145 protein-coding genes, 2 tRNA genes and 1 riboswitch are annotated in these 167,740 nt (G+C 74.9%); of the genes, 74 read left to right on the plus strand and 73 right to left on the minus strand.

All coding sequences use genetic code 11. The annotated features are described in order from the left end of the window. On the minus strand, positions 1–823 hold an 823-nt coding region (gene holA / locus PKA89_RS01670), incomplete at its 3' end, for a DNA polymerase III subunit delta (protein WP_324415951.1). Between the two features lie 74 nt (positions 824–897). On the opposite strand from holA, the gene PKA89_RS01675 reads away from it, so the two are divergent. Next, positions 898–1,461: an adenylate kinase gene (locus PKA89_RS01675; protein ID WP_324415953.1), complete on the plus strand. Its 564-nt coding sequence runs from the start codon at positions 898–900 to the stop codon at positions 1,459–1,461. 9 nt (positions 1,462–1,470) lie between these two features. Here PKA89_RS01675 and PKA89_RS01680 read toward each other — a convergent pair whose 3' ends face one another. After that, positions 1,471–3,738 carry an ATP-dependent DNA helicase gene (locus PKA89_RS01680; protein WP_324415955.1) on the minus strand — a complete coding sequence of 756 codons (2,268 nt, stop codon included), beginning with the start codon at positions 3,736–3,738 and terminating at the stop codon, positions 1,471–1,473. A gap of 119 nt (positions 3,739–3,857) precedes the next feature. Here PKA89_RS01680 and PKA89_RS01685 point away from each other — a divergent pair, with 119 nt between their 5' ends. After that, entirely contained in the window at positions 3,858–5,570 is a 1,713-nt protein-coding gene (locus PKA89_RS01685; RefSeq protein WP_324415958.1) for a formate--tetrahydrofolate ligase, read from the plus strand. Here the strand turns inward: PKA89_RS01685 and PKA89_RS01690 are convergent. Both PKA89_RS01690 and hflX read right to left on the minus strand, forming a co-directional pair. Then, a complete protein-coding gene (locus PKA89_RS01690; protein ID WP_324415960.1) occupies positions 5,563–6,663 on the minus strand; it encodes a GNAT family N-acetyltransferase in 1,101 nt (366 codons plus the stop codon). The genes PKA89_RS01685 and PKA89_RS01690 overlap by 8 nt on opposite strands. 43 nt (positions 6,664–6,706) lie before the next feature. Then, the gene (hflX, locus tag PKA89_RS01695; protein ID WP_324415962.1) at positions 6,707–8,170 is read right to left on the minus strand and encodes a GTPase HflX; all 1,464 of its coding nucleotides are present in this window, start codon (positions 8,168–8,170) and stop codon (positions 6,707–6,709) included. Positions 8,171–8,261: 91 nt separating this feature from the next. Between hflX and PKA89_RS01700 the strand changes: the two genes are divergently transcribed. After that, entirely contained in the window at positions 8,262–8,867 is a 606-nt protein-coding gene (locus PKA89_RS01700; protein ID WP_324415964.1) for a methyltransferase, read from the plus strand. A 42-nt stretch (positions 8,868–8,909) separates the two neighbouring features. Here the strand turns inward: PKA89_RS01700 and dapF are convergent, their stop codons facing one another. From dapF to def, 3 genes are read right to left on the minus strand one after another with little or no spacing between them, the layout of a single operon-like run. After that, positions 8,910–9,791: a diaminopimelate epimerase gene (gene dapF, locus PKA89_RS01705; RefSeq protein WP_324415966.1), complete on the minus strand. Its 882-nt coding sequence runs from the start codon at positions 9,789–9,791 to the stop codon at positions 8,910–8,912. Beyond that, on the minus strand, positions 9,784–10,740 hold the full coding sequence (miaA, locus tag PKA89_RS01710; protein ID WP_324416490.1) for a tRNA (adenosine(37)-N6)-dimethylallyltransferase MiaA: 957 nt from the start codon (positions 10,738–10,740) through the stop codon (positions 9,784–9,786). The genes dapF and miaA overlap by 8 nt, the downstream gene beginning before the upstream one ends. Then, positions 10,737–11,369 carry a peptide deformylase gene (gene def, locus PKA89_RS01715; protein ID WP_324415968.1) on the minus strand — a complete coding sequence of 211 codons (633 nt, stop codon included), beginning with the start codon at positions 11,367–11,369 and terminating at the stop codon, positions 10,737–10,739. The genes miaA and def overlap by 4 nt, the downstream gene beginning before the upstream one ends. Before the next feature lie 138 nt (positions 11,370–11,507). Here def and PKA89_RS01720 point away from each other — a divergent pair, with 138 nt between their 5' ends. Beyond that, positions 11,508–11,699: an antitoxin gene (locus PKA89_RS01720; protein WP_324415970.1), complete on the plus strand. Its 192-nt coding sequence runs from the start codon at positions 11,508–11,510 to the stop codon at positions 11,697–11,699. Between the two features lie 174 nt (positions 11,700–11,873). Next, entirely contained in the window at positions 11,874–12,077 is a 204-nt protein-coding gene (locus PKA89_RS01725) for a hypothetical protein (protein ID WP_324415972.1), read from the plus strand. Positions 12,078–12,109: 32 nt separating this feature from the next. On the opposite strand, the gene miaB is transcribed toward PKA89_RS01725, so the two are convergent. Then, on the minus strand, positions 12,110–13,621 hold the full coding sequence (gene miaB / locus PKA89_RS01730) for a tRNA (N6-isopentenyl adenosine(37)-C2)-methylthiotransferase MiaB (RefSeq protein ID WP_324415974.1): 1,512 nt from the start codon (positions 13,619–13,621) through the stop codon (positions 12,110–12,112). Positions 13,622–13,760: 139 nt separating this feature from the next. Between miaB and PKA89_RS01735 the strand changes: the two genes are divergently transcribed. From PKA89_RS01735 to PKA89_RS01745, 3 genes are read left to right on the plus strand one after another with little or no spacing between them, the layout of a single operon-like run. After that, positions 13,761–14,099: a metalloregulator ArsR/SmtB family transcription factor gene (locus PKA89_RS01735; protein WP_324415977.1), complete on the plus strand. Its 339-nt coding sequence runs from the start codon at positions 13,761–13,763 to the stop codon at positions 14,097–14,099. Continuing rightward, complete coding sequence (locus PKA89_RS01740) at positions 14,096–15,850, plus strand: SulP family inorganic anion transporter (protein WP_324415979.1); 1,755 nt, start codon at positions 14,096–14,098, stop codon at positions 15,848–15,850. Before PKA89_RS01735 ends, PKA89_RS01740 begins: the two co-directional genes overlap by 4 nt. 45 nt (positions 15,851–15,895) lie before the next feature. Next, positions 15,896–16,306 (plus strand): YccF domain-containing protein, encoded by a 411-nt coding sequence (locus PKA89_RS01745; RefSeq protein ID WP_324415980.1) that lies wholly within the window; start codon positions 15,896–15,898, stop codon positions 16,304–16,306. Between the two features lie 11 nt (positions 16,307–16,317). On the opposite strand, the gene PKA89_RS01750 is transcribed toward PKA89_RS01745, so the two are convergent. The 5 genes from PKA89_RS01750 to PKA89_RS01770 all read right to left on the minus strand — a co-directional run bounded on the left by PKA89_RS01750 (position 16,318) and on the right by PKA89_RS01770 (position 20,804). Next, positions 16,318–16,905 (minus strand): regulatory protein RecX, encoded by a 588-nt coding sequence (locus PKA89_RS01750; RefSeq protein ID WP_324415982.1) that lies wholly within the window; start codon positions 16,903–16,905, stop codon positions 16,318–16,320. 10 nt (positions 16,906–16,915) lie between these two features. Beyond that, positions 16,916–17,974: a recombinase RecA gene (gene recA, locus PKA89_RS01755; RefSeq protein WP_324415984.1), complete on the minus strand. Its 1,059-nt coding sequence runs from the start codon at positions 17,972–17,974 to the stop codon at positions 16,916–16,918. A gap of 249 nt (positions 17,975–18,223) precedes the next feature. Beyond that, positions 18,224–19,033: an ABC transporter permease gene (locus PKA89_RS01760; protein WP_324415986.1), complete on the minus strand. Its 810-nt coding sequence runs from the start codon at positions 19,031–19,033 to the stop codon at positions 18,224–18,226. Next, positions 19,030–19,875, minus strand: a complete 846-nt coding sequence (locus PKA89_RS01765) for an ABC transporter permease (protein ID WP_324415989.1) — start codon at positions 19,873–19,875, stop codon at positions 19,030–19,032. Before PKA89_RS01765 ends, PKA89_RS01760 begins: the two co-directional genes overlap by 4 nt. Then, the gene (locus PKA89_RS01770) at positions 19,875–20,804 is read right to left on the minus strand and encodes an ABC transporter ATP-binding protein (protein WP_324415991.1); all 930 of its coding nucleotides are present in this window, start codon (positions 20,802–20,804) and stop codon (positions 19,875–19,877) included. The genes PKA89_RS01765 and PKA89_RS01770 overlap by 1 nt, the downstream gene beginning before the upstream one ends. A gap of 268 nt (positions 20,805–21,072) precedes the next feature. Between PKA89_RS01770 and PKA89_RS01775 the strand changes: the two genes are divergently transcribed. From PKA89_RS01775 to PKA89_RS01785, 3 genes are all read left to right on the plus strand, one after another. Next, positions 21,073–21,915, plus strand: coding sequence for a peptidase inhibitor family I36 protein (locus PKA89_RS01775; protein ID WP_324415993.1), 843 nt, complete (start codon positions 21,073–21,075; stop codon positions 21,913–21,915). An 83-nt stretch (positions 21,916–21,998) separates the two neighbouring features. Beyond that, entirely contained in the window at positions 21,999–22,940 is a 942-nt protein-coding gene (locus PKA89_RS01780) for a peptidase inhibitor family I36 protein (protein ID WP_324415995.1), read from the plus strand. Positions 22,941–23,109: 169 nt separating this feature from the next. Then, positions 23,110–24,009 (plus strand): NBR1-Ig-like domain-containing protein, encoded by a 900-nt coding sequence (locus tag PKA89_RS01785; protein WP_324415997.1) that lies wholly within the window; start codon positions 23,110–23,112, stop codon positions 24,007–24,009. Positions 24,010–24,019: 10 nt separating this feature from the next. On the opposite strand, the gene PKA89_RS01790 is transcribed toward PKA89_RS01785, so the two are convergent. Further along, positions 24,020–24,241 carry a DUF3046 domain-containing protein gene (locus tag PKA89_RS01790; RefSeq protein ID WP_324415999.1) on the minus strand — a complete coding sequence of 74 codons (222 nt, stop codon included), beginning with the start codon at positions 24,239–24,241 and terminating at the stop codon, positions 24,020–24,022. A gap of 70 nt (positions 24,242–24,311) precedes the next feature. Here PKA89_RS01790 and PKA89_RS01795 point away from each other — a divergent pair, with 70 nt between their 5' ends. The 6 genes from PKA89_RS01795 (at position 24,312) to PKA89_RS01820 (ending at position 34,348) form a co-directional block, all read left to right on the plus strand. After that, on the plus strand, positions 24,312–25,280 hold the full coding sequence (locus tag PKA89_RS01795; protein WP_324416001.1) for a nitrilase-related carbon-nitrogen hydrolase: 969 nt from the start codon (positions 24,312–24,314) through the stop codon (positions 25,278–25,280). Between the two features lie 5 nt (positions 25,281–25,285). Further along, positions 25,286–26,323, plus strand: coding sequence for an agmatine deiminase family protein (locus PKA89_RS01800; protein WP_324416003.1), 1,038 nt, complete (start codon positions 25,286–25,288; stop codon positions 26,321–26,323). A gap of 4 nt (positions 26,324–26,327) precedes the next feature. After that, positions 26,328–27,995 (plus strand): hypothetical protein, encoded by a 1,668-nt coding sequence (locus tag PKA89_RS01805; protein WP_324416005.1) that lies wholly within the window; start codon positions 26,328–26,330, stop codon positions 27,993–27,995. A gap of 82 nt (positions 27,996–28,077) precedes the next feature. Next, positions 28,078–28,713: a dihydrofolate reductase family protein gene (locus tag PKA89_RS01810; protein WP_324416008.1), complete on the plus strand. Its 636-nt coding sequence runs from the start codon at positions 28,078–28,080 to the stop codon at positions 28,711–28,713. Positions 28,714–28,762: 49 nt separating this feature from the next. Further along, positions 28,763–33,466 (plus strand): ATP-dependent helicase, encoded by a 4,704-nt coding sequence (locus PKA89_RS01815; RefSeq protein WP_324416010.1) that lies wholly within the window; start codon positions 28,763–28,765, stop codon positions 33,464–33,466. Positions 33,467–33,472: 6 nt separating this feature from the next. Then, entirely contained in the window at positions 33,473–34,348 is an 876-nt protein-coding gene (locus PKA89_RS01820) for a DNA-formamidopyrimidine glycosylase family protein (protein WP_324416012.1), read from the plus strand. Positions 34,349–34,361: 13 nt separating this feature from the next. Here PKA89_RS01820 and PKA89_RS01825 read toward each other — a convergent pair whose 3' ends face one another. From PKA89_RS01825 to rimO, 4 genes are read right to left on the minus strand one after another with little or no spacing between them, the layout of a single operon-like run. Then, entirely contained in the window at positions 34,362–34,670 is a 309-nt protein-coding gene (locus tag PKA89_RS01825) for a helix-turn-helix transcriptional regulator (protein WP_324416014.1), read from the minus strand. Then, the gene (locus PKA89_RS01830) at positions 34,667–35,242 is read right to left on the minus strand and encodes a nicotinamide-nucleotide amidohydrolase family protein (RefSeq protein WP_324416016.1); all 576 of its coding nucleotides are present in this window, start codon (positions 35,240–35,242) and stop codon (positions 34,667–34,669) included. The genes PKA89_RS01825 and PKA89_RS01830 overlap by 4 nt, the downstream gene beginning before the upstream one ends. Next, positions 35,239–35,958, minus strand: a complete 720-nt coding sequence (gene pgsA / locus PKA89_RS01835) for a CDP-diacylglycerol--glycerol-3-phosphate 3-phosphatidyltransferase (protein ID WP_324416018.1) — start codon at positions 35,956–35,958, stop codon at positions 35,239–35,241. Before pgsA ends, PKA89_RS01830 begins: the two co-directional genes overlap by 4 nt. A 29-nt stretch (positions 35,959–35,987) precedes the next feature. Then, complete coding sequence (gene rimO / locus PKA89_RS01840) at positions 35,988–37,406, minus strand: 30S ribosomal protein S12 methylthiotransferase RimO (RefSeq protein WP_324416020.1); 1,419 nt, start codon at positions 37,404–37,406, stop codon at positions 35,988–35,990. 58 nt (positions 37,407–37,464) lie between these two features. Between rimO and PKA89_RS01845 the strand changes: the two genes are divergently transcribed. Further along, entirely contained in the window at positions 37,465–38,658 is a 1,194-nt protein-coding gene (locus PKA89_RS01845) for a dipeptidase (RefSeq protein WP_324416022.1), read from the plus strand. Positions 38,659–38,670: 12 nt separating this feature from the next. Here the strand turns inward: PKA89_RS01845 and PKA89_RS01850 are convergent, their stop codons facing one another. From PKA89_RS01850 to dapA, 4 genes are all read right to left on the minus strand, one after another. Continuing rightward, entirely contained in the window at positions 38,671–39,375 is a 705-nt protein-coding gene (locus PKA89_RS01850; RefSeq protein ID WP_324416024.1) for an ion channel, read from the minus strand. Between the two features lie 66 nt (positions 39,376–39,441). Then, positions 39,442–42,165, minus strand: a complete 2,724-nt coding sequence (locus PKA89_RS01855; protein WP_324416026.1) for a DNA translocase FtsK 4TM domain-containing protein — start codon at positions 42,163–42,165, stop codon at positions 39,442–39,444. A 670-nt stretch (positions 42,166–42,835) separates the two neighbouring features. After that, a complete protein-coding gene (locus PKA89_RS01860) occupies positions 42,836–44,521 on the minus strand; it encodes a ribonuclease J (RefSeq protein WP_324416028.1) in 1,686 nt (561 codons plus the stop codon). Continuing rightward, complete coding sequence (dapA, locus tag PKA89_RS01865) at positions 44,518–45,414, minus strand: 4-hydroxy-tetrahydrodipicolinate synthase (protein WP_324416030.1); 897 nt, start codon at positions 45,412–45,414, stop codon at positions 44,518–44,520. The genes PKA89_RS01860 and dapA overlap by 4 nt, the downstream gene beginning before the upstream one ends. A 193-nt stretch (positions 45,415–45,607) precedes the next feature. Here dapA and PKA89_RS01870 point away from each other — a divergent pair, with 193 nt between their 5' ends. The 3 genes from PKA89_RS01870 to PKA89_RS01880 all read left to right on the plus strand — a co-directional run bounded on the left by PKA89_RS01870 (position 45,608) and on the right by PKA89_RS01880 (position 47,855). Further along, positions 45,608–46,492, plus strand: a complete 885-nt coding sequence (locus PKA89_RS01870; RefSeq protein ID WP_324416032.1) for a peptidase inhibitor family I36 protein — start codon at positions 45,608–45,610, stop codon at positions 46,490–46,492. Positions 46,493–46,581: 89 nt separating this feature from the next. Further along, the gene (locus PKA89_RS01875) at positions 46,582–47,391 is read left to right on the plus strand and encodes a thymidylate synthase (RefSeq protein WP_324416034.1); all 810 of its coding nucleotides are present in this window, start codon (positions 46,582–46,584) and stop codon (positions 47,389–47,391) included. After that, complete coding sequence (locus tag PKA89_RS01880) at positions 47,388–47,855, plus strand: dihydrofolate reductase (protein ID WP_324416036.1); 468 nt, start codon at positions 47,388–47,390, stop codon at positions 47,853–47,855. Before PKA89_RS01875 ends, PKA89_RS01880 begins: the two co-directional genes overlap by 4 nt. A gap of 3 nt (positions 47,856–47,858) precedes the next feature. On the opposite strand, the gene PKA89_RS01885 is transcribed toward PKA89_RS01880, so the two are convergent. Continuing rightward, on the minus strand, positions 47,859–48,779 hold the full coding sequence (locus PKA89_RS01885; RefSeq protein WP_324416038.1) for an SMP-30/gluconolactonase/LRE family protein: 921 nt from the start codon (positions 48,777–48,779) through the stop codon (positions 47,859–47,861). 70 nt (positions 48,780–48,849) lie between these two features. On the opposite strand from PKA89_RS01885, the gene PKA89_RS01890 reads away from it, so the two are divergent. Genes PKA89_RS01890 through PKA89_RS01905 form a run of 4 tightly spaced genes read left to right on the plus strand, consistent with a single transcriptional unit; the run spans position 48,850 to position 51,258 of the window. Then, positions 48,850–49,581: an enoyl-CoA hydratase-related protein gene (locus tag PKA89_RS01890; RefSeq protein WP_324416040.1), complete on the plus strand. Its 732-nt coding sequence runs from the start codon at positions 48,850–48,852 to the stop codon at positions 49,579–49,581. Further along, positions 49,581–50,192 carry a GNAT family N-acetyltransferase gene (locus PKA89_RS01895; protein WP_324416042.1) on the plus strand — a complete coding sequence of 204 codons (612 nt, stop codon included), beginning with the start codon at positions 49,581–49,583 and terminating at the stop codon, positions 50,190–50,192. Before PKA89_RS01890 ends, PKA89_RS01895 begins: the two co-directional genes overlap by 1 nt. A gap of 29 nt (positions 50,193–50,221) precedes the next feature. Beyond that, the gene (locus PKA89_RS01900) at positions 50,222–50,947 is read left to right on the plus strand and encodes an AzlC family ABC transporter permease (protein WP_324416492.1); all 726 of its coding nucleotides are present in this window, start codon (positions 50,222–50,224) and stop codon (positions 50,945–50,947) included. Further along, complete coding sequence (locus tag PKA89_RS01905; protein ID WP_324416044.1) at positions 50,944–51,258, plus strand: AzlD domain-containing protein; 315 nt, start codon at positions 50,944–50,946, stop codon at positions 51,256–51,258. Before PKA89_RS01900 ends, PKA89_RS01905 begins: the two co-directional genes overlap by 4 nt. Here the strand turns inward: PKA89_RS01905 and PKA89_RS01910 are convergent. Genes PKA89_RS01910 through PKA89_RS01940 form a run of 7 tightly spaced genes read right to left on the minus strand, consistent with a single transcriptional unit; the run spans position 51,181 to position 56,181 of the window. Next, positions 51,181–51,939, minus strand: coding sequence for a CbiX/SirB N-terminal domain-containing protein (locus PKA89_RS01910; protein WP_324416046.1), 759 nt, complete (start codon positions 51,937–51,939; stop codon positions 51,181–51,183). The two genes, PKA89_RS01905 and PKA89_RS01910, sit on opposite strands and share 78 nt — an antisense overlap. Then, positions 51,932–53,170: a uroporphyrinogen-III C-methyltransferase gene (cobA, locus tag PKA89_RS01915; RefSeq protein WP_324416048.1), complete on the minus strand. Its 1,239-nt coding sequence runs from the start codon at positions 53,168–53,170 to the stop codon at positions 51,932–51,934. Before cobA ends, PKA89_RS01910 begins: the two co-directional genes overlap by 8 nt. Next, positions 53,167–53,913, minus strand: coding sequence for a 4-hydroxy-tetrahydrodipicolinate reductase (dapB, locus tag PKA89_RS01920; protein WP_324416050.1), 747 nt, complete (start codon positions 53,911–53,913; stop codon positions 53,167–53,169). Before dapB ends, cobA begins: the two co-directional genes overlap by 4 nt. A 39-nt stretch (positions 53,914–53,952) precedes the next feature. Then, entirely contained in the window at positions 53,953–54,363 is a 411-nt protein-coding gene (locus PKA89_RS01925) for a hypothetical protein (protein ID WP_324416052.1), read from the minus strand. Beyond that, positions 54,360–55,076: a hypothetical protein gene (locus PKA89_RS01930; protein ID WP_324416054.1), complete on the minus strand. Its 717-nt coding sequence runs from the start codon at positions 55,074–55,076 to the stop codon at positions 54,360–54,362. The genes PKA89_RS01925 and PKA89_RS01930 overlap by 4 nt, the downstream gene beginning before the upstream one ends. A gap of 13 nt (positions 55,077–55,089) precedes the next feature. After that, positions 55,090–55,413, minus strand: coding sequence for a hypothetical protein (locus tag PKA89_RS01935; protein ID WP_324416056.1), 324 nt, complete (start codon positions 55,411–55,413; stop codon positions 55,090–55,092). A 21-nt stretch (positions 55,414–55,434) separates the two neighbouring features. Further along, the gene (locus PKA89_RS01940; RefSeq protein WP_324416058.1) at positions 55,435–56,181 is read right to left on the minus strand and encodes a YbaB/EbfC family nucleoid-associated protein; all 747 of its coding nucleotides are present in this window, start codon (positions 56,179–56,181) and stop codon (positions 55,435–55,437) included. A gap of 213 nt (positions 56,182–56,394) precedes the next feature. Here PKA89_RS01940 and PKA89_RS01945 point away from each other — a divergent pair, with 213 nt between their 5' ends. Next, the gene (locus tag PKA89_RS01945) at positions 56,395–56,532 is read left to right on the plus strand and encodes a hypothetical protein (protein WP_324416060.1); all 138 of its coding nucleotides are present in this window, start codon (positions 56,395–56,397) and stop codon (positions 56,530–56,532) included. Positions 56,533–56,590: 58 nt separating this feature from the next. On the opposite strand, the gene PKA89_RS01950 is transcribed toward PKA89_RS01945, so the two are convergent. The 4 genes from PKA89_RS01950 to PKA89_RS01965 form a co-directional block, all read right to left on the minus strand. Then, positions 56,591–56,743 carry a hypothetical protein gene (locus tag PKA89_RS01950; protein ID WP_324416062.1) on the minus strand — a complete coding sequence of 51 codons (153 nt, stop codon included), beginning with the start codon at positions 56,741–56,743 and terminating at the stop codon, positions 56,591–56,593. Positions 56,744–56,931: 188 nt separating this feature from the next. Beyond that, positions 56,932–59,322: a polyribonucleotide nucleotidyltransferase gene (locus PKA89_RS01955; RefSeq protein ID WP_324416064.1), complete on the minus strand. Its 2,391-nt coding sequence runs from the start codon at positions 59,320–59,322 to the stop codon at positions 56,932–56,934. A 194-nt stretch (positions 59,323–59,516) separates the two neighbouring features. Continuing rightward, the gene (gene rpsO, locus PKA89_RS01960; RefSeq protein ID WP_324416066.1) at positions 59,517–59,786 is read right to left on the minus strand and encodes a 30S ribosomal protein S15; all 270 of its coding nucleotides are present in this window, start codon (positions 59,784–59,786) and stop codon (positions 59,517–59,519) included. Between the two features lie 125 nt (positions 59,787–59,911). Next, on the minus strand, positions 59,912–60,556 hold the full coding sequence (locus PKA89_RS01965) for a TetR/AcrR family transcriptional regulator (RefSeq protein ID WP_324416068.1): 645 nt from the start codon (positions 60,554–60,556) through the stop codon (positions 59,912–59,914). Between the two features lie 60 nt (positions 60,557–60,616). Between PKA89_RS01965 and PKA89_RS01970 the strand changes: the two genes are divergently transcribed. From PKA89_RS01970 to PKA89_RS02000, 7 genes are all read left to right on the plus strand, one after another. Next, positions 60,617–61,111 carry a cupin domain-containing protein gene (locus tag PKA89_RS01970; RefSeq protein WP_324416070.1) on the plus strand — a complete coding sequence of 165 codons (495 nt, stop codon included), beginning with the start codon at positions 60,617–60,619 and terminating at the stop codon, positions 61,109–61,111. Between the two features lie 70 nt (positions 61,112–61,181). Further along, positions 61,182–63,074 carry an asparagine synthase (glutamine-hydrolyzing) gene (asnB, locus tag PKA89_RS01975; protein ID WP_324416072.1) on the plus strand — a complete coding sequence of 631 codons (1,893 nt, stop codon included), beginning with the start codon at positions 61,182–61,184 and terminating at the stop codon, positions 63,072–63,074. A gap of 150 nt (positions 63,075–63,224) precedes the next feature. After that, a complete protein-coding gene (locus PKA89_RS01980; RefSeq protein ID WP_324416074.1) occupies positions 63,225–63,710 on the plus strand; it encodes an NAD(P)H-dependent oxidoreductase subunit E in 486 nt (161 codons plus the stop codon). Then, on the plus strand, positions 63,707–65,287 hold the full coding sequence (locus tag PKA89_RS01985) for an NADH-ubiquinone oxidoreductase-F iron-sulfur binding region domain-containing protein (protein WP_324416076.1): 1,581 nt from the start codon (positions 63,707–63,709) through the stop codon (positions 65,285–65,287). Before PKA89_RS01980 ends, PKA89_RS01985 begins: the two co-directional genes overlap by 4 nt. Next, positions 65,284–68,151 (plus strand): formate dehydrogenase subunit alpha, encoded by a 2,868-nt coding sequence (gene fdhF, locus PKA89_RS01990; RefSeq protein WP_324416079.1) that lies wholly within the window; start codon positions 65,284–65,286, stop codon positions 68,149–68,151. The genes PKA89_RS01985 and fdhF overlap by 4 nt, the downstream gene beginning before the upstream one ends. After that, a complete protein-coding gene (locus PKA89_RS01995) occupies positions 68,148–68,405 on the plus strand; it encodes a formate dehydrogenase subunit delta (protein ID WP_324416081.1) in 258 nt (85 codons plus the stop codon). The genes fdhF and PKA89_RS01995 overlap by 4 nt, the downstream gene beginning before the upstream one ends. Positions 68,406–68,477: 72 nt before the next feature. Next, entirely contained in the window at positions 68,478–69,419 is a 942-nt protein-coding gene (locus PKA89_RS02000) for a haloalkane dehalogenase (RefSeq protein ID WP_324416084.1), read from the plus strand. On the opposite strand, the gene PKA89_RS02005 is transcribed toward PKA89_RS02000, so the two are convergent. Then, positions 69,394–69,915 carry a nitroreductase family deazaflavin-dependent oxidoreductase gene (locus PKA89_RS02005; protein WP_324416086.1) on the minus strand — a complete coding sequence of 174 codons (522 nt, stop codon included), beginning with the start codon at positions 69,913–69,915 and terminating at the stop codon, positions 69,394–69,396. The two genes, PKA89_RS02000 and PKA89_RS02005, sit on opposite strands and share 26 nt — an antisense overlap. A gap of 49 nt (positions 69,916–69,964) precedes the next feature. Continuing rightward, positions 69,965–71,107, minus strand: coding sequence for an acyltransferase (locus PKA89_RS02010; RefSeq protein ID WP_324416088.1), 1,143 nt, complete (start codon positions 71,105–71,107; stop codon positions 69,965–69,967). A 269-nt stretch (positions 71,108–71,376) separates the two neighbouring features. Between PKA89_RS02010 and PKA89_RS02015 the strand changes: the two genes are divergently transcribed. The 4 genes from PKA89_RS02015 (at position 71,377) to PKA89_RS02030 (ending at position 74,426) form a co-directional block, all read left to right on the plus strand. Beyond that, a complete protein-coding gene (locus PKA89_RS02015) occupies positions 71,377–71,760 on the plus strand; it encodes a VOC family protein (protein ID WP_324416090.1) in 384 nt (127 codons plus the stop codon). Between the two features lie 123 nt (positions 71,761–71,883). Further along, positions 71,884–72,213 (plus strand): metalloregulator ArsR/SmtB family transcription factor, encoded by a 330-nt coding sequence (locus PKA89_RS02020; protein WP_324416092.1) that lies wholly within the window; start codon positions 71,884–71,886, stop codon positions 72,211–72,213. Between the two features lies 1 nt (position 72,214). Further along, positions 72,215–72,703, plus strand: coding sequence for an SRPBCC domain-containing protein (locus tag PKA89_RS02025; protein ID WP_324416094.1), 489 nt, complete (start codon positions 72,215–72,217; stop codon positions 72,701–72,703). Positions 72,704–72,863: 160 nt separating this feature from the next. Further along, the gene (locus PKA89_RS02030; protein ID WP_324416097.1) at positions 72,864–74,426 is read left to right on the plus strand and encodes an HNH endonuclease signature motif containing protein; all 1,563 of its coding nucleotides are present in this window, start codon (positions 72,864–72,866) and stop codon (positions 74,424–74,426) included. A 106-nt stretch (positions 74,427–74,532) separates the two neighbouring features. On the opposite strand, the gene PKA89_RS02035 is transcribed toward PKA89_RS02030, so the two are convergent. Beyond that, positions 74,533–75,303 (minus strand): SDR family oxidoreductase, encoded by a 771-nt coding sequence (locus PKA89_RS02035; RefSeq protein ID WP_324416098.1) that lies wholly within the window; start codon positions 75,301–75,303, stop codon positions 74,533–74,535. Positions 75,304–75,428: 125 nt separating this feature from the next. Between PKA89_RS02035 and PKA89_RS02040 the strand changes: the two genes are divergently transcribed. Together PKA89_RS02040 and PKA89_RS02045 are read left to right on the plus strand one after the other, a co-directional pair. Next, positions 75,429–75,986: a helix-turn-helix domain-containing protein gene (locus PKA89_RS02040; RefSeq protein WP_324416100.1), complete on the plus strand. Its 558-nt coding sequence runs from the start codon at positions 75,429–75,431 to the stop codon at positions 75,984–75,986. Between the two features lie 254 nt (positions 75,987–76,240). Next, complete coding sequence (locus PKA89_RS02045) at positions 76,241–77,185, plus strand: cold shock domain-containing protein (RefSeq protein ID WP_324416102.1); 945 nt, start codon at positions 76,241–76,243, stop codon at positions 77,183–77,185. A gap of 42 nt (positions 77,186–77,227) precedes the next feature. Here the strand turns inward: PKA89_RS02045 and PKA89_RS02050 are convergent, their stop codons facing one another. The 4 genes from PKA89_RS02050 to PKA89_RS02065 all read right to left on the minus strand — a co-directional run bounded on the left by PKA89_RS02050 (position 77,228) and on the right by PKA89_RS02065 (position 79,003). Next, the gene (locus PKA89_RS02050; RefSeq protein ID WP_324416104.1) at positions 77,228–77,644 is read right to left on the minus strand and encodes a DUF3806 domain-containing protein; all 417 of its coding nucleotides are present in this window, start codon (positions 77,642–77,644) and stop codon (positions 77,228–77,230) included. Positions 77,645–77,722: 78 nt separating this feature from the next. Next, a complete protein-coding gene (locus tag PKA89_RS02055; RefSeq protein ID WP_324416106.1) occupies positions 77,723–78,325 on the minus strand; it encodes an endonuclease in 603 nt (200 codons plus the stop codon). Next, the gene (locus tag PKA89_RS02060) at positions 78,322–78,486 is read right to left on the minus strand and encodes a hypothetical protein (protein ID WP_324416108.1); all 165 of its coding nucleotides are present in this window, start codon (positions 78,484–78,486) and stop codon (positions 78,322–78,324) included. The genes PKA89_RS02055 and PKA89_RS02060 overlap by 4 nt, the downstream gene beginning before the upstream one ends. A gap of 73 nt (positions 78,487–78,559) precedes the next feature. After that, positions 78,560–79,003: a VOC family protein gene (locus PKA89_RS02065; RefSeq protein WP_324416110.1), complete on the minus strand. Its 444-nt coding sequence runs from the start codon at positions 79,001–79,003 to the stop codon at positions 78,560–78,562. 106 nt (positions 79,004–79,109) lie between these two features. On the opposite strand from PKA89_RS02065, the gene PKA89_RS02070 reads away from it, so the two are divergent. Both PKA89_RS02070 and PKA89_RS02075 read left to right on the plus strand, forming a co-directional pair. Then, on the plus strand, positions 79,110–79,598 hold the full coding sequence (locus tag PKA89_RS02070; RefSeq protein ID WP_324416112.1) for a CoA-binding protein: 489 nt from the start codon (positions 79,110–79,112) through the stop codon (positions 79,596–79,598). A gap of 125 nt (positions 79,599–79,723) precedes the next feature. After that, positions 79,724–81,775, plus strand: coding sequence for an AAA family ATPase (locus tag PKA89_RS02075; protein ID WP_324416114.1), 2,052 nt, complete (start codon positions 79,724–79,726; stop codon positions 81,773–81,775). Positions 81,776–81,793: 18 nt separating this feature from the next. On the opposite strand, the gene PKA89_RS02080 is transcribed toward PKA89_RS02075, so the two are convergent. The 12 genes from PKA89_RS02080 to PKA89_RS02135 all read right to left on the minus strand — a co-directional run bounded on the left by PKA89_RS02080 (position 81,794) and on the right by PKA89_RS02135 (position 92,694). Further along, positions 81,794–82,927, minus strand: coding sequence for a hypothetical protein (locus PKA89_RS02080; protein ID WP_324416116.1), 1,134 nt, complete (start codon positions 82,925–82,927; stop codon positions 81,794–81,796). A gap of 82 nt (positions 82,928–83,009) precedes the next feature. Beyond that, on the minus strand, positions 83,010–83,648 hold the full coding sequence (locus PKA89_RS02085; RefSeq protein WP_324416118.1) for a DUF2510 domain-containing protein: 639 nt from the start codon (positions 83,646–83,648) through the stop codon (positions 83,010–83,012). Positions 83,649–83,763: 115 nt separating this feature from the next. Next, a complete protein-coding gene (locus PKA89_RS02090) occupies positions 83,764–85,188 on the minus strand; it encodes a pyridoxal-dependent decarboxylase (protein WP_324416120.1) in 1,425 nt (474 codons plus the stop codon). 22 nt (positions 85,189–85,210) lie between these two features. Beyond that, the gene (locus PKA89_RS02095; RefSeq protein WP_324416122.1) at positions 85,211–85,570 is read right to left on the minus strand and encodes a cupin domain-containing protein; all 360 of its coding nucleotides are present in this window, start codon (positions 85,568–85,570) and stop codon (positions 85,211–85,213) included. 5 nt (positions 85,571–85,575) lie between these two features. Continuing rightward, positions 85,576–86,973, minus strand: a complete 1,398-nt coding sequence (gene lpdA / locus PKA89_RS02100) for a dihydrolipoyl dehydrogenase (RefSeq protein WP_324416124.1) — start codon at positions 86,971–86,973, stop codon at positions 85,576–85,578. Positions 86,974–87,012: 39 nt separating this feature from the next. Further along, positions 87,013–89,001 (minus strand): penicillin-binding protein 2, encoded by a 1,989-nt coding sequence (mrdA, locus tag PKA89_RS02105; protein ID WP_324416126.1) that lies wholly within the window; start codon positions 88,999–89,001, stop codon positions 87,013–87,015. Then, a complete protein-coding gene (gene mreD, locus PKA89_RS02110) occupies positions 88,998–89,486 on the minus strand; it encodes a rod shape-determining protein MreD (RefSeq protein WP_324416128.1) in 489 nt (162 codons plus the stop codon). The genes mrdA and mreD overlap by 4 nt, the downstream gene beginning before the upstream one ends. A gap of 1 nt (position 89,487) precedes the next feature. Continuing rightward, positions 89,488–90,315 carry a rod shape-determining protein MreC gene (gene mreC, locus PKA89_RS02115; RefSeq protein WP_324416130.1) on the minus strand — a complete coding sequence of 276 codons (828 nt, stop codon included), beginning with the start codon at positions 90,313–90,315 and terminating at the stop codon, positions 89,488–89,490. Positions 90,316–90,319: 4 nt separating this feature from the next. Further along, positions 90,320–91,354, minus strand: coding sequence for a rod shape-determining protein (locus PKA89_RS02120; RefSeq protein ID WP_324416132.1), 1,035 nt, complete (start codon positions 91,352–91,354; stop codon positions 90,320–90,322). 222 nt (positions 91,355–91,576) lie between these two features. Continuing rightward, entirely contained in the window at positions 91,577–91,999 is a 423-nt protein-coding gene (gene ndk / locus PKA89_RS02125; protein ID WP_324416134.1) for a nucleoside-diphosphate kinase, read from the minus strand. A gap of 9 nt (positions 92,000–92,008) precedes the next feature. Next, the gene (locus tag PKA89_RS02130; RefSeq protein WP_324416136.1) at positions 92,009–92,422 is read right to left on the minus strand and encodes a DUF4233 domain-containing protein; all 414 of its coding nucleotides are present in this window, start codon (positions 92,420–92,422) and stop codon (positions 92,009–92,011) included. Next, a complete protein-coding gene (locus PKA89_RS02135; RefSeq protein ID WP_324416138.1) occupies positions 92,419–92,694 on the minus strand; it encodes a hypothetical protein in 276 nt (91 codons plus the stop codon). Before PKA89_RS02135 ends, PKA89_RS02130 begins: the two co-directional genes overlap by 4 nt. 127 nt (positions 92,695–92,821) lie before the next feature. On the opposite strand from PKA89_RS02135, the gene PKA89_RS02140 reads away from it, so the two are divergent. Genes PKA89_RS02140 through PKA89_RS02155 form a run of 4 tightly spaced genes read left to right on the plus strand, consistent with a single transcriptional unit; the run spans position 92,822 to position 96,374 of the window. After that, complete coding sequence (locus PKA89_RS02140; protein ID WP_324416140.1) at positions 92,822–93,754, plus strand: ABC transporter ATP-binding protein; 933 nt, start codon at positions 92,822–92,824, stop codon at positions 93,752–93,754. Beyond that, positions 93,751–94,572 (plus strand): ABC transporter permease, encoded by an 822-nt coding sequence (locus PKA89_RS02145; RefSeq protein WP_324416142.1) that lies wholly within the window; start codon positions 93,751–93,753, stop codon positions 94,570–94,572. The genes PKA89_RS02140 and PKA89_RS02145 overlap by 4 nt, the downstream gene beginning before the upstream one ends. A gap of 12 nt (positions 94,573–94,584) precedes the next feature. After that, positions 94,585–95,766 carry a histidine kinase gene (locus PKA89_RS02150; protein WP_324416144.1) on the plus strand — a complete coding sequence of 394 codons (1,182 nt, stop codon included), beginning with the start codon at positions 94,585–94,587 and terminating at the stop codon, positions 95,764–95,766. Next, positions 95,763–96,374: a response regulator transcription factor gene (locus tag PKA89_RS02155; RefSeq protein WP_324416146.1), complete on the plus strand. Its 612-nt coding sequence runs from the start codon at positions 95,763–95,765 to the stop codon at positions 96,372–96,374. Before PKA89_RS02150 ends, PKA89_RS02155 begins: the two co-directional genes overlap by 4 nt. Before the next feature lie 21 nt (positions 96,375–96,395). On the opposite strand, the gene PKA89_RS02160 is transcribed toward PKA89_RS02155, so the two are convergent. Both PKA89_RS02160 and ileS read right to left on the minus strand, forming a co-directional pair. Beyond that, a complete protein-coding gene (locus tag PKA89_RS02160) occupies positions 96,396–97,805 on the minus strand; it encodes a folylpolyglutamate synthase/dihydrofolate synthase family protein (protein WP_324416148.1) in 1,410 nt (469 codons plus the stop codon). Between the two features lie 58 nt (positions 97,806–97,863). Next, a complete protein-coding gene (ileS, locus tag PKA89_RS02165; RefSeq protein WP_324416150.1) occupies positions 97,864–101,199 on the minus strand; it encodes an isoleucine--tRNA ligase in 3,336 nt (1,111 codons plus the stop codon). A gap of 317 nt (positions 101,200–101,516) precedes the next feature. Then, positions 101,517–101,589: riboswitch (cobalamin riboswitch) on the plus strand. 109 nt (positions 101,590–101,698) lie between these two features. Here ileS and PKA89_RS02170 point away from each other — a divergent pair. From PKA89_RS02170 to PKA89_RS02235, 14 genes are all read left to right on the plus strand, one after another. Then, positions 101,699–103,312, plus strand: coding sequence for a hypothetical protein (locus tag PKA89_RS02170; RefSeq protein WP_324416152.1), 1,614 nt, complete (start codon positions 101,699–101,701; stop codon positions 103,310–103,312). Next, on the plus strand, positions 103,312–104,136 hold the full coding sequence (locus tag PKA89_RS02175) for a hypothetical protein (RefSeq protein ID WP_324416154.1): 825 nt from the start codon (positions 103,312–103,314) through the stop codon (positions 104,134–104,136). Before PKA89_RS02170 ends, PKA89_RS02175 begins: the two co-directional genes overlap by 1 nt. A gap of 21 nt (positions 104,137–104,157) precedes the next feature. Beyond that, the gene (locus PKA89_RS02180; protein ID WP_324416156.1) at positions 104,158–105,276 is read left to right on the plus strand and encodes an energy-coupling factor transporter transmembrane component T; all 1,119 of its coding nucleotides are present in this window, start codon (positions 104,158–104,160) and stop codon (positions 105,274–105,276) included. Next, a complete protein-coding gene (locus tag PKA89_RS02185; RefSeq protein WP_324416158.1) occupies positions 105,269–106,918 on the plus strand; it encodes an ATP-binding cassette domain-containing protein in 1,650 nt (549 codons plus the stop codon). Before PKA89_RS02180 ends, PKA89_RS02185 begins: the two co-directional genes overlap by 8 nt. Beyond that, the gene (locus PKA89_RS02190) at positions 106,915–107,778 is read left to right on the plus strand and encodes an ECF transporter S component (RefSeq protein WP_324416160.1); all 864 of its coding nucleotides are present in this window, start codon (positions 106,915–106,917) and stop codon (positions 107,776–107,778) included. Before PKA89_RS02185 ends, PKA89_RS02190 begins: the two co-directional genes overlap by 4 nt. After that, positions 107,775–108,314 carry an NUDIX hydrolase family protein gene (locus PKA89_RS02195; protein WP_324416162.1) on the plus strand — a complete coding sequence of 180 codons (540 nt, stop codon included), beginning with the start codon at positions 107,775–107,777 and terminating at the stop codon, positions 108,312–108,314. The genes PKA89_RS02190 and PKA89_RS02195 overlap by 4 nt, the downstream gene beginning before the upstream one ends. A 154-nt stretch (positions 108,315–108,468) precedes the next feature. Next, on the plus strand, positions 108,469–109,065 hold the full coding sequence (locus tag PKA89_RS02200; protein WP_324416164.1) for a hypothetical protein: 597 nt from the start codon (positions 108,469–108,471) through the stop codon (positions 109,063–109,065). A gap of 5 nt (positions 109,066–109,070) precedes the next feature. After that, positions 109,071–119,012, plus strand: a complete 9,942-nt coding sequence (locus tag PKA89_RS02205) for a DUF6603 domain-containing protein (protein ID WP_324416166.1) — start codon at positions 109,071–109,073, stop codon at positions 119,010–119,012. Beyond that, positions 119,009–121,069: a hypothetical protein gene (locus tag PKA89_RS02210; RefSeq protein WP_324416168.1), complete on the plus strand. Its 2,061-nt coding sequence runs from the start codon at positions 119,009–119,011 to the stop codon at positions 121,067–121,069. The genes PKA89_RS02205 and PKA89_RS02210 overlap by 4 nt, the downstream gene beginning before the upstream one ends. Further along, complete coding sequence (locus PKA89_RS02215; protein ID WP_324416170.1) at positions 121,066–122,064, plus strand: hypothetical protein; 999 nt, start codon at positions 121,066–121,068, stop codon at positions 122,062–122,064. Before PKA89_RS02210 ends, PKA89_RS02215 begins: the two co-directional genes overlap by 4 nt. Beyond that, the gene (locus tag PKA89_RS02220) at positions 122,057–125,956 is read left to right on the plus strand and encodes a hypothetical protein (RefSeq protein ID WP_324416172.1); all 3,900 of its coding nucleotides are present in this window, start codon (positions 122,057–122,059) and stop codon (positions 125,954–125,956) included. Before PKA89_RS02215 ends, PKA89_RS02220 begins: the two co-directional genes overlap by 8 nt. Further along, positions 125,953–129,684 carry a hypothetical protein gene (locus PKA89_RS02225; RefSeq protein ID WP_324416174.1) on the plus strand — a complete coding sequence of 1,244 codons (3,732 nt, stop codon included), beginning with the start codon at positions 125,953–125,955 and terminating at the stop codon, positions 129,682–129,684. Before PKA89_RS02220 ends, PKA89_RS02225 begins: the two co-directional genes overlap by 4 nt. A gap of 41 nt (positions 129,685–129,725) precedes the next feature. Further along, positions 129,726–130,001 (plus strand): hypothetical protein, encoded by a 276-nt coding sequence (locus PKA89_RS02230; RefSeq protein WP_324416176.1) that lies wholly within the window; start codon positions 129,726–129,728, stop codon positions 129,999–130,001. 1 nt (position 130,002) lies between these two features. Next, positions 130,003–131,214, plus strand: a complete 1,212-nt coding sequence (locus tag PKA89_RS02235) for a hypothetical protein (RefSeq protein WP_324416178.1) — start codon at positions 130,003–130,005, stop codon at positions 131,212–131,214. A gap of 16 nt (positions 131,215–131,230) precedes the next feature. Here PKA89_RS02235 and PKA89_RS02240 read toward each other — a convergent pair whose 3' ends face one another. Then, positions 131,231–132,478: a glycosyltransferase gene (locus PKA89_RS02240; RefSeq protein ID WP_324416180.1), complete on the minus strand. Its 1,248-nt coding sequence runs from the start codon at positions 132,476–132,478 to the stop codon at positions 131,231–131,233. A gap of 126 nt (positions 132,479–132,604) precedes the next feature. Between PKA89_RS02240 and PKA89_RS02245 the strand changes: the two genes are divergently transcribed. After that, complete coding sequence (locus PKA89_RS02245) at positions 132,605–133,189, plus strand: TetR/AcrR family transcriptional regulator (RefSeq protein ID WP_324416182.1); 585 nt, start codon at positions 132,605–132,607, stop codon at positions 133,187–133,189. Positions 133,190–133,204: 15 nt separating this feature from the next. Here the strand turns inward: PKA89_RS02245 and PKA89_RS02250 are convergent, their stop codons facing one another. Then, complete coding sequence (locus tag PKA89_RS02250) at positions 133,205–133,957, minus strand: lysophospholipid acyltransferase family protein (protein WP_324416184.1); 753 nt, start codon at positions 133,955–133,957, stop codon at positions 133,205–133,207. Between the two features lie 14 nt (positions 133,958–133,971). Then, positions 133,972–137,955 carry a type VII secretion protein EccCa gene (gene eccCa / locus PKA89_RS02255; protein WP_324416186.1) on the minus strand — a complete coding sequence of 1,328 codons (3,984 nt, stop codon included), beginning with the start codon at positions 137,953–137,955 and terminating at the stop codon, positions 133,972–133,974. A gap of 111 nt (positions 137,956–138,066) precedes the next feature. Between eccCa and PKA89_RS02260 the strand changes: the two genes are divergently transcribed. Then, on the plus strand, positions 138,067–139,641 hold the full coding sequence (locus tag PKA89_RS02260; RefSeq protein WP_324416188.1) for a hypothetical protein: 1,575 nt from the start codon (positions 138,067–138,069) through the stop codon (positions 139,639–139,641). Positions 139,642–139,674: 33 nt separating this feature from the next. On the opposite strand, the gene PKA89_RS02265 is transcribed toward PKA89_RS02260, so the two are convergent. From PKA89_RS02265 to PKA89_RS02285, 5 genes are all read right to left on the minus strand, one after another. Further along, the gene (locus PKA89_RS02265; RefSeq protein ID WP_324416190.1) at positions 139,675–141,081 is read right to left on the minus strand and encodes a hypothetical protein; all 1,407 of its coding nucleotides are present in this window, start codon (positions 141,079–141,081) and stop codon (positions 139,675–139,677) included. Next, complete coding sequence (locus PKA89_RS02270) at positions 141,081–142,568, minus strand: S8/S53 family peptidase (protein WP_324416192.1); 1,488 nt, start codon at positions 142,566–142,568, stop codon at positions 141,081–141,083. The genes PKA89_RS02265 and PKA89_RS02270 overlap by 1 nt, the downstream gene beginning before the upstream one ends. Further along, positions 142,568–143,140 (minus strand): hypothetical protein, encoded by a 573-nt coding sequence (locus PKA89_RS02275; RefSeq protein ID WP_324416194.1) that lies wholly within the window; start codon positions 143,138–143,140, stop codon positions 142,568–142,570. Before PKA89_RS02275 ends, PKA89_RS02270 begins: the two co-directional genes overlap by 1 nt. A 115-nt stretch (positions 143,141–143,255) precedes the next feature. Next, the gene (locus PKA89_RS02280) at positions 143,256–143,546 is read right to left on the minus strand and encodes a WXG100 family type VII secretion target (protein ID WP_324416196.1); all 291 of its coding nucleotides are present in this window, start codon (positions 143,544–143,546) and stop codon (positions 143,256–143,258) included. 44 nt (positions 143,547–143,590) lie between these two features. Continuing rightward, on the minus strand, positions 143,591–143,908 hold the full coding sequence (locus PKA89_RS02285; RefSeq protein ID WP_324416199.1) for a WXG100 family type VII secretion target: 318 nt from the start codon (positions 143,906–143,908) through the stop codon (positions 143,591–143,593). A gap of 235 nt (positions 143,909–144,143) precedes the next feature. Between PKA89_RS02285 and eccD the strand changes: the two genes are divergently transcribed. Genes eccD through valS form a run of 4 tightly spaced genes read left to right on the plus strand, consistent with a single transcriptional unit; the run spans position 144,144 to position 150,702 of the window. Continuing rightward, positions 144,144–145,475 carry a type VII secretion integral membrane protein EccD gene (gene eccD, locus PKA89_RS02290; protein ID WP_324416201.1) on the plus strand — a complete coding sequence of 444 codons (1,332 nt, stop codon included), beginning with the start codon at positions 144,144–144,146 and terminating at the stop codon, positions 145,473–145,475. Position 145,476: 1 nt separating this feature from the next. Next, a complete protein-coding gene (eccB, locus tag PKA89_RS02295; protein ID WP_324416203.1) occupies positions 145,477–146,808 on the plus strand; it encodes a type VII secretion protein EccB in 1,332 nt (443 codons plus the stop codon). Continuing rightward, positions 146,805–148,031: a S8 family serine peptidase gene (locus PKA89_RS02300; RefSeq protein ID WP_324416205.1), complete on the plus strand. Its 1,227-nt coding sequence runs from the start codon at positions 146,805–146,807 to the stop codon at positions 148,029–148,031. Before eccB ends, PKA89_RS02300 begins: the two co-directional genes overlap by 4 nt. A 43-nt stretch (positions 148,032–148,074) precedes the next feature. Next, complete coding sequence (gene valS / locus PKA89_RS02305) at positions 148,075–150,702, plus strand: valine--tRNA ligase (protein WP_324416207.1); 2,628 nt, start codon at positions 148,075–148,077, stop codon at positions 150,700–150,702. A 26-nt stretch (positions 150,703–150,728) separates the two neighbouring features. Here the strand turns inward: valS and PKA89_RS02310 are convergent, their stop codons facing one another. Together PKA89_RS02310 and PKA89_RS02315 are read right to left on the minus strand one after the other, a co-directional pair. Next, entirely contained in the window at positions 150,729–151,208 is a 480-nt protein-coding gene (locus tag PKA89_RS02310; protein ID WP_324416209.1) for a hypothetical protein, read from the minus strand. Between the two features lie 6 nt (positions 151,209–151,214). Continuing rightward, entirely contained in the window at positions 151,215–151,892 is a 678-nt protein-coding gene (locus tag PKA89_RS02315) for a hypothetical protein (RefSeq protein WP_324416210.1), read from the minus strand. Positions 151,893–151,952: 60 nt separating this feature from the next. Here PKA89_RS02315 and PKA89_RS02320 point away from each other — a divergent pair, with 60 nt between their 5' ends. From PKA89_RS02320 to PKA89_RS02340, 5 genes are read left to right on the plus strand one after another with little or no spacing between them, the layout of a single operon-like run. Beyond that, positions 151,953–152,690: a DUF4129 domain-containing protein gene (locus PKA89_RS02320; RefSeq protein WP_324416212.1), complete on the plus strand. Its 738-nt coding sequence runs from the start codon at positions 151,953–151,955 to the stop codon at positions 152,688–152,690. Then, positions 152,683–153,183 carry a hypothetical protein gene (locus PKA89_RS02325; RefSeq protein ID WP_324416214.1) on the plus strand — a complete coding sequence of 167 codons (501 nt, stop codon included), beginning with the start codon at positions 152,683–152,685 and terminating at the stop codon, positions 153,181–153,183. The genes PKA89_RS02320 and PKA89_RS02325 overlap by 8 nt, the downstream gene beginning before the upstream one ends. Before the next feature lie 5 nt (positions 153,184–153,188). Beyond that, positions 153,189–154,145, plus strand: a complete 957-nt coding sequence (locus PKA89_RS02330) for a MoxR family ATPase (protein WP_324416494.1) — start codon at positions 153,189–153,191, stop codon at positions 154,143–154,145. Next, entirely contained in the window at positions 154,142–155,500 is a 1,359-nt protein-coding gene (locus tag PKA89_RS02335) for a DUF58 domain-containing protein (RefSeq protein WP_324416216.1), read from the plus strand. Before PKA89_RS02330 ends, PKA89_RS02335 begins: the two co-directional genes overlap by 4 nt. Further along, positions 155,497–156,015 (plus strand): hypothetical protein, encoded by a 519-nt coding sequence (locus tag PKA89_RS02340; RefSeq protein ID WP_324416218.1) that lies wholly within the window; start codon positions 155,497–155,499, stop codon positions 156,013–156,015. Before PKA89_RS02335 ends, PKA89_RS02340 begins: the two co-directional genes overlap by 4 nt. 32 nt (positions 156,016–156,047) lie before the next feature. On the opposite strand, the gene clpX is transcribed toward PKA89_RS02340, so the two are convergent. From clpX to PKA89_RS02370, 6 genes are all read right to left on the minus strand, one after another. Beyond that, positions 156,048–157,331, minus strand: coding sequence for an ATP-dependent Clp protease ATP-binding subunit ClpX (clpX, locus tag PKA89_RS02345; protein ID WP_324416220.1), 1,284 nt, complete (start codon positions 157,329–157,331; stop codon positions 156,048–156,050). 108 nt (positions 157,332–157,439) lie between these two features. Then, positions 157,440–158,219: a DUF4118 domain-containing protein gene (locus tag PKA89_RS02350; protein WP_324416222.1), complete on the minus strand. Its 780-nt coding sequence runs from the start codon at positions 158,217–158,219 to the stop codon at positions 157,440–157,442. A gap of 335 nt (positions 158,220–158,554) precedes the next feature. Then, positions 158,555–159,514, minus strand: coding sequence for a hypothetical protein (locus tag PKA89_RS02355; RefSeq protein WP_324416224.1), 960 nt, complete (start codon positions 159,512–159,514; stop codon positions 158,555–158,557). Between the two features lie 379 nt (positions 159,515–159,893). Further along, entirely contained in the window at positions 159,894–160,541 is a 648-nt protein-coding gene (locus tag PKA89_RS02360) for an ATP-dependent Clp protease proteolytic subunit (protein ID WP_324416226.1), read from the minus strand. Between the two features lie 28 nt (positions 160,542–160,569). Further along, positions 160,570–161,196: an ATP-dependent Clp protease proteolytic subunit gene (locus PKA89_RS02365; protein WP_324416228.1), complete on the minus strand. Its 627-nt coding sequence runs from the start codon at positions 161,194–161,196 to the stop codon at positions 160,570–160,572. Between the two features lie 131 nt (positions 161,197–161,327). After that, positions 161,328–162,587: an MFS transporter gene (locus PKA89_RS02370; RefSeq protein WP_324416230.1), complete on the minus strand. Its 1,260-nt coding sequence runs from the start codon at positions 162,585–162,587 to the stop codon at positions 161,328–161,330. Between the two features lie 92 nt (positions 162,588–162,679). Here PKA89_RS02370 and PKA89_RS02375 point away from each other — a divergent pair, with 92 nt between their 5' ends. Beyond that, complete coding sequence (locus tag PKA89_RS02375; protein ID WP_324416232.1) at positions 162,680–163,759, plus strand: LacI family DNA-binding transcriptional regulator; 1,080 nt, start codon at positions 162,680–162,682, stop codon at positions 163,757–163,759. Between the two features lie 136 nt (positions 163,760–163,895). Here PKA89_RS02375 and tig read toward each other — a convergent pair whose 3' ends face one another. Further along, the gene (gene tig / locus PKA89_RS02380; RefSeq protein WP_324416234.1) at positions 163,896–165,245 is read right to left on the minus strand and encodes a trigger factor; all 1,350 of its coding nucleotides are present in this window, start codon (positions 165,243–165,245) and stop codon (positions 163,896–163,898) included. Between the two features lie 258 nt (positions 165,246–165,503). Here tig and PKA89_RS02385 point away from each other — a divergent pair, with 258 nt between their 5' ends. Both PKA89_RS02385 and PKA89_RS02390 read left to right on the plus strand, forming a co-directional pair. Then, entirely contained in the window at positions 165,504–166,454 is a 951-nt protein-coding gene (locus PKA89_RS02385; RefSeq protein ID WP_324416236.1) for a zinc metalloprotease, read from the plus strand. Between the two features lie 59 nt (positions 166,455–166,513). Further along, complete coding sequence (locus PKA89_RS02390; protein ID WP_324416238.1) at positions 166,514–167,488, plus strand: DUF389 domain-containing protein; 975 nt, start codon at positions 166,514–166,516, stop codon at positions 167,486–167,488. A gap of 14 nt (positions 167,489–167,502) precedes the next feature. Here the strand turns inward: PKA89_RS02390 and PKA89_RS02395 are convergent. Beyond that, positions 167,503–167,576 (minus strand) — tRNA-Gly (locus PKA89_RS02395). A gap of 89 nt (positions 167,577–167,665) precedes the next feature. Between PKA89_RS02395 and PKA89_RS02400 the strand changes: the two genes are divergently transcribed. Then, positions 167,666–167,739: transfer RNA gene (locus PKA89_RS02400), tRNA-Pro, on the plus strand. Position 167,740 lies beyond the last annotated feature (1 nt).

The raw sequence follows: 167,740 nt of genomic DNA on the forward strand, positions 1-167,740 counted from the left end.
CGACCTGCCACGGCGCCATCCCGACGTCGCGCGCGATGTCGGCGGAGCGGCCCCGCCCGGCCGACCCGACCCGGATCAGCTGACGCACCTGCTGGGCGAGCACCGCGACGATCGGGACGGGGTCGACCCCGACCGCGATGGCGTGCCGGAGCAGCCGCAGGGCCTCCCCCGGGTCGCCGGCCAGGGCGGCGTCGGCGACCCGGAAGCCCGTGGCCTCGACCTTGCCGCCGTGGTAGGTGAGGACGACCTGCTCGTCGATGACCCCGGTCGTGTCGTCGACGAGTTGCTGGCAGGCGGCGGCGAGCTCGCGGACGTCCTTGCCGACCGCCTCGACGAGGGCGTGGACCGCCTCGGCGGTCGCCTTGCGCCGGGCCCGACGGAACTCGTGGGTGGCGAAGTCGGTCTTGTCGCGGTCGGTCTTGATGGCCGGCGCGTCGAGGACCCGGGCGCCGGCGCCGCGCAGCGCGTCGAGGACCTTCCTGCCCCGCTGCCCGCTCTTGTGGAGGACGACGAGCGTGAGGTCGGGCTCGGGGTGGTCGGTGACCACCGTGAGCAGGTCGGCCTGCAGCTCCTCGGCCGCATCGTCGAGGTCGTGGACGACGACGCACTTCGCGCCCCCGAAGAGCGAGGGGCTGGTGTGCAGGACGAGCTCGCCGGGCTGGTAGGCCGCCGCGTACACCCGGATGACCTCGAGGTCGGGGCTGGTCACCCGCAGCTCGTCGAGGGTCTGGGCCAGCGCCCGCTCGGCGAGGATCTCCTCCGGGCCGGAGACGAGGACGTACGGCGGCACCCGGTGGGCCACGGCGACGAGGTCCTCGGTCATGGCGGCCACTCTGCCATCCCGGGCCGACGGACCGCCGGGCCCGACCGCGTCGCCGGCTCGCCTAGGATCTCCCGGTGCTCCTCGACGGCCCCTTCGACCTCGCCCGCCACCGGCGCGTCGTCATCCTCGGGGTCACCGGCTCGGGCAAGTCCTCGCTCGCCGTGCGGCTGGCGGCCGTCGGTGGGCTGCCGTACGTCGCCGTCGACGACCTCATGTGGCGCCCCGGCTGGGTCCAGCTCGACGCCGCGGGCCAGGTCGAGGCCGTGCGCCCGCACGCCGAGGGCCCGACGTGGGTGATGGACGCCGTGTGGAGCGCCACCCGCGAGCTCGTCCTCGGCCGCACCGACCTCGTCATCGCGCTCGACTACCCGCGCCGGGTCTCCCTCGGCCGGCTGCTCAACCGCACCCTCCGCCGGCTGCGCGACCACGAGGAGGTCTGCGGCGGCAACACCGAGTCGTGGCGCCAGACCCTGTCGCGCGACTCGATCGTCGCCTGGCACGTGCGCAGCTATCGGCGCAAGCACGCGCAGATCGAGACGATGTGCGCCACGCCGGACGGTCCCCCGGTGCTGCGCTTCACCGACCCCCGGCAGACCGAGTCGTGGCTGCGCTCCCTCGAGCACGCCGCGGCCGCGTGAGGCGCGACGTCAGTCGAACGTGAGGGTCGGCCCCCGGCCGGGCTCGAGACCGAGCCCGGAGAGCCGGGCCTCGACGACCTCGCGGGGCAGCTCCATCGACTCGGCGAGCTCGTCGAGCCCGAGGCCGAGCTCGACGCCGTCCCTCAGCTCCTCGTCCTCCTGGGCGCTCCACGCGTGCCCCTGGGTGACGGCGGTGCGGGCCGACGGCGCGGGCGGCGGCGCGTCGGCGACCGGGCGCTCGTCGGCGACCGGGGCGGTCGTGGCCGCGCCGGTCATCGTCGTACCGCTCACGGCACCGGTCAGCCCGCGCAGCGTCGGCTCGGCGACCGGCAGCGGCGGCGGCGCGATCTCGTCCAGCCGCCGGAGCGCGCCGAGCACCATCTCGCGGTCGGCGGTCGGCCAGAACGGAGGCAGCGACCGCTGGAGGAACCCGGCGTAGCGCGCTGTCATCATCCGCGAGTCGAGGAAGGCGACCACGCCGCGGTCGTCCGAGCGCCGGATGAGCCGCCCGGCGCCCTGGGCCAGCCGGAGCGCGGCGTGCGTCGCGGAGACCGCCATGAAGCCGTTGCCGCCCATCCGGGCGATGGCCTGCGAGCGGGCCGAGGCCAGCGGGTCGTCGGGCCGCGGGAAGGGGATGCGGTCGATGAGGACGAGCTGGCACGAGGACCCCGGGACGTCGACGCCCTGCCAGAGGGACAGTGTGCCGAAGAGACAGGTGCGCACGTCCTTGGCGAACTCACGCACGAGCGTCGAGATCTGGTCCTCGCCCTGGCAGAGGACGACGATGTCGGTGTCCTCCAAGCGGTTCCGCATCTCCTCGGTGACCTCGCGAGCGGCTCGCATCGAGGAGAACAGGCCGAGGGTGCGGCCGTTCGCGGCCCGGACCAGCGCCTCGACCTCGTCGAGGGTCTGCGGCGCGGTGCCGTCGCGGCCGGGGGCCGGCAGGTGCTTGGCGACGTAGGCGATGCCCTGCTTCGGGTAGTCGAACGGGCTGCCGACGTCGAGGCCGCGCCACCCCGGGGCACCCTCCCCGCGCAGCCCGATCGTGCCGGCGACCGCGTCGAAGCTGCCGCCCAGCTCCAGTGTGGCGGAGGTGATGACCACCGTGCGCTCGTCGAACACCTTGTCGCGCACCAGCATCGCGACGCTCATCGGCGCGACTCGCAGCACCGGACCGCGGCGCGGGTCCTTCGACAACCAGACGACGTCGAGCTCGCGCTCCTCGAGCACCCGGGCGGCGACGTCGAAGAGCTCGTCGACGGCCGCCTGCGCGACCTTGCGCGCGCCGTCCGCCTCCTCGCCCGCACGCGGCTTGAGCTCGGTCTGCGCCTGCCGGGCCACGTCGCGGATCCGCCCGAGGGCCAGGGCCAGCGCCTCCGGGACCGCGGTGAGCCGGCCCTCCGGCATCGGCTCGAGCACCGACTCGAGGAGCGTCGCGGCGTCGTCGAGGCCCTCGGCGGCGTCGGTCTGCCGGCCGGCCCGCTTCGCGGCGGCCCGGACCGACCCCGGGGTCAGCTCGTCGGTGATCGTCGAGGTGACGCGGTCGACGAGCTCGTGGCCCTCGTCGACGACGAGGACGTCGTGCTCCGGCAGCATCTGACGGCCCTCGAAGGCGTCGATGGCCATGAACGAGTGGTTCGTCACGACGACGTCGACGTCGCGGGCGGCCTCGCGGGAGCGCTCGACGAAGCACTCGGCGACCATCGGGCAGCGTGAGCCGAGGCACTCCTCGGCGCTCACCGACACCTGGCGCCAGGCCCGCTCGGAGACCCCGGGCACGAGCTCGTCGCGGTCGCCGGACTCGGTGACCCCGGCCCACTCGCGCAGCCGGACGACCTCGGCGCCGAGCCGGGACGCCGCGCGGTCGACGTCGCCCACCGTCATCAGGGTGTCGGCGTCGTCGTCGGGGAAGCCGCCCTCGAGCTTGTGCAGGCACACGTAGTTGCGCCGGCCCTTGACGAGCGCGTAGGTGGGCCGGCGCCCGAGCACGGGCGTCAGCGCCTTGGCGAGCCGGGGCATGTCGCGGTCGACGATCTGCGCCTGGAGGGCCAGCGTGGCGGTGGCGACGACGGCGGTGCGTCCGGTGTCCACCGCGTGCTGCACGGCCGGCACGAGGTAGGCGAGCGACTTGCCGGTGCCCGTCCCGGCCTGGACGAGGAGGTGCTCGCCGCGCTCGACGGCGTCGGCGACGGCGTGGGCCATCTCGACCTGCCCGGGCCGCTCCGTGCCGCCGACCCCGGCGACCGCGGCATGGAGCAGGTCGTCGAGGGAGGGCACCCGTGCAGCCTAGGCTGTCGGGCGGTGGCGGCCGGCCCGGCAGTCCACTGTTGCGCATCGCGCGTCGCGTTGCGTTCAGCGCGTCGATTCCCTTGTCGCGGGGTCGCGCGGATGTCACGATGGCGGGCGTGACCACGAGCGCGCAGACCCGCCCCGTCCCCCCTGACATCGAGATCGCCGAGGCGGCCACGCTGACGCCGATCACCGAGCTGGCCCACGAGAAGCTGGGCATCGACCCCGAGCACCTCGTGCCGTACGGCCACACGAAGGCGAAGATCTCCCTCGGCTACGTCAACGGCCTGGCCGACCGGCCCGAGGGCAAGCTCGTGCTCGTCACCGCCATCTCGCCGACCCCCGCCGGGGAGGGGAAGACGACGACGTCGGTCGGCCTCGCCGACGCCCTCACCTCGCTCGGCGAGAAGGCGATGGTCGCCCTCCGCGAGCCGTCGATGGGACCGGTGTTCGGCATGAAGGGCGGGGCCGCCGGCGGCGGGTACGCGCAGGTCGTCCCGATGACCGACATCAACCTCAACTTCACCGGCGACTTCGCCGCGATCGCCGCCGCCAACAACCTGCTCTCGGCGGTCATCGACAACCACGTGCACCACGGCAACGCGCTCGACATCGACCCGCGGACGATCACCTGGAAGCGCGTCGTCGATCTCAACGACCGCGCCCTGCGCGACATCGTCGTCGGGCTCGGCGGCGTGGCCAACGGGGTGCCCCGCGAGGACGGCTTCGACATCGTCGTCGCGTCCGAGGTGATGGCCATCCTCTGCCTCGCCACGTCGATCACCGACCTCCGCGAGCGCCTCGGCAGCATCGTCGTCGGCTACACCCGGGGCAAGCAGCCGGTGCGTGCCCGCGACCTCAACGTGCACGGCGCGATGACCGTCATCCTGCGGGACGCGCTGGCGCCCAACCTCGTCCAGACCCTCGAGCACACGCCCGCGATGATCCACGGTGGCCCCTTCGCCAACATCGCCCACGGCTGCAACTCGGTGATGGCGACGCGCACGGCCCTCAGGCTCGCCGACTACGTCGTCACCGAGGCCGGGTTCGGCGCCGACCTCGGCGCCGAGAAGTTCGTCGACATCAAGTGCCGCACGACGGGCCTGCGGCCGTCCGCGGTGGTCGTCGTCGCCACCGTGCGGGCCCTGAAGTACCACGGCGGGGTCGCGGTCCCCGACCTCGGCGCCGAGTCGGTCGAGGCGGTCACCGCCGGGATGGCCAACCTGCGCCGGCACCTGCGCAACGTCCGGGACGTCTACGGCCTGCCCGCCGTCGTGGCGCTCAACCGCTTCCCGTCGGACACCGACGCCGAGGTCGCCGAGGTCATCCGTCTCGTCGAGGCCGAGGGCGTCCACGCCTACGAGGCGACGCACTACGCCGACGGCGGCCAGGGTGCTCAGGCGCTGGCCCGCGGCGTGCTCGAGGTCATCGAGGCGGGGACCGCCGACATGCAGCTGGTCTACCCCGACGACGCCCCGCTCGCCGAGAAGGCCCGGGCCATCGCGACCAGGGTGTACGGCGCGGCCGAGGTGACCTTCGAGCCCAAGGCGGCGAAGCGGCTCGCGGCGATCGAGGCCGAGGGCTACGGCCACCTGCCGGTGTGCATGGCCAAGACGCAGAGCTCGTTCTCGACCGACCCCGGGCTGCGCGGTGCGCCCGAGGGCCACACCGTCTCGGTCCGTGAGGTGCGCCTCGCGGCGGGCGCCGGGTTCGTCGTCATGGTGACCGGCGAGATCATGACGATGCCCGGCCTGCCCAGGGTGCCGGCGAGCGAGCACATCGACGTCGACGACGACGGGCGGATCGTCGGGCTCAGCTGAGCAGCGGCCGACCGTCGAGGCGGCGGGCCATCCAGATGTCGTCCCGCTCGTCACCGTCGGCGACCCGGATCCCGCCGGGCAGCCGGCCGACCTCCTCGTAGCCCAGCCCGGCGTAGAAGGCGTCGACCCCGGTCCCGCCGCGCACGCCGAGCTCGGCGACCTCGACCCCGTCCTCGCGGGCGACGCGGTGCATCGCGGCCATGAGCAGCCGGCCGAGGTTGCGCCCACGCCGGCCGGGGTCGGTCATCACGCGGTAGGCCGTACGCCGGTGTCCGAGCAGCGGGTTCGGGCCGGCGACCCACCACGCGAGAGCCACGACGGTGCCGGCCGGGTCGCGCAGCAGGACGGCGACGGCGCGCCCGGCCGTCATCTGCTCCTCGTGCGCCGCCAGGGCCTGCGCGACCCGGTCCCGCTGCGTGCCCGGGAGGAAACCCACCGCTCCCCCGCTGTCGTTGGTCGCGCACCACAGGTCGAGGACGGCCTCCCGCGTCGGCGGGTGGAACGGGGCGCCGTGCACGTGGGGCCGCGGGGCCAGGAGGACCACCGGCCCGGGGACGTGGGCCGGGTCGGCGGCCCGGGCGCGGCCGACGACCTCCGGCGGCACGCCGGGCAGGACCGCGCCCGGTTCGGCCGCCCCGACGACGGTCAGCCCGGCCCGCTCGGCCGTGCGGATCGAGGCGCGGTGGTCCGGGCGGGCGGTCGCGGTGAGGGGCAGCGCCGGGCCGTGCTCGACGGTGTCGGCGACGACCGCCCGGGCGACCTCGGGGCCGAGCCCGCGGCCGTGGTGCGGCCGGTCGAACCGGTAGTAGAGGTTGAGGTGGGCTCGCTCCCGCCCGTGGATGACGCCGGCGACACCAAGCGCCTCGCCGCTGCCGCGGTCCTCGGCGACGCCGTACCCGAAGCCGTGCCGGCGCCAGTGCTCCAGCGCGAGGGCCAGCTTCCCCTCCGCCGCCCCCGCGTCCGGAGCGACCGCCCACGGCGCGAACGGATACTGCGCGGGGTCGGTGTGCAGGCGCACCCAGAGGTCGCGGTCGGCCTCCCGGAGGGGTCGCAGGCGCAGGCGGTCGGTGAGCAGGGTGCGGCCGGACGTCACCTGCGCACTCTATTGCAAGTCAATTGCAACAGTGTGCGCCGGGTCAGACGGCGAAGTCGGCCAGGTCGTCGGCCAGCTCGGCCCCGACCCGCGCGGTGAGCCGGGTGCCCTCGGCGACGTGCTCGCTCGCGAGGACCTCACCGGTCTCGTGGACGCGGCTCACGAGGTCGCCGCGGTCGTACGGGACGAGGACGTCGACGTCGACGTCCGGCTGGGGCAGCTCGTCGGCGACGAGGGCGCGCAGCTCCTCGATCCCCTGACCGGTGCGGGCCGAGACGACGATCGAGTGCTTCTCGTGGCGCACGAGGCGGTCGAGGACCTCGGGGTCGGCGGCGTCGGCCTTGTTGACGACGACGACCTCCTTGACGTCGGTGGCGCCGACGTCGGCGAGGACGGCGCGGACCGCGGAGATCTGGCCCTCGGGGTCGGGGTGCGAGCCGTCGACGACGTGGAGCAGCAGGTCGGCGTCGGCCACCTCCTCCAGCGTCGAGCGGAACGCCTCGACGAGCTGGTGCGGCAGCTGGCGGACGAACCCGACCGTGTCGGCCAGCGTGTACAGCCGCCCGTCGGGCGTCTCGGCGCGGCGCACGGTGGGGTCGAGGGTGGCGAACAGGGCGTCCTCGACGAGGACACCGGCGCCGGTCAGGCGGTTGAGCAGGCTCGACTTCCCCGCGTTCGTGTACCCCGCGATGGCCACGCTGGGGACCCGCCCGGCGCGGCGCCCGCTGCGCTTGGTGTCGCGGGTGGTCTTCATCTCCTTGATGTCGCGGCGCAGCTTCGCGATGCGGGAGTTGATGCGGCGCCGGTCGAGCTCGATCTTGGTCTCACCCGGGCCGCGCGAGCCCATGCCCTGGCCGCCCGCGGCCTGGCCACCGGCCTGCCGCGACATCGACTCGCCCCAGCCGCGCAGCCGCGGCAGGAGGTACTGGAGCTGGGCGAGCTCGACCTGCGCCTTGCCCTCTCGACTCTTCGCGTGCTGGGCGAAGATGTCGAGGATCAGTGCGGTGCGGTCGATGACCTTGACCTTGACGACGTCCTCGAGGGCGCGGCGCTGGCTCGGGGCGAGCTCGGTGTCGCAGATGACGGTGTCGGCGCCCTCGGCGATGACGACGTCGCGCAGCTCGGCGGCCTTGCCCTTGCCGAGGTAGGTCGCGGGGTCCGGGTGCGGCCGGCGCTGGACGACACCGGCGAGCACCTCGGAGCCGGCCGTCTCGGCGAGCGCGGCCAGCTCGCGCAGGGAGTTCTCGGCGTCCTCGAGGGTGCCCTCGGACCACACGGCCGCGAGGACGACGCGCTCGAGGCGCAGCTGGCGGTACTCGACCTCGGTGACGTCCTGGAGCTCGGTGGAGAGGCCGGAGACACGGCGGAGCGCCGCCCGCTCCTCGCGGTCGTACTGGTCGCCGTCGTAGCCCAGGGCGTCGTCGTCCAGGACGAAGCCGGAGTCGTCGAAGCGGGGGTCGTCGGCGAGCGCCTCGGCCCGCCCGGAGAGGGTGTGTCGTGCAGTCATGTTCTCCCTAGGGTCGCAGAGTCCAACGACGGGCGGCGACCCGTTTCTTCCGGTGCCGAGGTCCGGGGCCGGGCCCGCTAGCCTCGGGCCGGTGGGCGAGCACGAGCACTACTTCACCGCCGAGCCGGCGAGCGACGCCGACCGCCGGCCGCTGCGGGTGCGGCTCGCCGGGCGCGAGGTCGAGGTCGAGGTGGCCCGGGGCGTGTTCTCGCCCGGCGGCCTCGACAAGGGCACCGCGGTCCTCCTCGACGAGGCGGTTCCGCCCCCGCCGACCGGGACCTTCCTCGACCTCGGCTGCGGGTGGGGGCCGGTGGCCCTGACCCTCGGGATGCTCGCGCCGGAGGCCACGGTCTGGGCGGTCGACGTCAACGAGCGCGCCCTCGACCTCGCCCGCCGCAACGCCGCCGCCCTTGGCCTGGCGCGGGTGCACCCGGTGACCGCCGACGCCGTCCCGACCGACGCACGGTTCGACGTCATCTGGTCCAACCCGCCGATCCGGGTCGGCAAGGCGGTGCTCCACGACCTGCTGCGCACCTGGCTGCCCCGGCTCGCACCGGACGGGCTCGCCACGCTCGTCGTCCAGAAGAACCTCGGCTCGGACAGCCTCCAGCGCTGGATCGGGTCCGAGCTGTCGATGACGTGCACCCGGCGCACGTCGAGCAAGGGCTTCCGGGTCCTCGAGGTCCGCCGGGCCTGACCCGCGGGGCATCCGCGGGCACCCGCGGGGGTCGGGCGCGCGTCAGTCGGGCAGGAGCGCCGTCGGGACGGTGCCGTCGGCGACGAGGACGGCCGGGCCGGCGAGCTCGACACCGTGCCCGTCGGTGAGCCGGACGGTGAGCCGCCCGCCCGGGACGTCGACGGTCCACGTCGACCCGGTGTCGAGGGAGCCGGCCCAGAAGCTCGTCGCGATGGCCACGGCGCACGCCCCCGTGCCGCAGGAGCGGGTCTCGCCGACCCCGCGCTCGTGGACCCGCATCACGACGTGGCCGGGCCCGACCGGACGGACGAGCTCGACGTTGGTGCCGTGCGGCGGCTGGGGCCGGACGACCGGCGCCCGGCCGAGGTCGAGCCCTGCGAGGTCGACGTCCTCCGGGAGTGCGACGACGGTGTGCGGGTTGCCGAGGTCGACCGAGAGGGCGGAGAAGGGGTCGCCGTCGTCTCCGCCGACGTGGACCAGCGCGTCGAAGCCCTCACGCTCGGCGCGCGCCGGGTCGGCCAGCCGCCAGGGCCCGAGCCCGACGGCCCACGTGTCGCCGTCGCGCCGGACCACCTTGGCCCCGGCCCGGGTGGCGATGACGAACTCGTCGGCGGTCTCGAGCCCCTCGCGGCGCAGGAACTCGGCGAAGACACGGGTGCCGTTCCCGCACATCTCGGCCGCCGAGCCGTCGGCGTTGCGGTAGTCCATGAACCACGTGGCCTCGGCCTGGTCGCGGACCGCGGCCTCGCCGGCGAGCTCCGCGGGGACGACCCGGATGACGCCGTCGCCCCCCAGGCCGGCCCGCCGGTCGGCGAGCCACGCCGCCCGGGTGGCGGACAGCCCGAGGGCGCCGTCGAGGTCGGGCACGAGGACGAAGTCGTTCTCGGTCCCGTGGCCCTTGGTGAACGCCAGCCGGTCAGCCATGCGCACCATCGTCCCATCCCCCGCGGCGCAGCCGGTCGGCCGCGCCCTCGACGTGCTCGAGCGCACGGTCGAGCAGGTCGGGGGCGAGCGCGTCGAGCCAGCGGACGCGGGGGTCGGCCCCGAACCACGACTCCTGCCGCCGCACGAGCCGGCGGGTGCGCAGCGCCGTGTCGGCGACGGCCTCCGCCACGGTCATCCCGCCGTCGAGCACCCGGACCGCCTGCGCGTAGCCGACCGCCCGGGCGGCCGTCCTGCCTTGTCGCAGACCCCGGTCGAGCAGCTCGCGGGTCTCCTCGAGCAGGCCGGCGTCGAACATCCGCCGGGTCCGTCGCCCGATCCGCCGGTCCAGCTCGTCGCGGTCGACCCGCAGGCCGAGGACGACCGTGGGGCGGAGGTGCTCGCGCACCGGCATGGTCGCGCTGAACGGCCGCCTGGTGAGGGCGATGACCTCGAGGGCCCGAACCACCCGCCGGGCGTTGCCGGGGTCGATGGCGGCGGCGGCCGCGGGGTCGGCGGCGGCGAGCTCGGCGACGAGCACCGGCAGCCCCTCCGTCGTCACGCGCTCCTCGAGGACCCCCCGGACGCCGGAGTCGGTCGGAGGGATCTCGAGCCGGTCGAGGGCGGCCCGGACGTAGAGGCCGGAGCCACCGACGAGCAGGGGCACCCGGCCGCGGGCGTGCACGTCGTCGAGGTCCGCCCGGGCGTGGCGCTGGTAGGCCGCGACGCTGGCCTCCTCGGTGACCTCGAGGACGTCGAGCTGGTGGTGCGGGACGCCCTCGCGCTCGGCCACCGTCAGCTTGGCCGTCCCGACGTCCATCCCGCGGTAGAGCTGGGAGGCGTCCGCGGAGACGACCTCGCCGCCGAGCCGGTGCGCCAGGGCGACGCCGAGGTCGGACTTGCCCGTGGCGGTGGGGCCGACGACGGCGACGACGAGCGGCTGGTCGCTCAGGGGTGCGCCTCGTCGCCGACCTCGACCGCGTGGTCGCGGTGCTCCTCGTCGACGTCGTCGTGGCCGAACGGGTCGCGGTCCTCGCCGGGCATCCAGGTGAGGCCGGGGGTGCCCCAGCCGTTGGCCTTGACCGCCTTCTTGGCCTTACGCGCCCACTTGCCGGTGAGCCGGTCGACGTAGAGGAAGCCGTTGAGGTGGTCGTACTCGTGCTGGAGCATCCGGGCGAACCAGCCGGTGGCCTCGTAGTGCAGGTCGCGGCCGTCGAGGTCCTGGCCGGTGAGCACGGCGCTCTCGCCGCGCCGCAGCGGGAAGGACTCCCCCGGCACCGACAGGCAGCCCTCGGACTCCTCGTGCGGGTCGGGTTCGCCCGGAACCGGTTTGGCGGGCACGAGGTACGGGTTGATGACGACGCCGCGGGCCGGGATGCCGTCCTCGTTGCCGAGCTGCCAGGTGAAGATCCGCAGGCCGACCCCGATCTGCGGAGCGGCCAGCCCCACCCCGCGGGCGGCGTCCATCGTCTCGAACATGTCGGCGACGAGCTCGCGGATGCCGTCGTCGATGACCTCGACGGCGGCCGCGCGCTGGTGGAGCACGGGCTCTCCGGTGATGACGACGGGACGGATGGTCATGACGCCGATTCTTCCAGAGCCCGACGACCCCGCCGACGCCGTGGGGGCAAAGCACTGGCGCCGGAGACCGGACGGGTGTGGACTGGTGCTGCTCCCCCGGGAGCACGCCACTGCCGCCGAGACGGAAGGAGGTCGCCGATGGGATTTCTCGACAGCGCCAAGGAGAAGCTCACCGAGCTGGCCGAAGAGCACCCGGACCAGGTCGAGTCGCTCAGCGACCAGGCCATCGAGCGCGGCGGTGACGCCGTCGACTCGCTGACGGGTGGGAAGTACGCCGACCAGGTCGACCAGGCCCAGGCCAAGGCCGACGAGGCGATCGGCGAGCGGTAGCCGACCCGAGGCCGCGAGACCCCCGACCGGACGACCGGTCGGGGGTCTCGTCCGTTCGGACACGATGCGGCGGCCTTCGGCCAGACGGCGTGTCGCACGGCCCGATCCGCTGCCCGGGACCCTGTGCGTTCCCTATGGTCGACGGACTCTCGCACCCGTCGAAAGGACGAACTCGTGTCGCACTGGCACTCCGGCCTCCCCAAGCTGGACATCGAGCCGTTCGACCCGACGCCGCTCTACGACGCCGTCAAGTGCACCGTCGCCGAGAACGCCGTCGTCGAGGAGCGCCGTCGCTCGACGCGTCGCACGGCCGCGGTCCTCGGGCTGGTGTTCGCCACCTGCGCGATCGCCGGTTTCGTCCTGGCGCACTACCTCTGAGGGGGTAGCGGCGGCCCGGGCCGCCGGAGGGGTCAGGCCGGGCAGGCCGGCGCCGCGACCGGGGCCGGGCGACCCACGGTCGGCATGCCGAGCGAGACCCCGGGCTTGCCGGGCACCGGCGCGTCCTGCAGCGCCGCCCAGGCGTCGCCACCACGGGTCCGGCGCACCGCGTACCTCCCGCCCCGCACTCCGCTGTCGGCGACGAGGTGGTGCGGTGCCCCGTAGGTGACGCCGACCGTCACGACGTCGCCCGGACGCGGACGCTCGGCGCCCTCGGGCACGGCGAAGTGGACGAGCCGGTTGTCCCGGGCCCGTCCGCTCATCCGCGCCGTCTCACCGTCCTTGCGCCCCTCGCCCGGGGCGACGAGCACCTCGACCTCGCGGCCCTCGAGCCGCCGGTGCTCGGCCCAGGAGACCCGCTCCTGGAGCTCGATGAGCCGGTCGAAGCGCTCCTGGACGACCGCCTTCGGCACCTGGTCGGGCATCGTCGCGGCAGGGGTGCCCGGCCGGACCGAGTACTGGAAGGTGAAGGCGCTGGAGAAGCGCGAGGCCTCGACGACCCGCAGCGTCTCGGCGAAGTCGGCCTCGGTCTCGCCCGGGAAGCCGACGATGAGGTCGGTCGTGATCGCGGCGTCCGGCATCGCGGCACGCACCCGGTCGAGGATGCCGAGGAACCTCTCGCTGCGGTAGCTGCGGCGCATCGCCTTGAGCACCCGGTCTGAGCCGGACTGCAGCGGCATGTGGAGGCTCGGCATGACGTTCGGGGTCTCGGCCATCGCCGCGATGACGTCGTCGGTGAAGGCCGCCGGGTGCGGGCTCGTGAACCGCACGCGTTCGAGTCCCTCGACGTCCCCGCAGGCGCGCAGCAGCCGGCCGAAGGCCAGCCGGTCGCCGAACTCGACGCCGTAGGTGTTCACGTTCTGGCCGAGGAGGGTCACCTCGAGCACCCCCTGGGCGACGAGGGCCTCGATCTCGGCGAGCACCTCGCCCGGGCGACGGTCCTGCTCCTTGCCGCGCAGGCTCGGCACGATGCAGAACGTGCAGGTGTTGTTGCAGCCCACCGAGATCGACACCCAGCCGGAGAAGGCGGAGTCGCGGCGGGTCGGGAGCGTCGAGGGGAAGGTCTCGAGCGACTCGAGGATCTCGACCTCGGCGCGCTTGTTGTGGCGGGCGCGGTCGAGCAGGGCCGGGAGGCTGCCGATGTTGTGGGTGCCGAAGACGACGTCGACCCAGGGAGCGCGGCGGACGATGGTCTCCCGGTCCTTCTGCGCCATGCAGCCGCCGACGGCGATCTGGAGGTCGGGGTTCGCGGTCTTCGCCGGGCGCAGCTGGCCGAGGTTGCCGTACAGCTTGTTGTCCGCGTTCTCGCGGACCGCGCAGGTGTTGAAGACGACGACGTCGGCGACCTCGGGCCGCTCGGCCTCGGGGACGCTCGCGAGGTCGACGTACCCGGCGGTCTCGAGCAGGCCGGCGAGCCGCTCGGAGTCGTGCACGTTCATCTGGCACCCGTGGGTGCGCACGTCGTAGGTCTTCGCTGCAGTCATGGCGCGGTCAAGCCTAAGCGGCACCGCACCGCCCGGGAACCGTCGGGCGGGTCGCGGCGCGGTGTGGCCCGACTCACCCGCGGCGATCAGTCCGGGTCGTGCATACTTGCAGAGTTCTGCAACTCTTCAAGGAGCCGCCGTGCCCGTCCCGCTCTACCAGGCCAAGGCGGAGTTCTTCCGCACCCTCGGGCACCCTGCCCGCATCCGGGTGCTCGAGCTGCTCGCCGAACGCGACCACCCCGTCCACGGCCTGCGCAGCGCCATCGACATCGAGGCCCCCTCGCTGTCCCACCAGCTCGCGGTGCTGCGCCTCGCCGGGCTCGTCACGCAGCGCCGTGAGGGCGGCGAGGTCATCTACTCGCTCGCCCTCCCCGAGGTCCGCGACCTCCTCGCGAGCGCCCGCGCCATCCTGCGGACCAAGACCGCCGACCAGGGCGGCCTCGTCGACGACCTCACCCCCGAGGCCGGACGGCGGTGACCTCCCGGCCCCCCTCCGGCGCGCGGCCGGGGCTGCGCGCCGGTCTGCTCCGGATGGGTACCCGGGTGGGGGCCGTGCGACCCCGCGCGCGGGACCTGCGCGCGATGCTGCGCTCCCCCCGCCACGACGTCGTCGCCGGCGTCACCGTCGGGGTCGTCGCGCTCCCCCTCGCCCTCGCCTTCGGCATCGCCTCCGGCCTGGGGGCCGCGGCCGGCCTCGTCACCGCGGTCGTCGCGGGCACGGTCGCGGCGCTCTTCGGCGGCAGCCACGTGCAGGTCTCCGGCCCGACCGGCGCGATGACCGTCGTCCTCGCCCCGATCGTCGCCCAGCACGGGGCCGACGGAGTGCTCGTCGTGGGGCTGATGGCCGGGGTCCTCCTCGTGGCGATGGGCCTCGCCGGCGCCGGACGCTACGTGCGCCTCATCCCCCTGCCGGTCATCGAGGGGTTCACGCTCGGCATCGCCGCGCTCATCGCCCTCCAGCAGGTGCCGCTGGCCCTCGGGCAGCGCGCCACCCACGAGCACGTCGTCGTGGCCGCGGCGACGGCCGTCCGCGACTGGGCCGGCTCCCCTCGACCGGCCCCGCTCGCCCTCGCGGTGGCCGTCGGTGCCGCGATGCTCCTCGGGGCCAGACTGCGCCCGTCGGTGCCGGTCGCCCTGCTCGCCGTCGTCGCCAGCGCCGTCGCCGTCCGCGTCACGACGCTCCCGGTGCCGACCATCGGCGCCCTGCCGGACCGCCTCTTCCGCCTCTCCCTCCCCGCGGTCTCCTGGAGCGACCTGCGCGTGCTCGCCGCGCCCGCCCTCGCCGTCGCCGTCCTCGCGGCCCTCGAGAGCCTGCTCTCCGCGACGGTCGCGGACGCGATGAGCGTCTCGAGCCGGCACGACCCCGACCGCGAGCTCGTCGGGCAGGGGCTGGCCAACCTCGCCTCGCCCCTGCTCGGCGGCATCCCGGCGACCGCCGCCATCGCCCGCACGGCCGTCAACGTGCGCACCGGGGCCCGCTCCCGGCTGGCCGCGGTCGTCCACTCCCTCGTCCTGCTCCTCGTCGTCCTGCTCCTGGCCGACGCCGTCTCCTGGATCCCCCTCGCGGCGCTCGCCGGGGTCCTCGTCGGGACGGCCGTGCGGATGGTGGAGGTCTCGGCCCTACGGGCACTGACCCGGGCCTCGCGCAGCGACGCCTTCGTCCTGGTGCTGACCTTCGTCGCCACCGTGGTGCTCGACCTCGCGACGGCGGTCGTCCTCGGCATCGTCACCGCCGGGGGCCTCGCCCTGCGCCAGCTCGCCCGCACCACGACCCTGCACACCGAGGGGGTGCCCGACCCGGAGGACGACACGGACCACGGGTCCGAGGAGGCCGCGCTGCTCCAGCAGCACGTCGTCGCCTTCCGGCTCGAAGGGCCGCTGTTCTTCGGTGGGGCCCACGCCGCGCTGCTCGAGCTGACCGAGATCAGCGACGTGCGCGTCGTCATCCTGCGGATGTCCCACGTCACGACCCTCGACACCACGGGCGCGGCCGTGCTCGCGGACACCATCCGCTCCCTCGAGGCCCGCGGCGTCACCGTGCTGCTCTCCGGCCTCCCCGCCCGGTTCGTCACGCGGCTGCGGACCTCCGGCATCCACCAGCACCTCGAGGCGCTGCACCACCTCTTCGCGACCACCCCCGAGGCGATCGAGCACGCTCGCCGGCACGTGGCCCGCGACGCGTCGCTGAGGTCCGCAGGCCCCGTCACGTCGGTGCAGGACCGGGCGTGACAGGCTGGGCCACAGGGACGTCGGCACGAGAGAACGGGAGGCCCGGTGCGCACCCTGCTCAACGTCATCTGGTTCGTCTTCGGCGGCCTCTGGCTGGCCCTGGGCTACGCGGTCGCGGGGCTGGTGCTCTGCGTGCTCGTCGTGACCTTCCCCCTCGGCGTCGCGGCGCTGCGGATGGCGAGCTACGCCCTGTGGCCGTTCGGCCGCGCCGTCGTCGAGAAGCCCGGAGCAGGGGCGGGGTCCGTCCTGCTCAACGTCGTGTGGATCGTCCTCGCCGGCTGGTGGCTCGCCCTCGGGCACCTGGCGACCGCCGTGGCGCAGGCGGTGACGATCATCGGCATCCCCCTGGCCATCGCGAACCTCAAGCTGCTGCCGGTCTCGCTCGTGCCCTACGGCAAGGAGATCGTGCGGACCGACTCGCTGCCGCCCGGTCGGCGCCCGCTGCACTCGCTCTGACGCCGGGCGCGTCAGTCGCGCTGGTGCTCCGGCGCGTCGCGGACGGCCTCGCGCACGACCCGCATCGCCACCTCGCCGTCGTACCCCTTGCGGGCGAGCATCCCGGCGAGGCGCCGGGTCTGCACGTGCGGTTCGAGCCCGTGCATCGTGCGCAGCCTCTTCTCGACGAGCTCGCGGGCCCGCTCCTCCTCGGCGTGCGGGTCGACCTCGTCGAGGGCGGCGGCCGCGGTCTCGTCGTCGACCCCCTTGCGGCGCAGCTCCTGGCGCAGGGCGCGCCGGGCCAGCCCGCGCCCGGCCTGCTGGGAGCGGACGAGCATCCCGGCGTACGCCTCGTCGTCGACGAGGCCCACCTCCTCCATCCGGTCGAGGACGGCGGCGGCGACGTCGTCGGGGCAGTCCTTGCGACGCAGGGCCGTCTCGAGCTGGGAGCGGCTGCGCGGGGCGGCCGTCAGCTGGCGCAGGACGATCTGCCGGGCCCAGTCGTGCGGGTCCGGCTCGTCCCCCCGGGTGCGCGGGTCGGCCTCGGGGTCCGGAGGTGCCGGCGCGCCCGGCCCCGCCGCCCAGCCGGGCGGCGGGGCCGACGCGTCGTGGAACGCCACGGGCTCGGCCTCAGAAGTCGACCGGGACGTCCGGGACGGCCTCGAGCTCGACCTTGGCGCCGACGCCGAGCTTGTCCTTGATCTTCTTCTCGATCTCGTCGGCGAGCTCGGGGTTGTCCTTGAGGAACGCGCGGGCGTTCTCCTTGCCCTGGCCGAGCTGGTCGCCCTCGTACGTGTACCAGGCGCCCGCCTTGCGGACGAAGCCGTGGTCGACCCCCATGTCGATGAGGCCGCCCTCGCGGGAGATGCCCTGCCCGTAGAGGATGTCGAACTCGGCCTGCTTGAACGGCGGGCTGACCTTGTTCTTGACGACCTTGACTCGCGTGCGGTTGCCGACCGGGTCGCTGCCGTCCTTGAGGGTCTCGATGCGGCGCACGTCGAGGCGGACCGACGCGTAGAACTTCAGCGCCTTGCCGCCCGTCGTCGTCTCGGGCGAGCCGAACATCACGCCGATCTTCTCGCGGAGCTGGTTGATGAAGATCGCCGTCGTGCCGGTGGTGTTGAGCGCGCCGGTGATCTTGCGCAGCGCCTGCGACATGAGGCGGGCCTGGAGGCCGACGTGGCTGTCGCCCATCTCGCCCTCGATCTCGGCGCGGGGCACGAGGGCCGCGACGGAGTCGATGACGATGATGTCGAGGGCGCCGGAGCGGATGAGCATGTCGGCGATCTCGAGCGCCTGCTCCCCCGTGTCGGGCTGGGAGACGAGGAGGGCGTCGATGTCGACCCCGAGCTTCTTCGCGTACTCCGGGTCGAGGGCGTGCTCCGCGTCGATGAAGGCCGCGATGCCGCCGGCCTTCTGCGCGTTGGCCACCGCGTGGAGGGCGACGGTCGTCTTGCCCGAGGACTCCGGGCCGTAGATCTCGACGACGCGGCCCCGGGGCAGGCCCCCGATGCCGAGCGCGACGTCGAGGGAGATCGACCCGGTCGGGATGACGGCGATCGGCGGACGGACGTCGTCACCGAGGCGCATGACCGCGCCCTTGCCGTGCTGCTTCTCGATCTGGGCCATCACCGAGGCGAGCGCCTTGTCCCGCTCGCCACCCTCGGCGGCGGCCACCGGGTTGGGCATCACGCTTCCGCGAGCACTACCAGCCATGTCACACCTGTTCCTTCGTCTGTCGTCGAGCGCGCCTACCGGCGACCGGGCCCCGCGGTCGGTCTCGTCGCGAGGTCGTGGTCAGACGCTAGGTGGGGGCACCGACAGCGGTCACGGGCCGCCGTGGAGCCTGTGGACGGATGCGGCCGGGGCCACCACCTGTGGACGAGCGTAGACGAACACGTGTTCGACGTCCGCAGGCGCGCCGCGACACGCCGGTCCTCAGGTGAGCAGCAGGGTGGCGATCCGCCGCGAGGTGCCGACGACACCCACGACACCGAGGGCGGCGAGGTAGCCGACGTGCCAGAGCAGGCCCCACGACACCTCGCCGAGGACGAGCGAGCGCTCGAGGGCCACCCCGTGGTAGAGCGGTGTCGCCGCGACGAGCCACTGCAGCGCCTCCGGGTAGGTGGAGAGCGGGAAGAAGGTGGCGGAGAAGAGGAACATCGGCTGGACCGCGAGGGTGATGTAGTCGAAGTGCTGCCAGGAGCTCATGAAGGTCGTCGCGAACATCCCGACCGCCCCGAACGCCAGGCCGACGAGCAGCGCCGCCGGCACCGCGAGCAGCGCCCACCACGAGTGCACGAGACCGGCGACCCAGGCGACGGCGAGGAACATCGCCGAGTAGAGCGCGCCACGCATCAGCGACCAGAGGATCTCGCCGACCGCGATGTCGCGCGGGCCGACCGGGGTGGCGAGGATCGCGTCGTAGAGCCGCTGGTGGCGCAGCTTGAAGAAGACGTTGTAGGTGCTGTCCGCGATCGCGCCGTTCATCGCCGATGCCGCGAGCAGTGCCGGCGCGACGAACTCTGCGTACGGCACGACGGTGCCGGAGTCCGTGGTGACCGTCCGGACGAGTGCCCCGAGCCCGACCCCGATCGAGAACAGGTAGAAGACCGGCTCGACGAACCCGCTGAGGAGGAGCAGCCAGGCCCGGCGGAAGGCCGTGACGTTGCGCAGGACGACGTACCTCGCCAGGCCGATCCCGGCCGGTGCGGGAACGAACCGCGCTGCGCGCGCGACGGTGGTCACGAGAGGAGCCTGCGGGAGAAGGAACGGTGGGCGAGCACCCAGCCGACCCCGACGTACGCGGCTAGCACGGCGAGGTGGACCGCCCCGAGCCACCCCGGCCACCGGCCCTCCGAGGCGTCCCGGGAGAGCTCGACGCCGTGCGAGAGGGGCGTGACCCAGGCGAGCGGCTGCATCCACGCCGGCAGCTGGGCCACCGGGAAGAAGGTGCCGGAGAACAGCATGAGCGGGGTCATGACGAAGCGGAAGAGGATGCTGAACCCGCTGTCGGTCTCCATCCGCGCGGAGAGCCCGAAGAGCGGCACGGCGAAGGCCATCCCGGTGAGGACGGCGACCGGCACGGCGAGCAGCACCCACCACGAGCCGAACGCGCCGAACGGCGCGGCGACGAGGAGGAAGATCGCCGTCGCGAGGCCGATCTGGAGCGCGACGACCGCGAGGTGGCCCCCGAGCACCTCGCCGACCCGCAGCGGCGTCGCGAGCATCGCCGAGTACATCCGGTTCCACTTGATGTACCCCATGACGGCGTACGTGGAGTCGCCGAACGCGAGCATCATCGCCTGCATCGCGAGGATGCCCGGGACGACGAAGCGCAGGTAGGGCAGGCCCGCGACGCCACCGGCCCGCGCGTCGACGAGCGCGCCGAGCCCGAGGCCCATCGAGAGGAGGAAGAACAGCGGCGAGGCGAATCGCCCGATGATCGAGCCCTTCCACGTGCGCCGGTAGACGAAGAAGTGGTGGGCCATGACGGCGCCGACCCGCTCAGCGCGCGTGGTCGGCCGGCGCGGACCGGCGGCGAGCCGCCCGCTCGGGGCCGTCGAGACGGTGGCCGTCGGCGTGGACATCAGTCGACCAGCGATCGGCCGGTGAGGTGGAGGAAGACATCCTCGAGCGTCGAGCGGCGCACGAGCGCCGACAGCGGTCGGACCCCGCGGTCGTGGAGCGCGGCGAGCGTGTCGTCGCCGTCGGCGGTGTAGACGAGGAGGCGGTCCGGGAGCTCCTCGACGCGGTCGGCCACCCCGCGGACGGCCTCGACGTGCCGCTCCTGCTCGTCGACGGCGAAGCGCAGCTCGACGACCTCGCGCGTGGAGTAGGTGTCGATCAGCTGGCGCGGGCTGCCCTCGGCGACGATCCGGCCGTGGTCCATGACGACGAGCCGGTCGCAGAGCTGCTCGGCCTCGTCCATGTAGTGCGTCGTGATGATCAGGGTGACCCCGTCGCGCTTGAGACGGTACAGGCGGTCCCAGAGCACGTGCCGGGCCTGCGGGTCGAGTCCGGTGGTCGGCTCGTCGAGGAGGAGCACCTCGGGGTTGTTGACGAGCGCCCGCGCGATGGTGAGCCGGCGCTTCATCCCGCCGGAGAGCGGCTCGACGCGGTCGTGCCGGCGCTCGGTGAGCTGGGCGAAGTCGAGCAGCTCGTCGGTGCGGGCCCGCACCTCACGGCGGGAGAGGCCGAAGAAGCGGCCGTACACCCAGAGGTTCTCCTCCACCGAGAGGTCCTCGTCGAGCATGTCCTGCTGCGGGCAGACGCCGAGCCGGGCCCGGATGGCCGGGCCGTCGGCGGCCGGGTCCATCCCGAGGATGCGCAGCTCGCCGCCGGTGGCCGGCGAGACGCAGCCGACCATCTTCATCGTCGAGGACTTGCCGGCGCCGTTCGGGCCGAGGAAGCCGAAGGCCTCCCCGCGCCGGACGAGCACGTCGATGCCGTCGACGGCGGTGAAGTCGCCGAAGCTCTTGGTCAGCCCCCGGGCGTGCAGGAGCACGTCGTCAGTCACGAGGGACGACGCTAGCCGAGCCCGCCGACGCGGGCACCGCGGTTTCCGGCGCGTCATGGCTGCGCAGGGCCGCGCGGCCCGACCCGCCGGCATCTGACGACACCGACGTCACCGCAGGTCAGGGCCGTCCTGACAGCGACCTGACACCCCCTGACACGCGCCGGGGTGTCGGACGGACCGCCCGGGCGGGCACCGTCGTCGGCACCTGCGGAGAACCCACGGGGGGACACCGGACCGCAGGACCACCCCACCAGGAGGGACACCCACCATGACACCCAGGAAGAAGCTGCTCGCCGCGCTGGCCACGGCGGCCGCCGTGGCCGTGCCGATGCTCGGCACCGCCGCCCCGGCCCAGGCCGCGGCCCGCGACGGCGTCTGTCAGTCCGGCGAGTTCTGCTACTACTACAACTCCGACAACGCCGGCTCGGTCTCCGACTTCACGACGTCGGTCGGCGACTACGGCACCACCCAGCCCAGCTGCTACGACTTCAAGGGCCCCGGCAACGGCAAGGGCCAGTGCATCAAGAACAACGCCGCCTCGGTCTGGAACCGCACCGGCAAGACCGTGCGGGTCTACTTCAACAGCAACTACGACGGCAGCCGGTACTACCAGGACTTCGCCGCCGGGGCGAAGAAGAACCTCAACGCCAACCTCAAGAACGACAACGCCTCGCACCGGATCGGCCTCGGCAGTGGCGGCAGCTGCTCCATCGCGGGCACCGGCGACCCGAAGACCTGCGCGCAGGCGGTCACCTGGGCCAAGAACCACGTCCACTCCGGATACCAGGACGGCTACTACAACCTCTGCGACCACCTCGTCGGCCTCGCCTACGGCTGGGCGCACAGCGGCTCGACGACGGCCTACGTCCACTGGACCCAGATCCCGGGCTCGTTCAAGCACCCCGGTGACACGAACGTCCCGGCCGGCGCGCTCGCCTTCTTCAGCGGCGGCTCCGGCCACGTGATGATCTCGATCGGCGGTGGCGAGTTCATCTCGAACGACATCCACGGCAACGGCTCGTACACCCGGACCACGATCTCCGAGATCAAGAGCAAGTGGGGCAAGCCGTACCTCGGCTGGGCCCAGCCCTGGTTCAAGGTCAACCACTGACCCACCACCCCTGCCGGTGACCGGCGACCCGGACGGCTCTCGTCGTCCGGGTCGCCGGCCCGGCCCGACCGGGAGGTCTCCCCGTGCGCATCCACCGACCACTCGCCGCCACCGCGCTCGCGGTCCTGACGGCGCTCACTGCCACCGTGACCGCCGCCCAGCCGGCCGCCGCGGCCGCCCGCGACGGCGTGTGCCAGTCCGGCGAGTTCTGCTACTACTACAACTCCGACAACGCCGGGTCGGTCTCCGACTTCACCGGCTCCGTCGCCGACTACGGCACGACCCAGCCGAGCTGCTACGACTTCAGGGGTCCCGGCAACGGCAAGGGGCTGTGCGTCAAGAACAACGCCGCCTCGGTCTGGAACCGCACCGGCAAGACGGTGCGGGTCTACTACAACAGCGACTTCGACGGCAGCCACCACTCCCAGGACTTCGCGCCGGGCGCGAAGAAGAACCTCGACGCGACGCTCAAGAACAACAACGCCTCGCACAAGGTCGGGGTGAGCAGCGGTGGCGGCGGGGGGTGCTCCACCGACGGCACGAACACGACGCCGCCGAGCAGCATCCTCGTCTACCGGGTGAGCGCCGGACGGGTCGACCGCGTCGCGTTCCGGAGCTACGTCAAGAACGTCCTGCCCAACGAGTGGGTCAGCAGCTGGCCGCGGGCCTCGCTGCGGGCCGGGGCGATGGCCGTCAAGAGCTACGGCTGGTACTGGGCCCTGCACTCCACCCGGAAGACCTCGTGGGGCGCCTGCTACGACGTCCGCGACGACACCGGCGACCAGGTCTACCGGCCGAGCTCGGCGGTCACCTCCACGAGCGCCGCGGTGGACGACACGTGGGGCACCCGGATGACGCGCGGCGGCTCGATCCTCCAGGCGCACTACTGCTCGACGACGACCGCGTGCCCGGCGTGGGTCAGCGGCGACTGGATGTCGCAGTACGGCTCGCGGGACCTCGCGAACGCCGGCCGGTCGTGGCAGTACATCCTCGACCACTACTACAGCGGGATCACGCTGCACTGACCTCCATCCCTCGGAGGCGTTGCGGCACAGGGCCGCCCACCGCGCTGACGCGGTGAGCGGCCCTTCCTCGCGCAGCGACGGGGAGTTCTCCCCGAGACGCGGGGCCCCGGCGGCGGTAGCCTCCGGGAGGAGCGGGTCCCCGGGGGGCGGACCCGCGGGAGGGAGCGACGTGGCGCCACGAGCTGCGGCCAGGGCACGGGCCATCGAGGGGTTCGCGAACGACCTCGCGCAGCTGCGGGAGGGGTGCGGACGCCCGTCCTTCCGCGCCATGGCCGCGCGGTCGAGAGCCATCTCGCACACCACCCTCCACGAGGCGTCGCAGGGGCACCGGCTGCCGAGCTGGGAGACGACGGTCGAGTACGTGCGGGCCTGCGGGGGCGACCCGGCCGACTTCCGGGCGCGGTGGGAGTGCGCGCACGGCGTCGTGGCGGCCGGCCGGCCGCAGCGGTCCACCGACGACGCACCTCCCCCCACCCCGCCGACGGACCCGGCACCCGAGCCCGTGACGGAGGCGGCACGCGCCACGCGGCGGCCGCTCGTCGGGGTGCTCGCCGTCGCCGGCGTGGTCACCCTCGCCCTCGGCGTCGACGCGACCGCGCGGCTCTCCGGGGCCCAGGCGCGCCCGTGGGCGGTCGGCTCGGCCGCGACGGCTCCGGCCCCCACACCGCCGCCGGGCGGGTGCGAGGGCTCCGGGTCGGCCGCCGTCGCGGCCGCCCGGAGGACCACGCCGGGGATGCTCCTCGTCGCGGACGTCACGATCCCGGACTGCGCCACGGTCGCGCCCGGGGTGGTCCGCACCAAGACCTGGCGGCTGCGCAACACCGGGAGCCGCCCGTGGACCGGCTACCTGCTGCGCCGCCTCGACCAGCCGCAGCACGTCGACGACTGCCAGTCGGTCGGCGAGGTCCCCGTCCCGGCGACCGCGGCGGGGTCGACCGCCGACGTCTCGGTCGCGGTCACCGTGCCCTCCGGCACCGGGTCGTGCGACGTGCGGTTCGCGGTCGTCGACGCCCGCGGTGCGGCGCCGTTCCCCGACAACACCCTGCGACTGCGCGTGCGGGTGGGCTGAGCCGCTCCGCTCAGGCCCTCGGCGGGTGGTCGCGCCCGTGCCGGCGCTCCTCGGGGACGTCCATCTGGTCGCAGAGGGCCGTCCACACCTCGCGCGGCGCGACCCCGGCGTCGAGGGCCTCGTCGGCGGTGTGACCGCCGAGCGCGGTCAGGTGCTGGCTGCGCGCGAGCGAGCGCGAGTACGCGTCGCCGAACTCCTCGGCCATGAGCTCCCAGAACCTCGAGTGACGCACCCGTCGATGGTAGGCGGGCGCGTGGACCGCCCGGTCGGGCGGGGCCCGGCGACGGCGGCATACTGGCGCCATGCGCCTCATCACCGCCGACGGGGTCCTCCCCTCGCTCGCCCGCGTCCACGAGCCCTCCGAGCCGCCGGTGCGCGTCGGCCTGGTCCAGCACGCGTGGGACGCGGACGCCGACCGGCTGCGGGCCACCCTGCTCGACGGCGTGCGCACCGCCGCCGACGCCGGCGCCCGCGTCGTGTTCCTCCCCGAGCTCACCCTCTCGCGCTACCCGGCCGACACGCTGCCGGCCGGTCGGCCGGACGCGAGCGCCGAGTCGCTCGAGGACGGGCCGACGCTCGCGTTCGCGCGCGAGGCCGCCGCCACCACGGGCGCGTACGTCCACGCGAGCCTCTTCGAGAAGGCGCCGGCCCCGGACGGCACCGACGACGGGCTCGGCTTCAACACCGCCGTCCTCGTCGCCTCGGACGGCACGCTCGTGGGTCGCACGCGCAAGACCCACATCCCGGTGACCGCGGGCTACTACGAGGACCGCTACTTCCGCGCCGGCCCGCCCGAGGGCGCCTACCCGGTCTACGACGTCGCCGACCTCGGGATGCGCGTCGGGCTGCCGACCTGCTGGGACGAGTGGTTCCCCGAGGTGGCCCGGGCCTACTCCCTCGGCGGCGCCCAGGTGCTCGCCTACCCGACGGCGATCGGCTCCGAGCCCGACCACCCCGACTTCGACACCCAGCCGCTGTGGGAGCACACGATCGTCGGGCACGCCATCGCGAGCGGCCTGTTCGTCGTCGTCCCGAACCGCTACGGCACCGAGGGGCTGATCACCTTCTACGGCTCGTCGTTCATCGCGGACCCGTACGGCCGCGTGCTCGTCCGGGCCCCGCGCGACGAGGCGGCCGTGCTCGTCGCCGACCTCGACCTCGCGCAGCGCCGCGACTGGCTCGAGCTCTTCCCGTTCCTCGCGACCCGGCGGCCCGACTCCTATGCTGCGCTCGCCGCCCCGGTGCGTCCCGAGCACCGCCGGGAGGCGTGAGCCCGATGACCTGGCGGATGCCGCCCGAGTGGGCACCCCACGAGCGCACCTGGATGGCCTGGCCGTCCTCGGGCTACACGCTCGGCGACACCGAGGCCGACGCCGATGAGGCGCGCGCGACGTGGGCGGACGTCGCCCTCGCGGTGTCGCGCTTCGAGCCGGTCACCGTCGTCGTCGACCCCGCCGCCGTGGCCGTCGCCCGGCACTGGCTCGGCGAGGGCCGGCACGAGCACCACCGGCTCGACGTCCTCGAGGCCCCGCTCGACGACGCGTGGATGCGCGACATCGGGCCGACCTTCGTCGTCTCGGACGCCGGCGCCCTCGGCGCGGTCGACTGGGTCTTCAACGGCTGGGGTGCGCAGGAGTGGGCCTCGTGGGAGCACGACGCGCAGGTCGGGACGTTCGTCGCCGGCCGGGCCGGGGCGGAGCGCATCGGGTCCGAGCTGGTCAACGAGGGCGGCGGGATCCACGTCGACGGCGAGGGCACCGTGCTCCTCACCGAGACCGTGCAGCTCGACCCGGGGCGCAACCCCGGGCTGGGACGCGCCGACGTCGAGGCCGAGCTGGCCCGCACCATCGGTGCGACGCACTGCATCTGGCTGCCGCGAGGGCTGACCCGCGACTACGACGAGTTCGGCACCCGCGGGCACGTCGACATCGTCGCGACCTTCGCCGCGCCCGGCGTCGTCCTCCTCCACTGGCAGGGGGACCCCGCCCACCCCGACCACGAGGTGTCCGTCGAGCTCGAGGGCCTGCTGTCCTCCGCCACCGATGCCGCGGGCCGTTCCCTCGAGGTGGTGCGCGTGCCGGCGCCGCGCACGCTCTCCGACGACGAGGGCTGGGTCGACTGGTCCTACATCAACCACCTCGTCGTCAACGGCGGGGTCGTGGCCTGCGCGTTCGAGGACGAGCAGGACGGGGCGTCGCTCGCCGTGCTGGAGCGGGTCTACCCGGGCCGCACCGTCGTCGGCGTCGACGCCCGGCCGCTCTTCGCCCGCGGCGGCGGCATCCACTGCATCACCCAGCAGCAGCCGCGACACTGACACGATGGTGAGCCGGCTCGCGACCGTGCGGGAGGACGAGATCTCCGGGGTCCCCGTCCTCTGGGTCGACAGTGGTCGCCCGACGCTCGCGGCCAGCCTCGTGTTCCGGACGGGGATCGTGGACGAGACGCTCCCGACCAGCGGGTGGACGCACCTCGTCGAACACCTCGCCCTGCGGGGCCGCGGCGGAGGCGCCCTCCAGGTCAACGGCTCCACGTCCCTCCTGCGGACGACGATCGACGCGCACGGGCCGGCCGACGCGGTGGAAGCCTTCCTCGAGGACGCCACCCGCTGGTTCGCGCGTCCGTCCTTCGGGTCGGTCCACGGCGAACGCGAGGTCCTGCGGGCCGAGGCCGCGCAGCGCCCCCGCGGCGCGATGGCCACGACCCTGGTCCAGCGATTCGGCGCGCAGGGTCCCGGACTCGTCGGGTTCGACGAGCCAGGGCTGCGACGGGCCACGCCGGAGCACCTGCTGGGCCTGGTGAGGTCGGCGTTCACGGCGGGCAACGCCGCGTTGGTGCTCGACGGCCCACCGCGCGCGACGACACGCCTCGCCCTCCCCGGCGGCGAGCGACGTTCGGTCCCACCCCTGCCCGGGGGCACGGGTCCCTTCCCGGCAGCGCACGTGCTGGACTCACACGTGTGCTGCTCCGGGCTCGTCCAGCGCGGTGCGGCCGCCGGGGTGCTGGCCGACCTGCTGGCCGGCGAGCTCCGCCGCGAGCTGCGCGACGTGGCGCACGGAGCCTACTCACCGTGGTCCGTCTACGAGCCGGTGGCGGTCGATGCGGCCGTCGTCGGCGCCGGCTCCGCGGTGGCCCCGAGCATCCTCCCGCGCGTCGTCGACCTGGTGTACGGCTCGGTGGAGAACCTGCGCCGCCGTGGCCCGGACGAGCGGGCCCTGACCGCCGCGGTCGAGGCGGCCGCACAGCGAGTCCGCGACCCCTACAACGCGCTCTCTCTCGCCCACATGGTCGCAGGGACCCGGCTCGAGGGCGGCGCCACCCTCGAGCCCGAGGAGCACCTCGAGCAGCTCCTGCGCCTGACGGTGGACGACGTCCGTGCCGCGGCCGAGGTGTGTGCGGACAGCCTCGTCCTCGGCGTCCCCGAGGGGGCGGTGTGGAAGGAGTCCATGCCCGTCATGGGGTGGCGGGAGACGCGCGAGCGACCGGTGGGGACGACCTACCGCTCGCTCAACGCGCCGGGCGATCGCTCCGCGCTCGTCGTGTCCGACGAGGTCGTGGCGGTGGGCAGACGGAACAGGTGGCGCGTCGTCCCCTTCGACGAGGTGGCTGCGGTCGTCGCCGCCCCGGACGGAGGCCGGGAGGTGGTCAGCGACGCGGGGCGGTCGATCCTCGTCGAACCGACGCTGTGGCGCCGGGGTGTGGCTGCGGTGGCGAAGATCGACGAGGCCATCCCGACGGCGCTGGTGATCCCGCACGAGGACCGGCCCGCAACGCAGGTCCCCGCTCCGGCAGGAGCCGCGGCCCGGTGGTCGGCCGTCCCGTACCTGGCGTCGGTGGTGGTCGCACTCGCCGCGATCGGCGCAGTGGCCCTGTCGGTCCGGACGGGCAACATCGCGCTCATCTCGTTCAGCGTGATCGGAGCGCTGATCGCCGTGACGCTGGTCGCCACGAAGGACCGGACCCCGGGTGGCGGCTCGTCCGGTCCGTGAACCCCGGGATGCATGCCGGCGCGCTAGCGTGCGAGGCAACCGGACCCCCGAACGGTCCCGTCGCCGACCAGGAGCAGCCGACATGTCACGTACCCGGGTCCACAACTTCGCCATCTCCCTCGACGGGTTCGGCTCCGGGGAGCCGCAGTCGCTCGAGGCGCCGTTCGGGCACGCCGGCCAGCGGCTGCACGAGTGGATGTTCGCGACCCGCTACTGGGGGCCCGACGGCGGCGAGGGGGTCGACGACGCGTTCGCCCGGCGGTTCGCCGACGGCTTCGGCGCCGAGATCATGGGCGCCAACAAGTTCGGCCCGCCCGGCTGGCAGGACGACCCGCAGTGGCGCGGCTGGTGGGGCGAGGACCCGCCGTTCCACACGCCGACCTACGTCCTGACCCACCGCCCGCGGCCGTCGATGGAGATGGAGGGTGGCACGACCTTCCACTTCCTCGAGGCCTCCCCCGTCGAGGCGCTCGAGGTGGCCCGGGCAGCTGCCGGTGACCTCGACGTGCGGATCGGCGGCGGCGCCACCGTCGTGCGCGACTTCCTCGCCGCGGGGCTCGTCGACCTCATGCACGTCGTGCAGGTGCCGATCGTGCTCGGCCGCGGGGTGCGGCTCTGGGACGGGCTCGAGGGGCTCGAGTCGGACTACGCCGTCGAGGCCGTGTCGAGCCCCAGCGGCGTGACCCACCTGACCTTCACCCGCCGGCCCGCCTCCTGAGCCCTCGGCGCACCCTCGTGTCGGCGCCGGATGAGAGGGTGTGACCAGCATGGATGCCGATGTCCTCGACCGGTTCTCCCCCGCCACGGCCGCGTGGTTCCGGGGCAGCTTCAGCGCGCCCACGGCCGCGCAGACCGGCGCCTGGGAGGCGGTGAGCAGCGGCCACCACGCCCTCGTCGTCGCCCCCACCGGTTCCGGCAAGACCCTCTCCGCCTTCCTCTGGGCCCTCGACCGCCTCGCCGCCGAACCGGTGCCCGAGAACCGGATGCGGCGCTGCCGGGTCCTCTACGTCTCCCCGATGAAGGCCCTCGCCGTCGACGTCGAGCGCAACCTGCGCAGCCCGCTCGTCGGCATCCGGCACGCGGCAACCCGGCTGGGGCTGCCGGAGCCCGACATCACCGTGGCCGTCCGCTCCGGCGACACGCCCTCCGACGAGCGGCGCGCCTTCGCCCGCACCCCGAGCGACGTCCTCATCACGACACCCGAGTCGCTCTTCCTCCTGCTGACCAGCGCCGCCCGCGAGGCCCTGGCCGGGGTCGAGACGGTGGTCCTCGACGAGGTGCACGCCCTGGCCGGCACCAAGCGCGGCGCCCACCTCGCCCTCTCCCTCGAGCGGCTCGACGCCCTGCTCGAACGGCCGGCCCAGCGGATCGGCCTGTCCGCCACCGTCCGTCCCGTCGAGGAGGTGGCCCGCTACCTCGCCGGCGGCCGACCCGTCGACATCGTCCAGCCGCCGTCGACCAAGGAATGGGACCTCAAGGTCGTCGTCCCGGTCCCCGACATGTCCGAGCTCGGCCAGCCCACCGGCGACCTCGCCGGGGCGGCGTCGGGGCAGGAGCAGCGGGCGTCCATCTGGCCGCACGTCGAGGAGCGCATCGTCGACCTCGTCGCCGACCACACCTCCACGCTCGTCTTCTCCAACAGCCGCCGGCTCGCCGAGCGGCTGACCACCCGGCTCAACGAGATCTGGGAGGAGCGGGTCGAGGCGGCCGACGGGGACGACGCCGTCGGGCCCGACGGCGCAACCCCTCGGCCGGCCGTCCTCAGGAGCACCCCGGCGCAGGTGATGGCCCAGTCCGGGCAGAGCGGCGGCGCACCTCCGGTCCTCGCCCGCGCCCACCACGGCTCGGTGAGCAAGGAGCAGCGGGGCCAGATCGAGGAGGAGCTGAAGTCCGGCCGGCTGCCGGCCGTCGTCGCGACGAGCAGCCTCGAGCTCGGCATCGACATGGGCGCGGTCGACCTCGTCGTCCAGGTCGAGTCGCCGCCGTCCGTGGCCAGCGGGCTGCAGCGGGTCGGGCGGGCCGGACACCAGGTCGGCGCCGTCTCCCGCGGTGTCCTCTTCCCGAAGTTCCGCGGCGACCTCGTCCAGACGGCGGTCGTCGTCGAACGGATGCTCGCCGGCTCGATCGAGGCGCTGCACGTCCCGCAGAACCCCCTGGACGTCCTCGCCCAGCAGGTCGTCGCGATGTGCGCCCTCGACGAGTGGACCGTCGACGACGTCCTGGCCCTCGTCCGCCGCTCCGCGCCGTACGCGGCCCTGACCCGGCCCGTCCTCGAGTCCGTCCTCGACATGCTCGCGGGCAGGTACCCGAGCGAGGACTTCGCCGAGCTGCGGGCCCGCATCACCTGGGACCGGTTGTCCGACACCCTCACCGGCCGCCGAGGCGCCCAGCGACTCGCCGTCACCTCGGGCGGCACGATCCCCGACCGCGGGCTCTACGCCGTCTTCCTGGCCACCGGTGAGGGCCCGGGGCGGCGGGTCGGCGAGCTCGACGAGGAGATGGTCTACGAGTCGCGGGTCGGCGACCTCTTCACCCTCGGCACGAGCACCTGGCGGATCGAGGACATCACCCACGACCGCGTGCTCGTCACCCCGGCGCCCGGGCTGCCCGGCCGCCTCCCGTTCTGGAAGGGCGACTCGCTCGGCCGGCCGGCCGAGCTGGGGCGGGCGGTCGGCGAGTTCGTCCGCGAGGTCGAGGCGCTCTCCCCCGACGCCGCCCGCGAGCGGGTCATGGCGGCCGGCCTCGACGAGTGGGCCGCCGACAACCTCCTCACGTACCTGCGCGAGCAGCGCGAGGCCACCGGGCACGTCCCCGACGACCGCACCATCGTCGTCGAGCGCTTCCGCGACGAGCTCGGCGACTGGCGGATCGCGGTCCACTCCCCCTTCGGCGCCCAGGTCCATGCCCCGTGGGCGCTCGCCCTCTCGGCCCGGATGCGCGACCGGTTCGGCGTCGACGTGCAGGCGATGCACGGCGACGACGGCATCGTGCTGCGGCTGCCCGACCTCGAGTGGGACGACGTCGAGGGCCTCGACCGGCGGGGCGTCGGCCGCGAGCTCCTCGCGCTGGTCACCCTCGAGCCCGACGACGTGCGAGCCCTGGTCACCGAGGAGATCGGCGGCTCGGCCCTCTTCGCCAGCCGGTTCCGCGAGTGCGCCGCACGCGCCCTGCTCCTCCCCCGTCGTCGCCCCGACCGCCGTCAGCCGCTGTGGCAGCAGCGCCAGCGCGCCTCGCAGCTGCTCGAGGTGGCGAGCCGCTTCCCCACCTTCCCGATCGTCCTCGAGGCGGTGCGGGAGTGCGTCCAGGACGTCTTCGACGTGCCCGGCCTCGCCGAGCTGATGCGCGACGTCGCCGGGCGGAAGGTCACCGTCGTCGACGTCGAGTCCGCGACCCCGTCGCCGTTCGCCAAGTCGCTGCTCTTCGGGTACGTCGCCCAGTTCCTCTACGAGGGCGACAGCCCGCTGGCCGAGCGCCGCGCGGCCGCCCTCGCCCTCGACCCGAGCCTGCTCGCGGAGCTGCTCGGCGGCTCCGAGGGGCTGGCCCTGCGCGACCTCCTCGACGCCGAGCAGGTGGCCCGCACCGAGGCCGAGCTGCAGCGGCTCACCCCGGAGCGCGCGGTCCGCGACGCCGACGACGTCCTCGACCTGCTCCGGGTGCTCGGGCCGTTGTCGGTCGACGGCGTGGTCCGGCGCTGCCGCGAGGGCGTCACCGGCTCCGACGTGGAGTCGTGGCTCGCCGGGCTCGCGTCGGCGCGCCAGGTCATCCCGGTCCGGGTGGCCGGCGAGGACCGCTGGGCGGCCATCGAGGACGCCTCCCGGCTGCGCGACGCCCTCGGCGCCTCACTCCCGCCCGGTGTCCCGCAGGCCTTCCTCGAGCCGGTCGAGGACCCCCTCGGCGACCTCGTCGCCCGGTACGCCCGCACGCACGCACCGTTCCACGTGGCCGAGGTGGCCCGCGCCTACGGCATCGGCGTCGCCGTGGCGTCGACGGCGCTGGCGCGGCTCGTCTCCTCCGGCCGGGTCGTCGAGGGCGAGCTGCTGCCGACCGGCGGCGGGTCCACCGAGTTCTGCGACGCCGAGGTCCTCCGGATGCTCCGGCGGCGCTCCCTCGCGGCACTGCGGGCCGAGGTCGAGCCGGTCACCCCGGACGCCTTCGGCCGCTTCGTCGGCGAGTGGCAGGGCGTCGGCGGCCGGCTGCGGGGTCGCGACGGCGTGGTCCGGGTCGTCGAGCAGCTGAGCGGCGCGGTGCTCCCGGCCAGCTCGATCGAGTCCCTCGTCCTGCCGGCCCGGGTGGCCGACTACTCCCCCGCCCTCCTCGACGAGCTGATGGCCAGCGGCGAGGTCCTGTGGTGTGGGCACGGGTCGCTCCCGGGCGACGACGGCTGGGTCTCGCTCCACCTCGCCGACTCGGCGCACCTCACGCTGCCCGGCCCGGACCCCGAGCGGGTACCGGACGAGCGCGGTATCGCCCTCCTCGACGTCCTCGCCGGTGGTGGCGCGCACTTCTTCCGCTCGCTCTCCGACCAGGTCGGCAGCACCGACGACGAGGAGCTGGCCACGACCCTCTGGGACCTCGTGTGGGCGGGCCGGGTCACCGGCGACACCTTCGCGCCGGTCCGCGCCCTGCTGGCCGGCGGCCGCACGACCCACAAGCGGTCGGCGCCCGGGCCACGGCGGACCCGCTACGGCGGTCGGCGCGGGCCGCTCGGCGCGCTGGGGTCCGCACCCTCACGGCCAGCCCTCCCCGCGCGCACCGGGCCGGCCCGGGTCACCGGGCGCTGGTCGCTCCTGCCGCCGGCCGAGGACGACCCCACCCTGCGGGCGCTGGCCACCGCCGAGCTGCTCCTCGACCGGTACGGCGTCGTCACCCGCGGCGCCGTCGCCGCCGAGGAGGTCCCCGGCGGGTTCGCCGGCGTCTACCGGGTCCTCGGCAAGGCCGAGGAGAGCGGCCGGGTGCGGCGCGGCTACTTCGTCGAGGGCCTCGGCGCCTCGCAGTTCGGCACCTCCGGGGCCGTCGACCGGCTGCGGGCCGGCACCCAACCGGCCGGGGACCAGCGCCGGAGCGAGCCGACCACCGTCGTCCTCGCGGCCGCCGACCCGGCCAACCCCTACGGCGCGGCGCTGCCGTGGCCCGACCGCGCCGCCGACCCCACCGACGACGCCCCCGACGACCGGCGCCGCCGGCACCAGCCGGGACGCAAGGCCGGCGCCGTCGTCGTCCTCGTCGACGGCGTGCTCGTGCTCTACGTCGAGCGTGGTGGCAAGACCCTGCTGACCTTCGCCGACGACGCCGAGGTCCTGGCGCGGGCGGCGACCGCCCTCGCCGACGCCGTCCGCCGCGGCCACCTCGGCCGGATCACCGTCGAGAAGGCCGACGGCGGTCAGCTCCTCGGCTCGGACCACCCGGTCGTCGCCGCGCTCGAGGCGGCCGGCTTCCACCTCACTCCCCGCGGGCTGCGGATGCGGCGGTGAGGCCACGTGCCCGAGGGTGACACCGTCCACCGGACCGCCGACCGGCTGCACCGCGCCCTCGCCGGGCGCGTGGTGACCCACGCCGAGCTGCGCTGGCCGTCGGTCCCCGACGTCGACCTGCGCGGCGCCACGACCCTCGAGGTCGTGGCCCGCGGCAAGCACGTCCTGCACCGCTTCGACACCGGCTCGACGCTCCACACCCACCTGCGGATGGAGGGCCAGTGGCGGGTCGAGCACCCCGGCCCGCGCACCGAGCGGCGGCTGCGCAGCCCCGACCTGCGCGCCGCCGTCCTCACCGAGGAGTGGTCCGGCCTCGGGCTCCGGCTGGGCATGCTCGACCTCGTCCCCACCGCCCGCGAGGCCGACCTCGTCGGGCACCTCGGCCCGGACGTCCTCGGCCCGGACTGGGACCCCGAGCGCGCCCGCGACCGCCTGCTCGCCCACCCGGGCACCCTCGTCGAGGCGCTCCTCGACCAGCGCTCCCTCGCCGGCGTCGGCACGTTCTGGGCCAGCGAGCTGCTCTTCCTCGAGCGGATGCACCCGTGGGCGCCGACGGCCTCGACCGACCCCGAGCGGCTCGACCGGCTCCTCGACCGGCTGCACCGGCTGATGGCGGCGGCGGAGCGCACCGGGTGGCAGGGCAGCACGGGCATCCAGCGGGCCGGTGAGGAGGCGTACGTCCACGCCCGCTCCGGTCGGCCGTGCCGCCGGTGCGGCGACACAGTCCGGGTCGCCATGGCGGGGGTCCCGCCACGCGAGCGCACCGTCTTCTCGTGCCCGAGCTGCCAGGGCGGCCTCGCGCCGACCGACGACGGACGGCCGCAGCGTCCGCTCGGCAGCACCCCGGGGCCACGCGGCGCCTACCGCCGCCGCACCCCCTGATCCAGGTGGGGTGTCAGGCCGCGGAGGCGGAGACCTCGCCGGCGCCCAGCGCGGGACCGACGGGGAGGGTGACCGGAGCGGTCATCGTCTCGACGTGCTCGACCCGCTCGTGGACGAGGCCGAGGAGCTCGGAGAGCGACATCCCGAGACCGTCGCAGACCGACGCGAGCAGCTCGGAGGACGCCTCCTTGGTGCCGCGCTCGAGCTCGCTGAGGTAGCCGAGGGAGACGGCGGAGGACGACGCGACGTCCCGCAGCGTGCGGCCCTGGGCGGTGCGCACCTCGCGGAGCACCTCGCCCAGCTCGTGGCGGAGCAGGATCACGGCGCCTCCTCTCGAGATCTCGGCCCGTCGGTCCTGGGACCACCGTACCGCGCCGGCCCGGGGTCGGCGCGGAGGTTTCGGGTGGTCCGGGCCACGAGGTCGAGGGCGGCGTCGACGGCCGAACGCCGCACCGTGGCCCGGTCTCCGGAGAACGCGTGCTCCTCGACCGCTGTTCCCGCGGGACCGCTCACGCCGACGAAGACGGTGCCGACCGCCCGGCCGTCGGCGGGGTCGGGCCCGGCGACGCCGGTGGTCGAGACGCCGAGGTCGGCGCCGAGGACCCGGCGAGCGCCCTCGGCCAGCTGGGCGGCGACGTCGGGATCGACCGCCCCCACCCGGGCCAACAGCTCGGCGTCGACCCCGAGCACCGAGGCCTTGACGTCGGTGGCGTACGCGACGACCCCGCCGCGCACGACGGCCGACGCACCGGGCACGTCGACGAGGGTCGCGCAGACCAGCCCGCCGGTCAGCGACTCGGCGGTGGCGACGCTCAGGCCCGCTTCCGCCAGCAGGCCCACGACCTCGGCGGCCGCGGTGGTCGCCGCGGCCCGCGGGGCCGGCGGGGTGCTCACCCCGACCCCTCACCGGCCCGCCGGGCGGCCCGCTCGGCCCGCTCGGCCCGCTTGCGGACCGCACGCTCGCTCGTGCGCCGCAGCCGCAGCGCCTGGACGAGGTAGTCGACCCCGGTGACGACGGTGACGACGACCGCGGCGCCGAGGAGCGTCCACGCGAGGGCGTCCCAGAAGCCCGGGGCCGGCAGGGTCGCGCGCGGCCAGAGGAAGAAGCCGATGCCGAAGGTCTGCAGGAGCGTCTTGAGCTTCCCGCCGCGCCCGGCCGCCATCACGCCGTGCCGGATGACCCAGAACCGCATCGCGGTGATGCCCCACTCGCGGACGAGGACCACGACGGTGACCCACCACATCACCTCGCCGATGCTGGAGAGCCCGACGAGCGCCATCGTCACGAGGGCCTTGTCGGCGATCGGGTCGAGGACCTTGCCGACGTTGGTCACGAGTCCCCGGCTGCGGGCGAGGTCGCCGTCGATGCGGTCGGTGACCATCGCGAGCGCGAACACCCCGAACGCGGCCCAGCGCAGGGCCGGGGACTCGCCACCGCGGGAGAGCAGCAGCGAGCCGAAGACCGGCACGAGGGCGAGCCGGAGCACCGTGAGGTAGTTGGCGATGTTCCACGCGCTCGGGCCGGTCTCGGGCACGACGGGGCTCGCCGGGTCGATGCCCACGCGGTAGGGGTCGCTCATCCGGCCGTCGGCGAGCGGGCCCGGTCGCACCGGACGCGGAGGGTGTGGTGTGGGCTCGCTCATCGCGGCTCCACGAGCAGGTCGACCCCCTCGGCCCCGACGACGACCCCCTCGAGGAAGGTGCCGACCGCGGGGGGCACGGCCTGCGGGCCGAGCCGGACGTGGCAGACGCCGTCGACGTCGGGCCCCTGGTGGTCGGCCCGCCCGACGACCAGGCCGGGCTCGTCGTCGTCGTGCTCCTCGACGAGGACGGTGACCGCCTCGCCGACCCGCTCGAGCGCGCGCTGGGCGGTCAGCTCCTCGACGAGGGCCGAGACCCGCTCGACCCGCTCGGCGACGACCTGCTCCGGTAGGTGGCCGTCGAGCCGCTCGCCCTCGGTGCCGTCCTCGTCGGAGTAGCCGAAGACGCCGACGACGTCGAGGCGCGCCTCGGTGAGGAACCGCTCGAGCTCGGCGACGTCGGCCTCGGTCTCGCCGGGGAAGCCGACGATGACGTTGCTGCGCGCCCCGGCGAGGGGCTGGCGCTCACGGACCCCGGCGAGCAGGCCGAGGAAGGCGTCGGTGCCGCCGAAGCGGCGCATCCGCCGCAGCAGCGGAGTGGACGCGTGCTGGAAGGAGAGGTCGTACCACGGCGAGACCCCGGGCGTGGCGGCCATCGTCTCGAGCAGCCCGGGGCGCACCTCGGCCGGCTGCAGGTAGGACACCCGCACCCGCTCGACGCCGTCGACGCCGGCCAGCTCGGGCAGGAGGGACTCCAGCAGCGTGAGGTCGCCGAGGTCCTTGCCGTAGGAGGTCGAGTTCTCGCTGACGAGGAACAGCTCGCGCACGCCCTGGCCGGCGAGCCAGCGCGCCTCGGCGACGACGTCGGTGGGCCGGCGCGAGACGAACGAGCCCCGGAACATCGGGATGGCGCAGAAGGCACACCGCCGGTCGCAGCCGCTCGCGATCTTCAGGGGCGCCCACGGGGCGGAGCCGAGTCGGCTGCGCACGACGCCGGCGTCGTGGCCGGGCAGCGCGACGGCGTCCGAGGCCGCCGCGCGGTCGACCGGCGACAGCGGCAGCAGCCGTCGCCGGTCGGTGGGCACGTGTGCCTCCGGCCGCGCCCCGCCGAGGATGGCCCGCAGGTGCGAGGACATGTCGGCGTAGGAGTCGAAGCCGAGGACGGCGTCGGCGTCCGGGAGCTCCTCGGCGAGGGTGCGCCCGTACCGCTCGGCGAGGCAGCCGACGGCGACGACCGCCCGCGTGCGGCCGGTCTCCTTGAGGTCGGCGGCCTCGAGGAGGGTGTCGATCGAGTCCTTCTTCGCCTGCTCGACGAAGCCGCAGGTGTTGACCAGCGCGACGTCGGCGTCGGCGGCGTCCTCGACGAGGGTCCAGCCGTCGGCGGCGAGCCGGCCGGCGAGCTCCTCGGAGTCGACCTCGTTGCGGGTGCAGCCGAGGGTCACGAGCGCGACGCTGCCGCGGGTCGCACTGGTGGTCATGGCGCCACTCTAGTTGCGGGGTCGAACGGCCTCGGGCACCCCCGGTAGGGTCGCGCGCATGCTCGACACGACCGGGGGACGCATCCGGGCGCTGCTGCGCGACCACCCCGTCCTCGACGGGCACAACGACCTGCCCTGGGAGGCCCGCGAGCGGGCGGCCTACGACTGGTCCCGTCTGGACCTCGCCGCGGGCGGCCTGCCGACGCACACCGACCTCCCGCGCCTGCGGGCCGGCGGCGTCGGGGCGCAGTTCTGGTCGGTCTTCGTGCCCGCCGACCTCGCCGGCGAGTCCGCGGTGACCGCCACGCTCGAGCAGGTCGACGCGGTGCACCAGATGGTGGCCGCGTTCCCCGGCGACCTGGCGCTGGCGACCACCCGCGCCGAGGTCGAGGCGGCCCTGGCCGCCGGGCGGGTCGCCTCGCTGATGGGCGCCGAGGGCGGCCACAGCATCGACTCCTCGCTCGGCACCCTCCGGATGCTCTTCGCGCTCGGGGTGCGCTACCTGACCCTCACCCACAACGACAACGTGCCGTGGGCCGACTCGGCCACCGCCGAACCGGTGCTCGGCGGGCTGTCGCCCTTCGGGAGCGAGGTGGTCCGTGAGATGAACCGGCTCGGGATGCTCGTCGACCTCTCGCACGTCTCGGCCGACACGATGCGCGACGCCCTCGACGTCGCCGAGGCGCCGGTCGTCTTCTCGCACTCCTCGGCCCGCGCGGTGTGCGACCACCCGCGCAACGTGCCGGACGACGTCCTCGAGCGGCTGCCGGCCAACGGGGGGGTCTGCATGGTGACCTTCGTCCCGAAGTTCGTCTCGTCGGCCGTGCGCGAGTGGGACCTCGAGACCGCCGACGCCGCGGCCGCGGAGGGCATCTCGTCCGCGGACTTCACGGCGTACGGGGCCTTCACGGCCGCGCGCCGTCGCACCCACCCGGCGCCGCGGGCCACGGTCGAGGACGTCGTCGCGCACTGCGAGCACGTCCGCGAGGTCGCGGGCGTCGAGCACATCGGGCTCGGGGGCGACTACGACGGCGTCGACGTGCAGCCCGAGGGGCTCGACGACGTCAGCGGGTACCCGCGGCTGCTCGAGGCCCTCGCGGACCGCGGCTGGAGCGACACCGACCTGGCCGCGCTGACGAGCGGCAACGCGCTGCGGCTGCTCGGCGAGGCCGAGGAGCGCGCCGCCGCCCTGGCGGCCACCCGGGGCCCGAGCGTGGCCCGCATCGAGGACCTCGACGGGCCGCGGCCCTGAGCGCCGCTCCGGTCACTGGCGGGCGCGGATGACGGTCAGCGCGACGAGCCGCGAGATGACCATCGCGACGTAGAGCACGCCACCCAGCTGCTCGATCGTCACCACGGCCCGGGCCTGTGGCCGCACGGGACCGACGTCGGACAGCCCGACGCTCGTGAGGTTCGCGCCGGAGAAGTAGAGCAGCTCGAGGAAGGTGCGCTTGCCCGGCCCGTCGACCGAGGTGAAGGAGCTCGGCCAGAGCTCCTGGATGGCCAGGAAGAGGTAGGCGAAGGCGAAGAGGAGGACGGTGAAGGCCGCTCCGACGGCGAAGAGCTCGTCCTTGGTGACCCAGGCGTCCTCGAACATGTAGGAGATGAGCGCGTACGCGGTGTAGAAGTAGAAGACCGCGAGCACCGCGTGCGCGAGGAGGATGACGTTCCCGGTCTCGTCGACGAGGCTCCAGACCTCGAGGACCGCCGCGGGGGCCGCGAGGGTGGCCGAGAGCCAGGTGAGGGCCGGCGTGCTGCGCACCGTGAAGACGGCGGTGACCACCGCGGCCAGGCTGAGCAGGGAGATGACCGAGCGTCCGCCCCGGGTGTCCTGGAGGAAGGGCAGCAGGAGGATGACGAGCACCTGCACCATGAGCAGGAAGGCCGAGGGCTGCTTGCGGAGGGTGGCCCGCCACCGCCGCCAGGTCGACGGCGGTGCGTCGCGCGCGTCCTCCCACGTCGAGCTCATGGCCGACACGGTAGCCGGGGGTGGTCGAGGATGCCGTCAGGCGGGGCGCACTGCGGGCGTCTCGCGTCAGCGGCGGCCGGTCAGCTCCCAGGCGTCCTCGCCGGAGCCGTCGTCCTCGTCGCCGTACTCCACGGCCACCGGGTAGCGGTCGAGGTCGGCCGCGACGGCGTCGCCGCCGTAGGCCACGACCGGGACCTCGGCGGTGTCGCCGTCCCGGACGGCGCCGGCCTGCTCGAGTGCGTGCGCGTCCCCGTCCATCGCCTCGCCGTCGAAGGGCTCGTCGGCGTCGGGGACGTCCTCGCCGCGCAGCAGCGCGAGGGTCGTCGGCAGGTCGTCCGGCTTGACGAGGACGTCGCGGGCCTTCGACCCCTCGGACGGGCCGACGACCCCACGCGACTCGAGGAGGTCCATCAGCCGGCCGGCCTTGGCGAAGCCGACCCGCAGCTTGCGCTGGAGCATCGAGGTCGAGCCGAACTGGGTGGTCACGACCAGCTCGGTGGCCTGGAGCAGGAGGTCGAGGTCGTCGCCGATGTCGTCGTCGACCTGCTTCTTGGGCGCCACGACGACGACGTCCTCGCGGTAGGCCGGCTTGAGCTGTGCGGTCACGTGGGTGACGACGGCGTGGATCTCGGACTCGGTGACCCACGCGCCCTGGACGCGCATCGGCTTGCTCGCTCCCATCGGGAGGAACAGGGCGTCACCCTGGCCGATGAGCTTCTCGGCGCCGGGCTGGTCGAGCACGACCCGGCTGTCGGCGAGCGAGGAGGTCGCGAAGGCCATCCGCGAGGGGACGTTGGCCTTGATGAGCCCGGTGACGACGTCGACCGAGGGACGCTGGGTCGCGAGGACCAGGTGGATGCCGGCGGCCCGCGCGAGCTGGGTGATCCGGACGATCGACTCCTCGACGTCGCGGGGCGCGACCATCATGAGGTCGGCGAGCTCGTCGACGATGACGAGGAGGTACGGGTAGGGCGTGAGGACCCGCTCCGAGCCCGGCAGCGGCTTGACCTTGCCCGTGCGCACCGCCTTGTTGAAGTCGTCGACGTGCTTGAAGCCGAACTGGGCGAGGTCGTCGTAGCGGGTGTCCATCTCCCGCACGACCCACTGGAGGGCCTCGGCGGCCTTCTTCGGGTTGGTGATGATCGGGGTGATGAGGTGCGGGATGCCCTCGTACGCGGTCAGCTCGACCCGCTTGGGGTCGACGAGGACCATCCGCACCTCGTCCGGCGTCGAGCGCATGAGGATCGAGGTGATCATCGAGTTGACGAAGCTCGACTTGCCGGCGCCGGTGGCGCCCGCGACGAGCAGGTGCGGCATCTTCGCGAGGTTGGCGATGACGTAGCCGCCCTCGACGTCCTTGCCCACGCCCATGACCATCGGGTGCTCGCTGCCGCGCGCGACCTGGCTGCGCAGGACGTCGCCGAGGCTGACCTTCTCGCGGTCGGTGTTGGGGATCTCGATGCCGATCGCCGACTTGCCGGGGATCGGGCTGAGGATGCGCACGTCGGCGGACGCGACGGCGTAGGCGATGTTCTTCGAGAGCGCCGTGACCCGCTCGACCTTGATGCCCGGGCCGAGCTCCACCTCGTAGCGGGTGACCGTCGGGCCGCGGGTGAAGCCGGTGACCTGGGCGTCGATCTCGAACTGGTCGAGGACCGTGGTCAGGGCCTCGACGACCCGGTCGTTGGCCGCGCTGCGCGCCTTGTGCGGACTGCCCGGCTCGAGGATCCCCGAGTCCGGGAGGGTGTAGGTGACGTCGCCGGCCAGCGAGAGCTGCTCGACGCGCTGGGGCAGCTGCGAGGTCGGCGGCGCCTCGAGGGAGGACGTCGCGGCCGCCTGGGCCGGGGCGAGGCCCGCGGCCCCGGCCGGACCGGTCGGGGCGGTCGCGGCGGGAGCCTCCGGCGCGGCGGGGCGCTTCTGGCCCGGACGCAGGCGCTTGCCCGTGCGCGGGTCGACCGCGGCCGCCTGCTCGAAGGCCTCGTCGCCGTGCAGCGGCCCGTCGGCCTCCGCACGCGCCCGGGCCCGCGAGCGGCGGGTCGTGGGCTTCGGCTCCTCGGCGGCCGGCTGCGGGGTGTGGCCGGTGAGGCGGTCGACGAGCTCGCGCAGCCGCTCGGGCACCTGGTGCAGCGGTGTGGCGGTGAGGACGAGGACCCCGAACAGCCCGAGGAGGAGCAGCAGCGGGACCGTGCCGTAGACCGACACGGCCGCCTGGAGCGGGCTGGAGGCGAGGAAGCCGATGATGCCGCCGGCGGCCCGCATCCCGTCGGCGCCCTCGGGTGGGGTCGGGACGTCGTTCGCGACGTGGACCAGCCCGCACGCGGCGAAGGCCAGCGCGGTGGTCCCCACGGCCATCCGGGAGGTGGCGGCCTCGTCGGTCGGGGCGCGCAGCACCCGGACGCCGAAGGCGAGGAGGACGAGCGGCACCGCGTAGCCCACCTTGCCGAACGTGCCGGCGACGACGGCGTGGACCACCACACCGACCCCACCGGGCATCCCCCACCACTCGCGGGCGGCAACGACGACGGCCAGGGCGACGAGCAGCAGGCCGAGCCCGTCACGGCGGTGCTCGGGTTCCAGGTCGCGGCCGGTGTCGCCGACCTTGCGGGCCACCGCGCCGGTGGCGTGCGCCAGCCCCATCCACGTCGTCTGGGCGGCCCGCAGCGGCAGCGGCAGTCCGCCCGAGCGCGGTGCGCGGCGGGTCGAGCGGGGCCGGGCCGTTCCCTTGCGGGTGGCCGGCCGGCGCGCGCTGCCGCTGCGGGCGCGGGAGGTGGAGGACGTGCGTGTCGCCATGCGTCGCAGGCTACGCTAGAGTCACATCCGACTCACGTGTCACACGCGGCACGTCGCGGTCGGATCCTGCGCCGGGGAACCGCGGGCCACGCACACAAGTGCGGCGTCCCGCCCGACCCCTGTCATCGAGCGGGACGCCGCACCCGTCGCCCCCGAGACGGCGGGCGACTCCGGTGGTGCCGTGGCCGGCCGGACCCGCCGGAGCGGGTCGTGGCGCGGAGCGGGCCTCCGGGCGTCCTGGGCGCCGAGCCGACCGGGTGGCTTCCGTTCCGACCGGTTGGCGTGGCGCTGACTGGAACTTTACGAACTCTTTACTGTTTTCGCTAGGGGTTCGGCGAAGTTTCCGGAAACCGGCCGAACGGTTGATCCGTGCAGGTCAGCAGGTGTTCCGAAGGGCGCCGGAGGTCACACCGCGCCGCCCGGCCGCGACGGCGGCCGTGGTCGGGTGCGGCATGCGTTCCATCCCTTCGGGACGACCACTCCGAAGAGCGGCTCCTTGAACTGTACTGACCAGTACTTTACGATCTCTTTACTTTTTTGCGGGGAGTTCTTGGGGTTGTGTCGCCACAGCTGGCCGAACGGATGACCCCTGCGGGACGGCCCACGGATCCGTCGAACACGCCACGACCCGCACCCCCGGACGAGGGTGCGGGTCGTCGACGTCGGGCGGTCAGGCCTCGATGACGGTGGGGATGATCATCGGGCGACGCTTGATCTTGCGGCCCACCCAGGGGCCGATGGTGCGGCGCACGACCTGCTGCAGCTGGTGGGAGTCGGTGACGCCCTGCGCGGTGGCCTCGTCGAGGGCCTGCTCGATGCGCGGGCGGATCTCGTCGAAGACGACGTCGTCCTCGACGAAGCCGCGCGCGGTGATCTCGGGTCCGGCGACGACCTTGCCGCTCATCGAGTCGACGACGACGACGACCGAGATGAAGCCCTCGTCGCGCAGGATGCGCCGGTCCTTGAGGAGGGTCTCGTCGGCCTCCCCCACCGACGAGCCGTCGACGTAGACGTACCCGCACCGCACCGCGCCCGCCACGGACACCCGCCCGTCGACGAGGTCGACGACGACGCCGTCCTCGACGACCGCGACGTTGCGCCGCGGGATGCCGGTGGCCACGGCGAGGTCGGCGTTGGCCACGAGGTGGCGCCATTCCCCGTGCACCGGCATGACGTTGCGGGGCTTGACGATGTTGTAGCAGTACAGGAGCTCACCGGCGCTCGCGTGCCCCGACACGTGCACCTTGGCGTTGCCCTTGTGCACGACCTGCGCGCCGAGCCGCATGAGCCCGTTGATCACCCGGTAGACGGCGTTCTCGTTGCCCGGGATGAGCGAGGACGCGAGGAGGACGGTGTCGCCCTCGCCCACCTCGATCCGGTGGTCGCGGTTGGCCATCCGGGAGAGGGCGGCCATCGGCTCGCCCTGGCTGCCGGTGCAGATGAGGACGATCTTGTGGTCTGGGAGGTCGTCGAGCGTCTTGACGTCGACGAGCACGCCGTCGGGGACGTGCAGGTAGCCGAGGTCGGCCGCGATGCCCATGTTCCGCACCATCGACCGACCGATCATCGCGACCTTGCGTCCGGACTTCTGGGCGGCGTCGAGGACCTGCTGGACCCGGTGGACGTGCGAGGAGAAGCAGGCGACGATGATCCGCCGCTCGGCGTGCCGGAAGACCTTGTCGATGGCCGGCGCGATCTCGCGCTCGGGCGTCGTGAACCCCGGAACCTCCGCGTTCGTGCTGTCGGTGAGGAAGAGGTCGACCCCCTCCTCGCCCAGCCGGGCGAAGGCGCGCAGGTCGGTGAGCCGCCCGTCGAGCGGCAGCTGGTCCATCTTGAAGTCGCCGGTGTGCAGGAGCGTGCCGCCGGGAGTGCGGACGCAGACCGCGAGGGCGTCGGGGATGGAGTGGTTGACCGCGACGAACTCGCAGTCGAAGACCCCGAACCGCTCGCGCTGCCCCTCTGCCACCCCGAGCGTGAACGGGGTGATCCGGTGCTCGCGCAGCTTGGCCTCGATGAGGGCCAGGGTCAGCTGCGAGCCGACGACGGGGATGTCGGGCTTGAGCCGCAGGAGGTACGGCACCGCGCCGATGTGGTCCTCGTGACCGTGGGTGAGCACGATCGCCTGCACGTCCTCGAGCCGGTCCTCGATGGCCGAGAAGTCCGGGAGGATGAGGTCGATGCCGGGGTGGTGGTCGTCCGGGAACAGCACACCGCAGTCGATGACGAGCAGCTGGCCGTCGTGCTCGAGGACGGTCATGTTGCGACCGACCTCGCCGAGGCCGCCGAGCGGGATGACCCGGACGCCGCCGGGCGCCAGCGGTGCGGGGAGGTCGAGGTCGGGGTGGGGGTGACTCATGAGTCCTTCGGGGTGGGGAGGGTGGCGAGCGCCGTCCGGAGCGCCTCGAGGTGCTCCGGCGGGGACTCGACGAGGGGCAACCGCACGGCGGCGGAGTCGAGGACGCCGAGCTCGACGAGCGCGGCCTTGGCCATGATCGCGCCCTGTGAGGGCGACATGATCGCGTCGACGACGGGGACGAGCCCGCGGTGGAGGCGGCGGGCCTCGGCGAGGTCGCCGCGGTCGACGGCCTCGAGCATGGCGCGGTACTGGGCACCGGCGACGTGTCCCACGACGGACACCACGCCGGTCGCCCCGATCGCGAGGAGGGGCAGGTTGAGGGCGTCCTCGCCGCTGAACCAGAGCAGGTCGGTCGCGGCCATCGCCCGGGTCGAGGCCGCGAGGTCGCCCTTGGCGTCCTTGACGGCGAGGATCCGCGGGTGCTCGGCGAGGGCGAGCAGGGCGTCGTGCGAGAACGGGATGCCGGTGCGACCGGGGATGTCGTAGAGCATCACCGGCAGGTCGGTGGCGTCGGCGACGGCCCGGCAGTGGGCGACGAGCCCGGCCTGGGTCGGCTTGTTGTAGTAGGGCGAGACGACGAGCAGGGCGTGGGCCCCCGCCGCCGCCGCCCGCTCGGCCATGTGGACGGCGTGGGCGGTGTCGTTCGAGCCCACCCCGGCGACCACGCGGGCGCGCTCGCCCGCGACGCCGGTGACGAGGCGGACCATCGCGATGCTCTCGTCGTCGGTGAGCGTCGGGGCCTCGCCGGTCGTCCCGTTGACGACGAGGCCGTCGTGCCCGGTGCCGAGCAGGTGCTCGACGACCTTCTCGGTGCCCGCCTCGTCGAGCGCACCGCCGGGGGCCATCGGGGTGACCATCGCGGTGAGGACGCGGCCGAACGGGGAGGAGCTCATGCGGTCCAGCGTAGTGCGCGCGCCCACCCCCGGGTCGCCGCCACCCGCCGGGGAGTCCTCCCCGCACGCCCCGGTTGCCGGGGCCCGACCCCGGGTCTAGCGTCGCCGACGGGCGCCACCGGCGTCCCGGCCGTCCGGGGGGATCCGTCGCGGCCGTCACGTGCGGCCACGGCCGCAGGAGGGGGAAGCACCCATGATCACGCGCCTGGCGGCCACGGCCGCCGCCGTCCTCGGACTCGCGCTCGGCCTCGTGGCCACCGCGCCGGCGGCCAACGCGGCCGCCCGCAACGGCTCGTGCGAGTCCGGCGAGTTCTGCCTGTACTACAACAGCGGGGCCACGGGTTCGCTCGTCGACCTCGTGCACAGCCAGCGCGACTACGGCACCGGACCCGGCTGCATCACGTTCGTCTCCGCCGGCAACGGCCGCGGCCAGTGCGTCAAGAACAACACCGCGGCGGTGTGGAACCGCACCGGCAAGCAGGTGTACGTCTTCTACAACAGCGACTTCGGCGGCGTCCACGACATCATCCCGGCGGGCGCGAAGGTCGACCTCAACGCCAACGTCAAGAACGACAACGCCTCGCAGATCATCGGCGACGCCTCGCTGCGGTTCCCGCTCAACGTCAGCCAGGCGACGGTCAAGAACCAGTCGCCGCTCACGTGGTGCTGGAACAGCAGGACCAACTGCCACCACGACTACAACGCCGCCGACATCTTCGCCCCCACCGGCACCGCCGTCGTCTCGCCGGTCGCCGGCACCGTCATGACCGTCCGTCCGGGCTCGGAGACCGCCGGCGCGACGGCCACGGTCAAGGACGCCTTCGGCCGGCTGTGGTTCTTCCAGCACATGGACAACGACCCGGGGCCGGTGGTGCACGTCGGCCAGCACCTGACCAAGGGTGACCGGGTCGGCACGGTCGGCACCCGCGCGCACGCGATGGGCACCCAGCCCCACCTGCACCTCGACATGCGCGTCGGCGTCGACGAGCGGGTCAGCTGCACCGGTGCCGCCTGCGCCGGGTACGGCTTCGTCAACAACCAGCCGCTGCTGCGGACCGCGTTCCTCCGACGCCCGTGAGCCGCTCCGGGGCCGGGTGGTGCGCACCGCGCCCGCCCGGCCCCGGGCGCCTCCGGCGGGGTCGGCCCGCCCGGGCCTAGGCTGGACCCGTGCGCCAGTACCTCGACCTCCTCGACCACGTGATGACCCAGGGCGTGGAGAAGTCGGACCGCACGGGCACCGGCACCCGCAGCGTCTTCGGGTACCAGATGCGCTTCGACCTCACCGCCGGCTTCCCCGTCCTCACGACCAAGCGCCTCCACCTGCGCTCGATCATCGGCGAGCTGCTGTGGTTCCTCCGCGGCGACACCAACGTCCGGTGGCTGCAGGAGCGCGGCATCACGATCTGGGACGAGTGGGCGGACGAGCACGGCGACCTCGGCCCGGTCTACGGCCACCAGTGGCGCTCCTGGCCGACCCCGGACGGGCGCACCGTCGACCAGGTCGCCCGGGTCGTCGAGTCGATCCGCGCCAACCCGGACTCGCGCCGACACATCGTCTCCGCGTGGAACGTCGCCGACGTCGACGACATGGCCCTGCCGCCCTGCCACACGATGTTCCAGTTCTACGTGCGCCCGGCGGCCGACGGGGGTGCGGCCTTCCTCGACTGCCAGCTCTACCAGCGCAGCGCCGACGTCTTCCTCGGGGTGCCCTTCAACATCGCGAGCTACGCCCTGCTGACCATGATGGTCGCCCAGCAGACCGGGCTGCGGGCCGGCGAGTTCGTCCACACCCTCGGCGACGCGCACCTCTACCTCAACCACCTCGAGCAGGCGGCGCTCCAGCTGACCCGCGAGCCCCTCCCCCTGCCGACCATGGTCATCACCCCCCGCGCCTCGGTCGACGCCTACGAGCTCGAGGACTTCGAGCTCGTCGGGTACGAGGCGCACCCCTCCATCAAGGCCCCGATCGCCGTATGACCCGGGTCTCGCTCATCGCCGCGGTCGCCCGCAACGGCGTCATCGGGACCGGTTCCGCGATGCCGTGGCACCTGCCGGCCGACTTCGCGTTCTTCAAGCGCACGACGATGGGCCACCCACTCGTCATGGGACGTCGCACGTTCGACTCGATCGGGCGGGTGCTGCCGGGACGGCGCACCATCGTCATCACCCGCCGGCCCGACTGGACGCACGCCGGTGTCGAGGTCGCGCACTCGCTCGTCGAGGCGCTGGCGCTCGCCGGACCGGCCGACGAGGTGTTCGTCGCCGGTGGGGGCGAGGTCTACGCCGAGGCGATGCCGTACGCGCACCGGCTGCTCGTCACCGAGGTCGACCGGGAGCCGGAGGGCGACGTGCACTTCCCGGCCATCGACCCGCACGCGTGGCACGAGACGGGTCGCGAGCCCGGCGACGGCTGCGCCTGGGTCACCTACGAACGGCGCTGAGGGTCAGGGCAGCTGGCCGACCGCGATGGCCGGCTCGACGAGGCTGCCGAGCCAGACCCGACCCTCGTGCTCGCGCACGCCGGTCGCGACGTGCCAGCGGGTCGCGTCGAAGTCGAGGTCGTGGACGACGCGCGCCTCGTCGTCGAGGGCCAGGACGCGCGCGGTGCGCCGCGGTGCCGGCTTGACCCGCTCGGGCAGCCGCCGCACGACGGCCCGCACCTGGCGCGGGCTGCGCTGGAGGAGGGCGAGGACGGGGTCGGTCGGCGACGCGACGGTGACCCACACGAGGCCGTCGGAGCCGAGCGCGATGTTGTCCGGGTGGCCGGGCAGGTCCTCCACCCACGTCGTCGGCTCGCCCGGACCGTCGCCGCGCAGCGGGACCCGCCGGATGCGGCAGGTCGCCGTCTCGGCGACGAGCACGCCGCGCTCCCCCGGCAGCAGGGCGACGCCGTTGGCGAAGGCCAGGCCGTCGAGGACCGTCGTCACCGTGCCGTCGGGGGCGCGCCGGAGCAGCCGCCCGGTGCACGTGTGCTCGACGAGGTCGTTCTTCCAGTCCTCGACCTGCCAGCGCCGGCTGGAGTCGGTGAACCAGATCGTGCCGTCGGCCTGGACCGCGGCGTTGTTGACGAAGAGCAGGCGCTCCCCGTCGACGTCGGTGACGAGCGTCTCGGACTCGCCGGTCGAGGTGTCGAGGGCGAGCAGGCCGCGGTGCGCGTCGCAGACGAGGAGACGTCCGTCCGGGAGCCACTCCAGCCCGAGCGGGCGGCCCCCGGTGGCGGCGACCGTCCTCACGCTCCCGTCGGCGGGGTCGTGCACGTGCACCGCGCCGTCGGCCGTGCCGGTCCACACCCGCCCGTCCGGCCCCACGAGCACGTCCTCGGCCCCCGGGCCCGGGACGGGGACGACGGTGAGCGGCAACGTCATGACCGGAGCGTAGGGGCTGCCGCCCGGGACGGCACCCCGGCGCCGGCGCACGCCTCGGTAGGGTCGGGGGATGCCCGTCCACGCCTCCCGCACCGACGACGTCGCCGTCGTGACGATCGACCGGCCGCACCGGCGGGGCGCCCTCGACCTCGAGGCGCTCGAGCAGCTCCACGCGGCGGTGGCCGAGTCGGTCGCCACCGGGGCCCGGGCGCTCGTGCTCACGGGCAGCGAGGGCCACTTCTGCTCCGGGGCCGACCTCACCGAGCTCGAGGACGTCTCGTTCACCCAGCGGCTCGCCGAGGTGCTCACCCACCTCGCCGGCCTGCCGGTGCTGACCGTGGCCGCGGTCGAGGGCTCGTGCATGGGCCTCGGGATGCAGCTCGCACTCGCCTGCGACGTGCGGGTCGTCGCCGACTCCGCGCGCTTCGCCGTCCCGGTCGCGCGGCTCGGTCTCATGGTCGACCACTGGACCATCGACCGGCTCGCCCGGTTCTGGGGCGAGGGAGCGGCCCGGCACCTGGTCCTCACCGCCGCCGTGCTCGACGCCGACGACGCCTGGCGGCTCGGCTTCGCCCAGCGCCGGGGTGGCCTCGAGGACGCCGTCGCGCTGGCGACCGCCGCCACCCGGCTGGCACCGCTGGCCCAGGCCGGCTCCAAGATCGGCTTCGACGCCCACCACGACGACGCGGCCGGGGTGGCCCGCTACGAGGCCGCCTTCGCCCGGGCCTGGTCGAGCGAGGACCTGCGCGAGGGCCGCGCCGCCTTCACCGAACGGCGCGAGCCGGCGTTCCGGGGGCACTGATGGCCGGCCACGAGCACCCGCACGCGCACGGCGACGCGCACGACCACCAGCACGGGCCGGGACCGGTCGCCGACGCGAGCGTGCGCCGTGCCCGGCCCAACGACGCGCCGGCGGTCGGCCGCGTCCAGGCCGAGGTCTTCCGCGCGACGTACGCCGGCCGGCTGCCGCAGGAGGTCCTCGCCCTCTTCGAGCCGGACGCCTTCGCCCGTGCGTGGCGCGAGGGACTGACCCGCCCGCCCGAGGGCGTGCACCGGCTGCTCGTCGCGTGCGCCGGCGAGCAGGTCGTGGGCGCCGTCGCGCTCGGCCCGTCCCAGGACCCCGACGCCGAGGGCGGCTGGGGCGAGGTGACCCTCCTCGCGGTCCACCCGGACGCCCGGCGCCAGGGCCACGGCTCACGGCTGGTCAACGCCGCCGTCGACGTGCTCCGCGAGGCCGGCGCCGACACGGTCACCGCGTGGCTGCCCGCCGACGACGAGGCCACCCGCGGCTTCCTCGCGGACTCGGGGCTCGGGCCGGACGGCGCCTACCGCGACCGGGTCGTCTCGCCCGAGGGCGAGACGCTGCGCGAGGTCCGGGTGCTCGCCCGGCTCGACGACCCCGACCGGCCGTGACCGACGCCGCGCCGGGGGCGGGTGCCGGCCTGCCCGACGCCCGACGGCGCGAGGTGCGCCGGCAGGCACTCTCGGTCGGCGGCGCGACCGGCCTCTACGGCGTCTCCTTCGGCGCGCTGTCCGTGGCGTCCGGGCTCGACGTCTGGCAGACCCAGGCGCTCTCGCTGCTGCTCTTCAGCGGGGGCTCGCAGTTCGCCGTCGTCGGGGTCCTCGGGGCCGGCGGGAGCGGTGCGGCGGCCGTCGCCACCTCGACCCTGCTCGGCGTGCGCAACGGCCTCTACGCCCTCCAGACCTCGCGTTTCCTCGGCGTCTCCGGCCTGCGCCGGCTGGCCGCGGCCCAGGTGACCATCGACGAGTCGACCGCCGTCGGCGTCGGCCAGCCGGAGCCCCCGGCGCAGCGGCTCGGGTTCTGGCTCACCGGGATCGCCGTCTTCGTGGGCTGGAACCTCATGACCCTCGTCGGCGCGCTCGTCGGCAACGCGCTGGGCGACCCGCGCACCTACGGGCTCGACGCCGCAGCGGCCGCGGCCTTCGCCGCGCTGCTCTGGCCCCGGCTGCGCAGCGGGGACGCCGCGGCGACCGCCGTGCTCGCCGTCTTCGTCGCCCTCGTGACCAGCCCCGTCCTGCCACCCGGGGTGCCGGTCATCCTCGCGGTGCTCGCGGCCGTCGCGGTCGGCCTGCGGCACACCGGCCGCCACGAGTCATCGCCCACCGCGCGACCCGGTGAGCTCGACGGGTCGGACCCCCTGCCGTGACGACGTGGACGACGGTGCTGATCGCCTGCGCGGCCGCCTACGCCCTCAAGCTCGCGGGGTACCTCGTGCCCGCGACGTGGGTCGAGGGACCGCGCCGCTCGCGGGTCATCGCCCTCCTGCCCGTCTCGCTGCTCGCCGCGCTCGTCGCCGTGCAGACGGTCGTCGGCGACGGCGGCACGCTGGTGCTCGACGCCCGGGCCGCCGCGCTGCTCGTCGCCGTCGGGCTGCTCCTCCTACGGGCGAACTTCCTCGTCGTCGTCGCCGGGGCCGCCCTCACGGCCGCGGTGCTCCGTGCCGTCGGCTGGTCCTGAGCGCAGCGCCGACCCGTACCGGTCGAGGACGACGTCGACGACCCGGGCGTCCGGCAGCAGGGGCGCCGTGACGACGTCGGCGCCGCTGGCGTCGAGCCGCCGCTGGAAGAACCCCGGCGCGAGCAGGTAGGAGACCACCGCCGTCAGCCGCTCCCCGTCGGTCGCGGCGAGTGCGTCGGCCACGGACGGCGATGGTCCCGCGGCGTAGCCCAGCCGCACCGGCGCACCCCAGCGCGCGGCGAGCCGCCGGGCGGTCTCCTGCGAGTCCGCCTGCGCCCGGTCGTCGCTCGATCCGGCCGGGGCGAGGACGATGTCGGCGTCACGAGGCACGCCGGCAGCCTCCATCCGAGCCAGGAGGAGGTCGACGAGGCGGTCGTCCGGCCCCAGGGCGGGGGTGACGACGACGTCCAGGCGGTCGGCGACGGCGGCCGCGAGGTCGACCCGCACGTGGTACCCGGCGGCGAGCAGCAGCGGGACGACGACGCCGGAACGGCCGTCCCGGCGGCGCGGCAGGCTCGCGACGACCGCGCCCACCGCCGGGCCGTGGACGTCGACGTAGGCCTCCCGGACCTCGACTCCGGGCAGCCGGGCGGCCACCGCGGCGACCGCGTCCGCGACGACCGCCCGGCCGGCGGGGTCTCGGGTGCCGTGGCCGCAGACGACGAGGGCGGGCTCAGCCATCGTCGGTCGAGGGGCCCGGGGGCGTGGCGCACACGGGGTCGTCGAGGAACCCCTCGGCCGCCACCCGCCCGACGACGACGACGGCGGGGGGGCGGACGCCCGCGGCGGCGAACACCTCGGCCGCGGTGGCGACGGTGGCGCGGGTGACCCGCTCGTGCGCGGTCGAGCCCTTCTCGACGGCGGCGACGGGCAGGTCGGCCGCGACGCCGTGCTCGAGCGCCGCCGCGCAGATGCGAGGCATCGCCGACACGGCCATGAGGAGGACGACGGTCGCGCCGCCGGCGAGCGCGCCGAGCATCGCCGGGTCGGCGCCGGCGTGGCCGGAGGTGACGAGCACGGAGGTCGCGACACCGCGCTGGGTGACCGGGATGCCGGCGAGCGCGGGGACCGAGAAGGCGGAGGTGACCCCCGGGACGACGTCGACCTCGACACCCGCCGCCCGGCAGGCGTGCACCTCCTCGCCACCCCGGCCGAAGACGTACGGGTCGCCGCCCTTGAACCGGACGACCGTGCGCCCGGCCCGGGCGTGCTCGACGAGGAGCCGGTTGATCTCGGCCTGCGGCACGGGGTGGTTGGTCGGGCTCTTGCCGACGTTGACCACCTCGACGTCGTCCGGCAGCTGCTCGAGGAGCCACGTCGCGCCGAGCCGGTCGGTGACGACGACGTCGGCGGTCGCGAGCGCCTCGAGGCCGGCGGTCGTCACGAGACCCGCCGCCCCGGGACCGCTGCCGACGAGGACCACCCGTCCCGCTCCCGCGCGGCGCCGGCGCAGGTCGACCTGGCCGGACTCGAGGAACCGGCCGAGGGCGTCGCGCACCGCCGCGGCCCGTCGCGGGTCGGGAGCCCCCGTCCCCACGACCCCGATCCGCAGGTCGCCGTGCGTGCTCGACGCCGCCACCCGGGCCGAGCCCGCTGCGCCGTCGGAGGCGTCGACGCAGAAGGTGCGGCGCTCCTCGCACCACGCGACGACCCGGGCGTTGGCCTCGAGGTCGGAGGTGGCCGCCACCACGAGCCAGGCGCCGTCGACGTCGCGCTCCTCGACGGGGCGCTCGAGCAGCTCGACGTCGCCGTGCGAGGCGATGCGCCGGGCGTCGTCGGAGGGGGCGGGGTCGACGAGGACCACGCGGGCGCCGTCCTCGACGAACCGCCGCACCCGCCGGACACCGACCGTCCCGGCCCCGACGACGACGACGCGGCGCCCGGTGAGCTCGAGACCGACGAGCGTGGTCACCCGAGGCCGAGGTAGTGCTCGAGGCCGACGGTGAGCCCGGGGCGCGAGCCGACCTCGCGGACCGCCGCGAGGACGCCGGTCATGAAGGACGCGCGGTCGAAGGAGTCGTGCCGGAGGGTGAGCATCTCGCCCGGACCGCCGAGGAGGACCTCCTGGTGCGCGACGAGGCCGCGCAGCCGCACCGAGTGCACCGGGACGCCGTGCACGCGGGCCCCGCGGGCGCCGTCGGGGTCGTGCGTCGTGGCGTCCGGGACGGGGTCGCAGCCGGCGGCGTCGCGGGCGGCGCCGACCAGCTCGGCGGTGCGGGCCGCGGTGCCGGACGGGGCGTCGACCTTGTCCGGGTGGTGCAGCTCGACGACCTCGACCGACTCGAAGAACGGGGCGGCCCGGCGGGCGAAGTCCATGAGGAGGACGGCGCCGACGGCGAAGTTGGGGGCGACGAGCACGCCGACTCCGGGCGCCTGCGCCAGCTGCCCGCGCAGCGTGTCGAGTCCTTCGTCGGTCCACCCGGTCGTGCCGACGACGACGTGGACCCCCTGCGCGACGCAGTGGGCCACGTTGGCCGGCGAGGCGTCGGGCACCGAGAACTCGACGGCGACGTCGGCCCCGGAGAGGTCGCCGAGGTCGTCGCCGGCGTCGAAGCACCCGACGAGCTCGAGGTCGTCGGCCGCCTCGACCGCGGCGCAGACCGCCCGCCCCATCCGGCCCGCGGCCCCGACGACGGCGACCTTCGTCCCACTCATGGCGGCCACTGTAGCCAGCCCGCGGCGGCCGGCCGCAGGTCAGTCCGTGGCGTGCCCCGGGGCCGAGCGGCCCTGGAGGGCGAGGACCACCGCACCCGCGGCGGGCACGGCGAGGATGAACGCGACGCCCACGGCCGCGTCCGCCGCGTCGCCCTGGACGACCCCGAGCAGGCCGCCGAGCGCGAGGACGAGCACTGCGACCCAGCCGAGGACGACGGCCCCGCGCAGCACGCCGCGAGCCGACCGGTCGGCGAGCTGCATCCCGCTGCCGAGGGCGACGAGCAGGGCGGCGAGGACCCCGAGCAGCGCCCCGGCCTGCCACGACCCCAGCGTGGCCCCGGAGGCGTCCGGGGCCACCGCCTCCGGCGCCATCGTCGTCAGGAGGACCCCGACGACGACGAGCAGCGCCGCGGCGACCAGCCGCAGCACCGCCCGCCCGGAGTCCGTCACAGGACCGCCCCGCTCGGCCACGCCCCGTCGGGGAAGCCGTTGTTGTCGTTCATCTTCTGGGTCAGGGTGTTCTTCGCCGACGTGCAGTCGCTCTTGAGCAGCTCGCCGCCCGTGTAGAACGCCCCGACGGCCACGAGGGCGGCGCCGGCGGCGATGAAGATGCCCGCGGGGATGCCGAAGATCGTCGCCGAGGAGGCGAGCGCCGAGATGATGCCGACGACGAGCGCCCCGAGTGCGGTGATGAGGCCCATGTAGAACTTCGTCAGGCCGCCGCGCACGGTGTCGAGCGCCGTGCTGATGGTCGTGACGTACGTCGTGACCACCTTCTCCAGCGCCGTCTGGTGCAGCTTGGCCCGGCCGGCGTAGGCGTCGGCGGCGTCACCCTCCCAGGTGTCGTCGGCGCGCAGCACGGCCGAGGCGTCGACGGCGTCCTTCTTCGCGCTGACCGGACCGGCGACCTGCGAGGACCAGGCGTTCGCCGAGGTGCTCAGCTGGTCGCGGTCGCCCATGTTCGTCGTGATGTAGGTCAGCCGGTCCCAGAAGTCGTTGAACTTCCCGACGAGGTAGTCCCAGGCGTCGCGGACCTTGTCCGCGAGCCAGCCGAGTCCCCACGGGATCCAGCCGAGGAAGTCGTTGACCACGCCGAGGAGCGAGTCGAGCTTGTCCTTGATCCGCTGGATCAGGTCCTCGATGCGCTGGATGAGCTCGTCCATGTCCGTCTCCCTCTCAGTCCGTCGTGGGGGCCCACGCGGAGCGCAGCCGGTCCACGGCCGCGGCGTCGGAGCCCTCGTAGGTGGTCTTGACCTTGCGCAGGCCGGTGGCGATGGTGCCGGTCTCGGTGGACCCGCCGTCGAGCAGGTCGTGCACCTTGCTGCGGTAGGACTCGTACGTCGTGTCGAGCCCCACGACGCCGGCCGCCCACGAGAGGCTGGTGATGCTCAGCGTCTGGACGGCGGCCGTCAGGGACGCGGTGCTCAGCGTCTGCGACACCTCGTCCCAGACCGCGGCGTCGTCGCCGAGGGCCTGCAGTGCCGCCTTGAGTGTGGTCATCGTCGGTCTCCTCCGTCGTGCTCAGCGGGCCCGGAGCCGGTCGGCGAGGGCGAGGGGGTCGGTCGAGAGCCGGTGCAGCTCACCGAAGACCGAGCGGTCGAGGACCTGCTCGACCCCGTGCTCGGCGACCTTGGCCAGCGCGTCGGCGTAGGCCTCCATGACGAGGCGCGAGATGTTCGCCGCGTGCCGCTCGGCGGCGCGGGGGCCGATGGTGACCCCGGTGACCGCGGCCGCGCCCGAGAGGGTGACGACGACGTCGGAACCCGCGGCCCGCCCCTCCACGGTGCGGCTCCCGACCTGCTGCACCTCCTCGACGACCTCGTCGAGCTCACCGAGCATCTGCTCGAGGAGGGTGGCCATCGCCTCGAGGGTGGCCGGCTCGGACCGCACGAGCGTCTCGCGGTCGGTCACCTCGTCCAGGCCCTCGGCCAGGCTGCCCGCGACGCCCGGGAGCGGTCGGGTCATCGGCCGGGGCTCGTCGAGCTCCTCGGCGAGTCCCGCGCCCCAGGCCCGGGCCGCGTTCGCTCCGGCGTCCGCGACCGCCGCGAGGACCGCTCCGCCGAGGGACTCGGCGTCCACGGTGGCCTCCCACCCGGCCCGGACGCGGACGGCCGTCAGCCGGCCCTCGGCCGTCACCGCGACGGTGACGACGCCGTCGGGGTCGCTGCCCTCGGTGTCCGTGCGACGGGCCGCGGCACGCTCGAACCGCTGCGCCGCGCGGTCGATGTCGTCGCGGACGTCGAGCAGGTCCTCCATCGGGTCGTGCATTGCGTCTCTCCCCTCCTCGGCCCGGGCCGACGCCCGCGCTCGGGTCGATTCGACCACAGGGGCGCGCCGTCCGACATGGGGAGGAGTCCCCACCGCGGCGTGTCCCACGGGCCGGACCGGCCGCGCCGTCGTTCACGTGCTGTTCACCTTCGAGGCGGCAAACCGCTATCCTCGAGGTGAACAGCAGGTGAACGCGACGAAAGGGGGCCCGCGATGAAGAAGGGCGCCACCACGACGACCCGCACCGGCCTGGCCGCGCGCTGGGTGCCGGTGACCGACGACCGGGGTCGCACCCGGATGGAGATGCGCTGGAGTGCACCTGTGCGGCTGCGCCCGCGCAGGGCCGCCTGAGCCCACCACGACGAGGCCCGCACCCACCGGGGTGCGGGCCTCGTCGTGTGCCCCCGGCTCACGCCCAGGCCGCGCCGCCCTCGGGCAGCTCGGCGGGCTCGGCCGGCTCCGGCCACGAGAGCGCGTCGGGCGCGCCCTCCCCCGGTGCGTCGCGGCCGTCCGGGTGCACCCCGGGTTCCGCGGCCTCCACCGTCATGGTCCCGCTGCTCACGTCGTCCACTGCACTCCCCCTGTCTCGACCGACCCGGCCGTTCCCCCCGGCCGTGCCGTCCCCACGCTAGTCCACCGCCGGCCGGCGCCGTGGCACGAAGGTGCCATCGTCACCGAAGGGCCGCCCTCGTGGGGACGGCGACGGCGCGCCACCCCGAGGGGTGACGCGCCGTCGTGGTCGTGCGCCGGTCAGGCGTCGGCCGGGGCCTCGCCCGCGTCGGCACGCTCGCCGCGGCCACGGCCGCCGCGCCGGCGACGGGTGCGGCGCGGACGGTCGCCCGCCTCGTCCGAGTCACCGGAGTCGGCGGACTCGTCACCGTCGACCTCGTCCGCGTCGTCCGCGTCGGCCGGGGCCGGCGCCGACGTCGTGGCCGGCGCCTCGTCGGCCCCCTCCTCACCCTCGGCGATGACCGCCGCGAGGGAGAGCTTGCCGCGCGGGTCGATCTCCTTGAGCTCGACCTGGATCTTCTGGCCGACCGCGAGGACGTCCTCGACGGCGTCGATCCGCTTGCCGCCGACGAGCTTGCGCACCTCGGAGATGTGCAGCAGGCCGTCCTTGCCGGGCAGGAGCGAGATGAACGCCCCGAAGGTCGTCGTCTTGACGACGGTCCCGAGGAAGCGCTCGCCGATCTCCGGCATCTGCGGGTTGGCGATGGCGTTGATGGCCGCGCGGGCCGCCTCCGCCGACGGGCCGTCGGTGGCACCGATGTAGATGGTGCCGTCGTCCTCGATCGAGATCTGGGCGCCGGTGTCGTCCTGGATCTGGTTGATCATCTTGCCCTTCGGGCCGATGACCTCGCCGATCTTGTCGACCGGGACCGTCACCGAGATGACGCGAGGAGCGTAGGGGCTCATCTCGTCGGGGGCGTCGATGGCCTCGTTCATGACGTCGAGGATGTGGAAGCGGGCGTCGCGGGCCTGGGTCAGCGCGCCGGCCAGCACGTCGGCGGGGATGCCGTCGAGCTTGGTGTCGAGCTGGATGGCCGTGACGAACTCGCGGGTGCCGGCGACCTTGAAGTCCATGTCGCCGAAGGCGTCCTCGGCACCGAGGATGTCGGTGAGCGCCGCGTACTGCGTCTGCCCGTCGACCTCCGCGGAGACCAGGCCCATCGCGATGCCGGCGACCGGGGCGCGCAGCGGCACACCGGCGTTGAGCAGCGACAGGGTGGACGCGCAGACCGAGCCCATCGAGGTCGAGCCGTTGGAGCCCAGCGCCTCGGAGACCTGGCGGATCGCGTAGGGGAACTCCTCACGCGTCGGCAGGACCGGCATGAGCGCACGCTCGGCGAGCGCCCCGTGGCCGATCTCGCGGCGCTTCGGCGAGCCGACGCGCCCGGTCTCACCGGTGGAGAACGGCGGGAAGTTGTAGTTGTGCATGTAGCGCTTGCGCGTCACCGGCGAGAGGGTGTCGAGCTGCTGCTCCATGCGGAGCATGTTCAGCGTGGTGACACCCATGATCTGGGTCTCGCCGCGCTCGAAGATCGCCGAGCCGTGCACCCGCGGCAGGACCTCGACCTCGGCGCTCAGGGCGCGGATGTCGGCGAGGCCACGGCCGTCGATGCGGACCTTGTCACGCAGGATGCGCTCACGGATGAGCTTCTTCTGCACCGACCGGTAGGCGGCGGAGAGCTCCTTCTCCCGACCCTCGAACTGCTCGGCGAGGGAGGCCTTCATCGACTCCTTGATCGCGTCGATGCGCTCCTCCCGCTCCTGCTTGCCGGCGATCTGGAGGGCCGCGGCGAGGTCGGCGCTGGTGGCCGACTCGACGGCGGCGTACGCGTCGTCCTCGTAGTCGAGGAAGATCGGGAACTCCTGGACCGGCTTGGCCGCGGTGGCGGCGAGCTCGGCCTGGGCGTCGCAGAGGGTCCTGATGAAGCCCTTGGCGGCCTCGAGGCCCCGCGCGACGATCTCCTCGGTGGGAGCCTGCTTGCCCATCGTCTTGACGAGGTCCCAGGTGTGCTCGGTGGACTCGGCCTCGACCATCATGATCGCGACGTCGTCACCGGCGACGCGGCCGGCCACGACCATGTCGAACGTCGAGCGCTCGATGTCGCTGAAGTTCGGGAACGCGACCCACTGGCCGTCGATCAGGCTGACCCGGACGGCACCGACCGGGCCGGAGAACGGCAGGCCGGAGATCTGGGTCGAGGCGCTCGCGGCGTTGATCGCGAGGACGTCGTACTGGTGGTCGGGGTTGAGCGACAGCACCGTGATGACGACCTGGACCTCGTTGCGCAGGCCCTTGCGGAAGGTCGGGCGCAGCGGGCGGTCGATGAGGCGGCAGGTGAGGATCGCGTCGGTCGAGGGGCGGCCCTCACGACGGAAGAACGAGCCGGGGATCTTGCCCGCGGCGTACATCCGCTCCTCGACGTCGACGGTCAGGGGGAAGAAGTCGAACCCCTCGCGCGGGCTCTTCCCGGCGGTGGTGGTGGAGAGGAGCATCGTGTCCTCGTCCAGGTAGGCGGCAACAGCGCCTCCGGCCTGCTTGGCCAGGCGTCCGGTCTCGAACCGGACGGTACGGGTGCCGAAGCTGCCGTTGTCGATGACGGCTTCGGTCGCAGTGATCTCGGGACCCTCCATGGGGCCTCCTTCTCTCGTGTCATTCACGCACGCGCATCGTCGTTGTGCGCGGGTGTGTCCTTCAGGTGGCGCCGCACGGGGCGGCACCGGTCACAGCTGACGGTGTTCAGTTGTGGGGTTCTTCGCGAGCGGCAGCGCCGCTCATGCGAGAAGGCGGTCCCCACACGGATGTGAGGACCGCCCTCTCGGAAGTCTCAACGACGCAGACCGAGGCGCTTGATGAGCGAGCGGTAGCGCTCGACGTCGATGCTCTCCAGGTAGCGCAGGAGGCGGCGGCGACGGCCGACGAGGAGCAGCAGGCCACGACGGGAGTGGTGGTCGTGCTTGTGCGTCCGGCTGTGCTCGGTGAGGTCCTTGATGCGCTGCGTCAGCAGCGCGACCTGGACCTCCGGCGAGCCGGTGTCGCCCTCGGCGGTGCCGTACTCGGCGATGATCTGCTTCTTGACGTCGGTGCTCAGCGGCATGGGGCGACGACTCTCCTTCGTGGTGTCTGCTGCGCGGCGCTCCCGGGCTGGTTCACCGGGGCTCTCTCTGATCCGCGGCCGATCTGACGGCAGTCAGCAAGGCTACCAGCGGGGGCAGCGGCGCCCTAATCGGCCAGGAGGGTCCGGGTCCAGGTGTCGAGGACGAGGGCGACGTAGTCCTCGGGCCCGCGGCCGCCCGCGGTGGCCAGCCGGTAGTAGGACGCACTGTTGCCGACCCACAGCCGGTGGGCCACCTCCGCGTCGTCGAGGTCGGGCCGCACCCCTCCTCCGGCCCGCAGGTCGGCGGCGAGCACCCGCATGTTCGCGGCCCGCCGCTCCTCGAGTGCCTCCCACACCCGGCGACATCCGGCGTCGGTGGCCGCCGCCTCGCGCAGCGACTCCGCGAGCGGGACGACCTGCGGCAGCCGGCGGCCCAGGGCAGCGGCATACACCTCGAGCTTCGCGCGGGCGCTCGGGGCGGCGCGGACCGCCGCCACGTAGTCCCGCTCGGTCGACGGCACGGGCTCGTCGGCGCCGGCCAGGGCCATGTCGTGGACGGCGAGGACCAGCTCGGGCTTGCGGCCGACGCTCGCGTACACCGTGTCGAGCGAGACCCCGGCCCGGCGGGCGACCTCGCCGACCGCGGTACCCGCGTACCCCTGCGTCGTGAAGAGGTGGCGGGCGGCGTCGAGCACGGCCCGGCGGGTCGCCTCGGCCTGCGCGGCCCGCCGGGGGGAGCGGTAGCGGCGGGGCTTGACGGCGTCGGTCACGGGTCCTACCGTACCAGTATTCGTCCGAAGCAAGTTCGGACCAATTGATCGGGAGGCGTCATGGGTGACGTCGTTCTCCACCGGGCCGGGGACGGGCCGGGCACCTGGGCCATGGGGTCGCTCTTCGAGCACCTCGTGACCGCGAGCCAGACCGACGGGCTCCTCGGGGTCTCGCTCGTCACCCAGCCGGTCGGCACCGCCACGCCCTTCCACCGCCACACCCACGAGGCCGAGGCGTTCTACGTCCTCGAGGGGCGCGTGCGCTACCGCGCGGGCGAGGACGTGTTCGAGCTCGGCCCCGGCTCGTTCGTCCACCTCCCGCGCGCCCTGCCGCACGCCTTCCGGATCGTCGGCGACGCCCCCGCCCGCTTCCTCGCGCTGACCACGCCGGGCGGCCTGATGGACCTCTACGACGAGGTGGGGGTGCCGGCGTCGTCGATGCACGTGCCCGGCCCGGGCGAGGGCCGCACGATCGAGGACGAGATCGCGCGCTGGAACGAGGTGGGACCGCGGTTCGGCCTCGAGGTCGTCGGTCCCCCGATCCCACCGGACTGACCCCGACGGGGCTCGCACGGGTGGCGGCCGGGTTCGTGCCGGGAGCCACGGACGTGGAAGCATCCGTCCCATGTGCGGCCTCTTCGCAGTCATCACCCCGGACGGGCACGCCCCGGCGCTGGCCGGCGGAGTCACCGACGCCCTCAAGGACATGCGCCACCGCGGGCCCGACGACGACGGGGTGTGGTCCGACGACGACGTCGTCCTCGGCTTCCGCCGGCTCTCGATCATCGACATCGAGCACTCGCACCAGCCGCTGCCCTACGAGGACGGCCGCTACCACATCGTCTTCAACGGTGAGATCTACAACTACCCCGAGCTGCGGCAGCGGCTCACCGACGAGTTCGGCGCCCGGTTCGCGACCGACGGCGACACCGAGACGATCGTCGCGGGCTACCACCACCTCGGGCCGGCCGTGGTCTCCGAGCTGCGCGGGATGTTCGCCTTCGTCATCTGGGACAGCCGGGAGCGGGTGGCCTTCGGGGCCCGCGACCCGTTCGGCATCAAACCGCTGTTCACGATGACCGACGAGCGCGGCACCTTCTTCGCGTCCGAGAAGAAGGTGCTCCTCGACCTCGCGCCGGAGCGACGCACCGTCGACACCCGGGCGCTGCAGCACTACCTCGAGCTGCAGTACGTCCCCGAGCCGGCCACCCTGCACGAGGGCATCGGGCGGGTCGAGTCCGGCACGTCCTTCACCCTGCGGCCCGGCGACACGCTGCGGGCCGAACGCTACTTCCGCCCGGACTTCCGGCCGCGCCGTTCGAGCGACGAACAGGCCCTCTACCGCCGGATCGCCGACGCGCTCGAGGACTCGGTCGCCAAGCACATGCGCGCCGACGTCACCGTCGGCTCGTTCCTCTCCGGCGGCATCGACTCGACCGCCATCGCGGCGCTGGCCAAGCGGCACAACCCCGGCCTGCTGACCTTCACGACCGGCTTCGAACGGGAGGGCTACTCGGAGATCGACGTCGCGGCGGAGTCGGCGGCGGCGATCGGCGTGGAGCACATCACGAAGGTCGTCACGCCGCAGGAGATGATGGACACCCTGCCGCTCATCGTCTGGTACCTCGACGACCCGGTGGCCGACCCCGCCCTCGTCCCGCTCTACTTCATCGCCCGCGAGGCCCGCAAGCACGTCAAGGTCGTCCTCTCCGGCGAGGGCGCCGACGAGCTCTTCGGCGGTTACACGATCTACCACGAGGCGATCTCGCTCGCGCCGTTCGACAAGGTGCCCGGCCCGCTGCGCCGCGGTCTCGGCCGGGCCTCGACCCTCATCCCCGAGGGCGTGCGCGGCAAGGACCTCCTGCGCCGTGGGTCGCTCACCCTCGAGCAGCGCTACTACGGCAACGCCCGCATCTTCCGGCCCGAGGAGATGGGCTTCCTCAGGTCCTTCGACCCCGCCGTCGGGCACGCCGACGTCACGGCGGAGCACTACGCGGCGACGACGCACCTCGACGGCTCGACCCGGATGCAGTACGTCGACCTCTTCACCTGGTTGCGCGGCGACATCCTCGTCAAGGCCGACAAGATGACGATGGCGAACAGCCTCGAGCTGCGCGTGCCGTTCCTCGACACGGTCGTGTTCGACGCCGCGGCCGGCCTCGCCGTCGACGAGAAGCTGACCCACGGGACGACGAAGTACGCCCTGCGCCGGGCGATGGAGCTCATCGTCCCGCCGCACGTGCTCAACCGCCCGAAGCTGGGCTTCCCGGTGCCGATCCGGCACTGGCTCAAGGACGAGATGTACGAGTGGGCGCGCGGCATCGTCCTCGAGTCCGGCGCCGACGACCTCGTCGACAAGCAGGCCGTCCTGCGGATGATCGACGAGCACCGGGCCGGACCGTTCGACCTGTCGCGCAAGATCTGGACCGTCCTCGTCGTGCTGCTCTGGCACGGCATCTTCGTCGAGGACCGGATTCGGCCGGAGATCCCGGAGACGGTGTACCCCGTGCGGGCCTGAGCCCCGCACTGTTGCGCATGGCGCACCGTGGTGCGTCTCGCGGAACAAGACGACACGGTCTGGGCACGCGTCACCCGGGTCCGACACCTGCCGCGACGGCCCGGCCCGACGTACGCTCGGCAGGAGTCATCCCACAGAGAGGTGGACGACGTGCCCCAGCGAGGACCCGGTCCCGCGCCCGCCCCGGCGCCCGCCGACGCCGAGCGCGCGGCCTCCGTGCGGGCCATCACCGAGCAGCTCGCGGGCATCCGCGGCCCGCTGCTGCCGGTGCTCCACGAGGTCGTGGCGACGCACGGGTACGTCCACGACGACGACGTGCCGGTCGTCGCCGACGTGCTCAACCTCAGCCGGGCCGACGTCCTCGGGGTGCTGAGCTTCTACCACGACTTCCGGCGCACGGCCCCGGCCGCGCACCGCGTCAGCCTGTGCCGCGCCGAGGCCTGCCAGGCCCGGGGCGCGGAGGCGACGTTCGCCGCGGCGTCGGACCGTTTCGGCGGCTCGACGGCGGTGGAGGTCGGCGAGGTGTTCTGCCTCGGCAACTGCGCCCTCGGCCCGTCCGGCACCCTCGACGGTGCGCTGCACGGCCGGCTCACCCCCGAGCGGCTCGACGCCCTCACCGAGGGGTGGGAGGCATGAGCACCACGGTCTGGGTGCCCTGCGACGCCGCCGCCGTGTCGGTCGGCGCCGATGCCGTCGCCGAGGCGTTCGCGGCCGCCGGGGCCACCGTGCGGCGCAACGGGTCCCGCGGGATGCTATGGCTCGAGCCCCTCGTCGAGGTCGAGACCGACCGCGGCCGGGTGGGGTACGCGAACGTCGAGCCGACCGACGTCGCCGCCCTGCTCACCGGCGCCCTCGACGACACCGACCGCTGCGTCGGCGTCGTCGACGAGCACCCGTGGCTGGTCCGCCAGCACCGCGTCACCTTCGCCCGGGTGGGGGTCGTCGAGCCCACCGACCTCGCCGCATACCGGGCCCACGGCGGCCTGGCCGGTCTCGAGCGGGCGCTGACCCTCTCCGGGGAGCAGGTCGTCGCCGAGGTGACCGAGTCCGGGCTGCGCGGACGCGGCGGCGCGGGCTTCCCCGCGGGCATCAAGTGGGAGACGGTCCGCACCGCGTCGGCCGACGTGAAGTTCGTCTGCTGCAACGCCGACGAGGGCGACTCGGGCACCTTCGCCGACCGGATGCTCATCGAGGGCGACCCGTTCACCCTCATCGAGGGGATGGCCATCGCCGCCGTCGCGGTCGGCGCCACGGAGGGGTTCGTCTACCTGCGCTCCGAGTACCCGCACGCGGTCCGGACGCTGCGCCGGGCCATCGAGATCGCCTACGCCCACGGGCTGCTCGGCGCCTCGGTCCTCGGCAGCGGGCGCCGCTTCGACCTCGACGTGCGCGTCGGGGCCGGCGCCTACATCTGCGGCGAGGAGACCTCGATGCTCGACTCGCTGGAGGGCAAGCGGGGCGAGGTGCGGGCCAAGCCGCCGATCCCGGCGCTCCAGGGGCTCTTCGGGCAGCCGACCGTCGTCAACAACGTGCTCACCCTCTCGGCCGTCCCGATGGTCCTCGCCGACGGCGGCGCCGCGTACGCCGCGCTCGGCACCGGGCGCTCGCGCGGCACGCAGGTGTTCCAGCTCGCCGGCAACGTCGCCCGCGGCGGCATCGTGGAGGCCGACTTCGGCATCCCGCTGCGCGAGCTCGTCGAGGACTTCGGCGGCGGCACCGCGTCCGGCCGGCCGGTCAAGGCGGTGCAGGTGGGCGGGCCGCTCGGGGCGTACCTGCCGCCGTCGAAGTTCGACCTGCCGACCGACTACGAGGAGTTCGCCGCCGCCGACGCGATGGTCGGCCACGGCGGGATCGTCGTGTTCGACGACTCAATGGACGCCGGCGCGATGGCCCGGTTCGCGATGGAGTTCTGCGCCAAGGAGTCCTGCGGCAAGTGCACGCCGTGCCGGGTCGGCTCGACCAGGGGCGTCGAGGTGATCGACCGGATCCGGGCCGGCACGCAGCGCGAGGCCAACCTCATCCTGCTCGAGGACCTCTGCGCGACGATGACCAAGGGGTCGCTGTGCGCGATGGGCGGGCTGACCCCGATGCCCGTCCGCAGCGCCCTCGAGCACTGGCCGGAGGACTTCGGCGTCGAGCCCGCCACGGCCGACGCCGCCACCGACGCGATGCCCGAGTCCGCCACGAGCACCCACGGAGGAGCGCGGCCATGACGACCATCGACGAGCGACCCGGCACCCCGGGCGCCGAGACCGACTACGGCACACCGCGCGTCGTGTCCGACACGACGGCCACCGTCACCATCGACGGGCGCGAGGTCACCGTGCCCGCCGGCACCTCGGTGCTGCGGGCCGCCGCCGAGGCCGGCATCGAGATCCCGAGGCTGTGCGCCACCGACTCGCTCAAGGCGTTCGGCTCCTGCCGGCTCTGCCTCGTCGAGGTCGAGGGCGGCAAGGGCACGCCGGCGTCCTGCACGACGCCGTGCGCCGACGGGATGGTCGTGAGCACCCGCACCGAGCAGGTGCAGGACCTGCGCCGGAACGTCATGGAGCTCTACCTCTCGGACCACCCGACCGACTGCGACGGCTGCGCCCGCGGGAACTGCGAGATGCAGAAGTGGGCCCGCGAGACGGGGGTCGCCGAGGTCCGCTACGGCCTCGACGGCGCGAGCCACCTCACCGACACCACCGACCACTCCAACCCGTACTTCGACTACGACCCGGCGGCCTGCATCGTCTGCTCGCGCTGCGTGCGGGCCTGCTCGGAGACCCAGGGCACCTTCGCCCTCACCGTCGAGGGCCGCGGCTTCGACTCCCGGATCTCCGCCGGTGGCACCGACTTCCTGCACTCCGAGTGCGTCTCGTGCGGCGCCTGCGTGCAGGCCTGCCCCACCGACGCGCTCGTCGAGCGGTCGGTCGTCAAGCTCGGGATGCCGACCCGCTCGGTCGTCACGACCTGCGCGTACTGCGGTGTCGGCTGCTCGTTCAAGGCCGAGGTCCAGGGCTCGGGCGACGACACCCGGGTCGTGCGGATGACTCCCTGGAAGGACGGGGGCGCGAACGAGGGCCACTCGTGCGTCAAGGGTCGCTTCGCCTACGGGTACGCCGCCCACGACGACCGGCGGCTCTCGCCGATGGTCCGCGACACGATCGACGACGAGTGGCGCGAGGTGTCCTGGGAGGAGGCGATCGCCCGGGTCGCCGAGGGCTTCCGGGCCATCCAGGCCGAGCACGGCGTCGGCTCGATCGGCGGCATCTCGTCCTCGCGCTGCACGAACGAGGAGGTGTACGTCGTCCAGAAGATGGTGCGGGCCGCGTTCGGCAACAACAACGTCGACACGTGCGCGCGGGTCTGCCACTCCCCCACCGGGTACGGGCTCAACCACGCCTTCGGCACCTCGGCCGGCACCCAGGACTTCAAGTCGGTCGAGCAGGCCGACGTCATCCTCCTCATCGGCGCCAACCCCACCGACGCGCACCCGGTGTTCGCGTCGCGGATGAAGAAGCGGCTGCGGGCCGGCGCCCGGATCATCGTCGCCGACCCGCGGCGGATCGACCTCGTCCGCAGCCCGCACGTCGAGGCCGCGCACCACCTCCCGGTCCGTCCCGGCACGAACGTCGCCTTCGTCAACGCGATGGCGCACGTCATCGTCACCGAGGGGCTGCTCGACGAGGAGTTCGTCCGCACGCGGACCGAGGGCCACGAGGGGTACCTCGAGTTCGTCGCGCGGCCGGAGCACTCGCCCGAGGCCACCGAGGCCGAGACCGGCATCCCTGCGGACGAGCTGCGTTCCGCCGCACGGCTGTACGCCGCCGGTCCGAACTCCGCCATCTACTACGGGCTGGGCGTCACCGAGCACAGCCAGGGCTCGACGATGGTCATGGGGATGGCCAACCTGGCGATGCTCACCGGCAACCTCGGTCGCGAGGGCGTCGGCGTCAACCCGCTCCGCGGCCAGAACAACGTCCAGGGCTCGTGCGACATGGGCTCCTTCCCGCACGAGCTCCCGGGCTACCGGCACGTCTCGCGACCCGAGGTCCGCGAGATCTACGAGTCGCTGTGGGGCGTCACCATCCAGCCCGAGCCGGGCCTGCGCATCCCCAACATGTTCGACTCCGCGATCGGGGGCTCGTTCCTCGGGCTGTACGTGCAGGGCGAGGACATCGCGCAGAGCGACCCCAACACCCAGCACGTCGAGGCGGCGCTGCGCTCGATGCAGATGGTCGTCGTCCAGGACCTCTTCCTCAACGAAACCGCGCGCTTCGCCCACGTCTTCCTGCCCGGCACCTCGTTCCTCGAGAAGGACGGCACGTTCACCAACGCCGAGCGCCGCCTCAACCGGGTGCGGCCGGTCATGCCGTCCCGGGTCGGACGCGACGAGTGGCAGGTGGTCTGCGACATCGCGACCGCCATGGGTTACCCGATGTCGTACGGCTCCCCGGCGGAGATCATGGACGAGATCGCGGCCACCACACCGACCTTCGCCGGCGTCTCGTTCGCACGACTCGACGCCGAGGGCTCGATGCAGTGGCCGGTCACCGATGCGGCGCCGCACGGGACGCCGACGATGCACGTCGGGCAGTTCGTCCGCGGGCTCGGGCAGCTGACCCCGACCGTCTACGTCCCGACCACCGAGCGCGCCAACCGCCGCTTCCCGCTCGTCCTGACGACGGGGCGCATCCTGTCGCAGTACAACGTCGGCGCACAGACCCGGCGCACCCCGAACTCCACGTGGCACCCCGAGGACGTCCTCGAGATCCATCCGTCGGACGCCGAGCTGCGGGGCATCCACACCGGGGACGTCGTCGAGCTGTCCTCGCGGGTGGGCGCCACCCGGCTCACCGCCCTGGTCTCCGAGCGGATGCCGGCCGGCGTCGTCTACACGACCTTCCACCACCCGGTCACCGGCGCCAACGTCGTGACGACCGAGAACTCGGACTGGGCGACCAACTGCCCCGAGTACAAGGTGACCGCGGTGCAGGTGACCGTCGCGACCGAGGCGGCGCGGGCCGAGGCCGGCGAGGCGCCGGAGGCGTCGTCGATGCCGGTGGGGGCGATGGCGAGGCACCGCCGGTGAGCGGTTCGGTGCCGCCCGTCGTCCGGCTCGGCCACGACCTGGTCCGCAACTTCGAGGCCCTGCCCCCGGAGAAGGCGGCCGAGGAGATCGCGACGCACATCAGGAAGTTCTGGGAGCCGCGGATGCGCCACGAGCTCGTCGCGCGCGTGCGGCGGGGCGAGACCGACCTGCACCCGCTGCTCGTCCGGGCCACCGAGGACCTCGTCGACGGTGAGATCGACCGGGCCGAGGTCCGCGAGCCCTCCGGCGGCTGACCGTCCGCGGGCGCCGGGATGCACCCGGTCGTCGGGGCCGGGTACCACCGGCCGGGGCGACATACTGCGCGGATGGAGATCGCGCGCACCCCGGCCGACCGGTTCGACGTCGTCGAGGGGTTCGACCTCGAGCCCGCCTGGGTCGAGGTCGACGCGCGGAGCGGCCTGCGGATGGCCCACGTCAGCGCGGGTCCCGCGGACGGGCCGGTCGTGGTCCTCGTCCACGGCGAGCCGACGTGGGGCTACCTCTACCGCCGGATGGTCGGCCCGCTCGCCGAGGCCGGCCTGCGGGTGGTCGTGCCCGACCTCGTGGGCTGCGGCCGCTCGGACAAGCCGGTCGACCGGGAGGCGTACTCGTTCGCTGCCCACGTGGAGTGGCTGCGGGCCGCCCTCTTCGACCGCCTCGGCCTGCGGCAGGTCCACTACGTCGGCCAGGACTGGGGCGGGCTGCTCGGGATGCGGTTGCTCGCCGAGCACCCGGACCGGTTCGCCGGGGTCGTCATGTCCAACACCGGACTGCCCACCGGCGAGCGTCCGATGCCGGAGGCGTGGCAGCAGTTCCGGCGGATGGTCCGCTCGGCGCCGACCCTCGACGTGGGGCGGATGGTCGACTCCGGCTGCCGGCGCCCGCTGACCGACGCGGAGCGGGCGGCCTACGCCGCGCCCTTCCCCAGCGAGGCGCACAGCACGGGCATCCGGGTCTTCCCGGAGCTCGTCCCGAACACGCCCGACGACCCCGCGGCGTCGGCGAACCGGGCCGCGTGGGAGCGGCTGGCCACCCTCGAGGTCCCGTTCCTCACCGCCTTCAGCGACGGTGACCCGATCACCCGTGGTGGTGACCGGTGGATGCAGTCGAGGATCCCGGGTGCGCGGGGCCGTGCGCACACGGTCATCGAGGGTGCCGGCCACTTCGTCCAGGAGGACCGGCCGGAACGTTTCGCCGAGGTCGTCGCCGACTTCGTCACCGGTCCGGGCTCCCGACCGCGGGTCACTGGTCCGCCCGTTCCAGGATGAGGACCCGCACCTCGCGACCGCGGACCCGGGCGAGGTAGCGGGCGTACCCGGGGTAGACCGCCACCGCCCGGCCCAGGACCTCGGGCCGCTCGGCCTCGGTGACCGCGCGGGCCACCACGTCGCACGTCACGCCCCGGTAGGAGACGGAGGCACGGGGGTCGGCCTCGAGGTTGAGCACCCACGTGGGCGTGCGGTTCTGGCCGAAGTTCGTGCCCAGCAGTGCGAGCCCGTCGCCGACGGGGACACCGATGAGCTGGGCCTCGCGGACTCGCCCGCTGCGCCTCCCCGTCGTGGAGAGCACGAGGGTCGGGAGCCCGCTCACCCCACCGGACAGGGTCGTGCGGCCGCGGGTCAGCCGGGCGACCCCGCGGTCGGTGGCCGGCAGCACGCGGGCGAGCACCCAGGCCCCGGCGCGTGTCGACCCCACGGCCTGCATCGCGCGCTGCCCGGCGTTCGGCCGCGGCAGGACGTAGCCGAGGTCGGCGGCGATGCCCACCGGCCGACGGTACCGCTCGGGCGGTCGCGGTGTCATCGGGCGAGCGACGTCAGCGCAGCGCGGCGAGGGTGGGCCGGGTCGGGAGCGGGACGCCGTCCGCGCGGGTGGGCCACCGCGGAGCGGACCGACGGCGGCCCTCGACGACGAGACGGCGGGCCGGGCGCTCCACGAACCGCAGCACGAGCCACGAGGTGAGGGCGAGCACACCGACGAAGGCGCCGAGGACGAGCTGGCCGAGCCAGGGGTTGTCGCGGGCCAGCGCGACGGCCTGCTCGACCGGCCACTCGAAGAGCCAGTGGACCATGTAGAGCGCGAATGAGGCCTCGCCGGCCGCGACGACCCAGCGCAGGGACAGCAGCCGGGCCAGCCATCCCGAGGACGCCGCGAGCGCGGCGACGCCGAGGCCGAGGGCGGGCGCCATCCAGTAGCCACCGTGCGCCGCGGCGGGCACGAGGGCGACGACGAGGAGGGATGCCGGCAGCACCGGCGCGAGCCGACCGAGCCGGGCGCCGCCGCGCACCCAGGCGAGGCAGAGCAGCATCCCGCCGACGAACTCGAACATGATCCGCACCCAGAACATCCCCTCGAGGTTGCCGTTGGGCAGGGCGTAGGTGGCGAAGATCCACAGCATGACGCCGTACGAGGCAGCGGCGAGGGCCAGGGCGGTCGCGGCCCGGCGCAGCCGTGCGACGGCGAGGAAGAGCAGCGGGGCCAGGAGGTAGGCGAACCACTCGGCGCTGATCGACCACGCCGGGGTGTTGAAGCTCGGGCGGTCGCTGACCCAGTAGTGGACCATCGCGAGGTTCTCGACGTACGCGTCGGCGGTGCGCCGGCTGTCCTCGACGGTGCGGCCGAGGGTGCCGAGGAGGAGGGCGATGACGAGGTCGACGTGCAGCGCGAGGACGTGCACCGGCCACACCCGCCCGAACCGGCTGCGCACGAACCGACCCGTGTCGCGCCAGCGGAAGGTGCGCATCCGGTCCGCGTAGGTGTAGGCGAGGACGAAGCCGCTCAGGGCGAAGAAGAGGTCGACTCCCAGGTAGCCGGCCCTCATCACGGTGTCGAGGGGCGCGAGCGCGGGCTCGAGGGCGAGGACCTCCGCGCGGTAGTGGAAGAGGACGACCCACACCGCGGCCAGCGCGCGGAGGCCGGTCAGCGCAGGCAGGGCGGGCCTGCGGGTCTGCTGCTCCATCAGCACCACCCTGCCGAGACCTGCCGGGGCCCTCAAGTGGGACGGGGCGCACCCAGAGCGGGCTGAGAACGGTCGGGAATGCGCGTCCGCGCAGGTCAGGAGGGCCGTTCGCCCGAGTGCCCCGCGGCGTGTCCGCCGACGGTGGTGAGAGTCATGTCACGGCGATGGGCGGGAGTGGCCCGGTCGGCTCATTGACCGGTGGACCCGCGCTCCCTACCGTCGGGAACGGCCGGCCGGACGACGGTCGCCCGGTCCGCCGTGGAGGACCCATGCTCGGCGACCACACCCCTGTCCCGACCCTCGCGGTGAAGGACCTCGCGCGCGCCCGGGAGTTCTACGAGGGCGTTCTCGGCCTCGTCCCCGACGGTGAGCCGCCCGAGGGCGTCATGTACCGGACCGGCAGCTCGCGGCTGTTCGTCTACCCGTCCGCGTTCGCCGGGACCAACAAGGCGACCGCGGTCTCCTTCCAGGTCCGCGCGGAGGCCTTCGCCGCCGAGGTCGAGGCGCTGCGGGCCGGTGGCATCGAGTTCCAGACCTTCGAGGCACCGGGGCTCACCTGGTCCGACGGCGTGGCCTCGATGGGCGACGGCCTGCTCAGCGCGTGGTTCGCCGACCCCGACGGGAACATCCTCAACCTCGAGACCGCCGGCTGAGCGCGCTCGCACGTCCCCGCGGCGAGTCCCCCGCCAGCGGGTCGTGCGGTGCTGCGCCGGTGGGGCCGGTCGAGTGGCAGCGGGGGTTGACAACCTACAACCGTTTGGTTGTATGTTGTGTCCGTGACCGAGACGAGCGAGGACCGGGCGGACGCCATGTTCCACGCGCTCTCGGACCGCACGCGGCGCGACATCCTGCGCCGGGTGCTGGCCGGGGAGCACTCGGTCACGACCCTGGCGGCGAGCTACGACATGAGCTTCGCCGCCGTCCAGAAGCACGTCGCCGTCCTCGAGAGGGCGGGCCTGCTGACCAAGCGGCGCCACGGCCGCGAGGCACTGGCCAGCGGCGACGTCGAGGCCGTCCGGTCGGTCTCCTCGATGCTCACCGAGCTCGAGGAGGTCTGGCGGGGACGGATCGCCCGCATCGACGCACTACTCAGCGAGGAGACCTGACATGCCCGTCACCGACATCACCAAGGACGTCGAGAACCGCCGCCTGACCATCACCGCGGAGTTCGCGGCCCCCGTCGAGCGCGTGTGGTCGCTCTACGAGGACGCCCGCCAGCTCGAGCAGGTCTGGGGCCCACCGGAGTACCCGGCCACGTTCGTGTCCCACGAGCTGCGGCCCGGCAGCCGCTCGACGTACTACATGACCTCCCCCGAGGGCGAGCGTTTCGGTGGGTACTGGGACGTCACCGGCGTCGAGGCGCCCGGGCGGTTCACCTTCGACGACGGCTTCGCCACCGCCGAGCTCGAGCCGAACCCCGACCTCCCGGTCTCGCACAACACCTACACGTTCGAGCCGACCGACGGCGGCACGACGGCCACGTACACGAGCACCTTCGAGAGCGCCGAGGCGCTCCAGAAGGTCCTCGACATGGGGATGGAGGAGGGCTCGCGGTCGGCGATCGACCAGATCGACGCGTTCCTGGCGGCCGGCTGAGAGGCGGTGGCGCAGAGCCGAGAGGGGCCGTGGCCACCCTCGTCACCACGGCCTCCCTTGGCACTCTGTCCCGTTGCGCCACAGGCAGATTCGCTGTGGACAACACTTCCGCCCGAGACTGTCGAGGGGTATGCTGGGGACACGAGGGGAGGGGGTGCCGATGGCCACCGACATCGCGAAGCGAGCGGATGCCGCCGACGTGTGCGCGGCGGCGGTCGCGGCCCGGTCGCTCGTCGCCGGGGTCCTCTCCCCCGCCGGGTCGTCCGGGTCCGTCACCGACTGGGCCGGCGCGCTCGGCGAGCTCCAGTCCCTCGCCGACGTCGTCGCTGCCGCGCAGGACGAAGCCATCGTCCGGCTGGCCGCGATCGAGCCGGCCGAGCTCGAGTCCGGGGAGGTCGTCGACACCCACCGGGCGCTCGGGCACGTCGCCCTCGACGCACCGTCCGTCGTCTCCGGCGTCCTCACCCTCTCCGCGGTCCACGCCGAGCGGCGCGTGCGCGACGCCGTCCGCCGGGCGGCGGACGGGCCGGCCGGCACGGACACCAGCACGGGCCTGGGCGGGCTGCACGCGGCCATGGCCGAGGGTCGACTCGACGCGTACCGCGCCCAGGTCGTCGCCCACGAGCTCGAGGAGGTGCCCGCCGAGCTCGCCGCCGGCGTCGTCGAGTCCTTGACGCCGTGGTTCGCCCGCGAGGACGCCACACGACTGCGGCGACGGGTGCGCCGGGTGCTCACGGCCATCTCCCCCGACCTGCTGCGGCAGCGCGCCGTCCGCGCCCGAGCCACCTCGGGGCTGCGCCGGTGGGTCGACGAGCCGGGCGTCGACACGTGGCTCGGCACCTTCCCCCCCGAGGAGGCCTGCGCGGCGTGGGCGGCCATCGACGCGCTCGCCCAGCGGTACGTCGAGGACGGGATCTGCACGCACGTCGAACGAGCCCGGGGCAAGGCGCTGACCGACCTCGTGACGACCAACGCCACCGTCGAGCTGCGGGTCCAGTTCGTGGCACCGGCGGGGTCGCCCGGCTCTCCGCCCTCCGAAGTGCGGCAGGCCGGGGCCCCCGACGACCTCGTCGCCGTCCACGGCCTCCGCGCCGGTGAGCCCGCTCTCGTGGCGCGCGGATGGCTCGCCCAGGTCGAGGCCGTCGACGCCCCAGCCGGCCCGGTGCTGCACCCGGCCACCGGCGCACTGCTCGACGCGGGACGTCACCTCGACACCGCCGCCTACCGTCCCGGCGCCCGCCTCGCCGCCCTCGTCCGGGCGCGTGACGGCCACTGCCGCTTCCCCGGGTGCCACGTCGCCGCCCGGTTCTGCGACCTCGACCACGTCCTCGCGTGGCCCGTCGGTCCCACGTCCGCGAGCAACCTCGCCTGCCTGTGCCGGCGCCACCACCGCGTCAAGCAGCGCCGCGGGTGGTCGGCCCGGCTGGCCGACGACGGGACGATGACCTGGACCGACCCCACCGGCCGCACCCGGCAGACCGCTCCCGTCGACCACCGCGCCCTCGTCCTGCCCGCGGCGGCCGACCTTCCGCCTCCTCCGCCCCGAGCACCGGACGCCCGGCACTCGGCCCTCGAGTTCCGGCTGGAGCACGCCGTCGGCGGGTCGCCGCCCGCGCCTCGCGCGTGTCGGCTGGAGGTGCGCCGACCCCCACGACCCGTCACCGTGACCGGGATGCACCCGCCACGGCCCCGGCCGACCCCACGGGGCGACCCACCTTTCTGACCTGTCCTGTGCGTGACGCTGCCTTGTGCCGCGCCACGTCCCGCATCTGCCGCCTCAACCATTTCCTATGGCATGAGGTTGCCCTGGGCGGAGCGCTCGACGTCACTCAGACCTGGGCGATCCCGCCGTCGGCAAACAGTTCTGCGCCCATGATCGCGGAGGACGCCTCGGAGCCCAGGAACGCGATCGCCTTGCCGATCTCGCGGGGCTGGATGAGGCGGCCGAGCGGAGAGCCCTCGCCCATGCTGGCCACCGCTGCGGGGACCTGATCTTCGCCCATCGCGTCCGCGAGCGCGGATCGGAGGGAGGGGGTGTCGACGGCTCCGGAGGTGAGGACGTTCACGCGGATTCCCGTGCCGCGCAGCTCAAGGGTCCATGCGCGGACCATGCTGCGCAGAGCGGCCTTCGCGCCGCCGTAGAGGCTCATCCCCTCGTTGGCCTTGACCGACGCGGTCGAGCTCACGATGACGATGCTGCCCCCGTCGCTCATCAGGGGAATTGCCGGCTGGACGGTGAAGAGGACGCCCTTGACGTCGGTGTCGAAGATGTTGTTGAACTGAGCCTCGGTGATCTTCCCGAGGGGGTTGCTGTCGCCGACGACGGCGTTCGCGACCACGATGTCCAGGCGACCGAATCGGGCCATGACCTGCTCGTACATGTCAGTCATCGCGCGCTCGCTCCGAACGTCCGCGACCAGGGCGATGGACGAGGTGCCGAGGCTGCGCTCCGCGCCTTCGAGGACGCCCGCATCCAGGCCCGTGACGGCGACCCGAGCGCCTTGCGCGATGAACTCCTCAGCGATGCCGAAGCCGACACCCTGGGCGCCGCCGGTGATGACGGCAACCTTCCCGGCCAGAGGCTGTGCGTAGTCGAACATCTGATTGCTCCGTTCCGGCGCAGCGCGCCGTCGGTTGTTCGTCCCCAAGGGGAGCGATAGTCTAAGTGGACTGGTGTCCGGTAATACGTTACCGGACAGATGTCCGCTTGTCGAGGAGAGGGGCGATGAGAGCTGACGCGGTGGAGAACCGGAAGCGGATAGTCGACGCCGCGCGCACCGTCCTCGATGCGGACGAAGGCGGTGGCATGGCTGCGGTGGCGCGCCTCGCCGGCGTAGGGCAAGGGACGATCTACCGACACTTCCCGACCTGGCAAGACCTCGTCATCGAGGTGCATCGTGTCGACCTGGACGACTTGGCTGCCTCCGGTCCTGAACTCCTTCGAGTCCATCCACCGATGGAGGCGCTGCGAGTCTGGCTCCTCCGGCTTGCTGACTACGGCCGCCTCAAGAACGGGCTCAGCGAAGCAATGGGCACCCTGGTGCACGAGACGATTGGACGACGCTCGCAGGTCGCGGACCTGACCGCGATCGAGCTCCTGCTCAGAGCAGCGCAAGAGGAGGGCTCGGTCCGCGCGGACATCACTGCCGAAGACTTGTTCCTGCTTGTCGGCTTCCTCTGGCGGATCGACCCGGCTCCGAATCGAGAGGAGCGAGCAGAACGGCTCCTCGACACCGTACTGGCCGGAATCAGGGCCACTGCCGTCCAGTCGCAGAACGGGTAGCGCCCGAACGAACTCGTCGTCTCTTGCGGCGCCGCGTATTCGCCGCGCCCGTCCGCCGCCTCACCGACCTCGTCATCGAGTCGTCCTGCGTCCTGGCCCCGAGGAAGCTGGTCGCGCTCGTCGACCGCCCCGACCCCACCTGAGCATGTCACCCGTGGACGGACCGCTGACCCGGCCCCGGCGAGGGCCGCTCGCCGAGCCGGCGTCGGGGACACTGGGTGGACGCCCACCCGCCCTTCGCCGAGGAGACGACCGTGACCGAGGGAACCGTCCGCTGGTTCGACGCCGACCGAGGGTTCGGCTTCATCGCCCTCGGGGAGGACGCCGAGGACCTGTTCGTGCACGCGTCCGAGATCGTCAGCGGCGACGCGGTGAAGCAGCTGCGGGAGGGGCAGGTGGTCGAGTTCGAGATCGGTGAGGGCGACCGCGGCCCGCAGGCCAAGCGCGTCCGGGTCACGGCCGACCGGTCCGCCGATGCGCCACTCGGTGTGCTCGGGACCGTCGCCTGGTACGAGCCGGCCAAGGGGTACGGGTTCGTCACGCCCGACGACGACGGCGCCGAGGTCTTCGTGCACAGCTCGGCCGTGGTGGGCGGCGGTGTCCTCTCGGAGGGTCAGCGGGTGGCGTTCCTCGTCGTCGACGGGGAGAAGGGGCCGCAGGCCGACCACCTGCTCCCCCTGGGCGCGCAGGCCGCCCGGCAGACCGTGGCCTCCGACGGGGCGGACGGGACGGTGTCCTGGTACGACGAGGACAAGGGCTTCGGCTTCATCACCCCGGAGAGGGGCGGCGCCGACGTCTTCGTGCACGTCCGGGAGCTGGCCGACGGGCTGCCCGACCTGCGCGAGGGGGACCGGGTGACCTACGACGTCGTGGTGGGCGACCGGGGACCGCAGGCCCGCGACGTGCGACTCGCCGGAGGCTCGGGCCGACGCGGCGCGCCCACGAGGTCCGCGGCCGGCGTGCGGCCGCGACACCGGGAGGCGTCCGAGGCCCCCGCCCGCGGCGGACAGGGAGTCGTCGCGCGCTACGACGCGGAGCGAGGGTTCGGCTTCATCACCCCGGACGCGGGCGGCGCGGACCTGTTCGTGCACGTGTCGGTGCTGCGGGGCGCCGAGCCGCTGCAGCCGGGCGACCGGGTCCGCTACCAGGTGCGCCAGAGCGACCGGGGCCCGCAGGCCGACCGCGTCGAACGGGTCTGAACAGGACGGTGGTCCGGGTGCACGGAGGGTCCGGGCGCCGGGTCAGGCGTCGTCGGGGAGCCCGGCGAGCGAGTCCTTGACCGCGGAGACGAGGGCCTGCACCTCGCCCCGCGTGCCGTCGTACCAGCGCCGCGCGACCATCGCCGTCGGGTGGACGAGGACGTCGTAGGGCTGGCGGTGCAGCGCGATCTCGGTGCCGTCGTCGTCGCTCGCGACGACCCAGTGCAGGTCGCAGGTACGGCGCAGGTGCTCGCCGACGGCGAGACCGAAGGCGTTGACCAGCGCGTTCGGGTCACCCCGCTCCCCCTCGGGTGTCCCGAACCACCGCGCCGCCTCGGCGTCGAAGGCCCGGCCCAGGGCATCGGCGTCGTCGAGGTCGACCCCGGAGTCGGCGACCAGGGCCACGTTGCCCTCGACCCAGACGCGCTCGGCGTCGTTCACGACCATCAGCTGCACCACTGCGGCCCCCTTCGTCGATGCCTCATGGTGGCCCAGGGCGCCGCCGGACGCCACCCGACCGGCCGCGGGCGGCGGGGCTCAGGCGACCCGGACCAACGCGGCCGCGAGGTCGGCGACGCGGCCCCGCGGCGCCAGACCTGCGAGCCGCGCGGGGTCGGTCGGCAACCCGTGCGCCCGGGCGCCGGCCAGAGCGCGCTCGTCGAAGAAGGGTGCGACCTCTGGCCACACCGCCTGGACCTCGCGGCAGACGATGTCCGCCCCGGTCGGGCCGATGCCGTTGAAGCCGGTCAGTCCCTCCCGCAGCCGACGCAGGTCGCCGTCGGCACCGGGGCGCAGCCGTCGCAGGTCGCCGCCGTACTCGTCGACCGTCCGGCGGGCCAGCTGCTCGAGCCGGGTCGCCGTCGACTCGTCGTAGCGCCGGTACCCGCCGCGGCCGAGGGCGTCGACGCGCTGCTGCCACGTCGAGCCGAGCATCCGCTGCGGGGTGTGCCAGCCCGCCCTCCACAGCTCCCGCGCCGCCGCGACCGCGATGTCCGCGGAGATGCGCGTCGAGGACAGCAGACCCAGCACCACCAGCTGGAACAGCGGCGAGGGCTTGTCGCGCAAGGTGATCCCCGCCTCCTCGGCGAAGGTCCGGCCGTGCCGGTCGAGCAGGTCACGGACGTCGTCGGCCTGCGTCACCCGGGCTCCTCCCGCGGCGCGTCCTCCTCGTCGTCGGGCACCGGCTGGTGCTGCTCGATGACGTCCGCCTCGTCCGCCTCGTCGGGCCGGGAGAGCAGCTCGTCCTCGACCGCGCCGACGGCGTCGCCGGAGTCCAGGGGCTCGTCGGGGATGTCACTCATCGGTGCCTCCTCACGGGATCGGGTGCACCTCCGGTCTACCCCCTCGGCAGCGGCTGACACCAGTGCCGGGAGGTCAGACGCAGAACTCGTTGCCCTCCGGGTCGCGCATCGTCACCCAGTGCGTCCCGAGCTCGGTGTGCTCCTCGATCCGGGTGGCGCCGAGTGCCTCCAGCCGCGCGACCTCGGCCGCGACGCGGCGCCGCTGCTCGTCGGCCGGCACCGCCGGACCACCACCCGCGAGGAGGTCGAGGTGCACCCGGTTCTTCACGGTCTTCGGCTCGGGCACCCGCTGGAGGAAGATGCGGGGGTGCCCGTCGGCCTCGAGGGCCGACGCGTCGTTCCACCGCTCCTCCGGCACGCCGTTGGCCGCGAGGAAGGCCGGCCAGTCGGCGAAGCCGCCCGGCGGCGAGGGCACTGCGTAGCCGCGGGGCGCGAGCGCCTGGGCCCAGAAGCCGACGAGGGCTCCGGGGTCGGCGCAGTCGATGACGACCTGGATGGGGGCGCTCGATCGGTCCATGCGCGGAGTCTGCCGTCATCCGCCGACAACCGCCCGCCCGTGACCCACGGAACAGCGCCGGAGGACCGCCGGTGGAAGCATCGACAGGGACGAAAGGGGCAGCACCATGACGACCTCCACGACGACCACGAAGGACGCGGCCAGGGAGTTCCTCGACCACCGCAGGATCGCGGTGACCGGGGTGTCCCACCAGCCCAAGGGGCACGGCAGCAACGCCGTGTACACGTGGATGCGTGACCACGGCTACGAGGTGTTCGCGGTCAACCCGCACGTCGACCGGGTCGAGGGCGACCTGGCCTACCCGACCCTCCAGGCCATCCCCGGCGGGGTCGACGCGGTCGTCATCGGGACCGCACCGGAGCACGCCCAGGAGACGATGGAGCAGGCCCTCGACGCCGGTGTGCGCTCGGTGTGGATGCACCGCTCGTTCGGCGGCGGGTCCGTGTCGGACGACGCCACCGCCTGGGGACGCGCCCACGGCCTCACCGTCATCGACGGCGGGTGCCCGATCATGTTCCACCCGGACGGCGACGGGTTCCACCACGCGATGTGCCACGTCCTCACCTGGACCGGGAAGGTGCCGCGCACCGTCTGAGGCGCCGGCCGGGACGACGTCCCGAGGGATGGACACGAGCGCCGCCACCGCGCTACAATCATCGGTTCGCCAGTATGCGAACCCCACAGCACGCCCATCCCCAGTCCACCGGAGGCGGTCCCACCGTGCCCACGCCGACCGCCGAGCCGACCCCGCACGCCCCGGGTGACGTCCTCGCCCGCGAGCAGGCCCACCTCGAGCGCGCCCGCGACGAGCTCCGCCGGATGCGCGAGGCCACCGAGCGGCTCGACGCCTCGACCGCCGCCGACGCCTTCAACGCCGCCTACCTCGACCTCGTCCTCGCCCGCCGTGTCGCCTCGCTGCAGGACGACCCGCGCACGACGCTGTTCTTCGGCCGCATCGACTGCCGCACCGAGCACGGGGCCGAGACCTTCCACATCGGCCGTCGGCACGTCAGCGACGGCCGCGGCGATCCCGTCGTCGTCGACTGGCGGGCGCCGATCTCGACCGCCTTCTACCGCGCCTCCCCCGCCGAGCCGATGGGGGTCGAGCTGCGCCGGCGGTTCGGGGTCGACCGCGGTCGCCTCACGGCCTACGAGGACGAGCGCCTGACCGGGGGCGACACCACCGACCACAGCGCCATCCTCGCCGCCGAGATCGAGCGGCCGCGCTCGGGACCGATGCGCGACATCGTCTCGACCATCCAGCCCGAGCAGGACGAGATCGTCCGCTCCGACCTCGCGACGAGCATCTGCGTCCAGGGGGCGCCCGGCACCGGCAAGACCGCCGTCGGGCTGCACCGCGCCGCCTGGCTGCTCTACTCCTTCCGCACCCAGCTCGACCGCTCGGGGGTGCTCGTCGTCGGCCCGAACCGCGCGTTCCTCGACCACATCGGCGCCGTGCTGCCCTCGCTCGGCGAGGTGCGGGTCCGGCACGCGACGGTCGACACCCTCCTCGACCACGGCCGGGTCCGGGCCGAGGACGACACCGCGGTGGCCCTGCTCAAGGGCGACGCCCGGATGGCCGAGGTGCTGCGGGCGGCCGTGTGGCGGCACGTTGGCCGGGCCACCGAGCCGATGGTCGTCCCCCGCGGGTCGCGGCGCTGGCGGGTCCCGGCCTACGAGGTGCAGGACGAGGTGGACGCGCTCGTCCGCCGCGGGGTGCGCTACTCGGCCGCCCGCGAGCTGCTCCCCCAGCGGCTGGCCCACCTCGTGATGCTGCAGATCGAGCGCTCCGGGGACTTCCCCGGCGACACCGCCCAGGACGCCATCGCCCGCTCGGCACCCGTGCGCGCGTACGCGAAGGACCTCTGGCCGGTGCTCGACGCGGCCGGCGTGCTGCACCGCCTGTTCTCCGACCCGGCCGCCCTCGCCGACGCCGCCCACGGCGTCCTCACCGACGAGGAGCAGGCGATGCTGCTCTGGGACAGGCCCGCTCGCACCAAGGGTGCCGCCCGTTGGTCCCGCGCCGACCTCGCCCTCCTCGACGAGCTGACCGACCTCCTCGACCGCACACCGAGCCTCGGTCACGTCGTCCTCGACGAGGCCCAGGACCTCTCCCCGATGCAGCTGCGCGCCGTCGGCCGGCGCGCGTCGACCGGCAGCCTCACCGTCCTCGGCGACATCGCCCAGGGCACCACCCCGTGGGCGACCGAGTCGTGGGACACGGCGATGGCCCACCTGGGGCGCGACCGCCACGAGCTGGTCACCCTCGACCGCGGCTTCCGGGTGCCGGGTCTCGTCATCGACTTCGCCGCCCGCCTGCTGCCCTCGATGGCCCCGGGGCTCGGTGCGCCCCGGTCGGTCCGCGACAACCCCGGCCGGCTCGAGGTCCTCGCGGCCGACCCGTCCCGCCGCTCGGCCGCCGTCGTCGACGCGGTGCGCTCGATGACCGGCGAGCCCGGATCGGTCGGGGTCATCGCCCCGGACGCGTTCCTCGACGCGCTCTCCAGCGCCCTCGAGCGCGCGGAGATCGGGCACGGCCGGCTGGACGCCGAGCACGGTGACGACGAGGACCGGCAGGTCGAGCTGGTGCCGGCGAGCATCGCCAAGGGCCTCGAGTTCGACCGGGTGGTCGTCGTCGAGCCCGCGGCCATCGCCGCCGCCGAGCCGGACGAGCGCACCGGGCTGCGGCGGCTCTACGTCGTCCTCACCCGCGCCGTGTCGGCGCTCACGGTGGTCCACGCCGAGCCGCTCCCGGAGGCGCTGGCCGGCTGAGCGCGCTCGCCGGCGCCCTCACGAGCGGCCGTGCACGAGCTCCTCGCGGAAGCGCGCGACGAGCCCGGACCGGACGCGAAACACCTCGGCGTCGGCCGCGGCGACGGCGCTGCGCTCGATGCCGCCCGCGGACGCGGTCGGCACCGGGCGGTCGAGGGCCTGCAGGCGCTCGAGGGTCGGCGGGTGCTCGAGGTCGCGCGACCACGCCGGCTCGCCCTCGAGGCGGCGCACCAGCTCGGCGGCCTCCGGTCGCGGCGCCGACTCCATCGCCGTGAACGGGTCGGCCCCCGGGGTCCGGGCCGCGTTGTTCGCGGCGGTGAGCCCACGGGGCACTCCCGTGGTGCTGAGCAGCCAGCCGCGCACGGCCGGTGCGCCGGCGACGGCGGCGGCGCGCGCGTCGGCGTCGAGCGCCGCGTGATGCAGGACCGGGAGCCACAGCCGGGCCAGCAGCGCCTGGACGGCACGCACGGGCGCCGCCACGACGGTCATCCCCGCGGCGCCGACGGCGTCCGTGCCGCCGCGCACGGCCTGCTTCCCGGCCAGGTCCGCCCCGACGCCCAGAGCCCCGAGGTCGCCGATCGACTGCAGGACGCCCCGCGCGTTCTCTCCCGATCGCGAGGCCGTCGGGCGCAGCACGGTCCGCGCGCTGGTCAGCACGTCGTCGGCGAGCCGCACGAGGACCCCGGCCGGGCGCCGACGGACCTCGGCGCACGACAGCTCGTGGGCGAGGGCCGCGACCCGCTCACCGGGGTCGAGCGCGGTCCACTGCGGGAGCCCGACGACGAGCGCCGCACCGCCGAGGTAGCCGGTGGGCAGCACGTGCACCTCGTAGGTGGTGTCGACGAACACCGCGCTCGGCGCTCGCGCGCCGACCGCCGCCGCGACGGCCCCCGCGAGGCCGTCGAGTCCCGGCGCCTCCGCCGGCGTCATCCGGACGGCCCGGCGCGGCACCCGCCGGGGCCGCGGCAGCAGCTGCCAGAACAGCAGGACGCCCACGACCGCCCAGAGGAGGCGGGTCCAGCCGTCGTCGAACGCGAGCAGGACGAGCCACCCGGCGACCAGGACGAGGAGGAGGCCGACGACGAGGAGGGCGAGGAGCAGCGCGGGGACACCGGCGGGCCGGCCGGCCCGTGGTGAGTGCGTCGACGGCATCTCGGACCCCTGTTCGCCACCGGGCCACCCGACGGCGACCCGGGTCGAGGCTAGCGCCGCGGCGCCGTGGCCCGCACCGAGGTCAGGCGCCGACCGTCCACTTCTCGCCGTCCCAGTAGCGGGTCCGGCGGCGGGAGTGCGGGGCGGGGTACCAGCCGGGCGCGAGCCCGTTGCGGCTGGAGCCACCCATGTCCTTGACGATCCGCCGGGTGTGGAACGCGGGCACCAACGCCGCGAGCACCCCGACGGTGCAGCCCACGGTGAGGACGTAGAGGCCGAGGCCGGCGTCCAGGGTGGACCCGTGGAGGGCGTCGACGACGACCGGCGCCGAGTCCGTGAACCACGTGGGCCGGCCGAGGACGTCGAGCGGGCGCAGCACGAGCACCCACAGGACGAAGGTGATGAACGAGGTGGAGGCGAGGCCGACGAGCGCGGCGACCCGCCAGACCGGCCCGACGTAGCGGATCCGGGTGATGATCAGGGCCACGCCCATGAGCAGCACCCAGGCGCCGGTGATCGTGATGTACGACCGGAAGGGGGCGTCGAAGCCGACCGTCCCGGCCCGGGCGTGCAGCCCGAGGGGGCCCCAGATGCCGTCGGGGACGGGGTCGCCGCTCACGGAGAACACCGGCAGCAGGGTGCCGAGCATGACGATCCCGGCGCCGAGGCCCATGGTCAGCCCGGCGATCGCGTGGCTCCTGCTGTGTCTGACCTCGGCCATCTCACTCCTCCCAGCGAACGAGGCGAGTGTGACACCGGTCATGGCCTCCGGCGGGCCAGTTCGCGAAAACTCGGTCCGGCCGGCCATCCGCCGCGGTGGCGCCCGTGCTCGAGGGTCAGTCGCCGACCGTCCCCGTGACCTCGCGCAGGAGGGTCCACAGGGCCTCGACGTCCTCCCGCTCGGTGGCCTCGGCGCCGACCGAGACCCGCACCATCCAGCGGCCGTCGAGCTGGCTGGCGCCGAGGAAGACCCGCCCGGTCGCGTTCGCCGCCTCGACCCACGCGAGCGTGTGCGCGTCGAGGGCGTCGCCGGTCAGGCCCTCGGGCTCGTGGCGCAGGCAGACCGTCTGCAGGGTGACCGGCGTGAGCACCCGCCACCCCGGCTCGGCCTCGACCTGCTCGGCCAGCCAGCGGGCGTTCTCGAGGTCGCGCCGCAGCCGGGCCCGGATCGCCTCGACGCCGTCCAGCCGCAGGTGGAACCACAGCTTGAGGGCGCGGAACCGCCGGCCCAGCGGGATGCCCCAGTCCTTGTACTGGACGACCTCGGCGTCGGTGCTCGCGCGCAGGTAGCTCGGCGTCGTCGACATCACCGAGACGAGCTCGTCGACGTCGCGGACGTACAGCAGCGAGGTGTCGAGCACCGTCCCCATCCACTTGTGCGGGTTCCAGGCGAGGCTGTCGGCGTCGTCGACGCCCGCGAAGAGGTGACGCATCTCGGGCAGCAGCATCGCCGAGCCGGCCATCGCCGCGTCGACGTGCACCCACGCCCCGTGCTCGCGGGCCACCTCGACGATCGCCGGTACCGGGTCCATCGCGGTCGTCCCGGTCGTGCCGACGGCCGCGACGACGACGGCCGGCACCCGGCCGGCCGCGACGTCGTCGACCATCGCCCGGCGCAGGGCCTCGGCGTCCATCGCGTAGGTGACCGGGTCGACGTCGACGTACCGGAGGTTGTCGGCCCCGAACCCCGCGAGCAGCACCGCCTTCGGGACCGAGCTGTGGGCGTGCGGCGAGGTGTAGGCGACGAGCGGCGCGTCGAGGGACTGCAGCCCGCCACGGTGCTCGGAGCCGTCGCTGGCCCGCTCGCGGGCGGCGAGCATCGCGACGAGGCAGGCCGTCGACGCCGTGTCCTGGATGGCTCCCCGCCACTCCGGCGAGAGCCCGCACAGCTCGCGGAGCCAGTCGGTGACGACCTGCTCCACCTCGGTGAGCGCCGGCGCCGACTGCCAGGTGATGCCGAGCGCGCCGATCCCGCCGGAGGCGATGTCGCCGAGCACGCTGGCCAGGCTCGCGTTGCTCGGGAACCAGCCGTAGAAGCCGGGGTGCTGGGTCTGGGTGACGCCGGGGACGACGACGCGCTCGAGGTCGGCGAGCACCTCGGCGAACGGCTCGGGGGCGTCGGGGGCGTGCGCGGGCAGGGCCGCCCGGACCTCGCCGGGGCGCACCTGCGCGGCGACCGGGAGGTCGGGGACGCGGGCCCGGTGGTCGGCGATCCAGTCGACCAGCGCGTGGCCGGCGGCGCGGAACTCCTCGGGCGTCATGGCGTCATCCTGTCCGGTGGGCTCAGATGCGCTCGACCGTGGCGGTCAGCGGACCGCCGGCGTCACCGGTGTTGACGGTGCCGCGCCGCTCGATGAGGACGGCGCTCACCTCCTCGTCCGCGTGCGGGCAGTGCTCCACCCCGCGCGGCACGACGTACAGCTGCCCCGGCCCGAGGACGACGTCGCCGTCGCGCAGCCGGATGGTCAGCTCGCCGTCGACGACGAGGAACAGCTCGTCGCTCTCGTGGGTGTGCCAGACGAAGTCGCCCTTCACCTTGACGACCTTGACCTCGTGCTCGTCGAGCTCGGCGACGACCTTCGGCGACCAGTGCGCGGAGAAGAGCGACAGCTTCCCGGCGAGGTCGACCGGCTCGGCAGCCATCCGCGTCAGAGGTTGATCATGTGGCCGGCGATGCCCTCGACGGCCTCCTTGACCGCCTCGGACAGCGTCGGGTGCGCGAACACGTTGCGGGAGACCTCGTCCGCGGTGAGGTCCCACTTCTGCGCGAGGGTCAGCACGGGCAGCAGCTCGGTGACGTCGGGGCCGATCATGTGCGCGCCGATGATCTCGTTGTGCTCGGCGTCGGCGACGACCTTGACGAACCCGACGGCGTCGCCGAGCCCCATCGCCTTGCCGTTGGCGCTGAACGGGAACTTGGCCGTCTTGACGTCGTAGCCCTTCTCCTTGGCCTGCGCCTCGGAGTAGCCGAACGACCCGATCTGCGGGTGGCAGTAGGTGGCGCGCGGGATGAAGTCGAACTCGACCGGCATCGTCTCGGCCCCCGCGAGGTGCTCGGCGGCGACGACCCCCTGCGCCTCGGCGACGTGGGCGAGCATCAGCTTGGCCGTGCAGTCGCCGATGGCGTAGACGTTCTCGACGTTGGTGCGGCCGTACTCGTCGATGGCGATGGCGCCGCGCTCGGTGAGCTGCACGCCGGTGGACTCCAGGCCGTAGCCCTCGGTGCGGGGCGCGAAGCCGATCGCCGAGAGCAGCTTGTCGGCCTCGAGCACCTGCTGGTCACCGCCGGCGGCCGGCGAGACCGTGACGCGCACCCCGGAACCGGTGTCCTCGACCGCCTCGACCTTGGTGCCGAGCATGACCTTCACGCCGAGCTTCTTGTAGTGCTTGAGGAGCTCCTTGGAGATCTCCTCGTCCTCCGTCGGGACCATCCGGTCGAGGAACTCGACGATCGTGACGTCGACCCCGAAGTTCTTCATGACGTAGGCGAACTCGACGCCGATCGCGCCCGAGCCGGCGATGACGATCGAGCCGGGGAGGTTCTCGTCGAGGATCTGCTCCTCGTAGGTGACGATGTTCTGCGACACCTCGACGCCGGGCAGCATCCGGGTCACCGCGCCGGTGGCGATGATGAGGTGGTCGAAGGTCAGCTGCCGGGTCGAGCCGTCGTTGAGGGCGACGTCCATCGAGGTGGCGCTGGTCAGCGTGCCCCAGCCGTCGATCTCCTCGATCTTGTTCTTCTTCATGAGGAAGTGGACACCCTTGACGATGCCGGCCGACACCTTGCGCGAGCGGGCATGCGTGGCGCCGTACTTCATCGTCGCCTCCCCCTCGATGCCGTAGAGCTCCCTGTCGTGCTGGAGCGTGTGGGCCAGCTCGGCGTTCTTGATGAGCGCCTTGGAGGGAATGCAGCCGACGTTGAGACACACCCCGCCCCAGTACTTCTTCTCGACGACCGCGACCTTCTTCCCGAGCTGGGAGGCGCGGATCGCCGCGACGTACCCACCGGGACCAGCACCGAGCACCACGACGTCGAAGTCAGCCATGCCCGCCAGCCTATCGGGGCGGGTGACTGGCTCCGACGCTCAGCCCAGCCCGCGCAGGGTGAGGTGCACCGCACGGGCCACCGGAGCCGCCGTGTCGCTGCCGTTGCCGCCCTGGGCGACGACCGCCGCGACGACCCAGCGGGGACGCGAGGCCGGAGCGTACGAGACGAACCACGAGGTGTCCCGCTTCCCCACGACCTCGCCCGTCCCGGTCTTGCCGGCCACCGGCCAGTCGGCCGGCATCGTCCGGAAGGCGCCGGCGGCCGTGCCCGACGTGACGACCCGGCGCAGTCCGGCCCGCAGGTAGGCGTCGGTCGCGGCGGTCATCGGTGCCCGGTGGGCGGGGCCGGCCGCGACCCGGGCCCGCTCCCCCGACACCGGGTCGACGAGGGCGGCGGCGAGCCGGGGGGTGCGGACCGTGCCGCCGTTCGCGATCGCCGCGTAGGCGACGGCCATCTGGAGGGGGGTGGCGAGGACGTCCCCCTGCCCGATGGCGAAGTTCGCGGCGTCCCCGGCGCGCAGCTGCCACCCGGAGGCGCAGTTCTCTCTGGCGACCGCCGTGAGGAAGCTCCGCCGCTCGCGGTCGGCGACCTCTGGGTACCCGGTGCGGGCGCGCCGGCACAGGTCGGCGCGCTGCTGCTCCCACTGGTCCTGCCGCCAGGTGCGGTCGGGGATGCGACCCGCCGACTCCGAGGGCAGGTCGATGCCGGTCGGTGCGCCGAGCCCGAGCCCCCGGGCGGTCGCCGCGAACGGGTCGGGCGTCGTCGACCGCGCGGCGAGGCCGCCCTGGCGCTGCCACGCCGAGTAGGCGAGCTGGTAGAAGACGGTGTCGCACGAGATCTCGAGTGCCCGGGCGAGGCTGATGTGGCCCTGCGGCGCGGACTCGTAGTTGTGGAAGTCGCGGTCCCCGATCCGGTACACCGCCGGGCAGTCGTACGAGGCCCCGAGCGAGCGGCCGTCGCGGACCGCCGCCGCGACCGAGGCCGGCTTCATCGTGCTCGCCGGGGCGAACCCGACGTCGGTGGCCCGGGAGAGCAGCGGGGTCCCCGAGCGCGCACCGGTCAGCCGGGCGTAGTCGGCGGCCGAGATGCCACCGGTCCACACGTTGGGGTCGTAGGTCGGCGCGCTGGCCAGCGCCGCGACGGCGCCGGTGCGCGGGTCGAGGACGACGACGGCCCCGGAGTCGGCCGGCCACCCCCGGGTGCGCGTCCGGCGCATCTCGGCGGCCAGCGCCCGCTCGGCGCTCGCCTGCACGACGGCGTCGAGGGAGGTGACGAGGTCGCGCCCCGGGACGGGGTCGGTGCGCGAGACGACGCCGGTGACGAGGCCGCGCGGGTCGACCGAGACGACCGTGCGGCCGGGGGTGCCGCGCAGCTCGCGGTCGTACTGCTGCTCGAGCCCGGCCCGCCCGACGAGCTCGTCGGGGGTGAGGCTCGGGTCGGCGGCGACGTCCTCGGCGGTGGCCCGCCCCAGGTAGCCGAGCACCTGCGCGGCGAGCGCCCCCTCGGGTCGCGGGTAGCTGCGGACCGGGGTCGAGGTGACGGCGACCCCGGGGAAGCGGCCGGGCTGCTCGACGAGGGCGAGCGCCCGCACCGGGTCGACGTCCGTGGCGAGCGGCACCGGCACCTGCGGCGACCCGCTCCAGCAGGCCGGCGCGCCCGGCGCGCCCGGCTCGCCGCAGAGCCACGTCCGGCCGAGGAGGTCGGCCGCCGGGAGCCCGAGCACGGCCGCGACGTCCCGCACCTCCTCCTCCGCCGCGGGGCGGTCGTCGGCGAGGACCCGTCGCTCGAGGGTGACGACGGTGCTCGTCCGGTTGTCGGCGAGGACCCGGCCGGCGCGGTCGAGGATGCGTCCGCGCAGGGCCGGGACGACGATCGTCCGGGTGTCGAGCGCGGCGGCCCGGGCGGCGAGGCCGTCCGCCTCGGCGAGCTGGACCTGTCCGAGCCGGACGACGAGCCCGGAGAAGGCGACGACGACGGCCGCGACGAGCGCGAGCAGGCGGCCGCGGTGCCGGGTGGCGCGCCTCACCCGAACCGCCTGCGCACCGCCGCGCGCTCGGCCCGCACGACGACGGGGACGACGAGCGCGCCGAGGGTCGCGGTGAGGAGGCACCGGACGGCGACGTCGGCGAGCCCGACCGGTGCCTGGACCGCGAGCGCGCGCACGACGTCGACCCCCTCGACGACGACCGACGCGAGCAGGGTGACCGCCGCGACCCGCGGGGCGGCCACCGGGCCCGTCACCCGCAGGCGCCCGGCGAGCATCCCGGCGGCGGCGTACACGAGGGCGTGCACGCCGAGCACCTCGGCGCCGGGGGGCACGAGGTCGAGGACCCATCCGCCGACGAGGCCCGCGACCGCCCCGGCGACCGGCCCGCGCCACAGCGCCCAGGCGACGACGAGGACGACGACGAGGTTGGGGACGGGCGTGAGGTGCCGGGCGGCGAGCCCGACGGCGACGAGCACGGCGAGGACGAGTCCCGCTCCGCGCAGGACCAGGCCGAGCAGGCCCACCTCAGCCGCCCCCGGTCGCGGTCGGCCGCGGTGTGCTCCGCCGCGTGCCGACGACCACCCCGACGACGTCGAGGCCCGCCGGGTCGACCGCGGGCGCGACGGTGCCGCTGGGCGCGAGCCGTCCGACCGGGGACCCCACCGACGCCACGGTGCCGACCCGCAGCCCGGGGACGAAGGGTCGGCCGCCGGGGCTGCCGAGGGTGGTGACGGCGTCGCCGGGCGCCACCGTGCCCCCGGCGACGAGCGCGAGGGCCAGCTGCCCAGCCGCCGGCGCCGGCTGCCCGGGAACGGCTGTGGCGGAGGCCTGCCCGAGGACCCCGCGGTCGCCGACGCGGACCCCGACGGCGACGTCGGGTCCTCCGAGGAGGAGGACGTCGCAGGTCCACGGGCCGACCTCGACGACGCGCCCGACGAGCCCGTCGGCGGCGACGACCGCCTCGTCGGCCTCGACGCCGTCGCGGGAGCCGACGTCGATGGTCACGCGTTCCGGTCCCGCAGGTCCGGGCGGACCGACGGCCACGACGCGGGCGAGGACGAGCGGCAGCCCGTCGACCGCCGGGTCGGCGAGCAGGGCACCGGCCCCGGCGGCCGCGGCGAGCCGGCGGTCGGCGTCGGCGAGCCGGGCCGCGAGCCGGGGGTTCACGGCCTGCAGCCGCGACGCCTCGTCCTCACGCGGGCCGGCGACACGCTCGAGCGGTCCGAGTCCGGCCGCGGCGAGCCGGCGCACCCCGCCGAGGTCGACCGCGCCGGAGAGGTCGAGGACGAGGACGAGCGCGGTGAGCAGGGTGAGGGCCAGCGCCGCGCGCCGGGGCACCGTCCAGGCGTTCACGGCGTCACGGGCGCCGCGTGTCGACGAGGACGCGCTCGAGGGTGCGGAACTCCTCGACGCACCGGCCGGCGCCGCGGGCCACCGCCCGCAGCGGGTCGTCGGCGGCGCGCACGGGCACGCCCAGCTCGTGGGAGAGGCGCTCGTCGAGGCCGCGCAGGAGGGCACCGCCGCCGGTCAGCGCGATGCCGCGGTCGACGACGTCGCCGGCCAGCTCGGGCGGGCAGACGTCGAGGACCGAGCGGACGAGGTCGACGACCTGGGCGAGCGGCGTCTCGATGGCCCGGCGCACCTCGGCCGAGCCGATGGTCACCGTCTTCGGCAGGCCGGTCACGAGGTCGCGCCCGCGCACGCGCTCGGAGAGCTCCTCGGTGAGCGGGAACGCCGACCCCGCACCGATCTTCAGCTGCTCGGCGCTGGACTCCCCGAGGAGCAGGGAGTACTCGGCCTTGACGTGGGCGACGATCGCCTCGTCGATCTCGTCGCCGCCGATGCGCACGGTGCGCGAGGTGACGATGCCGCCGAGGCTGATCACGCCGACGTCGGTCGTGCCGCCACCGATGTCGACGACCATCGAGGCCTCGGTCCCTTCGACCGGGAGGCCGGCGCCGATCGCGGCCGCCATCGTCTCCTCGACGACGTAGACCCGCCGCGCACCGGAGCGCAGGGTGGCGTCCTCGAGGGCGCGCCGCTCGACGCTCGTGATGTCGCTGGGGACGCACACGACGACCCGCGGGCGGACCAGCCGGGACGGGGCGACGCGGTCGACGAACCAGCGGATCATCCGCTCGGTGACGTCGGCGTCGGAGATGACGCCGTCGCGCAGCGGGCGCACCGCGGTGACCGTCTCGGGCGTGCGGCCGAGCATCTCCTTGGCCCGGCGGCCGGCGGCCACGAGCTCGCTCGTGCCGGTGCGCACGGCGACGACGGACGGCTCGTCGAGGACGACGCCGCGGCCGCGTTCGTAGACGACGGTGTTGGCGGTGCCGAGGTCGAGGGCGAGGTCGCGCCCCCGGACCCAGCCCGCCGACCACCCGCTCATGGCGAGCAGGCTAGGCGCGGCCCGCAGCGTCGTCCGGACGCAACGCCGGGGACCGCCGGGACGGCACGGCATCCACGTGTCGGGTGTGGCTCATGAGGCCAGTGGGACCTCCGAGGCGCCCACGACCAGCCCTCACCCGGGGAGGGCGCGCTTCACCCGGGAACGGTTCCGGGGTGGAGCGCAGCCGTATCGGGTGACCCGATACGCGCGAGGCCCGCGGGGTCAGAGCTGGGGGAACCAGATGTCGATCTCGCGCGCGGCCGACTCCGGCGAGTCCGAGCCGTGGACGATGTTCTCCTGGACCGGCCGGCCCCAGTCGCGCCCGAGGTCGCCGCGGATCGAGCCGGGAGCGGCCTTCGTCGGGTCGGTCGCACCGGCGAGCGAGCGGAAGCCCTCGATGCAGCGCTCCCCCTCGATGACGACCGCGGTGACCGGGCCGGAGGACATGAACGCGACGAGCGGCTCGAAGAACGGCTTGCCCTCGTGCTCGGCGTAGTGCCGGTGCAGCATGTCGGTGTCCGGGGTGAGCACCTGGAGGGCCACGAGCCGGTACCCCTTGGCCTCGATGCGGCGGAGCACCTCGCCGGTGAGGCCGCGGGCGAAGCCGTCGGGCTTGACGAGGACGAGCGAGCGTTCTGTGGTCACGCCGCCAGCCTAGTCCGCGACGGCACCCGCCCCCGACGCCGCCTCGGCCTCCCGCCGCGCGACGAGGGCGTCCGCCCGGACCCCCTGGACGAGGAGCAGCACCCACAGCGCGGTGAAGACGACGGCCACCCCGAGCATGGCCGTCACGAGGACCCCGCTGGCCCACGTGAGCGCCTGGACGAGCCAGCCGAGGGTGACGCCGAACGGCCGCCGCATCAGGCCGCTCGCCAGCAGCGAGAACCCCGCGAGCCCGAGGCCCACCCAGAGCAGCCGGTCGCCGTCGGACGCGCGGCCGTCGGCGATGGCGAGCCCCCGCGCGACGAGGGCGAAGAAGGAGAGCAGGACCGCCTGTCCGAGGAGGGCGACCGCGAGCAGCCGGAAGGTCAGCCGGCCCTGCGTGCCGTAGAGGTGCAGCCGCCTCACCGGGCCGCCCCGCCCTGCTTCCACCGGTAGGTCTCGACCGCCGCCCGCGACTGTGCGAGACCGGCACCGGTCGCGGCCCGGTAGTGCTTGACCGCGCCGACGAGCCGGCCCTGCGCCAGGGAGGCGTCGATGACCCCGCGCACCTCGGCGGCGAGCTCCTCGACCGGGGTGAACGCCACCTCGCCGGACGCGCCCGAGGCCCGCACCTGGCGCACCACGTACCAGACGGCGACGACCGCCGCGACGAGCACGAGGAGCTTGAGCAGGCCCATGGGCCCAGCCTAGGTGAGGCGCGGGGAGACCCTGACATCCGTCACCTCGGCCGCCGCCCGGACGTCACGACGCACTCGTGATGGCCGTCGCGGGCGCCGGCGCGCGGTCCACGACATGGTTCTCGGTATGAACGCGATCACCCTCCGCTCCGTGACCAAGCACTTCGGGCAGGTGCGGGCCGTCGACGGCATCGACCTCACCATCGGGCAGGGCGAGGTCGTCGCCGTCCTCGGGCCGAACGGTGCCGGCAAGACGACGACCATCGACATGGTGCTCGGCCTGAGCACCCCCACCGACGGAGACGTCACCGTCTTCGACCTGCACCCGCGGGAGGCGGTCGACCGGGGGCTGGTCTCCGCCGTCCTCCAGAGCGGCGGGCTGCTCAAGGACATGACGGTGCGCGAGTCGGTGGAGTACACCGCGGCGCTCTTCCCCTCGGCCCGGCCGGTCGACGAGGCGCTCGCGGCGGCCGGCATCACCGCGATCGCCGACCGGCGGATCAAGGACTGCTCCGGTGGGGAGCAGCAGCGCACCCGCTTCGCCATGGCGCTCGTGCCCGACCCCGAGCTCATCATCCTCGACGAGCCGACGACCGGGATGGACGTCGCCGCCCGTCGCGCCTTCTGGCAGGCCATCCACGCCGATGCCGAGCAGGGCCGCACCGTCGTCTTCGCGACGCACTACCTCGAGGAGGCGGAGACCTGGGCCGACCGGGTCGTCGTCGTCCGGGCCGGGAAGGTCGTCGCCGACGGCACGCCGGCCGAGCTCGGCGCGATGACCACCGGCCGCGTGGTGCGGGCCACCCTCCCCGACGCCGACCCCGAGCAGCTCCGCACGCTGCCCGGCGTGGTGGAGGCCGACGTGCGCGGCACGACGGTGACCCTCGTGAGCACCGACTCGGACGCGCTCGCCCGCCACCTGCTGACGCAGACGGCGGCTCGTGACCTCGAGGTCGCCGGTCGCAGCCTCGAGGACACCTTCGTCGCGCTGACCGGGGGCGACGCCGGGACCGCCGACGACCCGACGACCACCGAGACCACCGAAGGACTGCCCCGATGACCTCCCCCCTGACCGACGTCGCGAGCCGACCCGCCCCGCGCCGCACCCTCCTCAACCCGACGGTGCTGCGGATCGAGCTGCGCCGGCTCGTGCGCAACCGGCGCATCCTGATCTTCACGTTCGTCTTCCCGGCGGTGATGCTCGTGTTCATCGGCAGCCAGATCACCGGCCAGGACGACGTCATCGGGCCGCAGGCCGTGGCCAACGTCGGCGCCTACGTCATGGCGAGCATGGCCGTCTACGGCGCCGTCATGGCCACCACCTCCGCCGGCGCCTCGGTGTCCATCGAGCGAGCGGCCGGGTGGAGCCGCCAGCTGCGCCTCACCCCTGCACGGCCGCTCTCGCACGTGCTCGTCAAGATGCTCGTCGCCGTCGTCCTCGGGGTCTGCGCCACCGTCGTCACCTTCGTCGTCGGGGCGGTCACCGGCACCGCGCACGTCACCGCGATGGCGCCGTGGTGGCAGATGGGCGTCGTCATCGTCCTCGGGTCGCTCGTCTTCGCCGCCTTCGGCCTCTTCATGGGCTACCTGCTGCCGAGCGAGAACGCCATGCAGTTCCTCGGCCCGCTGCTGGCCATCCTCGCGATCTTCGGCGGCCTGTTCTCCGGGCCGCTGCCCACCGACTCCCTCTACGGCCAGATCGCGCAGTACACCCCGATCTACGGGCTGAGCCAGCTCGCTCACTGGCCGCTCACCCTGACGACGACCGGGGCGCACGACCCGTTCCGGATGGCCTGGGTGCTCAACCTCGTCGTCTGGGGGCTGGTCTTCGTCGCGGGCGCCGTGTGGCGCTTCCGCCGCGACACCGATCGGGTCTGACACGCTGTGAGCGTGACGGGGTGGCCGTGGGGCAGCCGGCGGGACGAGGACCAGCTCGTCCCGCCGGACCCGCGTGCCGGCTCCGCCGCGGGCCGGGTCATCGCCCTCATCTGGCTCGTCTACCTCGCCGACCCTTTCGTCGCGGCCTGGCGGATGCGGGGCTCGGTCGCGGGCGACGTCGGCCTGCTCGCGCTGGTGACGTTCCTGCTGGTCTACCTCTGGCACTTCCTCACCTCGACGATGCCGGCGATCACCCGCACCGGCCTCACGCCGCCGCCCGCACCGCGCTGGCCCGGCCTCGTCCGCTACGCCACGCTCGTCGTGACGGCCGCCGTCGCCACCGTGCTCGTCGGGCAGTCGGCGACGGCGACGTGGGTCTTCCTCGCGGTCTCCGGCGTGTGGACGCTCGGCGGCTGGTGGGCCTACCTCGTCGTCCTCGCCCTCGCCGGGCTCTACGAGCTGCTCGCGTACCGCCTCGAGTCCTGGGACCGCGACAACAGCCTGACCATCGCGATGGCCTTCGCGGTGATCGCCGTGACGAGCGCGACGGTCGCCATCCGGCGCTCGCGCGACCTCGCCGAGGCGCAGCGCGAGAACGCCCGGCTGGCCGTGGAGGACGAGCGCAACCGGGTCGCCCGCGACCTGCACGACATCCTCGGCCACTCGCTCACCGTCATCCGGGTCAAGGCCGAGCTGGCGGCGCGGCTCGTCGAGCTCGACCCCGCGCGGGCCCGGGCCGAGGTCGAGGAGGTCGAGTCGCTCGCCCGGGAGGCGCTGGCCGACGTGCGCGGCGCGGTCGAGGGCTTCCGCGAGATCTCCCTCGCCGGCGAGATCGCGCGGGCCCGCGCGGCGCTGGCCTCGGCGGGCATCGAGGCCGACCTGCCCCGCCGCGTCGACGGCATCGCCCCCGACCTGCGCGAGCTCTACGCGTGGACCGTCCGCGAGGGCGTCACCAACGTCATCCGGCACAGCGGCGCGAGCACGTGCACGGTGACCATCGACGGCGCGGGCCTGCGGCTCGCCGACGACGGTCGCGTCCTCGCTCCGGGGCCGGCCGCGCGGGCCGCCGGCCACGGGCTGCGCGGCCTCGCCGAGCGGGCCCGCTCCGCCGGCGCCACCCTCACCGCCCGACGTCTCGACCCCCGCGGGTTCGAGATCATCGTGTCCGCCACCGTCCCCGGGGGCGAGCCGTGACCCCCATCCGCCTCGTCCTCGCCGACGACCAGGCCCTCGTCCGCGGGGCGCTGGCGGCACTGCTCGACCTCGAGCCCGACCTCGAGGTGGTCGGCCAGGCCGAGGACGGCGAGGAGGTCGTGCGCGTCGTCGGCGCGACGCTGCCGGACGTCGTGCTCATGGACGTCGAGATGCCGGGGGGCGACGGCATCGACGCCACCACCCGTCTGCGCGAACGGCACCCGGACGTGCGCGTCCTCGTCGTCACGACCTTCGGCCGACCCGGCTACCTCCGCCGGGCGATGCAGGCCGGGGCGTCCGGGTTCGTCGTCAAGGACACCCCGGCGCACGCCCTCGCCGATGCCGTGCGCCGCGTGCACGCCGGCCTGCGCGTCGTCGACCCGGCGCTCGCGGCCGACTCCCTGGCGCTCGGTGACTCCCCGCTCACACCGCGCGAGACCGAGGTGCTCCGGGCGGCGGCGAGTGGCGCGACGATCGCCCAGCTCGCCCGGACCCTCCACCTGTCCGAGGGGACGGTCCGCAACCACCTCAGCTCGGTCATCGGCAAGACGACCGCGCGCAACCGGGCCGACGCCGTGCGGATCGCCCGCGAGGCCGGCTGGCTCTGAGGCCCTGGCGCGGCCACGGGCTCAGACGTCGGTCGTGCCGAGCAGCATCCGCACCTCGGCGGCGGTGACCACCGAACCGGTCGCGAGCACTCCGCCGGCCACGCCGCCCTCGTCGGCGAGGCCGGCCGCGCGGTCGAGGGCGTCGGGGAGGTCGTCGACGACGGTGACCCGGTGCTCGCCGAAGATCTCCGCCGCCAGCTCACCGAGCTCGCGGGGCCGCATCGAGCGGGGCGAGGTGTTGCGGGTGACGACGACCTCGTCGAGGGCCGGCTCGAGCACCTCGAGCATCTCGGCGGCGTCCTTGTCGGCCATGACCGCGACGACGCCGACGAGCTTGACGAAGGTGAAGGCGTCCTCGAGCGCCTGGCGCAGCGCGCGGGCCCCGGCCGGGTTGTGCGCGGCGTCGACGAGCACCGTCGGACTGCGCCGCACGATCTCGAGCCGTCCGGGCGACTCGACCGCCGCGAGCCCCGCCCGCAGCACGTCGAGGTCGAGGGCCTGCTCGCCCCCGCCGACGAACGCCTCGACGGCGGCGACGGCCACGGCCGCGTTCTGGGCCTGGTGCCCGCCGTGCAGGGGGAGGTAGAGGTCGGGGTAGTCGCCGGCCAGGCCGCGCAGCGAGAGCTGCTGGCCACCGACCGCGACGTCGCGCTCGGTGACACCGAAGTCGTTGCCCTCGAAGACGATCCGAGCGCCGACCTCGGCCGCGCGGTCGATGAGCACCTCGGCGGCCTCGCGGTGCTCCTGCACCCCGGACACCGCGATGGCGTCGGGCTTGATGATGCCCGCCTTCTCGTGCGCGATGGCCTCCGGGGTGTCGCCGAGGAAGTGCCGGTGGTCGACGTCGATCGGCGTGACGACCGAGACCGGCGCGTCGACGACGTTCGTGGCGTCCCAGGTGCCGCCCATCCCGACCTCGACGACCGCGACGTCGACCGGGAGGTCGGCGAAGGCGGCGTACGCGACGGCGACGAGGACCTCGAAGTAGGTCATCCGGGGCCCCCCGGACTCGAGCGAGCGGGCGTCGACGATCTCGATGATCGGGCTGACGTCGTCCCAGGCGGCGAGGAAGCGCTCGGCGTCGACCGGGCGGCCGCCGACCGCGATCCGCTCGAGCATCGAGTGCAGGTGCGGGCTGGTGAACCGGCCGGTCTTCAGGCCCATCTCGCGCAGCACCGACTCGATGATCCGGGCCGTGCTCGTCTTGCCGTTGGTGCCGGTGACGTGGATGACCGGGAAGGTGCGCTGGGGGTCGCCGAGGAGCTCCATGACGGCGGCGATCCGGTCGAGCGAGGGCTGGAGGTCGTGCTCCGGTGCGCGGGAGAGGATGGCCTCCTCCACCTCGCGCATCCGCTTGCGGACCTCGAGGGCGTGCGCGGCCTCGCGCTGGGCGGCGTCGGGTGCAGGGCTCACCGTCCCATCCTCCCGCATGGCCCGGGTCGTGTGCTCGGGTGGCCGTCGGGGCGACCACCCGGGCACACGACTCCGGTCAGCGGCGAGTCACCCGCACGTGGGCCTTGTGGCCGTCACCGACCGTGACGACCGCGACCCGCTCGCCGTCGGGCGCCATGAGGGGTTCGACCCGCTCGGCGAGGGTCTCCCCCGCCAGCAGGTCGCCGTGCGCCTCGACGGCCGCCTCGACCTCGGGGTCGCCGGAGACCTCGAGGTGGATCCGGTCCGAGACGTCGAGGTCGGCGTCCTTGCGCGCCTGCTGGACGGCGCGCACGAGGTCGCGGGCGATGCCCTCGCGGGCCAGCTCGGGCGTCACCTCGGTGTCGAGGACGACGAACCCGCCGCCCGGCAGCATCGCCGTGGCGAGCGAACCGGACCCGTCGGAGCCCGCGGCGACCGTCTCGAGCGTGTACTCGCCCTCGACGAGCGCGAGCCCGCCGGCGGTCACCGTGCCGTCCTCGGCGACCGACCAGTCCCCCGACTTCGAACCCTGGATGGCGGTCTGCACGTCGCGGCCGAGGCGCGGCCCGGCGGCCCGGGCGTTGACGGTGAGCCGCTGGCTGATGCCGAAGTCGGACTCGTGGGCGTCGGCGACGTCGAGGACGGTGACGGTCTTGACGTTGAGCTCGTCGCGGACGATGCCGCTGAACGGCTCGAAGCCGGCCGGGTCGGCGGTGACGACGGTCAGCTCGCGCAGCGGCAGGCGCACCCGCAGGGCCTCGGCCTTGCGCAGCGAGGAGCCGGTCGAGCAGACCGCGCGCACCTGGTCCATCGCCGCGACGAGCGCGTCGTCGGCCGGGAGCTCGTCGGCGGACGGCCAGTCGGCGAGGTGCACCGAGCGGCCGCCGGTCAGCCCGCGCCAGACCTCCTCGGTGAGCAGCGGCAACAACGGGGCGGCGACGCGGGTCAGCACCTCGAGGGCCGTGTACAGCGTGTCGAACGCCGCCTCCGCAGCCGACGAGTCCCCGGAACCGTTGTCCCAGAACCGCTCCCGTGAACGGCGGATGTACCAGTTGGTCATGCCGTCGACGAAGCCGCGCACCGACTCGCAGGCGCCCGGCACGTCGTAGGCGTCCATCTGTGCCGTCACCGTGCCGACGAGGTCGTGCAGCTTCGCGAGGAGGTAGCGGTCGAGCGGGTCGGTGGACGCCGTCGACCACCGCGCCTCGTACCCCGCCCCGCCGTTCGCCGCGTTGGCGTACAGCGAGAAGAAGTACCAGCAGTTCCACAGCGGCAGGATGACCTGGCGCACGCCCTCGCGGATGCCCTCCTCGGTGACGACGAGGTTGCCGCCCCGCAGGATCGGCGACGCCATGAGGAACCAGCGCATCGCGTCGGCGCCGTCGCGGTCGAAGACCTCGCGGACGTCCGGGTAGTTGCGCAGCGACTTGCTCATCTTCTGGCCGTCGTTGCCGAGGACGATGCCGTGGCTGATGCACGACGAGAACGCCGGCCGGTCGAAGATCGCCGTCGCGAGGACGTGCAGCGTGTAGAACCAGCCGCGGGTCTGGCCGATGTACTCGACGATGAAGTCCGCCGGGAAGTGGGCGTCCTCGGTCTCGGTGCCCGCGAACCAGTCCGCGTTCTCGAAGGGGAAGTGCACCTGGGCGTAGGACATCGAGCCGGAGTCGAACCACACGTCGAGGACGTCCGCGACACGGCGCATCGTCGAGCGACCGGTCGGGTCGTCCGGGTTCGGCCGGGTCAGCTCGTCGACGAAGGGGCGGTGCAGGTCGGGGTTGCCCTCGCGGTCGCGCGGCAGGTCGCCGAAGTCGCGCTCGAGCTCCTCGAAGGAGCCGTAGACGTCGACCCGCGGGTAGGCCGGGTCGTCGGACTTCCACACCGGGACCGGGCTGCCCCAGAAGCGGTTCCGGGTGATCGACCAGTCGCGGGCGTTCTCGAGCCACTTGCCGAACTGGCCGTCCTTGACGTGCTCCGGCACCCAGCTGATCTGCTGGTTGAGCTCGACCATGCGGTCCTTGAACGCGGTGACCTGGACGAACCACGACTCGACGCCCTTGTAGATGAGGGGCTCGCGGCACCGCCAGCAGTGCGGGTAGCTGTGGTCGTAGGACTCGCGCCGGAGCAGCACAGTGCCCGGCGACACCGATCCGACCGGGCCCTCGCCGCGGGTCGCGGCGCGCAGGTGGTCGATGACGAGCGCGTTGGCGTCGAACACCTGGACGCCCTCGTAGTCGGTGACGGGCTCGGTGAACCGGCCGTCCTTGCCGACCGGCATGACCGCCTCGATGCCCTCGCGGTCGGTCACCTCCTTGTCGACCTCACCGAAGGCGCCGGCCGTGTGCACGACCCCGGTGCCGTCGGTCGTCGTCACCGCGTCGTCGGCGGCCACGACCCGGAAGGCGTTCGCGTGGCCGGCGTAGTACGAGAACGGCGGCGTGTACGTGCGCCCGACCAGGTCGGCTCCGCGGTACCGCCCGACGACCGCGAACTCACCCTCCGCGGAGGCCAGCTCGCGGGCGTAGGCGGAGAGCCGCGCCTCGGCGAGGACGTACCGGGCGGTGCGGTCGGTCCCCGGGACCGGCGCCTCGACGACGACGTACTCGATCTCGGAGCCGACCATCGCCGCGAGGTTGCTCGGCAGGGTCCACGGGGTCGTCGTCCAGACGAGCAGGTGCGCGCCGTCGAGGACGTGGTCGGTGCCGGTGTCGTCGAGGAGGTAGCCGACCGTGACCGAGGGGTCCTGCCGGTTCTGGTAGACCTCGTCGTCCATCCGCAGCTCGTGGTTGGACAACGGGGTCTCGTCGTTCCAGCAGTAGGGCAGCACGCGGAAGCCCTCGTAGACGTAGCCCTTGTCGTAGAGGGACTTGAAGGCCCAGATGACCGACTCCATGTAGTCGGCGTTCATCGTCCGGTAGTCGTTGTCGAAGTCGACCCAGCGGGCCTGGCGGGTGACGTAGTCGCGCCACTCCCCCGTGTACTTCATGACCGAGTCGCGGCAGGCGGCGTTGAACTTCTCGATGCCGAGCTCGAGGATCTCGTCGGTGGTCTTGATCCCGTTGAGGCGCATCGCCTCCAGCTCGGCCGGCAGCCCGTGGGTGTCCCAGCCGAAGCGGCGCTCGACCCGGCGCCCGCGCATCGTCTGGTAGCGCGGCACGACGTCCTTGACGTACCCGGTCAGCAGGTGGCCGTAGTGCGGCAGGCCGTTGGCGAACGGCGGCCCGTCGTAGAAGACGAACTCGTTCTCGCCGCGCTCACCCGGGTCGCGCTGGTCGATCGACGCCTGGAAGGTGCCGTCGGCGGCCCAGTGCGCGAGGACCGCCTCCTCCACCTCCGGGAAGCGCGGGCTGGCGGGGACGCCGAAGGACTCACCGGTGTGGTCGCCGGTGGTGGACACCTGGGGGTAGGTCATCGGGGTGCAGCTCCTGCGGGTGGTCGACTCGTCCGTCACGAGGACGACGGGCCCGGCCGTGCGCCGGACACCTCCGCGGTACCACCTCGCTTGCCGCCCCGGGGGACGACCGCTCTTGCACCAGGTCGTGACGTGACCCCGACGTCCGGTTCTAGTGAGGACTCACGTCCCGTTCTTCCGGAGGCTCACCGCTGATGACGGCTCGAACGCCTGTGCCGGGGAGTCTACCGGCGGCGGACGCGTGGTTCCGACCGAGTTCCGCACGGGGTAGCATCACCGGCGTCGCCCGCGAGGGCGGCACCACACGCACCCGCCTGGGGGAAGCCGGTCGAAGTCCGGCACTGTCCCGCAGCCGTAGGCCACCTGCGAAGGTGGCGAGTCGGAATGCCCGAGCGGGCGCGAGCGGCTCCATCACACCCGTCGAGGAATGCGGGACGGAGCCCGAGGGCCGGGGCTCCGGCGGTTCGGGCGTTCGTCTTGAACCGCTCAGGAAGGCTCCATGTCCACCACCACGCTCCGCCCCGGCGCCCGCGCGCTCGGGGCCCTGCTGCTCTCGGCAGCCCTCGTCGGCGCGCCGTCGGTCGCCTCGGCCGACGAGACACCGACGCCGACTCCCACCCCGACCGCCACGGCGACGCCGGACCCGTCGGCCACGCCGACGGACCCGGCGGCCACGCCGACGCCCACCGACACCCCGACGGCCACGCCCACGGCGGACCCCACGGCCACGCCCACGGCGGACCCCACGGCCACGCCCACGGCGGACCCCACCCCGTCGCCGAGCAGCACCCCGACGGCCACCCCGTCCGCGACGACGGCCGTCGTCGCCGGGGGTGACGCGGGCCGCTACGGCGTCGCCGCGGTCACCGGCCCGGTCACCTCGAGCGACCCGCTGCTCGTCGGGGCGCACTACCTCGAGCAGCAGCTGCGACTCGGGGGCCACGTCCTCTCGGTGGACTTCGGCGGCACGCTCTACCCCGACTACGGCGTCACGGCCGACGCCGTGCTCGCCCTGGCCGCTGCCGGCACCGGCCAGGTCGAGGCCACCCTCGCCACCCAGACCCTCGCGACGCACTTCGTCGACTACACCGGCTTCGGGGACCCGACCGAGGTGTACGCGGGGTCGGTCGCCAAGCTGCTCAACGTGGCCGTCGCCCAGGGCGTGGACCCGACGGCCTTCGGCGGGGTCGACCTCGTCGCGACGCTCGGTGGCCTGGAGCAGCCCTCCGGCCGGTTCAGCGACGTGACGAAGTACGGCGACGCCTCCAACACCTTCGGGCAGTCCCTCGCCCTCATCGGCCTCCACCGGGCCGGTGGCACCGTGTCCGCCACGGCCACGGACTACCTCCTGGCCCAGCAGTGCCCGGGCGGCGGGTTCCAGCTCTACATGGCCGACGCGGGCTGCACCGACGACGCGAACGCCGACCCCGACGCGACCGCGATGGCCGTCCAGGCGCTCATCGCCGTCGGCGGCCACGGCGCGGCCGCGAACGCCGGCCTCGACTACCTCGCGACCCGTCAGGCCGCGGGCGGTGGCGTCGGCGGCGGCGGACCGCAGACGGCCGCCAACGCCAACAGCACGGGCCTGGCCGGCCAGGCCTTCCTCGCCGGTGGCCGCACCACGCAGGCGCGGGCCGCGGTCACCTTCCTCACCGGCCTGCAGTACGGGTGCGCGCTGCCCGCCGCCGTCCGCGGTGGCATCGCCTACGACCGGGCCACCTACGACGCCAAGGTCGCCGCCGGCACGTCGGCCGTGCCGACCGACCCGGACCGTCGCTCCACCTCGCAGGCCCTCCTGGCGCTGGCCGGGGTGCCGCTCGGGTCGGTGACTTCGGCGGGCGCGACGGCCGAGGCCCCGGCCCTCGCGTGCGCGGTGACGCCGCGGCCCACCACCTCGACGGGGTCGCCGTCCGCGACGACCGACCCGACGTCCGCCGCGGGGGCCGGGGGCTCCGGGGGCAGCACCGCCGACCCGGTCGCGGCCGCTCCGGCCGGCGCGCTCGCCCAGACCGGTGCGGACCCGCTCGGGCCGGTGCTCGTCGGGCTCGCGCTCCTCGTGCTCGGTGTGGTCGCGGTGCTGGCCTCGCGAACCCGACGGGGGGCGCACGCCTGATGCGTCGCCTGCTCACCCGACTGCTCGTCCCCGTCGCCGCGGCGGGCCTGGCCGGTGCCGGGCTCGTCGGGGCGGCGGGCCCGGCCTCGGCCTCGGCCTGCTCCGGCACCTCCGGGGTGACCGTCGTCATCGACACGGGATCCTCGACCAGCACCTCGTGCGCGCCGAGCGGCGGCTCGGCCATGACCGCCCTGCAGGCGGTCGCGACCGTCGTCAGCCCCCAGCAGTACCCGGGCGCCGTCGTGTGCCGCATCAACGGCTTCCCGTCGTCCGACCCGTGCGTGCGGATGCCCCCGGCCAACGCGTACTGGGCGTTCTTCCACGCCCCGCGGGGCGGCTCGTGGACCTACAGCACCTCCGGCGTCGCGTCCTACGCACCGCCGGCCGGCAGCGTCGTCGGCTTCCGGTTCGGCTCGGGCCAGCAGCCCCGCACCGCCCCACCGGCCCCCGCGGCGACGACGGCCCCGAAGCCGACGACCAGGCCCACCCCGAAGCCGACGACGACGCCCGCGCCACAACGCACGAGCACCGCCCCGCGACCGACACCCGGGGCCACCGCGCCGACCGGGACCACTCCGTCGACCACGACCTCCGCCGGCACCTCGGCGACGCCGTCGGCGAGCACCTCGGCCTCCCCGAGCGGCTCGGCGGGGGCTGTGCCCCCCACCGGCAGCGCCCCCACCGCCCCGACCACTCTCGCCGCCGAGCCGACGAGCACCGAGGCCGCCGGGGGCGCCGGGACGGGCACCCTCGTCGCGGGCGGCGTGCTCGTGGTCCTCGTCGGGGGTGCCGCCGTGTGGGTCGCCCGCCGCCGGCGCAGCTGAGCCGGCTGGGATGATGCCGCGGTGACCCGTTCGCTCCCCCGTGCCGTCCACCCGGCGGCCTGGTGGGGGTGGGCGCTCGGGCTCGCCGTGGCGGTGAGCACCGCGACCAACCCGCTGCTCCTGCTCCTGGCGCTCGCGGTGGCGGCCCTCGTCGTCGCCGCGCGCCGGGGGTCCTCCCCCTGGGCCCGGGCCTTCCGGCTCTACCTCTGGCTCGGCCTGGCCATCGTCGTCGTCCGGCTCGTGCTCCACGTGCTCGTCGGGCTCAAGGTGGGCACGGTCCTCGTCCTGCCGCTCCCCGAGGTGTCGCTGCCGTCGTGGGCGGCCGGCATCGAGGTGGGAGGGAACGTGTACCTCGAGGGGCTGCTCGGCGCCGCGACCCTCGGGCTGCGGCTCGCCGTCATCATCGCGTGCATCGGCGCCGCGAACGCCCTCGCCAACCCCAAGCGGCTGCTGCGCAGCCTGCCGGCCGCCCTCCACGAGGTGGGGGCCGCGGTCGTCGTGTCGGTCTCCGTCGCACCGCAGCTCGCCGAGTCCGTCGAGCGGGTGCGCCGGGCCCGCGAGCTGCGCGGCGACACCTCGCGCGGGCTGCGGGCGGTGCCGGCCGTCGCCCTGCCGGTCCTCGAGGACACCCTCGAGCGCTCGCTCCTCCTGGCCGCCGCCATGGACTCGCGCGGCTACGGGCGCAGCGGGGCCGCGGCGGCACACCGTCGCACCACCGGCGCCGTGACCCTCCTCGGCCTGCTCCTCGCCGCGGTCGGGCTCTACGGCGTCCTCGACCCCTCGACGCCGGTGCTCATGGGCACGCCGGCCCTCGTGGCGGGGATGCTCCTCTCGCTCGCCGGGTTGTGGCTCGGCGGCCGGCACGTGCGCACGACGACCTACCGGCCCGACCCGTGGAGTGGCCCCGAGTGGCTGACCGTCGCCTGCGGACTCGTCCCGGCGGCGGTGCTCACGGTCGTCGGCCGGTCGACCCCGGACGTGCTCACGATGCCGGTGCAGCCGCTCGCCGTGCCCGCGCTGCCGCTCGCGGCGGTCGCCGCCCTCCTCGTCGCCGCCCTGCCGGCGTTCCTCACGCCCGAGCCCCCACGTCCCGCCTCGCGCGTCGTCGTCCGCGGTGCCGGGGAGGTGGCCCGTGCCTGAGCACCACGCCGTCGTCCTCGAGTCGGTCACCGTCACCCCCGCCGGGGCCGACCGCCCCGTCCTGCGCGACGTCGACCTCGCCGTCGAGGAGGGCGAGCTCGCGCTCGTCGTCGGCCGCACCGGCTCCGGCAAGTCCACCCTGCTCGGCGCCATGTGCGGACGCGTGCCGCACTTCACCGGCGGCACGCTCGCCGGACGGGTCCTCGTCCACGGGCGCGACACCCGCGATCACCGCCCGCGCGACCTCGCCGACCTCGTCGGAGTCGTCGGCCAGGACCCCCTCGCCGGGTTCGTCACCGACACCGTCGAGGAGGAGCTCGCCTACGGGATGGAGCAGCTCGGCCTGCCGGCCGCGACGATGCGCAAGCGGGTCGAGGAGACCCTCGACGTCCTCGGCATCCCCGAGCTGCGTGGCGCGGCCCTGCGCGAGCTGTCCGGCGGCCAGCAGCAGCGGGTGGCCATCGGGTCGGTCCTGACCGCCCACCCGCGCGTCATCCTCCTCGACGAGCCGACGTCGGCCCTCGACCCGACCGGCGCCGAGGAGGTCCTCGCGACGATCACCCGGCTGGTCCACGACCTCGCGGTGACCGTCGTCGTCGCCGAGCACCGGGTGGAGCGCGTGCTGCACTACGCCGACCGCGTCGTGCACGTCGCGCCGGACGGCCTCGTCACCGCGGGCCTGCCCGCGCAGGTCATGGAGTCGAGCGACGTCACCTCCCCGGTGGTCGAGCTCGGGCGGTGGGCCGGATGGCGGCCGCTGCCGCTCTCGGTGCGCGACGCCCGGCGCGCGGCCCGCGGGCTGCGCCAGCACCTCGGGTCCGGTTCCCCCGCAGGTCTTCCCACGCGGCAGGAGGGCGGCTCGCCGGTGCTGCGCGCCGCCGGGGTCGTCGTCCGGCACCCGGGCGACGTCGTCGCGGTGGCCGGCGTCGACCTCGCCCTGCGCACCGGCGAGGTGACGGCGCTCATGGGACGCAACGGCTCCGGCAAGTCCTCGCTGCTCTGGGCCCTGCAGGGCAGCGCGCCGCCGAGCGCCGGACGCGTGGAGGTCACCGGACCGGCGGGCACCCCGGTCGACCCGGCGGCCCTCTCCCCGGTCCGGCGCCGGGCCCTCGTCGGCCTCGTCCCCCAGACGGCGACCGACCTGCTCTACCTCGACTCGGTCGGCGCCGAGTGCGCGCAGGCCGACCGCGAGAGCACCGCCGCCGACGGCGCCTGCGCGGCCCTCCTCGAGCGGCTCGCCCCCGACGTGCCGGCCGACCGGCACCCGCGTGACCTCTCCGAGGGGCAGAAGCTGGCCCTCGTCCTCGCGGTCCAGCTGACCGCCGACCCGCCCGTCCTCCTCCTCGACGAGCCGACCCGCGGCCTCGACCCGGTCGCCAAGGTGGCCCTGACCGCGGCCCTGCGCGACCTCGCGGCGCGCGGCCGCTCGGTCGTCGTCGCCACGCACGACGTCGAGTTCGTCGCGGAGTGCGCCGACCGAGTGGTCGTCATGGCCACCGGCGAGGTCGTCGCCGACGGCCCGACCGCCGAGGTCGTCGTCTCCTCCCCCGCCTTCGCCCCCCAGGTCGCCAAGGTGCTCCAGCCCGGCCCGTGGCTGACCGTCGACGACGTCCGCGCCGCCCTGCCCGGGGGTGCACCGTGAGCGGCGAGCGGGTCCGGGCGATCCGGCTGCGTCCGCGCTCGGCGGTGGCGGTGGCCCTCGTGAGCGCCGCCGGGCTCGTCGCGTTCGGCTGGCCGCTCCTCGTCGGACCCGACTCCGGCCTGGCGCACTCCGCGGACGCACCGCTCCTCTTCGCCCTCGTCCTCCCGCTGCTCCTCGCGGTCGTCCTCGCCGAGATCTCCGAGGGCGGGATGGACGTCAAGGCGGTCGCGATGCTCGGCGTCCTCTCGGCCGTGGGGGCGGCGCTGCGTCCGCTCGGGGCCGGCACCGCGGGGCTGGAGACCGTCTTCTTCCTCCTCGTCCTCGGCGGACGGGTCTTCGGGGCCGGCTTCGGGTTCGTCCAGGGCGCGGTGACCCTCTTCGCGTCCGCCCTGATCACCGGCGGCGTCGGCCCGTGGCTGCCGTTCCAGATGCTCGGGGCGGCGTGGGTCGGCTGGGGCGCCGGGCTGCTGCCCCGGGCCACCGGGCGGCGCGAGGTCGCGCTGCTCGCCGGGTACGGGGCGCTCGCCGGGCTCGCCTACGGGATGCTCCTCAACCTCTCGTTCTGGCCGTTCTCGACCGGTCTCGGCGGCGGGCTGTCGTTCGTGCCGGGCGCGCCGCTGACCGAGAACCTCCACCGGTTCGTCGTGTTCAGCCTCGCGACGAGCCTCGGCTGGGACCTCGGGCGGGCCGTGACCAACGCCGTGCTCGTCGCCGTCACCGCCCGGCCGGTCCTCGGGGCGCTGCGCCGGGCCGCCCGGCGGGCCGCGTTCGAGGCGCCGGTGACCTTCACCAGCGCGGCGGAGCGCGCGGCCGGCCCCGGCGAGCGCTCGCCGGGCGAGTTGGCACAATCGCCCCCATGAACCCCCTCGAGCTGGACCGCGACCCCGCCTGGCTGAGCCGCGAGGAGCTCGACGCGGCGCGCGAGAAGCTGCCGATCCTCTACGTCGACGCCGTGCCCGTGCGGGTCGACGACCGCGGCGAGGTCACCGCCCTCGGCGTGCTGCTGCGGCTCGACGGCGAGGGCCTGGTCTGCCGCGAGCTGGTCTCCGGTCGCGTGCTGCACCACGAGCGGGTCCGTGACGCGCTGCTGCGGCACATCGAGAAGGACCTCGGCCCCGTCGCGCTCCCTCGCATCCCCGCCTCGCCCCAGCCGTTCACGGTCGCGGAGTACTTCCCGACGCCCGGGGTCACGCCGTTCCACGACCCGCGCCAGCACGCGGTGTCACTGGCCTTCGTCGTCCCGGTCGCCGGCGACTGCGCGCCGCAGAACGACGCGCTCGACCTCACCTGGCTGACGCCCGCCCAGGCGCTCGACCCCGGTGTGCAGGCCGAGATGGACCGCGGCCACGGGGTGCTGCTCCGGCAGGCGCTCGCCCACCTCGGCCACTCCGTGTAGGCCCCACGGCGAGGCCGCCGACCTGCGCCGACGCCGCAGCGCTTGTGACCCAGATCACTTCTCTGCTGCAATGAGCGGTGGTCCACGAGACCACCCCCTCGCCGGCGAGGTATCACGCCGGCAGCAGGCTCCTCTTGGTCGGTGAGGAGGTCGTATGGCGCGCATCGCGGCGACAGTGGGCGGCGTCCGCCTCCGCCTGCCGGAGGTCAGCGGCCCGCTCGACCCCGGCACGCGCACCGACACGGCGGTCGAGGCCGCGCCGAAGACCCTCCAGCGGCTCCTCCTCGACGTCGTCCGGCGGGTCGCCGACCTGCCCGCCGGCTCGTCCGGCGTCGTCGTCTGGCAGCTCGGCGGCGACGAGCTCGAGGTCCGCACCCGGACGGCGACGCTGACGTGCGACGAGGGTGTCGTCACGGTCGGCGTGCAGGTCTCGTGCGACCAGCTCGACGCCACCGCCACGGTCTCCGTCCCGCTCGCCGTCGGCACCCGCAAGGTCCCGGCCGGGCTGGTCCTGTCCGCGTTCGACCGGGTGCTGGCCCCCGCCCTCGTCGCCGACCGCTGGAGCGACGCGCTCACCGGGTTCGCCGCCGAGAGCGTCCTCGAGCTCGCCCGGGTCATCGCCGCGGCCAGCGGCAAGGACTCCCGAGGGCGGCCGCTCGTCCCCGGGGCCATCGCCGCCGCCCCCAGCCGCTTCGTCGTCCAGCCGATGGCCCGCTTCGACAGCCGCGTCGTGCGCGACGGGACGAGGTGAGTGGCGTGCCGTTCGAGGAGTCCGACCTCGGTGGCTTCGGGTCGCTGACCCACGCCCTCGGCATCACCGACGGCACCTCGACCAACGCACACTGGTTCGACGACCCGCTCGGCGGCAGCACGAAGAACGCCAACGGGCTGAGGACGATCCTCAGCGACGAGGGCCAGCGCACCGCCCTCGAGACGTTCGTCGACGAGGTCCTCGGGCCGCCCGACGCGCACGACGAGGGCCCGGCCCGGTGGATCCCGCTGTTCACCGAGACCGACCCGGACGTCGCGGTGTTCGCCGTCGTCGAGCCGACCGGCAGCCCGGGCAACGGCACCGTGCAGGTCGGCGTGGGCGTCGAGGCGACGATCCGCTCCACCGACCCGCCGCACCCGTCGGTCTCGCTCCGGGCGCACGTGCCCGTCGCGCAGGTCCCCCGGGGGACGACGTACCCGTCGAGTGTCACCGGCGACCCGCGGTGGCTCGTCCTCGGCCGTCCCGGCGGCCGGATCGGCATCGAGCTCGTCGCCACCTTCACCGAGGCCGCGCCGGTCCCCCGCGAGGCGTTCCTGCGCGGTGCGCGGCTCTCGGTCGGCATCCCCACCGCGCCCGGTGACGGCCTCGAGCTGGTCCTCGAGCTGACCGACCTCCAGCTGCCCGGCGCCGCGACGCCGACGACGCAGACCCTCTCGCTCGACGACCTGGCGACGGTCGGCCCGGACCTCCTCGAGTTCCTCGTCGGCCTCGTCCGCGCGCAGGTCGCCGTGCTCGACCCGGCCGACGCCGCTCTCCGGCACGTCGTCGGGCTCGCCGGCGCCCTCGGGCTGCGGCCGGTCGCCGACATCCCGGAGCTGCCGCTCGCCGACCTGTCGACCCGTGGGGTCGCGGCCCTCGTCGAGTGGCTCGAAGGGCTCCTCACCGTGCCGGCGGCCCGCGCCGCGTGGCTCGGCGAGCTCGCCCTGATGACCGGCTTCACCCCGGACGCGACGGCCCTGACCCTGACCCGCACGGTCGCTCCGGTGCGCGTCGTCCTCGGGCTCGACGTCCGCCCCGGGACCGGCGGCCATCCCGTGCTCGTGCCCCGCGTCGAGCTCGCCCTCGACACCCGGGCCGGGGCGTCGGTCTCGCTCGGCGCCGAGCTGCTGCGGCTCGACACCGGCACCGGCACGGCGAGCGCCTTCCCCTCCGTCCTCGCCGAGGCCGTGTTCGGGGCCGATGCCGGAGGCGGGCCCCTGCTCACGGGTACGCCGCACGTCGGGTCGCTGCACCTCGGCGTCGGCCTGGACGCCGACCGCCACCCCGAGCTGCGGCTGTTCGCCACCGACGTCGACCTCACCGGCTCGCACGTGACCCCCGTCGTCGACCTCTCGAGCCCCGACGCCGTCGTCGACGCCGCCGAGGACGAGCTGCGCACCGCGCTGACCCAGGCGCTGGCCCCGCTCGGCGAGGCCGGCGACGTGCTCGCCACGCTGCTCGGGCTCACCCCGCCGACCGGGGTGCCGGCGCCGGAGCTGCTCGACCTCTGCCGCGACCCGCTCGGCACGATGCGCGGCTACTGGGACGCCCTCACCGCGAGCGACACGATGGCCGAGGTCCTGGGGACCGTGCGGCGGCTGCTGCTCGGCGTCGCCGCCGTGGACGTACCCGGCGACGGCAGCGCCGACGACCCGTGGGCCCTCGACCTCGGCGGTGCCGTCGACCTCCTCCTCTGGCGGGACGGGCCACTGCTCGTCCTCGGCCTCCAGGTCGCGGCCGACCTCGACGTCCTCGACGACCTCACCGCCGCGGCCGGGGTCTCGGCGACCCTCCTCACCCTGCGCCTCGACACCGGCACCGCGACCTTCCTCGACCGCGCGACCGGCAGCGTCGGGCTCGGCCCGCGCGGCACGGACCCGGCGCGCCTCGACCTCGGCCCGGTCGCCCTCGAGTTCCGGGCCCTCTCCGTCACGGTCGGGTGGTCGCCCGGCGCCGGGCTCCGCGCGGCGCCGGCCGGCACCGACCTCGTGCTCCGCGTCGACGGCACGGCCCTCCCGGTGCCGCTGCCGACGGTCGGGCCGGACGGCCGGTGGTCCTTCGCCCCGGACTGGGCCGAGGTCGAGGACCTCCTCGGCCAGCTCGGCCGGCGCCTCGGGCTGCCCGCCGTCACCGCACTGCTCGACCTGCTCGGGTGGGACGGGGCCGGCGGCAGCGGGGCCCACCTGCCCCTCGGGGACCTCGTCGCCGACCCGGCCGCCGCCCTCGAGACCTGGCTGCTCGACGGCGTCCTCGACTGCGACCACCTCGCCGCCGCGCTCGGGCCGGTCGCGTGGGTGCTCTCCGGCGGGACCCTCGACGCGCCGCTCGGCGGCGGCCGGCCGGACGCCCCGTGGCGCTGCCCGGTGGGCGGCGACCCGGCGTCCCCGGGCCTCAGCGTGCGGACCGAGCCGGGCTGCCCGGGCGACCCCGCGCTCCGGCCGGCCACCGTCGCCGCGCTCGGAGCGCTCCGGGGCAGCCTCGTGCCGACCGCCGGCCAGCTGGCCGAGGCCCTCCGGTCCGCCGGCGCCGACCTCGCCGACCTCGGCGACCTCGTCCACGCCCGCACCCGGCTCGACGAGGGCCTGGCGACGCTCGTCGGCCGCTGGGTCGGCACCGACGGCCTCGTCGGGAGCCCGGCGACGCGCTCCGCGACCGGCGGGCACACCCTCCTCACCGCCGACGAGGACGTCGAGGTGGTCGTGCTGCCCGGCTTCACCGCCGCCGCCCTCGGCGCCTCGGCCCGCCGCCGCGGGCTCGCACTGCCCGCCCGGGCGCCGGGCGGCCCGGCCGCGGTGCACGTCGGCTGCGACCCGCTGGTCTGGGCGGCCGCACCCGCGGCATCGCGGCTCGACCTCACCGTCGCGTCGCCCGCGACGCTCCCCGCGACCGGCGACGGCCCGTGGTTCCTCCTCCTCCCGACCGGTCCGGCCGCCGCGGCCACCCGCACCGACCACGACGGCGTGCGGGCGCAGGCGGAGCTGCTCGCCGCCGCCCTCGCGCCCCGGACCGCCCCGGTCCTCCTCGTCGGGCACGGCGGCGCCGGTGCCGCGACGGTGCTCGCGACCTCCCTGCCCGGCATCGCCGCCGTCGCGCCGGAGGTCGTGACCGTCGGCACGCCGTGGGGCCCGGTGAGCAGCCTGGCGCTCGCGACCGGCCTCGGCGGCGACGCGTTCCGGCTGCTGCGCGCCCTCGTCCCGGCCCCGGCGCCGGTCGCCCCGGACGACGCGCAGGACCTCGGCGGCACCGCACTGCAGCAGGCCCACGCCCTCGTGGCCCGTGGGGCGGCCGGGCTGCTCGCCGACCCCGACCTCCCGAGTCCCCTCGGCCTCCCCCGGGGCGCCGGCGTCCGGGTCACCGCCGTGTTCGGCACGTTCGCCGAGGACGCCGCCCTCCGGGCGCTCGCGGCCCTCGTCGCGCAGGGGGTGGAGGACCGGCGCCTCGCCGCCGCCGCGGCGCCCTCGGGCCTGCCGGAGCGCGCGGTCGTCGGGGTGGACCTGCCCGCCGTCGACGCCGACCTCGGCGGCGTGTCGCTCGGCGTCGCCGCCCGCCTCGACCTGCTCGCGGTCGCGCGGACCGCGCCGCGGTTGACCACGCTGCGGTCCCTGTCCCTCGACCTCCGGTTCGCCCTCGACGACGGCTGGCTCGTCGGCGGACCCGGCGCGTCGTCGCTCGACCTCGAGGCCCGGTGGCTCGACGTCCGGCTCGACCTCCCCTTCGACGGCGGTCGGGGCACCGCGACGCTCACCCTCCACGAGGCCCGCGCGTACGCGGCGTACCGCGAGCGGTGGGTCGTCACCGGCGACGACGTCGGCGCCCTGCCGGAGGCACGGATCCTCCTCTCCGCGGCCGTCTCCCGGATGCTCACGGTCCCCGGTCTCGGCGACCTGCTCACCGCCCTCGGGCTGGTCCGCGACGGCGGCCTCGACCCCACCGGCCTCGACCACCTCCTCTACGACCCCGCGGCGACCGTGCGCGGGGCGGTCCGCGCGGCACCGGCCACCGTCGCCGCCGCGCTGCGCACCGTCCTCGGCAGCGTCCTGCCCAGCGGACGCCCGGCGAGCGAGGTGACGCTCGGCAGCGGTGCCGCCCGGGTGACGCTCGACCTCGCCACGGCGCGCGTCACCGGGCACGTCGACCTCACCTCGAGCGGGGTGCCGCTCGTCGCCGACCTCGCGGTGCGGCTCACCCTCGACGACCCGCTGCACCCGGCCGACGTCGGCCTCACCGCCGCCCTCGGCGCCTTCTCGGGCACCGGCAGCGGGGTGCGGGTCGCCCTCGCAGCCGGTACCGCGGGCGTCTCCGTGTCCCTCGAGCAGGGGATGCCCGGTGGGGTCGTGCACGCGGTGCCGCTCTACCCGGACCCGGATGCGGCCGGCCTCCTCGACGTCCTCGTGCCCGCGGTCCCGGCCGTCCTCCTCGCCGGCGTCGCCCAGGCGCTGCGCGAGCGGGTCACGACGCCGCTGCTCGAGGACGCCCTCGCCGCCCTCGGCCTGCTCGGGCCGGAGGTCCCGGACGTCGGCCGCGCGCTCGTCGTCCCCTCCACGCTGCTGCGCGACCCGGTGGCCTGGCTGCGCGCCGAGGTCGACCCGGTGGCCGCCTCGGTCGCGGTGCTCGACGCGTTGGCGCCGGTCCTCGCCCCCGGGCGCGGGTCCGAGCCCGGATGGCCGGTGACGCCCGAGCTGACCATCGGCTACGCCGCGGTCGCCGGCCGGCTCGAGCTGACCGCCCGGCTCGACCTCGCCGCCACCGTCGGGGGCAGTGCGGTCGCCGCCACGGTCCTCGGCGGGCTGTCGGTCGGCACCGCGGGACCGCCCCTGCCGCTGCTCGACGCCCGGGTCACCGTGGAGGGCCGCGGGCTCGAGCTCGCCGTCGGCACCGGGCCGGTGCCGGTCCGGCTCGACCTCGTCCGCCCCGCCCCGCTCACCGCCCTCGGCCTCTACCCGCCCGGCGCCGGGCTCGCCGGAGCGCTCGCGGACACCGCGACCTCGCTCCTCAAGCCGGTGCTCGACGAGCTCCTCGACCGCGCCTCCGGCGCCGCCGGGCTCCCTCACGACGTCGGTGTCGTCGTCGACCGGTTCCTCCTCGCCCTCGACCTGCTCGACGCCGGCGGCCACCTGGACCTCGCCAGGGTGCAGGCGTTCGTCGCCCCACCCGGCCCGGGCGCGGCACTGCTCGCGCGGCTGCCCGCCCTCGCCGGTGCGGCACTGCAGTCGCTCGCCGACGCCCTCGACCCCGCGCACACGCTCGTCGAGGTGAGCACCGCCGGCACCGTGAGCACGATCCACCTCGGCCGGCTGCCGGCCGGCCCGGGCGCGGTCCGGCCGTTCTCGGTCGGCGTCGACGGCTCGGTCACGGCCCCCGCCGTGGTCCTCGGCTGCGACGTCGCGCTCGGCGATGTCGGCCGGGTCGCCGTCGAGGAGCTGCGCATCGACGCGCACGGCCTGCGGGTCGCGGCGACCGCCGGCCCGTTCGCGATCGACGTCGGTCCGAGCGTCGTCCGTCCGCTGCTCACCGTGCGCGCCGGCGTCACCGACGGCACCTTCACCCCGCTCGTCGGCCTCGGCCTCGCCCTCGAGGGCGGCGCGAGCCCGGCCTCCGTGCAGATCCGGTTCTCCGGCAGCGGAGTCGAGCTGTGGAACGTGACGGCCGGTCCATCACCCACGGAGTCGCAGTCACCGGAGCAGGTCGCCGCCGGGCTCGTCGGCGTGGCGCTCGGGATGGCGTCCGGGTTCGTCGCCGACCAGCTCGGCGACCTCGTGAGCGCCCGCATCACGCGGATGCTGCAAGGGGTCGTCCTCACCGGGGGCGGGCTGCAGGTGGACCCGGCGCTGGTCACCGACCTCGTGCACGCGGCCGACGACCCGACCCGGCTCCTGGCCCGCCTCGAGCGGCTCGCGTGGAACTGCGCGACCGACGCCGAGCCCCCGAGCGTCACCTTCGGCGGGGTCGTGACGGTCGCCCTCGCCGCGAACCCGTCCGCCCCGGGCGCACCCACCGACCCGCGCGACCTCGGGCTGCGGGTCACCATCCCGGACGGCCGGACCTGGGTCGTCGCCGACGGCGAGACGAAGGTCGAGATCGTCGCGCACGCGGACTGGATCACCGGCGAGCCGCCGTCCGGGCTGTCGGTCTACCTCCTCCACGGCACGGCCGACGCCCTCGTCCTCTTGCCGGGCGTCCTCGTCGCCGGCCTCGGGGTCCGGGTGGGCGGCACGAGCCGGCCGCTGCTCGACCTCGGCGCGCTGGCCATCGACGCCATCGAGGTCGACGTCTACGGGGAGGCCACCGCGACCGGCGTCGGCGGCGGGGCCCGGATCAAGCTCGACGGGCTGGCCGTCGCCCCCGGCGGCCAGGGCCAGGCCAACCCGATGGCCGGCTCGATCATGGCCGACGTCGGCGCGTCGTCCGGCACCCACCGGCCGACGTTCTCCCCCTCGGTCGCGGTGCAGAAGCACCCCGGCGACGCGACCGCGGGCGTCACGCTGCGCGCCGGCGACCCCCCGGGCCCGTGGTGGCTCGTCATCCAGCGCCAGCTCGGACCGCTCTACGTCGACCGGATCGGCCTGGACACCACCGAGTCCGGCGGCACGGTCACCTCCGTCAGCCTGCTCTTCTCGGGCGGCCTGTCGATCTTCGGCTTCTCGGCCGCCGTCGACCGGCTCTCGATCGGCTGGACCGGCGGCGACCCGCTCGACGCCCGCAACTGGTCGGTCGACCTCATGGGCCTGGCGATCAGCGCAGACCTGTCCGGCGCCTCGATCGCGGGCGGGCTGCTGAAGATCGTCGACGACGGCGAGATCGGCTACCTCGGGATGCTCGTCGGCCGCTTCGCGGCGTACGGGCTGTCGGTGTTCGGCGGCTACAGCCGGGACGCGCACGGCAACGCCAGCTTCTTCGTCTTCGGCGCGGTCAACGGCCCGTTCGGCGGGCCACCGGCGTTCTTCCTCACCGGAATCGGCGGCGGCCTCGGCATCAACCGCGGGATGCGGATCCCGTCGGACATCTCGACCTTCGGGGACTTCCCGTTCATCTCGGCGCTCGACGCCTCGCGCGCGCCCAAGGAGCCGATGCAACAGCTCCAGGAGCTGCGCGAGTACTTCCCGGCCCAGCAGGGCCAGTTCTGGTTCGCCGCCGGCATCTCGTTCACCTCGTTCAGCCTCGTCGACGGCATCGCCGTCCTCGCGGTCTCGTTCGGGAACGGCCTCGACGTCAACCTCTTCGGCTTCGCGCGGCTCGCCCTGCCCCGGCCTCAGGCGTGCATCGTCAACATCGAGCTCGCGCTGCTCGCGCACTTCTCGACCGAGGAGGGCGTCTTCCTCATCCAGGCCCAGCTGACCGACAACAGCTGGCTCCTGTACTCCGACGTCCGGCTCACCGGCGGCTTCGCGTTCGCCGTCTGGTGGAAGGGTCCGCTCGCCGGCCAGTTCGTCCTCACCCTCGGCGGGTACCACCCCGACTTCCCGGTGCCCGTCGGATACCCGGACGTACCTCGCCTCGGCCTCGTGTGGTCGGTGAGCGACGCCATCACCATCAAGGGAGGCTCGTACTTCGCGCTGACGTCCGAGGCGCTGATGGCCGGGCTCTCGGTCGAGGTGAGCGTCGACTTCGGGTTCGTCTGGGCGCGGATCGCGTTCGGCGTCGACGCCATCGTCTGGTTCGACCCGTTCTGGTACGAGGCCAGCGCCTACGCCCGCATCTCGGCCGGCCTGAAGATCTCGCTGCCGTGGCCGATCGGCGACATCTCGATCTCGATCACCATCGGGGCCTCGGTCAAGGTCTGGGGTCCGGAGTTCGCCGGCCACGCCGAGTTCGAGATCGGGCCGTGCACCGTGCCGGTCGACTTCGGCAGCCGCGACAAGGCGCTGCCCGACCCGATCGACTGGATGGCCTTCGTCGGCAAGTACCTCGAGTCCGCGGGCGACGCCGCCCGGGCGCTGTCCGCGATCACCGGCCTCGGCACACTGCCCACCTCGACGTCGAGCCCCCAGGGCGCCCCGACCGCCGACGGCTCGTCCGCGCTGCCGTTCCAGGTGTTCGCCGAGTTCGAGCTCGTCGTGACGACGACCGTGCCCGCCACCGCCGTCGACGTGGCGGGGGTGGTCACCGTCCCGGTGCGGACCAGCTCCGGGGCACCGACCGGGGTCGGCATCGCCCCGATGGGGGCGGACGGCCTCTCCTCGACGCTCGGCCTCTCGCTCGAACGCCTCGACGGCACCACGTGGACCCCCTCGTCCGGCCTGACCGCCCTCGGCGCCAACCTCCGGGCGGCGAGCGCCGACCCGGCCGGGTCGCGGCTCGGGACCGACTCCTTCCCGCTCGGGGTGTGGGGGCCGGCCAAGACCCTCGGTACCGCCCAGACGCTGCCCTCGACCGAGGTGGTCACGGCCGGCAACCGGGTGACGCTCGTCGCGCAGGTCAGTGCGACGCCGGTCGGCAGCCCGGTCAACTACTACCGGGTCGAGGCCGGGCCCCGCCGCCCGCTGCCGCTGCACGCGACCGGGGCGACCCGGGCCCGCCTGCTCTCGACGAGCGCCGGGCTCGGGCTGCCGACCCCGACGACCGCCGATGCGGCCCTGGCCGTCGCCGCCGCGGCCCTGTTCCCCACGCGCACAGCGCTGTTCGCGGACCGGCAGCACAGCGAGCTCGCCCGCGCCGCCTACCGCCGCGACCGGGTCGCACCGCCTCGCATCGCCGACCTCACCGACGGGCTCGCGAAGGTGAACGGTCCGGACGGCGCCCGTCCGGGGGTCCCCGTGCCCGAGACCGTGCGGCCCACCCCGCGGCGGCCGTTCGTCGGCACCTACCTGCGGGCCGGGACCGGCGCAAGGTCGCGGCCGTCGGGGACGACCGTCGCCGACGGCCGGCCGACCCGGCGGCCCGCGCCCGGTGTCGCCGACGTCCAGGGCCGGATGGGCCTCGTGCTCCCGGCGACGATCCGGGTCACCCCCACGCCCGGACGGGCGGACGGGGACACGGTCGTCGCGACGAGCGTCGTCCCGCGCACCGGGGCCGTCGGCACGGTGCGCTCCGCCTCCGGGGCGCGGGTCGGGTCCCCCGAGCTGGCCGGCCTGGTCGCCGGGCTCGGACCGCTCGCCGGACGCTCGGCCCCTACGGGCCCGCGTCGCTCGAGGGCCGCCCGGGCCGCCCTCGCCGGCACCCGCCTGCGCAGCGGCGACCTCGTCGCCCTCGAACTGCCGGACGCCCGCATCGACACCGACCCCGACCGGCGCCCCACCCTCACGGTCGACGGCACGGCGCGGGTCGTGACGGTCGTCGGGCGCCGGGTCGCCGCGGACGTCGTCGTCACGGACGGCACGCTCGCCGTTCCACCCGGGGCGGGCCTCGTCGCCGTCCAGGCCGACGGAGCCCCGGCCACCAACGGCTGCGCCGGGTGGACCGCCGCGTCCCGGGTGGCCCGGCTCGGGTCGCACCTCGCCCTCGGCCCCGGCTGCACGCTCGCCGTCGAAGGCCCGGCCGCCGCGGGTCGCGACTGGGCGACCGCCTCCGCGGCCACCGCCGGCGCCACCCTCGTGACGACCTGGTTCGCGACGGCCCCGCGGACCCTCGCCGTCGCGTTGACCGGCACCGTGCCGACCGCCCCGACACCGACCGACCTCGCCGTCGTCGGGGCCGAGCTCGCCACCGGCCCGGACGGCCGTGCCCTGCCGCCGGTGGCCGTCGTCCTCGGCGCCAGCACGGTCCTCCTCCACGCTCTCGAGCCCGGTGCCGCCGGGCCGGTGGGGCTCCAGGTCCGCCCCGGTGGCGCCTGGCAGGTCGTCGGCACCCTCGCCTCCGACCTGGCGCCGGCGGACCTGGCCGTCGCCCTCGGGCGCCAGGGACTGGAAGGCCCGGTCGCCCGGGTCCTCGGGGCGACCGGCGCCGGCTGCGAGGTCACCGGGACCGACGCGCCGACCGCCCGACCCCGCCGTACGAGGAGGCCGCGATGACCGTCCCCGAGGGCCACTTCCAGCTCTACCCCTCCCTCGTCCCGCCGCTGCCCGCGGGCGACTACCGCTTCACGAGCACCCAGACGATGGGGGCGAGCGGACCGGACGGCGCGCTCGGCGCGGACGACCTCGCCGTCGCGCCGCTGCAGACCCACGTCCGGGTCACCTCGTGCCGCTTCCAGCTGCCCCCGGACCAGGTGCTCTCGACCTACCCGCCGGCGAACACCGAGGGCTCGTACGCCGCGCGGCTGCCGCAGGTCGTCATCAAGCGCCGGACCCTGCCGTGGGAGCGCAGCGTGGACTTCGAGGGCGAGACCCCGGTCGACACCCCGAGGACCCCGTGGCTCGCGCTCGTCCTCATCGCGCCCGGCGAGGGCGAGCTCGTCGTCGGCGCACCGGTCGCCGAGTGCGTGACGCCCGGCCAGGTGCTGCCGGGGCCGCCGGACGTCCCGGTCGGCAACTACCTCACGGTCCGCGCCTCGCAGGTGAGACGGGTGTTCCCGACCCAGCAGGACGTCGAGGTCCTCGCGCACGTCCGCGAGGTCGACGTCAGCGACACCGAGCTGATGATGGGCGACGACGACGGCTGGCTCTCGGTCGTCATCGGCAACCGGCTCCCGCTGCCCGGCGTCGGCCCGGACGGCGCCGAGGTGCCGATGACCTACCTCGCCTGCCTCGTGAGCCTCGAGGGCCAGCTCGAGCTGCTGCCGACCGACCCGCCGCCGTTCCTCGTCGCGACCTCCTACCTGCCGGTCCTCGCCGAGACCGTCCTCCTCGCCACCGACGACGCCGACCACGTCGCGATGGGTGGCGACGAGGGCGTCGAGCGCTACAACGAGCACGTCGAACGGGCCCACGGCGGCGCCGCGGCCCACGGCGGCCCCCTCGCGGCGGCCGCGCCGGTCGACCGGGTCGCCCGGAAGGTCGCCGTCGCCGGTGACCAGGCCCGGCTCGGGGTGGTCTCCGAGGGCTGGAAGCAGACGACGACCGGCGTCACCGACGGCCTCTACGCCTCGATGGCCGACGGCTTCCGCATCCGCGCCCCGCTCGGCGGCCGCGCCCTCGACCCGGAGTACCGCTTCCCGGTCCTCCTCCACTGGCGCTTCACCTCGACCGGCAACGTGGACTTCGAGTACCTCATGAAGACGCTGCGCTCGGGCCTGCTCGGCACCGAGCCGGAGTCGGCCGCCCGCCCGGACGGCCGGCTGCCCCTCGAGGTGACCGAGACCGGTCACGTCGGGCTCGACCAGCGCACCCGCGTCGGGGACACCGTCCGGGCCTGGTACCGCGGCCCGCTGCTGCCGCACCCGGCCGACCTCGAGTCGCCCCGGCTACCGCTGGCGCACGCCGCCGACCAGCTGCGGGCGGTCGTGCCGGACCGGCGGGAGGACCTCTCGCTCGCGGTCGCGTTCGAGGTGGGGCGGCTGCTCGCGCTGAGCCAGCCGTCGATGGTCGCCGCCCTCCTGCGCTGGCGGCAGGGGCACTACCAGGCCGCCCGGCGCACGAGCGTGCTGGGCCCCCGGCTCGCCGACCTGACCTGGCTCGGGATCGAGGTCGTCGCCGGCCGCGACGTCGGCCGGATGCTCGGCCGCGGGCTCGCCCGGCAGATCGCACTCACCCCGGCCGAGGTGCTCGGTGACCCACTGCCCCGCGTGACCCGGGGCACCGACCTCGGGCTCGACCTCGACCCCGCGACGGCGCTGTCGACGGGGCTGGGCGTCGGGGTGCCCCTCGAGGGGACCCTGCCCGACCTCGCCGCGACCCTGCGCTCCACCACCGTCCCGGTCCTCGACCCCGTCGCGTTCTCCGCGGTCGAGCTCGGGGCGATGGTCCGCGACGGCGTGCGCACCGACCTCGCCGTGGCGGTGGACCAGATCGGGCTCGACGCGCTGAAGCTCCGCGGGACGCTCGGCGGCCCGGGGGCCGGCGGCGTCGGGGGCATCGGCGGCATCGGCGGCCTGCCCGGCGGTGGCGTCCTGCTGCCGCACGCCGACCCCGCGCCCGACGCGCTCGACGCCGCACTCTCCCGCACCCCGACCGAGGAGGACCGGCCGTGAGGACCGACGCCGCCGCGATGCTCACCGAGCTGCCCGTCGCCTACCTCGACGAGGTGACCGCCGCCGCGGCCGGGGCGCTGGGCGACATCCCGACCGACGGCGAGGACGGGGTCCTGCCCGCCGAGCTGCGCGCGTGGCTGGTGCGGCTGCGCCTCCTCGAAGGCGTGCCGTTCGCCGACCTCGTCCCGGACACCGAGCTGCTGCCCGAGGAGTCCATCCGGTGGTTCTACCTCGACCGCCGGTGGACCGACGCGCTCGTCCAGGGCGCGCTGTCGGTCGGCACCGTCAACAGCGACGACCGGGTCGCCCTCACCGCCGCGTACCCCGCCGTCCGCGACGAGCTCGACACCGAGGAGCGCAACGTCCGCCGCCCGCCCGGCTCGGAGCGGTTCGGCGGGGCGGTCGAGGCGGTCAGCGGGTTCGTCCTGCGCTCGAAGGCGGTCTCCGGCTGGCCCGCCCTGCACGTGCGGGCCTTCTCGAGCGACCCGGCCAAGGCCGACGACGCCCGCTTCACCGAGGACGAGCCGGAGCGGATGCGCCTGCTGCGCCTCGAACGGCTCGCGCCCGCGGTGCTCTTCGTCCTCTTCGACGGCATCCCGACGGTCGTCCACCTCGAGGAGCCGCGCCAGGGCGTGCAGTTCGGGGCCGAGCGGGACCCCGGGGCGCCGGAGGGGGTCGTCCGCTTCACCGTCCAGCCGCGCGACCGGGCGACCTTCGACGACCTCGGCGGCGCGCCGGTCACCGTCCCGTTCCGGGCCGATGGCGCCCCGGGCGTCGTCGACATCCACGCCCTGCGCGGGTCGCTCGGAGCCCGCCTCTCGCTCACCGAGGCCCAGATGAACTCGGCCGAGTACGCCCTCCAGCTGATCCGGCTGCCCTACCGGCAGGTGTGGGGCGACCCGAGGAACACCCCGATCGCGACGATCTTCGCGCCGACCGTCAGCTACGCCGACCTCGTGACCCGCTTCGTGACGATGGAGGCCGACCATGGCTGACGGCCGCCGGGACCCCCGCCTCGCCCGGGTCGACGCCGTCCTCGACCCGGCCCAGCTCGAGAAGGCGGTCTTCACCCAGCGCTGGAGCGCGCTCGCCACGGCCGGCACCGACGTGCGGACCATCGCCACGTGGGACCGGCTGCTGGCCCGCGACCCCCGGGTGCTCGTGCCGGTCGACGTCCAGGCCTTCGTCGGGACGGCGACCGACCCCGAGGTGGTCGTCGCCGTCGGCGGCACCCGCGGGGACCCCGAGCCGTTCGACGCCGGCGCCCCGGCGGCCGCGGGCATCCACCTGCACTGGGCACTCCCGGACGCGTTGCTGCGGGCCGAGCGCGACGAGACCACCGGCGACCCACGGTGGCGACCGCTGCCGGACCGCTGGGTCGTCGTGCGCCACCTCTACCCGGTCGGGGCCCGGGCGGTGCACACGACGGGCTGGTTCGTCGACGCCGCGACGGGAACCGTGACACCGCTCGAGGAGGTCACCGGCCGGCCGACCTCGGCGAGCGCGGCGAGCACGATGAGCCCGCTCGACGCGGTCGCCGCCGGCACGCCGCTGTGGACCGCGACCTACGCCGCGAGCCGCGACCGCTTCGCCTTCCACGACCCGCTGACCGACCTCGACGCGCTGCGGGCCGCCTTCCCCGCCGGCTTCCACCGCGACCGCGCGGCGTACACGGTGGCCGGGTGGTGGTCCTCCGCCGACGAGGACCCGCTGGCGTCCGCGCACGGACGGGTCGGCCTCACCGCGGCGGCGCAGGAGCTGGGCTGGGAGGTGCCGCTCGACGACGCGGACCCCGAGGAGGCCCAGCCGGACCGGCGCGAGCGGCGTCTGAAGTCCCGGCTCGGGATGACCGCCCCGGACGACGGCCGCGAGGTCGTCACGCTCGACGCGCACGGGAAGACGGCCGAGCGCACGCTCGACCGGCCGCTCGGGCTCGGCATCCCGGTGGCCGAGGTCGCCTCGACCGTGCTGGCCCCCGCCCCGGTCCGCTACCACAGCCTGCTCCACGGCTCGGTCCTCGGCGTGCCCGTCGACGGGTCGGCCGACGGCTACGACGAGCGGCCGGAGGAGGGCGCGTTCGCCGCCGCCGCGGGCACCGACCTCGACGACGTCGCGGCCGCCTTCGCCGCCCCGGCCCTCGGGCTCGGCACCGACCGGCGGCTCCTCGCCGAACGGCTGATGGCCGCCTTCACGGCCGGGACCCTCAGCAGCCTCGGGACCACCGACGGGCTCGCCGACCTCGAGGAGCGCGAGCACGCGGACGGGTTCACGACGGTCGCCGGCGCCCCCCTGCCCGGTAGCCACGACGACGTCCTGCGGGAGGGCGGTTCCTCGCCGTACTCTCCGCAGAAGGTGGGCCGGCTCGGTCGCGGTGCCGTGGCCGACGCCGCGTTCGACACCCCGGTCGTCACCTGGCTGGACCCCGTCCGGATGAGCGCCTCGGCCCGGGCCACGCTCCGCGGCGCGCGGCCCGGCGCGCGCGCCGCGACGTCCGGCCCCCCGCAGGCGACCCGCCGGACGAGCACCCCGACCCCGGCCGCCGCCACCGGCACGGGCGCGGGCTCGGGACGCACCGTGCCCAAGGCCCCGCCGCGGATGTTCCGGCCGGCCCCGCTCGTCGTCGGGCTGCGTGGTGTCGCCCCGCACCACCGCCACCACGGCGACGGGCTGCACGAGGCGAGTGGACTGCTCCGGTGCCGTCGGCCGAGCGAGTGCGTGCCGGGCGTCCCCGGGGTCGTCGACGGCCGGGCCCTCGTGCCCACGCTCGGCAGCGGCGCCGTCCCCGAGGAGGTGCTCCTCGTCGTCCGCGAGGCCAGCGTGCTCGACGGCTACCACTCGGCGTGGCTGGCCGCCGCCGGACGCACCCCCGGGACCGACCTCGGGCGGGCCGGGACCCGGATGGTCGGCGAGCTGACGCGGCTCTACGGCGCGGACGCCCGCTACGACGGTTCCGGCGCGCTCGCCGCGCAGGCCGTCGCCCGGTCGGGTGCCCGGGCCACCAAGGGCGCGTGGGCCGAGCACGACCGGGTCGAGCTGGGCCGCAGCGCCGACGTCGCCGCGCTCCTCGCCGACTTCTCGCTCCTGCCCGGGACCCCGCCCAGCCCGGTCGCGGTGACGACGTGGCGCCAGCCGTGGGTGCCGCTCTTCCTCGAGTGGGAGGTGCGGGTCGACGGCTCGGGCACCCTCGACGGCTGGGAGCTGGTCGGCACCGACCTCGAGGGCGCACCGGCCACCACCCCGCTGACCCGCACGCTGCGCGGCCGCGCGCCGCTGCACCGGGGGGTCGGCCGGGCCCTGACCGAGGCCATCGCGGCGTGGCTCGCCGCCGAGCAGGCCCGCGACCTCGCCGACCCCGCCTCCTCCGAGCTCGACGACGCCGACGAGACCGCCCTCGCGGGACTCTCCGGCCTGCTCGCCCCCCTCGACCTCGCGTCGGCCTCGCTCGACGGGATGACCGAGCAGCTGCTCGGGGTCGTCCACGACGGGATGGTCCTGCGTGACGAGTCCGGCCACCCGGTCGCGGACGACCTGCCGCTGCCCCTCGTCGGCGGCACGGCGACCGTCACCGCGCTGCGGCTCGTCGACGCCTTCGGCCGCACCCGGCGGGGTCCGCACGAGAGCCTGCTGACGACGTCGGTCCTCGACACGGGGACCCCGGCAACGGTCCGGATGCGCCCGCGCGTCCTCGCCGGCGCCCGGTGGCTGTTCCGCCTCGTCGACCCGGCCCACCCGCTGACGGCCGACCCCGCCGCCGCGCCCGAGGCCTGGGTCGACCAGCTCCACCCCGACCTCGCCGTCAGCCCGGTCTGCGGCTTCCTCCTGCCCGACCACATCGACGAGGCGTGCGAGGTGTTCGACCGCGACGGCCACCCCCTCGGCCAGGTGATGCACGACACCGTGACCGACGCCGTCACCTGGGAGCCGGCGCCGGGGCGTCCGGTGCCGCCGGACGCCGGACCGCTCGTCGACCTGCCCCCGCACGCACAGCACGCCGGGCTGCTCGCGACCGGGCTGGTGCGCGCCGACGTCGCGGCGCGCACCGCGGGCGACGCCCCGACCGAGGCGAGCGCGCTCACCGCCCTGCTGCGGGCCGTCGACACGACGCTCTGGACGGTCGACACCTACGCCGCCCTCGGCTCCCCGACCGTCGCCGGGCTCGTCGGGCGGCCGATCGCCGTCGTCCGGGCCACCCTGCGGCTCGAGCTCGCCCCCGACGTCGACGACGTGACGGTCACCGCCCCGGGGGGCGCCGAGGCCCGCCGGGCCGCGTTCGAGGTCCTTGCGGCGCAACGGTTCCCGGTGCGGGTCGGGGAGCTCGGCCGGGCCGACGACTCGGTCCTCGGCTTCTTCGTCGACGACGACTACGAGCACTTCCACGTCGTCGACAAGGCGGTGGCCGGGGCGGCCCTCGACACCGGCCGGCACCGTGGCCAGCTCGGCCTGCTCGGGGCCGTCGCGACCCCCCCGGTGCGCCCCCTCGACCACCCGTACCTCACCCTCGAGGACACCCTCCTCGTGCGGCCCGGCCAGACCCTCCGGCTGACCGTCCTCATGCTGCCCGCGGGTCGCGTGCACCTGACCTCGGGCATCACCCCCCGCAAGCACCTCGCCCTGGCCGACGACTGGGTCACCCCCGGGTTGCGGGTCCTCTCCCCGTCGATGCGGGTCGGTCCGGTCCTCGTCGACCCCGCCGAGATCCGCCTCCCCAAGGTCGCCGCGTTCGGCCAGGACCAGGTGTTCACGCGGCGCACCGGTCCGCTCACCTGGCGGGACGACCCGATCATCGCGGCGTCGTCGTCGGCCCTGCTGCCGCCGATGCCGCACGAGTCGCAGGAGGGCTGGATCCGGGTCAGCCCCGCCCGGCCCGACCCGGAGGGCGCGCCGTGACCGAGGACCGGCCGTCCCGGTCGACCCGGCGGCGCGCCCGGGACGCCGCCCGGCGGGCCCCGGCTGACCTCGACGCCCTGGCCGCCGCCGTCGCCGACCGGGCAGCGGCCGGCGCGCCGGTGCGGGGGCGAGCGCCCCGCCGGCTCGCGGACGCCCAGGACCACCGGTGGCTGCCGATCGGGCCGTCGGCGGTCCGGCGGGGCCAGGCCTCCGGGTACCCGTACGTCGCGGGGCGCATCCTCGACCTCGCGGTGTCCGAGGACGGCGACCGGGTCTACGCGCTCTCCGCGGGCGGCGGCCTCTGGTACTCGCCGGACGCCGGCGCGTCCTGGGAGCCGGTCGGGGGCTGGCAGCCCGCGGTCCCCGTGCAGGACGGCGGGCGGAGCAACGACCTCGCCGGCGGCGCGCTGCTCGTCGCGTTCGGGGCCACCGCCGCCGACGACCACGTCATGGTCGGCACCGGTGAGTACGACAGCAGCAGCCGGGCCTCCGCGGGCACCTCCGAGGGCAAGGGCGTCCTCGTCGGCGTCGGGCCGGTCGAGGCGGCCGACCCGGCGGCGGTCTGGGAGGCCGACAGCGGGGCGAGCGTCTTCACCGGCGTCTCCATCGGCCGGCTCCTGCGCCAGCCGGGCCGCCACCCCGGCGTCGTCGAGACCACGGACCCGGCGAGCCCGGCCCACGGCCACAGCCCGGACCGGGTGCTCGCCTGCGCGACCTTCGGCCTCTACGTGGGCACCCGGGTGCCCACGGGCGGTGGGCAGCCGGAGCGCTACGACTGGCAGAGCCCGGCGGCCACGCCACCGGCCGACGCACCGGACGGCTTCGACGGGTTCGCCTTCGCCGACGGGGCCTGGGTCGACACCGGGAGCGCCGACGGCCGCCTCGTCCTGTGCTGCGACGGCTGGGGGCCGGTGGTCAGCGACGACGCCGGCGAGAACCTCGCGTTCGTCCGGCTCGGCACCGGCCTCTTCCGGGGCCTGCAGGGCCGCAGCGCCCTGGCCCTCGTCCCCGGCACCACCCGGGGCTACGTCCTCGGTCAGCTGCGCTCCGGGGAGACGGGGCTCTGGCGGCTCGACGACGTCACCGCGACCCCGGTCCGGGCGACGCGCGTGCCGGGGCTGCGCGACGACATCTTCGGCACCCGGCGGCACAACCAGCGCGACTACGACATCGCCCTGGCCGCCGTCGAGGTGGGCGGCACGGACCGCGTGTACGTCGGGGGCAGTGGCCGCCTCCTCGTCGACTCCTCACTGCTCGACGGCGCCGAGTTCGTCGCCTCGCTGTGGTGCTTCCAGGTCTCCCCGACCCCGGCGCTCGTCGCCGTCCCCGGCGTGTCCGACACCGCCGCCGGCGCCTCGTACGCCGGGCTGGTCGGGCACGACGTTCACGCCGACGTCCACGTCATCCGGGTGCTCGACCACCCGGCGTCCGGAGCCCACCCGGAGGTGCACCAGGTGTGGGTCGGCTGCGACGGCGGGGTCTTCGCCTCGTCCGAGTCCGGCCGGGTCGAGACCTTCTCCGCGCGCAACACCGGGCTCGTGACGACCGAGCCGGGCTTCCTCGCGGTGCACCCCGTCAGCTCCCAGCTCGTCGCGGCCGGCCTGCAGGACAACGGGACCGTCGTCCGGGTCGGCGACACGGTCTGGGAGGAGGTGCACCTCGGCGACGGCGGCGGCGTGCTGTTCCACCCGGGGCACCCCGAGGTGATGCTCGACCAGTACGTGTCGGCGAGCTGGCGGTGCGACCACCCGCGCTACCGCGACCCGATGCAGCGCCGGGCCCGCCGCCCGGGCGTCCTCGAGAACGACACCGAGGACCAGCGCTCGGCCTTCTACTCCGGCGCGGCGGCCGTGGCCGGCGGACCCCACACCGGCCGGGTGGCCATCGGGACCTACCGGGTGTGGGTGTGCGACGACCTGACCGACGCGGCGACCCCGACCTGGCGCGTCCTGCCGTTCACCACGGGCACGGCGTGGCGCGACCGGCGGGCCCGGCCGTCCGCCGGCGCGGACGCCGTCATGGTCGTCGCCGGGGACCGCTGGGGGCAGCCGTTCGACGGGACCCCGAGGGTCTACGCGGGCAGCGTCGAGTCGCTGCGCTGGGCCGACGCGAGCACCCTCCTGGCGGTCTACCACGAGGGCATCGCCCGCTACACCGACCGCGGCGGGGGCACGTGGGACGTCGAGTACTGGCCCAAGGACGGCACGACCGGCCTCTCGGACGAGATGACCCTCACCGACGTCGCTCCGGTGCCCGGGACGCTCGACTTCTACGTCTCGGCCTTCACCTTCCGGGGTGGCACCTCCGAGACGCTCGTCTACTTCAACAACCTCGACGGCGAGTTCCAGGCCACCGCACTGCGTTCCGCGCTCGGCGGGCCGCTCGACCCCGCGTACGCCGTCGTCGTCGACCCGGTGGCCACCGCGAACGTCTACGTCGGGACGGTGACCGGGGTGTGGACCGCCACCCGGGCCGACCGCACCGGCGGCCACGGCGGCGCCGCCGGCTGGACCCGCCTCGACAACGGGCTGCCGTGGGCGGCCGCGCAGGACCTCGCCGTGTGGGTCGACCCGGCCCGGGTGCTCCCCGGCGCCGCCGGCTACGACGCCGCCGTCGACGCACGCACCTCGCGGGTGCTGCGGGTCGCGATGCAGTCGCGCGGCCTCTTCCAGCTCGAGCTCGGCCCGGCGGCCCCGCGCCACACGTGGGTCCGGGTGCACGACGCCGACGACCGGCGGGTCTCGCCGACGCCACTCGCCCATCCCCGCCAGGTCGACGCCGCGCGGGTCCCCGTCGTGCTGCCCGACCTGTCGAGCCCGGACGTCGTCGTGCGGCCGCGCTGGCCGGTCGCCACCGCGCCCCCGTTCCCCAGCCTCGGCCCCGGCGACCCGCCGCTGACCGCCGGGACGATCCTCCCGTACGACCTGTGGACCTTCCAGACCGCGTTCCGGTGGTTGCACCCCTCGGTCGTCGCCGACGGCACGTTCTCGACCCCGTTCCGGGCCATCCTCAAGGCCCACCGCGGCGACGGCCGGGCGGTCATCGACCGGCCGCTGTGGGAGGCGGTCGTCGGGGGCACCCACCTCGGGCCGGACGGCGAGGTGCTCACCGGGGCCGCGGGGGCCGGGCAGCCGCTCGCGGTCTACCGGCAGCCGTGGCACTCCCGGGCGGCCGGCGACCGGCAGCCGACCGAGGCCGAGCTGTACCTCGCGGTGCCCCCGACCCAGTCGTTGGTCAACGGCGTCTGGTGGACGGGCTACCGGGAACCGTCGAGCATCGAGATCCTGTTGCACCACAACGACTCCCGCGCCCTCCCGGCGAACCACGCCTGGGCCATGCTGCTCTGGCAGCCGATCGCCGACCCGTTCACCGCGGGCGCCCTCGACGTCACCGGAGTCCCGCAGTTCCGCCTCGACGCGGCGGGCGGCGCGGCGGGCGTGACCGCGCCGGGCGCCTGGCACACGGTCCCGACCGCGGCGGGGCCGCTGCGCCACCTGCTGCCGGTCCCCCTCTCCGCCCACCTGCCGACGGCCGTCACCGTGGACCTCGACCTCACGAGCGCGGCCGATCCCCCGCCGCTCGGCGTCGTGCTGCTCGCGCTCTCCGGGTCGCTCCTCGACGAGGACCTGCTCCCCGACGCCGCCGCACCGATCACCCTCTCCGACCTCGTCCGGGCCCGGCACTGGGCGGCGGCCAAGGTCGTCGTCCTCGGTCCCCGCCCCACCTGACCCACCCGACACCGTCCGCGCCCGCCGCCCGAGGAGGACCCATGACCCCACCGCACCGTCGGACCGGCCGTTCGGCCGGGACCGCCTCGCCGGGCTCGAGCGCGCGCGAGAGCTCCACCGACCCCGCCCCCGGTGCGCCGGCCGAGGACGTCGTGCCCCCACCCGCCCCGGACGAGCTCGAAGACCTGCTCGACGCCCGAGACCGGCGTCAGGCCCGCGGGCGCAAGGCCGCCGGGCCCACCCGCGACCCGGTCGACGCCGCCGTGCCGGACGCGCCGGCGGTCGACGCGGCCCCGACCGACCCCGTGGACGGCTGACGTGGTCCGCGTCCTCGACCAGCTGCCGCTCGACGACGTCGCGACCGGCGTGCTCACGGGCACCGTCGGTGAGCCGAGCCTCGCGGCCGCGGGGCGGTCGCGCTACGTCACCGGCAACTGGTACGCGAGCCGCTCCGGGGACGCGGGTGCGACTTGGCAGGTCATCGACCCGTTCACCGAGATGGCCTCTCCCCGAGGGCGGTTCTGCTGCGACCAGGTCGTGCTGCGGGTAGCCGGTCGGTACGTCTGGTACCTGCAGTACGAGGCGAGCGGGGGCACGAACATCGGCCGGGTCGCGGTGAGCCGCACCGCCCGCCCGGGCTCGTGGCGCTCGTGGGACCTGGCCCCCGCCGACCTCAGCCCGGCCTGGAGCGGGCTGTGGTTCGACTACCCCGACCTCGCCGTCACCGACCGGCACCTGTGGCTCAGCTCCAACCTCTACGACGCGGCGGACCGCTGGAAGCGCGCCGTGGTCGTCCGGTGGCCGCTGGCCGACCTCGGTGGGGACGGCAGGCTGCACCGTGAGCACTGGACCACGACCGCCGCCGGCTCGCTGAAGCTCGTCTCCGGGGCCGGCGACACGATGTGGTTCGCGAGCTCGGACCAGCCCCGGCGCCGGCTGCGGGTCTTCGCGTGGAAGGACGGCACGGCCGACGTCACGGCCTGGGACGTCCCGGTCACCGCCTGGGACGCCGCGGACTACACCTCGCTCACGCCCGGCAACGGACACTGGCTCGAGGCCCGGTGCGACGACCGCGTCACCGCGGGCTGGCGGGCCGGCGGCCGGCTCGGCTTCCACTGGACCGCGGGGCGGATGGCCGGCCGCCCGCACCCCTTCGTCCGCAGCGTCGTCCTCGACGAGGCGAGCCTCGGTGTCGTCGCCGAGCCGGACCTGTGGAGCGCGACGGCCGCGTGGGCCTACCCCGGCGCCGCCGTCAGCCGGTCGGGCCGGGTCGGGTTCGCCGCGTACACGGCCGGCCCGACCCATCCCGCGCTCGCCGTCGGCCGGGTGCTCGAGGGGCGCCCGTGGACCTGGGACATGGCGGTCGCCGCCACCTCGACGCACGCCCCCGCGACCGGTGCGTGGGGGGACTACCTCACGGTGCGGCCGCACCCGACCCGCACCGCGGCCTGGCTGGCCGTCGGCTGCACGTTGCAGGGCGGGTCGGACCGCCGCTTCGTCGAGCCGCGGGTGGTGGCGTTCTCGGCCTGACGGCCCTCGACCCGGCCTACGCCTCGAGCCGCTCGACGTGCCGGAGCACGCCGACGGCCGCGTCGGCGAACCGCCCCGGTGCCGCACCCGCGTCGCTCCCACGAGCCACCTCGCGCGCCTTCGGGCCGAGCTCCACCGCGGAGGCGACGGCCTGCCGGAGGCGCTCGTCGGTGAGGCGCCGCGGCGGGAGCACCACTCCCACGCCGGCCTGCTGCACCCGTCGGGCGATCTCGGGCTGGTCCCGCCCGAAGGGGGTCACGACGAGGGGCACCCCGGCGTGCACCGCGCGGTTCACGATGCCCATGCCGCCGTGGCAGACCACGGCGGTGCACTCCGGCAGGACGTGGCCGTGCGGGACGAACCGCTCGAGCCGGACGTTGGCGGGCAGCCGGCCGGCCAGCCCCGCGTCGTCGGCGCCGCCGAGGGTCAGCAGGACCCGGACCGGCTCGTCGGCGAGCGCCTCGGCCGCGACCTCGGCGAGCCGCTGGTCGCCCTGGGAGTCGGTGGAGCAGGTGACGAGGACCCACGGGTCCCCGGGCTCGTCGAGGTAGGCGGGACGCGGCGCAGGCACGTCCCACGGCTGGGCGCCGACGAGGTGGACGTGGTCCGGCAGGGCGCTGCGCTCGTACTCCAGTGGCGCCGACGTCAGGGCGATGATCGGGTGGCGACCGTCGTACAGGTCGAGCGCGGAGCGCCACTCCTCGAGCCCGGACTCGCGCCGCAGCGCGTTGAGCCCGGGGAGGATCGCGCGCCCGAAGGCCCGCTCGACCATCGCCCACCCGACCCGGTCACGGACGCGCCCGAGCGGCCCCCGGGCCGGCCGCAGCCCGAGCCCGTAGGGGGGGATGCCGCGCTCCGGGATCGGCACGACCGACGGGAGCACCGTGGCGCGCGGCAGTCCGGCGGCCTCCGCGCGCACCTGGGCCCCGTAGGCGTTGATGTCGACGAGGACGGCGTCGGGGCTCAGGGCGCGGACGGCGTCGTCGAAGTCGGGGCCGTCGTGGCGGGCCCGCGCGAGGAGGTCCGCCTGACCCGTGCGCAGGCGTTCGCCGTTCGACCCGGCCCGGAAGTCCGTGATCGGGATGTCGAGGACGTCGGGCGCGATGGCGGAGGCCTCGAGGCCGACGGACTCCAGCACGGGGACGAGGTCGGGCAGGGCCCGCACGTGGACGCCGTGGCCGCGCCGCTGCAGCTCCAGCAGCCCGGGCACCAGGGGCACGGTGTGCCCGACGGCCGGGGAGGTGTAGACGAGGAATCGGGACACGGTGGTTCTCCTCACGAGGTGGGGCACCGCCCGTGGTCCGGGCGGCGACATTTGATGAGTATGAGGACCAATTGGATTTTGTCAAGTACTATTGAATGACTCGCCCACCCAGCCAAGGAGGTCCGCGTGCCGCGGCGCTACGACATGTCGGCTCGTGAAGAAGCGCGTCGCCGCACCCGCGAGGCCATCCTCGACGCGGCGGTCGAGCTGTTCACCGCCGCGCCCTACGAGGAGGTCACGCTGGCCGACGTCGCCGCCTCGGCCGGCGTGTCGACCCAGACCGTCCTCAACCACTTCGAGAACAAGCCTGGCCTGTACCTCAGCGGTGTGACCGAGCGCCTCGGGCCGGTCGTGGAGCAGCTGCGCAGCGGCGCCGTCGCGGGCGACGTCGACTCCGTGGTGGCCGCCGTCCTGCGCGACTACGAGACGACCGGCGACGGCACCTTCCGGACCATCGAGCTGGTCGAGCGGCTCCCCGAGCTGCGTCCCGTGCTCCGGCTCGGGGACGAGCACCACCGCGGCTGGGTCCGCGAGGTGCTGGCTCCGCGGCTGGACCGCCTTCCCCCACGGGAGCGGGAGCGAGCCCTCGCCCTGGCCGTCGTCGTCCTCGACGTGCGCACCTGGCAGCACCTGCGGCGGGTGCAGGGCCTGGGCACCGACACCTGCCAGGACCACCTGGGCCACCTGCTGGAGGCCGTGCTCACCGGGTGACGCCCGGCGCAGGGGTCAGCCGGTGAACTTGTCGCGGGTACGTCGCATGTCGGAGGCGTCCGCCTCGTGCGACTCCTCCGGGGTGGGCGCGGTGCCGCCGAGCCGGGCCGGCAGGTAGCGCCGCTCGTCGCCGACGAGCTCGGGGTAGGCGGCCTGCTGGGCGTCGAGCTGGGCCTGCATCGCGGCCTTGACCCGCGCGGTGGCCTCGGCGACGTCCTCGCGCCGGCCGACCTCGATCGGCTCGCCGACCGCGATGTGCACCGGGATGTGCGCTCGGCCCATCCGCTTCGGCAGGTCCTTGGTCCACACCCGGTGCCCGCCCCAGATGGTCACCGGCAGCACGGGGACCCCGGCGACCTGCGCCATCTTCACGGCGCCCGGCTTGAACTCCTTGAGCTCGAACGAGCGCGACATCGTCGCCTCGGGGAAGACGCCGACGATCTCCCCGTCCTTGAGCGCGCGGACGGCGTCCTTGAACGCCTGACCGCCCTGGTGGCGGTCGACCGGGATGTGGCGCATGCCGCGCATCAGCGGCCCGGACACCCGGTGGGCGAAGATCGACTGCTTGGCCATGAACCGCACGTAGCGGCGGTGCGGCCAGGCCGGCAGCCCCGCGTACATGAAGTCGAGGTACGAGGTGTGGTTGATCGCCATGACGGCGCCACCCTCGCGCGGCACGTTCTCGGTGCCGGTCATGGTGAACTGCGTGCCCTGCAACCGGAAGAGCGTCTTGGCCGCGTGGATCACGGGCCGGTACACGGGCTCCATGCCCGCAGCCTAGGTCAGTCGTGCCGCGGAGGCTGCCACGCGGTCTGGAAGACCTGGTCGCCGAGGTCGCGCGAGACGATCCGGGCCCGGCCGGGCGGCTGGACCGACGCCTTGACCCGGCCGATGAGCATCCCCTCGTCCGGACTGCCGGACAGCAGGACCCCGGGCGCCCCGAGGTCGCGCAGGCCCTGGAGCACGGGCTCGAAGAGCGCCCGCGACGCGCCACCGGAGCGCCGGGTGACCACGAGGTGCAGGCCGACGTCGCCGGCCTGCGCGAGCAGCGGCACGAGCGGCCGCAGCGGCGAGCCGGACGAGGTGACGACGAGGTCGTAGTCGTCGACGAGGAAGAAGACCTCGGCACCGCTCCACCACGACCGGGCGCGCAGCTGCTCGGGCGTGACGTCCGGGCCCGGCAGCCGCGAGCGGAGGAACTCGGTGATGCCCTCGACGGCTGCGACCGTCTGCTCCTCGGTCGTCAGGTACTCGCCGAGGTGTGCCTCGGGCAGCTCGCCGAGCAGGCCCCGGCGGTAGTCGACGACGAACAGCTTCGCCTGGTCCGGGGTGTGGAGGCGCGCCACCTCGTGGGCGACGGTGCGCAGGAAGCCGGTCTTGCCGCTGTCGCCGTCACCGAGGAGGTAGAGGTGCGGGTCCTCGGCGAGGTCGAGGCCGATCGGGGCGAGGCTCGCCTCGTCGACGCCGAGGAGCAGCCGGCGCTCCTCCGGCCCGGCGAGCTCGCGGACGGCGTCGAGGGTGATCTCCTCGGGCAGCAGCCGCAGCTTCGGACCTCGCGGCCCCTGCCAGGCCGCGTTGACGCGAGCGACGAGGTCCTCGACGCCGTCGCCGAGGTCGTCGACGCTACCCCGGTCGTCGACCCGCGGGATGCCGCCGAGGAAGTGGTGCTTGGTCGTCGTCAGACCTCGACCCGGCCGGCCCTTCGGCACGTTGCCGGCGAGCCGGCGGTCGACCTCGGAGTCGGTGGGGTCGCCGAGCCGCAGCTCGACGCGGGTCCCGAGGACGTCGCGGATCTGGTTGCGGAAGTCCATCCAGCGGGAGGTGGTGAGGACGACGTGGACGCCGAAGGTCAGGCCGCGACCGGCGAGCTCGGTGATCTGCGGCTCGAGCTCCTCGAACTCGGCGCGCACGGTGGGCCAGCCGTCGACGACGAGGAAGACGTCGCCGTAGCCGTCGTCGACCCGGCCCTCGGCCCGCCGCCGGCGGTAGGTCTCGATGGAGTCGATGCCGTTGGCCCGGAAGTAGCTCTCGCGGGCGTCGACGATGCCGCGGATCTCGGCGACCAGCCGGCGCACGACCTCGGGCTCGCTGCGGTTGGCCACCCCGGCGACGTGGGCGAGCTTGGCGAGCGGCGTGAACGTGCCGCCGCCGAAGTCGAGGACGTACACCTGGCTCTCGAGCGGGGTGGTCGTCAGGGCGATGGCCGAGACGAGCGTGCGGGCGAAGGTCGAGCGGCCCGAGCGCGGCCCGCCGACGACGGCGACGTGGCCGCCCGCCCCGCCGAGGCGCAGGACGTAGAGCTCGCGTCGCTGCTCGAGCGGGCGGTCGACGATGCCGACCGGCAGGACGTAGTCGCCGCGCTCGCGCCACGAGCGGCTCACGAGGCCGAGCCGCGGGTCCGCCGCGAGGTCGCCGAACAGCTGGTCCATCGAGTTCGGGACGTCGAGCGGGGGCAGCCAGACCTGGTGCGCCGGACGGCCCTTGCCCTTCATCCGGGAGACCGCGATGTCGAAGACCGCGCGCTCCTCGGCGCTCTCCTGCGGGGCGCTCGCGGCCTCCTCGACCGGGGCGCGGCGCCCGGCCGTGACCGGGGCGAGGGTGAACGGAAGGATCTCGGAGGGCCCGCTGGCCGCGGCGCCCTCGCTCACCGTGCGACGCCGGCGGCCCTTCGGGGGCCCCGACACGTAGGCGGCCTTGAACTTGGTCAGCGTCGTCTGGTCGGGCTTGAGGTAGCCCAGGCCCGGCACCGGCGGCAGCTCGTAGGCGTCCGGGACGCCGATGACGGTGCGCGACTCGCCGGCCGAGAAGGTGCGCAGGCCGATGCGGTAGGACAGGTGCGACTCGAGCCCGCGCAGCCGGCCCTCCTCGAGCCGCTGCGAGGAGAGGAGCAGGTGCATCGACAGCGAGCGGCCGAGCCGGCCGATGGCGACGAACAGGTCGGCGAACTCGGGCTTGGCCGCGAGCAGCTCGGAGAACTCGTCGGCCACGATGAGCAGCGCCGGGAGCGGCTCGAGGTCGGCCCCGCCGGCGCGGGCCCGCTCGTAGTCGGTGACGTTGGCGAAGTTGCCGGCCGAGCGCAGGAGCTCCTGGCGGCGGGTCATCTCGCCCTGGAGGGCGTCCTGCATGCGCTCGACGAGGGTGAGCTCCTGGCCGAGGTTGGTGATGACCGCCGAGACGTGCGGCAGGTCGGCCATCCCGGCGAAGGTGGCACCACCCTTGAAGTCGACGAGGACGAAGTTCAGCGACTCCGGGGAGTGCGTCATCGCGAGCGCGAGGACGAGGGTGCGCAGCAGCTCGGACTTGCCGGAGCCGGTGGCGCCGATGACGAGGCCGTGCGGCCCCATCCCCTGCTGGGCGGACTCCTTGATGTCGAGGGCGACCGGAGAGCCCTTCTCGTCGACGCCGATCGGGACGCGCAGCCGGTCGCGCTGGAGCCGGGCCCGCCACGCGGTCTCGGTCTCGAAGTCGCGGACGTCGCCGGTGCCGAGGAGGTCGACGAGCTCGGTGGAGGCGGTCAGCGCGTCGCGCACCTCGGGCTCGTCGGCGGCGTAGCGCGGCGCGAGACGACGGGCGGCGGCCTCGGCGCGGGTGGTCGAGACCTGGTCGGCGACGCCGTGGGCGACCCCGCGGGCCAGGCTGATGACCTCCATCGGGGCGGTGCCGGCGCGCGGCCCGCTCGTGGCCCGCTGGCCGACCGCGAGCCGCAGCGTCGTCGCGGAGTCGAGCTCGCCCCACTGCTCGGGCAGGTCGAGGACGGTGACCCCGAGGACGCCGTCGGGGGTGACGACGGGGTTGCCGGGGGGCACGTGGCCGCCGTCGACGACGAGGAGGACGTGCGGGAGCGAGGCGCGCTCGCTGGGCCCGAAGCGCGGGCGCTCGACGATCTCCTGGGGCAGCAGCGGCAGCAGGTCGTGGACCGACTCGCCGACCAGGCGCACCGGACCGACCGCGTCGTGCTCGCGCGGGCTCAGCGCGTGCGGCAGCCACTTGAGCCACTCCCACTCGGCCCGCGCCTCGCGCGAGACGAGCGCGGCGACGACGAGGTCGTCGGGCGCGTGCTGCATCGCGGCCTGGAGGACGACCGAGCGGGCGAGCGACCGGGCGGGGTCGGCGTCGCCGGTGACCTCGACGTGCGGCCAGGCCCGCAGCGCCACCGAGGCCGGCAGGCCGGGCTGCACGCGGTGGGTCGCGAGCAGCCGGTGCAGCCCGGACGCGGCGACCGGGTCGAGCTGCGCGAGCGGCGCCGTCTCCGGCGGCTCGAGCTCGAGGCAGAGCGGCTGGGCCGTCGTGCCCATCCGCACCTGGAGGAAGTCGGGGTCGGAGACGCTGCGCTCCCAGACCCGGCTGCCCTCGGCGGCGATGACCGGCAGCGCGGCGGGGTCGGGGTAGTCCCAGAGGGCCGCCTCGCGCTGGCGGGCGGCGGCGTCGCGGATCGTGCCGCGCACCTCGGAGAGGTAGGCGAGGTACTCGCGGCGGGCGGCGAGGACACCGGCGGAGTGCTGCTGGCGCTGGCGCACCCCGCTGGCGGCGACGAACCCGACGCTCGCGACGAGGAACATCCCGGCGGTGAACCAGGCCCGCGGACCGGTCTGCGAGAGGGCGACGAACCCGATGGAGCCGAGCGACCCGAGCATCGGGACGGCCTGCATGAGGAGCCCGCTCGCCCCCTCGGACGGGGTGATCTCCGGAGGGGGCTGCAGGACGATGCGACCGGTGGGCACCTCGGGTGCCTTCTCGCGCGTGCCGCTGCGTGCGGGCACCGTCATCCTGCCTCCCCTCCAGGTCGTGCTGCTGGCGCTCGCCTTACCGTACCCGTGGATACTGTTCCTCGCGGGCAGTGGCCCGCACCGGGGCCGGGACGATGACGGGAGGGGTCGATGACCGGGCCGACGCAGCAGCTGACGCTCGTCGCCGACGAGCGCAGCTACGACCTCGTCGTCCCCGTCGGCACCCGCGTCAGCGAGGTGCTGGCGGTCCTCGGCATCTCCTCGAGCGCCACCCCGAGCTCGGTCGCGACCGCGGCCGGCCTCGTCCTCGGGCCCCAGGACCGCATCGCCGACGACCTGCCCGCCGGCGCCGTGCTCACCGTCGTGCGCACGACGACCCACACCGTGCACCGCGGTGTGGTCAGCCTCGACCGCTCCTCCTCCGCCCCCGGCGCGCGCTCCTCGGCCCCGGCGTGGGCGGGCGGGTCCCGCACCCGGGCCCCGGCCGCGGAGCCGGCGGTCTCGCTCGTCGACGAGTCCACCCGGCGCCGCGACGAGGTCGACGACGCCGAGGCCACCGTCAGCCGGGCCGCGCTGCACGCCGACCGCCGGCCTCGGCGCGCGCCGCGGCGGCGCCGCCGCAGCGCCGGCGGCGCCGAGCTCGCGCCGTCCCTCGTCGCCGCCACCGCGCTGACCAGCCTCGTGGCGGGCTCCCTCGCGCTGCCGGCGCCCGCGTCGGCCGGCACCGGCCTCCTCGGCTCGGTCGGCGTCCGGTGGGGCGTCGCCGGCCTGCTCCTCGCCGCGGCGGTCGCGGCGATCGTCCTCACCCCGCGACACCGCGAGGGCAGCGGGCTGGTCCGGCTGGTCGGCGCCCCGGCCCTCGCGGTCGCGGCCGGGATGCTCGTGCCGCTCGCGGACTCGCCGTCCCGGGTGGCCGTCTCCCTCGTCCTCGGCAGCGCGCTCGGCGCCGTCGTGCTGGCCCTCGCCTCGTCCGACGGCTCCCCCGCCGACCGGGGCGAGCGCACCGCCACCGCCTGCCTCGGTGGCCTGGCCGTGCTCATCGCGGGCACGGTGCTCGGCGGCGTGCCGGTCGAGGTGGCCGCCGCCCTCGCCGTCGGCCTCGTCCCGGTCGTCGTCCGGGCCCTGCCGAGCGCGAGCCTCGACGTCGACCCGACCCAGCTCCTGGACACCGACCGGCTCTCGACCACCGTGTGGTCGGTTCGTGAGCGGCACGCGGCACGTCGTCGCCGGGTGTCCGCCCTCGACGTCCGGGGCCGGGTCGACCAGGCGCGCTCGGTGGTCTCGGTCGGCACCGCGTACCTCGCGCTGCTCGCCGCCGGAGCCGGTTGGGTCCTCGCCGTCTCGGCGCCCCTGTCCACCCTCGCGCCGTGGGCCCGCTGGGCGGTCCTCGTCGCCGGTGCCCTCGCCCTCGGCTACCAGGCCCGCCACGTGCGCGACCGGCTCGCGCGGTTCGCGATGCTCGGGGCCGCCGCGTCGCTCACCGTCAGCGCCTCGGTCGCCGTCCTCGACTGGGACGCGGCCTCGCGCTGGGCGCTCGTCGGCGCCGCCGTCGGGCTCGGCGTCGTCGGGGTCGTGGCCGCCGCCGCGATCGCCGGCGGGTGGGCCTCGACCCGGCTCTCCCGGACCGCCGACCGGCTCGAGGGCCTGGCGGTCGTCCTCGTCCTGCCGCTCGCGCTCGTCGCGGGCGGGCTCGTCGAGACACTGCGGCGCCTCACCTCGGGCTGAGGGAGGCGCCGCGGGCGTCGGGCTCGGGAGGGGTCAGCGCCACACCGGCGGCGTGGCGTCCTCCTCCCCCTCGAACCAGGTCTCCTCGTCCTCGTGGGTCAGGTACTCGACGTCCTGCGCCTCGCCGTCCCGGCGACGCCCCGTGCCGCGGCCGCCCGAGCCGGCGCCGGCGGCACCTCGGCCACCCTTCGCGCCCTTCGCGCCGTCGCCGACCTTCGGGACACCGTAGCGGCCGGTGCCCTTCGCGCCACGGACGCCGGAGCCCCGGCCCCCGCCGCGGCTCGCCGAGCCCTGGCCCCCGGCCACGAGGCCGGAGCGCCCCGCGCCCGCCGCGCCACGCCCGGACGCGCCGCCGGCCGCGCGCCCCGCGGTGCCGCCGGAGCCACCGGCGACGAGGCCGCCGCGACCCGCCGCGCCGAGGGCACCGCCCCCGAGCCGGCCGAGCACCCCCTTGCCGAGCATCGCCGCACCACCGGCCAGCATCCCGCCACCGAGGGTCCCGGCCCCGCCGACACCCGGCCCGGACGCCGAGCCGCCGGTCGAGCCGGTGCCCGCCCAGTCGGTGCTGCCCGGGCCGCCGGGGGTCAGGCCGCCGGTCGTCCCGCCGTCGAGGTCGACCGGCGTGGGCCACGGGGGGTCGCCGATGGAGGTCGGCGGCAGCGGCGGCGGCGGGTGGTACGCGGGCGGGTCGAGCGGGGGGTCGACGGGCGGTGGGTTGCGGGGCGGGTGCGTCGGGCCCCCGGTCGTGCCCGTGGGGCCGGTGTAGGTGCCGCCCGGCGGCACGCTGCCGCCCGGGGACCCCCCGGGGGTCGAGCCGCCCCCGCCGCTCGTCGGCGTGATGCGGACCGGGTTCTCCTGGGCCTCGACCGGCATCTGCTTCGCGGCACCGGTCATCTCCTGGTGGAAGGTCGCGAGCACCTGGGCCGCGGCCGTCTCGCGCTGGGCCCGCTTGTCGGCCACCGCGGCGTCGTAGGCGGCGCGGTCGAACACCGTGCCGTCGGGGACCGGCACGCCGCCCGGGGGGCGCGCCGGCGTCCTCTCGTAGCTCGAGCGGTCGACGTCGGTCGAGACGCTGCGGACCTGGCCCTGGTAGGCCTGCCGGGCGGTGTCCGCGGCGCTCGCCGCACTCTCGAGGCCCTTGCGGATGCCGTCGATCTCGCCGGCGCGGATGTCGAGCTGCCCGGCGAGGACGGTGAGCGTCGCGTACGCGGAGTCGGCGGCCGGGCCGGTCCACGGCTGCTGCGCGCCCTGGAGCTTGCGCACGACGTCGCGCACCTCGCGAGCGAGGTCGCTGACCGTCGTCGAGGTGGTCCCCCAGTCCTCGGCGGTCATCCGCACGAGCACCGACGAGAACCCGTAGATGTCGTAGAGCGTGCGTTCGTTGGGGCCGGCGTCCTCCGGCAGCGGCGGGTTGCTCGGACCCTCGTCCGGGATGACCATCAGTGCTTCCTCCCCTCGGCGCCGACGGCGCCCTGGCTCGTGGGGTCGCCGGTGGCGACCTCGTCGGTGCGGCTCGGATCCGGGTGGCTCGGGTCGATGGGGCCGGGGGCCCGCGAGCGCCGGGCGAGCGCCACGCCACCCGCCGCGAGGAGCGCCACGACGACCACCCCGATGCCGACCGGCAGCCACGGGGTCCCGGAGTCCTGCGCGGTGTCCGCGTCGGACGTGCTCGCCGCGGGTGCCGACGAGGCGCTCGCCGACGGTGTGGGGCTGGCGGACGCGGACGCGCCGGCCAGGCCCATCGCCGCGGCGACCTCGGCGACCGACGGCTCCTCGGCGGCGCCCTCGCGGACGAACGGGTTGTCCTTGGGCAGGGTGGTCGGGTCGACGGCCACGGCGTCGGTGGGGTCGAAGATGCCCCAGCCGTAGGCCTTGTTGGCGGTCCGGACCGGCGGGAGGTCGGTGCCGACCCGACGGAACCAGGTCTCGTAGCCGGAGCCGGACTTGCGCAGCCCGACGTTGTCCTTGACCGCGTGGAGGATCTGCCCGGAGGTGGCGGACGGGTACGCCGAGCGCAGCGCGGCGATGCCGCCGCTGACCAGGGCCGTCGCGATCGAGGACCCGGAGGCCACCGTCTCGCTGTGCCAGCCCGAGGCGTCGTAGCTCGCGGCCATGACGTCCTTGCCCGGCGCGGTGAGCGAGATGAACGGGCTGCCCTGCACCGCGAACGACGGGATCCGGGCCTGCCGGTCCACGGTGTTGACGAGGAGGACCCCGTTGCCGAGCCCGGGCCACTGGGGCACGACGTTCTCGTTCGGGGTGCCCGCGACCACGATGGCGTCGTGGCCGTAGGCGGCCTGGAGCGCCCCGACCATCGACGCGGTGAAGTTGCTCACGAGGCTGATGCTGATGACGTCGGCACCGTCGACGGCGGCCTGCCGGATGGCGTCCGCGATGGCCTGGTTCTGCTCGGTGCCGTCCGGCAGCTTGACGCCGCAGCGGTAGCTGCCGTCGGCCGCGAGGTAGCTCACCGCGTAGTGCCGGATCGTCGCGTCCGGGGCGATGCCGCGGATGCCCCGACCGCCGGGGCCGGTGCCCTTCCCGGAGCCCGCGATGAGCGCTGCCATGCTCGTCGCGTGCTCGGCGTCCTTGCCGGTCGCCCGCGGGGAGCGCTTGACGAAGTCGGTGCCGCGGCGGGGGTCGTTGCAGAAGCTCCGGCTCGAGGCGACCCGGCCGCGCAGCTCGGGCACCGAGGAGTCGATCGGGCCGTCGATGACGGCGACGGTGACCCCCTTCCCGGTGCCCTTGCGGTGCAGCTCGTCGACGCCCATCGCACTCCACCACCACTCACCGGGCAGCGGTTGCACCGCGGCCGGGACGTGCGCGGTCGTGGCCGCGCCCGCGGTGGCGGGCGCGAGGAGGCCACCGCCGAGCCCGGCCACGAGGGCCAGGGCCACGGCGGCGCGCCGGCGCGACGGTCGCGCCATCAGCCCGCGTCCATGCCACTCGACGGCTGGGTGCCCGTCGACGGCTGGGTGCCGGTCGTCGGGGTGGTGCCGGCCGCCGGGGTGGTGTCGGTGGTGTCGGTCTCGGGGGTCGGGGGCTGCTGGGCGCCCTCGGTGAACCGGACCTGGGCCTCGGAGCCCTCGCGGACCGGCTCGTCGTCGGTGGCGTCGACGGTCTGCTGCGCGGTCGCGGACCCGTCGCCGTCGGTGCCCCACCGGGCCTGGAGGGTCTGGAACGCGTCACCCGAGGCCTCGTCGCGCTCGCGGATCTCGGTGGCCGCCTGGGAGAGCGCCTCGGCGGCGGCCGTCAGGTCGTCCTTGATGCCGCGGAGGGTGGCCTCGTAGATGTGCTGGGCGGCGAGGTAGACACTCGCGAAGTCCTTGGCGGCCGGGATCTCGCCGAACGTCGACGCGGACGCGTAGGTGAACTTCACCGTCTTGAGGGCCTCCTGCGTCGAGCCGGTCCAGTTGGACTGGTAGTCGGTCCCGAGGGTCTGCAGGATGGTCGGGTACTGGATCGGGCCCGCCCCCGGGCCGTCGTCGAGTCGTGGCACGGTCTCTCCTCGTCGCGGTGGAGGGCCCCTCGCCCTCCGGTCGTCCTCCCCGTCACGCCGACGGCGCCGGCGCCCCGACCCGGGGCGCCGGCACGCGGCGTGCGTCAGTCGGGCCTCAGCCCCACATGTTGGTGTTGCGCAGCTCGCCGGCCAGGTAGTCCTCCTTGGACTGGATGACCGCCTGGCGGACGTCGCCGAGCAGCTGCCGGCACTCCTCGATCTGCTTGTCCCAGTCGGCCTGCGCCTGGCGGTAGGCCGAGCGGGCCGAACCGTCCCACTGCTCGACGTACTTCGCGAGGTCGTTCTTCATGTCCGCGAGCCGCGTCTCGATGGCCCCGAGGCCCTTCTGCATGTCGTCGACGAGCGCGTCGATGCCGGCGCCGCCGACCTTGATTCCGTCACCCATGGTGGTCGTCCCCTTCGTCTTTCGTCCGAGTTCTCGGTCGCGGCTCAGCCGTTGCCGAGCATGCTGCTGTACTTGCTGAGGTTCGAGGACGCCGCGGCGTCGTCGGCGTCGTACTGACGCTGCGTGCCGGTGAGGTTGGCCTCGAACGTGTCGAGCACGTCGACGATGTCCTGCGTCTGCACCTTCCACGCCTCGCTGACGTTCTGGAAGCTGGCCGCCCCCTGGCCCTCCCAGTGCGCCTTGACGGCCTCCATCTGCGTGCGGAGGTTGTTCACCTGCGTGCGGAGGTCCCCCCGCGCCGCCGACACGATGTCGGCGCTGGCCTTGACGACCCCTGCGCCGGCCCTGAACTGGTCACCCATGATGTGTCCTTCCTTCGTGCGACGACGAACGTGCCGCAGTCGATTTCACTGACCCCCTGAAGGGCTGGTGTCCTGCAGACGTGGATTCGTGTGCCGTCCCCTCGTCTCGCCCTCGACCCTACGGTGCCACGGGGAACCGGTCGATGGGGAGAACTCCCCGAAGGTCGCGCGTCTATGCTCGGTGCGCGTCGGGACCGGCACCAGGAGGGTGCCACCGGAGGGGAGAAGCAGCACCGTGAGCCAGAGCAGCGCCGCAGCGTCGCTCGTGCGCGTGTCCGTGTCGTCGGGCACGCGCCGCGCCGACCTCGGGGTGCCGGGGGGCATCCCGGTCGTCGAGATCGTCCCCGAGCTCGCCCGCGAGCTGGGGGTGCTCGACGCCGAGCAGGCCTCGCACGGCTTCCGGCTCGTCGCCGGCGGCGGCACCCTGCTCGACCCCGACCGCTCGTTCGCGGCGCAGGGTGTCGGCGACGGCGCGGTGCTCAGCCTCGAGGTCGTCGACCCGTCCACCGACAAGGTCTACGACGACGTCGTCGAGGCCGTCGCCGACGTCGTCGAGACGCAGTTCGCGCCGTGGACCGCCCGGCACAGCGCCGGGACGGCCGTCGGCGCCTCGGTCGTCTTCTTCCTCTGCGCGGCGTGGGCGCTCTTCACGGCCCGCGACACCGGCGCCCTCGTCGCGGCGGTCGCGCTCGCGGTGGCCCTGCTCCTCGTCGGGGCGGCGGCCGTCCTCCACACCCGGGCCCAGACCGGTGGCGCGCTCGCGCTCGCACTGACCGCCCTCGCCTACGCCGCGACGGCGGGCAGCGCCCTCTCCCCCGCCGACCCGCTGTGGGGCCGAGGGCTCGTGTGGGTCGGTGCGGCGGTCGCCGTCGTCGGACTCGCCGCCGCGCTCGCCGTGCCGCGGCACCGGCTCGTCCTCGCCGCCGGGGTGCTCGTCGGCGTCGCCGCCACCGGTCTCGGCATCGCCTCGGGGATCGCCGGGGTCGCGATGACCACGTCGTGCGCGGTCCTCCTCGTCCTCGCCGTCGTCCTCGGCAACGTCCTGCCCTGGCTCGGGCTCTCCTCGAGCCGCCTCAGCGCGCACGCCCCCCGCACCGAGGCCGAGATCGACGCCGACGCCCCGGAGGTGGACCGCGACCGGGTGCGCGCCCAGGTCGCGCGCGGCCACGACACCATGGTCGCCGTGGGGCTGGCCACCGGGGGCGCGGCGCTCCTCGCCACCGCGCAGCTGGCGGCGAGCGGGCTGGCCGGCACCGTGCTCGTCGTCGCCGGCTGCGTCGCCACGCTGCTGCGCACGCGGCACAGCCGCACCCGGGCCACGGTGGTCCTCGCGATGGCCACCGGCGTGCTCGGGCTGGCGCTGGCCGCCGTGGTCGCCGCCCTCGCCCACCCCGCGTGGCGGCCCGCGCTCGCGGTCGTCCTCGGCGCGACCGGCGCGGTCGTCGTCGTCCTGGCGGTGCTGGCCCCTCGGACCCGGGTGCGCCTCGGCCGCGTCGCCGACACCCTCGACGGCCTCGCCCTCGTCGCCCTCCTCCCGCTCGCCGCCGCGACGACCGGGGTCCTCTGACGTGGCGACGAAGAAGGACCTCGTCGAGGCCCAGTCGTTCAGCAGGCGCCGGCTGACCACGGCGTTCGTCAGCGGCGCCCCGGGCGGGCGCGAGGTCGAGCCCGACCGTCCGCTGCGCGCCGTCGTCGGCGGGCTCGCGCTGACCGTCGTGCTCGTCCTCGGCAGCATGGCCTTCGGCTGGCTGCGCTCGGCGCTGCCCGACGACTGGAAGAACGACCGGCTCGTCATCGCCGAGGACAGCGGCGCGCGCTACGTCTCGGTCAAGGGGGTGCTGCACCCCGTCGTCAACACGGTCAGCGCCCGCCTGCTCATCCCCAGCGACCGGTTCAAGGTCCTCGCCGTCCCGGACGAGGAGCTCGCCGACCTGCGCCGGGGGCCGACCCTCGGCATCCTCGGGGCCCCCGACTCCCTCGCGCCCGCCGACCGGCTCGTCGACACCGGCTGGGTGTCGTGCCTCGGTGCGGGACAACAGGTCTCGACGGCCATCGGGCCCTCACGCCGGGCCGACGCCGCCGACGGCGCCGCGCTCGTCGTGCGGTCCGGCACCCGCGCCTTCGTCGTCGGTCACGGGATGCGCTACCCGGTCGCCGCCAAGGACCTCTCGGCCGTCTCGGTCGCGCTGCGGCTCGACGGCCGCCCGCCGACCGCCGCGCCCGCCGAGTGGCTCAACCTCTTCCCCGAGGGCACCGCCCTCGCCCCGCTGCGCGTCGACGACCTCGGCAAGCCGCTGCCCGGCCTGCCCACCGGCGCCACCGTCGGCTCGGTGCTGCGCCTCGAGAACGACACCCGCCACTACCTCGTCACGCCCCTCGGGACCCTCGAACCGCTGCCCGACCTCGCCCTCGCGATGTACCGCCTCGGGTCGGGCGCCTCGACCCAGGACGTCCCGGTGCAGGCCGCCCAGATCGCGCGGCTGCAGGTCGAGCCGCAGCGCACCGCGCCCACCGACTGGCCGGACGCCCTGCCCACGCCGCTCGAGACGACGCCGTGCGCGACGCTGACCACGGCGCCCGGCACCCCACCCGCGGTCTCGCTCGCGACCGTCACCGCCGACCCCCCGGAGGCCGAGCGCGGTCGTACCACCGTCGACACCGGCTACGGCGCCCTCGTCCGGGCGGTGTCCGGGCAGGTCCTCGGCAAGGGGCCGGTCCTGGCCGTCGACCAGACCGCCACCGCCTACTCCGTCGTCGGAGCCGACTCCGAGGTGCTCGCCCGGCTGGGCTACGCCGACGACGACGTCGTCCCGGTCCCCGTGGCCTGGACCGAGCTCTTCCGCTCGGGGCCGGCCCTCGGCACCGACGCCGCGCGGACCGTGGTCTCGGGCACCTCGTGAGGTCCGCCCGGCTGGCGGCCCTGGTCGCCGTCTCGGCGCTCGCGGGGTCGCTCGCGGCCGGCGTCGCGACCCCCGCCGCCGCGGTCCCGGCCGCCGCCCTGCCCGCGGCCGGCGAACCGTGCGAGGAGGGGCGCACCCAGTACGTCACCGACACCCCGGCCGGCCTGATCCGGCTGGGCGCCCGGAAGGCGTGGACCCTCGCCACCGGGCGGGGCGTCACCGTCGGCGTCGTCGACAGCGGCGTCGCGCGCAACGCGCACTTCCCGGCGGGCAGCGTCCTCGACGGCACGAGCGTCGTCGGCGGCTCGGAGCGCACCGACGGTCGGCTGCACGGCACGGCCGTCGCGGGCATCATCGCCGCACGCAGCCTCGGCACGACCTCCGGGGTCGAGGGCCTCGCCCCTGACGCCCGCATCCTCCCGGTCAAGGTCGTCCCCGACGAGCAGCAGGCCCAGGACGGCCCGGACACCGACGCCGGGACGCTCGCCGAGGGCATCACCTACGCGGTCGACCACGGCGCGCGCGTGGTCAACGTCTCGCTGAGCACCGGCACCGACGACGCCCGGCTGCGTGCCGCCGTCGCCCACGCCCGCGCCCGGAAGGTGCTCGTCGTCGCCTCGGCCGGCAACACCACCCAGGACGCGCCGGTCCGCGCACCGCGCTACCCGGCTGCCTACCCCGGCGTCCTCGGGGTCGCCGCCACCGACGCCTCCGACCGCGCCACGGCGACGTCGGTGCGCGGCACGCACGTCGACGTCGCGGCTCCCGGGGTCCAGGTCCTCACGACGTACGGCGCGTGGGGCGACTGCTACCTCGACTCGGACGCCGGCTCGACGAGCTACGCCACGGCCTACGTCAGCGCCGCCGCCGCACTGCTCGCCCAGCGCTTCCCCGCCGAGGGCCCGGACCTGTGGGCGCACCGGCTCGAGGTGACGGCGGCCCGCGACCGGCGCGACGCCCGCGACGACGCCGTCGGGTGGGGTGTGGTCCAGCCGGTCGAGGCGCTCACCGCGGTCCTCGACGCCGGGATGGCCGGGCCGCCGCTGCCCGGCTCCACCCCGCAGCCGCGCGCCACGGTCGCGACCACCCGGCTCGCCGTCGCCGACGTCCCCGACCCCGCGGCGGCCGACCGCCGGCAGGTGCTCTGGGTGGCGGTGGCGGCCGGGACCGCGCTCCTCGGGCTCGCGCTGGTGCGCCTCGCCCGCCGCCGCGGCACCGCCTGAACCCGGATGAGGCCGCGGGCCGCGGTCTGTGAGAATGTCCGCCATGACCGAGCACGCCTCCCCCGCCGCCTCCGCCATCCCGGACCGGCCGTCCCTCGACGGCCTGGAGGAGAAGTGGGGGGCGGTATGGGAGGAGCAGGGCACCTACGCGTTCGACCGTGAGGCCGCCCTCGCCGGCGACCGCTCGCAGGTGTTCTCCATCGACACCCCGCCGCCGACCGCCAGCGGTTCGCTGCACATGGGGCACGTGTTCAGCTACACGCACACCGACTGCATGGCCCGCTACAAGCGGATGGCCGGCTTCAACGTCTTCTACCCGATCGGCTGGGACGACAACGGCCTCCCGACCGAGAAGCGCGTCCAGAACTACTACGGCGTGCGCGGCGACGCCTCGCTGCACCACGACCCCGACTTCGAGCCGCCGTTCCGCGGCGACGCGAAGAGCACGAAGGCGGCCGACGAGCTGCCCATCTCGCGGCAGAACTTCATCGAGCTCTGCGACGAGCTGACGGTCAAGGACGAGGAGGCCTTCGAGTCCCTGTTCCGCCGGATCGGGCACAGCTACGACTGGTCGATCGGCTACCGCACGATCGACGACCACTCGCGGGCCACGTCGCAGCAGGCCTTCCTGCGCAACGTGCGCCGCGGCGAGGCCTACCAGGCCGAGGCGCCGGGCCTCTGGGACGTCACCTTCCAGACCGCGGTGGCCCAGGCCGAGCTCGAGGCCCGCGACTACCCGGGCGCCTACCACCGGGTCGCCTTCCACGGCGCCGACGGCCCGGTGCACATCGAGACGACCCGCCCCGAGCTCATCCCGAGCTGCGTCGCGCTCATCGCCCACCCCGACGACGAGCGCTACCAGCCGCTCTTCGGGTCCACCGTCCGCACACCCCTGTTCGACGTCGAGGTGCCGGTCGTGGCCCACCCCGCCGCCGAGATGGACAAGGGCGCCGGCATCGCCATGTGCTGCACCTTCGGTGACCTCACCGACGTCCTCTGGTGGCGCGAGCTGCAGCTGCCGACCCGCTCGCTCATCACCCGCAGCGGCCGGCTCCAGAGCGAGACGCCCGAGTGGCTGGTCGGCTCCCCCGGCGCGGCGCTCTACGCCGAGCAGGTCGCGGGGAGGACGGCGTTCTCGGCGCGCGAGGCCATCGTGGGCGCGCTGCGCGACTCCGGTGACCTCGAGGGCGAGCCGACCCCGACCCAGCGCAAGGCCAACTTCTACGAGCGCGGCGAGAAGCCCCTCGAGATCGTCACGACCCGCCAGTGGTACATCCGCAACGGCGGGCGCGAGGCCGACCTCAACGCCGCGCTCGTCGCCCGGGGTGAGGAGATCGACTTCCACCCCTCGTTCATGCGCAGCCGGTACGCGAACTGGGTGCAAGGCCTCAACGGCGACTGGCTCGTCTCGCGGCAGCGGTTCTTCGGCGTGCCGATCCCGGTCTGGTACCCGGTGGACGCCGACGGCGAGCCCGACCACGACCACCCGATCCTGCCCGACGAGTCCGAGCTGCCCGTCGACCCCGCCGCCAACCCGCCCGCGGGGTACACCGAGGACCAGCGCGGCGTTCCGGGCGGCTTCGTCGGCGACCCCGACATCCTCGACACCTGGGCGACCTCGTCGCTCAGCCCGCAGATCGCGGGGGGCTGGCGCGGACGCGACGGCGTCGACCCGGACCCGTTGTTCGAGAAGGTGTTCCCGATGGACGTGCGCCCGCAGGGCCACGACATCATCCGCACCTGGCTGTTCGCCACCGTCGTGCGGGCGCACTGGGAGCACGGCACCGTCCCGTGGACCGACGCCGCCATCTCCGGCTGGATCCTCGACCCCGACCGCAAGAAGATGAGCAAGTCGCGCGGCAACGTCGTGACGCCGGAGGACCTGCTCAAGGAGCACTCCGCCGACGCCGTGCGCTACTGGGCGGCGAGCGGCCGGCTCGGCACCGACGCCGCCTACGACGTCGGGCAGATCAAGGTCGGCCGGCGCCTCGCCATCAAGGTCCTCAACGCGAGCAGGTTCGCGCTGTCCTTCGGAGCGGTCTCCGGCGACCTCGCGGCCCAGGTCACCGACCCGCTCGACCGCTCGGTGCTCGCCGCGCTGCGCGAGGTCGTCGGGAAGGCGACCGCGGGCTTCGAGGCGTGGGACCACACCCGCGCGCTCGAGGCCACCGAGTCCTTCTTCTGGACCTTCTGCGACGACTACCTCGAGCTCGTCAAGGACCGCGCCTACGGATCGCGCGGCGACGCCGCCGCGGCCTCCGCCCGGGCCACCCTGCGGCTCGCCCTCGACGTCGTCCTGCGCCTGCTCGCCCCGATCCTCCCGTACGTCACCGAGGAGGTCTGGAGCTGGACCCACGAGGGCTCGGTGCACCGCGCGCCGTGGCCCACGGTCGAGGAGGTGCCGGCCGGCGGCGACCCGGCGGTCCTCGCGGCGGTCGGGGCTGCCCTCGCGGTGGTCCGCAAGGCGAAGTCGGAGGCCAAGGTCGGGATGCGCGCCGAGGTGCCGACGGCGACGATCGTCGGGCCCGCGGACGTCCTCGAGCACGTGCGGTCCGGCGAGGGCGACCTGCGGGCCGCGGGCCGGCTCACCGGCACGCTCGACTACGCCGAGGGCGAGGAGGTCGCCACCCGCGACCTCGAGCTCGTCCCGGTCGCCAAGCCCACCGCCTGAGGCCCCGAGACCGGCCGACCCTCTCGTCAGGCCGGCGGAGCGAGGCGCCAGCGCAGCCGGACGCGGTCGAGCCCCGTGTGCTCGGGGAGCCCGTCGACGGACCCCTCGCGCACCCGCTCGACGAGCGCGTCGACGGTGTCGGGCAGCCGGTCCCGCGAGCGGACCCCGGCCCAGGCGACGGTGCCGCCCACCTCGTCCTCCGGGGAGACCCGGTCGACCTGCACCCACGCCGCGGCCCGCGGCGGGAACCGCAGCGCCCAGCCCGCGGCACCCAGGACGAGGAACAGCGGCGCCACGAGCAGCGCGACCGGGACGGGAAACGCGGCCGAGAGGAGGCGTCCGACCCAGAACGCCAGGACGCCGCCGACGAGGGCGTGCCGGACGACGTGCCGGCCGTCGGCGCGCACGACGTACTGGACGCCGGCCGGGGACGCGACGACGACGCGACCGAGCTCCTCGACCAGCTCGAGGGCGCGGCCGGGAGCGGTGTCCTCGGGGAGCGGCATCGGGGCCTACGCCGGCATCGGGCCGAGGGACGGGGCCGGCTGGCGGACCTCGACGCGGCGCAACCCGGTGGGGCGCACCGCGACCCACGGCACGTTCCAGCCGGAGAGCCCGAGCCGGTGCTGGACCACGGCGTCGCGGCGCAGGTGCCCCACCCGCCCGGTGGCCGGGTCGTACACGTCGAGGCTGCGGTCGCCGTCACCGGGCAGGACGAGGACGACGTGCCGCGGCAGCAGCCGGCTGCCGATGTAGAGCAGGCCGGGCTCGCCGTCGGCGACGACGTCGACGAGCGTGTCGAAGCGCTCGACGAGGCCGTACTCGTCGGCACCGCGCAGCACGTCGACCGTGTAGCGCGTCCCGATCCGCGACGCGCCGAACTCCAGCTCGTGGAGTGCGCCCCACGGCGGCGTGCCGAGCGCCCGGGGCCACGGGAGGTTGGGCCGGCGCCCACCGGCGAGCACCCCGTTGGTCCGTCGCATGACGACCCGCTCGTACGCGGCGAACCGCTCGGCCTCGGTGGCCCCCTGGGGCGAGCCGGGCGGGTGCGGCTCGCCGGTGCGCACCCAGGACGCGAAGACCGGGTCGACGAGCATCCGGGCCACGGTGAGGCACGCGGAGCCACACGTCACCGGGGACTGCTGGACCGGACCGGTGTCGCCCGCGCGGAGCCGGAAGGTCGTCGCCACGTGCACATCGTCGCCAAGGATCGGCCACGGCGCCACCACCCATGTGGTTGGGTGTGTCCCGTGCGGACGACGGGACCGTGGGGGCGCAGGGCGACGGGCACCGTCGTCCTGGTCGTCGTGGCCGCCCTCGCCGGCCTCGCGGTGGTCTGGGCCGCGGCGGTGCCGCCGCCGGAGCCGCCGATCCAGGTGGCCCACCCGACGCGCACCCTCTCCGAGGCCCGCGGCGAGGACACCCAGCTCGCACCGCGCACCGAGATCAACGCCGCGAAGTACACCGGCCCGCGCTCGGAGGCCAACGTCTTCGGCACCGCCCTCGGCTGGCTCGCCGTCGCCATCGTCGCCGGAGCCGTCCTCGCGCTGCTCGTCGCCGCCGTCCGGGCGTGGCTGGCCTCGCGCCAGGACCGCGGGGTCGACGAGGACGCCCGCGCCGGACCCGACCTCGAGCGGGTCGGCGCGGCGCTGGCCCTCGACGCCGAGGGACGCCTCGGGGCCCTGGGGCGGGGCACGCCGGCGGAGGGCATCATCGCGGCGTGGGCCCGGCTCGAGGAGACCCTCCGCGGAAGCGGCGTCCCGCTGCCCGCCTCCCGCACCTCGACCGAGACCACGGTCGCGGTCCTCTCCCGCTTCCGGGTGGACGCCACCACGCTGCGGTCGCTCGCCGAGCTCTACCGCGAGGCGAGCTGGTCCGCGCACCCGCTGACCGAGGACGACCGCGACCGCGCCGAGGGAGCCCTGCGCGAGCTCGACGCCGCGCTGAGCGCCGCCCGCTCGGTGTCCCCGGGAGCCGCACGTGGCTGAGCGCCGTCCGTCCCCGCGGGTCGTGGCCGCCGTCGCCGGCGGGCTGGTCCTCGTCGCCGTCCTCGTCGTCGTGCGCGGACCGGTGGCCCTCCTCGCCCTCGGCACCCTGGCCGTGGTCGTCACCGTCCTCGGGGCCGTCGTCCCGCTCCAGCGCGCCGACGGCGTCGACTGGGACTGGCTCCCGCAGCGCGCGCAGGAGCCGGCGCCCGAGCCGGGCATCGCCACCCTCCGGCGGCTGCTCGACCCCGGGCCCAAGGACACCGAGGCGCCGCGCCAGCTCCACGACCTCGTCGGCGCGATCGCCGACGACCGACTCGGCCGGCCCCCGGCGGCCGGTTCCCCGGCGCCCTACGGTTCCGGTGACCTCGGCCGCTACCTCGCGGCGCCGCCACGGCGGCTCTCCCGGGCCGAGGTCGAGACCCTCGTCACCGAGCTCGAGCACCTCACCCCGTCCGTCCCGCCCCCACCGTCGTCGCCCGAGGAGTCCCCGTGACCGACATCCCCACCGCCCACCGCCGTGCCCTCGCCGTCCTCGACGAGGTCGACACCGTCGTCGTCGGCAAGCGGGCGGCCACCGAGGTGGTCCTCGCGGCCGTGCTGGCCGGCGGACACGTGCTCATGGAGGACTACCCCGGTCTCGGCAAGACGCTGGCGGCCCGCACCTTCGCCCAGGCCCTCGGGCTCGACTTCACCCGAGCCCAGTTCACCCCCGACCTGCTGCCCTCCGACCTCACCGGCAGCTTCGTCTACGACCAGGGCAGCCACGCCTTCGAGTTCCGGCGGGGCCCGGTGTTCACCGGCCTGCTCCTCGCCGACGAGATCAACCGGACGCCGCCGAAGACCCAGGCCGCGCTGCTCGAGGCGATGCAGGAGCACCAGGTGACCGTCGAGGGGCAGACCTTTCCGCTCCCCCGGCCCTTCCACGTCCTCGCCACCGCGAACCCGGTCGAGTACGAGGGCACCTACCCGCTGCCCGAGGCCCAGCTCGACCGCTTCCTCGTCCGGGTCAGCTTCGGCTACCCCGCCGCCGACGAGGAGTGGCAGGTCCTCGACCGCCGCATCTCGCGACGGCAGGAGGACCAGCAGGCCCGCCAGGTCGTCGACGCCACCGAGCTGCTCGAGCTGCAGGCCACCCTCGAGGACGTCACGGTGCCGGCGGAGGTCGGCCGGTACTGCGTCGCCCTGGCCCGGGCCACCCGCGAGCACGAGCACTCGCTGATGGGTGCCTCCCCCCGCGGCTCGCTCGGCCTCATGCTCGTCGCGCGCGGCACCGCGCTCGTGCGGGGTCGCGACTACGTCACCCCGGACGACGTCAAGGCCGTCGCGCCGTCCGTCCTCGAGCACCGGGTCGTCGTCCGGCCCGAGCTGTGGATGGGCGACGTCACCCCGCGCAGCATCGTCGCCGACGTCCTGCGCACCGTCCCGACCCCGCGCACGCCGGTCCGCACGGCGTGACCGCTCGCTGGCGCCCCACCCGCGCGCTCGGCCGGGCCGCCGCGGTGGGGCTCGCGATGCTCGCGTTCGGGGCGGGGCTGGGCCGCGGCGACCTCGCGGTGGCCGGTGTGCCCCTCCTCGCCGTCGTCGTGTGGAGCCTCGTCACCGCGCCCAGGCACGCGCCCCGGATCACCAGCCGGCTCGACACCCGGGTGGTCCGCGAGGGCGAGTCGCTGACCTGGCGGGTCGACGTCGAATCGGTCCCCGGCCTGCGCGACGTCGTCGCCCACCTCGCCGGCGACCGCTGGACCCGCACCGTGCCGGTCCACGGGCACGTGGCGGCCACGGTCGAGCGAGCCCGCGACGGCTCCGCGCCCGACACCCCCGTCGCGATCTCGGCCGAGGCGGTGCGCTGGGGCGTGCGCCGGCTCGGCCCGGCCCAGGTCGTCGCCTTCTCCGACCTCGCGGGGTTCGCCTGGGTCAGCCCGGAACAACGGGTCGAGTCGGTGAGCAGCGTCCCGCGGCCCGGGCTGTTCGCCTCGCGGGCCGCCCTCCCGCACCCGGTCGGGCTGGTCGGACAGCACCGCTCGACCCGCCCGGGCAGCGGCACCGAGCTGGCCGACATCCGCGCCTTCCGCACCGGGGACCGGCTGCGCCGCATCCACTGGCCGGTGTCGCTGCGCACCGGCACCCTCCACGTGACGACGGCCTACGCCGACCAGGACGCCGAGGTGCGGCTCGTCGTCGACGGCCTGCGCGACCTCGGCGAGCACGACGCCGCGACGGGAGCCTCCTCGAGCCTCGACACCGCCGTCGAGGCGGCCGGCGCGCTCGCGGCCCACTACCTCTCGACCGGCGACCGGGTCGGGCTCTCGGTCCTCGGCGGCGCCGGGCTCGTCGAGGTACCGGCGGTCGGCGGCAACCACCAGCTGACCCGCCTCCTCCTCGCCCTCGGCCGGGCCGAGCCGAGCACCGGCACGATCGGCGAGGAGCGAGCCCTGCGGGCCCAGCTCGGCCGGGCGGTCCCGCCCGGCGCGGTCGTCGTCATCCTCTCCGCCCTCGTGTCCGCCGAACCGCTCGCCCACGCCGTCCGGCTCGCCCGCAGCGGGCACGTCGTCATCGTCGTCGACACCCTGCCCGAGTCCCTCGGCGGTGGGCACCCCGCGCCGGAGGAGCTGCGCGCCGCCACCGGTGTCGAGGACGACGACCGCACGGCCTCGCTCGTCTGGCGGCTGCGCCTCCTCGACCGCGAGCGTGAGGTGCGGCGCTGCGCGGCGGCCGGTGTGCCCGTCGTGCGCTGGCGGGGCCCGGGCTCGCTCGACCTCGTCCTGCGCGGTGTCGGCCGGCGGGCGCGTGGTGCGGGGACGCCCCGATGACCCCCGCCGCCCGCTGGCGCCGGGCCGCGCTGGGCGTCGTCGTCGGCGCCGACGTCCTCGTCCTCCTCGTCGCCGGCGTGGCGCTTCCCGGTCTGCTGCCCTTCCTCGCCCCCCTGCTCGTGGTGGCCACCGCGTGGGCCCTGCACCGGCCGGCCGGCTGGGGTGCCCTCACCCTCCTCGTCCTCCAGGTGGTCGGGGTCGGCGTGGCCCGCGAGGCCCCGGTGTCGCTCACCGACTGGGCGCTCGCCGCGGTGACCGGGGCGGCCGTCGTCGGCACGCACCTCGCCCTGTCGATGCTCGCCGCCTACCCACCGGGCGCGGCCCTGCCGGACGCCGCGGTGCGCCGCTGGGTCACCCAGGGCTTCGTCGTCGCCACCGTGGGCGGGATCGCCGCGGGCATCGGGGTGCTCGGGTCGAGCACGCCGGCCGGGGCGGGACCGTGGGTCCTGGCGGCCGCGTTCCTCCTCGTCGCCGGGACGGCCGCACTCGTCTGGCGGGCCACCCGGACCCGCTGAGCCGAGCCGCCGCCGGACGGGACGGGGTGCGGTCAGGCGGAACGCTTGCGCGGCGTGCGCTTGCGACCGCTCTCGGGCTCGTGCCGGACGATGGTCGGGTTGACGTTCTTGAGGACGACGTCGCGGGTCACGACGACCTTGGCGATCTCCTCGTCGCTCGGCACGTCGAACATCACCGGGAGGAGGACCTCCTCCATGATCGCCCGCAGACCGCGGGCACCGGTGCCGCGGGCCAGGGCCTGCTCGGCGACCGCCTCGATGGCGTCGTCGCTGAACTCGAGGACGACGCCGTCGATCTCGAACATCTTCTGGTACTGCTTGACGAGCGCGTTGCGCGGCTCGGTGAGGATGCGCACGAGCGCCTCGACGTCGAGCGGCGACACCGTGGTGATGACCGGCAGGCGGCCGATGAACTCGGGGATGAGGCCGAACTTCATCAGGTCCTCGGGCATGACCTCGTGGATGCTCTCGGCGAGGTCCTTCGGGGTGTGCAGCTCGGAACCGAAGCCGAGACCCTTCTTCCCGTTGCGCGACTCGATGAGCTTCTCGAGCCCGGCGAACGCACCGCCGACGATGAACAGCACGTTCGTCGTGTCGATCTGGATGAACTCCTGGTGCGGGTGCTTGCGCCCGCCCTGCGGGGGCACCGACGCGGTCGTGCCCTCGAGGATCTTCAGCAGCGCCTGCTGCACGCCCTCGCCCGACACGTCGCGGGTGATGCTCGGGTTCTCCGACTTGCGGGCGATCTTGTCGACCTCGTCGATGTAGATGATCCCCGTCTCGGCCTTCTTGACGTCGTAGTCCGCGGCCTGGATGAGCTTGAGGAGGATGTTCTCGACGTCCTCGCCGACGTAGCCGGCCTCGGTCAGGGCCGTCGCGTCCGCGATGGCGAAGGGGACGTTGAGCATCTTGGCCAAGGTCTGGGCGAGGTAGGTCTTGCCACAGCCGGTGGGCCCGATGAGGAGGATGTTCGACTTGGCGATGTCGACGTGGTCGGCGTCCTTCTTCGTGCCCGCCTCGCCGGCCTGGATCCGCTTGTAGTGGTTGTAGACGGCGACGGCGAGGGCCTTCTTGGCGACGTCCTGGCCGACGACGTAGTTCTCGAGGAAGTCGAAGATCTCGCGCGGCTTGGGCAGCTCGTCGAGGCCGAGGTCGCCGGACTCGGCGAGCTCCTCCTCGATGATCTCGTTGCAGAGGTCGATGCACTCGTCGCAGATGTAGACGCCGGGGCCGGCGATGAGCTTCTTGACCTGCTTCTGCGACTTGCCGCAGAAGGAGCACTTCAGCAGGTCGCTGGTCTCTCCGACTCGTGCCACGGAACGTCCTCCACCTCGGCTCGACAACGCCCCCGACGGTACCCGCCGACGGATCCCGTCGCACCCATTGAAGCCCCCACCGGCCCGGCGCGTCGCGTCGGTTCGCTGTCAGCGCAACGCGGCGCCCGGCGGCCTCCCGCCCTCCGGGACGGCGCGGTCGCCCGGGGCGCCGCCGCGGGTGGCGACCCGCACGAGCAGGGCGGCCACCCGCAGCTGCTCGGCCCCCGGCCGGACGACCCGCGCGGCGGCGGTCAGCGCGACGTGCCCGAGCACCGTGCCGCCCTCGCTCGCGGGGACCGCGGTGACCCGGTCGGTCGGCAGGCCGTCCCGGGCCGGGTCGAGGACCCGGCCCTCGAGCGTCAGCACCCCCTCGGCGTCGACGACGGCGTCGCGACGGTCGGGCGGTCCGTCGTGCCATCGGGCCCGCTCGACCCCGACGACCTCGGCCACCGCCCGGGCCAGCGCGGCACCCCGCTCGGCCCGGCCGACCCCGTCGGGGAGGTCGAGGAGGGCGGCGACGCCGGAGAGGTACCCCTCCCGGCGGGCCGAGACGCCCTGGGCGCGGCGGCCCCGGAGCGCGATCTCGCTCACGGCGAGCCCGACGAGGACGAGCACGACGACGAGCTCGACGTCACTGCGGCCGGCGATGGCGAGGCTGAGGTACGGCACGGTGAGGAACACGTCGAACCCGAGCGCCGCGCTCACGGCGGCGACCACCCCCGAGACGCGGTCCCCGGCCGCCGAGACGGCGACGACGGACAGCACGAGGACCAGGGCGGCCGGAGCCGGTTCGACGGACTCGCGCACCGTGCCGAGGAGCGCGGCGACGGCGAACGGCCCGACGGCCGCGGCGACGTGCAGCAGGGTGAGGTCACGACGGTCGCGCATGCGTCCAGCGCACCACCGCAGCGGCCGGCCCGGTCCGCGTCGACGCCGTGTTGACGGCGTCCTGACGCCGTCTTGACGCCCGCTGCCCCCGCCTCGCCGCCCTCACCCCGCCCTGCCGCCGTCACCTCGCCCCTGCCGCCGTCGTCCCGCCTCGCCGCCCCCATCCCGCCCTGCCGCGGCCACCTCGCCCCGCCGCCCCGCCATGACGCCCCGGCGCGGTGAGGCCACCCCGGCACGGCAAGACCGCCCCGGCGCGGTGAGGCCACCACGGCACGGTGAGGCCACCCCGGCACGGCACCACCCGGCAGCCGGAGGCGGGACGAGTCACCACTCGCTCAGCTGACGGACGCGCCGAGGTCGAACCACGTGCTGTGACGTTCGGGCCGGATCCCGACACTCCCGAGCAGGCGCCCGAGGGCGGGCCGGTCGAGGGCGACGCTCCACACCCAGCGAGCGACCCGCGCCTGGCGACGCAGCCGGTCCTCCCGCTGCTTCTCCTCCCAGAGCACCTGCGCAGCGGTCTCGGGGTCCGCTCCCTCGGGGACCCGGTACTTGACCCGGCCGTCGAACTCCCCGACGACGCCGGCCCAGCCGAAGTCGGTGTAGCCGATGAGTCCTCGGTCGTCCGTGTACGGCACCTGGAGGCGTGGTCGTGGCAGCCCGAGCAGGTACATCTGCACCCGGGAGAGACTCTCACCGGCCGACATGCTGCCCGGGTCGGCCAGGTCGCGCACGAGGGCCGCGGTGCGACGCCCGGCCACCCGAGGGGCCACGGCCGCCACCTCGGCCGAGAGGTCCGCGACGGTGCACAGACCGTTCCGCAGCGCGTGGTCGGCGGCTGCGACGGCTGACTCGAGGGTGCCGGTCCGCGCGAGGTCGACCACGGTGCGCGCGGGTGGCGTCACGCTCAGCCCCTGCACCGTCACGGGCTCGGTGTCGCCACCGACGACGGGGCACAGACCACCCGACCGGCTGGCGCGGCGTGAGTGGCTGAGCACGCCGACGCAGGAGGGCCAGTCCTCGACCCGGGGCATCCCCCACACCGCCGCGGCCGACCACGCGGCCACGACCCGGTCGTGACCCGGTCGGCGGACGAGGTCCGCGGCGTGCACCACGGCGGCGTGGCGTTGACCCGGCGCGAGCTCGGCCCAGTGGGCGCTCGGTACCCACACGCCGTGGCGGACATGGTGCCAGTCGTCCACGGCGCGGCTCGGCTCGACGCCCGCGCGCCGCAGGTCGACCCCGAGCCGAAGGAGACCGGGGTCGAGGGGCACCGGAAGGTGGAGAGCCGTCATCCGGTGAGCGTGGCAGCACCTCCGGGACCGGCCGTCGGGTTGTCCACAGCCCCCGGCCCCAGGTCGGCGTTGCGGCACGGCGGCACCGACGCGTCAGGACGAGATGGGGACGGCGAGGCGAGATCGGGTCGGGCCGGCAGGACCGGGTCGGCACGGCGAGGTCGGGTCGGGCCGGCAGGACCGGGTCGGCACGGCGAGGTCGACCCGACTCCGTCATACCGCCGTTCCATCGCTCTGCCGGCGCGTCATGACGCCCCGGCCGGGCGAGGTCGGGGCGGCGGGGCGAGGTCGGGGCGGCGGGACGGGAACCGGGGGTGGGGACGAGACCGCCGCCCGGTCGCGGGGACCGGGCGGCGGCGGTGGTGCGGTGGGCGGCGGCTCAGACGCTCGAGGCCTTGCGCGAGGCGAGGACCTCGTCGACGAGGCCGTACTCCTTGGCACCCTCGGCGGAGAGGATCTTGTCGCGCTCGATGTCCTTGCGGACCTCCTCGACCGTCCGGTTGCTGTGGTGCGCGATCGTCTCCTCGAGCCACTCGCGCATCCGGATGATCTCGTTGGCGTGGATCTCGAGGTCGGAGGCCATGCCGCCGGTGCCCTCGATCGCGGGCTGGTGGATGAGTACGCGGCTGTTCGGCAGCGCGAAGCGCTTGCCCTTCGCGCCGGCGCCGAGCAGCACCGCGGCCGCGGACGCGGCCTGCCCGATGACGAAGGTCTGCACGTCCGGGCGGATGTACTGCATCGTGTCGTAGATCGCCGTCATCGCCGTGAACGAGCCGCCCGGGCTGTTGATGTACATGAGGATGTCGCGGTCGGGGTCCTGGGACTCGAGCACGATGAGCTGGGCGATGATGTCGTCGGCCGAGGCGTCGTCGACCTGCACGCCGAGGAAGATGATGCGGTCCTCGAAGAGCTTGGTGTACGGGTCGAGGCGCTTCATGCCGTACGAGGTGCGCTCCTCGAACTGCGGCAGGATGTAGCGGCTCTGCGGGCCCGGCACGTGGAGCCGGCCGGTCAGGTCTGCGTTCATGTCTCTCTCTCGCGTCGTCTCGGCCGGGTCAGTCCGACGTCACGGGGTTGTCGGCGTGCCGGCCCGCCATGTCGGCCTTGGTGATCACGTGGTCGACGAAGCCGTACTCCTTGGCCTCCGCCGCCGTGAACCAGCGGTCGCGGTCGGAGTCGGCCTCGATCTGGTCGACGGTCTGCCCGGTGTGCTCGGCGATGAGCTCGGCCATCTGCTTCTTGATGTGCAGCAGCTGCTCGGCCTGGATCTTGATGTCGGACGCGGTGCCGCCGATGCCGCCGGACGGCTGGTGCATCATGACCCGCGCGTGCGGGGTGGCGTAGCGCTTGCCCGGGGTGCCGGCGGACAGGAGGAACTGGCCCATCGAGGCGGCCATCCCCATCGCGACCGTGGCGACGTCGTTGGGCACCCACTGCATGGTGTCGAAGATGGCCATGCCGGCGGTCACCGAGCCGCCGGGGCTGTTGATGTAGAGCCAGATGTCCTTGTCGGAGTCCTCGGCGGCGAGCAGCAGCATCTGCGCGCAGATGGCGTTCGCGTTGTCGTCACGCACGTCGGACCCGAGGAAGATGATCCGCTCCTTGAGGAGACGGTTGTAGATGGAGTCGTCGAGGCCGGCCTTCTGGCCCTCGCCCGCGGCGACGATCTCGGTGCTGGTCACGCTGGGATGCTCCTCGCTCGTGATGGGGTCGTTCCTGTCAGTGACCCTAACGCCCGCCCACCCCGCGGCACTCCACCACCGGCGCCGTGTTCGCCGTGAGCACAACCGCCCCGGGTGGACCCCGGACGGGCTCAGCCGACCGGCCCCCCCGCCGCCGGCGCGGCCCGCCGCTGCGCGGCCGGACGACCTTCCGGCTCGCGCACCGAGGGGACGACGGACAGGGCCAGGACGGCGAGGGCGCCGACGACGAGGAGCGCGTGGAGGACCCCGACGTGGTCGCCGAGGAAGCCGAGGAGCGGCGGACCCGCGATGAAGGCGACGTAGCCGATCGTCGCGACGACCGACATCCGGGCCGCGGCGCGCTGCGGGTCGTCGGCGGAGGCACTCATCCCGACCGGGAAGCCGAGGGCGGCCCCGATGCCCCAGACGGCGGCGCCCACGAACGCGAGCCAGTCGGCCCCGAAGACGACGAGCGCCGCGCCGAGGACGGCCAGCCCGAAGCTGACCCGCAGCACCGGGACCCGTCCGCGGGTGTCGAGGAGGTGGGTGCCGACGAGCCGGCCGACCGTCATGAAGGTGAGGAAGGTCGCGAAGCCGAGCACGCCCGCCCACGCCGGGAGCTCGTGGCCCTCGACGAAGGCCACGGCCAGCCAGTCGTTCGCGGTGCCCTCGGTGAACGCGGCCGCGAGGACGACCACCCCGATGAGCAGGGTGCGCGGCTCGAGCCACGCCGACCGCTGCCGGGGTGGGGCCACGCCCTCGGCCCCGGCCGGCTCGTCCTCCGCGGCCCGCGGCAGGAAGCGCGGCAGCGCCCAGGCGGCGCCGGCCACCGTGACGAGGACGGCACCCGCGAAGTGGAGGGTCAACGGCACGTGCGCGGCCGACATCCCGGCCCCGACGAGCGCGGAGAGCACGGTGCCGCCGGAGAAGGCCGCGTGGAAGTGGGGCATGACCGAGCTCCCGAGCTCGCGCTCCACCGTGGCGCCCTCGAGGTTCATGGCGACGTCCCACAGGCCGACCCCGAGGCCGACGAGGAAGAGGCCGGCCATGACGAGGAAGCGCGACCCGTGGGCGTCGACGACCGCGCCGGTGGCGAGGAGCCCGACCAGCGAGACGCCCGCGCCGACCGTCACGGTCCGCCCGGCACCGATCCGGCCGCTGACCCGCCCGGCGAGGGGCAGGCCCGTGACCGAGCCGACGCTCGCCGCGAGGAGCGTGGCGCCGAGCTCGCCGGCGCTCAGCCCGAGGGCCACCTTGGTGTCCGCGATGCGGGCCGCCCACGACGCGAAGACGAGGCCGGCGAGGGCGAAGACGACGAAGACGGCGGTGCGGGCCGTCGTCACCCGCTCGCGGGGCAGGGCGGGCGCGGCGGCGGACATGGCGGTGCTCACGGGCTCTCTCGGGGCTGGGTGGCGACGGGCTCGTGAGGGCCGCGCCGAGGGTCGAATCGATTCGATCGAATCGATTCGATATTCTCCGACGCATGAGCCGCCCACGTCAAGCCGGGGACCGTCGCCCGACGCTGCGCGACGTCGCCGTCCGCGCGGGCGTCTCGACCTCGACCGCGTCGCTCGTCTTCAGCGGCAAGCGTCCGGTCTCCGCGGCCACGGCCGAGCGGGTGCGCGAGGCCGCGGCCGCCCTCGCGTTCGCCGGCCCCGACCCGCTGGCGTCCTCCCTGCGCCAGGGCCGGGTCGGCACGGTGGCGGTCGTCGTCGAGGCCCCCCTGCGCTACGCGTTCCGCGACCCGTTCGCCCTCGCCGTGCTCGACGGCCTCGCCGACGAGCTCGAGGTCGCCGGGCGCACGATGCTGCTCGTCGCCCAGCCCGCCGACGACCCCGAGCGGGCGGTCGCCCAGCTGGCCGGCCAGGCCCTCGACGCGGCCGTCTTCCCGCTGTGCGGCGTCCGGGACAACCCCGTCGTCGCCCACCTCACGGCGCGAGGCGTGCCGCTCGTCGGCAGCGGCTCCCCCGAGGCCGCCGGCATCGCGCACGTGCGCACCGACGAGGAGGCCGCGATCGGGCTGACCACCCGCCACGTCCTCGACCTCGGGCACACCCGGGTGGCGCACGTCTCGATGGCCCTGCACCCGGGCGCGGTGACCGGGCCGGTCCGGGTGAGCGACGTCGAGGGCGCGGAGTACCCCGACGCCGCCGGTCGGCTGCGCGGCTTCCGGTCGCTCGTGGGCGCGGACGCGCCCGTCGTCCAGGCCGCCGACCTGACCGTCGGGGCCGGCGAGGAGGCCGGCCGGCTGCTCCTCGAGCGTCCCGCGCCCCTGCGCCCCACCGCCGTCGTCTGCCAGGCCGACCTGCTCGCGGCCGGGGTGGTGCGGGCCGCGGAGTCCCTCGGCCTGCGGGTGCCCGAGGACCTCTCGGTCACCGGCTTCGACGGGGTCGACCTGCCGTGGCTCGACGCGACCCTGACCACCGTGCTGCAGCCCGGCGTCGAGAAGGGCCGGGCGCTCGGGCGGCTGGTCCGGCGGGCGCTCGAGGGCGAGGCGGTCGCCGACGAGCCGTTCCCGGTCTCGCTCCGGGTCGGCACGACGACCGCTCCGCCGCCCGCCTGACCCCGCGGACGCCACGGAGACCCGGGGCGCCGGCCCCCGGTGCCCCACTCATGGCGAATCCCCCACCTCGACGGGCCCGGACCGGGCCTCCCGAGGTGGGGGATGCGCAAGAAGTCGCCGGGGTCGGCGACCCGGGTCAGGCCTTCGCCGGCTCCTCGGTGTCCTCGGTGGCGTCGGCGGCCTCGTCGGTGGCGGCGTCCGCGGCCTCGTCACCCTCGGCGTCCGGCACGAGCGCGTCGAGGTCGACGGCGTTGCCGCTGGCGTCGGTGACCGTGGCCTCGTCGAGGACGGCGGCCAGCGCCTTGCGGCGGGCGACCTCCTGGACCATCGCGGGCACCTGGCCCTGCTGGTCGAGCGCCTGGGCGAACTGGTTGGGGTCCATGCCGTACTGCTGCGCGCTCATCACGAGGTACTCGATGAGCTCGGGCTGCTCGACGCGGACCTCGAGCTGCTCGGCGATCGCGTCGAGGAGGAACTGGGCCTTGAGCGCCTTGCGGGTCGACTCGTCGACCTCGGCCCGGTGCTCGTCGTCCTCCATCCGGTTCTCGCCCTCGAGGTGGGCGTCGACCTCGGCCTGCACGATGCCGTCCGGCACCGGCACGTCGACGGTCTCGAGGAGGTGCTCGAGGACCTTGTCGCGGGCCTGGATGCCCTGCTCGTACCGCTTGGCCTGCTCGGCCTGCTGGACGACGTCGGCGCGCAGCTCCTCGAGGGTGTCGAACTGGGAGGCCAGCTGGGCGAAGTCGTCGTCGAGCTCGGGGAGCTCGCGGACCTTGACCGACTGCACGGTGACGGTGCACTCGGCGTCCTGACCCTCGCGGTCGCCACCGGCGAGCGGGGCGGTGAAGGTCGTCGTGTCGCCGGCGGAGAGCCCGAGGAGCGCCTCGTCCATCCCGGCGAGCATGTTGCCGCTGCCGACCTCGTAGGAGACCCCGGTGACCGAGTCGATCTCCTCGCCCTCGATCTCGGCCGAGAGGTCGATGGAGACGTGGTCGCCGTCCTCGACGGGGCGGTCGACGCCGACGAGGGTGCCGAAGCGCTCGCGCAGCGCGGTGAGCCGCTCCTCGACGTCGTCGTCGGCGACGGAGACGTCGTCGACGGTGACCGCGATGCCGGTGAGCTCGGGGAGCTCGATGGTCGGGCGGACGTCGGTCTCGACGGTGAACTCGAGGTCCTGGCCGTCCTCGAGCGGGACGGCGGTGACGTCGACGTCGGGCTGACCGATGGCGCGGACCTCCTCGGCCTCGGCGGCCTCGGCGAAGAAGCGCGGGAGGGCCTCGTTGACGGCCTCCTGGACGACGGCACCGCGGCCGACGCGCTGGTCGATGATCCGCGCGGGGACCTTGCCCTTGCGGAAGCCGGGGACCTGGATCTGCGCGCCGATGGTGCGGTACGCGTCGTCGAGCAGTGGCTTCAGCTCGTCGAACGGGACCTCGACGGTCAGCTTGACCCGGGTCGGGCTCAGGGTCTCGACGGCACTCTTCACTTCGGGGACTCCACCTGGGGTGTCGGGGTTGACGGTCGGGCGTCGTCGGACCGGGCGGGGCCGGGCGCTCCGGGCCGCGCGAGGGCGCGGACGACCGGGACGACGCCAAAGGCCCATGCTAGCGGCCCGCCCCGGGGCGGCCGAATCGGCCGTTCACCGCACAGGGCGGGCACGGGCCCTCCCGCGCGGCGTCCCGGGCCGGTACCTTCCGCAAGCACCGCGCGCACCCGAACGGGTCGCCCGACCGAAGGGACCTCGATGACCTCGCTGACCTCCGCCCTCACCCGGCTCGCCGCCGCCGGCGCACTCGTCACGGCGCTCGGCGCGCCGGCGGCCGTCTCCGGCGCCGCCGCCGCCGGCACTCCCTCCCCCCAGGTGCAGGCCTGTGCCGGCAGCGCGGCCCGGGTCGCCGACGGCGCGAGCGCGGCGGAGCCCAAGCTCTACCCCGACAACCAGGCCAACGCCTACGGCGTCCTGCCCGACGCGCCGTACCTCGGCAACGGCGAGGTCACCGTCCCCACCGTCTTCCACATGGTCTCCGACGACGGCTTCACCGCTGCCGAGAAGGCCCGCTGGACGCGCCTCATCGCGGCCCAGATGACCGTGCTCAACGACTCCTACGCCGGGCGCACCGCCGCCGACGCCGCGGACACCCCGTTCCGCTTCCGCCTGGTCGGCACGACGTGGACGACGAACCCCGCCTGGTACACCGTCGTGCCGGGCAAGAACGAGAGGGACATGAAGAAGGCGCTCCACCAAGGCGACTCACGCACCCTCAACGTGTACGCGGCGAACATCGGCGGCGGCCTGCTCGGCTGGTCGTACTTCCCCAAGGGGTACAACAACGGGCGGGACTACATCGACGGTGTCGTCATGCTCGACGAGTCGATGCCGGGCGGCACCGCGGGCAAGTACGCCGAGGGCGACACGCTCACCCACGAGGTCGGGCACTGGCTGATGCTCGAGCACACCTTCAACCACGGGTGCTCGGCCTCCGGCGACTACGTGACCGACACCCCGAAGGAGGCCCAGCCGCAGTTCGACTGCCCGGTGGGCGCGGACACGTGCAGCGCGCCCGGCCTCGACCCCATCCACAACTTCATGGACTACACGCAGGACTCCTGCATGAACATGTTCACCCGTGGCCAGGCCGAGCGCATGAGCGACGCGTGGGTCGCCTTCCGCGCCGGGGGTACCGGGGGCAAGTGACCGGCGGCCCGAGCGCCGGGTCCGCCCTCGCGGGCCCGGCGCTCGGGCACACTGGCGCCGTGCTGTCGCTGCGCCTCTCGGTCCCCGGGTCCCTGACCGAGGACGTCCTCACCCTCCTGCGGTCCGACGACTACGTCACCGGGCTGGCGGTGCACCGCGGGGCCTCGCTCGTCCCGCCCGGCGACGTCGTCACCGCCGACATCGCGCGGGAGGGCGCCAACCCCGTCATCGAGGCGCTGCGCGACCTCGGGGTGCACGAGGAGGGCACCATCCGGGTCGAGCCGGTCGAGACCTGGCTCTCGCGCACCGGGCTCGAGGCCGAGCGCCTCGCCCCGGGGGCGAGCGCGGACGCCGTCGTCTGGACCGAGGTCGGGCACCGGGCGTACGGCGACTCGGAGCTCAACTGGACGTACGTGTCCTTCATGGTGCTCGCGACCCTCATCGCCGGCGTCGCCATCGTCCTCGACTCCCCCATCCTCGTCATCGGGGCGATGGTGCTCGGGCCGGAGTTCGGACCGGTCGCCGCCATCGGCCTCGCGCTCGTGCGGCGCAAGTGGGGCCTGTTCGGCATCGCCGCGCGCACGCTCGTGCTCGGCTTCGTCGTCGGGATGGTCGTGACCTTCGCGGCCGGCCTGCTCGGCCGGCTGCTCGGCTGGGTCACCTACGAGGACATCGTCGGCGAGCGGCCGGCGACGGCGTTCATCTACACCCCGGACCGCTGGAGCTTCGTCGTCGCCGTCGTCGCGGCGGCGGCCGGCGTGCTGTCGCTGACCTCGGCGCGCACCGGCGGCCTGTCCGGGGTCTTCATCTCGGTGACCACCGTGCCCGCCGCGGGCAACGTCGCCCTCGGCGCGGCGTTCGGGGCGTGGCACGAGGTGAGCGGCTCGCTCGCCCAGCTGGGGCTCAACCTCGCCGGGATGGCGGCCGCCGGCGCGCTGACCCTCGCGCTGCAGCAGGCAGTGTGGTCGAGGGTGCCCGCGCGGCGCCGCACCCTCGTGCGGCACCGGGACGTGCTCGGGCGCCCGGACTGGTGACGGGCGACGAGCGATGGAGCGGGCGACGGGAATCGAACCCGCGTAGCCAGTTTGGAAGACTGGGGCTCTACCATTGAGCTACGCCCGCGCACCTCGTCGGCGTGCACCGCGAGGGCAGCGCTAGCCTAGGGCGGCGCCCGCGGGAATCCGAAATCATCCGCTCGGTCCCGCGTGCCCCGGGGTATGGCGCAGCTTGGTAGCGCGTCCGCTTTGGGAGCGGAAGGCCGCCGGTTCGAATCCGGCTACCCCGAC

Source organism: Phycicoccus sp. (assembly GCF_035325325.1).
In the GTDB taxonomy this organism is placed as follows: domain Bacteria; phylum Actinomycetota; class Actinomycetes; order Actinomycetales; family Dermatophilaceae; genus Phycicoccus.

Coding starts and splice junctions, on each gene's coding strand:
- PKA89_RS01685 (WP_324415958.1), top strand. CDS start 3,858: ATGGCGGGCGTGACCACGAGCGCGCAGACCCGCCCCGTCCCCCCTGAC.
- hflX (WP_324415962.1), bottom strand. CDS start 8,170: ATGACTGCACGACACACCCTCTCCGGGCGGGCCGAGGCGCTCGCCGAC.
- dapF (WP_324415966.1), bottom strand. CDS start 9,791: ATGGCTGACCGGCTGGCGTTCACCAAGGGCCACGGGACCGAGAACGAC.
- def (WP_324415968.1), bottom strand. CDS start 11,369: ATGACCATCCGTCCCGTCGTCATCACCGGAGAGCCCGTGCTCCACCAG.
- PKA89_RS01720 (WP_324415970.1), top strand. CDS start 11,508: ATGGGATTTCTCGACAGCGCCAAGGAGAAGCTCACCGAGCTGGCCGAA.
- miaB (WP_324415974.1), bottom strand. CDS start 13,621: ATGACTGCAGCGAAGACCTACGACGTGCGCACCCACGGGTGCCAGATG.
- recA (WP_324415984.1), bottom strand. CDS start 17,974: ATGCCCAACCCGGTGGCCGCCGCCGAGGGTGGCGAGCGGGACAAGGCG.
- PKA89_RS01765 (WP_324415989.1), bottom strand. CDS start 19,875: ATGTCCACGCCGACGGCCACCGTCTCGACGGCCCCGAGCGGGCGGCTC.
- PKA89_RS01775 (WP_324415993.1), top strand. CDS start 21,073: ATGACACCCAGGAAGAAGCTGCTCGCCGCGCTGGCCACGGCGGCCGCC.
- PKA89_RS01795 (WP_324416001.1), top strand. CDS start 24,312: ATGCGCCTCATCACCGCCGACGGGGTCCTCCCCTCGCTCGCCCGCGTC.
- PKA89_RS01800 (WP_324416003.1), top strand. CDS start 25,286: ATGACCTGGCGGATGCCGCCCGAGTGGGCACCCCACGAGCGCACCTGG.
- PKA89_RS01805 (WP_324416005.1), top strand. CDS start 26,328: ATGGTGAGCCGGCTCGCGACCGTGCGGGAGGACGAGATCTCCGGGGTC.
- PKA89_RS01810 (WP_324416008.1), top strand. CDS start 28,078: ATGTCACGTACCCGGGTCCACAACTTCGCCATCTCCCTCGACGGGTTC.
- PKA89_RS01815 (WP_324416010.1), top strand. CDS start 28,763: ATGGATGCCGATGTCCTCGACCGGTTCTCCCCCGCCACGGCCGCGTGG.
- rimO (WP_324416020.1), bottom strand. CDS start 37,406: ATGACCACCAGTGCGACCCGCGGCAGCGTCGCGCTCGTGACCCTCGGC.
- PKA89_RS01845 (WP_324416022.1), top strand. CDS start 37,465: ATGCTCGACACGACCGGGGGACGCATCCGGGCGCTGCTGCGCGACCAC.
- PKA89_RS01850 (WP_324416024.1), bottom strand. CDS start 39,375: ATGAGCTCGACGTGGGAGGACGCGCGCGACGCACCGCCGTCGACCTGG.
- PKA89_RS01855 (WP_324416026.1), bottom strand. CDS start 42,165: ATGGCGACACGCACGTCCTCCACCTCCCGCGCCCGCAGCGGCAGCGCG.
- PKA89_RS01860 (WP_324416028.1), bottom strand. CDS start 44,521: ATGAGTCACCCCCACCCCGACCTCGACCTCCCCGCACCGCTGGCGCCC.
- dapA (WP_324416030.1), bottom strand. CDS start 45,414: ATGAGCTCCTCCCCGTTCGGCCGCGTCCTCACCGCGATGGTCACCCCG.
- PKA89_RS01870 (WP_324416032.1), top strand. CDS start 45,608: ATGATCACGCGCCTGGCGGCCACGGCCGCCGCCGTCCTCGGACTCGCG.
- PKA89_RS01880 (WP_324416036.1), top strand. CDS start 47,388: ATGACCCGGGTCTCGCTCATCGCCGCGGTCGCCCGCAACGGCGTCATC.
- PKA89_RS01885 (WP_324416038.1), bottom strand. CDS start 48,779: ATGACGTTGCCGCTCACCGTCGTCCCCGTCCCGGGCCCGGGGGCCGAG.
- PKA89_RS01890 (WP_324416040.1), top strand. CDS start 48,850: ATGCCCGTCCACGCCTCCCGCACCGACGACGTCGCCGTCGTGACGATC.
- PKA89_RS01895 (WP_324416042.1), top strand. CDS start 49,581: ATGGCCGGCCACGAGCACCCGCACGCGCACGGCGACGCGCACGACCAC.
- PKA89_RS01910 (WP_324416046.1), bottom strand. CDS start 51,939: ATGGCTGAGCCCGCCCTCGTCGTCTGCGGCCACGGCACCCGAGACCCC.
- dapB (WP_324416050.1), bottom strand. CDS start 53,913: ATGAGTGGGACGAAGGTCGCCGTCGTCGGGGCCGCGGGCCGGATGGGG.
- PKA89_RS01930 (WP_324416054.1), bottom strand. CDS start 55,076: ATGGACGAGCTCATCCAGCGCATCGAGGACCTGATCCAGCGGATCAAG.
- PKA89_RS01935 (WP_324416056.1), bottom strand. CDS start 55,413: ATGACCACACTCAAGGCGGCACTGCAGGCCCTCGGCGACGACGCCGCG.
- PKA89_RS01940 (WP_324416058.1), bottom strand. CDS start 56,181: ATGCACGACCCGATGGAGGACCTGCTCGACGTCCGCGACGACATCGAC.
- PKA89_RS01945 (WP_324416060.1), top strand. CDS start 56,395: ATGAAGAAGGGCGCCACCACGACGACCCGCACCGGCCTGGCCGCGCGC.
- PKA89_RS01955 (WP_324416064.1), bottom strand. CDS start 59,322: ATGGAGGGTCCCGAGATCACTGCGACCGAAGCCGTCATCGACAACGGC.
- rpsO (WP_324416066.1), bottom strand. CDS start 59,786: ATGCCGCTGAGCACCGACGTCAAGAAGCAGATCATCGCCGAGTACGGC.
- PKA89_RS01970 (WP_324416070.1), top strand. CDS start 60,617: ATGGGTGACGTCGTTCTCCACCGGGCCGGGGACGGGCCGGGCACCTGG.
- asnB (WP_324416072.1), top strand. CDS start 61,182: ATGTGCGGCCTCTTCGCAGTCATCACCCCGGACGGGCACGCCCCGGCG.
- PKA89_RS01985 (WP_324416076.1), top strand. CDS start 63,707: ATGAGCACCACGGTCTGGGTGCCCTGCGACGCCGCCGCCGTGTCGGTC.
- fdhF (WP_324416079.1), top strand. CDS start 65,284: ATGACGACCATCGACGAGCGACCCGGCACCCCGGGCGCCGAGACCGAC.
- PKA89_RS02000 (WP_324416084.1), top strand. CDS start 68,478: ATGGAGATCGCGCGCACCCCGGCCGACCGGTTCGACGTCGTCGAGGGG.
- PKA89_RS02010 (WP_324416088.1), bottom strand. CDS start 71,107: ATGGAGCAGCAGACCCGCAGGCCCGCCCTGCCTGCGCTGACCGGCCTC.
- PKA89_RS02015 (WP_324416090.1), top strand. CDS start 71,377: ATGCTCGGCGACCACACCCCTGTCCCGACCCTCGCGGTGAAGGACCTC.
- PKA89_RS02025 (WP_324416094.1), top strand. CDS start 72,215: ATGCCCGTCACCGACATCACCAAGGACGTCGAGAACCGCCGCCTGACC.
- PKA89_RS02030 (WP_324416097.1), top strand. CDS start 72,864: ATGGCCACCGACATCGCGAAGCGAGCGGATGCCGCCGACGTGTGCGCG.
- PKA89_RS02035 (WP_324416098.1), bottom strand. CDS start 75,303: ATGTTCGACTACGCACAGCCTCTGGCCGGGAAGGTTGCCGTCATCACC.
- PKA89_RS02040 (WP_324416100.1), top strand. CDS start 75,429: ATGAGAGCTGACGCGGTGGAGAACCGGAAGCGGATAGTCGACGCCGCG.
- PKA89_RS02060 (WP_324416108.1), bottom strand. CDS start 78,486: ATGAGTGACATCCCCGACGAGCCCCTGGACTCCGGCGACGCCGTCGGC.
- PKA89_RS02065 (WP_324416110.1), bottom strand. CDS start 79,003: ATGGACCGATCGAGCGCCCCCATCCAGGTCGTCATCGACTGCGCCGAC.
- PKA89_RS02070 (WP_324416112.1), top strand. CDS start 79,110: ATGACGACCTCCACGACGACCACGAAGGACGCGGCCAGGGAGTTCCTC.
- PKA89_RS02080 (WP_324416116.1), bottom strand. CDS start 82,927: ATGCCGTCGACGCACTCACCACGGGCCGGCCGGCCCGCCGGTGTCCCC.
- PKA89_RS02085 (WP_324416118.1), bottom strand. CDS start 83,648: ATGGCCGAGGTCAGACACAGCAGGAGCCACGCGATCGCCGGGCTGACC.
- PKA89_RS02090 (WP_324416120.1), bottom strand. CDS start 85,188: ATGACGCCCGAGGAGTTCCGCGCCGCCGGCCACGCGCTGGTCGACTGG.
- PKA89_RS02095 (WP_324416122.1), bottom strand. CDS start 85,570: ATGGCTGCCGAGCCGGTCGACCTCGCCGGGAAGCTGTCGCTCTTCTCC.
- lpdA (WP_324416124.1), bottom strand. CDS start 86,973: ATGGCTGACTTCGACGTCGTGGTGCTCGGTGCTGGTCCCGGTGGGTAC.
- PKA89_RS02120 (WP_324416132.1), bottom strand. CDS start 91,354: ATGAGCGGGTGGTCGGCGGGCTGGGTCCGGGGGCGCGACCTCGCCCTC.
- PKA89_RS02135 (WP_324416138.1), bottom strand. CDS start 92,694: ATGGGCCTGCTCAAGCTCCTCGTGCTCGTCGCGGCGGTCGTCGCCGTC.
- PKA89_RS02140 (WP_324416140.1), top strand. CDS start 92,822: ATGAACGCGATCACCCTCCGCTCCGTGACCAAGCACTTCGGGCAGGTG.
- PKA89_RS02145 (WP_324416142.1), top strand. CDS start 93,751: ATGACCTCCCCCCTGACCGACGTCGCGAGCCGACCCGCCCCGCGCCGC.
- PKA89_RS02160 (WP_324416148.1), bottom strand. CDS start 97,805: ATGCGGGAGGATGGGACGGTGAGCCCTGCACCCGACGCCGCCCAGCGC.
- ileS (WP_324416150.1), bottom strand. CDS start 101,199: ATGACCTACCCCCAGGTGTCCACCACCGGCGACCACACCGGTGAGTCC.
- PKA89_RS02170 (WP_324416152.1), top strand. CDS start 101,699: ATGTCCACCACCACGCTCCGCCCCGGCGCCCGCGCGCTCGGGGCCCTG.
- PKA89_RS02175 (WP_324416154.1), top strand. CDS start 103,312: ATGCGTCGCCTGCTCACCCGACTGCTCGTCCCCGTCGCCGCGGCGGGC.
- PKA89_RS02195 (WP_324416162.1), top strand. CDS start 107,775: ATGAACCCCCTCGAGCTGGACCGCGACCCCGCCTGGCTGAGCCGCGAG.
- PKA89_RS02200 (WP_324416164.1), top strand. CDS start 108,469: ATGGCGCGCATCGCGGCGACAGTGGGCGGCGTCCGCCTCCGCCTGCCG.
- PKA89_RS02210 (WP_324416168.1), top strand. CDS start 119,009: ATGACCGTCCCCGAGGGCCACTTCCAGCTCTACCCCTCCCTCGTCCCG.
- PKA89_RS02220 (WP_324416172.1), top strand. CDS start 122,057: ATGGCTGACGGCCGCCGGGACCCCCGCCTCGCCCGGGTCGACGCCGTC.
- PKA89_RS02230 (WP_324416176.1), top strand. CDS start 129,726: ATGACCCCACCGCACCGTCGGACCGGCCGTTCGGCCGGGACCGCCTCG.
- PKA89_RS02250 (WP_324416184.1), bottom strand. CDS start 133,957: ATGGAGCCCGTGTACCGGCCCGTGATCCACGCGGCCAAGACGCTCTTC.
- eccCa (WP_324416186.1), bottom strand. CDS start 137,955: ATGACGGTGCCCGCACGCAGCGGCACGCGCGAGAAGGCACCCGAGGTG.
- PKA89_RS02260 (WP_324416188.1), top strand. CDS start 138,067: ATGACCGGGCCGACGCAGCAGCTGACGCTCGTCGCCGACGAGCGCAGC.
- PKA89_RS02265 (WP_324416190.1), bottom strand. CDS start 141,081: ATGGTCATCCCGGACGAGGGTCCGAGCAACCCGCCGCTGCCGGAGGAC.
- PKA89_RS02270 (WP_324416192.1), bottom strand. CDS start 142,568: ATGGCGCGACCGTCGCGCCGGCGCGCCGCCGTGGCCCTGGCCCTCGTG.
- PKA89_RS02280 (WP_324416196.1), bottom strand. CDS start 143,546: ATGGGTGACGGAATCAAGGTCGGCGGCGCCGGCATCGACGCGCTCGTC.
- PKA89_RS02285 (WP_324416199.1), bottom strand. CDS start 143,908: ATGGGTGACCAGTTCAGGGCCGGCGCAGGGGTCGTCAAGGCCAGCGCC.
- valS (WP_324416207.1), top strand. CDS start 148,075: ATGACCGAGCACGCCTCCCCCGCCGCCTCCGCCATCCCGGACCGGCCG.
- PKA89_RS02310 (WP_324416209.1), bottom strand. CDS start 151,208: ATGCCGCTCCCCGAGGACACCGCTCCCGGCCGCGCCCTCGAGCTGGTC.
- PKA89_RS02340 (WP_324416218.1), top strand. CDS start 155,497: ATGACCCCCGCCGCCCGCTGGCGCCGGGCCGCGCTGGGCGTCGTCGTC.
- PKA89_RS02350 (WP_324416222.1), bottom strand. CDS start 158,219: ATGCGCGACCGTCGTGACCTCACCCTGCTGCACGTCGCCGCGGCCGTC.
- PKA89_RS02355 (WP_324416224.1), bottom strand. CDS start 159,514: ATGACGGCTCTCCACCTTCCGGTGCCCCTCGACCCCGGTCTCCTTCGG.
- PKA89_RS02360 (WP_324416226.1), bottom strand. CDS start 160,541: ATGAACGCAGACCTGACCGGCCGGCTCCACGTGCCGGGCCCGCAGAGC.
- PKA89_RS02375 (WP_324416232.1), top strand. CDS start 162,680: ATGAGCCGCCCACGTCAAGCCGGGGACCGTCGCCCGACGCTGCGCGAC.
- PKA89_RS02385 (WP_324416236.1), top strand. CDS start 165,504: ATGACCTCGCTGACCTCCGCCCTCACCCGGCTCGCCGCCGCCGGCGCA.